This window comes from Pandoraea commovens, assembly GCF_024704525.1.
Lineage (GTDB): Bacteria > Pseudomonadota > Gammaproteobacteria > Burkholderiales > Burkholderiaceae > Pandoraea > Pandoraea commovens.
This window is the reverse complement of the sequence record NZ_CP102780.1, coordinates 1-230686: the sequence shown is the minus strand read 5'-3', so window position 1 is coordinate 230686 and position 230686 is coordinate 1. Positions and strand designations below refer to the sequence as shown.

Annotated in this window: 195 protein-coding genes, 2 tRNA genes and 2 pseudogenes (1 of these 199 cut by a window edge); 82 read left to right on the top strand and 117 right to left on the bottom strand. The window is 62.0% G+C overall.

Annotated features, from left to right (window positions below; translation table 11 throughout):
- The 6 genes from NTU39_RS01395 to gatC all read right to left on the bottom strand — a co-directional run.
- On the bottom strand, positions 1 to 430 hold the 5' end (the start) of the coding sequence (locus tag NTU39_RS01395) for an efflux RND transporter periplasmic adaptor subunit (RefSeq protein ID WP_150663900.1). It extends 824 nt beyond the left edge of the window; 430 of the gene's 1254 nt are visible here — the first part of the coding sequence; the start codon lies at positions 428 to 430; its stop codon lies beyond the left edge, outside the window.
- A gap of 152 nt (positions 431 to 582) precedes the next feature.
- Positions 583 to 1389, bottom strand: a complete 807-nt coding sequence (locus NTU39_RS01390; protein ID WP_150663899.1) for a polyphosphate kinase 2 family protein — start codon at positions 1387 to 1389, stop codon at positions 583 to 585.
- 133 nt (positions 1390 to 1522) lie between these two features.
- Positions 1523 to 2995 carry an Asp-tRNA(Asn)/Glu-tRNA(Gln) amidotransferase subunit GatB gene (gatB, locus tag NTU39_RS01385; protein WP_257960150.1) on the bottom strand — a complete coding sequence of 491 codons (1473 nt, stop codon included), beginning with the start codon at positions 2993 to 2995 and terminating at the stop codon, positions 1523 to 1525.
- A gap of 144 nt (positions 2996 to 3139) precedes the next feature.
- Complete coding sequence (locus NTU39_RS01380; protein ID WP_246184539.1) at positions 3140 to 3568, bottom strand: hypothetical protein; 429 nt, start codon at positions 3566 to 3568, stop codon at positions 3140 to 3142.
- 86 nt (positions 3569 to 3654) lie between these two features.
- Positions 3655 to 5145: an Asp-tRNA(Asn)/Glu-tRNA(Gln) amidotransferase subunit GatA gene (gene gatA / locus NTU39_RS01375; RefSeq protein WP_150663898.1), complete on the bottom strand. Its 1491-nt coding sequence runs from the start codon at positions 5143 to 5145 to the stop codon at positions 3655 to 3657.
- A 103-nt stretch (positions 5146 to 5248) separates the two neighbouring features.
- Positions 5249 to 5548, bottom strand: a complete 300-nt coding sequence (gene gatC / locus NTU39_RS01370; protein ID WP_039394713.1) for an Asp-tRNA(Asn)/Glu-tRNA(Gln) amidotransferase subunit GatC — start codon at positions 5546 to 5548, stop codon at positions 5249 to 5251.
- 550 nt (positions 5549 to 6098) lie between these two features.
- Here gatC and NTU39_RS01365 point away from each other — a divergent pair.
- The 7 genes from NTU39_RS01365 (at position 6099) to NTU39_RS01335 (ending at position 13864) form a co-directional block, all read left to right on the top strand.
- Entirely contained in the window at positions 6099 to 7142 is a 1044-nt protein-coding gene (locus NTU39_RS01365; protein ID WP_010805637.1) for a rod shape-determining protein, read from the top strand.
- Between the two features lie 196 nt (positions 7143 to 7338).
- A complete protein-coding gene (gene mreC, locus NTU39_RS01360; RefSeq protein WP_150663897.1) occupies positions 7339 to 8307 on the top strand; it encodes a rod shape-determining protein MreC in 969 nt (322 codons plus the stop codon).
- Between the two features lie 9 nt (positions 8308 to 8316).
- Positions 8317 to 8829: a rod shape-determining protein MreD gene (gene mreD, locus NTU39_RS01355; protein ID WP_039394706.1), complete on the top strand. Its 513-nt coding sequence runs from the start codon at positions 8317 to 8319 to the stop codon at positions 8827 to 8829.
- Between the two features lie 47 nt (positions 8830 to 8876).
- Complete coding sequence (gene mrdA / locus NTU39_RS01350; RefSeq protein ID WP_150663896.1) at positions 8877 to 11123, top strand: penicillin-binding protein 2; 2247 nt, start codon at positions 8877 to 8879, stop codon at positions 11121 to 11123.
- Positions 11123 to 12271, top strand: a complete 1149-nt coding sequence (gene rodA / locus NTU39_RS01345; protein WP_150664196.1) for a rod shape-determining protein RodA — start codon at positions 11123 to 11125, stop codon at positions 12269 to 12271. The genes mrdA and rodA overlap by 1 nt, the downstream gene beginning before the upstream one ends.
- Positions 12272 to 12517: 246 nt before the next feature.
- A complete protein-coding gene (locus NTU39_RS01340) occupies positions 12518 to 13201 on the top strand; it encodes a hypothetical protein (protein ID WP_150663895.1) in 684 nt (227 codons plus the stop codon).
- Between the two features lie 27 nt (positions 13202 to 13228).
- Positions 13229 to 13864, top strand: a complete 636-nt coding sequence (locus tag NTU39_RS01335; RefSeq protein ID WP_257959031.1) for a protein-tyrosine phosphatase family protein — start codon at positions 13229 to 13231, stop codon at positions 13862 to 13864.
- Between the two features lie 350 nt (positions 13865 to 14214).
- Here NTU39_RS01335 and sctJ read toward each other — a convergent pair whose 3' ends face one another.
- The 19 genes and pseudogenes from sctJ to def form a co-directional block, all read right to left on the bottom strand.
- Positions 14215 to 14721, bottom strand: a complete 507-nt coding sequence (gene sctJ / locus NTU39_RS01330; RefSeq protein ID WP_308340640.1) for a type III secretion system inner membrane ring lipoprotein SctJ — start codon at positions 14719 to 14721, stop codon at positions 14215 to 14217.
- Complete coding sequence (gene sctI, locus NTU39_RS01325; protein ID WP_150663867.1) at positions 14721 to 15023, bottom strand: type III secretion system inner rod subunit SctI; 303 nt, start codon at positions 15021 to 15023, stop codon at positions 14721 to 14723. The genes sctJ and sctI overlap by 1 nt, the downstream gene beginning before the upstream one ends.
- Positions 15024 to 15086: 63 nt before the next feature.
- Positions 15087 to 15347, bottom strand: a complete 261-nt coding sequence (gene sctF, locus NTU39_RS01320; protein ID WP_150663866.1) for a type III secretion system needle filament subunit SctF — start codon at positions 15345 to 15347, stop codon at positions 15087 to 15089.
- A 25-nt stretch (positions 15348 to 15372) separates the two neighbouring features.
- Positions 15373 to 16584 carry a PrgH/EprH family type III secretion apparatus protein gene (locus tag NTU39_RS01315; RefSeq protein ID WP_150663865.1) on the bottom strand — a complete coding sequence of 404 codons (1212 nt, stop codon included), beginning with the start codon at positions 16582 to 16584 and terminating at the stop codon, positions 15373 to 15375.
- A 173-nt stretch (positions 16585 to 16757) separates the two neighbouring features.
- Positions 16758 to 17504 carry a tetratricopeptide repeat protein gene (locus NTU39_RS01310; protein WP_150663864.1) on the bottom strand — a complete coding sequence of 249 codons (747 nt, stop codon included), beginning with the start codon at positions 17502 to 17504 and terminating at the stop codon, positions 16758 to 16760.
- Between the two features lie 100 nt (positions 17505 to 17604).
- Positions 17605 to 18027, bottom strand: coding sequence for a DsrE family protein (locus NTU39_RS01305; RefSeq protein WP_150664193.1), 423 nt, complete (start codon positions 18025 to 18027; stop codon positions 17605 to 17607).
- 88 nt (positions 18028 to 18115) lie between these two features.
- The gene (locus NTU39_RS01300; protein WP_257959030.1) at positions 18116 to 18526 is read right to left on the bottom strand and encodes a hypothetical protein; all 411 of its coding nucleotides are present in this window, start codon (positions 18524 to 18526) and stop codon (positions 18116 to 18118) included.
- Between the two features lie 182 nt (positions 18527 to 18708).
- Positions 18709 to 19149, bottom strand: a complete 441-nt coding sequence (gene queD / locus NTU39_RS01295) for a 6-carboxytetrahydropterin synthase QueD (RefSeq protein ID WP_411829204.1) — start codon at positions 19147 to 19149, stop codon at positions 18709 to 18711.
- Positions 19150 to 19161: 12 nt separating this feature from the next.
- Positions 19162 to 19797 carry a 7-carboxy-7-deazaguanine synthase gene (queE, locus tag NTU39_RS01290; RefSeq protein ID WP_046290355.1) on the bottom strand — a complete coding sequence of 212 codons (636 nt, stop codon included), beginning with the start codon at positions 19795 to 19797 and terminating at the stop codon, positions 19162 to 19164.
- Positions 19798 to 19823: 26 nt separating this feature from the next.
- Positions 19824 to 20564: a 7-cyano-7-deazaguanine synthase QueC gene (queC, locus tag NTU39_RS01285; RefSeq protein ID WP_150663862.1), complete on the bottom strand. Its 741-nt coding sequence runs from the start codon at positions 20562 to 20564 to the stop codon at positions 19824 to 19826.
- Between the two features lie 293 nt (positions 20565 to 20857).
- A tRNA-Phe gene (locus tag NTU39_RS01280) sits at positions 20858 to 20933 on the bottom strand.
- A gap of 111 nt (positions 20934 to 21044) precedes the next feature.
- Positions 21045 to 21785, bottom strand: a complete 741-nt coding sequence (locus NTU39_RS01275) for a response regulator (RefSeq protein WP_150663861.1) — start codon at positions 21783 to 21785, stop codon at positions 21045 to 21047.
- Positions 21786 to 24164 (bottom strand): sensor histidine kinase, encoded by a 2379-nt coding sequence (locus NTU39_RS01270; RefSeq protein WP_281357717.1) that lies wholly within the window; start codon positions 24162 to 24164, stop codon positions 21786 to 21788.
- 208 nt (positions 24165 to 24372) lie between these two features.
- A pseudogene (locus NTU39_RS01265) lies at positions 24373 to 24969 on the bottom strand (DUF4390 domain-containing protein); the annotation flags it as partial.
- On the bottom strand, positions 24966 to 26300 hold the full coding sequence (gene rsmB, locus NTU39_RS01260) for a 16S rRNA (cytosine(967)-C(5))-methyltransferase RsmB (RefSeq protein ID WP_373275350.1): 1335 nt from the start codon (positions 26298 to 26300) through the stop codon (positions 24966 to 24968). The gene rsmB and the pseudogene NTU39_RS01265, both read right to left, overlap by 4 nt.
- A 56-nt stretch (positions 26301 to 26356) precedes the next feature.
- Positions 26357 to 27217, bottom strand: a complete 861-nt coding sequence (gene htpX, locus NTU39_RS01255) for a zinc metalloprotease HtpX (protein ID WP_039394597.1) — start codon at positions 27215 to 27217, stop codon at positions 26357 to 26359.
- 223 nt (positions 27218 to 27440) lie between these two features.
- Positions 27441 to 28418 carry a methionyl-tRNA formyltransferase gene (gene fmt, locus NTU39_RS01250; protein ID WP_257959028.1) on the bottom strand — a complete coding sequence of 326 codons (978 nt, stop codon included), beginning with the start codon at positions 28416 to 28418 and terminating at the stop codon, positions 27441 to 27443.
- Positions 28419 to 28511: 93 nt separating this feature from the next.
- A complete protein-coding gene (locus tag NTU39_RS01245; RefSeq protein WP_150663856.1) occupies positions 28512 to 30293 on the bottom strand; it encodes an ArnT family glycosyltransferase in 1782 nt (593 codons plus the stop codon).
- A gap of 162 nt (positions 30294 to 30455) precedes the next feature.
- A complete protein-coding gene (gene def / locus NTU39_RS01240) occupies positions 30456 to 30959 on the bottom strand; it encodes a peptide deformylase (protein WP_039394591.1) in 504 nt (167 codons plus the stop codon).
- A gap of 258 nt (positions 30960 to 31217) precedes the next feature.
- On the opposite strand from def, the gene dprA reads away from it, so the two are divergent.
- The 3 genes from dprA (at position 31218) to NTU39_RS01225 (ending at position 35883) form a co-directional block, all read left to right on the top strand.
- Entirely contained in the window at positions 31218 to 32534 is a 1317-nt protein-coding gene (gene dprA / locus NTU39_RS01235; protein WP_174984516.1) for a DNA-processing protein DprA, read from the top strand.
- Positions 32535 to 32623: 89 nt separating this feature from the next.
- Entirely contained in the window at positions 32624 to 33013 is a 390-nt protein-coding gene (locus tag NTU39_RS01230; protein ID WP_150663854.1) for a thioredoxin family protein, read from the top strand.
- A 161-nt stretch (positions 33014 to 33174) separates the two neighbouring features.
- Positions 33175 to 35883 carry a DNA topoisomerase III gene (locus NTU39_RS01225; RefSeq protein ID WP_150663853.1) on the top strand — a complete coding sequence of 903 codons (2709 nt, stop codon included), beginning with the start codon at positions 33175 to 33177 and terminating at the stop codon, positions 35881 to 35883.
- 150 nt (positions 35884 to 36033) lie between these two features.
- Here NTU39_RS01225 and NTU39_RS01220 read toward each other — a convergent pair whose 3' ends face one another.
- A complete protein-coding gene (locus NTU39_RS01220; protein ID WP_150663852.1) occupies positions 36034 to 36993 on the bottom strand; it encodes a LysR family transcriptional regulator in 960 nt (319 codons plus the stop codon).
- Between the two features lie 459 nt (positions 36994 to 37452).
- Here NTU39_RS01220 and hemN point away from each other — a divergent pair, with 459 nt between their 5' ends.
- On the top strand, positions 37453 to 39003 hold the full coding sequence (gene hemN, locus NTU39_RS01215) for an oxygen-independent coproporphyrinogen III oxidase (RefSeq protein ID WP_257959026.1): 1551 nt from the start codon (positions 37453 to 37455) through the stop codon (positions 39001 to 39003).
- Positions 39004 to 39140: 137 nt separating this feature from the next.
- Here the strand turns inward: hemN and NTU39_RS01210 are convergent, their stop codons facing one another.
- The gene (locus NTU39_RS01210; RefSeq protein ID WP_044453281.1) at positions 39141 to 39338 is read right to left on the bottom strand and encodes a YbdD/YjiX family protein; all 198 of its coding nucleotides are present in this window, start codon (positions 39336 to 39338) and stop codon (positions 39141 to 39143) included.
- 38 nt (positions 39339 to 39376) lie between these two features.
- On the bottom strand, positions 39377 to 41443 hold the full coding sequence (locus tag NTU39_RS01205; RefSeq protein ID WP_150663851.1) for a carbon starvation CstA family protein: 2067 nt from the start codon (positions 41441 to 41443) through the stop codon (positions 39377 to 39379).
- A gap of 430 nt (positions 41444 to 41873) precedes the next feature.
- Between NTU39_RS01205 and NTU39_RS01200 the strand changes: the two genes are divergently transcribed.
- Both NTU39_RS01200 and NTU39_RS01195 read left to right on the top strand, forming a co-directional pair.
- Complete coding sequence (locus NTU39_RS01200) at positions 41874 to 43262, top strand: cache domain-containing protein (protein ID WP_150663850.1); 1389 nt, start codon at positions 41874 to 41876, stop codon at positions 43260 to 43262.
- Positions 43259 to 43891, top strand: a complete 633-nt coding sequence (locus NTU39_RS01195; RefSeq protein ID WP_039394571.1) for a response regulator — start codon at positions 43259 to 43261, stop codon at positions 43889 to 43891. The genes NTU39_RS01200 and NTU39_RS01195 overlap by 4 nt, the downstream gene beginning before the upstream one ends.
- A gap of 23 nt (positions 43892 to 43914) precedes the next feature.
- Here NTU39_RS01195 and NTU39_RS01190 read toward each other — a convergent pair whose 3' ends face one another.
- The 3 genes from NTU39_RS01190 to NTU39_RS01180 all read right to left on the bottom strand — a co-directional run bounded on the left by NTU39_RS01190 (position 43915) and on the right by NTU39_RS01180 (position 46692).
- On the bottom strand, positions 43915 to 44334 hold the full coding sequence (locus NTU39_RS01190) for a type II toxin-antitoxin system VapC family toxin (RefSeq protein WP_150663849.1): 420 nt from the start codon (positions 44332 to 44334) through the stop codon (positions 43915 to 43917).
- Between the two features lie 14 nt (positions 44335 to 44348).
- On the bottom strand, positions 44349 to 44549 hold the full coding sequence (locus NTU39_RS01185) for a FitA-like ribbon-helix-helix domain-containing protein (RefSeq protein ID WP_150663848.1): 201 nt from the start codon (positions 44547 to 44549) through the stop codon (positions 44349 to 44351).
- Between the two features lie 256 nt (positions 44550 to 44805).
- On the bottom strand, positions 44806 to 46692 hold the full coding sequence (locus NTU39_RS01180) for a phosphoenolpyruvate carboxykinase (GTP) (RefSeq protein ID WP_257959025.1): 1887 nt from the start codon (positions 46690 to 46692) through the stop codon (positions 44806 to 44808).
- A gap of 453 nt (positions 46693 to 47145) precedes the next feature.
- On the opposite strand from NTU39_RS01180, the gene NTU39_RS01175 reads away from it, so the two are divergent.
- Positions 47146 to 48156, top strand: a complete 1011-nt coding sequence (locus NTU39_RS01175) for a D-2-hydroxyacid dehydrogenase family protein (protein WP_257959024.1) — start codon at positions 47146 to 47148, stop codon at positions 48154 to 48156.
- A gap of 66 nt (positions 48157 to 48222) precedes the next feature.
- On the opposite strand, the gene NTU39_RS01170 is transcribed toward NTU39_RS01175, so the two are convergent.
- The 3 genes from NTU39_RS01170 to NTU39_RS01160 all read right to left on the bottom strand — a co-directional run bounded on the left by NTU39_RS01170 (position 48223) and on the right by NTU39_RS01160 (position 50262).
- Entirely contained in the window at positions 48223 to 49068 is an 846-nt protein-coding gene (locus tag NTU39_RS01170; RefSeq protein ID WP_150663847.1) for a patatin-like phospholipase family protein, read from the bottom strand.
- 52 nt (positions 49069 to 49120) lie between these two features.
- Positions 49121 to 49522 carry a PaaI family thioesterase gene (locus NTU39_RS01165; RefSeq protein ID WP_039394559.1) on the bottom strand — a complete coding sequence of 134 codons (402 nt, stop codon included), beginning with the start codon at positions 49520 to 49522 and terminating at the stop codon, positions 49121 to 49123.
- 152 nt (positions 49523 to 49674) lie between these two features.
- Positions 49675 to 50262, bottom strand: coding sequence for a hypothetical protein (locus NTU39_RS01160; protein WP_150663846.1), 588 nt, complete (start codon positions 50260 to 50262; stop codon positions 49675 to 49677).
- A 379-nt stretch (positions 50263 to 50641) separates the two neighbouring features.
- Here NTU39_RS01160 and NTU39_RS01155 point away from each other — a divergent pair, with 379 nt between their 5' ends.
- Entirely contained in the window at positions 50642 to 51049 is a 408-nt protein-coding gene (locus NTU39_RS01155; RefSeq protein ID WP_150663845.1) for a DoxX family protein, read from the top strand.
- Between the two features lie 251 nt (positions 51050 to 51300).
- Positions 51301 to 51870, top strand: coding sequence for a Spy/CpxP family protein refolding chaperone (locus NTU39_RS01150; protein WP_150663844.1), 570 nt, complete (start codon positions 51301 to 51303; stop codon positions 51868 to 51870).
- Between the two features lie 363 nt (positions 51871 to 52233).
- Here NTU39_RS01150 and NTU39_RS01145 read toward each other — a convergent pair whose 3' ends face one another.
- Positions 52234 to 52920, bottom strand: a complete 687-nt coding sequence (locus NTU39_RS01145) for a Fe2+-dependent dioxygenase (protein ID WP_150663843.1) — start codon at positions 52918 to 52920, stop codon at positions 52234 to 52236.
- A 152-nt stretch (positions 52921 to 53072) separates the two neighbouring features.
- Positions 53073 to 55325: a TonB-dependent receptor gene (locus tag NTU39_RS01140; RefSeq protein ID WP_150663842.1), complete on the bottom strand. Its 2253-nt coding sequence runs from the start codon at positions 55323 to 55325 to the stop codon at positions 53073 to 53075.
- Positions 55326 to 55993: 668 nt separating this feature from the next.
- Here NTU39_RS01140 and NTU39_RS01135 point away from each other — a divergent pair.
- The 4 genes from NTU39_RS01135 (at position 55994) to NTU39_RS01120 (ending at position 62908) form a co-directional block, all read left to right on the top strand.
- On the top strand, positions 55994 to 56959 hold the full coding sequence (locus tag NTU39_RS01135) for an aliphatic sulfonate ABC transporter substrate-binding protein (RefSeq protein WP_150664190.1): 966 nt from the start codon (positions 55994 to 55996) through the stop codon (positions 56957 to 56959).
- A gap of 261 nt (positions 56960 to 57220) precedes the next feature.
- On the top strand, positions 57221 to 61000 hold the full coding sequence (locus tag NTU39_RS01130; RefSeq protein ID WP_174984512.1) for an AfsR/SARP family transcriptional regulator: 3780 nt from the start codon (positions 57221 to 57223) through the stop codon (positions 60998 to 61000).
- A gap of 194 nt (positions 61001 to 61194) precedes the next feature.
- On the top strand, positions 61195 to 61761 hold the full coding sequence (locus NTU39_RS01125) for a molybdopterin-dependent oxidoreductase (RefSeq protein WP_174984509.1): 567 nt from the start codon (positions 61195 to 61197) through the stop codon (positions 61759 to 61761).
- A 64-nt stretch (positions 61762 to 61825) separates the two neighbouring features.
- Complete coding sequence (locus NTU39_RS01120) at positions 61826 to 62908, top strand: agmatine deiminase family protein (protein WP_257959023.1); 1083 nt, start codon at positions 61826 to 61828, stop codon at positions 62906 to 62908.
- A 278-nt stretch (positions 62909 to 63186) separates the two neighbouring features.
- Here NTU39_RS01120 and NTU39_RS01115 read toward each other — a convergent pair.
- Positions 63187 to 63999, bottom strand: a pseudogene (locus tag NTU39_RS01115) (FadR/GntR family transcriptional regulator); the annotation flags it as partial.
- A gap of 224 nt (positions 64000 to 64223) precedes the next feature.
- Here NTU39_RS01115 and NTU39_RS01110 point away from each other — a divergent pair.
- From NTU39_RS01110 to NTU39_RS01070, 9 genes are all read left to right on the top strand, one after another.
- Entirely contained in the window at positions 64224 to 65429 is a 1206-nt protein-coding gene (locus tag NTU39_RS01110; protein WP_150664189.1) for an ABC transporter substrate-binding protein, read from the top strand.
- A 137-nt stretch (positions 65430 to 65566) separates the two neighbouring features.
- A complete protein-coding gene (locus NTU39_RS01105; protein ID WP_150663837.1) occupies positions 65567 to 66424 on the top strand; it encodes a branched-chain amino acid ABC transporter permease in 858 nt (285 codons plus the stop codon).
- Complete coding sequence (locus NTU39_RS01100) at positions 66424 to 67422, top strand: branched-chain amino acid ABC transporter permease (RefSeq protein ID WP_174984598.1); 999 nt, start codon at positions 66424 to 66426, stop codon at positions 67420 to 67422. Before NTU39_RS01105 ends, NTU39_RS01100 begins: the two co-directional genes overlap by 1 nt.
- Positions 67419 to 68186 carry an ABC transporter ATP-binding protein gene (locus tag NTU39_RS01095; protein ID WP_150663836.1) on the top strand — a complete coding sequence of 256 codons (768 nt, stop codon included), beginning with the start codon at positions 67419 to 67421 and terminating at the stop codon, positions 68184 to 68186. The genes NTU39_RS01100 and NTU39_RS01095 overlap by 4 nt, the downstream gene beginning before the upstream one ends.
- Entirely contained in the window at positions 68183 to 68884 is a 702-nt protein-coding gene (locus NTU39_RS01090) for an ABC transporter ATP-binding protein (RefSeq protein ID WP_150575063.1), read from the top strand. The genes NTU39_RS01095 and NTU39_RS01090 overlap by 4 nt, the downstream gene beginning before the upstream one ends.
- Positions 68885 to 68941: 57 nt before the next feature.
- On the top strand, positions 68942 to 70204 hold the full coding sequence (locus NTU39_RS01085) for a Zn-dependent hydrolase (protein ID WP_150663835.1): 1263 nt from the start codon (positions 68942 to 68944) through the stop codon (positions 70202 to 70204).
- Positions 70201 to 71700: a M81 family metallopeptidase gene (locus NTU39_RS01080; protein WP_150663834.1), complete on the top strand. Its 1500-nt coding sequence runs from the start codon at positions 70201 to 70203 to the stop codon at positions 71698 to 71700. The genes NTU39_RS01085 and NTU39_RS01080 overlap by 4 nt, the downstream gene beginning before the upstream one ends.
- Positions 71701 to 71871: 171 nt before the next feature.
- Positions 71872 to 73056 (top strand): acetyl-CoA C-acyltransferase, encoded by a 1185-nt coding sequence (locus tag NTU39_RS01075; protein ID WP_257959021.1) that lies wholly within the window; start codon positions 71872 to 71874, stop codon positions 73054 to 73056.
- Between the two features lie 76 nt (positions 73057 to 73132).
- Positions 73133 to 73306, top strand: a complete 174-nt coding sequence (locus tag NTU39_RS01070; protein WP_174984506.1) for a hypothetical protein — start codon at positions 73133 to 73135, stop codon at positions 73304 to 73306.
- Positions 73307 to 73691: 385 nt separating this feature from the next.
- On the opposite strand, the gene NTU39_RS01065 is transcribed toward NTU39_RS01070, so the two are convergent.
- Together NTU39_RS01065 and NTU39_RS01060 are read right to left on the bottom strand one after the other, a co-directional pair.
- Complete coding sequence (locus tag NTU39_RS01065; RefSeq protein ID WP_257959019.1) at positions 73692 to 75017, bottom strand: MFS transporter; 1326 nt, start codon at positions 75015 to 75017, stop codon at positions 73692 to 73694.
- Positions 75014 to 76204 (bottom strand): M20 aminoacylase family protein, encoded by a 1191-nt coding sequence (locus NTU39_RS01060; protein WP_150663832.1) that lies wholly within the window; start codon positions 76202 to 76204, stop codon positions 75014 to 75016. The genes NTU39_RS01065 and NTU39_RS01060 overlap by 4 nt, the downstream gene beginning before the upstream one ends.
- Before the next feature lie 278 nt (positions 76205 to 76482).
- Between NTU39_RS01060 and NTU39_RS01055 the strand changes: the two genes are divergently transcribed.
- The 3 genes from NTU39_RS01055 to NTU39_RS01045 all read left to right on the top strand — a co-directional run bounded on the left by NTU39_RS01055 (position 76483) and on the right by NTU39_RS01045 (position 79754).
- The gene (locus NTU39_RS01055; RefSeq protein WP_257959017.1) at positions 76483 to 77403 is read left to right on the top strand and encodes a LysR family transcriptional regulator; all 921 of its coding nucleotides are present in this window, start codon (positions 76483 to 76485) and stop codon (positions 77401 to 77403) included.
- A 117-nt stretch (positions 77404 to 77520) separates the two neighbouring features.
- Positions 77521 to 78990 (top strand): TAXI family TRAP transporter solute-binding subunit, encoded by a 1470-nt coding sequence (locus NTU39_RS01050; protein ID WP_257959016.1) that lies wholly within the window; start codon positions 77521 to 77523, stop codon positions 78988 to 78990.
- Between the two features lie 137 nt (positions 78991 to 79127).
- A complete protein-coding gene (locus NTU39_RS01045; protein ID WP_373275349.1) occupies positions 79128 to 79754 on the top strand; it encodes a GNAT family N-acetyltransferase in 627 nt (208 codons plus the stop codon).
- A 20-nt stretch (positions 79755 to 79774) separates the two neighbouring features.
- Here NTU39_RS01045 and NTU39_RS01040 read toward each other — a convergent pair whose 3' ends face one another.
- The 10 genes from NTU39_RS01040 to NTU39_RS00995 form a co-directional block, all read right to left on the bottom strand.
- A complete protein-coding gene (locus NTU39_RS01040; RefSeq protein WP_257959015.1) occupies positions 79775 to 80524 on the bottom strand; it encodes a glutathione S-transferase in 750 nt (249 codons plus the stop codon).
- Positions 80525 to 80539: 15 nt separating this feature from the next.
- Positions 80540 to 81583, bottom strand: coding sequence for a diguanylate cyclase (locus NTU39_RS01035; protein WP_373275348.1), 1044 nt, complete (start codon positions 81581 to 81583; stop codon positions 80540 to 80542).
- A 31-nt stretch (positions 81584 to 81614) separates the two neighbouring features.
- On the bottom strand, positions 81615 to 82622 hold the full coding sequence (locus NTU39_RS01030; RefSeq protein ID WP_150663827.1) for a chemotaxis response regulator protein-glutamate methylesterase: 1008 nt from the start codon (positions 82620 to 82622) through the stop codon (positions 81615 to 81617).
- The gene (locus NTU39_RS01025) at positions 82619 to 85063 is read right to left on the bottom strand and encodes a hybrid sensor histidine kinase/response regulator (protein WP_257959013.1); all 2445 of its coding nucleotides are present in this window, start codon (positions 85061 to 85063) and stop codon (positions 82619 to 82621) included. Before NTU39_RS01025 ends, NTU39_RS01030 begins: the two co-directional genes overlap by 4 nt.
- Complete coding sequence (locus NTU39_RS01020) at positions 85060 to 85707, bottom strand: chemotaxis protein CheW (protein WP_257959012.1); 648 nt, start codon at positions 85705 to 85707, stop codon at positions 85060 to 85062. The genes NTU39_RS01025 and NTU39_RS01020 overlap by 4 nt, the downstream gene beginning before the upstream one ends.
- Positions 85704 to 87218: a CheR family methyltransferase gene (locus NTU39_RS01015; protein WP_257959011.1), complete on the bottom strand. Its 1515-nt coding sequence runs from the start codon at positions 87216 to 87218 to the stop codon at positions 85704 to 85706. The genes NTU39_RS01020 and NTU39_RS01015 overlap by 4 nt, the downstream gene beginning before the upstream one ends.
- Entirely contained in the window at positions 87215 to 87730 is a 516-nt protein-coding gene (locus NTU39_RS01010) for a chemotaxis protein CheW (RefSeq protein ID WP_257959010.1), read from the bottom strand. The genes NTU39_RS01015 and NTU39_RS01010 overlap by 4 nt, the downstream gene beginning before the upstream one ends.
- Positions 87731 to 87755: 25 nt before the next feature.
- Complete coding sequence (locus NTU39_RS01005) at positions 87756 to 89405, bottom strand: methyl-accepting chemotaxis protein (protein WP_150663822.1); 1650 nt, start codon at positions 89403 to 89405, stop codon at positions 87756 to 87758.
- A 215-nt stretch (positions 89406 to 89620) separates the two neighbouring features.
- Positions 89621 to 90463 carry a beta-keto acid cleavage family enzyme gene (locus tag NTU39_RS01000; protein ID WP_257959009.1) on the bottom strand — a complete coding sequence of 281 codons (843 nt, stop codon included), beginning with the start codon at positions 90461 to 90463 and terminating at the stop codon, positions 89621 to 89623.
- The gene (locus NTU39_RS00995; protein ID WP_257959008.1) at positions 90460 to 91803 is read right to left on the bottom strand and encodes an aspartate aminotransferase family protein; all 1344 of its coding nucleotides are present in this window, start codon (positions 91801 to 91803) and stop codon (positions 90460 to 90462) included. Before NTU39_RS00995 ends, NTU39_RS01000 begins: the two co-directional genes overlap by 4 nt.
- A 276-nt stretch (positions 91804 to 92079) precedes the next feature.
- Between NTU39_RS00995 and NTU39_RS00990 the strand changes: the two genes are divergently transcribed.
- The gene (locus NTU39_RS00990; protein ID WP_150663819.1) at positions 92080 to 93018 is read left to right on the top strand and encodes a MurR/RpiR family transcriptional regulator; all 939 of its coding nucleotides are present in this window, start codon (positions 92080 to 92082) and stop codon (positions 93016 to 93018) included.
- Here NTU39_RS00990 and NTU39_RS00985 read toward each other — a convergent pair.
- Positions 93002 to 94186 (bottom strand): MFS transporter, encoded by a 1185-nt coding sequence (locus NTU39_RS00985; protein WP_257959007.1) that lies wholly within the window; start codon positions 94184 to 94186, stop codon positions 93002 to 93004. The genes NTU39_RS00990 and NTU39_RS00985 overlap by 17 nt on opposite strands.
- 115 nt (positions 94187 to 94301) lie before the next feature.
- Between NTU39_RS00985 and NTU39_RS00980 the strand changes: the two genes are divergently transcribed.
- Positions 94302 to 95675 carry an aminotransferase-like domain-containing protein gene (locus tag NTU39_RS00980; protein WP_257959006.1) on the top strand — a complete coding sequence of 458 codons (1374 nt, stop codon included), beginning with the start codon at positions 94302 to 94304 and terminating at the stop codon, positions 95673 to 95675.
- A gap of 161 nt (positions 95676 to 95836) precedes the next feature.
- A complete protein-coding gene (locus tag NTU39_RS00975) occupies positions 95837 to 96250 on the top strand; it encodes a hypothetical protein (RefSeq protein ID WP_174984500.1) in 414 nt (137 codons plus the stop codon).
- A 138-nt stretch (positions 96251 to 96388) separates the two neighbouring features.
- Here the strand turns inward: NTU39_RS00975 and NTU39_RS00970 are convergent, their stop codons facing one another.
- Positions 96389 to 97624 (bottom strand): MFS transporter, encoded by a 1236-nt coding sequence (locus NTU39_RS00970; RefSeq protein ID WP_150663816.1) that lies wholly within the window; start codon positions 97622 to 97624, stop codon positions 96389 to 96391.
- A 443-nt stretch (positions 97625 to 98067) separates the two neighbouring features.
- Between NTU39_RS00970 and NTU39_RS00965 the strand changes: the two genes are divergently transcribed.
- On the top strand, positions 98068 to 99681 hold the full coding sequence (locus tag NTU39_RS00965; RefSeq protein ID WP_257959005.1) for an EAL domain-containing protein: 1614 nt from the start codon (positions 98068 to 98070) through the stop codon (positions 99679 to 99681).
- A 96-nt stretch (positions 99682 to 99777) separates the two neighbouring features.
- On the opposite strand, the gene NTU39_RS00960 is transcribed toward NTU39_RS00965, so the two are convergent.
- Complete coding sequence (locus NTU39_RS00960) at positions 99778 to 99924, bottom strand: hypothetical protein (RefSeq protein WP_174984494.1); 147 nt, start codon at positions 99922 to 99924, stop codon at positions 99778 to 99780.
- 399 nt (positions 99925 to 100323) lie between these two features.
- Between NTU39_RS00960 and NTU39_RS00955 the strand changes: the two genes are divergently transcribed.
- A complete protein-coding gene (locus NTU39_RS00955) occupies positions 100324 to 101175 on the top strand; it encodes a TOBE domain-containing protein (RefSeq protein WP_257959004.1) in 852 nt (283 codons plus the stop codon).
- 75 nt (positions 101176 to 101250) lie between these two features.
- On the opposite strand, the gene NTU39_RS00950 is transcribed toward NTU39_RS00955, so the two are convergent.
- Positions 101251 to 102444 carry an MFS transporter gene (locus tag NTU39_RS00950; RefSeq protein WP_150663813.1) on the bottom strand — a complete coding sequence of 398 codons (1194 nt, stop codon included), beginning with the start codon at positions 102442 to 102444 and terminating at the stop codon, positions 101251 to 101253.
- A 224-nt stretch (positions 102445 to 102668) separates the two neighbouring features.
- Between NTU39_RS00950 and NTU39_RS00945 the strand changes: the two genes are divergently transcribed.
- Complete coding sequence (locus NTU39_RS00945) at positions 102669 to 103580, top strand: LysR family transcriptional regulator (protein ID WP_257959002.1); 912 nt, start codon at positions 102669 to 102671, stop codon at positions 103578 to 103580.
- 54 nt (positions 103581 to 103634) lie between these two features.
- On the opposite strand, the gene NTU39_RS00940 is transcribed toward NTU39_RS00945, so the two are convergent.
- Complete coding sequence (locus tag NTU39_RS00940; protein ID WP_150663811.1) at positions 103635 to 104981, bottom strand: MFS transporter; 1347 nt, start codon at positions 104979 to 104981, stop codon at positions 103635 to 103637.
- A 267-nt stretch (positions 104982 to 105248) separates the two neighbouring features.
- Here NTU39_RS00940 and NTU39_RS00935 point away from each other — a divergent pair, with 267 nt between their 5' ends.
- Together NTU39_RS00935 and NTU39_RS00930 are read left to right on the top strand one after the other, a co-directional pair.
- Complete coding sequence (locus NTU39_RS00935) at positions 105249 to 106148, top strand: LysR family transcriptional regulator (protein WP_257959001.1); 900 nt, start codon at positions 105249 to 105251, stop codon at positions 106146 to 106148.
- A 48-nt stretch (positions 106149 to 106196) separates the two neighbouring features.
- A complete protein-coding gene (locus tag NTU39_RS00930) occupies positions 106197 to 106580 on the top strand; it encodes a hypothetical protein (RefSeq protein ID WP_150663809.1) in 384 nt (127 codons plus the stop codon).
- 54 nt (positions 106581 to 106634) lie between these two features.
- On the opposite strand, the gene NTU39_RS00925 is transcribed toward NTU39_RS00930, so the two are convergent.
- Positions 106635 to 107000 carry a DUF2288 domain-containing protein gene (locus NTU39_RS00925; RefSeq protein WP_150663808.1) on the bottom strand — a complete coding sequence of 122 codons (366 nt, stop codon included), beginning with the start codon at positions 106998 to 107000 and terminating at the stop codon, positions 106635 to 106637.
- Between the two features lie 145 nt (positions 107001 to 107145).
- Here NTU39_RS00925 and NTU39_RS00920 point away from each other — a divergent pair, with 145 nt between their 5' ends.
- Positions 107146 to 107568: a hypothetical protein gene (locus tag NTU39_RS00920; RefSeq protein ID WP_039394462.1), complete on the top strand. Its 423-nt coding sequence runs from the start codon at positions 107146 to 107148 to the stop codon at positions 107566 to 107568.
- 108 nt (positions 107569 to 107676) lie between these two features.
- Here the strand turns inward: NTU39_RS00920 and NTU39_RS00915 are convergent, their stop codons facing one another.
- The 3 genes from NTU39_RS00915 to pepE all read right to left on the bottom strand — a co-directional run bounded on the left by NTU39_RS00915 (position 107677) and on the right by pepE (position 109533).
- Positions 107677 to 108159: a DMT family transporter gene (locus NTU39_RS00915; RefSeq protein ID WP_257959000.1), complete on the bottom strand. Its 483-nt coding sequence runs from the start codon at positions 108157 to 108159 to the stop codon at positions 107677 to 107679.
- Between the two features lie 138 nt (positions 108160 to 108297).
- Positions 108298 to 108630 carry a hypothetical protein gene (locus NTU39_RS00910; RefSeq protein ID WP_257958999.1) on the bottom strand — a complete coding sequence of 111 codons (333 nt, stop codon included), beginning with the start codon at positions 108628 to 108630 and terminating at the stop codon, positions 108298 to 108300.
- A 189-nt stretch (positions 108631 to 108819) separates the two neighbouring features.
- Positions 108820 to 109533 carry a dipeptidase PepE gene (gene pepE / locus NTU39_RS00905; protein WP_257958998.1) on the bottom strand — a complete coding sequence of 238 codons (714 nt, stop codon included), beginning with the start codon at positions 109531 to 109533 and terminating at the stop codon, positions 108820 to 108822.
- A 439-nt stretch (positions 109534 to 109972) separates the two neighbouring features.
- Between pepE and NTU39_RS00900 the strand changes: the two genes are divergently transcribed.
- Entirely contained in the window at positions 109973 to 112153 is a 2181-nt protein-coding gene (locus tag NTU39_RS00900; protein WP_257958997.1) for a malate synthase G, read from the top strand.
- Positions 112154 to 112259: 106 nt separating this feature from the next.
- Here the strand turns inward: NTU39_RS00900 and NTU39_RS00895 are convergent, their stop codons facing one another.
- Complete coding sequence (locus NTU39_RS00895; RefSeq protein ID WP_257958996.1) at positions 112260 to 112514, bottom strand: hypothetical protein; 255 nt, start codon at positions 112512 to 112514, stop codon at positions 112260 to 112262.
- 482 nt (positions 112515 to 112996) lie between these two features.
- Between NTU39_RS00895 and NTU39_RS00890 the strand changes: the two genes are divergently transcribed.
- Positions 112997 to 114268: a DUF445 domain-containing protein gene (locus tag NTU39_RS00890; protein WP_150663805.1), complete on the top strand. Its 1272-nt coding sequence runs from the start codon at positions 112997 to 112999 to the stop codon at positions 114266 to 114268.
- A gap of 16 nt (positions 114269 to 114284) precedes the next feature.
- Here the strand turns inward: NTU39_RS00890 and NTU39_RS00885 are convergent, their stop codons facing one another.
- From NTU39_RS00885 to NTU39_RS00875, 3 genes are all read right to left on the bottom strand, one after another.
- Positions 114285 to 115226, bottom strand: a complete 942-nt coding sequence (locus tag NTU39_RS00885; RefSeq protein WP_257958995.1) for a hypothetical protein — start codon at positions 115224 to 115226, stop codon at positions 114285 to 114287.
- A gap of 460 nt (positions 115227 to 115686) precedes the next feature.
- Positions 115687 to 116034: a hypothetical protein gene (locus NTU39_RS00880; RefSeq protein WP_150663803.1), complete on the bottom strand. Its 348-nt coding sequence runs from the start codon at positions 116032 to 116034 to the stop codon at positions 115687 to 115689.
- 196 nt (positions 116035 to 116230) lie between these two features.
- Positions 116231 to 116920, bottom strand: coding sequence for a hypothetical protein (locus NTU39_RS00875; RefSeq protein ID WP_150663802.1), 690 nt, complete (start codon positions 116918 to 116920; stop codon positions 116231 to 116233).
- Between the two features lie 434 nt (positions 116921 to 117354).
- On the opposite strand from NTU39_RS00875, the gene NTU39_RS00870 reads away from it, so the two are divergent.
- Both NTU39_RS00870 and NTU39_RS00865 read left to right on the top strand, forming a co-directional pair.
- Positions 117355 to 118485 carry a porin gene (locus tag NTU39_RS00870; protein WP_373275347.1) on the top strand — a complete coding sequence of 377 codons (1131 nt, stop codon included), beginning with the start codon at positions 117355 to 117357 and terminating at the stop codon, positions 118483 to 118485.
- Positions 118486 to 118504: 19 nt separating this feature from the next.
- On the top strand, positions 118505 to 119632 hold the full coding sequence (locus tag NTU39_RS00865) for a nucleoside hydrolase (RefSeq protein ID WP_373275346.1): 1128 nt from the start codon (positions 118505 to 118507) through the stop codon (positions 119630 to 119632).
- Positions 119633 to 119749: 117 nt separating this feature from the next.
- On the opposite strand, the gene NTU39_RS00860 is transcribed toward NTU39_RS00865, so the two are convergent.
- Positions 119750 to 120793, bottom strand: coding sequence for a LysR family transcriptional regulator (locus tag NTU39_RS00860; RefSeq protein ID WP_150663801.1), 1044 nt, complete (start codon positions 120791 to 120793; stop codon positions 119750 to 119752).
- Between the two features lie 200 nt (positions 120794 to 120993).
- Between NTU39_RS00860 and NTU39_RS00855 the strand changes: the two genes are divergently transcribed.
- From NTU39_RS00855 to NTU39_RS00840, 4 genes are all read left to right on the top strand, one after another.
- On the top strand, positions 120994 to 122385 hold the full coding sequence (locus tag NTU39_RS00855; RefSeq protein WP_257958993.1) for an NCS2 family permease: 1392 nt from the start codon (positions 120994 to 120996) through the stop codon (positions 122383 to 122385).
- A 69-nt stretch (positions 122386 to 122454) separates the two neighbouring features.
- On the top strand, positions 122455 to 123564 hold the full coding sequence (locus NTU39_RS00850; RefSeq protein ID WP_257958992.1) for an adenosine deaminase family protein: 1110 nt from the start codon (positions 122455 to 122457) through the stop codon (positions 123562 to 123564).
- A 254-nt stretch (positions 123565 to 123818) separates the two neighbouring features.
- Positions 123819 to 124304 carry a hypothetical protein gene (locus NTU39_RS00845; RefSeq protein ID WP_150663798.1) on the top strand — a complete coding sequence of 162 codons (486 nt, stop codon included), beginning with the start codon at positions 123819 to 123821 and terminating at the stop codon, positions 124302 to 124304.
- A gap of 6 nt (positions 124305 to 124310) precedes the next feature.
- Positions 124311 to 125735, top strand: a complete 1425-nt coding sequence (locus NTU39_RS00840; protein ID WP_257958991.1) for an aldo-keto reductase family protein — start codon at positions 124311 to 124313, stop codon at positions 125733 to 125735.
- A gap of 46 nt (positions 125736 to 125781) precedes the next feature.
- Here the strand turns inward: NTU39_RS00840 and NTU39_RS00835 are convergent, their stop codons facing one another.
- Together NTU39_RS00835 and NTU39_RS00830 are read right to left on the bottom strand one after the other, a co-directional pair.
- On the bottom strand, positions 125782 to 127053 hold the full coding sequence (locus NTU39_RS00835; RefSeq protein ID WP_257958990.1) for a hypothetical protein: 1272 nt from the start codon (positions 127051 to 127053) through the stop codon (positions 125782 to 125784).
- A 264-nt stretch (positions 127054 to 127317) separates the two neighbouring features.
- Positions 127318 to 127635 carry a DUF4148 domain-containing protein gene (locus tag NTU39_RS00830; RefSeq protein ID WP_257958988.1) on the bottom strand — a complete coding sequence of 106 codons (318 nt, stop codon included), beginning with the start codon at positions 127633 to 127635 and terminating at the stop codon, positions 127318 to 127320.
- A gap of 746 nt (positions 127636 to 128381) precedes the next feature.
- Here NTU39_RS00830 and NTU39_RS00825 point away from each other — a divergent pair.
- Entirely contained in the window at positions 128382 to 128633 is a 252-nt protein-coding gene (locus NTU39_RS00825; RefSeq protein ID WP_257958987.1) for a hypothetical protein, read from the top strand.
- A gap of 115 nt (positions 128634 to 128748) precedes the next feature.
- Here NTU39_RS00825 and NTU39_RS00820 read toward each other — a convergent pair whose 3' ends face one another.
- Together NTU39_RS00820 and psrA are read right to left on the bottom strand one after the other, a co-directional pair.
- Positions 128749 to 130056, bottom strand: coding sequence for an MFS transporter (locus tag NTU39_RS00820; protein ID WP_150663793.1), 1308 nt, complete (start codon positions 130054 to 130056; stop codon positions 128749 to 128751).
- 252 nt (positions 130057 to 130308) lie between these two features.
- Complete coding sequence (gene psrA, locus NTU39_RS00815; RefSeq protein ID WP_257958986.1) at positions 130309 to 131406, bottom strand: iron-containing alcohol dehydrogenase PsrA; 1098 nt, start codon at positions 131404 to 131406, stop codon at positions 130309 to 130311.
- 149 nt (positions 131407 to 131555) lie between these two features.
- Here psrA and NTU39_RS00810 point away from each other — a divergent pair, with 149 nt between their 5' ends.
- Positions 131556 to 132419: a LysR substrate-binding domain-containing protein gene (locus NTU39_RS00810; protein ID WP_150663791.1), complete on the top strand. Its 864-nt coding sequence runs from the start codon at positions 131556 to 131558 to the stop codon at positions 132417 to 132419.
- Here NTU39_RS00810 and NTU39_RS00805 read toward each other — a convergent pair whose 3' ends face one another.
- Both NTU39_RS00805 and NTU39_RS00800 read right to left on the bottom strand, forming a co-directional pair.
- Entirely contained in the window at positions 132420 to 133271 is an 852-nt protein-coding gene (locus NTU39_RS00805; protein ID WP_150663790.1) for an undecaprenyl-diphosphate phosphatase, read from the bottom strand.
- 254 nt (positions 133272 to 133525) lie between these two features.
- Positions 133526 to 134842 (bottom strand): O-acetylhomoserine aminocarboxypropyltransferase/cysteine synthase family protein, encoded by a 1317-nt coding sequence (locus NTU39_RS00800; RefSeq protein WP_257958985.1) that lies wholly within the window; start codon positions 134840 to 134842, stop codon positions 133526 to 133528.
- Between the two features lie 252 nt (positions 134843 to 135094).
- Between NTU39_RS00800 and NTU39_RS00795 the strand changes: the two genes are divergently transcribed.
- Complete coding sequence (locus NTU39_RS00795; RefSeq protein WP_257958984.1) at positions 135095 to 136021, top strand: dienelactone hydrolase family protein; 927 nt, start codon at positions 135095 to 135097, stop codon at positions 136019 to 136021.
- Positions 136022 to 136520: 499 nt separating this feature from the next.
- Here NTU39_RS00795 and NTU39_RS00790 read toward each other — a convergent pair whose 3' ends face one another.
- Positions 136521 to 136829, bottom strand: coding sequence for a DUF4148 domain-containing protein (locus tag NTU39_RS00790; protein WP_257958983.1), 309 nt, complete (start codon positions 136827 to 136829; stop codon positions 136521 to 136523).
- A 343-nt stretch (positions 136830 to 137172) separates the two neighbouring features.
- On the bottom strand, positions 137173 to 143118 hold the full coding sequence (gene uvrA, locus NTU39_RS00785) for an excinuclease ABC subunit UvrA (protein ID WP_257958982.1): 5946 nt from the start codon (positions 143116 to 143118) through the stop codon (positions 137173 to 137175).
- A gap of 307 nt (positions 143119 to 143425) precedes the next feature.
- Between uvrA and NTU39_RS00780 the strand changes: the two genes are divergently transcribed.
- The 4 genes from NTU39_RS00780 (at position 143426) to NTU39_RS00765 (ending at position 149459) form a co-directional block, all read left to right on the top strand.
- Positions 143426 to 143959 (top strand): sigma-70 family RNA polymerase sigma factor, encoded by a 534-nt coding sequence (locus NTU39_RS00780; RefSeq protein WP_233327125.1) that lies wholly within the window; start codon positions 143426 to 143428, stop codon positions 143957 to 143959.
- Positions 143956 to 145059, top strand: coding sequence for a FecR domain-containing protein (locus tag NTU39_RS00775; RefSeq protein WP_257958981.1), 1104 nt, complete (start codon positions 143956 to 143958; stop codon positions 145057 to 145059). Before NTU39_RS00780 ends, NTU39_RS00775 begins: the two co-directional genes overlap by 4 nt.
- A 125-nt stretch (positions 145060 to 145184) precedes the next feature.
- A complete protein-coding gene (locus tag NTU39_RS00770) occupies positions 145185 to 147689 on the top strand; it encodes a TonB-dependent siderophore receptor (RefSeq protein WP_257958980.1) in 2505 nt (834 codons plus the stop codon).
- Positions 147690 to 147809: 120 nt separating this feature from the next.
- Positions 147810 to 149459 carry a C40 family peptidase gene (locus tag NTU39_RS00765; protein WP_257958979.1) on the top strand — a complete coding sequence of 550 codons (1650 nt, stop codon included), beginning with the start codon at positions 147810 to 147812 and terminating at the stop codon, positions 149457 to 149459.
- Here the strand turns inward: NTU39_RS00765 and NTU39_RS00760 are convergent, their stop codons facing one another.
- The 3 genes from NTU39_RS00760 to NTU39_RS00750 form a co-directional block, all read right to left on the bottom strand.
- Positions 149460 to 150692, bottom strand: a complete 1233-nt coding sequence (locus tag NTU39_RS00760; RefSeq protein ID WP_150663783.1) for an NAD(P)/FAD-dependent oxidoreductase — start codon at positions 150690 to 150692, stop codon at positions 149460 to 149462. It lies immediately after the preceding gene.
- A gap of 130 nt (positions 150693 to 150822) precedes the next feature.
- On the bottom strand, positions 150823 to 151176 hold the full coding sequence (locus NTU39_RS00755; RefSeq protein WP_150663782.1) for a RidA family protein: 354 nt from the start codon (positions 151174 to 151176) through the stop codon (positions 150823 to 150825).
- A gap of 110 nt (positions 151177 to 151286) precedes the next feature.
- Entirely contained in the window at positions 151287 to 151946 is a 660-nt protein-coding gene (locus tag NTU39_RS00750; protein WP_150663781.1) for a TetR/AcrR family transcriptional regulator, read from the bottom strand.
- Between the two features lie 159 nt (positions 151947 to 152105).
- Between NTU39_RS00750 and NTU39_RS00745 the strand changes: the two genes are divergently transcribed.
- Entirely contained in the window at positions 152106 to 153407 is a 1302-nt protein-coding gene (locus NTU39_RS00745) for an NAD(P)/FAD-dependent oxidoreductase (protein ID WP_150663780.1), read from the top strand.
- Between the two features lie 95 nt (positions 153408 to 153502).
- Positions 153503 to 153904 (top strand): DUF3331 domain-containing protein, encoded by a 402-nt coding sequence (locus NTU39_RS00740; protein ID WP_174984488.1) that lies wholly within the window; start codon positions 153503 to 153505, stop codon positions 153902 to 153904.
- 162 nt (positions 153905 to 154066) lie between these two features.
- Here NTU39_RS00740 and NTU39_RS00735 read toward each other — a convergent pair whose 3' ends face one another.
- The gene (locus NTU39_RS00735; protein ID WP_150663778.1) at positions 154067 to 154600 is read right to left on the bottom strand and encodes a DNA-binding protein; all 534 of its coding nucleotides are present in this window, start codon (positions 154598 to 154600) and stop codon (positions 154067 to 154069) included.
- Between the two features lie 543 nt (positions 154601 to 155143).
- Between NTU39_RS00735 and blaPNC the strand changes: the two genes are divergently transcribed.
- Positions 155144 to 156370, top strand: coding sequence for a PNC family class C beta-lactamase (blaPNC, locus tag NTU39_RS00730; RefSeq protein ID WP_150663777.1), 1227 nt, complete (start codon positions 155144 to 155146; stop codon positions 156368 to 156370).
- A 51-nt stretch (positions 156371 to 156421) separates the two neighbouring features.
- Here blaPNC and metC read toward each other — a convergent pair whose 3' ends face one another.
- The 7 genes from metC to NTU39_RS00695 form a co-directional block, all read right to left on the bottom strand.
- Entirely contained in the window at positions 156422 to 157558 is a 1137-nt protein-coding gene (gene metC / locus NTU39_RS00725; RefSeq protein ID WP_246184501.1) for a cystathionine beta-lyase, read from the bottom strand.
- Positions 157559 to 157768: 210 nt separating this feature from the next.
- Positions 157769 to 159370 carry a rhodanese-like domain-containing protein gene (locus NTU39_RS00720; protein WP_257958977.1) on the bottom strand — a complete coding sequence of 534 codons (1602 nt, stop codon included), beginning with the start codon at positions 159368 to 159370 and terminating at the stop codon, positions 157769 to 157771.
- Positions 159371 to 159612: 242 nt separating this feature from the next.
- The gene (locus tag NTU39_RS00715; protein WP_039394382.1) at positions 159613 to 160209 is read right to left on the bottom strand and encodes a cysteine dioxygenase family protein; all 597 of its coding nucleotides are present in this window, start codon (positions 160207 to 160209) and stop codon (positions 159613 to 159615) included.
- A gap of 50 nt (positions 160210 to 160259) precedes the next feature.
- Entirely contained in the window at positions 160260 to 161027 is a 768-nt protein-coding gene (locus tag NTU39_RS00710) for an amino acid ABC transporter ATP-binding protein (protein WP_174991011.1), read from the bottom strand.
- A 45-nt stretch (positions 161028 to 161072) separates the two neighbouring features.
- Positions 161073 to 161765, bottom strand: coding sequence for an amino acid ABC transporter permease (locus NTU39_RS00705; RefSeq protein WP_039394375.1), 693 nt, complete (start codon positions 161763 to 161765; stop codon positions 161073 to 161075).
- A gap of 2 nt (positions 161766 to 161767) precedes the next feature.
- Positions 161768 to 162460, bottom strand: coding sequence for an amino acid ABC transporter permease (locus NTU39_RS00700; protein WP_150663772.1), 693 nt, complete (start codon positions 162458 to 162460; stop codon positions 161768 to 161770).
- Positions 162461 to 162475: 15 nt separating this feature from the next.
- Entirely contained in the window at positions 162476 to 163309 is an 834-nt protein-coding gene (locus tag NTU39_RS00695) for a transporter substrate-binding domain-containing protein (RefSeq protein WP_150663771.1), read from the bottom strand.
- 226 nt (positions 163310 to 163535) lie between these two features.
- Here NTU39_RS00695 and NTU39_RS00690 point away from each other — a divergent pair, with 226 nt between their 5' ends.
- Complete coding sequence (locus NTU39_RS00690) at positions 163536 to 164414, top strand: LysR substrate-binding domain-containing protein (protein WP_039394366.1); 879 nt, start codon at positions 163536 to 163538, stop codon at positions 164412 to 164414.
- Positions 164415 to 164450: 36 nt separating this feature from the next.
- Here NTU39_RS00690 and NTU39_RS00685 read toward each other — a convergent pair whose 3' ends face one another.
- Complete coding sequence (locus NTU39_RS00685; RefSeq protein ID WP_257958975.1) at positions 164451 to 164909, bottom strand: MarR family winged helix-turn-helix transcriptional regulator; 459 nt, start codon at positions 164907 to 164909, stop codon at positions 164451 to 164453.
- A gap of 177 nt (positions 164910 to 165086) precedes the next feature.
- On the opposite strand from NTU39_RS00685, the gene NTU39_RS00680 reads away from it, so the two are divergent.
- Entirely contained in the window at positions 165087 to 165497 is a 411-nt protein-coding gene (locus NTU39_RS00680; protein WP_150663769.1) for an organic hydroperoxide resistance protein, read from the top strand.
- A 26-nt stretch (positions 165498 to 165523) separates the two neighbouring features.
- On the top strand, positions 165524 to 166873 hold the full coding sequence (locus tag NTU39_RS00675; protein WP_150663768.1) for an epoxide hydrolase family protein: 1350 nt from the start codon (positions 165524 to 165526) through the stop codon (positions 166871 to 166873).
- 114 nt (positions 166874 to 166987) lie between these two features.
- Here NTU39_RS00675 and NTU39_RS00670 read toward each other — a convergent pair whose 3' ends face one another.
- The 6 genes from NTU39_RS00670 to NTU39_RS00645 form a co-directional block, all read right to left on the bottom strand.
- Positions 166988 to 167560, bottom strand: coding sequence for a DUF1993 domain-containing protein (locus tag NTU39_RS00670; RefSeq protein ID WP_257958974.1), 573 nt, complete (start codon positions 167558 to 167560; stop codon positions 166988 to 166990).
- 118 nt (positions 167561 to 167678) lie between these two features.
- A complete protein-coding gene (locus NTU39_RS00665; protein WP_257958973.1) occupies positions 167679 to 168542 on the bottom strand; it encodes a class I SAM-dependent methyltransferase in 864 nt (287 codons plus the stop codon).
- A gap of 95 nt (positions 168543 to 168637) precedes the next feature.
- Positions 168638 to 169534: a LysR family transcriptional regulator gene (locus NTU39_RS00660; protein WP_150663765.1), complete on the bottom strand. Its 897-nt coding sequence runs from the start codon at positions 169532 to 169534 to the stop codon at positions 168638 to 168640.
- A 44-nt stretch (positions 169535 to 169578) separates the two neighbouring features.
- Positions 169579 to 170229: a cysteine hydrolase family protein gene (locus NTU39_RS00655; protein WP_373275424.1), complete on the bottom strand. Its 651-nt coding sequence runs from the start codon at positions 170227 to 170229 to the stop codon at positions 169579 to 169581.
- Positions 170230 to 170458: 229 nt separating this feature from the next.
- A complete protein-coding gene (locus tag NTU39_RS00650; RefSeq protein ID WP_257958972.1) occupies positions 170459 to 172369 on the bottom strand; it encodes a hypothetical protein in 1911 nt (636 codons plus the stop codon).
- A gap of 200 nt (positions 172370 to 172569) precedes the next feature.
- Positions 172570 to 173400 carry a nickel/cobalt efflux protein RcnA gene (locus tag NTU39_RS00645; protein WP_257958970.1) on the bottom strand — a complete coding sequence of 277 codons (831 nt, stop codon included), beginning with the start codon at positions 173398 to 173400 and terminating at the stop codon, positions 172570 to 172572.
- Positions 173401 to 173509: 109 nt separating this feature from the next.
- On the opposite strand from NTU39_RS00645, the gene NTU39_RS00640 reads away from it, so the two are divergent.
- Complete coding sequence (locus NTU39_RS00640; protein ID WP_257958969.1) at positions 173510 to 173779, top strand: metal/formaldehyde-sensitive transcriptional repressor; 270 nt, start codon at positions 173510 to 173512, stop codon at positions 173777 to 173779.
- Complete coding sequence (locus tag NTU39_RS00635) at positions 173776 to 174423, top strand: ABC transporter ATP-binding protein (protein ID WP_308340639.1); 648 nt, start codon at positions 173776 to 173778, stop codon at positions 174421 to 174423. The genes NTU39_RS00640 and NTU39_RS00635 overlap by 4 nt, the downstream gene beginning before the upstream one ends.
- A gap of 38 nt (positions 174424 to 174461) precedes the next feature.
- Here the strand turns inward: NTU39_RS00635 and NTU39_RS00630 are convergent, their stop codons facing one another.
- The 4 genes from NTU39_RS00630 to NTU39_RS00615 form a co-directional block, all read right to left on the bottom strand.
- Positions 174462 to 175022 carry a hypothetical protein gene (locus NTU39_RS00630; protein ID WP_150663761.1) on the bottom strand — a complete coding sequence of 187 codons (561 nt, stop codon included), beginning with the start codon at positions 175020 to 175022 and terminating at the stop codon, positions 174462 to 174464.
- Positions 175023 to 175181: 159 nt separating this feature from the next.
- Positions 175182 to 175742, bottom strand: coding sequence for a hypothetical protein (locus NTU39_RS00625; RefSeq protein ID WP_257958968.1), 561 nt, complete (start codon positions 175740 to 175742; stop codon positions 175182 to 175184).
- Between the two features lie 105 nt (positions 175743 to 175847).
- Positions 175848 to 176498: a hypothetical protein gene (locus NTU39_RS00620; RefSeq protein ID WP_257958966.1), complete on the bottom strand. Its 651-nt coding sequence runs from the start codon at positions 176496 to 176498 to the stop codon at positions 175848 to 175850.
- Between the two features lie 88 nt (positions 176499 to 176586).
- A complete protein-coding gene (locus NTU39_RS00615) occupies positions 176587 to 177264 on the bottom strand; it encodes a hypothetical protein (protein WP_150663758.1) in 678 nt (225 codons plus the stop codon).
- Between the two features lie 236 nt (positions 177265 to 177500).
- On the opposite strand from NTU39_RS00615, the gene NTU39_RS00610 reads away from it, so the two are divergent.
- The 3 genes from NTU39_RS00610 to NTU39_RS00600 all read left to right on the top strand — a co-directional run bounded on the left by NTU39_RS00610 (position 177501) and on the right by NTU39_RS00600 (position 180307).
- Positions 177501 to 177971, top strand: a complete 471-nt coding sequence (locus NTU39_RS00610; RefSeq protein WP_257958965.1) for a low affinity iron permease family protein — start codon at positions 177501 to 177503, stop codon at positions 177969 to 177971.
- Between the two features lie 229 nt (positions 177972 to 178200).
- Entirely contained in the window at positions 178201 to 180087 is a 1887-nt protein-coding gene (locus tag NTU39_RS00605; RefSeq protein ID WP_150663756.1) for a methyl-accepting chemotaxis protein, read from the top strand.
- Between the two features lie 135 nt (positions 180088 to 180222).
- Positions 180223 to 180307, top strand: a tRNA-Leu gene (locus NTU39_RS00600).
- Between the two features lie 73 nt (positions 180308 to 180380).
- On the opposite strand, the gene NTU39_RS00595 is transcribed toward NTU39_RS00600, so the two are convergent.
- The 3 genes from NTU39_RS00595 to NTU39_RS00585 all read right to left on the bottom strand — a co-directional run bounded on the left by NTU39_RS00595 (position 180381) and on the right by NTU39_RS00585 (position 183398).
- Positions 180381 to 180917 carry a hypothetical protein gene (locus tag NTU39_RS00595; protein WP_150663755.1) on the bottom strand — a complete coding sequence of 179 codons (537 nt, stop codon included), beginning with the start codon at positions 180915 to 180917 and terminating at the stop codon, positions 180381 to 180383.
- A gap of 131 nt (positions 180918 to 181048) precedes the next feature.
- Positions 181049 to 182377 carry an MFS transporter gene (locus NTU39_RS00590; RefSeq protein WP_373275345.1) on the bottom strand — a complete coding sequence of 443 codons (1329 nt, stop codon included), beginning with the start codon at positions 182375 to 182377 and terminating at the stop codon, positions 181049 to 181051.
- 139 nt (positions 182378 to 182516) lie between these two features.
- Positions 182517 to 183398, bottom strand: coding sequence for an isocitrate lyase/PEP mutase family protein (locus tag NTU39_RS00585; RefSeq protein WP_150663753.1), 882 nt, complete (start codon positions 183396 to 183398; stop codon positions 182517 to 182519).
- A 231-nt stretch (positions 183399 to 183629) separates the two neighbouring features.
- On the opposite strand from NTU39_RS00585, the gene prpR reads away from it, so the two are divergent.
- Complete coding sequence (prpR, locus tag NTU39_RS00580) at positions 183630 to 185642, top strand: propionate catabolism operon regulatory protein PrpR (RefSeq protein WP_257958964.1); 2013 nt, start codon at positions 183630 to 183632, stop codon at positions 185640 to 185642.
- A gap of 76 nt (positions 185643 to 185718) precedes the next feature.
- Positions 185719 to 186552, top strand: coding sequence for an AraC family transcriptional regulator (locus NTU39_RS00575; protein WP_257958963.1), 834 nt, complete (start codon positions 185719 to 185721; stop codon positions 186550 to 186552).
- Positions 186553 to 186570: 18 nt separating this feature from the next.
- Here the strand turns inward: NTU39_RS00575 and NTU39_RS00570 are convergent, their stop codons facing one another.
- Entirely contained in the window at positions 186571 to 187374 is an 804-nt protein-coding gene (locus tag NTU39_RS00570; RefSeq protein ID WP_150663750.1) for a class I SAM-dependent methyltransferase, read from the bottom strand.
- Between the two features lie 294 nt (positions 187375 to 187668).
- Positions 187669 to 189012, bottom strand: a complete 1344-nt coding sequence (gene gdhA, locus NTU39_RS00565) for an NADP-specific glutamate dehydrogenase (protein WP_257958962.1) — start codon at positions 189010 to 189012, stop codon at positions 187669 to 187671.
- 329 nt (positions 189013 to 189341) lie between these two features.
- Between gdhA and fmdA the strand changes: the two genes are divergently transcribed.
- The 3 genes from fmdA (at position 189342) to NTU39_RS00550 (ending at position 192637) form a co-directional block, all read left to right on the top strand.
- Positions 189342 to 190580, top strand: coding sequence for a formamidase (fmdA, locus tag NTU39_RS00560; protein WP_150663748.1), 1239 nt, complete (start codon positions 189342 to 189344; stop codon positions 190578 to 190580).
- A gap of 25 nt (positions 190581 to 190605) precedes the next feature.
- A complete protein-coding gene (locus NTU39_RS00555; RefSeq protein WP_150663747.1) occupies positions 190606 to 190944 on the top strand; it encodes an FmdB family zinc ribbon protein in 339 nt (112 codons plus the stop codon).
- 313 nt (positions 190945 to 191257) lie between these two features.
- A complete protein-coding gene (locus tag NTU39_RS00550; protein WP_150663746.1) occupies positions 191258 to 192637 on the top strand; it encodes a CitMHS family transporter in 1380 nt (459 codons plus the stop codon).
- A gap of 434 nt (positions 192638 to 193071) precedes the next feature.
- Here NTU39_RS00550 and NTU39_RS00545 read toward each other — a convergent pair whose 3' ends face one another.
- The 6 genes from NTU39_RS00545 to NTU39_RS00520 form a co-directional block, all read right to left on the bottom strand.
- Positions 193072 to 196047: a DEAD/DEAH box helicase family protein gene (locus NTU39_RS00545; protein ID WP_257958961.1), complete on the bottom strand. Its 2976-nt coding sequence runs from the start codon at positions 196045 to 196047 to the stop codon at positions 193072 to 193074.
- Positions 196044 to 197858: a phospholipase D-like domain-containing protein gene (locus NTU39_RS00540; RefSeq protein WP_257958960.1), complete on the bottom strand. Its 1815-nt coding sequence runs from the start codon at positions 197856 to 197858 to the stop codon at positions 196044 to 196046. Before NTU39_RS00540 ends, NTU39_RS00545 begins: the two co-directional genes overlap by 4 nt.
- Positions 197851 to 199074: a DUF6361 family protein gene (locus NTU39_RS00535; protein ID WP_257958959.1), complete on the bottom strand. Its 1224-nt coding sequence runs from the start codon at positions 199072 to 199074 to the stop codon at positions 197851 to 197853. The genes NTU39_RS00540 and NTU39_RS00535 overlap by 8 nt, the downstream gene beginning before the upstream one ends.
- A 497-nt stretch (positions 199075 to 199571) precedes the next feature.
- Positions 199572 to 201749, bottom strand: coding sequence for a hypothetical protein (locus tag NTU39_RS00530; protein ID WP_257958958.1), 2178 nt, complete (start codon positions 201747 to 201749; stop codon positions 199572 to 199574).
- On the bottom strand, positions 201746 to 202504 hold the full coding sequence (locus NTU39_RS00525; protein WP_257960145.1) for a PP2C family serine/threonine-protein phosphatase: 759 nt from the start codon (positions 202502 to 202504) through the stop codon (positions 201746 to 201748). Before NTU39_RS00525 ends, NTU39_RS00530 begins: the two co-directional genes overlap by 4 nt.
- Positions 202494 to 203171 (bottom strand): vWA domain-containing protein, encoded by a 678-nt coding sequence (locus NTU39_RS00520; protein WP_257958957.1) that lies wholly within the window; start codon positions 203169 to 203171, stop codon positions 202494 to 202496. Before NTU39_RS00520 ends, NTU39_RS00525 begins: the two co-directional genes overlap by 11 nt.
- Before the next feature lie 456 nt (positions 203172 to 203627).
- Between NTU39_RS00520 and NTU39_RS00515 the strand changes: the two genes are divergently transcribed.
- The gene (locus NTU39_RS00515) at positions 203628 to 204749 is read left to right on the top strand and encodes a FliH/SctL family protein (RefSeq protein WP_257958955.1); all 1122 of its coding nucleotides are present in this window, start codon (positions 203628 to 203630) and stop codon (positions 204747 to 204749) included.
- A gap of 158 nt (positions 204750 to 204907) precedes the next feature.
- On the opposite strand, the gene NTU39_RS00510 is transcribed toward NTU39_RS00515, so the two are convergent.
- Entirely contained in the window at positions 204908 to 205141 is a 234-nt protein-coding gene (locus NTU39_RS00510) for a hypothetical protein (protein WP_150660774.1), read from the bottom strand.
- 98 nt (positions 205142 to 205239) lie between these two features.
- Here NTU39_RS00510 and NTU39_RS00505 point away from each other — a divergent pair, with 98 nt between their 5' ends.
- From NTU39_RS00505 to NTU39_RS00490, 4 genes are all read left to right on the top strand, one after another.
- Positions 205240 to 205668, top strand: a complete 429-nt coding sequence (locus NTU39_RS00505; RefSeq protein ID WP_257958953.1) for a hypothetical protein — start codon at positions 205240 to 205242, stop codon at positions 205666 to 205668.
- Between the two features lie 144 nt (positions 205669 to 205812).
- Entirely contained in the window at positions 205813 to 207378 is a 1566-nt protein-coding gene (locus NTU39_RS00500; protein ID WP_257958952.1) for a recombinase family protein, read from the top strand.
- On the top strand, positions 207375 to 208265 hold the full coding sequence (locus tag NTU39_RS00495) for a plasmid partitioning protein RepB C-terminal domain-containing protein (protein ID WP_150660772.1): 891 nt from the start codon (positions 207375 to 207377) through the stop codon (positions 208263 to 208265). The genes NTU39_RS00500 and NTU39_RS00495 overlap by 4 nt, the downstream gene beginning before the upstream one ends.
- Positions 208262 to 209167, top strand: coding sequence for a plasmid partitioning protein RepB C-terminal domain-containing protein (locus NTU39_RS00490; RefSeq protein ID WP_257958951.1), 906 nt, complete (start codon positions 208262 to 208264; stop codon positions 209165 to 209167). The genes NTU39_RS00495 and NTU39_RS00490 overlap by 4 nt, the downstream gene beginning before the upstream one ends.
- 186 nt (positions 209168 to 209353) lie before the next feature.
- On the opposite strand, the gene NTU39_RS00485 is transcribed toward NTU39_RS00490, so the two are convergent.
- A complete protein-coding gene (locus tag NTU39_RS00485) occupies positions 209354 to 210148 on the bottom strand; it encodes a metallophosphoesterase (protein WP_257958950.1) in 795 nt (264 codons plus the stop codon).
- Positions 210149 to 212677: 2529 nt separating this feature from the next.
- Here NTU39_RS00485 and NTU39_RS00480 point away from each other — a divergent pair.
- Positions 212678 to 213052, top strand: coding sequence for a hypothetical protein (locus tag NTU39_RS00480; RefSeq protein ID WP_257958949.1), 375 nt, complete (start codon positions 212678 to 212680; stop codon positions 213050 to 213052).
- Between the two features lie 337 nt (positions 213053 to 213389).
- Here the strand turns inward: NTU39_RS00480 and NTU39_RS00475 are convergent, their stop codons facing one another.
- From NTU39_RS00475 to NTU39_RS00440, 8 genes are all read right to left on the bottom strand, one after another.
- Positions 213390 to 214229 (bottom strand): TniB family NTP-binding protein, encoded by an 840-nt coding sequence (locus tag NTU39_RS00475; protein ID WP_257958948.1) that lies wholly within the window; start codon positions 214227 to 214229, stop codon positions 213390 to 213392.
- Between the two features lie 88 nt (positions 214230 to 214317).
- Positions 214318 to 216276, bottom strand: a complete 1959-nt coding sequence (locus NTU39_RS00470; protein ID WP_257958947.1) for a TnsB C-terminal domain-containing protein — start codon at positions 216274 to 216276, stop codon at positions 214318 to 214320.
- A 14-nt stretch (positions 216277 to 216290) separates the two neighbouring features.
- On the bottom strand, positions 216291 to 216782 hold the full coding sequence (locus tag NTU39_RS00465; protein ID WP_257958946.1) for a Tn7 transposase TnsA N-terminal domain-containing protein: 492 nt from the start codon (positions 216780 to 216782) through the stop codon (positions 216291 to 216293).
- A gap of 422 nt (positions 216783 to 217204) precedes the next feature.
- Positions 217205 to 217612 carry a helix-turn-helix domain-containing protein gene (locus NTU39_RS00460; RefSeq protein ID WP_257958945.1) on the bottom strand — a complete coding sequence of 136 codons (408 nt, stop codon included), beginning with the start codon at positions 217610 to 217612 and terminating at the stop codon, positions 217205 to 217207.
- 563 nt (positions 217613 to 218175) lie between these two features.
- The gene (locus tag NTU39_RS00455; RefSeq protein ID WP_257958944.1) at positions 218176 to 218769 is read right to left on the bottom strand and encodes a hypothetical protein; all 594 of its coding nucleotides are present in this window, start codon (positions 218767 to 218769) and stop codon (positions 218176 to 218178) included.
- Between the two features lie 42 nt (positions 218770 to 218811).
- On the bottom strand, positions 218812 to 220197 hold the full coding sequence (locus NTU39_RS00450; RefSeq protein WP_257958943.1) for an exonuclease domain-containing protein: 1386 nt from the start codon (positions 220195 to 220197) through the stop codon (positions 218812 to 218814).
- Positions 220194 to 220748: an ImmA/IrrE family metallo-endopeptidase gene (locus NTU39_RS00445; RefSeq protein ID WP_257958942.1), complete on the bottom strand. Its 555-nt coding sequence runs from the start codon at positions 220746 to 220748 to the stop codon at positions 220194 to 220196. The genes NTU39_RS00450 and NTU39_RS00445 overlap by 4 nt, the downstream gene beginning before the upstream one ends.
- Positions 220745 to 221095: a helix-turn-helix domain-containing protein gene (locus tag NTU39_RS00440; RefSeq protein WP_257958941.1), complete on the bottom strand. Its 351-nt coding sequence runs from the start codon at positions 221093 to 221095 to the stop codon at positions 220745 to 220747. The genes NTU39_RS00445 and NTU39_RS00440 overlap by 4 nt, the downstream gene beginning before the upstream one ends.
- Positions 221096 to 221252: 157 nt before the next feature.
- Between NTU39_RS00440 and NTU39_RS00435 the strand changes: the two genes are divergently transcribed.
- Genes NTU39_RS00435 through NTU39_RS26960 form a run of 4 tightly spaced genes read left to right on the top strand, consistent with a single transcriptional unit; the run spans position 221253 to position 224334 of the window.
- Positions 221253 to 221474 carry a DUF2188 domain-containing protein gene (locus NTU39_RS00435; protein WP_257958940.1) on the top strand — a complete coding sequence of 74 codons (222 nt, stop codon included), beginning with the start codon at positions 221253 to 221255 and terminating at the stop codon, positions 221472 to 221474.
- Positions 221475 to 221504: 30 nt separating this feature from the next.
- The gene (locus NTU39_RS00430) at positions 221505 to 222608 is read left to right on the top strand and encodes a multiubiquitin domain-containing protein (RefSeq protein ID WP_257958939.1); all 1104 of its coding nucleotides are present in this window, start codon (positions 221505 to 221507) and stop codon (positions 222606 to 222608) included.
- A complete protein-coding gene (locus tag NTU39_RS00425; protein ID WP_257958938.1) occupies positions 222605 to 224002 on the top strand; it encodes a ThiF family adenylyltransferase in 1398 nt (465 codons plus the stop codon). The genes NTU39_RS00430 and NTU39_RS00425 overlap by 4 nt, the downstream gene beginning before the upstream one ends.
- The gene (locus NTU39_RS26960; protein ID WP_373275344.1) at positions 223993 to 224334 is read left to right on the top strand and encodes a ubiquitination-like system serine protease family protein; all 342 of its coding nucleotides are present in this window, start codon (positions 223993 to 223995) and stop codon (positions 224332 to 224334) included. Before NTU39_RS00425 ends, NTU39_RS26960 begins: the two co-directional genes overlap by 10 nt.
- An 802-nt stretch (positions 224335 to 225136) precedes the next feature.
- Here the strand turns inward: NTU39_RS26960 and gyrB are convergent.
- The 3 genes from gyrB to dnaA all read right to left on the bottom strand — a co-directional run bounded on the left by gyrB (position 225137) and on the right by dnaA (position 230686).
- Positions 225137 to 227614 (bottom strand): DNA topoisomerase (ATP-hydrolyzing) subunit B, encoded by a 2478-nt coding sequence (gyrB, locus tag NTU39_RS00420; RefSeq protein ID WP_257958937.1) that lies wholly within the window; start codon positions 227612 to 227614, stop codon positions 225137 to 225139.
- A 180-nt stretch (positions 227615 to 227794) separates the two neighbouring features.
- On the bottom strand, positions 227795 to 228901 hold the full coding sequence (gene dnaN, locus NTU39_RS00415) for a DNA polymerase III subunit beta (RefSeq protein WP_046290265.1): 1107 nt from the start codon (positions 228899 to 228901) through the stop codon (positions 227795 to 227797).
- 240 nt (positions 228902 to 229141) lie between these two features.
- Complete coding sequence (dnaA, locus tag NTU39_RS00410; RefSeq protein ID WP_257958936.1) at positions 229142 to 230686, bottom strand: chromosomal replication initiator protein DnaA; 1545 nt, start codon at positions 230684 to 230686, stop codon at positions 229142 to 229144.

Below are 230686 nucleotides of genomic sequence, written 5' to 3'. Positions count from 1 at the left end.
GCGCCTGCACCTTCTTGAGGTTCGCTTCGTCCATGCGGGCATCGAGCGAGAACAGCAGCTGCCCGGCTTTGACGAAATCGCCTTCCTTGATATGCACCTGACGGATGGTGCTGGAGATTTGCGGGCGAACGTCGATGGTCTGACGCGCCGTGACCGTGCCGTTGGCGATGAGCCGGACAGGGACGTCGCGCGTTTCGACGCTCGCGGCTGTAACGGACGGTGCAGCTGCCGTCTTCACGGTCTTCTCGGCACCGCGCGAGCGCAGCCACGTAGCGCCGCCAGCGATGATCGACACGGCGACCAGACCTACGACCCAGCGACGGGAACCCTTTGTTCCCTTCGTACCCTTCGCGCCGCTGCCCGGCTGGCCGCCGTGCCCGTGGGCAGCCGCGTCCCCCGGCAACGGCCGGCGGGCGTTCTCGTCACTCATCTTCTTCCCCGTTTCCCCATGCGACGCCGGTCGAGCCCCCGCCCTCCCGGTCGCGCCTGTTTCTACTGATAAAACAGCCGTGACTTACCGCGGCCGTTCACTGCTTGTCCGTTGTTATGTTCGCTGCGGCGCTGCACTGCCGCATTTCCTCACTACTCCACCTTCATGCCCGTCAACTCGGGCCTGCCCGGCGGATACGTCAGCTTCAGCTCGCTCAGCGCGTGCACCAGCAACTCTGCCACCATCAGATTACGGTGGCGTTTTGAGTCGGAAGGGACGATATACCACGGTGCGTGTTCCGTCGAGGTCGCCGATAAAGCCGCCTCATAGGCCTTTGTGTATTGCGGCCAGAAGCTGCGTTCCTTGAGGTCGCCCAGCTCGAATTTCCAATGCTTGTTCGGATCGTCGATGCGTTCCTGAAGCCGCTTGCGTTGCTCCTCCGACGAGATGTGCAGGAAGCACTTGATGATGTGCGTGTTGTTGTCGACGAGTAGCTGCTCGAAGTTATTGATATGCGTGTAGCGGCGCTTGCACTCGTCCGCATCGATCCAGTCGTGCACCCGCGTGATGAGCACGTCTTCGTAATGGCTACGGTTGAAGATCGCCAGCTCACCCGCCGCCGGCACCACCATGTGCACGCGCCAGAGGAAGTCGCGCGCCAGTTCGATGGGCGTGGGCGATTTGAAGTTGGCCACGCGGATGCCCAGCGGATCGACGTTCTGGAACACCGCGCGAATGGTGCCGTCCTTGCCGCTGGTGTCCATCCCCTGAAGCACCAGCAGGACACGATGTTTGCTGTTGGCGTGCAGGATCGTCTGCAATTCGTCGAGTTTTATCGCCAGCTCGGCCAGGCGCGTCTTGTCGTCGTCCTTGTTGTCGCCGGAGAACGGCTTGTCGGCAGGGTCGAAGCTTGAGAGGTCCAGCTTCTTGCCGAACGGTACGCGGTATTTCTCGAACATCGCCAACTCCTGCGTGAAAAGTTAGTTGGCAGTATGGCGCAAATTGCGGGGGCCATAAAAAAAGGGCGCGGTGCCGATCCGGCTACCGCGCCCTTCTTCCCTTCAGGCCTTTCGGCCTGTCAGGCCCTGCATCTTAAGCGCCGAGCTTCTTCTTGAGCAGCTCGTTGACTTGCGCCGGGTTCGCCTTGCCCTTCGTGGCCTTCATCGCCTGGCCGACCAGTGCGTTGAACGCCTTCTCCTTGCCCGCACGGAACTCCTCGACGGACTTGGCATTCGCCGCCAGCACTTCGTCGATGATCTTCTCGATCGCGCCGGTGTCGGTGATCTGCTTGAGACCCTTGGCTTCGATGATGCGGTCGGCGGCCCCTTCGTCGGTCGCGCGCTCTTCCCACATCAGTTGGAAGACTTCCTTGGCGATCTTGTTGGAGATCGTGTTGTCGGCGATACGGGCGAGCAGACCGGCGAGTTGTGCGCTCGACACCGGGCTGGCGTCGATGCCGATGTCTTCGCGGTTCAGCAGCGACGACAGTTCGCCCATGATCCAGTTGGCGGCGGGTTTAGCGCTTGCCTTGCCAGCCTTGGCGACCACCGCTTCGAAGTACGCAGCCTGCGCCTTCGATTGCGTGAGCACAGCAGCGTCGTAGTCCGACAGACCGTACGCTTGGACGAAGCGCGCCTGCATACCGGCAGGCAGTTCCGGCAACGACGCACGCACGCGCTCGACCCATTCGCTGTCGATCACGAGCGGCATCAGGTCCGGGTCCGGGAAGTAACGATAGTCGTGCGCGTCTTCCTTGCTGCGCATCGAACGCGTTTCCTTCTTGTCCGGATCGTACAGACGCGTTTCCTGCACCACCGTACCGCCGTCTTCGATCAGTTCGATCTGACGACGCACTTCGTACTGAATCGCTTCTTCGAGGAAACGGAACGAGTTCAGGTTCTTGATTTCGGCGCGCGTGCCGAATTCCTTCTGACCGACCGGGCGCACGGACACGTTGGCGTCGCAACGGAACGAGCCTTCCTGCATGTTGCCGTCGCAGATCCCGAGCCACACCACCAGACCGTGCAGCGCCTTGGCATACGCCACGGCTTCGGCCGCACTGCGCATTTCCGGCTCCGTCACGATTTCGAGCAGCGGCGTGCCAGCACGGTTCAGGTCGATACCGGTCATACCTGCGAAGTCTTCGTGCAGCGACTTGCCCGCGTCTTCCTCAAGGTGAGCACGCGTGAGCGTGACGACCTTCTCATAGGCTTCGCGACCGGTGCGCGGGTCGGCTTCGACCTGAATCTTCATCGATCCGCCCTGCACCACCGGAATTTCGTACTGGCTGATCTGATAGCCTTTGGGCAGATCGGGATAGAAGTAATTCTTGCGCGCGAAGATGCTGCGCGGCGCAATCGTCGCCCCGATGGCCAGACCGAACTCGATCGCACGCTCGACAGCGCCGCGATTGAGCACTGGCAGCACGCCCGGCAGCGCCAGATCCACAGGGCATGCCTGCGTATTGGGGGCCGCGCCGAACTGCGTCGATGCGCCCGAGAAAATCTTGGAAGCGGTGGAGAGCTGCGTGTGCGTCTCCAGACCAATAACGACTTCCCATTGCATAAGGTTCACCCTTGTCTCAACTTGTCGGCACGGCGCATGTCGCCCTGCCTTTGCTGCCACCCGTCTCTCAGATTCCCCTGAGGTGACGGTGCGGCCTGTTCCTGTTCGTCGACGTTGTCGATACCTGCCAGCGCTGGCCCGGACTTATCTACGCGTGTCGCGTGCGCACGCGCCCGACTGCGGATCGAAGCTCACCGGCCATGCGTTGTCGTAGACGTCGCCCGTGCAATACGCCTCGCAGTTCGCGTGGCCGATCGTCACGTTGCCCGGGTCCTGCCAGATGAGCAGTTTGCAACTGCCGCTGTTCGCGCGCAGCTCGATGCTCGGCTTCCACTGCGTCTGGTGAAAGTTCGCCAGATTGAAGTGGCAACTGCCACGGCTGCCGACCCACAGACGCCAGTCCAGCGCCTGCACCGCGTTGCCCTGCACCTTGAGCGTCGCCTGTTCGCGAAAACCGTCTTCGTCGGTCTGCGAGCAGTAACCCGAGAGGTTGACTTCTCGATAGGCGATGGGCGTCGGGCGCGAGAACGGCAGTGAGCATGACGCGAGTGTGAGCACCATGCCGACAAGCATCAGTCCGCGAGACACCCGCGACGCCGTGCGTGCGCCGGTCGAGGCGGGAGCCGTCATGTCGCGTTGCATGCGCTGGCGGCTCATGATCAGACGCCCGCCGGAGCGCGCTTGTGCCAGTCGGTCGCGCGCTGGAACGCGTCGGCCACTTGCAGCAGGCGGGCTTCGTCGAAATAATTGCCGATCATTTGCAGACCGACCGGGCGCGCGTTGCGTCCCGGGCCGACCGGCAGGCTCATGCCCGGCAGACCCGCCAGACTCACCGACAGCGTGTAGATGTCGGCCAGATACATCTGCACCGGATCGGCGCTCTTCTCGCCGAGGTTCCACGCCACGGACGGCGCGACCGGCCCCATGATCACGTCGCACTGCGCGAACGCGTTCTGGAAGTCCTGCGCGATCAGACGGCGGATCTTCTGCGCTTGCAGATAGTAGGCATCGTAGTAGCCGTGCGAGAGCACGTACGTGCCCACCAGAATGCGGCGCTTGACCTCGGTGCCGAAACCCTCGGCACGCGACTTCTTGTACATGTCGAGCAGATCGCGGTACTCGGCCGCGCGGTGGCCGAAGCGCACGCCGTCGAAACGCGACAGGTTGGACGACGCTTCTGCCGGGGCGAGCACGTAGTACACCGGGATCGAGAGTTCCGTCTTCGGCAGCGTCACCGGCACGCGCACGGCGCCCAGCTTCTCGAACTCGGCAAGCGCGTTGTCGATGGACTCGCGCACGTCGGCGTCCAGACCGTCACCGAAGTATTCGGCGGGCAGACCTATGCGCAGACCGGCCAACGGCTTGTCGGCCGTTGCGCCGTCCAGGGGCTTGCCCAGACCGCGCGCGAAGTCTTCGTCCGCACGTTCGAGACTGGTCGAATCGCGGGCGTCGAAGCCAGCCATGCCGTTGAGCAGCCATGCGCAATCCGCCGCGCTGTGACCGAACGGGCCGCCCTGATCGAGCGACGACGCGAACGCGATCATGCCGTAGCGCGATACGCGACCATACGTCGGCTTGATGCCGGTCACGCCGCAGAACGCGGCCGGTTGACGGATCGAGCCACCGGTGTCGGTGCCGGTCGCCGCCGGTGCGAGGCGCGCAGCGACGGCCGCTGCCGAGCCACCCGACGAACCGCCCGGCACGGCGAGCTTGTCCCACGGGTTCCTGACCGGTCCGTAGTAGGAATTTTCGTTCGACGAGCCCATGGCGAACTCATCCATATTGGTCTTGCCGAGCGTGACCATGCCCGCGTTCGAGAGACGCTCGACGACAGCGGCGTCGTACGGGCTGTCGTAGCCCTTGAGCATGCGCGAGCCGGCGGTGCTGTGCCAGCCGCGCGTGACGAACACGTCCTTGTGCGCGACGGGAATGCCCAGCAGCGGCTGGTTCGCGCCGTCACCGGCAGCGATGCGGGCGTCGGCCGCGCGCGCCTGCGCGAGACTGGTTTCGGCATTGACATGCACGAAGGCGTTCAGATCGGCGGCACCGGCGATGCGGTCCAGATAATGCTGCGTCAGCTCAACGCTCGAGACGCGCTTGGCGTCGAGCGCGGCGCGCAAATCCTGCAAATGAATCAGATCTTGTTCCATGATGGCGGCTTGACTGGGTAGCGCATGAAGGCGGAAGGCATGAGGCCCCTGGTGCATGAGACGCGCATGTCCCATCGGACAGCGTTCGCGTCTCGCGCGGGACTCACTCGATGACCTTCGGCACCAGATAGAGGCCGTCCTGCACGGCGGGTGCCGGACGCTGATTCGCCTCGCGATCGACCAGCTCCGTCACTGCATCGGTGCGCAGGCGCTGAGCGACTTCCTGAATTTGTTCGATGGGATGCGCGAGCGGTGCGACGCCCGTCGTATCGACCGACTGCATCTGTTCGACGAGCGCGAAGAAGCCGTTGAGCTCCTTTTCCATGTGAGCCGCCTCGTCATCGGCCAGCTCGAGACGCGCGAGGTGAGCGATGCGTTTGACGTCTGAGAGATTCAAAGCCATGAAGAAATCCCAAAAAAATGCGCATTGGAGAGCAGCCGAATGCACGCCTGCCGCCAAAATTAGGGACAGAATGCGGAGAATCTGCGAACGAGGTCGTGCCCGTCTGCCGTTTTACTCCGTGCACTGCACTGCGCAGGACGTCGGACACGCCGCACCGCGAGGCTCCCCGCGAGTTTGCCCCGGGGGTCGAATGTGGCGTCAACGTGCTCGTTTTTCCTGCAAAACCTGCGAAATTATAAGGTATCATTGCGCATTAAATTTGCGTCGGAGCGTGTTTTTGCACCCTCCGCCGCTGTCGCGCAGGTGGGCCACGGCCAGTCCGGGGGGCGCGACAGACGATCGCGCAGTCCAGTGGAAGACCCTGACGCGACGGATTTTTTAACGGCAGCCCCGCCTCCTGCCCGGTACCGCATTCCTCGGTTTGTCCGCACGTTTCGCGAGCCGCCGCGTGGCGCCTGGCGATTTTTTTGCGAACAGGCCGGAACCCAGACGACAGGCAGCCGTCCCAGTCAAACGCATTGGGCGGCCTCAAGCAAACACAGGATTTTGCATGTTCGGTTTTCTTCGCAGCTATTTCTCCAACGACCTGGCCATTGACCTGGGCACGGCCAACACCCTGATCTATATGCGCGGCAAGGGCGTCGTTCTCGACGAACCTTCGGTTGTCGCCATTCGTCAGGAAGGCGGCCCGAGCGGTAAGAAGACGATTCAGGCCGTCGGTAAAGAAGCCAAACAGATGCTCGGCAAGGTCCCGGGCAACATCGAAGCCATTCGTCCGATGAAGGACGGCGTGATCGCCGACTTCACCGTGACCGAGCAGATGATCAAGCAGTTCATCAAGATGGCTCACGAGTCGCGTCTGTTCTCGCCGTCACCGCGCATCATCATTTGCGTGCCGTGCGGTTCGACCCAGGTCGAGCGTCGCGCCATCAAGGAAGCCGCGCACGGCGCCGGCGCCTCGCAGGTGTACCTGATCGAAGAGCCGATGGCCGCTGCCATCGGTGCCGGTCTGCCGGTCTCGGAAGCCACGGGCTCGATGGTTGTCGACATCGGCGGTGGCACGACCGAAGTGGGCGTGATCTCGCTGGGCGGCATCGTCTATAAGGGTTCGGTGCGTGTCGGTGGCGACAAGTTCGACGAAGCCATCGTCAACTACATCCGCCGCAACTACGGCATGCTGATCGGCGAACAGACCGCCGAAGCGATCAAGAAGGAAATCGGCTCGGCCTTCCCGGGTTCGGAAGTCAAGGAAATGGAAGTCAAGGGCCGCAACCTCTCGGAAGGGATTCCGCGCGCCTTCACCATCTCCAGCAACGAAATCCTCGAAGCCCTGACCGATCCGCTCAACCAGATCGTGTCGTCGGTGAAGATCGCACTGGAGCAGACGCCGCCGGAACTGGGCGCCGACATCGCCGAGCGCGGCATGATGCTCACGGGCGGCGGTGCGCTGCTGCGCGATCTGGACCGTCTGCTCGCCGAAGAAACCGGCCTGCCCGTGCTCGTCGCCGAAGACCCGCTCACCTGCGTGGTGCGTGGCTCGGGCATGGCGCTTGAGCGCATGGACAAGCTCGGCAGCATCTTCTCCTACGAGTAAGCCAACGTGCGTGGTTCGTCGTCCGGCGCGGTGGGACATTTCCCAACACACCTCGCCCGGTACGACAGACCGCGCAGCAAGATCTTGCGCACGGAGTCAGGCGTCATGCCGCTTGTCACGCCGCTTCGTCGCGCCCGACTGACACCACTCGCGCACCGCAGCGTCTCGCTGCGCGTGCTTCCCTGAAGGGCCCACCATGCAGTACAGTCCGCCGCCACTGTTCAAACAGGGACCGTCGGCGTTGGCCCGGCTAATCTGTTTCGTCGCGCTCGCCATCGGCCTGCTCGTGGTCGACTCGCACTACAACACGCTGGAGCGGGTGCGAAGCGTCGTCGGCACCGCCCTCTATCCCGTGCAACGCATGATGCTGTTGCCGCGCGACGCCATTCTCGGCGTAGCGGGATTCTTCTCGACCGAATCGCAGCTCACCACCGAAAACGGCACGCTGCGCGCGCGCAATCTCGAACTCTCCGTCCAGGCACAGCGCAATAACCAGCTGGTGGCCGAGAATGAACATCTGCGCCAGATGCTGGCCCTACGCGAGCGTCTGCCCGTCCCCAGTATCCCGGCAGAAATCGAATACGACACGCGCGATCCGTTCACGCAACGCGTGGTCATCGATCGCGGCACGAAACACGGCGTCAAGCTCGGCGCACCGGTCGTCACCGAGCAAGGCCTGCTCGGTCAGGTCTCGCGCGTGTTCCTGATGCAAAGCGAAGTCACGCTGCTGACCGACAAGGAACAGGCCGTGCCGGTGCAGGTCACGCGCAGCGGCGTGCACAGCGTGATTTACGGTGGCCTGCGCGGCGACGTGCTCGATCTGCGCTTCATTCCGCTGTCGGCCGACGTGAAGGTCGGCGACGAAATCGCCACCAGCGGTCTGGACGGCGTGTACCCCGCCGGTCTGCCGGTCGCACGCATCACGAAGGTCGACCGGGTGTCGGACACCGCGTTCGCGCGCATTCTGTGTCAGCCGGTGGCCAATCTGCGCAGCCAGCGTCAGGTGCTGGTCCTGCAATACACCACGCCGCTGGCGCTGCATCCGGACGCCGCGGCCGATCTCGCACGCGCCTCCGATCCGTCGGCCAGTGGCGCGAAACCCGCGCCGAAGGGTGGCACGCGTGCCGATCCGAAGCTCGCGCCGGGCGCCCGCAAGGGTCATTGAGGAATTCACATGCCACGACCGCAATACATCCTGCTGCCGGTCAATCCGTACTTCATCGCGCTCAGTCTCGTGGTGGCGTTTCTGGTCAACCTGATGCCGTGGGGGCACGCCCCCGCCATGCCCGACTTCGTCGCGCTGGTGCTGATGTTCTGGAACATCCACCAGCCGCGCAAGGTCGGCATGGGCGTGGCGTTTCTCGTCGGGTTGCTCATGGACGTGCACAATGCCGGGCTGCTGGGTGAGCATGCGCTCGCTTACACGCTGCTGTCGTACGGTGCGATCATGATTCACCGCCGCGTTCTGTTCTTCACGCTGCTCGGTCAGGCGCTCACGGTGCTGCCGTTGCTGCTGCTCGCGCACGTGGTGCCGTTCATCATTCGTCTGGCGACCGGCGCAGCATTTCCGGGCTGGTGGCCGCTCGCGGCCAGCTTCGTGGAAGCTGTGCTCTGGCCGGTGATCAGTATCTTGCTGCTGGCGCCGCAGAAACGCGCCGTCGACCGCGACGATACGCGTCCGATCTGACGGGCTTCCCGCCCTCAGATCGCACCTACGAGCCCCGCCCAGCCAGCATGACCGAGTTCAAGAATCCCCAGCAACAACTGCAGACGTTTCACCTGCGGGTAACGGCGGCCGCGTTTTTCGTGCTGATTTGCTTCAGCCTGCTCGCGGTGCGTTTCGTCTATCTGCAGGTCTTCCGTCACAACCAGTACGCCCTGCAAGCCGACGAAAACCGCGTCTCGCTCGCGCCCATCGTGCCCAACCGTGGCGTGATCATGGATCGTAACGGCGTAGTACTGGCGCGCAACTATTCCGCCTACACGCTCGAAATCACGCCGTCGAAGATCGGCCGTCCGCTCGAAGACCTCGTCACCGATCTGTCGGACGTGATCGAGATCACGCCGCGCGACCGCGCCCGCTTCAAGAAGCTGATGGATGACAGCAAGAGCTTCGAGAGCCTGCCGATCCGCACTCGGCTGACCGACGAGGAAGTCGCCCGCTTCACTGCCCAGCGTTTCCGCTTCCCCGGCGTTGACGTGCACGCGCGCCTGTTCCGTCAATACCCGCTCGGCGAGACGGCCGCGCACGTGATCGGCTACATCGGCCGGATTTCGCAGCGCGATCGTCAGCGTATCGACGCGATGAGCGAAGAGAACGACAGCGACAGCGCCAAGTACGACATCCGCCGCGACGTCAACAACTACAAGGGCACCGATTACATCGGCAAGATCGGCGTCGAGCAAAGCTACGAGACGCAGCTCCACGGCATCACCGGTTTCGAGGAAATCGAAGTGACCGCCGGGGGCCGTCCGGTGCGCACCATCTCGCGCACCCCGGCCACGCCGGGCGACAACCTCGTGCTGTCCATCGACATCAAACTCCAGCAGGTCGCCGAACAGGCCTTCGCCGGACGTCGCGGTGCGGTGGTCGCCATCGAACCTAAGACCGGCGACGTGCTCGCCTTCGTGTCCGCACCGAGCTTCGACCCGAACCTGTTCGTCGAAGGCATCGACCAGCAGAACTGGGACGCTCTGAACACCTCGGCCGACCGGCCGCTGCTCAACCGTCCGTTGCGCGGCACCTATCCGATCGGTTCGACGTACAAGCCGTTCATGGCGCTCGCCGCGCTCGAACTCGGCAAGCGCACGACGAACTGGGGTTTCCAGGACACGGGCTCGTTCACGCTGGGCAACCACACGTTCCGCAACGACGTGCGCAACGGTCAGGGCTGGATCGACATGTACCGCTCGATCGTGGTCTCGAACGACACGTATTACTACATGCTCGCGCACGATCTGGGCGTGAACGCCATTCACGACTTCATGGCACCGCTCGGCTTCGGTCAGTTGACGGGCATCGACATCGAAGGCGAAGCGCGTGGCATCCTGCCGTCGACCGAATGGAAGCGCAAGGCGTACAAGAAGCCAGCGCAACAGAAGTGGTATGACGGCGAGACGATCAGTCTGGGCATCGGACAGGGCTACAACTCGTTCACGATCCTGCAACTCGCGCACGCCACGGCCACGCTGGCGAACAACGGCGTGGTGATGAAGCCTCACCTCGTGAAGGCGGTCGAAGATCCCGTGTCGCATGCGCGCCAGCTGACCGTGCCGCATGAAAGTGCGCGTCTGCCGTACAAGCAGGCGGACATCGACTTCGTCAAACGGGCGATGGTCGGCGTGATCAAGGAAGGCACGGGACGTCAGGCGTTCGCCGGCGCACCGTACGATGCAGGCGGCAAGACAGGCACGGCGCAGGTGTACTCGCTCGGCAAGAACGAGAAGTACAACCACAACGCGATTCCCGAGTTCAAGCGCGACCACGCCCTGTTCATCGCCTTCGCCCCGGCAGAAGATCCGAAGATCGCCATTGCGCTGATCGTCGAGAACGCCGGTTGGGGTGGCGCGCAGGCCGGTCCGGTCGCGCGACGTCTGCTCGACTACTACCTGATCGACGAACCTAAGGAGCGCGCAGCCGAAGCCGCCGCACTGCAAGCTGCCGCGTCGGGTGCAGGTGCCGCATCAGCGGTCTCTGCCGCACCGGACGCACCGCCGGCCAGCGCCGCCGAACTCGACCGCACCGCAGGCGCTACCACGACGACCGTGTCGCGGGTGGCACCGGGCGCATCGGCGGCCACTGCCGCCAACGCCGCACCGCGCGCCGCAGGCGGCAAGGCGTCGGCCCCGGCGGCGGCACCTGCGACACCTCAGACGCCGCCCCCCCCTCAGCAAAAGCCCGCCGTAAGCCCGACCGTCGCCGACGAAGCACGTCACCGTGCCGCGATCCGCGCACAGCGCGGGCAAGGAGGAACGCCATGATGGCGCTCGACAAACACACGTGGAAAGAACAGGTCAAGCGCCTGTTCGCCGCCTTCGACAAGCCGCTCGCGCTGATCGTCTTCCTGCTGCTCTGCGTCGGACTGGTCACGCTCTACAGCGCCAGCATCGACGTCCCCGGCCGCGTAGAAGACCAGATCCGCAACATCGTGCTGACCTTCATCCTGATGTGGGTGCTGGCGATGATGCCCACCCAGACCCTCATGAAGTTCGCCGTGCCGCTCTATACAGCGGGGGTGGCGCTGCTCATTGCAGTGGCGATGTTCGGTCTGACGAAGAAGGGCGCGAAGCGCTGGCTGAACGTCGGTATGGTGATTCAACCGTCCGAAATCATGAAGATCGCCATGCCGCTCATGCTGGCCTGGTACTTCCAGAAGCGCGAAGGCAATATTCGCTGGTTCGACTACCTGGCGGCTATCGCGCTGCTCGGCGTGCCTGTCGGGCTGATCGCGAAGCAGCCCGACCTCGGCACGGGTCTGCTCGTGGCGGCCGCCGGTCTGTACGTCATCTATCTGGCCGGATTGTCGTGGAAGCTGATTTTGCCGGTGCTCATTGCCGGTGTCATCGGCATCGGCACGATCCTCGCGCTGGAAGACAAGATCTGTCAGCCGGATGTCGAATGGCACATCCTGCACGACTACCAGAAGCACCGCGTGTGCACGCTGCTGGACCCAACGTCCGATCCGCTCGGCAAGGGCTTCCACACGATTCAGTCGGTCATTGCCATCGGCTCCGGCGGCACGACCGGCAAGGGCTGGCTCAAGGGCACACAGGCCCACCTCGAATTCATTCCCGAGAAGCACACCGACTTTATCTTCGCCGTGTTCGCGGAAGAGTTCGGTCTGATCGGCGAGGGCGTGCTGATCCTGCTGTATCTGCTGCTGGTCGCACGCGGCCTGATGATCGCGGCGAGCGGCGCGACGCTATTCGGACGATTGCTCGCCGGTGCGGTCACGATGATCTTCTTCACCTACGCCTTCGTGAACATGGGCATGGTGAGCGGCATTCTGCCGGTGGTCGGGGTACCATTGCCGTTCATGAGCTACGGGGGCACGGCGCTGGTGACGCTCGGCCTCGGGGTCGGCATTCTCATGAGCGTGGCGCGCGAGAAGCGGCTCATGCAGAGCTAGCACCTCCGCACCGCCTTCGACGCATCGATGCGTCACCCGCAAAACGGCAGAGCCTACGCTCTGCCGTTTTTGTTTTCGGTCGAAGTGTTCGTCGATCTCAATGAGCGAATCATGGGATTCCGCTTAGTCCAAATTCGATAAAAAAGAGGCTTAAACGAAACACACGTGCATTCGCCAAGTTCGCCGTCTTCATCGAGAGACGTCGCCCGACAGGCGTCATGCACACAACCGAAGGAGCACTTCGCGATGGGCATGGACATCTCGCTACAAACCGTTGCGCAGAATTCGCGCGCCATCCTCGACATGCTGAACGCCCAGGCAAACGAAGGTGTGGCGAAAGGACGAATCGGCATTCGCAAGGACGGGCAGATCACTGTCTTCAGAGGCATGGAGTTTGTCCTGCATCTCCGGCAATGTCACCGCGCGAAACAGCTTCTGAAAGCGCAGGAACTGATCACCGAAAAGAAGTCCCCCGTCTCTTCGCTGGTGTCCTCGCTCAAGCTCAACAGCGTCCGGCTGGATAAGCGGCCGGTGAGCCAACTGATCGTCAGGCTGAACCGGTCCAATGTCATGGACCGCCAGACCAGTACCGGATCTGCGACGCAGGTCTTGCTGACGACGCGCTCGGCAGCCGTTTCATCGATTGAGCCCGCGACGTGGACGGTTCCGGCCAAGCACGAAGAGCTCTTTCCCACGGTCATGGCGGAGGCGGAGAAGATCTGGGCTAAGTACCGCGAACCTGCTGGCAACGATACCTCCGCCGTAGCGGCCAATCCGCTGAGCGACGCCCGCCCGGAAGCGTCGACCGAATGCGATGCAAAGCCAGCGCTCCCGCCCAAGAGCAACCAGTCAGCCCTGCAGAGGAACGTCAGTCGTGCACGGATGGCATACGGCGCCCCGATGCCCGTCTCACAGCGTCACCCCGACTAAAGCCCTATCGAGAGGATAAATCAGGCTATGACCAGTATCTCGCTGCAATCGGTCGCATACAATTCGCGCCCCACGCTCGACAGGTTGGGGGAGCCGGGCAACGGCGCGACCATCGAGAATGGGCGCATCGGCATCAACGACAAAGGTCAGCTCGTTGTCTTCAAGGGCAGGACGTACCTGCTACACCTCCAGCAGTGTTACCGGGCGGACAAGTTGATCAAAGCGACCTTCGTCACCGACTTCAGCGTGTACTCCACGACGCTTCGCACCAGCGCGAGCGAGGCCACGTTCTCGGTACTGCACGCGCCCTACCGACATGCGCCGGATGTGCCGTCCGACCGGTTGTACGTGACGCAAACGTTGCAGTTCGTCGAAAACGCCATGCGACATGTGTCGCCGCCGGACGACGCGAGCGGCAAGTCCATCGGCGGCATCCCCAACGGATACCCCGTGATCGTTTTCGACGAACCCGAGGGCATCGCCGGGGTACTGGTCGCGGCGCTCGCCATGTCGCGCGACGTTCACGAGCATCTCAGCGTAGAGGAAATCGTCACCGATATCCGGCTCACGGCTTCTCCGCACCTGATCGGCACCCACCACCAGCTCGACGTCATTGGCGCGTTTGCCGACGACCTGCGAAGACCGTTGCTCAGACATCGCTGATTTGCCGATTCGTCGATTCGTCGATCTGCTGCGTCGGCGTCGTCACGTCACGCAATGTCTTCGCAACACCCCGAGGAACGATACGAAGCGCCGTTCCTTCCTGCCCCCTTCACGCGACGCGATCGCAACAGGAGACCTGCCATGTCGCCCCAGGCCACCGTGCCCCCCTCCCCCGGACGCACCGCGACCGTGGCATCCCGGCGTTCGGCTCGCGTGCCGTCGGCCGAGGCGCTAACGCTGACGCGTCAGCCGACGGACGAGAAATCGCCCCGCGATTCGCAGATGCTCAAGCACGCGAAGCGTACGCTGGCCGTACGGCGCGAGCCGCCCCGTGCGCCCGACATCGAGCGCTATCTGCGGCGCTGGCTGACTGCGCCGCCCGCCCTCCTGATCACGCTCGCCTCAGACGACGAACTGCTCGCCCGCAACATCGGTGCGTTACCCGCTTGCGCGTCCACGTCATAACTCACGTGCACGCGCGCCGCGAGTACGCCGCTCATCAATCGGACGGACTGCTCCAGCCGCTGCTCGATCGCGGAGTACAGACGCGCCCGCTCGGCGCGGGGCGACGCCACGAGCGAATCGGGCGGGAACATCTGGGCGATTTCCATACGGGGACGCGACGGCAAGTCGTACGTCTTGAGCCAGTCCACCGCTTGTGGAAAATCGGCAGCGTCGACAGAAATCGAATAACCCGCCTTTCCCCCGTCGGTCTTCTGCGTCGCGATGTCGTGACGCAGAAGGACGGCAGCCACTTCATTGGCCTGCTGCTGGTCGAGCGCGCTGAGCAGCGTCTCGGCTTTGCGGCATCCCGTGAGTGCCAGCACGGCGACGAGGAGAAAGACGTAGCGACGCATTACCGAAGCAGCGCCTCAACGGCCGCTACCGATTTACGCGCGAGCGAACTCGCCATGCCGACATCGATGCCGTAGACGGCCAGCCGATTTTGCAAGTCCATCGCGCTCTCCGAATTGCTGGGATCGAAGCGCGACACAGCTGCCGTGATGCCTGCGCGGTCCGCTTCGAAATCGGCGGACAGATTGGCCACCGCGTTCATGAAACGCGACTCCAGTGTCTGGCCTGCAGCGGGATCGGTCGCAGACACCGATGCGTGGGAGTCCAGCGAGCGGACCGATAAGAGCGAAGGATCAAGTAGCATGGCAGCCTCGTTCGATATAGCGGTGAACGCATGAGCGTTCGATGACACGCGATGACGCGTGCCTCAGTACTTGGAGATGACCCCTTGCACCGTGTCCTTCAGTGTCTTGACGGTGCCTGACTGTGCGGCGCGCATCGTCGTGTAGGCGGCCATCGCCGCCTGAAACTCGGCCATACCCTCCGATTCGGTCGGCTTGCTCTTGATCTTGTCGATCGCCTCGTCCATGCGCTTCTTCAAGGCCGACGTCGGTCCGTTGAATTCCTTCGACGTCTGCTCAAGGTAAGTCAGATCTTCGCTCCTGATTCCCGGAATGCTTCCAGTCATGGTTTTTCCAAGCTCCTGTGCGGCATTACTGCCGGTTAATAAATCGCCACTGATGTGGTCCGTCCTTCACATAAGCGGCCGGACCGTACGCATACGATTGCTTTGCCGTCCAGTCGTCGCGAAGGTCGACGTTGAAGTGCACCAGACGCTTGCCCCATCGCTTCTCGAAGGTCTGCATAAAGCCGTAGAGACGGCGCAGCTGGACATCATCGAGTTCCGTGCTGATGTGGAACGTCACGCCTTCCGGCGTATCGGTGCGCAGGAACGGGACCATCTGACGTTTGAGCGCGTCCTCGGCTTCGCCGTTGGCTTCGGTTTCGTCATGCAGCGTGATGTTCACGCGATGGGCATAGGGAATCCGCTCCAGCAGGGCCTGGCGGAACTGCGCCATCTCCACGTCGGACAACCCCTTCTGCTTGCGATTGATCCATAGCTCCGGCACGGCCGGGTCGTCGAGCGAGAGCTTGAAATACAGCACCTCGGTGCGCGATGTATCGATCCACTGCGTGATGCGCGCGTTCTCTTCGTCGAGTGCGACGAGCACCAGCTTTTCCCGCTTCATGACCTCTGCGCCGAGCGCGCGCGCCAATGCGTTACGCGCGGCGCCGTCTTCCGTAAGCACGTAGAGATGGCCATCGTTGCCGGGCAGCACGATGGCGCGACCGCCGAGCGATTCGAGATATTCCGATATGCTCTGCGCCTGACGTTGCGGCTCCGAGCGCCAGTAGAAGAACGCGCTTGCGACGAGCAGCACGACGACAACGCACGACCAGAACGCTCGCTGCCAGCGGCGGCGCGTACGCGACGGGCTTACCTCGTCGTCGGGCCGCGTGTGGGCGCACAAGCTGCGCTGCACCTCGTCGGACCACGCCGCATCGATGCGCTTCACGCCCACGCGAACATCGCCGATGCGGGCGATCTGCGAGGCGTCGATAGCGACTTCCGCACCGGCACCTTCACTGAGTACGCGCACGAACAGTCCATCGCGCCCGGCGTCGTCGACCAGCACTTCGAAGTTGTCGCCACCTTCGCCATCCATCGGCACATAGATGGCGTTGGGCGGCATTTCCGTCTGCCAGCCGCGATCGAAAGCGGGATCGCTGGGGCCAATGACGAAGAGCGTCACCCCGGGCGGCAGCGCGAATTCGCAGCCGCGCATCGGGCCAGTCAGCAGACGCAGCACCGCCCCTTGGGGGATGTCGTCGATCTCGTCGGTTCGGAGGTCTGATTCCATCATCTCTTCGCGGGCAAGCGATACCGGACTGTCAGTCGACGTCGGCGGTGTTCGTCGTTCGCGCTCCTCAACAATGAATTCGTTGAGGCTGAGAATACCGACCCGGGATCAGCGATTCATGATGGGATTCTTCGCATCCGGGAGATGCGTGATCAGGATTTCAAGAGTCCGCTGCGCTATCGCACGGCTGGCGCAGGCTGAGTGGGCAGAACGGATGATGGGCGTTGCGCGCGTTCACGGTTCATGGCCTCGAGCTTGCCCTGCGCGGCGACGTCGCCCTGTGCAGCGGCCTTCTCGTACCACAGGCGTGCGCGCTCGGGATCGGGCGTCACAACGCCGTAGCCGCGCTCGTAATAGCTCGCCACGATGTATTGCGACGGCAGGTCGCCGCCGCGCGCCGCCTTCTCGTACCAGGTGAAGGCGGTCTTGTAGTCCTTGGGCACGCCCCGCCCGATGAAGTACTCGTTGGCAATGGCCGCCTGCGCCTGCACATGGCCCTGCTTCGCTGCTTTCTCGTACCAGAGGTTGGCCTGAGGAATCGATTTATTCACAACGTAGCCGTCGTCGAACATCTTGCCGTAGACGTATTGCGCCTGCGTCATGCCCGCGTTGGCGGCACGTTCCAGCCATTGCACAGCGCCGTTGGGATCGGCCGTCACCCCTTCGCCGTTGAGCAGCATCATCGCGTAGTCGAACTGCGCGAGGCGATTGCCCTGCTCGGCGGCACGGCGAAACGCGTCGAGCGCCTGCGTTTGCTGGCCCGCCTCGTACTGATGCACGGCCTGGTCGGTGAGGGCCTGCGCCGGCGCCTGTGCGGCGGCGACCGCGTAGGGGACCGGGGCGCACGCAACGCCTGCAAGCACGATGACGGCACCGGCAAACACGCGGCGCAGGGCGAAAGACGTCGGGACGGCACGGGTCATGGCACACCTCCGGGAACGGACGTACGCCTATTGTGCGCCAAACAAAAAGCCCCGGCTTGAACCGGGGCTTCGGGGTGAGACCGCTGTCGCGCTATCGTGCTTACGGCTTGATGTAGGAATAGCCCTTTTGCTGCAAGCGCGTCAGTTCGACCACGCCGGACGGCGTGAAGTCCGCGTCCAGCACGAACTGATCCTTCTTCAGATTGCGCTGCTTGAGCGTGATTTCGCACACCTCGAACTTGACGCCGCGTGCATGCAGCGCCGAGATCAGCGGCCCGACGGTCGCCGCATCCTTGTAACTCTCCATCAGAAAATCGACACCCTGCGAATGCGCGACGACCACGATCTTGGTGTCCGGCACCGTGTCCAGCTGGTTGCGGATGTTGCGCAAGCCTGCGAGCGCCTGATGCTCGGCGTCGTTGATGTGATACACGACCTTGTCTTCCGCAAAGGCCGACGTAGCCGGTACAGCAAAAACAGTGAACAGGAATGCGGTCAGCAGGCCGCGCAGCAATGTCTTGATCATGAGAGTCCCCCTTCGCGATATCGGGTGTTGGCGATTGACGTTATAGATGCGAGTTACGTGTAACCAGCCGCATCATAGCGCGATGTCACACATCGGAGCGGGGATGACCTGCTTCGAGATAGCGGGAGATGGTGGACCGATCGTCGTCCAGCGGTGGCGCAGACGGCCTGACAAAGTGGCTTTGCCAGGCATCCTCTGCCGAGTAGGCGGGCGGCGGGCCGGGTGGCAGCACCTCGGGCACTTGGCCCGGTAGCGCATACGGTGGCGGCGGATCGCCGTACGGACGCACGCCAGTGAGGTCGTTGCGAAACCCGTCATATTCGGGACATACCGCGTTCAATGCCGAGGCAGGCGGAGCCGTCACGCTCAACCGGTTCGCCGCCCGAGAGAACGACGACGTATCGAATCCCGAATCGAGCCGGCGAACCGAACACAGACGGACATCCGTCTCCGAGTCTCCGGCAACGAAATTGCAGGCGCCGGGAATACTTACCATAGTGTTTGCTCTCACCATCGCTTCTCCGAAAAATAAAAAACCCGCCAGATCCAGTATCTGGCGGGTTTCGACTTTCGGTCATGCTTTCACCCGCAGCCGTCGCGATTGCGGGTGAAGTATCGGTTCTGTGACATCTCGGGCCTCATCCCAGAGGATAACGGCCGATTCGCGCAAGCCGTAGCTCAGGCGGTCACTTCCGACCAGCAGTTCGGCGTCTCGTACAGACGCAGACGCACCAGACGCAGGTCGCGACCGTAATGCGCATCGAACACATGGCTCAGCTTGTCGAATGCGGCAGCGGCGAGATTCTCGACAGTCGGCACGCGGTCGAACACCACGGTCTTGTGGTCGGGCATCGTCTCAAGGAAAGTCCGCACGGCCGTGTCGCCTTCATAGACGAGGAACGCGTGGTCCCACACCGAGACCAGATGCTCGTTGGCGAGCGCCTTCACGTCGGCAAAGTCCATCACCATGCCGTTGTCGGACGCACCGCTCTCACGGCTCACTTCACCGGCGAGCGTGATCTCCAGCACATAGCGATGCCCGTGCAGGTTGCGGCACTGGCTTCGGTGATCGGGAATGCGGTGGCCCGCATCGAATTCGAGTTTCCGGGTAATCGTAATCACAGCAACGGCTCAGGGAATATTCAGGTATTTGTGCGTCTGCATCGACAACGACCAGCGCGGGTGCGACTTGCAATAGTCGATCGCCAGCTTGGTATTCGTGTCCCGCAACGGGCCATCCATCGGTTGCAGATAGAAGTGCGTGAAGTCGAGCGCTTCGTAATCGGCCAGACGCTGACGATCCTGCGGCACCACCACCTTCAGTTCGTCGCCACGCGTGACGATCAGTTCGGCATCTGCCTTCGGGCTCACGCACACCCAGTCAATGCCTTCGGGAATCGCTTGCGTGCCATTGGTTTCCACGGCAATGCGAAAACCCTCGGCATGCAGCGCAGCGATCAGCGGGGCGTCGAGCTGAAGCAGGGGCTCGCCGCCGGTGCACACGATGAAGCGGTGCGCGCGATCGTCCTGCGGCCACAGCGCGACGACCTGTGCGACGAGGTCGGCCGGCGTACGGTACTTGCCGCCGTTCTCGCCATCGGTGCCGACGAAGTCCGTATCGCAGAACTGGCAGACGGCATCGGCACGGTCCTCTTCGCGCCCGGTCCACAGGTTGCAGCCTGCAAACCGGCAGAACACGGCCGGGCGCCCGGCGTTCGCGCCCTCACCCTGCAATGTGTAGAAGATTTCCTTTACCGCGTACGTCATGATGCTCTCGATTCGACTATGAAGAATCAGACCGCCTGGCGACCCTGATTCTGGTTATCGCGCGCCCGCCACTGCTCGTAGCCGCGCTGACGCAACTGGCACGCCGGGCATTCGCCACATCCGTAGCCCCACGGGTGCAGCACGCTGCGCTCGCCCAGATAGCACGTGTGCGTGTCTTCTCGCACGGTCTCGACGAGCACGTTGCCGCCCAGATCCTGCGCCATCTGCCACGTGTCGGCCTTGTCGATCCACATCAGCGGTGTCTCGACGATGAAGCGCTGGTCCATGCCCAGATTGAGCGCGACCTGAAGCGCCTTCATGGTGTCGTCGCGGCAATCGGGGTAGCCCGAGAAATCCGTCTCGCACATACCGCCGACGAGTACCCGCAAACCTCGGCGATACGCAATGGTCGCACCAATCGTCAGAAACAGCAGATTTCGTCCCGGCACGAAGGTATTCGGCAGATTGTTCGCCGCCATCGCAATCGTGGTTTCGCGCGTGAGCGAGGTCTCGCTGATCTGACCGAGAATCGACAGGTCGATCATGTGATCGTCGCCCAGTCGCGGCGCCCACTGCGGAAAACGTTCGCGGAGCTTGGCCAGCACGTCGGTGCGGCACTCCAGCTCGACGCTATGGCGCTGGCCGTAATCGAAACCCAGCGTCTCGACGCGCGCGTAGCGCGAGAGCGCCCACGCGAGGCAGGTGGTCGAATCCTGTCCACCGGAGAACAGAACCAGAGCGGAATCGGTGCTTGTCGTCATGATCATGCGCTAGCAGTATCGCCCTTGCCGTCGGAGCATCGAGGCATCGCGACAGCGGGGGGCCGGGGCACGCGCTTGCGGCTGCCATCGAAGATCGGACCTTTCGGACATTCGGGACGTACGGACATCGCTATCTCGAACGTCCCCGGACCTTCCGGGCAACCCGCGTGCGGGAGTTGTCACGCGATTTTGAACCGCGTTGCCCCGCGCAGCTATCGCCGGGCCGTTATACCCATCATCGGGCAGCGTTTTCGGTCAAACGCAAAAAGGGCTTGCGATATGCGCAAGCCCTTCGAATTTGGTGGCCTGGGTCGGAATCGAACCAACGACACGCGGATTTTCAATCCGCTGCTCTACCAACTGAGCTACCGGGCCAAGAGAAAAGCGATTATAGAGAACGAATACGCTTTGCGCAAGCCCCTAATCTAAAAAATCTGCAGCGAAGTGGCATGACGGCACCTTTGCGCGCGCCACACCGCCGTTCCATCAGGTCTTGCTCTTGGAAAGTTCGACGCCCAGTTGCTTGAGCTTGCGATACAAGTGCGTACGTTCCAGCCCGGTCTTTTCGGCTACGCGCGTCATGCTGCCGTGTTCCTTGGCCAGATGGTAAGCAAAGTAGGCGCGCTCGAAGGCGTCGCGGGCTTCGCGCAGCGGGACGTCGAAGGAGATGTCCGCCGACATGCCCGCACCGCCCAGACCGCTCACGCCGTCCGCATCGCTCACGCCGAGCGGCACGTGATGCGAGGCCGTACCGTTCAGGCCCGCGCCGGCGTGACGCGGCTCGCTCTCGCCGAAGACACCGGCTTCGAGTGCGTCGTCATCGCCTTCGAAGGCGCTTGCCGCCCCACCGGACGCTTCGCGCTTGCCACGCGCCAACCCCTGCTCGACCGCCTGCAACAGCTTTTGCAGGGCGATGGGCTTCTCTAGGAAGTTGAGCGCACCGATCTTCGTCGCCTCGACGGCGGTGTCGATCGTGGCATGTCCGGACATCATGATCACGGGCATGGTCAGCAACTGCTGTGCCGCCCATTCCTTGAGCAAGGTCACGCCGTCGGTATCGGGCATCCAGATATCGAGCAGCACGAGATCGGGCGTGTGTGCGGCACGGAAAGCGCGCGCTTCCTGCGCGTTCTCCGCCACCTCCACGGCATGCCCCTCGTCGCTCAGAATCTCCGAGAGCAGCTCCCGGATCCCCATTTCGTCATCCACCACCAAAATGGTTGCCATTTACGCTACCTTCGTGTGTTCTGCCGGCTTGCTGCGCGGCAGTTCCTGGTCGTCAGCCAATTGAGTAAACAAGATCGAAATCTGTGCACCTGCACTGCCTTCGCCCTCGGGTAAAGACCGGTTACGGATATCGATACGCGCCTGATGCTCGTCGATGATCTTCTTGACCATCGCCAACCCGAGCCCGGTGCCCTTCGATTTGGTCGTCACGTAGGGTTCGAATGCGCGGGTCAGAATGCGCGCCGGGAAGCCCGGCCCATTGTCCGTGATCGTCAGACGCACTGCTGTGCGCTTCGGTTCGCCGGGATGCACATCCGTTCCTGCGTATTCTACTGTCTTCGTTTCCACCGTGATAAGAGGGTTTTCGGTTCCGCCGACCGCATCTTGAGCATTCTGCAGCAGATTATGGATAACCTGCCGCAATTGCGTCGAGTCTCCGCGAATCTCCGGCAGCTCCGCATCGAGGTACGGACGGATCGTGCCGCGTCCTTCATCCACACCGTACAACGTCAGCACCTCGCCAATCAGCTCGTTGAGTTGCAACGGATGCATGATCGCGGGCGGCAGTCGCGCATAGTCGCGGAAATCGTCCACCATGCGCTTCATGGCCGCCACCTGATTGACGATGGTCGTCGCGCCCTTGCGCAATACTTCGGCGTCGGCCGGCGGCAGCTTGTCGGACAGCTTCATCTGCAAACGCTCCGCCGAGAGCTGAATCGGCGTGAGCGGATTCTTAATCTCGTGCGCCAGACGCCGCGCCACTTCGGCCCATGCCACTGAGCGCTGCGCGGAGATCACGTCGCTGATGTCGTCGAACACCACCACGTAGCCGCCGCCTGCGCTGGTCGGCACTCCGCCCACCGCCACCATCGGCTCCGGCAAATGCGAGCCACGTACCAGCAGCGTCACACCGTCGGTTTCGCCTGGCAGCGTCAGACCGATCTGCTGCTGCCAGTGCCCGCCCGGACCGAGGTCGGCATTGGCGTCGCGATCGGCGAACGCTCGACGCAGCGTTTCACCGAACTCTACCAGCGCCGGAATATGTGCGGGCGAGCGATTCAACTCGCCCTGAAAACTCTGCTTGAAGATGCGCTCGGCGCCGGCGTTGGCCGTCGTCAGTCGGAAATCGCGATCAAACACGAACACACCGGCCGTCAGGCTCGACAGAATGGACTCCAGGTGCGCCTTCGAACTTTCCAGCGCGAGACGGTTGCGCTCCACGGTAGCGCGCGCGTCGGACAACTGACGCGTCATCGCATTGAACGCCTGCGTCAGAAAACCCAATTCGTCATTGGTGCGCACTTCCCCCTTGGGCGACAAGTCGCCAGCCGCGACTTCCTGCGTGCCGCGCGCGAGCAGGAACAGCGGACGCGCCAGCTGACTACCGAGCGCCAGCGCGAGCATCATCGCCACGAAGGTCGCGAGGAACAGCGATAGCGTCAGCGTACCGATGTACATCTTGCGAAGGCCCGTGCGTCCCAGCGCCTTCTCCTGATACTCGCGATAAGCGTTCTGCACGGCCTCGGCGCTCTTGGCCAGATTGGCCGGGACCAGTTGGGTGACTTGCAGAAACCGTTCGTCGTCCTGCAACGACGACGTGTAGCTCGACGGAATGCGGATCACCACGCGCCAGCGCAACTGATCGTGTCCTTCGTGCCGGTCGTAGCCCTCGCTACCGCCTTCGATGGCCGTGTAGCCACGCGGTTGCGTGCGCGCCTGTCGCAACATCAGCGCGGTGGGCAGATCGGGCACCAGCGCGTTGAAGTTGCCTGAGGCCGAGGCCAGCACACGACCGTTGCCGTCGACGATGGTCGCGTCCTGCAAGCCGAACTGATCTCGCATGCGTAGCAGCGTGAGCGTGCCGCCCTTCTCGCCGCTCGACGCCAGATTGTCGGCCACCAGTTGTGCCTTCGCACTCAGATCGGACAGACCGTTGTTCAGAATCGCACGCCCGAGTTCGAGACCGGAGTCGAGCGCCGTTTCGACCCGCACGTCGAACCACGATTCGATGCTGCGCGAGACGAATTGCAGCGATACGAGATAGATGATGCCGCCCGGCAGCACACCCACCAGCGCGAAGAAGATCGCAAGCTTGGCGAGCAGTCGCGTGCCGAAACGTCGCTGGCGCAGCCGCACGAGAATGATCCAGACGAGCGCGCCGACGATGAAGACGAAGATGAATGCGACCGCAATATTCGCGGTGTAGAGCAGCGAATAGTAGCGATCGAAGAATTCGGTATTGGCCGACGCGAGCGCAAGCAGGCCGAACAGGCCGATGGCGACCAGCGCCATCGTGACGATCAGCGTGCGGATGACGATGTGCTTGAGCAGGCCGCCGCCGTTATTTGACACGGGCAGCTCCGGGCGGGAGGGCCGCATTGAAGGCCAGTGGCAATTTGCCCGTCGAGCGCGAGGCGGCATTCGTGGCGTTCGCAGGACTCGTTGCATCGGGCGATGTCAGACCGAAGCTCCCAGAGGCTGCGGACGGTGCCAGCGTAATCGGTGCGGCGGACACAGGCGCCGATGCGGACGTTGCGACGGGCAATGCCGCCACGCTCGGCACCGACAAGCTCGCCGATGCCGACGGTTGCGCGGGCGTGAACAAGAAACGCGTCCAGTCCGAACTGAGGTTCCAGTCGCGATTGTTCACTGCGTCGATCTGGAACGGCTTGGGCATGAGCGCGTTGTCGAGCCGCATGCGCACCGACACCTGATACTGCGTGCCCGGCTTGGCCACGCCCTTCTCGATCACGCGCCAGCCGCTGACATTGCGAACGAGCGCGAGCGCTTCACGCAGCGAACCGAATCCCAGTTGCAGGCCGCCGCTATTGCTGTTGCCGTTATTGCTGGAGACACGGTACTGACGCGTGAGCGGCTGGAACCACAACCGCACGCTCTGAGACGTATTCACGACCTTTTCGTCGAACCAGTACCAGCGCGAGCGGGTCAGTTCGAAGTCCGTCGTGAAATAGAGGGAGATGCCGCGATTGACGGCATCTTCGAGACTGCTATTGAGCTCGAAGGCAAAGCGTGCGTCGAGCGACCAGCCGCCGTCCGACGGTTCGAGCCGGGCCTCGCGCACCTGGATTTCGTTTTCGGCGCGCGCGGGTGCCGCGTAGCCGAGCGCAAAAACGCACAGCAGCAGTGGCAGCAGGCAGGCCAGTAGCCGTTGGGAGAAAGTCACCGTTTCTGGAAGCGAGCGTAGTAGAAGCCGTCGTGGGCGCCGCCAGGGGTCATCAGCAATTGCCCGGGAGCGTCCAATCGTACCGCATCTGTGCGAACACGTTCAAACCATTGCGCTTGCTGCTCGTTTTCCGCCGGGAAGACGGAGCACGTCGCATAGATCAGTTCGCCGCCCACAGCCAACGTCTCCCACAGCGCGAGCAGAATCCGGCGCTGCTCCTCGACCAGCGCAGCAATGTCGGCCTCGCGACGCAACCAGCGAATGTCCGGATGACGACGCACGATGCCCGCTGCCGAACACGGCACGTCGGCCAGAATGCGGTCGAACGGCACGCCGTCCCATCCCCCGCCCGACCATTTCGACGGATTGCCCGCATCGCCGATGCGCACATCCGCTTCCAGCCCGAGACGTTCCAGATTCTCATAGATGCGTGGCACGCGCGTGCGGTCCGATTCGAGCGCCGTGACCTGCACGTCCGCCATTTCCAGCAGATGACCGGTCTTGCCGCCAGGGGCTGCGCAGGCGTCCAGCACGCGCATGCCCGGCGTCGGATGCTCGCCGAGTACCAGCGGCGCAGCCAGTTGCGCGCCCGCATCCTGCACCGAAACCCATCCGTCGGCGAAACCGGGCAGACGATCGACCGGCACCGCGTGCGCCAGACGCAGCGCCACCGGGCCGATGACCTCGGCCTCCATGCCCGCCTGCGTCAGCGCCGCCAGCATGGCGTCCACGCTGACACGACGCGTGTTCACGCGCAGCGTCATCGGTCCGCGGCCATTGCCAGCGGCCAGCAGCGTCTCCCATTGGTCGGGATAGGCGCGGCGCACGGTGTCAATCCACCACGCAGGGTAATTCCAGCGCGCTTCGGGTTGCGTCTCGATCTGCGCCATCAGCGCGCTACGCTCACGCAGAAAGCGGCGCAGCACCGCATTGGCCAGCCCCTTCGCCGCCGCCGTGCGACGCTGCGCGGCAATGGCTTCGACCGCCTGATCGACAACCGTAAATTCGGTGTACGCAGCACCTTCGGCATCGTCTTGCAGCAACGCGAGCGCGCATAGGAGGATGTCGCGCACGCGTGCCTGCAAAGCGGGCTTGACGAGCACGGCGAGCAGCGCGCGGCTGCTGCCCAGACGTCGCACAGCGCGATAAGCGAGATCCTGCGTGGCGGCACGCACGGTCGGTGCGCACTGGGCGGTGGCTTGCGTCAGCGCCTGCGGCAATGCGGTGCCCTTCTGGACGGATTCGACGACCTGTGCGGCGCGTTGCAGCACATAGGCCAGGGATTCGGTGGGCAGACTCGGTTGCGGCATGGGCGTTCTACAAACAAACATGCCCGCACGACGGCGGGCATGGGAGGGTAACTGGACGGCTGTCGGCCGACAGGATATCAGACGGGGTATTGGCCGGTGCGCGCCATCTCCATCAGGCGCGCCACGCGCTCTTCGGTCGCCGGGTGGGTCGAGAACAGGTTCGCGAGACGTCCGCCGGACAGCGGATTCATGATCATCATCTGCGCCGTAGCCGGGTGCTGCTCGGCCGTATCGAACGGAATCCCCTGCGCGTAACGATGAATCTTGTCGAGCGCCATCGCGAGCGACTGCGGGTCGCCGGAGATTTCGGCACCACCCCGGTCGGCTTCGAATTCACGAGCGCGCGAGATCGCCATCTGGATCAGCGAGGCGGCCAGCGGCGCGAGAATCGCCACGGCAATGCTGGCGATCGGATTGGCCGGACGGCCGTTTTCGTCACGTCCGCCGAAGAACATCGCGAAGTTGGCGAGCGCGGAAATCGCACCGGCCATCGTGGCGGAAATCGTCGAGATGAGAATGTCGCGATGCTTCACGTGGGCCAGCTCGTGCGCCATCACACCACGCAACTCACGGTCGGAGAGCACACGCAGAATACCGGTCGTGGCCGCCACCGCAGCATTCTCCGGATTGCGGCCAGTCGCGAACGCGTTCGGCGCGTCTTCGTTGATCAGGTAGACCTTCGGCATCGGCAGGCCAGCACGTTGCGACAACTCCCGCACCATGTTGTAGAACTGCGGCGCGCTGGTCTCGTCGACTTGCTGCGCGTTGTACATGCGCAGCACCATCTTGTCCGAGAACCAGTACGAAAAGAAATTCATCGCGAGCGCAAACGCCAGCGCGAGCATCATGCCCTGCTTGCCGCCGATCATGCCGCCCACCACCATGAACAACGCGGTGATGGCCGCCATCAGCAGGGTGGTCTTCATCCAATTGAACATAGTGTTCTCCTCTGCAAATCCTTGATGACCTCACGGATCACGCACTTTGCGTGTCCTCGGGCGTTAGATGGCGTCGCTTACCGAAAATTCAACGTCCCCCGCACCGGCGTCGACTAATTTTTCAGACGTTCACCGGGTTTGCATGCGACTTCGAAGACGTTTTACGCCATTTTCGCGCTGTTTTGATGCTCGGAACGTTGAATCCCAAAATCAGGCGGAACGCTCAGTTCGTCGCGCCAGCCGTGAAGACGTCGCCCGTCGCCAGCGCAAAGCCCGCCAGGAACTCCCGCACCGGCAAGCGCTTACCGCCCGGCTTCTGGCACTCGGTCACGCGCAGCGCGCCTTCACCGCAGGCGATGACGATGGCGTCAGCGCTCACTTCGAGCACCGTACCGGGCGCAGCGCCCGACTTGCCCGTCACGGCGCTCGCGCGCCAGAGCTTCACGGGCGTGTCGTGCACGGTACCCAGCGCACCGGGGAACGGATCGAACGCCCGCACCTGCCGTGCCAGCGTTTCGGCGGGCTTGTTCCAGTCGAGCACCGCTTCCTGCTTGGCGATCTTCTCGGCATACGTGACGCCCGCCTCGGGCTGCGCTTCCGACGGCAGATGGCCGTCGCGTGCGAGCCGCTGCAACGCCTCGACGATCATTTTTCCACCCAGCGCCGCCATACGGTCGTGCAGCGTCGCCGTCGTATCTTCGGGACCGATGGGTTCGGCTTCGCGCGAGATCATCGCACCGGTGTCGAGCCCGGCGTCCATCTGCATGATGGTGATGCCGGTCTCGGCGTCGCCCGATTCGATGGCACGGTGAATCGGCGCAGCGCCGCGCCAGCGGGGCAGCAGCGAGCCGTGGATGTTCAGACAGCCGTAGCGCGGCAGATCGAGCACTTCCTGCGGGAGGATCAGGCCGTAGGCCGCGACCACCATGACGTCGGGCGCGAGTGCGCGCAATTGCTCGATGGCCGCTGCGGCTTCTTCCGGATACTTGCCGTTACGGCGCAACGACGGCGGCTGCGCCACCGGCATGCCATGTTCCTGCGCGTAGCGTTTGACGGGACTGGCCTGAAGCTTCATGCCACGTCCTGCAGGACGGTCAGGTTGAGTAAGCACCAACTCCACAGGGAAGCCAGCGGCATCGATGGCGGCGAGCGCGGTTTGTGCGAATTCCGGTGTACCGGCGAAAACGATGCGAAGCGTCATGATGGACTTCCTCCTGCGTAGTGCTGACTGGTGCTGACTGGTGCTGACTGGTGCTGACGTAGTGCTGCCGGAGATCCCGGCGACTGCGACGACTTACTGAACGGCGGTGGGTGCCGCCGAAGCGGCGGAAGCCGTGGCGGGCGTGGCCGGTACGAATGCGCGGAAACGCTCGTTCGTGTCGCCTGCGCGGCCGCCCTGCCAGATCTCGCGCCAGGTGTCTGGGACGGTGATGCGAGACGCCGCTTTGTCGAGCACCAGCAGCGTGTCGCAGCGTGAAGCGTCGTCGAGGCTCGGGAGCTGCACCGGGCGCACGTCGATGAAATAGTCGAGCATGGCCCGCTCAGATTCGCCCACGTTGAACGATCCGATGCAAGCGCTCGCTTCGGATGTGCCTGCCTGCGTCGCATTCGTTGCCTTCATGGCCTTCGTTGCCCGCGGCACTTGCGACAGCGCCTCGTTCAATGCGGCGAACGGCGTGCGATAGCTGCGCGCTTCGTTGACCCACGGCAGCAGCAGCGTCGAGAGCGTTCCCCAGACGAACATCAGTCCCGCGAAACCGAACACGAGTGCGCCGAGTGCACGACGATGCACAATGGCCGTCACCCATAATGCCGCGATCACGAGACCTGCGAGGAACAGCCCAGGCGAGAACGGCAGCACGTAATCGAGTGGCAACCATTTGCCGATCGGACCCGCAGCAACGTGCCCGTTCCCGGTCAGTTGCAGCCCCCAGCGCACCCAGAGAAACACGCCGAGCACGCTCATGAGTACGAGCGCGACGCCCGACCACGTCTTCTCCAGCCACGACGGCAGGCGCACGCCTGCGCCGAGTACGGCGATGGCCGGAAAGAGCGACAACATATAAATATCGCGGATGGCCGACGACACCACCAGCGTCAACACGAACAGCACGGCATACAGCCACAGCATGGCGAGTTCCGGGCGCTCGCCGACAAAGCGTCGCAGACGCCCGCCTGCGCCTTGGCGCAGCTGCGAAATCAACGCCCCCACGGCGAGCCAGCCCGCCGGAAAGGTCAGCCCGAGCAAGCTGGTCACGTCGTTCCAGTACGACTTGCGTTCGCCCCCGAGATGGACGAAGCCGAAGAACCGGCCGAAGTTGTTATCCCAGAACCACTCGATGAACAGCGGCTCAGACGCGTGCCAGAACAGCACCGGCCAGACGATCAGCCACGGCAGCGAGGCGAGCAACGCCCAGCCGAGCGCCGCCGCGTAACGACGCGTGCGATACGCGGGCAACAGGAAGACGGACAGCGCCGTGAGGCCCAGCACACCGGGCACGAGCAAGCCTTTGCTGAGGAACGCGATGCCAGCGCCCGTGCCGAAGAGCAGCCCCCACAGACGGGCGGAATTCTCGGCCCGCGCCAGACGCGCGAGCGCCGCCAGCGCGAGTGCGGCACCGGCCAGTTGCGGCACGTCGGCCGTGAGTTTGTGAATGTTTTCGATGGCCCCGAAGCTGCCGACCATGAGCATCGGCGCGAGCCAGTTGAAGGTGTCGGAACCATAGAGGCGCTGCGCCAGACGTCCTACGCAGATCACTGCAATGACGAGCCACGCAAGCACCGCGAACTGCGCACCCTGGAACACCGGCAGTACGGCGGAAGTCGCACGCGCAAACATCGCCCCCGTCCAGTACATGACGGGCGGCTTCTCGACGAACGGATCGGCAGCCACGCGCGGCACGATCAGATCGTGACCCCGGAAGAAGTTGAGCACCATGCCAACCGAATACGGTTCGTCGGCTTTCCAGGGGTCGCGGTCGAACAGGCCCGCGAGCAGGAACGCGAACAGCAGTGCGGCGCTCAGCCAGAAAACAAGACGGGTACGGGAAGACAGCTTAGGCGTGGCGATGGACATCTCGTCAGACAGTCGGGGTGATTGGCCCGACGGCAGACGTTCTGGACGCCCCGTCGCAGCAGCAGAAGGCAGGCGCATGGCCCGCGAGCGCTGCAAGTATAGAGGACTTTACCGGGCGCGCCCAAACCTGACCCCGAGGGGTGACGGGGCGCGCCGTGGCGATCAGGCGCGTTCGGCCTGCTTCTTCATCTTCGCCTTGATGCGGTTGCGCTTGAGCGGCGAGAGGTACTCGACGAACACGCGTCCCTTAAGGTGATCCATCTCGTGCTGGATGCACACGGCGAGCAGATCGTCGGCGTCGATGACGAACTTCTCGCCCTTCTCGTTGAGCGCTTCGACGCGCACACGATCCGCGCGCTCGACTTCGTCGTAAATGCCGGGCACGGAGAGGCAACCCTCTTCGTAGACCTTCTGTTCGTCGCTACGCCACACGATCTTCGGGTTGATGAACACGCGCAGTTCGTCGCGCGTTTCCGAGAGGTCCATCACGATGACTTGCTCGTGCACGTCGACCTGCGTGGCCGCGAGGCCGATGCCGGGGGCGTCGTACATGGTCTCGGCCATGTCCTTGACGAGTTGACGGATCCGGTCGTCCACCTCGGTGACCGGCTTGGCCACCTTATGCAGACGCGGATCGGGATATTGAAGAATTGTCAGTAATGCCATGATGAAAACGGGAATTCGCCGCATTGCCCTACGGGCAGCCGCACACGCAAAATCGTGTGATCACGCAGGCGTACGGCAATGTCTGTCGCGCGCCCCGTCTGCTCTGGCCCCCCGGTCAATGCTTACCGGATGATGAAAAATTTTAGCATAGCGCTATCGTCGACGCTGGCGGCCGACACGCCCCTGGCCACTCGTGACGCCCGCCCCGCCTGCCTCGCGAGCCATTCCTGCACGGCGGAAAACGAGAATTCCGCACACTTGGGGGCGACGCACCCTGATGGACAGATCGGTGCAGACCGAGAGGAAATCAAGGACTGGTTGCGCCTGTGCCACACGCCGGGTGTGCCAGCAGCGGCGGTCCGACGTCTGCTGGCCGCCTTCGGTCCACCCGACGCGATCTTCGGGGCGTCGCGCGGCGCGTTGTCCGACGTGGTGCCGGTAGACGTCGTCGGGCGGTTGCTGGCGCGTACGTCTGCCGAATTGTCGACGCAAATCGCCGTCACGCTCGAATGGGCGGATCGACCGGGATGCGCCGTCGTCACGTTGTCCGAATCCGCCTATCCGCGCGCGTTGCTGACGCTCGGAGACCCACCGCCGGTCCTGTACTGCCGGGGAGACGTGACACGGGCCAACCGGTCGGGAGACGGCGGCGAACGGGCCGTGGCCATCGTCGGCAGCCGTCGCGCCTCGCCGCAGGGACGCGACAACGCACGGCACTTCGCCCGGGTGCTGGGGGACGCCGGTGTCGCCGTCGTGTCGGGGCTCGCCGCCGGGATCGACGCGGCGGCCCACGAGGGCGCACTGGAGACGTCCGGGGGCACGTGCGCGGTCATCGGCACCGGCGCGGACATCGTCTACCCGACGCGCCATCGTGCACTGGCCGAACAGATCGCGGAACGGGGCCTGATGCTGTCCGCGTTCCCGATCGGCACACCGCCCCGCCCCGAGCACTTCCCCCGTCGCAACCGGCTCATCGCGGCACTCGCCCGGTGTACGGTCGTCATCGAAGCGACCACGCAATCCGGCTCGCTCATCACAGCGCGCCTTGCCGGTGAACTAGGACGCGACGTCCTTGCCGTGCCCGGATCGATCCACTCGCCGCACAGTCAGGGCTGTCACGTGCTCATTCGGGACGGCGCGACCCTCGTCACTTCGCCGGACGACGTGCTGGAGGCCCTCGGTATGACGCCATCCGCCCCGGAACGCGCCGCCCGTGGCGAGCGCAAGCGTCAACGCCAGCCCTCACCCGCCCGCGCGGGCAGCGAAACGCCGGAGCACGGCAAACGGATCGCTCAAGGCGGCAATGACGGGAACGCAGCGGCCCTGCCGGGCGTCCACGTGAGCCCGAAGCAGGCAAAAGCGGATATGAGCACGGTCGGAGCGACAGACGCCCACGCGGGCACGGCAGCGGTTCTGAAGGCGCTGGGGTATGATCCCGTCAACGCGGACACCCTCTGCGAGCGCACTGGCCTCGGCATCGCTGACGTGCTGGCGCAACTGGGCGCACTGGAACTCGGCGGCCATGTCGCCCGTCTGCCGGGCGGCCGGTTCAGCCGACTGACTTTAGCCGACTGATGCCGGCCCGCTGAAGTCCTGCCACGAGGGTCAAACAACGCGCTTCTGCCCGCCACCCCCAAAACACAGCAACCGATATCACCGACACCATGCCCGTTTTCGATCCCGTCGCCGACCGTTCTGCACTGGCTGCCGCGCTGGCCGGGGGCAACACGCGTCTCGTGGCCTGTCTGTGCGCGGCGTGGTGCGGCACCTGCCGTGAATACGCGCAAACCTTCGAGCAACTGGCCGCGAAGCATCCCGAGCTATGTTTCGTCTGGGTGGACATCGAAACGCACGCCGACTGGCTCGACGACCACGACATCGAGAATTTCCCGACATTACTGGTTCAGGATGCACCGCAATCGGCCGGTCAGGCCCGCTTCTTCGGCCCGGTGCTGCCGGCCATCGGGATTCTCGAACGTATGCTCGACGCCGACGTACTGGGCAACGCCACGGTCGCGGCCCCCGCGCTGCGCGAGCACCTGCGGGCCGCGTGAGTCCGCATCCGCCCCACCCTTGCCGACGGCTTGCGACGCGCTTATGATGTGCCGCTTTCAGGCACGCCTTGTGCCCGATCCGACGGCAACGCCGGATTGGCTATATGTTATAAAGCCAACGAATGTCGCCTGGCGACACCCCCTCAACATTACTTAACGTCATGTCAAAAGCTCTGATCATTGCCGAGAAACCGTCCGTCGCGAATGACATCGCGCGGGCGCTGGGCGGCTTTACCAAGCATGACGAGTACTTCGAGAACGACGATTACGTCGTCTCGTCGGCGGTTGGCCACCTCGTCGAAATCGGCGCGCCGGAAGACTATGAAGTCAAACGCGGCAAGTGGAGCTTCGCCAACCTTCCCGTGATTCCCCCGCACTTCGACCTCAAACCGATCGCCAAGAGCGAGTCGCGTCTGAAGGTGCTCACCCGCCTCATCAAGCGCAAGGACGTCGATGTCCTGATCAACGCCTGTGACGCGGGGCGCGAAGGGGAACTGATTTTCCGTCTGATCGCGCAGCACGCGAAGGCCAAGCAACCGGTCCAGCGTCTGTGGCTTCAGTCGATGACGCCGCAATCGATTCGCGACGGCTTCAAGCGTCTGCGCACCGACAACGACATGCTCCCGCTGGCCGACGCCGCGCGCAGCCGTGCCGAAGCCGACTGGCTGGTCGGCATCAATGGCACGCGCGCCATGACGGCGTTCAACAGCAAGGGCGGCGGGTTCTTCCTGACGACGGTCGGTCGCGTGCAGACGCCGACCCTGTCGATCGTGGTCGAGCGCGAAGAAAAGATTCGCAAGTTCGTGTCGCGCGACTACTGGGAAGTCAAAGCCGAGTTCGTTGCCGCAGCAGGCTTCTACGAAGGCCGCTGGTTCGACCCGAATTTCAAGCGCAACGAATTCGATCCCGAGCAGCGCGATTCGCGTCTGTGGAGCGTGGCGGCCGCTGAGTCGGTCGTCGCCGCGGTGCGTGGCAAGCACGGCACCGTCACGGAAGAATCGAAACCGTCGAGCCAGCTCTCGCCGCTGCTGTTCGATCTGACCAGCTTGCAGCGCGAAGCCAATAGCCGCTTCGGTTTCTCCGCGAAGAACACGCTCGGTCTGGCGCAGGCGCTGTACGAAAAGCACAAGGTGCTGACGTACCCGCGTACCGACGCACGCGCGCTGCCGGAAGACTACCTGGAGACCGTCAAGGAAACGATGGCGGTACTCAAGGAGAGCAACAACTATCATCAGTTCGCCAATCAGGTTCTGAACAAGGGCTGGGTCAAGCCGAACAAGCGGATCTTCGACAACAGCAAGATCAGCGATCACTTCGCCATCATCCCGACGCTGCAAGCGCCGAAGAACCTCTCCGAGCCGGAGCAGAAGCTGTACGACCTCGTGGTCAAGCGCTTCCTGGCGGTGTTCTTCCCGGCCGCCGAGTATCAGGTGACGACCCGCATCACGGAAGTGGTCGGTCATCACTTTAAGACCGAAGGCAAGGTGCTCGTGCAGGCCGGATGGCTCGCCATCTACGGCAAGGAAGGCGCTGACGACGGCAAGGACGCAAAGGACACCAAGGAAGACCAGCCGAATCTCGTGCCGGTCGCCAAGGACGAAAAGGTCGGTGTCGACAAGGTCGCGGCCGTCGGTCTGCAAACCAAGCCGCCTGCGCGCTACAGCGAAGCGACGCTGCTTTCCGCCATGGAAGGCGCGGGCAAACTCGTGGAAGACGGCGAGTTGCGCGAAGCGATGGCAGGCAAGGGTCTGGGCACACCGGCCACGCGCGCGGCCATCATCGAAGGCTTGCTGACGGAAAAGTACCTTGTGCGCGAAGGCCGCGAGCTGCATCCGACGGCCAAGGCGTTCCAGTTGATGACGCTCCTGCGCGGCCTGGGCGTAGACGAACTGACGCTGCCGGAACTCACGGGCGAATGGGAAGCCAAGCTCTCGCAGATCGAGCGCGGCGGCCTCAAGCGCGACGAGTTCATGCACGAAATCGCGCAAATGACGCAGACCATCGTCAAGCGCGCGAAGGAATACGATTCCGACACCATCCCCGGCGATTACGCGACGCTCACGACGCCGTGTCCGCACTGCGGCGGTGTGGTCAAGGAAAACTACCGCCGTTTCGCCTGCACGAACTGCAACTTCTCGATCTCGAAGATCCCGGGCGGACGTCAGTTCGAAATCCCGGAAGTCGAAGAGTTGCTGCAGAACAAGACGATCGGACCGCTGTCGGGTTTCCGCAGCAAGATGGGACGTCCGTTCTCGGCCATCATCAAGCTCTCCCCCGATGACGAAATGGGCTACAAGCTCGAATTCGACTTCGGTCAGGACAACGGCGACGAGGATGGCGAAGCCCCGGACTTCACGGGTCAGGAGCCGGTCGGTCATTGCCCGAAGTGCAATGGGCGCGTGTTCGAGCACGGTATGCGTTACGTGTGCGAAAACGCCGTGGCGAATCCGAAGACCTGCGACTTCACGTCGGGCAAGGTGATTCTCCAGCAGGAAATCACGCGCGAGCAGATTCACAAGCTGCTCACCGAGGGCAAGACGGACTTGCTGACGAACTTCAAGTCGTCGCGCACCGGTCGCACGTTCAAGGCGTATCTGGCCAAGCAGAAGGACGGCAAGATCGGCTTCGAATTCGAGGCGAAAGCCCCGAAGAAGACCGCAGCGAAGGCTGGCGACGGCGACGCGAAGGGTGACGAAGGCGACGAGAAGGCCGCCCCGGCACGCAAGACGGCGTCGAAGACCGCAGCCTCCAAGGCACCGGCCAAGAAGGCGGCCGCCAAGAAGACGACGGCCAAGGCCAAACCGGCGACCAAGAAGGCCGCGTCGAAGTCCGACGATGCCGCCTTCGACGAAGACGACGCACCGTTCTAAGTACGTCACTCCTCCGATGAAGCCCGACGGCCTCATCGGATCGAGACAAAAAAACGGCCACCTCCTCCCGGAAGTGGCCGTTTTGCTATCCGAAGCCAGCGGCTAATGTCGCTAACGTCGCTAAGGTCGCCAACGCCGCGTCAGGCTGCGTTACATCTGAATTTCGGTGGCGGGAGCCGACATCTTGGGCGGCACCCAGCGCTCGGCGGCCGAAATACCTTCGTTCTGGCGGAAGTACTCGACCGTCAGATCGATGAAGCCACGCGTCTTTGCCGACAGGTACTTGCGGCTCGGGTAGACGAGCGAGACGTCGATGGGCGTCTGCGAATAGTTGCGCATCAGCGCCACGAGATCGCCGTCGCGCACATCGTTACCCACCAGATACGACGGCAGGAACGCAATCCCATGCCCCAGCAACACCGACTGACGCAGCAGCGCCGTGTTGTTGCAGATGAGCTTGTTCTGCACGCGCACACGCACCTCGCCGTCCGGCCCGGCGAACACACGGTCGTCGCTCCAGAACTCGCTGGGCAAGCCCAGCACGCCGTGCTCGCCCAGCTCTTGCGGCGTGACCGGCTCGCCATGTTCGGCGATATAAGCGGGCGAAGCGCACAGCATCACACGCGTCTCCGCGAGCACACGCGAAATCAGGCTTTCGCTGTTGATCATGCGCGTGAGCAGAATGCCGCAGTCGTAACCTTCTTCGACCAGGTCGACGGCCCTGTCGGTCAGCGTAAGATCGACCACGACCTTCGGGTGCAGCTCCTGATACTTCTTGACCAGCGGTGCAAGGTTGCGCACCCCGAACGATACGGGCGCCACGACCTTCAAAGTGCCTTTGGGGTCGCGTGACGCACTGGAGATGAGGGCATCGGCCTCGTCGACTTCGTCGATGATCTGCCGGCAGCGTTCGAGATACACCTGCCCGGCGCCGGTCAGCGACAGGCTGCGGGTGGTGCGGTTGAGCAAGCGAACGCCGAGGTGCGATTCGAGTTCTGCGACGTGCCGCGTGACCACAGCGGCGGACAGATCCATCTGGGCGGCCGTACGGGCGAAACTCCCGTTATCGGCCACTTTGACGAAAACGCGCATCGATTGCAGACGGTCCATGTTGTTTCCAATCGTGATGTGCCGCGTCGTTCCGGCAGAAGCGCATATGGGCGTATGCGCGTATGGGCAGACCGGCGAGCTGCCAGCACTGCGGATACCTGGGGAAACTCGCTAAAACCCGCGGGCACCGGTCGGACCGCCGCCCCGGCGGTTCCGGGGCGAGCCTCGCGCGTGCCGCCAGGGCTGTCGACACGGCGGGGACTTCAATAAGGCGCTAGCTTACCGTAGACGACAAAAAATTGCCTGCCGCGGCAATGATTTCGGTGCACGTCAGGCGTGCCGCGTGCGCACCGCGACGCAAGAATCCACTTCCAATGCGGCAATTTGCGCAATGACGTCCCGCATTGCAGGCGTCTCACGCGGCTGGCATGCCGCCGACAGGGGTGTTTGACGCAGGTCACGGCGCGCGGTTCTCGGCAGGACTACAGTCGAATATCTCCTACTGTTACGCGCCTCGTCATGAACCCATTTCCCATTTTGTCGACGCCCTGCGCCAGCGCCCCTGACGATCCGCATGTCGGCAAACCGTGCCCGGGCTGCACATCCCGCGGTTTGGGAGAGGATCCCGGACACTCTCGCTGCCAGTCCCGCGCAGCGGCATCTTCCCGCACGGCGTCGCCGTCTCCGGCATCGGCCAGTCCCGTTCAGTTCGACGCACGTCTGCTCGGTCGTTACGACGTGAACGGACCGCGCTACACCTCGTATCCGACCGCGCTGCAATTCCGCGACGATTTCGGTGTCGGCGACTACGCCCGCGCCGCCGCGCAATCCAAGCGCACCGGCCGCCCGGTCTCGCTGTATCTGCACGTGCCGTTTTGCGACACGGTGTGCTTCTACTGCGCGTGCACCAAGATCGTGACGAACAATCGCTCACACGCAGAAGCCTACGTGGCACGACTTCACGCGGAAATCACGCGTCAGGCGTCGTTGCTCGGCGCGGGCCGCACGCTCGCACAGATGCACTGGGGCGGCGGCACCCCGACGTTCCTCTCACTGGAACAGATCGCCTCGCTCGTCGACGCGATCAGCCGTCACTTCGTGATGACGCCCGACGACAGCGCCGAATACGCCATCGAGATCGATCCGCGCAGCGCGGGACCGGCGTCGATTCGTGCGCTACGTGCCCTCGGCTTCAACCGGCTCTCCATCGGCGTGCAGGACTTCGATCCGCGTGTTCAGGAGGCGATTCACCGCGTGCAACCGCGCGCGCTCGTCGAAGCGACGTTGGACGCGGCACGCAAGTGCGGCTTCAAGTCGGTCAATTTCGATCTGATCTACGGCCTGCCGCATCAGACGACCGCCTCCTTCTCGAACACGCTCGATGCTGTCATCGAGATGGCCCCGGAGCGTTTGTCGGTCTTCAGCTACGCGCATCTGCCCGAGCAATTCAAGATGCAGCGCTGTCTGCCCGACGCGCTGCCCGATGGCCCCGAAAAGCTCGCGCTGCTGCAAACGATCATCGCGCGGCTGACGGCCGCCGGTTACGTCTACATCGGCATGGATCACTTCGCGCGCCCCGACGACGAACTCGCGCTCGCGCAAGCGGCCGGTACGCTGCATCGCAACTTCCAGGGTTACAGCACGCGCGCCGATTGCGATCTCATCGGTGTGGGCATGTCGGCCATCGGTCGTGTGGGCGACAGCTATGCACAGAATGCCAAGACGCTCAAAACTTATTACGACGCCATCGACGCAGGCGGTCTCGCGATTGCGCGCGGCGTGCAACTCGATCGGGACGACCACATCCGACGCGATGTCATCTCGCGACTCATGTGTCATATGACGCTTGATTTCAGTGCGATCGAAGACGCTCACGACATCGACTTCGTCGCTTACTTCGCGACCGAACTCGGCGAGCTGGCCGATCTCGCAGCAGACGGGCTCGTGGCCATCGACGCGCACGGATTGCGCGTGCTGCCTGCCGGACGCCTGCTCGTGCGTGTGGTGGCGCAAGTGTTCGACGGCTACCGCCGCAGCGCCGCCAATGCGCGGTGCGCCAAGGTCATGTGACGTCGACAGAACGCAGGCGCAGGGTCACCAAAGCCGTCGCATGAAAACAAAACGCCCGGTGGGATCTCCACCGGGCGCTTTTCATTCTCGACGGCATCGAAGGGTGATCGATGCCGCGTTCGAATGCTCAGTCTCGTTCAGCAGCAGCGGCCACCGCTCTTGCCACCGTAGCGCGCTTCCTGCCGTTCGCGGAAGAACGCCTCGTAGCTCATGACCGGCTGATCCGGATGCGTGGCCTGCATGTGCGCCACATACGTGTCGTAATCGGGCAGGCCGACCATCAATCGCATGGCCTGTCCCAGATACCTTCCGACCTTACCGACTTCATCGAGCATGGGGCGTCCTCCGCTGTGCGTCCAAACGTCTGCCGTGCTCAGACCTGCTGCCCGGAGGGCATCGGCTCGAACGGCGTTTCCTGGGCCGTCGGCTTGTTTTCCCGACGCGCAATGAGGATGGTGCGCACCCCGAACACCGCGACCGCGACCACGACGAACATGAACACACCCGCGAGCGTCGCATCGACATAGTCGTTGAACACGATCTGCTGCATCTGTGCCACCGACTTTGCCGGGGCAAGCAGCTTGCCCTCGGCGAGCGCTGCCTGATACTTCGCAGCGTGCGCGAGGAAGCCGACCTTCGGGTCTGCGTCGAACATTTTCTGCCACCCGGCGGTGAGCGTGCAGGCGAGCAGCCACAGCGTGGGCAACACCGTCACCCAGGCGAAGCGCTCGCGCTTGAGCTTGAACAGCACGCAGGTCGCGAGAATCAGCGCGATGGCGGCGAGCATCTGGTTGGAGATGCCGAACAGCGGCCACAACGTGTTGATGCCGCCCAGCGGATCGACCACGCCCTGATACAGGAAGTAACCCCACGCCGCCACGCACAAGCCCGTGGCGATCAGGTTCGCGGGCAACGACTCCGTGCGCTTGAGCGACGGCACGAAGGTGCCGAGCAGGTCTTGCAGCATGAAGCGGCCAGCGCGCGTTCCTGCGTCGACGGCCGTCAGAATGAACAGCGCTTCGAACAGAATCGCGAAGTGATACCAGAACGCCATCATCGCTTCGCCACCCACCACCTGATGCAGGATGTGGGCCATGCCGACGGCGAGCGTGGGTGCGCCACCGGCGCGCGAAATGATGGTGTTCTCGCCAACCGCTTTCGCCGTCGAGGTCAGCACCTCAGGCGTGATCGTGAAGCCCCAACCCGAGACGACTTGCGCCACGGCTTCCGGCGTCGTACCGATCACCGCTGCCGGGCTGTTCATCGCGAAATACACGCCCGGGTCGATCACCGACGCGGCCACCAGCGCCATGATGGCGACGAACGACTCCATCAGCATGCCGCCGTAACCGATAAAGCGCGCGTTGACTTCGTTGTCGAGCAGCTTGGGCGTGGTGCCCGACGAGATCAGCGCATGGAAGCCGGACACGGCGCCGCACGCGATCGTGATGAAGAGGAACGGGAACAGCTTGCCCGACCAGACCGGACCGCTGCCGTCGACGAACTGCGTGAGCGCAGGCATCTTCAGCTCGGGGGCGACGACCAGAATACCGATGGCGAGCGCCAGAATCGTACCGATCTTCAGGAACGTCGACAGATAGTCGCGCGGTGCGAGCAGCAGCCACACCGGCAACACCGACGCCACGAAGCCGTAGCCGATCAGCATCCACGTCAGTTGCTTGCCGTCGAAGGTGAACAGCGGCGCCAGCGTGGCGCTGTCGTGCACGCTCTGGCCGAAGTAGATCGCCGCCATGAGCATCACGAAGCCGATGATCGAAACTTCGCCGATGCGGCCCGGGCGAATGAAGCGCGTATAGACCCCCATGAACAACGCAATCGGGATCGTCAGACCGACCGTGAAGGTACCCCACGGCGAGCCGGTGAGCGCCTTGACGACGATCAGCGCCAGCACAGCGAGAATGATGATCATGATGAGGAACGCGCCGAACAGTGCGATCACACCAGGGATCATGCCGAGCTCGGACTTCACGAGATCGCCCAGCGAGCGGCCGTCGCGACGCGTCGAGATGAACAGCACCATGAAGTCCTGCACTGCGCCCGCGAACACCACGCCCGCGAGAATCCAGAGCATGCCGGGCAGGTAGCCCATCTGCGCGGCGAGCACAGGCCCGACGAGCGGACCGGCACCGGCGATGGCGGCAAAGTGATGGCCGAACAGCACGTAGCGATTGGTCGGCACGTAGTCGAGGCCGTCGTTGTGACGCCATGCGGGCGTCATGCGTGTGCCGTCGAGTTGCGCCACACGGGTGGCAATGAACTTGCTGTAGAAACGGTAAGCGATCAGATAAACGCAGACAGCTGCGATCACGATCCAGAGTGCGCTGACGGTTTCGCCGCGCGATAGCGCCACCGTGCCGAGCGCGCACGCGCCGACGACGGCCACGGCTGCCCAGGGCAGTTGTTGCCAGATACGATTCATTGTCTCTCCTCGGAACTGCCTGCTTAAGGCAGCAACCCGGAACGGCGCCGTTGCGGCACTGTCCCGCCTCTTGGTGTGACACCGTGTCGGTGTCCCGAATCGCAGCGCGGAGCGCTTTCGCTTACGGCTCGCTGGCGCGCCCCTCTGTAGGGGGGTGACGACAACGAAGGCCGGTGGCGAAGCTGGTGACCTTTACTTCTGACAATCGGCCCGGTCCGCACCTGCACGCATGCGCGGCTGCCAGGCACTTTGCCAACACCGGGAACAGACTTGCGAGTTACACTCGGCAGCCCCGGCCACGATTCGGCGTGTAGTATTGGCGTTTGCCCGACGCGCCACAAGCGCGGAACTACGCAGGCTCGCTACGTGCTAGTACGTAGCGCGTACCCTTGAAACCAGCGGTCGCGGCATTGCAGGCTTATCGAATGCCATGAATCTCCGACAGAAATTTTTCGTCCTGTCGCTGCTGCCGGTTGCGTTGGCGATGGTCGCCATCGCGCTTGCCGTGCGACACCAGGGTATTGAGCTATCGCGCGCGCAGCACGAGGCCGTACAAACCACATCGCTGGCCAACAAGCGAGCCGAGCTGCTGCATTACGTGGGGCTCGCGCGCAACGCCATCGAGCCGCTCTATAACGGCCCGGATACACCCGCTGCGCGTGAAGCCGCCCTGGCCACGCTCGCCCGCATGGAATTCGGTCAGGACGGTTACTTCTTCGTCTACGACCTCCAGGGCCGCAGCCTGATGCATCCGCGTCAGCCGGAACTCGTCGGCCACAATCTCTGGTCGCTCAAGGACGAGTCCGGTGCGCCCACGATTCAGCGCCTCATCGCGGCCGCCCGCGCAGGTGGCGGCTACGTTCAATACGCGTGGGAGAAACCATCGCGTCAGCAACAGATGACGCCGAAGCTCGGCTACGTGATCGCCCTGCCGCGCTGGAACTGGATGATCGGCACGGGTATTTACCTCGACGACGTCGAAGCGACCTTGCGCGAGTCCGACGATCGCGCGCAGGCGAATATCGACCGCACGCTGATCTGGATCACGCTGATTGCATCGTCGTGTCTCGCCATCGTTGGCCTGTGCGGCCTGGTGGTGAACATCACCGAACTCAAGACCGCCGACGCCAAGCTGCGGCAACTCGCCCGTCAGGTCGTAGAGTCGCAGGAGCTGGAGCGTTCGCGCATTTCGCGCGAGTTGCACGACGGCATCAGCCAGTTGCTCGTCTCGGTCAAACTACTGCTCGAATCGGCGTCGATGCGTCTGCCCGGATCGCCCGCCGCCGCCAGCGCCACACTCGGCGTGGCCATCGAACGGCTGAATGGCACGCTCGGCGAAGTCCGGCGCATTTCGCAAGCGTTGCGTCCCGCAATGCTCGACGATCTGGGGCTCGCGGCCGCGATCGAGCAGCTCGCCCGGGAGTTCGGCTCGCACGCGGGGCTTCCCGTGGAGATGAACGTCGAGGGTGACGCGCCGACGCTCGACGACAACATCAAGACGATGCTCTACCGAATCGCACAGGAAGCGCTGACGAACATCGAGCGTCACGCGAATGCGTCGCGCGTGTCGATTCTGCTCATCTTCAAGTCCGACGGCATTCATCTGTCGATTGCCGACGATGGACGCGGTTTCGACGTCACCGACGTGCATCACGATCCTCGTCACGGCATCGGCCTGCGCAATATGCGCGAACGGCTCGACGCCGTAGGCGGTGCCCTCGGCATTCAATCCTGGCCCGGCCTCACGACCATCAGCGCGTGGGTCCCGCTCACGCCGGCCGCCGTGAAAGCGGCACTTCGCGCAACCACTCGCAAATGATGCAAGCCCACCCCATCCGACTTCTGTTGATCGACGACCACCCGCTAGTGCGCGACGGCCTGCGCGCGCGATTCGACGCGGCACCCAACTTGCAGGTCGTTGGCGAAGCGGGCAACGCGCAGGAAGCCCTGACCCGCGCGAAGACGGCGTCGCCCGATCTCGCCCTGATGGACATCAGCATGCGCGGCACGAACGGCATCGAGCTGACGGCGCAGTTCCGGGAGCAGTTTCCCCATATCGCTGTGCTGATTCTCTCGATGCACGACAACGCGGAGTATGTGCGTCAGGCGGTGCGCGCCGGTGCGCGCGGCTACGTGCTCAAGGATGCGCCCGCACACGAGATCGTGACGGCCATCGAACGTGTGGCACGCGGCGATGCCTACTACAGCGCCGCGATTGCGGCGCGTGTCGTGCAGGCCTCCACCTCGCACGCCCCCATCGATTCGCTGACGCCTCGCGAACGCGAAATCCTCACGCGCATTGCACATGGCCTCGCGAACAAGCAGATCGCGACGGAAATGGACCTTTCTGTGCGCACTGTGGAAACCCATCGCCTCAACATCAAACGCAAGCTCGGCATCGAGGGGCAAGCGGAGTTGATCAAATTTGCGGTGGAGAATCGGCTGTAAATCGGTCGTGCATTGTTGCCTTGCTACGGCTGAAACGGGTTGTATACCTCCACTCCGGTGTCGGAAAAATCTTTGACGTTGCGTGTGACGACGATGAGTTCGTGCACCAGCGCAGTCGCGGCAATGAGTTTGTCTATCGGATGTTGCTCGTTGGGCACGCGCATGCGCGCCCAAGCGTTACATATCGTGAGATCTATCGGCAAAATGTCGTCGGCATATTCAATGTGAAGCTGCTCCAACCATGATTCGATAAGCGACGCTTGTCGAACATCGTTTCTGTGCCGCAGCACTCTCATGCCGCGCTGCAACTCACCCATCGTGATCACCGAAATGAATTTCTGCGCTCGACGCCGTTCTGCCATTCGCATGAAACGCTGAACACCCTCGTCGCCACCACCGCGCTTACGACTCTCGCTGACGACGTTGGTATCGAGTAGGTACATGACGATAGACCGACTTAGTTAATCCGCTCGAAGTCGCTATCCAGACCGACGTTCGGCATGGCTCGCAGTGCTTCTCCCAGCGATCGGAAGCGCGGAACCCGCGCCACTCGATCAAGAATCTGCAGCACTTCCTCTTCCGGCGTCCTTCCGCCCTGCGCAGCCCGCGACTCAATCGACCGCATCAACTGCTCGTCGATCCCTTCAATCAACATCATGTGCATAAGCTTCTCCTTCTATGCATATCCAAAAACCGTCATCCAAATCAAACATTCGGATGACGAGATAAATGCTAGCACCGGAGGACTTTCGAAAACCGGCCGACGCGTTGACTGGCGCACCTTTCGGAAGGATCACAAGGCAATAAAAAATCCCGCCGAAGTTTCCCTCGGCGGGATCGTGCTGCGGACTCAGGGTGACAGCGGCGCTATCGTGACGTTGTCGACGTTCGCGATGTAACCATCACCGCCACCATCACGACTTCAGACGGCGCTCGATGTCGGCCTTCGTATCGAGCAGCGCCTGCGGCAGATGATGCTTGAGCGTGTCGAACAGTTCGGCGTGAAGCTTGAGTTCTTCGTGCCACGCGGCAGGGTCCATCGAGGTGACGTCATCGAACTGCGCGGCCGTGAACGACAGACCGTCCCAGTTCAGATCTTCGTAGCGCGGCGTAATGCCGAAGGCGTTCTCCGTACCCTGCGCAGTGCCATCGATACGACCCAGCATCCATGCCAGCACACGCATGTTCTCGCCGAAGCCCGGCCACACGAACTTGCCGTCGCCCCCCTTGCGGAACCAGTTCACGCAGTAGATCTTCGGCAGCGTGGCGCCCGTCTTGTCGAGATGCGCGCCCGTGTCGAGCCAATGCTGGAAGTAGTCGGCCATGTTGTAGCCGCAGAACGGCAGCATCGCGAACGGATCGCGACGCACCACGCCTTGCTGGCCAGCGGCCGCGGCGGTCGTCTCCGAGCCCATCGTCGCCGCCATGTACACGCCCTCGGTCCAGTCGCGCGCTTCCGTGACCAGCGGCACCGTGGTCGAGCGGCGTCCGCCGAAGATGAACGCATCGATCGCCACGCCAGCCGGGTTCTCCCAGTCGGCGTCGATCGACGGGCATTGCGACGCCGGCGCAGTGAAGCGCGAGTTCGGATGCGCCGCCTTGCGGCCGGTTTCCTTCGCACTCTCGGGCGTCCAATCCTTGCCCTGCCAGTCGATCAGGTGCGCGGGCGGCGTGTCGGTCAGACCTTCCCACCACACATCGCCGTCGTCGGTGAGCGCGACGTTGGTGAAGATGACGTTCTCGCCCAGCGTCGCCAGCGCGTTCGGGTTCGTCTTCTGGCTCGTGCCCGGCGCTACGCCGAAGAAGCCCGCTTCCGGGTTGATGGCGTACAGACGACCGTCCTTGCCCGGTTTGATCCATGCGATGTCGTCACCGATGGTCTCGACCTTCCAGCCATCGAAGCCCTTCGGCGGAATCAGCATGGCGAAGTTGGTCTTGCCGCAGGCCGACGGGAACGCCGCGGCGACGTGGTACTTCTTCCCCTGCGGCGACGTCACGCCCAGGATCAGCATGTGTTCGGCCAGCCAGCCTTCGTCGCGACCCATCGTCGAAGCGATGCGCAGCGCGAAGCACTTCTTGCCCAGCAGCGCATTGCCGCCGTAGCCTGAGCCGTAGCTCCAGATCTCACGCGTTTCCGGGAAGTGGACGATGTACTTCGTGCTGTTGCACGGCCACGCCACGTCTTTCGCGCCAGCAGCGAGCGGTGCACCCACGGTATGCACGCAGGGCACGAACTCGCCGTCGTCGCCGAGTACGTCGTACACGGCGCGGCCCATGCGCGTCATGATGCGCATGTTCACAGCGACGTACGGCGTGTCGGACAATTCCACGCCGATGTGCGCAATCGGCGAGCCGAGCGGGCCCATCGAGAACGGCACGACGTACATCGTGCGGCCCTGCATGCAGCCCTGGAAAAGCCCGTCGAGCGTCGTGCGCATCTCGGCCGGATCGATCCAGTGATTGGTCGGGCCGGCGTCTTCGCGCTTCTCGCTACAGATGAACGTGCGATCTTCCACGCGCGCGACATCCGACGGATCGGACAGCGCGAGGAACGAATTGGGGCGCTTGGCGGGATTGAGCCGCTGCATTGTCCCGGCGGCGACCATCTGTTCGCACAAACGGTCGTACTCCTCTTGCGAGCCGTCGCACCAGACGACACGCTCGGGTTGCGTGATCGCCGCGATATGCGAGACCCAGTCGATCAGTTTGCGGTGACGCACCCAACCGGGCAAATCACGCGTGGCAACATTGGACGAGGAAGAGGCGTTGAGCGCGTTAGCGCTCACACTGGCTTGCGTCATGGGGGTTGTCTCCATGCAGAGTCGGGGAAATCGAAGCAGACGTTGAAGCGCCGGTGGGTGCGAGCACCGGTCGTCCTTATATAAGAGCACCGTGCAGGCGCCCTGCGTGACCGGGCGGTCCGTCCGGTTGGGGATACCGGAAGGACGTCACAGTTGGCGTCTCACTCACCAGGTCCGACATGCATTTGCGGGGTGGGTTCGACTTTTTGCCATCGTGTTTAGGCGGTTTCGCCATGGTTGCCAGGACACCTGCCATACTATGCAAAACGAGGCGTCAGCATACCACCGCAAAAATTGCGTCGGTGCTGCGTCGCAACAAGGTAGCGGGGGGGTTGCCCCGTCTCGCACCGACCACGTCAAGAACAAGCTTGCCTGCCCGTGTGGGCGGGCTCCGACAATTGTTCCGTCTGCGCAGAACGTCATCGTTCTGCGTCGATCCGATTACGCTTTGCCATGAAAATTGCCATTCTCGACGACTATCAGGACGCCGTTCGCAAGCTCGATTCCTTCTCCCTTCTGGCCGGACATGACGTTAAGGTCTTCAACAACACGGTAAAAGGTGTCGGGCAGCTTGCGGCCCGGGTCGGAGAAGCCGAGGTGCTCGTTCTGATTCGCGAGCGCACCGCTATCACGGCGCAACTCATCGACAAGCTGCCGCGCCTGCGGGTCATCAGCCAGACCGGTCGCGCTGGCAATCACATCGATATCGACGCCTGTACCGCACGCGGCGTGGCCGTGCTCGAGGGCGTCGGCTCCCCCATCGCACCGGCCGAACTTACCTGGGCACTGATCATGGCCGCCCAGCGCCGGATTCCCCAGTACGTCTCCAGCCTCAAGCATGGCGCCTGGCAGCAGTCGGGCCTGAAGTCGTCGAGCATGCCACCGAATTTCGGGATGGGTCAGGTGCTGCGTGGCCAGACGCTCGGCCTGTGGGGCTACGGCAAGATCGGTCGCCTCGTCGCCGGTTACGGCAAGGCGTTCGGGATGGAAGTGATGGTGTGGGGACGCGAAGGTTCGCGCGAAGCGGCCGCCGCCGACGGTCTGCGTGTGGCGAACAGCAAGGAAGAGCTCTTCACGCAAAGCGATGTGCTCTCGCTTCACCTGCGTCTGAACGACGAGACGCGTCACGTCGTGAAACTGGAAGACCTCTTGCAGATGAAGCCCACGGCGTTGTTCGTGAACACGAGCCGCGCCGAACTGGTGGAAGAGAACGCCCTCATCACCGCACTGAACCGCGCACGCCCCGGCATGGCCGCCATCGACGTCTTCGAGAGCGAGCCGATTCTGCAAGGCAATCCGCTGCTACGTCTGGAGAACTGTGTGTGCACACCGCACATCGGCTACGTCGAGCGCGAGAGCTACGAGTTGTACTTCCGCGTCGCGTTCGAGAACATCGTCAACTTCCTGAACGGCGATCGTTCGCACGTCGCGAATCCGGCGGCTCTGCTCGGCTTCGGACGTTAAGCCTGCGCAAAATCATTGCAGCGTCGACGCAACGTCGGCGCAACCACCCGGCTGTCTGGCGCGCAGTTACATCGACGCCAGATGCCGCAGGAAGGTCTCACCGTCCTTGCGGCCCAGCGCGAACGCCGGCGCCATGTTCTCGGGGCGCGTGTAATCCCAGCTTGAAATCGGCACTGGCTCGGACGGCTGCACGTACAGGCGGTCCTGCCCGCCATGATGTTGGGTAAATATCTGCGGACGCGGATAGCGTCGCGTCACCATCACCAGCACTTGCCCGGGCGTTGCATCGAGTGCATCGACCGGCACGTTATCGACCATACCCCCATCGAGCACCGCCCGGCCGCCACGTCGCAGAATCGGCGTGAACGGCGGCGTGCACGACGATTGCAGCATCAGATCCGCCAGTTCCTCCGTCGTGCGGCAGTCCTGCGCCCGCACGAATTCCGGGCGAAAACCAAGGCTACGGGCGAGTGTCGGATGCAGCGTGCGCCGCCAATGTTTGTCGATGTTGTACGCCACGAGTCCGGCCGCCGTCGCGCTGCGCGGTCCCAGCCAGCGAGGGATGTGCGACACGCCCACGCGAATCTCCGGTCCGGCGGCGAGCTTGTCGAGTTGACCGTCGTAGATGTCGAGCAATGCCTGACGATAGATGCGGTAATGCGGGAACACCCGCTCGCGTCGCAGGAGGTTGCCCCAATAGGCGTTCTTGCGATTGCCCGCGAGCGCCTGCCGGTAGTAATCCATCACCCAGTCCGACGCCCGCATATGCAGCATGCATGCCGTGGCCGCACCGGCCGAAATTCCGGTGATGACACGCGGACGCAGCGGCACGTCGCGCGAGACGCGCTCCCAGAATCCGGCCTGCCACCAGCAGCGGTTGCCACCACCGGCAAAGACGATCTGATCGAACATCGGGGTCTCCTCTGAAGCGGCCTAGCAGCGCTGCAGCGCCGCCGTCAATTCGTCACAGCAGCGCGTAGGTGGTCGTTGCGTGCACGGCCATCTTGCCGGACGCGTCGAAAATCTCGATCTCGCCGAACACCAGATTCTTGCCGCGACGCAGAATCCGCGCGATCACGCGCAGATCGCCATCCGTGACGGGACGCATGAACTGCGTATTGAGCGTCACCGTCGTCATCGGCTGAAAACCGCCGAGCGCGGCGGACAACGCCACCACCATTGCGGTATCGGCCACCGCCATGAACACCTGTCCGCAGATCACGCCGCCACCGTGCTTGAACGCGGCATCGAACGGCAACCGTAGCTCGCTTTCGTCGGGGCCGACGGCCTCGATTTGCAGATTCAGTTGCCGCACCCACGGCGAGACGAGTTCTTCGAGCATCTTTTGCGCTTGCACCAGCTCCATCCTGTCCATCCTCCATCGTCATGCTTGTTTTCGTGACGCCGATGATAGCCCCAAAACAAACGCGCCACCCGGTAAAGGGTGGCGCATAGAGCAATCACTCGGAGCAGCTCGGAAGCCTTCAGGACGACTGAAGGACACCCGAGGCAGAGTGCTTAGCCGTTCGTCTTGTCCTGATGAATACGCTGGCTCTGATGGTTCTCGCGGTGTTGAACGCCGGACTGCTCGCCTGCGCTCACGTGACCGTTCTTGGCGGCGTGCGCTTCGGCGGCATCGACATGCGCCTGGCCCTTCTCAAGGCTGCCGACCTGCTTGTTATTCAACGTCCCGGCCGCTTGCCCTTGGGCGATGCGCTTCTCCTGATTGACGTTACGCTGCACGTCCGACTGCAAACGCTCGGACGACTTCGACGTCGGATTCGCCACCCGGTCGTTGTGCTTGAGCTGATCGATCTTCGCGCTTTCCTTGTTCTGCGCGTTGGCGATGCGTGCCTTCTGCGCGGCAGTGTCGCCCGTGCGATCGGCATGCGCCTGCATCTTGTCGATCTTCGCTTCGCTCTTCTCCAGACCCGACGCTTCCTTGGTCGTCAACTGGCCGCTCTTCAGACCGTTCTCGATGCGTTGCTGCTGATTGATGTCGCGCGCCGTTTCGGTCGCGCTGCCCTGGGCGAACGCCTGCGAGGCGAACAAGCCACCGAAAGCCACGGTCACGGCGCTCAGAATCAGAGTTTTACGGACGTTCATGATGGAATCCTTATGCCTTAGGGTGTTTTGCTTCGTCGGAGACTCGACGGGGGGATCGCACCTGCCGGCGGAATTGCCGGCGATTTGCTGCGTCCTTGACCGTAATAACGAAGCCCGAAGGCCGCCCGCCGACAGCCGTCGTGTAACGCGGCAGTCCGAAAAGTAACGGCGTGTAATCGCGCCGACGGGGGCGTCCTTCGCTATGTCCATGAAATCGTTGGGGCACCCGCAGACAGCGCCGTAACGTTTTGATACAGTGGTGCCCATTTGGCCGGTACGCCCCACCCGTTCCGACGTTGCAAACATCGAAGGGGGCGCACCACTCCGTTGTCTGTCAGCCCCCTTACGCGAACAAGCGAGTCAAGAAGGAGCCTTCACCATGCAGAGCACCAGAGACGATCTCGGCAAACTGATCTTGCGCCTCACCCTCGGCATCCTGCTGCTGTTTCACGGCGTCAGCAAAGTCATCAACGGTGTCGGATTTATCGAGGGCATGATCACATCGCACGGTCTGCCGGGTTTTCTCGCCTATGGCGCATATCTGGGTGAAGTCCTCGCCCCGGTCCTGCTGATTCTCGGCGTGCTCACCCGTCTGGGTGGCCTGCTCGTCGTGGGCAACATGCTGGTCGCCTTCTCACTGGTTCACCTGAGCCAGCTGGGCGATCTGTCGAAGACGGGCGGCTGGGCGCTGGAATTGCAAGGCTTCTATCTGTTCATGGGCCTGTGCGTCATCCTCTTCGGCGCTGGCCGTTACAGCGTGTCCGGCGGTCGCGGCGCCTGGGACTGATCCGCAAGGCACCGAAAGGCGCTAAAGCGTCCCTCTCGGGAACCGGACGACGCGCGCGATGTCGCGCGTTTCGTCAGCACGGCCCGCCGTTGCCGACCCCGGCAACGGCGGGCCGAGTCGTTTCGGAATGTTGCAAACGCGGGCGCTGGTAACGCTGAGTAATACAGCCGTTGCACTTTGCAACTTGTTAGGTTCACTGATGACTTACTCTGAAACTGCCAATTCCGGCAGTATCAAAAGGAGTCAACACCATGCGCAAACTGAAGATCGCCGCCGCGTCGGCAATCGTTGCCGCCACCGCGATGTTCGGCGTCGCCCATGCCGCGGACACCCCTGCGCCGGCCACCGGACCGCACGCCGCCATGCATCACATGCGTGGCGACCACGGCCCCTGGGGGCTGGGTAACATCAGCAAGCTGCACGACCAACTGAAGCTCAACGCGCAACAGGAACAGGCCTGGCAGCAAGCGGTCGCCACGTCGAAGCAGAATCGCGACGCCATGCGTAAGAACGGCGAGCAATTCCGTCAGATGATCGGTCAGGCGAAGGACCAGCAGGTGCTCGATCTGGCCGGCATGCGTGCCGCCCGCGAAAAGGTGTTCGATCAGAACCGCCAGCTTCGCAGCCAGACCGAAGATGCGTGGCTGAACGTGTACAACGGCCTGAACAACGACCAGAAGGTGCTTGTGAGCAATGCCATCAAGGCACGCTGGGCGAAGATGAAGGCCTGGCATGACAAGGCGATGCAGCATCGCGGCCAGATGCACAAGGGAGCCCCGGCTCCGGCACCGACGCCGGCACCTGCCGGTCAGGCACAATAAGCGCGAGGCCAGCGCCGCCGGGCGCGAACGCCCGGCATATTGTGAAACGCCCGGTCCCCAGGGTCTGTTCACACTAATTCCGGACTCGTGAACGTGTTCTACCGGCTGACTGGCAAGGCACCGACAGCGCCGCTTGGTCGCCCCAAGCAAGCTAGCGGTAACGCGGCCAGGCGGCCGGTAGGGCACGTTCCCTCCGGGTTGTCCACCCAAAGGGGCGATCGCGGCGTCATGATCCTCGCGAATATTCCCGATATTCGCTTCGGCTCATTCCTTGCGCTCGCCCCTTTGGCCGGGCAACACGAGCCCGGAATTAGTGTGAGCAGACCCTAGCAAGGGCCGGGCGTTTTTTTGCGCTCCGTTCGTTCAGGTCTCGCTCCAGACCCGCAGCAGGTTGTGGTAACAGCCCACGAGCGTGCGACGCGCCGTCTCGTCCGCGTCCGTCGTGTTCAGACGCTGAATGGCGTTATCCATATCGAAGAGCAACGTGCGCTGCGTGTCGTCGCGCACGAGACTCTGCACCCAGAAGAAGCACCCCACGCGCACACCGCGCGTAATCGGATTGACACGATGCAGGCTGGTCGCCGGGTACAGCACCATGTCCCCCGCCGCGAGCTTCACCTGATGCGCACCGTACTGATCTTCGATGACGAGTTCGCCGCCGTCGTATTCATCCGGCGACGCGAGAAACAGCGTGGCAGAGATGTCGGTGCGGATGCGCATGCCGCTGCCCGGTTGCAGACGGATCGCGCCGTCCACATGGTTACCGAAGTGCATGCCTTCGCCGTAGCGGTTGAACATCGGCGCGTAGACCTTGTTCGGAAGCGCGGCGCTGATGAACAGGGGATTGCGCTCGAGCGCGGCGAGAATCATGTCGCCGAGTTCGTGCGCGACGGGCGAGCGTTCGTCGATCTGCTGGTTCTGTTTGACGGGCGCCCCCTGATACCCCGCCGTGGCAAGGCCGTCGACCCACGCTTCGCCCGCGTTGTCGAGCTTCGTACGGACCCAACGCACCTGATCGGCGCAGAGGACATTCGGTATTCGGAGCTGCATGGGCGGCGTCCTTCGAAGAAAGCACAAGGCGCGAACCCGGCCAGTGATGCCGGTTCGCGCCTCGTATTGTGCGTCATTTTGTGCTTCGCGGGATGGCTTGACGAACAGCGCTCAGGCCACTCTTCAGCCTTCCCGGGCAACGGTCAGAAGCTTCAGAAACGATACGTCCCGGTGAGCAGCGCCGTGCGTCCGATCCCCGGCGTCGCGCGTCCGCCATCCGACTGAATCAGCCCATCCCAATACGTCTTGTTGAACACGTTGAGCAGGTTGAAGCGAATGTCGTACTTCGGCTGATGGTAGGCCACAGTGGCGTCCCAACGCGTGTAGCCGCCCACCCGAATCAGGTTGGTGTTCGCCGCGTAACGCATCGACATGTAGTTCATGCCGCCGCCCACTTCCCAGTGGCCGAGCGTGTACGTCGACCACAGCGTGAGCGAGTGGCGCGGCGTATTCGCGAGCACGTTGCCCTGCGTACCGTCGTTGGCCTGCACGACCTGCGAGTTCAGGAACATGTAGCCGCCCATCACTTGCCAGTTCGACGTGATGTGACCCGTCGCACTCACTTCCGCACCGCGAATGCGCACCTTGCCTGCGTCGCTGTACTCGCCGCTCGTGCCGGTCTGCGTGCGCGCATTGTTCTTCGTGACCTGGAACAGCGCCGTGTTGATCGAGAGGTTGTCGTCGAACAGATTCCATTTGCTGCCGACTTCGAACGATTCGTTCGTCTCCGGCGGCAACGCTTGCGTGTTGTTGGTGACGGTCAGCGTCTCAAGCGACGGATTGAACGACGTGCCGTACGAGAAGTAATACGACTGCGCTTCGCTCGGCTGATAGATCACCCCCGTGCGCACGCTCGTGTAATTGACAGTCTGCGTCGCATAGCCCGGTGCGCTGATCGAGTTCGAGAGCTGCGCCTTGTAGCGGTCCCAGCGAAGACCGCCGATGATCTTCCACTGCTTGTTCAGTTCGATCGTGTCGTTCGCGTAGAACGCCACCGTCTCTGCCGAGCCTTGCGCGAGGTTGCCGGTCGACGTCGTGACGTTCGGCAGGCTGGCGAGGTACGCCGTGCTGTTCGCCGGAATCCATCCAAGGAAGCCCGACGCCTGCCCCGCACCCGTGCGCAGATAAGCCTGATTCTCGTACGTGTCGCGGCCCAGTTCGGCACCGGCGATCAGGGTGTGTTTGATCGGTCCCGTATCGAACTTCTTCACCACGTCGGTCTGGTTGAACAGCGCCGTGTCGGTGATCTGACGGTCGTGGCTTTGCAACTGGACAGAGAGCTGATCAAGCGAATACGAAGGCAATCCCGGCGTCGGCCCGGTCGGCAGCGTCGTAAAGCCGCCTTTGCCGTTGGAGATACCGACCGCGTGCGGCGACGTCTCGATCGCATCGATCGAATAACGGCTGTAGTTCGTCTGGTTCGTGATCTTCAGGCTGTCGTCGACCTTGTGCTCGATCTTGGCCGTAACGCTCACCACGTCCTGCACGGTGCGGTCGGTCGTCAGCCCGTAGAACTGATTCTTCGAGATGGGCAGCGGATTGCCGTTGAAACCGACCGTGCCATAGTCCGCCATGTCACGGTTGTGCTGGACCAGCGCAGAGAGCGTGATTTCCGTGGGCGTGCCGATACCGAGCTTGAGCGTCGGCGCGACACCCCAGTCCTGGTTGTACAGCACGTCGCGCGTGGAGTGAATGTCCTGACCGAAGCCGTTGATACGGAACGCGGCCGTGTCCGAGAGCGGATGATTGAAGTCGAACGAGCCGCGATACCGGTCGTTCGTCCCAATCGTGCCCGACACTTCGTTCAACGGCTTGAGGTTCGCCTGCTTGCTCACCTGATTGATGACGCCCCCGGTCGATCCGCGCCCGAACAGCATTGACGACGGGCCTTCGAGCACTTCGATGGCGTCCAGATCGAACGTGTCGCGATAATACTGACCCCGGTCGCGGAAGCCATCGAGATAGATGTCCGTACGCGCGTTGAAACCGCGCAGGTTGATGTTGTTGCCGATCTGCCCGCCCTCGGCGCCGCCCAGCGTGATCGCGGGGGAGTTGCGCAATGCATCGGCGAACGACGTCGCACCCTGCGCCTGCATGACCGCCTTGTCGATGACCGTGACCGTTTGCGGAATGTCGCGGATCGCCGTGGGCACTTTGCCGCCGGCCGTCGACATATCGCGCATGTACTCTTCGCGAATCGACGTGCCGGAGACCTCCGTTTGCGGCAGCGCCGCCGCAGGGGCGGAGGCAGCAGGTGCGGCGGGTGTGGCCGCCGGGGTCGCAGTATTGGTGACGGGCGCGTTCGGTGCGGTGCTTTGTGCCATCGCATTCGAGGCGTAGGTGACGGCGAGCGGCGTGGCGAAGATCGCCATCATCGCCAGAGCCAGCGGCTTGCGTTGCATCATGGTGATTGAAGTACGACGGAACGAGTGAGTACGAATGCGTGCTCGACGGCACAACGTCACAGGAGTGATCTGGGGCGCGAATATAAATAAGAATGATTTTCATTACAAGGTGCGCGCACCGCGGTAACTCACTGAAATCACTCGATTTTTTGTAATACGTCGTAACACGTTCGCACCAGTTCGGTGCGCATGTTCGGTAAGGCGATGAAAGCATTCAGATTGCTTCGTCGACCTGTAATCGCTATTGGTCGTCTCGCGCCCCTGAAACGCAGGGTTTTCACTAAGGGTGAAGACGCAACGAATACGAGACTTCCACGCCATTTACGGGCTTGAAGGGCATTGCGGCGGTTTTGACTGACGATATCGCCGCGTTCGAGTACGTTTCCTCTCGGGGCCCCACCGCAAGCACGCCAGTCGCTATCGATATGCCAATGACGTCGCTAAGCAAAGCCGAATCGCTTATTGGCGCGTGCACGATGCGTCGCGATACAAGTGGGGACGGCGCAACGCGCCGCATTTGCGCTCCCACCCACCGCCCTCACCCAGCATCGCTCATGACCCGCCAGCCCGATCCCGCCCACCTTGCCGCCGTCGACAACACAGACGACACCACTCTTTCGCCGCTGCCCCCTGCGCGCCGACGTTTCCTTCAGCGCGCGGGCACTGCGATGCTCGCGGGCGGTGCGCTCAACGCGCTGGGCATCGCGGGGGCGGCCGGTGTGCTGACGCACAGCGGTCAGGCACGCGCGGCCAACGCGCCGCTCACCCTGCGCATCGGTTATCAGAAGTCGTCGACGCTCATCGTGCTCGCCAAGGCGCGCGGCACGCTGGCACAGGCGCTGGCCCCGCACAACGTCACGCTGACGTGGCACGAATTCACGAGCGGATTGCCACTGCTCGAAGCGCTCAACGTGGGCAGCATCGACTTCTCGGCGGACGTCGCGGACACGGTGCCGGTGTTTGCCCAGGCGGCGGGGGCGCGCATCGCCTATGTCGCGCGCGAGACCCCGTCGCCGGACGCCGAAGCGATTCTCGTCCCGCAGAACTCACCCATCAAGACGCTCGCGGATCTCAAGGGAAAGCGCATCGCCGTGACGAAGGGCGCGGGCGTGCACTATCTGCTCATCGCGGCACTGCAAAGCGTTGGTCTGCGAATCAACGACGTGCAGCCCGCCTACCTCACTCCGGCGGACGGCCGTGCGGCGTTCGCCAGCGGCAATGTCGACGCCTGGGTGACGTGGGATCCGTTCCTCGCGAGCGTCGAGCGCCAGGACAAGGTGCGCACGCTGACCACCGCACGCGGACTGGCTGGCTATCAGCGCTACTACCTCGCCACGCCCGCCTTCGCACGCGATCACGACGCCGTGCTGCGCGACGTCTATCGCACGTTGCGCGAGACCGGTCAGTGGGTACGCACCAACCCGCGCGGGGCGGCGGCTCAGTTGTCGCCGGTATGGGGACTCGACGTCGCCACCGTGGAAGCCGCCAACAAGCGCCGTAGCTACGACGTGCAGCCGGTCGTGCGCGACGCCGTCGCCGAGCAGCAGCGCATTGCGGACGTCTTCACGCAGGCGGGGCTACTGCCCCGTCGCATCGACGCCGCCGATGCGACCATCTGGCAAGCCCCCGCCTGAGGGTTCCGGACACCCCCGCACATCACCGTGGCGCGCGCATGACACCCTGGGTATTCATTACCGATTCTTTAAGGTATTTCCGACGGAATTAAGACACCTGTTTATACTTCGGTATGTAATACCTAAAGCATTCGGCCGGAGCCCCCCCGGAACGGCCTTGGCGTCTCGTTGGCATGCCGACGGGATGACATCATGAAATTCGCAATACCGGCGCATGCCCCCGCGGCCCCGCCGGTTTTGCTTATTTGCCGTCCAAGGACAATGCAAGCCAACAGATCGCTCTACTTGCTCGGACCGATGCGGGTCGAACAAGGCAAACAGGCCTGCGCCGTGAAATACACGAAAGCGCGCGGCCTGCTCGCCTATCTCGCCCTGCAACCGGGCTATCACACACGCGGCGCGCTGGCCGACCTCTTCTGGCCCGACGAAGACGGCCAGGGCGGTCGCGACAAGCTCAAGCGCATGCTGTTCCATCTGCGCGACACCCTCGGCGACGAACTCTTCGAATCCGATCGTCAGGTCGTGCGTCTGCGTCCGGAAACCGGGCTGTGGATCGACGCGCATGTCTTCGCGAGCATGATCGAGCAGGCGAACCGCACGCTCGACGGCGTCACCGGACTCGATCTCGCGGCGCACCTCCAGCATCTGGCAGATGCCGTCGCGCTATATCAGGGGCCGTTCCTTCACGGCCTTTCGGTGCGCGACACGCCGGATCTCGAACAGTGGATCGAACTGCAACGCGACGAATATCAGCGCCGCCGTGTCTTCGGCGAACGTCTGCTTGCGGACGGTTACGCTCGTCTGGGCGATCTCGATCAGGCGCTGGCTCACGCGCGTCAGCTCGTAGCGCTGGCCCCTTTCGACGAAGCCGGCTGGCATTGCCTGATCGCGCTGCTGCTACGCGCCGGACGTCGCGACGACGCCGAGACGGAATACCGCCGTCTGTGCGACATCCTGCATGAAGAACTCGGCGAATTGCCCGGCGACGCGCTGACGCAACTGCTCGAGACGCCGCCTGCGCGCATGGAGCAGCGCGCGACCGGCCCCGAGCGCCGCCAGATCACCGTCGTCGCGATCGAACTCGCCCCCAATGGCGTGGACGATCCCGACCAGCTCGTCGCGATGATGCGCCCGCCCCTCGTGCAGTGCGAAACGATCCTGCGACAGTCGTGGGGCTACACGTTGCGCACCCCGACCGGCGGCCTGCTCGGCTACTTCGGTTACCCCACGGCACTCGAAGGTGCAGGACGTCATGCCGTCGAAGCCGCCATGCGCTGCGTGCAAGCGAGCACCGTACGCGTTGGCATCGGTGTGGGCGTTCACACAGGCCTCGTGATCAGCTCGGCAGCCGACGACAGTCCCGACACGGGCGGTCGCGTCTCGCGCTCGGCCACGCAGCTCGCCGACATGGCGTTGCCCGGCGAAGTCGTGATCTGCGACGCCACGCAGCGCCTCATCGGTGTTGCCATTGCCACAACGGCGCACGGCAGCGTGCGCGAGCGTCACGGCAATCGCGAGATTCCGGTCTTTCGCGTCAATCCCGATCCCACCCCCGAGCGTCGTTCGCGCCGCCGAGCGGCCACGCTCTTCGGTCGCGATGCCGCACTGGCAGAACTCACCGCCGCCCATGCGGCCATGCGCGACGCCAGCACCGGCCACGACGTATTGGCGCTGGTCATCGGCGAAGCCGGTATCGGCAAGACAGCGCTCGTGCGTCACTTCGTCGAGACGGGCGGTCTGCGCTCCATCGATCTCGCCTGCGCACAGGACGGTGCAGGCACGCCGTTCCATCCGATCGCGCGCTGGCTGCGTGCCCAGTCGACGGTCGAGGCCTCGCAGTTGCCCCAACCCGCGCTGCTCGCCCTGAGGCGTCTGCGCGCGCTGTTCGACATGCACGCCGACGGCAATGTGCCGCATGCGTGGAAGCAGGCTGTGCTCAACGAAGCGCCCACACTCCTCGCCGCGCTATTGCCTGACGGCGGTGTGATTACGCTCGACGACGCACACTGGGCCGATCCGTCCACGCAAGAATTGCTCGCCGTGATGGCGGAGAATGCGCCGGGCGGACGCTTGCTGATCGTCGGCGCGCGCCCCGAATTCGAGTTGCCCTGGCGGCATACCGTCGGACTTCGCCGTATCGATCTCGCACCGCTCGATGCGGGGGCGGCAGCCTCCATCGTGCGCGCCGCCACGCCGCGCGTCGCCTTGCCTGCCGCCATGCGCGAGCGCATCGTGCATCTGGCCGAAGGCGTGCCGCTGTTCCTTCAGGAGCTGGCACGCGCGACGGCCGCGCAACAAGGCGGACGCAACGCTGTGAACACCATGCCGATGCCCGCGAGCCTTCAGGAACTGATGATGGCGCGCATCGACGCGGCGGGCAGCGCCAAGCCCGTGGCGCACTTCGCGTCGTGCCTCGGCCATGAGTTCCACGCCGAATTGCTGGCCGCCGCGAGCGGCCGTTCGATGGCGCTCGTCGAGCGCGCGCTGGACACGCTCGTCGCCTGCGCCCTCGTGCAGCGTCAGGATTTCGGACGCTACGTCTTCCGTCATGCGCTGCTGCATAAAGCCGCGTACGACGCACAGCCGCAAGAGCGCCGACAAGACGCGCACCGCCGCATTGCACTGGCGATGCGCGATCACGCGTCCGTTCAGACCGAACCCGAAGTGCTGGCGTGGCACTTCCGTCAGGCGGACGAACCCGACGCCGCCATTGAGCATTACCGCCTTGCGGGCGAGTACGCGACCGGCCGTCAGGCATTTCGTGAGGCGTGTGCCCACTATCAGAGCGCGCTCGACGTGCTGCGTCAGACCGGTACCAGCGCACAGACCGCCGCGCGCGAATTGCAACTGCGCATGGCGTTGGGCGTGCCGCTCGTCTCCCTGCACGGTTACGGCTCGGAGCCTGCGCGTCACAACTTCGAGACGGCACTGGCGCTGGCACAGCCAATGGGCGACGACGTCACGCTTTTCCCCGTGTACTGGGGACTGTGGCTCGGTTCAAGCTCGTGGAGCGGCTTCGAGCGCAGCGTGGAACTCGCGCGCAAGCTCATCCTGATTGCCGAGCAAGCCGGTGCCTCACCGCTGCTCGCACACGCGTACTACGCGCTGGGCAATAGCCTGTGCTGCCACGGTGACTTCGGCGGGGCCATCACGGCACTGGAAACCGGTCTGGCGCACTACCGCCCCGAACAGGCCGACACCGGCCTCGGCGAAGACGCGCGCATTACGGGCCTGTCGTTCCTCTCGTGGGCTTACTGGTTCACAGGGCGCCACAACGCATCGCTCGCCGCGAGCGAAGAAGCGTTGGCGATGGGACGTCAGCAGGGCCGCCGATACTCGTTCGCCTTTGCGCTGGTGTTCGCGGCGATGCTGCGACGTCTGCGCCGCGAAGTCGCGCCCGCCGAAGCGCTGGCGAGCGAGGCGACCGAAGTGGCGTCCGAGGCTGGCGTGGCCCTCTGGGCGCTCGCCGGGCAGACGATTCGCGGGTGGGCACTCGCGTCGCGCGGCGATGTGAACGGTCTGGAGCGCATTACCGACAGCGTCGGTCGGCTCAGCGAAACAATGGGTGGCGTTGAAGGGATGTTCTTCGGTCTGCTCGTCGAAGCGTGCGCGGGCACCGGCGATATCGCACTCGGTTTGCATGCGGCTGAGCGCGGCGCGCACTTGTCGGCGCGTCGTAGCGACGGGCACTGGCAGGCGGAGTTCCTGCGTCAGAAGGGAAACTTCCTGCGTGCCGGACATCACGCCGACGACGCGATCCGTCCGTGGCTCGAACACGCGCTGCAAATCGCGCGGGCGCAGGCATCGCCCATGCTGACGCTGCGCGCCGCGCACAGTCTGTTGCGTCTGGGCGGTGGCAACGCACCGGAAACGCTGAGTGACGCCGAATGCATGACCGTGCTGCGCGACGCGCTCGACGCCCTGCAAGGTGGCGAGACGCTGGCGGACGTGCAGGAAGCGCGCGCCACGCTGGCGGAGGTCGCCGCACGTCATACCGGTAAAATCGCCGGGGCGACACGCCCTGCCCGCTACGGCAGCTGATGCTTGCGGGCGTCGCGGTGCGGTGCGTGACGCCCATCGGCAGCAGTGAGCCTATGCAGGGCCTGCTTCGGCCCGGCTTTTTTCCGCGCTTTTGCGCCGCGAATAGCCGCTATCAGCGACTCCGTATGTCTGCGCCGGGGTCGGCCGCTATATTGAGGCGACCGGCTCCCCCAGGCCGACACACCGAATCCACCATGCCCATCGACCCCTTGCGCGCGAACCTCGGCGCACCGCTCACGCTCGTCAGTCCTGCGCCGACCGGCCTCTCACCGACATCTGTGCCACCGCCCGCGACGGCTTTGCACACGTCGCGCGAAGTCGTCGTCTCGGGCAGTGTCAAACGCCGTCACTCCTTCGATCTGTGCGCACTCATGCGCCTGCCCACGCAGTTGACCGGGCCGCTCGACGTCGTCTGTCTGTCCGGTCGCAAAGTGCGCAGCGCGAGCGAGTACAAGGGCGTGCGGCTCACGGCGCTGCTCGACGTCGCGCAATGGCGTCTACCACAGGCCCGCGACTTCACGCGAGCGTATGTGCTCGCACAGGGCGCGGACGGCTACACCGTCATGTTCTCGTGGCACGAGCTGTACAACACGTCGATCGGTATCGGCGCACTGGTCGTCTATGAGCGCGACGGTCAGCCGCTTAGCGACGACGAGGGAGGCATCGGCCTAATTTCGACTGGCGATCTGCGCGTCGCACTGCGTCAAGTGCGTGCACTCAAGCGCCTCACCGTCCATCTGGCTGAACCGGCAGCCCTCTGAGGGCAATCGCAGCGCGCGTGCGCCGCCTACACTGGCGGCACTTTTCCTCACGGCGACGCGAATCATGACGGCATCCTCCGGAAAGTCCCTCGCAGCAAGCACGAACGCCATCGGCCACTGGCGCATGCCGCCGGAGTGGCATCCGCACGCCGCTTGCTGGATGGCGTGGCCGGGTGTCTCAGTCATCTCAACCGCGCAGCGCCAGCCGCTCCTGAGCGAACTAGCCCGCATCGCCCACGCCATCGCCCTGTTCGAGCCGCTACGCGTCGCCGTCGATCTTGCACACCTGGACGAAGCACGTCGCGCCCTGCCCGATAACGTCACGCTTTACCCCATGCCGGTCGACGATCACTGGATGCGCGACACCGGCCCGACCTTTCTGCTCGACGACGCCCTCACCCCGCACGCGCTGTGCTGGAACTTCAACGGTTGGGGAAAGCCGAGGATGCAATGCATCGATGCCGACGCGAAGGTCGCGCAGCGTGTGGCGCATGCGCATGACGAGAGGACACCGATGACCGCATCGCTCGCACCCATCGTGGCCGAAGGCGGATCGCTGCTGGTCGACGGTGACGGCACGCTGGTCGTGACGCAGACATCGATCCTCAACGAGAACCGCAACCCGGGTCTGACGCGCAGCGAAGCCGACGCGGTGTTTCGTCATTGGCTCGGCGTGACGAAAGTCGTCTGGCTGCCGGGATCGGTACTCGATACGATCACCGATGGGCATATCGACGGCATCGCGAGCTTCGTGCGTCCCGGCGTGCTGCTGGCGACGGGTGCCGAAGGTGACGACGAGCGGGCGAGGGAAATGCGTGAAAATCTGAAAGCCCTGCTACTCGCGCGAGACGCCCGGGGAAGGCACTTCGATATCGGCTTGCTACGTGCGCCGGACTTCGACGCGCTGCCCGTCGATCTCGCGAGCGATGCCGACTTCGCGCCGGAGTATGTGAACTTCTACCTGCCGAACGGCGGTGTGGTGATGGCGTCCTTCGGCGACGCGAAGGCCGATGCGCATGCCCGCGCCATCGTGCAGCAGGCGTTTCCCGAGCGACGCGTCGTGCAGTTGCCGTTACGCGCTGTCGCCCGGCGTGGCGGCGGCATTCACTGCTGCACGCAACAGCAACCGGCGGCAGTGCTGACGTGATGCTGCGCGCTGCACTGCCTACCGTTTCAGTTTGACGAGGTGCGCCGCGCAGTGCGCGCTTTGGGCGACGTTGCCGTCTTCGCGGCAGATTTCGTCGCGGCCTTCTTCGCAACCGGCGCCTTCGTTACTACCTTCTTCGTCGCGACCTTCTTTACCATGCCCTCGCCCGTCGCCTTGCGCGTCATGCGCTTCGGTGCCGGTGCGGCGTCCGCCGTCGCGATCTTCTCCGTCTTCGCCGTTGGCTTGCGGCGCGAGACCGGCGCAGCATTCGCACCCAACTGCGAGCGCACCCGCTGCTGCATGTCGGCGATATCCGAATCGAGAATCAGACGGCCGCGCAGCTTACCGTTCATCCGCTTGATGTAAGTGCGCGCCTCCTGCATGTGGAAATGCATGAGTTCGCGCACGCGCTCGGCATCGCCAGCGCGCGCCGCATCCGTGATCTCGCGATGGATGTTGACGTTGGCCGTGCCGAACTTCTCGTGTTCGCGACGCGGCGTCTCGTTGCCGAATACGATCAGCTGACGAATCATCTCGTTGACGAGTTCGCACGTAAAGCGCAGGAAACTGTTGGGATTGGCGGCCGCGAGGATGTCATGAAAGTCGACATCGGCTTGACGCTGACGTAGCAACTCACGACGATCGTGCGACGCCGGACTGCAACACGACATGTTGTTCTCGAGCGCAGCGAAATCGGCTTGCGTCAGATGCGGCACTGCACCGGCGGCGAGTTCGGGTTCGAGCAACTGACGCACCGTATAGATGTCGTCGATGCTCACTTCCTTGAAGAAGAGATAGTTCTGCATGAGCTGGAACGTACGCTCCAGCGGCACTTCCACGACCATGCCACCGCCCGACGGCCCGGTGCTCACCTTGATGAGTCCCTGCACTTCGAGCGACTTGAGCGCTTCGCGAATCGTGCTCTTCGATACGCCGAACATCTGCTGCAATTCGACTTCGCGCGGCAGACGATCGCCGGGCAACAGATTGCCTTCCGTGATCAGACGCTTGATGGCTTCGGCGACCAGATCGCCCCGCTTTTGTTGTTTGATTTCCAACGGCTCTCGCACCGTTTGTGCATCCAATGCCATGTAGCGCCTCAGGAGTCTGTTCGCACTTGAAACGTGCGTCACCGCAGCGGTGAACGCACGTCGTGTCTTGCTTTCCGGGTTGTCCCGGATCGGAATTTTTTCCGATTGACACGGAAAATCATTATACCTACGATCCAATCCATCCTATTTATCATAATAAATATGACGGATAGGGAAAAAGGCGTTTGACCCCATGAACGATTGCTCCCCGAATGGAGACCAAATTGAATCGTCGTGAACTGTTGAAGCTCGCCGCCGCGGCCTCTCTGCCCGGCTCTCTATTCACCGCTCGCGACGTGTTCGCGCAAAGCACCGGGGCCATTCAACTGGCGTGTCCGGTGCCCATGTCGGGACCGTTTGCCGCCAACGGCAAGTTCGCCGATCTGGGCATGAAGCTCATCGTCGAGCAATATGGCAAAGTGCTCGGCCGTCCGCTCGCTTACACCACGCTCGATACCGAAGGTAAACCCGCAACGGCGATTCGCCGCGTGCAGGAAATCGCGCAGCAGAAGGGCGCTCGCTTCTTCGCTGGCGGCATTCTCTCCTCGGAAGCGCTCGCCATGGGCAAGGAGGTCGAGAAGGCCGGTGGCATCTTCATCACCACGGCCGGGGCTGACGAAATCACCGGCAAGGACTGCAACAACGCCACGTTCCGCTGGTCCGTGCCGACCTTCGGCGCGATTGAGCAGACGGTGCGTCCGCTCATCGAATCGATGCCGAAGGCCAAGCGCTGGTACACGATCACGCCGCAGTACGTGTTCGGCGAAGGCTTGCTCACCGCCGCGAAGAACATCTTCAAGGAAAAGGGCATCGAGCACGTGGGCAACAGCTATCACTCGCTCACCGAAAAGGAGTTCTCGGGCTATCTGACGAACGCCGCTGCCGCGAAGCCCGACGTGCTGCTGATCCTGAACTTCGGCTCGCAGTCGTCCGACACGCTGCGTCAGGCCGTGAGCTTCGGCATGAAGAAGAACTGCACGATCCTGATGGCTTGGGCCTCGGGTCTGGAGCAGTTCGAGACGCTCGGCGCGGATCTGTGCGACGGTGTGTACTTCGGCGCGCAGTATTGGCACGCCGTGGCCTCGCCGCTGAACCTCGATCTGGTCAAGCGCACGCAGGACCGCTTCAAGCAGAACCCGAACTACAGCCTTGCCGGTTCGTACATCTGCACCAAGCTCATGCTCGACGGCATGGTCAAGGCAGGGAGCGCCGATCCGAAGGCGGTCATCGCAGCGATGGAGGGCCTGAAGTACGACGGTCTCACCGGACCGGAAGAGATTCGCAAGGGCGACCATCAGGTGCTCAAGAACTACTACCTGCTCAAGGGCAAGGCGAAGGCGAAGATGAAGAACGCCGACGACTACGCCGACATCGTGAGTGCAGGGAAGTCGTTCCTGCCGCTCGACAAGACCGAGTGCAAGATGGCCTGACGCCGTTTCACTTCGTTACGCTATCTGAAGTCTGTCGCTCGCGGGGACGCACGTCGTCCCCGCATGTGTCGTCTGTGCTGCGCAACTCGCACGGCACAAGGTGTTCCACGTCTGCTCCAAAGCTCTCCGGGACGCGCATGAACGTCTACTTGCTCCAAGTCATCAACGGCGTCGGGATCGGGATGTTGTACTTCCTGCTCGCCGTCGGCCTATCGATCATCTTCGGCCTGCTGCGCTTCGTGAACTTCGCGCACGGTGCCTTCTATCTCCTCGGCGCGTACTTCTGCTATCAGGCAATGCAATGGGGCATGTCGTTCTGGCTCGCCCTCATCGTGTGTCCCATCGTCGTGGGCGCGCTCGCCTGGATTGCCGAGAAGGTGCTGCTCTCGCACATCTACGAGAAGGCGCACGAGTTCCACATTCTCGTGACGGTCGGCCTGGCACTCGTCGTGCAGGAAGCCGTCATCATCATCTGGGGGCCGCTGGGCGATAACGTCGCCGTGCCCGAAATCCTCGACGGCGTGGTGATGTGGGGCAGCTTCATCTATCCGAAGTACCGCCTCTTCCTCATCGGCTTCACCGCCGTCTTCGCCGCCGTGCTGTGGTGGTTGCTCGAAGGCACGCGTCTCGGCAGCGCAGTACGCGCGGGCAGCGAGTCGTCGGAGATGGTGTCGTTGCTGGGCATCAACGTGTTCCGGGTGTTCAGTCTGGCGTTTGCCCTCGGCGCAGGCACAGCGGCACTCGCGGGTGTACTGGCCGCACCGGTGCGCGGCGTAGAGCCGTTCATGGGCATCGAAGCGCTGGGCATTGCGTTCGTGGTGGTCGTCATCGGCGGCATGGGCAGCTTCGCCGGGGCGCTGGTGGGCGGTCTCGTGATCGGCATCGTGCAGAGTCTGATGAGCACGATCTGGCCGGAAGGCGCGCGTCTCATGATCTACGTGGCGATGGCAGCGGTGCTGCTCATGCGTCCGCACGGCCTGCTCGGGAGGGGATGATGCTCGTACGTTACCGTTTTTGGTGGCTCGCCGCCGCCGTCACGCTGATCCTGCCGGTCGCGCTCTCGTCGGGCACGTTGGCCACCGAAGTGCTGATCTACGCGCTCGCCGTCCTTGGCTGCAACCTGCTGCTGGGCTACACCGGTCTGCTGTCGTTCGGTCAGGGCATCTTCTTCGGGCTGGGCAGCTACACGCTGGGCATCATGCTCACGCGCTGGTCGTTGCCGATGCCGGTGGCCATCGTTGCCTCCATCGTGCTGGGTGCGGCGATAGCGGCCCTCGTGGGCAGCTTCGCCATCCGGCAGAAGGGCACCTACTTCGTGATGCTCACGCTTGCGTGCGCGCAGATGTTCTACTTCTTCGCCTATACCGCGACGGACTGGACCGGCGGCGACAACGGCCTGCTCGACATTCCGCGCAAATCGCTCGCCATTGGCGGCAAGACGCTGATTCCGCTGGAGACGCCGTGGCAGTACTACACCTTCGTCGCGGTCATCTTCCTGATCGTCTTCGCCTGGTTGTTGCGCGTGGCGGACTCGGTGTTCGGCCGCACGTTGCTGGCCATTCGCGATAACGAAACGCGCGCAGCAGCCATCGGTTACCACGTGAAGACGTTCAAGCTCGTGGCGTTTGCCATCTCCGGCGCCGTCACAGCGTTGGCTGGCGCGCTGCACGCGTTGATGACGGGCATCGCACCGCTGTCCAACATCGAGTACCACACGAGCGAGATGATCCTCGTGATGACGGTGATCGGCGGCACGGGCAATCTGTTCGCCTCGGTGCTGGGCGCGGCGTTCTACGTGCTGGCCGCCGACTGGTTGTCAACGCTCTGGCCGCGCTGGCTGTTGCTGCTCGGCCTGCTGCTCATCGCCGTGAGTCTGTTCATGCATCGCGGCTTGTGGGGCGTGGGCGAATCGCTGTGGTACCGCATCACGGGCCGCCGCAATACGTCGAACGACAAGCTGGATACACAGAGTACGCAGGGAGACCCGACATGAGCGACGCTCTTATCGAAGCCTCGGGCATCGTCAAACGTTACGGCAAGTTCACCGCACTGCACGGAGTCGATCTGCGCGTCGCTCCGCGCACGGTGCACTCTGTGATCGGACCGAACGGCGCGGGCAAGACCACGCTGTTCCACATGCTCACGGGCACTGTGCCGGTCTCGGGCGGACGCATCATGTTCGACGGTCACGACGTCACGACCGAAGCCGATTACCGTCGTGTGCAACGCGGCATCGCCCGCTCGTTTCAGGTGACGGCACTGTTCCAGAACCTGTCGGTGCGCGAGAACCTGCGTCTGGCGGCATTGGGCGTGACGCCGCGTCAGGCGCTGTCGACCTGGCACAAGGCGGACGGCGCGCGCGCCTGTGCGGCCGTCGTGGACGACGTGCTCACGCGACTCGCGCTCACACGTCATGCGGACACCGCCGCGGGTCTGCTCTCGCACGGGCAGCAGCGACGTCTCGAAGTCGGCATGGCGCTCGCCGCGCGTCCCAAGGCGATCTTTCTGGACGAGCCGACGTCCGGCATGGGCATCGACGATCTCGACGACATGAAGCAACTCATTCGTGGCCTGCGCGACGACCACACCGTCGTACTGATCGAGCACAACATGAACATCGTGATGGACATCTCCGACACGATCACCGTCATGCAGCAAGGCCGTGTCCTCGTCGAAGGCAAGCCGGATGCGATTCGTGCCGACGACCGCGTGCGCGCCGCTTATCTGGGCAACATGATCACGGGAGGCCGCGCATGATTCTCGACGTCGCAGGCGTTCACAGCTATTACGGCAAGAGCCACATCCTGCAAGGTGTGTCGTTTCAGATTGGCGACGGCGAACTCGTCACACTGCTCGGTCGCAACGGCGCGGGCAAGTCGACGACGCTCAAGACCGTCGCCGGTGTGGTGACGCCCAAGGCGGGCAGCATCACCTTCATGGGCAAGCCGGTCGCCGGGCAGCCCGCGCATCGCATCGCCGCGCGCGGCGTGTGCTTCGTGCCGGAGCATCGCGGCATCTTCAAGCTGCTCACCGTCGAGGAGAATCTGAAGCTCGGCGCGCGACGCGATTCGCCGTGGCAACTCGCCGATATCTACCGCATTTTTCCGCGCTTGCAGGAGCGTCGCAAGAACGGCGGTGCGCAACTCTCGGGCGGCGAACAGCAGATGCTCGCCATCGGGCGCGCGCTGATGAATCACCCGCGTCTGCTCATGCTCGACGAACCCGTCGAAGGGCTGGCGCCGGTGATCGTCGAAGAGATCGTGGCGCAGTTGAAGCTCATCAAGCAGGCGGGCGTGGCCATCCTGCTCGTCGAACAGAATCTGGAAGTCTGCACGCAGCTCGCCGACCGGCATTACATCGTCGAGCAGGGCGTGATCGTGTATGGCGCGGACAACGCGGCGTTTCTCGCCGATGAGGTCGTCAAGGACCGTTATCTCGGCGTCGGCGTGGCGTAGCCCGCCCGACTGGCGTCCCCGCTGGCGTCGATAGGCAATTCTCAAGGACAGAAAAACATGGAACGTCTCGATCAACCGGCTGCCGCAGTGCGCATTGACGGTGCGCGTCTGTGGGACAGTCTCATGAAACTCGCGCAGGTCGGCGCGACCGAGAAGGGCGGCGTCTGCCGTCTCGCGCTCACGGACCTCGACCGTCAGGGTCGCGATCTGTTCGTGACGTGGGCCAAGGAGATCGGCTGCACGGTGCGCATCGACGCCATCGGCAATATCTTCGCGCGACGCGCCGGGCGTAACGACGCGCTGCCGCCCGTCATGACCGGCAGCCACATCGACACGCAGCCGACCGGCGGCAAGTTCGACGGCAATTACGGCGTGCTGGCTGGCCTCGAAGTGCTGCGCACACTTAACGACAATGACATCGTGACGGAAGCGCCGCTCGAAGTCGCCGTCTGGACGAATGAGGAAGGTTCTCGCTTTGTGCCCGTGATGATGGGCTCGGGGGTCTATGCGGGCGCGTTCACGCTCGAACACGCGCTCACGCAGAAGGATCGCGACGGCATCAGTGTCGCCGAAGCGCTGGGCGGCATCGGGTATGCGGGCAAGACGTCTGCCGTTGGGAAGACGGGCGACGTCGGCGCGTATTTCGAAGCGCACATCGAACAGGGACCGGTCCTCGAAGCGCACGAGAAGACCATCGGCGTGGTGCAGGGCGCGCTCGGCCAGCGCTGGTACGACGTCACCATCACCGGCATGGAAGCCCACGCGGGCCCGACGCCGATGGAACTGCGTCGCGACGCCTTGCTGGCGGCGGCACAGCTGATTCAGGCCGTAAACCGCATTGCTTGCGAACATGCGCCGCACGCGCGCGGCACGGTGGGCTGGGTCGACAACTATCCGAACTCCCGCAACGTCATTCCGGGTCGCGTGACGCTCTCCGTCGACCTGCGCGCAGCGGACGACGCCACGCTCGACGCCCTCAATGCGAAGCTGCGCGCCGAGTGTACCGCGCTGAGCACGAAGGGCATCGACGTCGCCATCGAGCAGGTCGTGTACTTCCCGCCGCAGCCGTTCGCGCCGGAACTGGTCGACGCCATCCGCACCGGCGCACAGACGCTCGGTTATTCGTCGATGGACGCCATCAGCGGCGCAGGACACGACGCGGTGTATCTCGCCCGTGTCGCCCCCACGGCGATGATCTTCGTGCCGTGCAAGGACGGCATCAGCCACAACGAGATAGAAGACGCCGATCCGGCGCACCTCGAAGCCGGTTGCAACGTATTGCTGCAAGCGATGCTGCAACGCGCCGGAGGTGCCGCATGAAAGTCATGATCGCGCGGATGAATCACGAGACGAACACGTTCTCGCCAGTCCCGACGCCGCTCGAAGCCTTCGGCAATGAAGGACCGAAGTTCGATGCCGACGCTTATCGCGACAACAAGGGCATGCGCACGGCGATGTCCGCGTTCATCGATCTGGCAGAAGCGGCGGGCGCGCAGATGGTAACGCCCGTTTCCGCGAGTGCGAATCCCAGCGGTCCGGTGGCGGCGAGTGCGTATGACGAACTGTGCCGTCGCGTCGTGGCGGCGGCCACCGGCGTCGATGCGATTCTGCTCGATCTGCACGGCGCGATGGTCGCGGAAAACAGCGACGACGGCGAAGGCGATCTGCTCGCGCGTGTTCGCGCCGCCGCGCCCGACACGCCGATTGCCGTGGCGCTCGATTTGCATGCGAACGTCACGCCGAAGATCGTGGCGAACGCCGACATCGTCGTCGGCTTCAAGACGTATCCGCACGTCGATATGTACGAGACGGGCGAGCATGCCGGGCGTCTGCTGTTCGAGATGCTGGCAGGCAAGCGTCGCCCGAAGGTGGTGTGGCAACAGCCGCCGCTGATGGTGCACTCGCTGCGCAGCACGAGTCATGGCGGCGCGATGAAGCGGGCGCTGGACGCCGCGCGCCGCGCCGAGGCCGAGGAGGGCATCCCGGCGGTATCGGTGTTCTCGGGCTTTTCGCTCGCTGACATTCCGGCGCCGTGCATCAGCGTGGTGGTGACGGCCGAGGAAGGTGAGGACGGTGTCGCGCGTGCGCAAGCAGTCGCCAATCGCATCGCGGCACAAGCATGGGACGAGCGCGACGGCTTCGTCTATCGCAGCGCACCGTTGGACGAGTCGATTGCCGAAGCGAAGCGGCTGGCACAAGGTGCCGACAAACCGGTGCTGCTGCTCGATCACAGCGACAACTGCATGTCGGGCGGCACATGCGACACGATGGATGTACTGGAGGCCGCACTGCAAGGCGGTCTGACCGGGATCGGCGTTGGCCCGCTGTGCGACCCCGAGGCCGTGGCGACATTGATCGCCGCGGGTGAAGGTGCCGAAGTCACGCTGGCGGTAGGAAACAAACGTCCGCTCACTCAGTTGGGCATCACCAAGACGCCGCCGGTGCTGACCGGCATCGTGCGCAAGATCAGCGACGGCGAATACGTCGTGACGGGTCCGACCTACACGGGTCAGCGCTGCTACATGGGGCGTACGGTGCTGTTCGACATCGGCGCAGCCCGCATTGTGGTGACGGAGCGCACGCACGAGCCGTGGGATCACGGTGTGTTCACGTGCGTGGGGCTCGACCCGCGCAACGAACAGTTCCTGCTGCTCAAATCGCGCATGTACTGCCGCCCGGTGTTCGTGCCCATCTCGGCCGGTCTGGTCGAATGCGACAGCAACGGTGTGACGAGTTCGAACTACGCGCTGTTCCCGTTCTCACGCGTGAATCGTCCGGTGTATCCGCTAGATTCCGAGGTGACGTTCGGCAAGTAGTCGCGCGGTGGCGAGCCTTCCCGGTTCGTCTCCTGTTAACGTTGTCAGGTGCGCGATGCGACGTCGCGTCCTAAGCTGAGGTTTTGGGTCGCAACGGTCGGTGCCGATTCAATCGGCGGCGACGGTCTTCGGCCGAACTGCTCTGATCGTCACGATTCGGAGGGCCTCACGATGCGCACCGACATCGTCATCATCGACGCCGCACGCACCGCCATCGGCGAATTCGGCGGTACATTGCGGGAGAAACCGCCCGTCGACCTCGGAAGTGCGGTCGTGGGTGCACTGCTGGAACGCACCGGCATCGCGGGCGACCGGGTCGATCAGGTCGTGTTCGGAAACGTCCATCAGACCGCAGCAAGCGATATGTACCTTGCGCGACGTGTCGCCCTCGGCGGCGGCATTGCACCGCGCGCGGGTGCGCTGACCGTCAACCGGCTCTGCGGCTCCGGTCTGGAAGCCGTGCTCCTGGCCGCGCAGTTCATCGATTCGGGTGAAGCCGAGACCGCCATCGGCGGCGGAGCGGAGACGATGAGCCTCGCACCCTATCTGCTCCCGGCGAATCGTTTCGGATCGCGCCCCGGCGATGTCGTCGCCACCGACTCCCTGATGGGAGGCCTCACCGATCCGATGACCGGTGCTCACATGGGCGAACTCGGCGAGCGTATCGCGGCGTCCTACGACATCGACCGGGCGCAGCAGGACGCCATCGCGCTCGCCTCGCATCAACGCGCCGCTCACGCGATCGAGGCGGGTTACTTCGATGCGCAGATCGTCCCTATCGACGTCGGTTCGTCACGCAAGCCCGCCACCTTTACCCGCGACGAGCGCGTGCGACCAGCGCCTTCCGGCGACGATTTCGCTCAACTCAAACCGGTATTTCGTCGCGACGGCGGCACGATTACGGCGGCAAACGCGTCCGGCATCAACGATGGCGCATCGGCCGTGCTGGTGACGACGCTACAAAACGCGAAGCTGCGACGATTGCGGCCATTGGCGCGCCTCGTCGCCCATGCGCGCGTAGGTGTGCTGCCCGCGCAAATGGGTATCGGACCGGTCGTCGCTACGCGAGAAGTGCTTAAGCGCGCGGACCTCTCGATTCGCCACATGGGCGTAATCGAGCTGAACGAAGCCTTCGCTTCGGTCGTCGGGGCATTTCTGAAGGAGATGTCGCTCGACGCGGAACGCGTCAATCCGAACGGCGGCGCCATTGCGCTCGGTCATCCGGTCGGGGCGACCGGCGCAGTCATGGTGACCAAGGCCGTGCATGAGTTACAGCGCTCCGGCGCGCGTTATGCACTCGTGACGACCTGCATCGGCGGCGGACAGGGGATTGCGGCGATCTTCGAGCGGCTGTAGCGACGGCGAGATCCCCCTCATTCTCGAGGCTTAAGCAGTCGGAAATAATCGTTATTACCACCACAAGGAGGAAGTCATGGTTGAGATTGTTTCAGTTACAAACTACGGTGATCATTTGGTGATCATTTTCAAGATAAATGGAAGACCAGACGAACACACGACCACGATTCAAAAGATCCGTGAAGGTAGACCACCAATTCACATGCAACTGATTGACGCCGTCAGAAGCTTGCTTGACGAAGTTAAGTAAATTTTCAAAACGGGCGTTGTTGCATAAAGTCGTCGACAAACTCAACCATCTCTCCGAGCGCATTCTTGCGCTCACGACCTGTACGGTGACGGACACAGGCAGAGAAATACCCCATCGGTTCCTCCTCGCAATCTTTGAAGCGCTTGGAAACATGACAGTCGAACTCGTCTGCGAGTGTCACAAGTTGAAAGCCGACGTTCTCGACGCATTATCCCGTCGGCCGATTCCGGGACTTCGTCCGCTGCGTGATCCGCGCCGGTGTCCCACCCGCCGTCTCAACGTCGCACAGCGTCAACAACGAAAAACGCCACGCATTCATGCGTGGCGTTCTTTTTTCCCCTCACCTAAACGCAAGGGACTGCGCAACGGTATGCGTCCCGCGCAATTACTCGTCGAGCACCTTGTTACCCGTCTCTTCAAACATCGACACCGCGATGAGCGACACGATCACGCAAACGATCATGTACCACGCCGGGGCCATCTTGTTGCCCGTCACACGAATCAGCCAACCCGCGACGAGCTGTGCCGTACCACCGAACACCGACACCGAAATCGCATAGGCGCTCGACATGTAGCCCGCACGCAGATGCTTCGGGAAGTTCTCCGGCATCAGCGCGTACGCCGGGGCCGACCCCATCGTGTAGCACAGCATCAGCACGATCAACGCGGCCAGCACCACCGGCAGCGACGGGTAGTTGATCATCACCCAGAACGCCGGGTACAGCAGCACGATCAGCGCCACGCGGCCGAACATCGTCAGCGGCTTGCGTTTGCCCATCTTGTCCGACCACGCGCCGTAGATCGGGCACATCACCAGCGAGATCGTGCTGGCGGCAACGCCCGCGAGCATCGACATCTTCGGCGGCAGACCCAGGTACTGAATGCAGTACGTCGGCATGTAGTACATCATCACGTACGTCGACACGGACATGCCCGCAATCGAGAAGATCGTGAGGAACCAGTTGCGCACATACAGGGCACGCTTGGGATCGTCGCGACCGGCGACGGCCTTCGCCTTCGGCGGCTCTTCCTGAATGTGACGACGCAGGTAGATACCGACCGGCGCAATCAGCGTGCCGAGCAGGAACGGAATACGCCAGCCCCAGCTATGCATGGTGTCGTCCGAGAGCAGGAAGCCAAGGCTCGCCGCCAGACCCGAGCCGAGCAGGGCGGCTGCGCCCTGACTTGCCAACTGCCAGCTTGCGCGGAAACCACGGCTCTTCGCGCCGCCCACTTCCAGCAGCGTGGCCGTCGCGGCACCGAACTCACCGCCCTGCGCGAAGCCTTGCAGCAAACGCGCGCTCACGATCAGCAGCGGCGCCGCGAGACCGATCTGCGCATACGTCGGCGCAAGACCGATGGCCGCCGAACCCACAGCCATCAACAGGATGGTCAGCGTCAGCGCAGGCTTGCGGCCAGCGCGGTCGGCGTAACGGCCGAGTACGATGCCGCCCAGCGGGCGCATCACGAAGCCCACCGCGAACACGGCGAACGCGAGCAGTGACGACGTGATGGGGTCGTCGGCCGGGAAGAACTGCTTGCCGATCGTCAGCGCGAAGTAGCTGTAGACCGTGAAGTCGAAGAACTCCAGCAAGTTGCCGATGACGGCAGCAAAGACGATCTTGCGTTGCTGTGCGGGTGACATCTGCACTGACGATGACGACGCTGCGCCGTCACCCTGAAACGATTGCGATTGCGTGGCGGTGCTCATGCGCGGTCCTTGGCAAGAAAGCGTTCGACCAGACGCGTCCAGAAGGCGGCACCGATGGTCAGATTGTCGTCGTTGAAGTCGTACTTGGCGTTGTGCAACATCGGTTTGCCTTCGCCGTTACCCAGGCGAATGAAGCAGCCGGGCACCTTTTGCAGGTAGTACGCGAAGTCCTCGCTGCCCGCGATGGGCGGGAACGGCGAAATGATGTGCTCCGTGCCGACCAGTTCCTCGGCCACGCTGCGGGCAAATTCCGTTTCCGCTTCGCTGTTCACTAGCACCGGATAGCCACGGATGTACTCGATGTCGGCGCTCGCGCCGAAGCCTTCGGTATGCGACTTCACCAGCGCGCAGATGCGCTCTTCGAGCGTCGCGCGCACCTTCGCCGAGAACGAGCGCACGCTCAGCTCCATCGTGGCGTCTTCCGGAATGACGTTCGGCGCAAAACCGGCATGGAACGTACCGACGGTCACGACCGCCGCTTCGGTCGGATCGATGCTGCGCGCCACCACGGTTTGCAACGCCATCACGAGACCGCTGCCGATCACCACCGGGTCGATGGCCAAATGCGGACGCGCCGCATGACCGCCACGGCCGTGGATACGAATCTTGACGGTGTCGCACGCAGCCATCAGCGGACCGGCGCGAAAACCGAACGTGCCCGTGGCGACGCCCGGGTGGTTATGCAGACCGAAGATCGCTTCACATGGGAAGCGCTCGAACAGGCCGTCGGCGATCATCTGCTCCGCACCGCTGTTCGAACCGGCTTCTTCCGCCGGTTGGAAAATCAGATGGACGGTGCCGTCGAAGTTGCGCGTCTTGGCGAGATGTTGTGCTGCGCCAAGCAACACCGTCGTGTGACCGTCGTGACCGCAGGCGTGCATCTTGCCGTCGTGCACGCTTGCGTACGCAAGGCCCGTCTGTTCGTGAATCGGCAGTGCATCCATGTCGGCGCGCACACCGACCGTGCGACCGCTCGTGCCCGCAGTGAGCGAGGCCACCACGCCGTGACCACCGACGTTACGCGTGACCGTGTAACCCCAGCTTTCCAGCTTCTGCGCCACGTAACGCGACGTGTCGACTTCCTCGTAGGACAGCTCGGGGTGTTGGTGGATGTGGTGACGAATGTCGGCCAACTGCTCGCGCGCGTCGGCCAGATCGCTCACCTCGCAATAGCGAATCTCGCTCATCGGGGGCTCCTCTCTAGTTTTTGCTAATTCTTGATTAACGCGGAGTATTGCACCGACGAAATTTCCCACCGATGACCCTCGGCGGGTCAAAATGTTGCTTTCAAGGCAACAATTCTTGAAGCGGCGATATAGATCGGATGTCGGTATCGGCAAGCAAAACCGTTGTTAATTCAATAGGTTGTCGCTAACCGCTGACGGGCACAATGCCACCTTGGCGATCATTGGCTGTCTCATGCGCCAGACCGGTGCATCCGCTCGAACGCAACAGTGAAACAAACATGAACAACGAATCGTGGATGGACGACATTGGTGAGCGTCCGCTCAAATATCTCGCCGAGATCGCCTCGACCGGGGGCGTGCGCATGGCCGCCGAGTCGCTCGGCGTGAATCCCTCCGTCGTCAGCCGACAGATCGCGGCGCTGGAACGGCGGCTGCGATTTCCGCTCATCGAACGACGCGGACGCAACGTGATCGTCACCGAAATCGGTCAGGTGCTCATCGACTATTACCGCGACGGCCAGCGGCGTCAGCGTGACTTGTCGGCCCGACTGGAGGAGTACCGGCATCTGAAGCGCGGACGCGTCGCCATCGGCGTGGGCGAAGGGTTTATCGGACGCCTGATCGCGCAGGCATTACAGCGCTTCTCGATGAGCTATCCGGACATCCTCGTGGAAATCCGCTCCGGCCCCACACCGGCCGTGCTCTCGCTGGTGCGCGACGACGTGGTCGACATGGGCCTGTGCGCCCGCTCGGACGACGATCCCGCCATGCGCATCCATCCGTTTGCCGCCAAGGCCTTGTGTGCCGTCGTCGCACCCACGCATCGCTTCGCGAAGATGGAGAGCGTGCCGCCCTCGGAACTGGTGCACGAGCGGCTCATTTTCATGACCGAAGCCCACGGCGTGCAGCACTTCGTGCACTCGGTGCTCGACACAGCGCGTCTGAACGTAACGCCCGCGTATCGCGTCGACCTGTTCAATACGGCGCAGACGCTCGCCGCAGCCGGTCTGGGTGTCGCCTTCATGTCGGCCATCACCGCGCGGCGCGGCATCGAACTCGGCGAACTGGTCGCGGTGCCCATCGACCACCCGATTGCCGCCGGTTTCTCCAGCCAGATGATGACCCGCGTGGGACGCCGCCTCTCGCCTGCTGCCGACCATCTGTGGAAACAACTCGCGCAGAGTCTCGCGAATCGATGAGTTGACGATGTCTGCGTTGGATGGGGACGGCTTGGGTCCAGCCTCGGGATCGACGCCGTAGATGGCGTATGATCGGCCGAATGTTGGACCCGTTGGCTAAGCCCGCCCGATCAATTCATGACGACTGACTCTAACCAACCCGCCCACCGGCGACTCCGCGCGCGTTTTGTCGCGATTTCCTGGCGAGATCTCGCCGTCTCCTTCGGCCCTGTCGTGCTCATCGCGATTGCGGCCATCTGGCTCGCTGTCTGGCTCGTACAACCGGCCCCGCCGCGCACCGTCACGCTGAGCGCCGGACCGGAAGGCAGTTCGTTCTGGACCGCCGCGCAACGTTACAAGACCATCCTCGCGCGCGATGGCATCACGCTTAATGTGCTGACCTCCGAAGGCTCGCGTCAGAACGTCGAGCGTCTGGCCGACGACAAGGAGAATGTCGACCTCGGCCTCGTGCAGGGCGGCGTATCGCAAGGTCTCGATACCGAGGGGCTGGTCTCGCTCGGCAGCATGTTCTACGCACCGATTTCCGTCTTCTATCGCGGTGAACGCGTGACGAAGCTCTCCGACTTCGCGGGCAAGCGCATCGCCATCGGCCGCGAAGGCAGCGGGGCACGCGCGCTGTCGCTCACGCTGCTCAAGGCGAACGGCATCGAGCCCGGCGGCCCGACGACGCTCACCGCTTACGACGGGCAGGAAGCCGCGCAAGCGCTGATCGATGGACGTGTCGATGCCGCGATGCTCACCGGCGACACTGCCACCGGCCCCACGATGGGCAAGCTGATTCGCACCCCCGGCGTGCGGCTGATGGACTTCGCGCAAGCCGACGCCTACACGCGTCGCTTCACCTATCTGAATCAGTTGACGCTGCCGCGCGGGGTCTTCGATCTCGGCCGCAATCTACCGGCGCAGCCGGTGCACGTCATCAGCCCGACGGTCGAACTCGTGGCGCGCGAAAGTCTGCACCCCGCGCTCTCCGATCTGCTCATCGAAGCGGCGCGCGAGGTCCACGGCAAGGCCAACCTGCTGCAACGCGCGGGCGAATTCCCGTCCGCACAAGTGCATGAGTTCCCGATTTCCGACGACGCCGCGCGTTACTACAAGTCAGGCAAGGGATTCTTGTACCGGCACCTGCCGTTCTGGATTGCGAGCCTCGCGGACCGGATCGTCGTACTGCTCGTGCCGATCATCGTGGTACTGATTCCGGCATTCCGGCTGGTGCCGTCGCTGTATAGCTGGCGTGTGAAGTCGCGGCTATATCGCTGGTACGGTGCGCTCATCGCGCTGGAGCGCGAGGCGCTGGCCGACGACGCTCATACGGAATACAAGAACCTGCGGCACCGGCTCGACGCCGTCGAAGCCGCCGTCAACCGCCTGAAAATTCCGCTCGCGTATGCCGATCAGTTTTACGTGCTTCGCGAACACATCGGCTTCGTGCGCGCTCGGCTCGACGCGATGAATGCCGAACCGGGTGCCTCGGATGCGTCAGGAGTTACGGGCGGCGATGCCGTCCAGCGAGCCGGTGGCGTGCCGCCGCAAGCAGATGATTCGGCAGGTGGCGCAGCGACAGAGAAGACGTCGAAAGAGACTTGAACGTCACCTCAAAGAATGACTTATGCAACGCATAATTTTCACAAGCTTTTCTTATAGCAAGTAGCGGCGCAAACTGCCGACAGTCACGGGCCGGAAGACCGGCCCGTTGTGAATTTCAACGCTACTGGTTCTTTGGTATGTCGTCGTCCCGTCCTGCTCATTCCTGCCGCTCGTCGTCGACGGCGCCCGTCTCACCGGCATCCGTCGAATCGCGATGCGTCGGCACCGAACTCGCACGCTGCGCTTGCAATGTGCGGCCGGTGCGTGACGACGATCTGCCCGCCATCACGGCCATCTACGCCCATCACGTGCTCACCGGGTCGGCATCGTTCGAAGAAGTACCGCCCGACGAAGCGGAGATGCGTGCGCGCTGCACGAAGGTTCGCGACGCAGGTCTGCCGTATCTCGTGGCGGAACATGAGGGCAGGGTGCTCGGCTATGCGTACGCCACGCATTACCGCCCGCGCTCGGCCTATCGCTTCACGCTGGAAGACTCGGTGTACATCGCCGCCGATGCCATTGGACAAGGGGTCGGACGTGCGCTGCTGCTCACACTCATCGCGCGATGTGAAGGCGGTCCGTGGCGACAACTGATTGCGAACGTCGGCGACAGCGGCAACCGGGCGTCGCTCGCGCTGCACATCGCATGCGGTTTCGAGCATGCGGGTACGCTCAAGTCCGTCGGTTTCAAATTCGGCCGTTGGATCGACACCGTGCTGATGCAGCGCCCGCTCAACGCCGGGGATACCTCGCTGCCGGAATAAGGCAGACCGTCAGAACGGCATCAAAACGGAGACGCACGATCCAGCTCCTTGTAGTGCCGGAAGATGCCCGTGGTGTTGAACGCAATGCGTCGCGACGACTTCAGATAGGCGGCAACCAGCGGCTCGCGAGCGACGGCGTCACGCACTGACTGACAGCGCGGGAACGCCTTCGCAAATCCCGACATGGCACGGGGAAACGCGTAATACAACCCCTCGATCACCTGAAACAGCGACAGGTCGGCATACGACAGCGCGCCTTCGCTGAGCCATCCCCCGGCGTTGGGATTGTTCGCCAGCACGCGCTCGAAATACCCGAAGAATTTGGGCAGACGGTAGTCGATCAGGTCCGCCGTGCGCTTGCGCGCCTCCGTCTTCTGATTGCTGTAATAGAGACGACTGGCGATGGGATGATGACCGTCGTGCACCTCCGCGACGAGATCGGCCAGCGTCAACTGCAACTGATTGACCCAGCGTCGCGCACGTGGCGGTTCACCGACAAGGCCCAGCAACGGTCCGAGATACGCGAGGATGTTCGCCGTCTGTCCGATCAGTTCGTCGCCGGACGGGTGCCGGACACGAAGAAAAGGCGGCGCGAAGGGGGGATCCATGCAGGCCGGATCGTCCATCGTTTGCAGCAGACCGTCCATGCCCTGACCCGGGCCATCCTCCTGAACGATCTCGACATACGGCGTGCCGCTGGCCTCGAAGGCGAGGCGGACAAACTCGCCGCGCCCTTGCAGGCCCGGCCAATAGAACAGCTCGAAGGTCATGCTCCCTCCTCAGGCTCAGGAAGCGCCTGGCTGCATCTCCACGCGATTCTTGCCCTGTTGCTTGGCGCGATAGAGCGCCAGATCCGCCGACTCGATCAACGAGGTCGACGCCATGTGCGTGCGCGGCACCAGCGCCGCGCCGCCGAGACTGATCGTCACGTGCCGACCGTTGGCCGACCCTACGTGCGGAATTGCCATCGCTTCGATCTGCGCGCGCACTTTCTCGGCAATCGCCGCCGCCCCAGAGGCCGATGTGTTCGGCAGCACCATCACGAACTCTTCGCCGCCGAAACGCGCCGCCAGATCGGCCGGACGCGCCGCCGCTTCGGCGATGGTGCGCGCCACGCGACGCAGCACGTCGTCGCCCGCAATGTGGCCGTAGGTGTCGTTGTAGATCTTGAAGTTGTCGACGTCGATCATCAGCAGCGCCATCTCGCGTTGCTCACGCAAGGCGCGACGCCATTCGGCACCGAAGTACTCGTCGAAGTAACGACGGTTCGCCAGCCCGGTGAGGCCGTCGGAATGCGTCAGACGCTGCAACTCCAGATTCGTCTCCAGCAGTTGTTGCTGGCTCTCGCGCAGCGCCCGGTACGCTTCGTCGCGTTGCAGCAGGTTCATGTACGAGCGCGAGTGGTAGCGAATGCGTGCGACCAGCTCGATGGTGTCGGGCAGCTTGACCAGATAGTCGTTCGCCCCCGCCGCGAACGCCTCGCGCTTGATCGTCGACTCTTCCTTGGTCGAGAGCACGATGATCGGAATGTCGCGCGTAAGCGGACTTGCGCGGTACTGACGCACCAGCGACAACCCGTCGGTGCCCGGCATCACGAGATCCTGGAGGATCACGGTCGGGCGTGTCTGTTCGGCAACACGCAGCGCGTCGTCCGGATTCGCACAATAGTGAAAATCGATGTTCGCTTCGCCGGTCAGCGCACGGCGAATCGCTTCGCCCACCATCGCCTGATCGTCGACGAGCAATACCATCGCCGACGATTCGCTCAGGCTGCTTTCTGTGCCGATGGGCGGCGTGGCCGGTTTGGGTTGGCGCGGGGTTGTCGTCATCGTTATTCGTCCCTCTGTTCTTGTCCCACAGTCATACGGTGCCGAACAGCGTCACCAATTGTGGCGCGATGATGTTCAGCGGCAGGATTTGCGACGCGGCGCCGGCTTCCGCTGCCGCCTTGGGCATGCCGTACACCGCGCTCGTCGCGCGATCCTGCGCGATGGTCATGAAGCCCTGCGTGCGCATGGCGCCCAGCCCTGCGGCGCCGTCGCGGCCCATGCCCGTCAGAAGCACGCCCACCGCGCGCGAGCGCCAGTTCTCGGCCACGCTGCGCAGGAAGACGTCGATGGACGGACGATACACCGCATCCCTGGGTTCGTCGGTATACACGCAGCGGCCGCTGGCGTCCACCCGCAGGTGACGATTGCCGCCCGCGAGCAGCACCACCCCTGCCGTGGGACGCTCGCCCGCCTCCACCAGCCGCACAGAAAGCGGTGTCTGCTGATCGAGCCACGCCGCCATGCCGGGCGCGAAGGCGTCGTCCACATGCTGTACGACGATCACACCGGCTGCGAAGTTCGCAGGCAGGCGTCCGAGCAGGGTCGCCAGCGCGGCCGGGCCGCCCGCCGACGCGCCGATGGCCACCAGTGCGTCCGTTTCGGGCACGACGCGCGGCACCACGACCGTCTGCGGTATGCGAGCGTCGGCCTGCTGCGCCGCCACGGCTTCGATCTTCGCGAGCAACGAAGACGCCGGGCGCGCCAGTTCCGCCGCCCCCAGCACAGGCGTATCGACGGCATCGACCGCACCGGCACCCATCGCATCGAACACAAGGCTCGCGTGATGGCCGACGTCCGACGTCACGATCAGAATCGGGCACGGTGTGCGACGCATGATCTCGCGCGTCGCCGCCACGCCGTCCATGACCGGCATGACGAGATCCATCAGCACGAGATCGGGTGGCACAGGCGCGCACATCTGTACGGCTTGCGCGCCGTCGTGCGCGACCCACGCCACTTCCAGGCCCGGACGCTGCGCGAGCGTGCGGCGCAACGCCTCCACCGCGATGACCGAATCGTTCACGATGCCGATTTTCATGCCCCCGACTCCCCGATGAGATCCACGACAGCGCGCAGCAGCGTGTCATCGTGGAAACTGCCTTTCGCGAGGTAATAATCGGCACCCGCATCGAGTCCGCGCTGCCGGTCTTCCTCGCGATCCTTGTATGAAACGATCATGACGGGCAATTCCGCCGTGCGCGGGTCGCGTTTGATCAGGGTCACCAGCTCGATGCCGTCCATGCGGGGCATATCGACGTCGGTGATCACCATGTCGAACGTTTCGCTGCGCACTGCGTTCCAGCCATCCATTCCGTCGATCGCGACGCTAACGTCGTAGCCGCGCGCGGCGAGCAGCTTGCGCTCAAGCTCGCGCACGGTGAGCGAGTCGTCCACCACCAGCAAACGTTTGCGACCGCGTCCGCTGGTCTGGGCGGCGCGCATCGGCAAGCGCTCCAACGAACCCATTTCCACGGCTTTCGCAATCGAGCGCACCAAATCGGATGTATCGATGATGAGCAGCGGTGACCCGTCTTCCGTCAATGCGCCGGCGGCGATGTTGGGCAACTTGCCGAGCCGCGTGTCGAGCGGTTGCACGACGAGCATACGCTCGCCGAGAAATTTATCGACGGCCAGCCCGTAGCGCGCCTCGCCGTCGCCGAACACCACGACCGGCTGATCGCCGGAGGTGCCTGCCGGTTCGGTGCCGCACAACACCTGCTGCGCGCTCACGAGTCCGATCTGTCTGCCGTCGAGCGTGAAATGCGGACGCCCTTCGAGCATGTCGATGTCTTCCTGCGGCAGCGCCAGCGTGCGCGACAGGCTGGCAAGCGGCAACGCGTACGGCTCGCCCGCGATCTCGACGAGCAGGCTGCGCACCACCGACAGCGTGAGCGGCAGTTGCAGGATGAACTTCGTACCACGCCCGGGCGTGTGTTCGATGCGCACCGTGCCCCGCACCATCGCGACCATCGCGCGCACCGCATCGAGACCGACACCTCGCCCGGAAACGTCCGTGACCGTGTCGCGCAACGTGAAGCCCGGCAGCATCAGGAATTCGAGCAACTCGTTATCGTCGAGATGACGAGCCGTCTCTTGCGCAACGAGCCCACGCTTGACCACCGCCTCGCGCACACGCTCGATATCGATACCTGCGCCATCGTCGGACACGCTCACGAGCAGCAGCCCGGCGCTATGGCGAGCGCTGAGCGTAATGACGCCTTCGCTAGGCTTGCCCGCCGCCGCACGCACTTCCGGGCGCTCCAGCCCGTGGTCGACGGCATTGCGCAGCAAATGTCCCAGCGGCGCCTCGAGCTGATCGAGGATGTCGCGGTCGACCTGCGTATCCGCGCCACGAATCTCCAGCCGCGCCGGTTTGCCAAGCGCGCGACCCAGATCGCGCACCATGCGGGCAAATCCGCCAAGGCGGTCGTCGATGGGTCGCATGCGGCACGCCAGCGCCTCGTCGTACAGGCGCTGCGACAGTTGCGTAGAACGCCGGTCGAAGTCGTCCAGTTCGTGAATCTGTTCAGCCAGCAACTGACCGCCGACACCGAGCGCGCGCCGCAGGTCTGCAAGCGCCGAGAGTAACAACTGACGATCATCGTCGGAGTGGTCGGCCACTTGTGCGAGCGCCGAACTCACGCGGTCGAGCGCGTCGCCCGCGTCGTGCTGATGACGTTTCAGCCGCTGCAACGATTGCGCGAACGGTTGCGACCAGCGCGACGCCACCAGCGCCTCGCTCGACAGCCGCAGCAGCCGGTCGAGGTTGTCGGCAGAGACACGCAAGGCACGCGAAGCGCCGTCGCCGGTGTCCGCGTGTACGCCCGGCTCGGTGATGTACGCGTCGCGTGTATCGGGAGGCGTCGGCCGCACCGTGTGCTCGACGAAGCGTGGGAGTGCGAGACCCTCCTGCACGTGGCCGTCGTCAGACGCGGGAGTTGCAGGCGAAACGTGAGAGACAGGCGCTTCGGTATTCGCAGCGTCGCTCTCCCCCGTCGCCATGCCATAGCTGGCGTAATCGAACGCCGTGAGTTCGCCCGAGACCCCGGGCGCTTGCGCCGCATCGCCCGTCAATGTCGAAAGCTCGCTGGCGAACGATGAGACGAACCCGTCGATCTCTGCCTTGCCTGCGCCTTGCGCCCAGTTCGGATCACGCCCGGGCGGGTGCGCGAGACGCATGAGCAGATCGACACCTTGCAGCAGGCGATCGATGATCGATACGTTGAGTACAAGCGAACCATGCTGAGCCGCGACGAATGCGTCCTCCAGCACGTGAGCGAGCGAGACACCCGCCTCGACGCCAACGATGCGCGCCGCCCCCTTGAGCGAATGCGCGGCGCGCATGCATGCTTCGAGTCGCGCCGCGTCGGTGGGCGCGCGTTCGAGCGCCAGCAAACCGTCGCCGAGGACTTGTGCCTGCGTCTCCGTCTCCATGCGGAACAGGTCGAGCAGTGTGGCGTTCTGCAGATCGTCGCTCATGCGAGGCTCCGATCGAACGCCGCGCCGACGCGCAGCGGGTCCAGCACACCGACGATGTGGTCGCGCCACGGCAGCACGGCGACGGCAAAGCCGTCCGACGCACCGAGCGCCGTCGCGGGCACTGCGCCCATGGATGCGCGTGCGGGCGTCACCGTACCATGCACTTCCGTCACAGGAAACGCGCTCAGATGATGTCCATGACGCAACGCCAGCAGTCGCGCCGTACTTGCACGCAGGCTGTTCGTCGTCGGCGTTTGTGTTTGCGGTGCGGGCTGCACGCCGAGCAGTTCGCCGAGCGACAGACACGGCACGAGCGCACCACGCAGATTGACGAGCCCCAGCAACGCCCGTTGCCGATGGCCCGGCACGGAATGCCAGCCGCGCATCGGTGCGACTTCTTCGATGGTGGAGGCGGGCAGGGCGAGCCATTCGTCCGCCAGTCGGAAAAGCAGCAGCGACGCACCGCGCTCGCGCTCCTGCTCGCCGGGGATGGCGCGCCACGGTGCCGGGTCGACCGGCACCACGGGCAGACGGTCGAGCAATTCGGCCGCCTGCCGATGCAGCGTGTTGCCGTTCGCTTGCGAAGCAGGTTTGCGCTCACCGGAAACAGGACCGGTCTCAGGCGCGGATTCGCGGTAGGTCATCGATGTCGGTTCCCGTGGCGATACGTCTGATCATGCGATTCGGTGGTCGTGCGCGAAGTGCTCGCGCGCTCGGTGCGTTCGGTGCGTTCGGCACGCTCGAGCAAACGTCGTGCGCCGGTAGCGTCACCGCGCGCGTCGAGCAGCGCAGCGCAGTGCACCAGCGCTTCGTAATGCCCCGGCTCCAGATAGAGCGCGCGACGGTAATGGATGAGTGCGGCCTGTGCGTCGCCCCGCGCATCTTCGACCAGCCCCAGCAGATACTCAGCCTGCGCATTGGCCCGGTCGACGGCCAGCACCGCGCAACACAACGCCACTGCGCCCACAAGGTCGCCTGCGTCGGCAGCGGTTTGCGCCTGCGTTAGTTGCACAGCGATGTCCGTTCGGGTGGTGGCGTCGACCTGCTGAAAAACGCCGGGACGCGCGGAATCGGGCGGCGGCGTCCCCGACGCCACGGGCGTCATCGGCGCAAACGTGCGCGAGGGGCCTGCGCCGGTCGCAGGCGGGAGCGGGGACTGCGCTTGCGCGGGCGACGGTGGCACGTGCGAAATGTGCGGCAACGCAACGCGATGCTGCGCTACTGCGTCGAAGGCACTCACCGGCGGCGCGGGACGGAAGGCGTCGAGCGTGCCCGTCGGCCGCGACAGACTTGCCGGCGTCCGCACATCGCGCACCGGCCCCGCCACGCGGAACGAAAACGCCTGCACGTGCCCGGTCGGTGCCAGCCCGTTGCTGGTCAGCGTTCCCCCCTCGGCCGGTCCGGCGAAGAGCGTCGCGCCCATGCGCATGAGTTGCTCGAGCGCGGCGATGGCACGACGTTGCCCGTCGCGGTCGAAGTAGATCAGCACGTTACGGAAGAACACGTAATCGAACGTGCCCAGCCGATCGACGAGCGACGGATCGAACAGATTGCCCGCGTGCCAGCGCACCTGCGTACGCAGCGCACCGATCACACGAAAGCTCTCTTCCTCGGGCGTGAAGTAGCGATCCCGGAACAGCAACGTGCCCGGTGCGCCGCGAAACGAATTACGTCCGTAAAGTCCCTCGCGGGCAACGGCCAGCGCGCGTTCGCTGATGTCGAGCGCGTCGATGGTGAAGTCGTTCGCACCGAGGCCTGCGTCGAACATCGTCATCGCCATCGAGTACGGTTCCTCGCCGGTGGAACACGGCAAGCTCAGCAGCCGCAGCGCCTGTCCTTCGCGCGCGGTGCCCCGGCGAGATTCACGCTCATCACGGACCATCTGCGTCAGTGCGTTGAAAGCGTCGCGATGCCGGAAGAACCATGTCTCGGGCACCACCACCGCCTCGATCAGCGCCTGCAATTCCTGCGGCGATTGCTGCAAACGCTGCCAGTAACGCGAGTACGGCGGCGCGTCCTTCATGTCCGGCGACTGGGTGGAAAGGGCGGCAAGACGCACGCGTATCGCACGTTCGATGGCGTTCGCACCGAGCGTCTCGGCGTCCAGCCCCATCGTGTCGTACAGCAAGCGTTCGATGTCTCGCACGTGGCTCATGACGACGCCTCCGTTGCGTTCGCCGCACCCCCGCCCTCTGCCTCATCGGCCAGCACGTCCTTCGCCGCGTCGAACAGCATGGCGCGCGCGTCGGCCGTCAGCAACTGGTCGACACGCACCCACTGCACGAGTCCGTCGTCGGTATCGAGCACCGGGCCGAGATAGCGGCCTTCGGGCAGGTCGACACCGCTCGTCTGGAACGCGGCCGGATCGGCGCGCAGGGTATCGGTCGCGCGCTCGACAAGCACCCCCAGACGCCGGGCGTTCGGGCCGGGCGCGGGGTAGTGCACGAGCACCAGCCGCGTGGAGCGACGTGCAGGCGCATCACGGCCTGTCGCGAGCCGCGTCAGATCGATCACCGGCACGGATTCGCCACGATAGCTGAACGCGCCCGCCACCCATGCCGGTGCGGCGGGCAGACGCTTGAGCGCCAGCCACGGCAGCACCTCGGCGACGTGGCCCGCTTCGATGACGTAATGATCGGTCGCGATGGCAAAACGCAGGAACAACATGGCGGTGTCCGCGAAATAAACGACGTCAGACGAGACCCGTGGGCGGCAACGCTTGCACCTTGAAGCGCGACACCCCGCTCTTGAGACCGTTGGCGACGTGATTGAGCTCTTCGATCGCCTGGCTCGACTGCTGCAACGATTCGGCCGTCTGTTGCGCCGCCTCGGAGAGCTGCACCAGCGCCTGATTGATCTGCTCCGCGCCGGTGGCCTGCGCCTGCATGCCTTCGTTGACGACCTGGAAGCGCGGCGGCAGCGTCTGCACCTGCGCAATGATCTGCGCGAGCTGATCGCCGACCTGACGCATTTCGTCCATGCCGCGGCGCACTTCCTCGGCGAACTTGTCCATGCCCATCACCCCGGCCGACACCGCCGACTGGATCTCCTTGATCATCTGCTCGATGTCGTAGGTCGCCACGGCCGTCTGATCGGCCAGACGCCGGATCTCGGTCGCCACCACCGCAAAGCCGCGACCGTACTCGCCCGCCTTCTCGGCTTCGATGGCCGCGTTTAGCGAAAGCAGGTTGGTCTGATCCGCGACCTTCGTGATCGTCGTCACCACCTGATTGATGTTGCCCGCCTTCTCGTTGAGGATGCCGAGCTTGCCGTTGACCGAGCCTGCCGCGTCCATCACATGACGCATAGCATCTTCCATGCGCGTGAGGCCGACGTGGCCGGTGCCCGCGAGCGACGCCGCATGATCGGCCACGCCCGCCACTTCGGTCATGGTGCGCGCCAGATCGCGTGACGTAGCGAAGATTTCGCGCGAGGTCGCGCCGATTTCGGTCGTGGTGGCCGCCGTCTCCGACGCCGTAGCCTGTTGCTGACGCGACGTCGCGGCAATCTCGGTCACCGACGTCGTCACCTGCAAGGCCGACTTCTGTGCCTGCCCGACGAGACCCGTCAGTTCGTCTGTCATTCGGTTGAAGCCCGACTCCAGTGCGCCGAACTCATCGCGACGCGCCAGATCGAGGCGCTTGGTCAGATCGCCCGCGCGCATGACTTCCAGAATCTGCATCACACTCGCGAGCGGCACGCTGATCGCGCGGAACAGCATCCAGCCAGCCAGGATGGCTGCCGCGAGCGTCACGCACAACGTGATGAGCAGCGTGGCCTTGGCTGCGGCAACGGCTTCGCCGATATTGTGAGTCGACTCGTCGGAATAGGCCTTGTTGGTATCGACCAGACGTTGAATCGCCGAACGGCCACGACCCCATTCGGGGTAAAGCTGGTCGGTCAGCATGGCGCGGGCGGCGGGCAACTGACCGTCGGCCACGAGCTTGAGCACCTGATTGCTGATGCGCCCGTACTGCGTGCGCACGCCACGCACCTCGTCGTATTGCATCCGGTCGACGGCGCGATTGACGGTCTTGCCGTAATCCTTGATCCAGCCGTCGATGCGGGCATCCGCCGAGCGCAAGGTATCGATGTCGATTGCGCGGGTCTTGTCGTTGTCGTCGATGGCGACGACCTGCTGGAGCAATTGATAGCTCTCGAACCACGCGCCGCGCAGCATCGTGCTGTAGTAAAGGCCCGGCGTGGAGTCGTCTTCCACACTGTGCGCCTCCACTTCGATGGCGGACAGTCGCGTGTAAGCGATGCCTGCCATCAGGGCCATCAGGGCAAGGATCAGGCCAAAACTGGCCAGAATGCGATGTCGGATCGACCAGTGTTTCACGCCGCGCTCCCGTTCGTGTTCACGCCCGGTGCCGGGGAGGGCGACGCGGGCCTTTTTGAGGTTACGCCGATTCTATTACAGCGGCCCGGCCGGGCAACGCCGGTCAGGCCGTGTATTTGGGTTTATTTCTGATTTGTCGCGCTCTCCCGGACACGGCTTGCGCCCGGGTGGACCGCTGTCCGGATGTCACTGGATGCCGCCGGATGTCCCGGCGATCAGCGGGTCAGTTCGCGCAGAGCGTCCGCCGTCATGGGCGCGAGGGCGAGCGGGGTGGCGGCGGCCGTCAGCGCACCCAGCGACGCGGCATTGCCCGGAGAGACGCTGCCGTCCGGCAGGTAAAGGTTGTTCTCGAAGCCGATGCGGGCGTGGCCGCCCTGCAACACTGCGGCCAGCGCGCACTCGGCCTCGCGCGGCCCGAAGGCGCACATCGCCCACGGCGTGACGTCGGTGGCTTCGCCCACGCCGTCCGCACCGGCTTGCCAGGCGGCGAGGAACGGCAGCAAGTCCGACGGCGACGACAACTGCCCCTTGCTATAGCGGCCGAGCACGAACAGTACCCAATGGCGGCCGGGACGAATCGCGCCGCTCGCGCGCAAGCGCCAGTAGTGCGCCACGTCTTCGGTGTCGTACAGGATGTATTGCGTCGTGATCTGCTCGCGCCACAACCAGTCGAAGAACGCCTCGGCAGCGCTCGCGTGCGCCGCATCGGGCAACACTTCGCGCAACGCTACCGAAATCGCTTCGGGATGCAGCGCATGCACCGTCGCAATCTGCTGCTCGGGCGTGTAGATGCCGACCGCCTCGGTCGTCACTTGCAACACCAGCGCGTCGCCCACCGCGCGACGCACGGCCGCAATGCCCGCCGCGTAGTCCGCCACTTCCAGGCTGTGCGTGCCGTCTGCCTTGCGTACATGCAGATGAATCATGGCCGCGCCTGCATTCAGACACGCCTTGGCGCATTCGCCGAGTTCCGTCGGCGTCATCGGCAGCGCCGGATGGTCGACGTGCGTGCGCCGCGCGCCGTTCGGTGCGACGGCCAGCGCATAAGGTCTCGTCATGCCACGCCTCCGGCCTTCACGCCGGTGACGTCCGCCACGGCAAGCGCCAGTCGCTCGACGATGCGGTCGATGTCGCCCGGCTGGCAGATGAACGGCGGCGCGATCAGCGCATGGTCGCCGTGAACGCCATCGACCGTGCCGCCCATCGGGTAGATCAGCAGGCCGCGTTCTTTGGCGGCCGACTTCAAACGCGCGTGTGTCTTGTCGGCCGTCGGCAGCGTTTGCTTCGTGGCGCGGTCGGCCACGAATTCGACGCCGACGAACAGCCCGCGTCCGCGCACGTCACCCACGTTCGGGTGATCGGCGAACACTTCGCGCAAACGGGCACGCAATTGCTCGCCGCGCGCCTTCACGTTATCCAGCAGATTCTCGTCGGCAATCGTGCGCTGCACCGCCAGCGCCGCCGCGCACGCCATCGCGTGTCCGAGGTACGTATGACCGTGCTGGAAGAAGCCCGAGCCACCGACCACGGCGTCGAAGATCTTGTCCGAGCACAGCATCGCGCCAATCGGCTGATAGCCCGCGCCGAGGCCCTTGGCGATAACGAGGATGTCCGGCGTCACGCCGTCTTCTTCGCAAGCGAACAGATAGCCGGTGCGGCCCATGCCCGACATCACTTCGTCGAGAAGCAGCAGCACGCCGTACTTGTCGCACACGGCGCGCATGCGTTTGAGGTAGTCGCCCACCGGCGGCACCGCGCCGGCCGTCGCGCCGACCACCGTTTCCGCAACGAATGCGATCACCGTGTCGCCGCCGAGTTCGAGAATCTTCGCTTCGAGTTCGTCCGCCAGACGCTGCACATACGCGGCGTCGCTTTCGCCGTCGAGACGCTCGCGATAGGCGAAGCACGGCGAGACGTGATGCGCCGGGACAAGCAACGGCAGGAACGGCTCGCGTCGCCAGGCATTGCCACCGATGGCGAGCGCGCCGAGCGTGTTGCCGTGATAGCTCTGACGACGCGCAATGAAGAACTGTCGCTGCGGCTGACCGATCTCGACGAAGTACTGACGCGCGAGTTTGAGCGCCGCCTCCACGCCCTCGGAACCGCCGCTCACGAAGTACACGTGGTTCAGATCGCCGGGCGCGCTGGCAGCAAGCGTGTTGGCCAGTTGCTCGGCCACTTCGGTCGTGAAGAACGACGTGTGGGCATACGCCAGTTGCGCCGCCTGTTGCTGCATCGCCTCGATCACGCGGGGATGTCCGTGACCGAGACACGAGACGGCAGCGCCGCCGCAGGCGTCGAGATAGTGCTTGCCGTTGCTGTCGATCAACTCGATTCCCTGACCGCCGACCGCGACGGGCAACGTCTGGCGCGGATTGCGGTGAAACACGTGAGTCATGCCTGAACCTTTGACGAAAAGATGGTGCAAAACGAGACTGACCGGCGGGTGGCCGCCGGGCCATCGGTCTCGCGAACGATGCCGCTCAGTGTAGGCGCATCGCCCATCGTTTGCAACATATGTTTCACGTGTTTTGCGGACGCAACACTTCGCTCAAGACCATTACCACACTTGATGTTTCACCGCAGGCCACAGGCCCAGAGGAAAGGGCGTGCGCGCTTGCGGCATTTCATGCAACAATCGTTACATTCTTTCGCCGCCGTGTTGCCATCCCCAATGACACAAGCCACAGCGCTGCCGCAGACGCTCGACCAGCTCAACGCTCTGCTGCGTGAGCGCTACTCCCAATTAAGTCCGCAATTTCAGGCGGGCGCGCGCTTTCTTCTCGACCATCCGCAACGTGTGCCGATCAGCTCGATGCGTGCGATTGCCGCCGAAGCGGGCGTGCAACCGGCCACCTTCGTGCGACTCGCTCAGCATCTCGGCTTCGACGGATGGCACGGCCTTCGCGAGTTGTTCCTCGAATCGATTCGTCTCGGACCGCAGCCGTACGCGAGCCGCGCGCGACAGGTGATCCGCGAGGGCGACGCCGCGCGCATGGTGCCCGAGATGTTCCGCGTGCAGCACAACAACCTCGATCTGACGGAAGCCGGTGCGAACGACTCGCTGAGCGCGGCCGTCGATCTGCTCGCGAATGCGGGGACGGTACACGTGGCAGGCTTTCGCGCGTGCTTTCCGATCGCCTTCACGTTCCAGTACATCTACCGGCTGTTCCGGCCTACGGTGCACCTCATCCGTGGCGAAGCGGGCACGTTGGAAATGGAATTGCGGGCGCTCTCGGCGCGCGACGTGGTGGTGGTGATCAGCTTCGCCCCGTATTCGAACGAAGCGCTGATCGTGACGCGCGCAGCGCGCGCCGCCGGTGCCCGTGTGCTGGCACTCACGGATTCGACGGTCTCGCCGCTCGCGCTCGATGCGGACGTGACGGTGCTGTTCTCGCACGAAAGTCCGTCGTTCTTCCCATCGATCACGGCGGGGATTGCCGTAGTGGAGACGCTCGTCGAGATGCTGCTCGCCCGCAAGGGACGCGGCGCCGTGCGCGCGCTGGAACTGGCCGAAGACCAGTTGCACGGCACCGGGGCTTACGTCAGCCCGTCGGGGAGCGGCACGAACAACCCAAGCAATCCCGCCCCTCGGGTCAAACCGGACGCGTAAGCGCCGCGCGCTCGCGACGCAGCACTACTGCGAGCGCTGCACTTCCCGCGATCAACGCGGCAGTGAACAAAGCGAGGGCGACGGGCATGCCGAAGCGATCGGCGAGCCAGCCGCTGGTGACGACCGGCACCGAAAAGCCGAAGTACGCAAACAGGAAGTACCCGGCGGCCGCCCGCGCACGCAATGCTGGCGCGACCGCCGAATTGACGGCGGCCAGTCCCCCCAGATACGTGAAGCCGTAGCACGCCGAACTGGCGATGGCTGCCCCGGTGAGAATCGCGGGCAGGCTGACGTAGACCACCCCCAGCGCGAGCACGACGAAGCCCAGCGGCACCAGCGCCAACCCGACCCGAACGGCACGCACCGGGGCCATGCGGCGAGCCGCTGGCTGAAACAGCAGGCCCGTCGAGACGACGAAGAACGTTGCGAATCCCGCCCAGGCGGCATGTCCGTGCGCGGCCAGCGCCGACGGCACTACACCGATCACAACACCCACCGCTGCCCACGCCAGCAGGATCGCCATGCCCAGCGGCACCGTCCCGGGGGCAAGCACCGGCCAGCGCAACCACGGCACGTTCGGGTGACGCGCTGGTGCAGGCAACGCGGCGACGGCGAGTGCCGCAACAAGCGCCAGCGGCAGATACGTCCACAAGCTCAGCGGCGGCAACATCGATGGCGCGACGATCAGGCACAGGCCGGTGACGAGCGCGCCGGTGCCGAAGCCGAGCGACGTCGCCGCCGCGACCAGCGCTGCGCCACGCGTGGCAGCGTCTTCGCGATCTCCGTACAACTCCGTCATATAAGCCGTGCCACTGCCCGCGACGAGGCCGGTCGCCAGTCCGTAGCAGGCGCGTGCGCCACCAAGCGCGACCAGCGTAGGCCACTCCAGCGTCAGCCATGTGCCGACGAGACCCAGCAGGAGCGCGGCGGCGAGCGGTACCCGACGCCCGACACGATCCGACAGCCCTGCGAGAAACAATAACGTTGGCACCAGCGCGCCGACGTAACACGCAAACGCCAGCGCCTGCGCCCCCGTGCCATAACCGCTCGCCGCCGCGTAGTGCGGCACCAGCGGCGCTTGCAGATTGACGGAGAACGTCACGAGGAAGAGCTGTACGGCGAGGAGCGGGATCGCCCAGCGGGGCGACGAAGAGGTCGTGGGAAGCATGATCGGAAAGAGAACATCGAGGGGAGACTGCGCAGGGCTCAGCGCAGTGGTCAGTATTGCCAGCACCTTAATGCAGTGCAATTATTGAATTGTCCTGAGATCAATTTTCGCCTCCATGTCAGCTCCTGCCCGGTATCTCGAACACGTCGAACGGCTTGCCGACGCCATCGCGTCCGGCGAACTCGCCTCGGGCACGCGCCTGCCGCCGCAGCGCGACTACGCCGACGCACACGGGCTCGCCACGTCCACCGTCACACGCATCTATACCGAACTCGCACGACGCGGCCTCGCCGTGGGCGAGATCGGACGCGGCACCTTCGTGCGCTCGCCTGCCGTGGGCGCAGCCGCTGCCTTCGCGCAGTGGGCACCTGCGCCGGGCGCGCTGGGCGGCGTCGATCTGGCGTTCAACTACCCGGTGCTGCCGGAGCAAACCGAGGCGTTGCGCCAGGCGCTGCGTGAGATGGCGTCCGGCGGGGATTTGAGCGCATTGCTCGCCCACTCACCGCACGACGGGCCACCGGCCGACAGACGTGCAGCGGCGCAATGGCTGTCGCGTCGCGACGGCGTCACGGTATCGCCCGACTCGCTGGTCGTCTGCGCGGGCGGGCAGCATGCGCTGGACGTGCTGCAACTGGCGTTGTGCCGCGCGGGCGAACCGGTCGCCGTCGAGGCCCTCACGTACCCCGGCTGGAAGGCGCTCGCGGCCATGCGCGACGTGCCGCTCGCCGCCGTCTCGATGACGGCCGATGGACTCGATCCCGCAGCGCTGGACAAGCTCTGCCGCCACCATGCAGGACGGCTGCGCGTCGTCTACACCATGCCGACGCTGCACAACCCGCTGGGCAGCGTGATGCCGCTCGCACAGCGTCTCGCGCTGGTGGAAGTCGCGCGGCGTCACGACCTGCTGATCGTCGAAGACAGCGCCTACGGCTTTCTGGTCGAGGACGCCCCGCCGCCGCTTCGGCTGCTCGCACCGGAACGGACGTTCGAAGTGTGCGGCCTGTCCAAGCCCGGCGCACCGGGGCTGCGCATCGCCTATCTCATCGCCGCGTCCACCCTGCTGCCGCGCGTGCACGCGGCGATGCGAGCCAGTGTGTGGAGCGCCGCGCCGTTGATGGCGCAACTGGCCTCGCGCTGGCTCTCGGACGGCACGATGGACCGCTGGATCACCCACAAACGCGCACTGGCCACCCAGCGGCAGGCGATTGCCATGCAATGCCTGTCCGGGCTGGAGTCGACGGGGTATCCCGGCGCATTCCACCGGCTGGTGCCGATCCCTACGTCGACGCCCGCCCTGCGCTGCGACGACATCGTGGCCGCGCTACAAGCGCGTGGCGTTGCGGTAACGCCGGTCGATGCGTTCGCTGCCCCAGGCCAGACCGCACCGTCGGCCATTCGCGTCGCCCTCGGTTCGCCGGGCAGCGACGAGACGCTACGGGCTGCGCTCATGCAGGTAGCCGATGTCGTCAGGACAGCCGGGCGTCTCTGAAATCACTGACGTCACACGGCGACGCGCTGAGATGACGCCGCTGCCGGTTTCTTTTATGATCGACCTGCTTCCTGCGGCCGCACGCCCGGCGCAACATCCGGTGCGCCATCGCCAGGCGTCGCGCAGGCTTCGTCCCCTGTCGACAATACCAAGGACTCCGAATGTCGCTCATCCACTTCTCCCGCGCCCGTTCGCTCGCGCTTGGCACAGCGCTCGTCGTCGGCGCTGCCCTGGCCGCCCCCGCGTTCGCTGCGTCGAACCTCTCCTTCATGGGCAACTCGCCGCTGGCCTACTGGAAGCAACGCGACACCGCGTCGTTCGCCAAGGCCGCACGCACCGTGCTGACGGACAAGCAAGACAACGAGACCACCGACTGGACCAACGCAGGCACCGGCAATTCGGTGGCCATCGCTGCGCAGATCACGCCGACGAACACGCAAAAGGACGGCGAGCGCACCTGCCGCGATCTGGTCGTGCTGCTCACGGCCAAGGGTCAGGAAGTCACGCTCAAGCTCCCGGCCTGCAAGGCGAACGACAAGGCCGAATGGAAGCTGCAAAAGCGCGGCACGCCCTGATCGGTCTCGATCTGTCGCCCGCGACAGACGCTGCCGGATAAAAAAATCGCAGGTTCCGAGATGTCGGACCGGCGATTTTTCTATGGCGGACGATGCTGGCTGACGGCGTCTTGCCACACCGTCAGCCAGAGCACCCCGTTATGCAGCGGCTGTCTTCTTGTGCCCTTCGACGTCCGGCAACAGGATCGTCACGATGCCTAGCAGCGGCAGATAGGCGCACACGTGATAGACGAAGTCGATGCTCGTCGTGTCGGCAAGTTGGCCCAGCACAGCAGCGCCCACCCCGCCCATCCCGAACGCGAAGCCGAAGAACAGACCCGACACCGTGCCGACCTTGCCGGGCATCAGTTCCTGCGCGTAGACCAGGATGGCCGAGAACGCCGACGCCAGAATCAGACCGATCAGCACCGTCAGAATGCCCGTCCAGAACAGGTTGGCGTACGGCAGCATCAGCGTGAACGGCGCAGCACCGAGGATCGAGCCCCAGATCACATACTTGCGGCCGATCTTGTCGCCCAGCGGGCCGCCGATCATCGTGCCCGCCGCCACGGCGAACAGGAAGACGAACAGATGCACCTGTGCGCTTTGCACGGAGACGTGGAACTTGCTGATCAGATAGAACGTGAAGTAGCTGCTGATGCTCGCGAGATAGAAGTACTTCGAGAAGATCAACACCAGCAAGATGCCAATGGCGAACAGCACCTTGCCCTGCGACAAGTGCGCAGTGCCGCCCCGGCGCGCGGCCTTCTTGCCTTGATTCGCGGCGCGCTGCACGGCGTACCAGCGGCTCACGTGATACAGCACGAAAATCGCGACGAGCGCCGCCACCGAGAACCACGCCACGCTGCCACGGCCGTTCGGCACGATGATCAGCGCCGCCAGTAACGGCCCGAGCGACGAGCCGACATTACCGCCGACCTGGAAGAACGATTGCGCCATGCCGTGGCGTCCGCCCGAGGCCATACGCGCCACGCGCGAAGACTCCGGATGGAACACCGACGAGCCCATGCCCACGAGCGCCGCCGCGACCAGCAGCATGCCGTAGTTCGGGGCGACAGCCAGCAGCAGCAGACCCACGAGCGTGAAACCCATGCCGACTGGCAGCGAATACGGCTTCGGATGCTTGTCGGTGTACAGGCCCACGACAGGTTGAAGTAGCGACGCAGTGATCTGGTACGTCAGCGTGATCAGGCCGACCTGCCCGAAGCTCAGATTGAAGCCGGACTTCAGCAGCGGGTAGATCGCGAGAATCAACGACTGGATCATGTCGTTGAGCAGGTGGGAGAAGCTGATCGCAGACAGCACGCGGAACGCTGTGCCCTGCGCCGCCGGTGTCTGGGCACCGGGAATGGACGTTGCAGGTTGACTCGACATGGGTTGGATTGACGTCTAAGGCTTAAGAAAGCGGGTGCTGAGAGTCGGCATTCGGGCAAATGGATGCGAATCGACCGACCTATGCAGGAAAGTTGGGATTAATCCCAATTTCTGCCAGAAATTTAATGAGTGAAGTGTAGAGCATGCGTAAATCGTCGTTGCGCCAACTTTTGTCGCGATTACGCCATCCCAGTGTCACGCAAATTGCGGTCAGAACGCCCGCTGACGACGCCTCACAAGCCCACCGGAAGCAGGCCGCGTGCAGGATCGGCAAGCGCCGCTCACGCCCATCTGCCGGGCGTTGTGCGGGTTTATCGGGGGTCGGACACCGTCAGGGATTCGTGTAGAGTCAATTGACGAGTTGTGCCGTGCAGCACGCGTGCACCCAAAAAATGCACCGCAGCACACGTAGGGCCCCACTCTTTCCTTGGTTGGCAGCAAACATGATTCAACACTCCAGAGTCGTGCAGTGGCTGGTGACCGGACTTGTCGTGGCGGTCACGCTTGCTGTCGTCCTTTTCCTGGGCTGGCTGCGCATTTATCACATGTCGCAGTCGATTCTTCAGGAAGAAGCGGTCCGTCAGCGCGACGCGCTCGAACGCATCGTCGCGCAAGCTGAAAGTACGCTGCGTGGCGCCACCCCGTGGGTCGGCCGCTCGTGCAGCGAAGTGAGTACCTCACTCCAGGCCGCTGGCACGCTCAGTCCCTACTTCCGTTCCATCTGGCTCGTCTCGCGCGGCCAGCTCTATTGCTCGTCGGTCATTCGTTCGAACGCGGCGCTCAATATGCCTCTCCCAGCCGACCTCGTGCCGATGCTGACGGGGACTCGCACGTTGCTTGTCAGCGGCACGCCTTATGTACGCGAGACCCCCGCGCTGGCCCTTTACGTGCCGACCTCGGCCACGGACGGCGTGCTCGGGTTCGTCGATGGCATTTACCTCACCGAGACGCTGCACAGCGTCAAGAGCAGCGATCTGGCGTGGACGGCCATGACGGTGGGCAACGTCGCGCTAACCTCGGAAGGGCCGCGTCTGGAATCGGCAGGTATCGCGACGCGCGGGGCGCAGATTTCGCTCACGTCGGAGCACTTCACGACGTCGCTCGCAGGCAGCCCCTCGCTGATGCGCTCGCTCGCCGGCAGTCAGGCACCGATCTTCCTGTCGTTTGGCGGCATCGTGGCCTTTTTGCTCGGCGTGCTGACCTTCCGCCATTTCGGGCCGGCGCAATTCATGAAGCGTCAGATCGCGCACGGCATCAAGCGTAACGAATTCAAGGTGTACTACCAGCCGGTCATGGAGCTGGCCACCGGCCGTTGCGCGGGGGCCGAAGCGCTGATGCGCTGGCACCATCCCGTGGCCGGACTGGTGCGCCCGGACGCCTTCATCCCCATTGCCGAAGACAACGGGCTCATCATCGATCTGACGCGTTCGCTACTGCGCCAGATTCGCAACGACGTCGCCAAGGGCGCGCTTCCGCAGGGCTTTCACATCGGCATCAACCTCGCGGAACGGCATCTGCGCGACACCACCATCATTCACGACATCGAGCGGTACTACGGCACACTGAACGACACGTACCCGATGGTGGCCGAGATCACCGAACGCTACGTGATTCGCGACACGGCCGCCGCGCGCAACGTGATGGCCGAGTTACAGCGGCGCGGCATCGAAACGGCGCTTGACGACTTCGGGGCCGAAAACAACTCCATTGGGTATCTGAAGCGCTACGACTTCAACTATTTGAAGATCGACAAGGAATTCCTGCCCGTCACGGAAGAGGATGTGGTCACGCGCAACATCTGCGATTCCATCATTCATCTGGCCGAGCGGCTGGATATGACGATCGTGGCGGAGGGTGTGGAGAACGAGATGCAGGCGAATTACCTGCGCGGGCGCAACGTCACGTATGCACAGGGTTATTTGTTTGCGCGGCCGATTGCGTTCGATGAGCTGGTGCAATACGCGATTGCGCATGCGGGCACGGGACTGACGGCGGTGAAGACCGGCGCGCCGGCACGCACGCCCACGACGTCGCTGACGCCCCGCAAGGCAGGCTGAGCCGTCATGCAGTACAAAAACGCCGGACCCGTGAAGATGACGGCTGACGCCGGTCGTCACCGGTCAGGCGTTTCTGCCAGACGGCACCGCAACCGGTCAGAAGACCAACTGCGGCATGTTGCTGCGTGGCGCAGGTGCGGCCGCCGCGCGTGTGCTATCTCGCATTTCGGCACGCAACAGCCACAATCGCTGCGCGACGAAACGTCTGAAGCGCATTTCACCTGCGGAGAAAGAGATTTGCATCTGATGTCGCTTGCCGTTGGGCAGCGTGCGAACCAGACGATAGTATCGAGCCCCGTCAACCGTTTCCTTGATATTCCTGACGCGCATCATTTCACCCCGTTTCTGTTGTGTCAGGTGAGTAGGCACTTCACTTCGGTAAACGTCGCATTCCCGGTCATCCCGCTTGAGACTTGTTGAAGACTTGAGTATTTCAGGTCTGAAGCAATACGAACCGGCTTTGGGGGGGCATGCGGCAAAAATCAATGTAGTGGAGAAACGTCCCCCATTCGTCCCCCAAATGGGCGTTCGAAGCGAGCTTCGTTGGTGCGCCGCAACAGTTCCCCGTCCAGCCCTCGTACCCGCTGGTTCGCCCACCCTCTACAATGCGGCCACCTGCTGTGTTTGATCGAAAAAATCATTATGGTTTCCGAACCTTCTTCAACGCCGGACAGTGTTTTACGCAACGGAACGGGTGATGCCCTCCAGGTGAGCGGCTCGTTGTGGCTGCATCGTGGCAATTCGTCGATTGGCGGACAGGCACGCATTGCGCTGCTCGAACACATTGCGTCGCAAGGCTCGATCACGGCGGCCGCCAAGGCGGCGGGCATGAGCTACAAGGCGGCGTGGGACGCCGTCGACGCCATGAACCAGCTCGCCGGTGAACCGCTCGTCGAGCGCAGCACCGGCGGACGCGGCGGTGGCGGCACGCGACTCACCGCCCGCGGCGCGAAGCTGGTCGCGGCATTTCGTGCCGTGGAAGCGGCGCAGCAGCAGTTTCTCGCGCGCGTCGCGAACGATCTCGAACATTTCGACGAGCAGTGGCCGGTCATCGCGCGGCTCGGGCTTCAGACCAGTGCGCGCAATCAGTTGCACGGAACGATCACGGCCGTTCGGCACTGCGGTGTGAACGACGAAGTGACGTTGACGCTGCCCGGCGGCGAAGCGATCACCGCGTCGCTCACCCACCACAGTACCCAAACACTCGGGCTCGCGGTCGGCGGACAAGCGTTCGCTCTGATCAAAGCGCCGTGGATCGAGATTGCGCGCGGCGCGGATCTCGCGGGGTTGCCCACGGCGAACCGGTTGTCCGGCATCGTGGACGCCGTCAGCGACGATTCAGGGCAGGCAGAAGTGATTCTGGCGCTACCCGGCGGCAGCCGTCTCGCGGCCGTGATGCCGCAGGACACACTCACCGCGCGCGGCCTCACGGCGGGCATCGGCGCGACAGCCGCATTCGCCGCCGTCAGTGTGATCATCGGCGTGATGGCCTGACGGCCTGACGCCAAAACACGAAGGCCCGGCGCGTGCATCGACGCGCCGGGCCTTCTTCATTGTGCTGCGTCGTCTTTACATTGCAGGGGTTTCACAAACCGGCGTAGGCTGGCGACCCGCATCCCGGCGATCCAGACGCAGGCTCAGCAGCGCGACGCCCACCCCCACCAGCGGCACCAGCGCCGCCACCCAGGGCACGGCCGTCAACCCGGGGCCATGTTCAATGACGAAGCCGCCGAGCCACGCGCCGATGGCGTTGCCAAGATTGAACGCGGCGATATTGAAGCTCGACGCGAGGCTTTCGCCCGCCCCAGATGCCTTTTCCATCACCCAAATTTGCAGCGGCGCGACCGTGGCGAACGCCGTCGCACCGAGCAGTGCCACGAACACGATGGCGAGCCATTGCGAGTGCAGCGCGAACGTCATCAGTCCGAGCACAACCGAGAGCGACAGCAGGCTGCCCAGCACCGTGCGCACCACATGACGATCCGCGAGCTTGCCGCCCAGCAGATTACCGATGACCAGACCCCCACCGAAGATCAGCAGAATCGGCGAGACCGCGCCTTCGGAGAAGCCCGTCACTGTCGTGAGCAACGGCGCGATGTACGTGAACACACCGAACACCCCCACCCATCCCAGCACGGTCGTCAGCAACCCGAGCAGCACCGGGCGACGTGCCAGCGCTCGCAAATCCGCACGCCAGTCGCCAGCGTCCGCCGGGGCCGCGATCTTCGGCACGAAGCGGGCGATCACGAGGAACGCGAGGGCACCGATGACGGTCACGGCCCAGAAGCTGGCACGCCAGCCAAAGTGCTGACCCAGCCACGTGCCGAACGGCACGCCGAGAATGTTGGCGACGGTCAGGCCCATGAACATCACGGCAATCGCCGACGCACGGCGCTCACGCGGCACGAGGCCCGTCGCGACGACCGAGCCGACGCCGAAGAAGGTGCCGTGCGCGAACGACGTCAGCACACGCGCCGCCATCAGCGCGCCATAGCTCGGCGCGAGCGCACAGGCGGCGTTGCCGATGGTGAAGATGGCCATGAGCACCAGCAGCACGGTCTTGCGCGGCCAGCGGGCGGTGGCGGTCGTCATGATCGGCGCGCCGACGACGACACCCAGCGCGTAGCCGGAAATCAAGAGGCCAGCGGCCGCGATCGACACGCCGAAATCGGCGCCGACGTTGAGCAGCAGGCCCATGATCACGAACTCCGTCACGCCAATGCCAAAGGCACCGGCGGTCAGGGCATAGAGGGCGATAGGCACGGAAAACTCCTGTCTTGAAGACTGAATATCGGGGCGGGTTCCGCCGTCGAATCGATGGACCGAATGTGGACCGAATGCCCTGGTCATCCGACGCGCGTGAACCGATGTGCGGAATATAGACGTCCCTTCATTGATGAAATAGACTGCGCGAAGGAAAATCATTTGTGACTTCAAGTCACAAGACTGCACAAAAGTCATCACCTCAACAGTCGAGGACACCTCCGATGGGCCGACAGGACGTCAACCGCTCAGGCGACATGGAAGTTTTTACGCGGGTGGTCGAGTTGGGCGGCTTCTCGGCAGCGGCGCGCGCGTTGCACATGACACCGTCGGCTGTGAGCAAGCTCGTCGCGCGGCTCGAAGGGCGGCTGGGCGCACGACTCTTCAATCGCTCCACGCGCCGCTTGCAACTTACCCCCGAAGGCACCGCATTTCACGAGCGTGCGTTGCGCGTGCTCGCCGACATCGACGCTGCCGAGCGCGAAGCGGCGGCGGGCGCGGTGCCGCGCGGCTTGCTGCGGGTGAATTCGAGTGTGCCCATCGGCACGCTGTATCTGCTGCCGGTCCTCCCGGCATTCCTCGCGAAGTACCCCGAGATCCGGCTCGACCTGACACTCACCGACACGGTCGTCGACTTGCTGTCACAACGTGCCGATGTGGCGGTGCGCGCTGGCGCATTGCGAGATTCACGGCTGGTGGCGCGCAAGCTCGGCGAGAGTCGCGTACACGTGGTGGCGTCGCCTGAGTATCTGGCGCGCAATGCGCCGTTACAGACGCCAGCCGACCTGATCCGTCACAACGTCATGGCGTTCAATTTCGAGCGTCAGATTCAGGGGTTGCCGTTCCTCGACGGCGCGGGCGGTGTCACTTTGTATCCGCTCGCAGGCAACGTGCTGGTGAGTGACGGCGAAACGATGCGCAAACTCGCACTTGAAGGGCTGGGACTCGCGCGTCACTCGCGATATCACGTCGACGCCGATCTGCGCGACGGCCGTCTCGTGACCGTACTCGAAGACTACAACCCCGGCGATCTGGAGCCGGTGCACGCCGTTTATGTGGGACAGGGCGGCCACTTGCCCGCCCGCGTCCGCGCGTTTCTCGACTTTCTTGTGGAGAACGTGCACCTGCCGTGTTGATGTCTTTGTGGCGGCAAGCGCTTACGTTCTTTTCACGTCGTCTTCATGCCGTCTTCATGCCGTCTTCACTGCGCGATGCGACCAGACGAACAATGGCCATGCGAGTGCGGCGCAGATCATGCCCCCGGCCCAGACCAGTCCCCATCCGCCTAGCGAGAGCAGCAGTGGAATCACCAACGGCGTGAGGAACATCGTCATGAAGACACCGGTGTTGCCGATGCCCAGCGCCGTGCCCGCGCGGGACGCCCCGGCGAGCGTGGCCAGCTCCGTGAAAGCCACGCCATGCCATGCCGATGCGACCACCCCGCCGACAATCAGCAGTGCGATCATCACCGGCGTGCCGTGAGCGAGCCACTCGGGACGCATCGAAAGTAATCCCACCAGCGCGCCCAACATCGCGAACACCACGCCAACCACAAGCGTGCAGACGCGCAAATAGGCGGGACGGTTGCGGCGCTTGTCGGTGAAACGTCCGCTCCACACACGGGTGATTGCCGCGCCCGTCTGCACCGCCCCCAGCGTCAGCGAAATCGTCAGCACGCTCACATGGGCGAAGTCGTGCAAAAAGACCGTGCCGAAGGTGAGCACAGCGATTTGCGGCATGGCGAGCACGGCCATGCCGAGCGCGGTGCTGAGCAGGCGTGCATCACGCAACGGCGTATAGGCGACAGCAGGACGGCCGCCAGCGCTAGCCGTTGCCGGGCGCGCCGCTTCATGCAGCTCGTCCGGCGGTTCGAGCAACCACAGCCATGCCATGCCCGCTGCGGCCACGCACGCCACTGCCAGGCCGATGAAGACCCCGCTGAAGCCGAAGTGGACCGCCGTGCCCGGCAGCAGCAGCGCTCCGATCCCTCCGCCCATCGGCACCGCGCATTGCCGCACGCTCATCGCAAGACCACGCTCGCTGTCGTGAAACCATCGCATCACGGCGCGTCCGCTCGAACCGTTCACGCTGCCGCCCAGCACGCCGATGACCAGCATCCCGGCCGCGAGCATCGGCATCGACGGGACGAAGTGCGTCGTCGGCACCACCCACAGGCCGAGGCCGAGCAGCGCCGCCGCCGTCACCAGCAACCCGACGAGCAACACCCGTCGGTCGCCCCATCGATCCGTGAGCATGCCCCACGGCAATTCCGAGACGGCAATGCCCAGACCGATCATGCCGAGCACGAGGCCGAGGTCGCCGTTGGCCAGCGCGTAGGCACTTCGCATCTGTACGGCCGTGGCGGGAATACCGCCCATCGCCGCTGCGAAGCTCGCATTGGCCGCCACGCCAACGCCCAGCACCTTCCAGCGATGGTCGCGATTGAGTTGTGGGACGGCGACATCCGGGGCACGAGGCACAGCGGTGGCCGGAAGACGATTCGCCGCAGCAGAGGCAGAGCAAAGACGTTCGTTCATAAGTGACACGGTGCGCGGGCGGTCAACACGCGGCTCTGAAAAGGGGGAGGGGGAAAGGCCTTATCCCGGGGTCGCGCTTGCGCGTAAATCCGGATGCCATGCTCCGCATCCTACGGAGGTACAATCCATCGGAAAAGCGGGAAAACGCGATGACATATATCGTGTTTTCCGGATTAACTCCGATGGCCTGCCGACGCGCCATCCGTCCTCGTTCTCCTCGTTCGTTAGGTGTCCGCCCCACGAATTGTCGTTCTACCGAGTGCTGCCATGAATGCCCGCGCCTTCGATCTGACCCAGCTACGTACGTTTATCGCCATTCACGATGCCGGCAGCATTTCGGCCGCCGCCGAACAGATCTTCCTGTCGCAATCGACCGTCAGCGAACAACTGAAGAAGCTCGAAGAGCGCGCCGGACAGCCGCTGCTCGTCCGCTCGCGAAAGGGCATGCGCGCCACGCCCGCCGGTACGCGGCTGCTCGCGTACGCGCGTCAGATCGCGGCGTTGTCGGAAGCCGCGTTCGAGGACCTTCAGGGGGTGTTGCTCGACGGTGAGCTGCGCATCGCGATCACGGACTATTACCGTCCGCACGACGTCGCCCGTGTCCTCAAACGATTCACGAGCCTCTATCCGCGTCTGCGCCTGCACGTGAGCGCCATGCAGAGTTCGCAGATCGAGCGCTCAGCCATGACGGGCGAGCATTTCGACGTAGGGCTGGCGTTACGGCTGATGAACGAGGATGTCGCCGATGGCACCGCACCCCACGATGACCTCGGCGGGGCGTCGGCCACACTGGTGCGCCGCGAGCGGCTCGTGTGGGCGATGGCCGCGACGCAGACGGCACCCGTCGACATACCGCTGCCGCTCGTCACGCTCCCTCGCACGTGCGCGTTGCAAACGCTCGTCGCCAGCGTGCTGGAACGGCACAAGGTGGCGTACCGGGTATCGCATTCGGCGGCTGGGGTCGCGGGCATGCAGTTAGCATTGGCCGCAGGCTTGGGTGTGTCCTGTCTGAATGAGTCAGCGCTCACGCCCGAGCTGATCGTCTGCCCGCCGTCGCTCGGGCTGCCGCCGCTGCCGCGCGCCGAATTCCATCTGCTGCCGGGACGCGCCGATGAAACCGACCTGATCCGGCATGCGCGCAATGCGCTGCTGCGGCTGTTCGCGTGATACCTTTGCCGCTGATCTCGTTCTTGTCCGCTATTTGCGGTTGTCGTCATGTCGGAACCCACGCCCAATCAACCGATTCGTCTGAATTTCAACACTCGTCGCGCATTGCTGTTCGCGCTGACGGCAGAGCGTCTGTCGGCGTTTTACGAGCATGGGCAATGGATGACGGACAAGCAGGGCGCGACGCTCGCCCAGATGTGGCTATCGCGTTCGAAGTTGCAATTGCCGCTGGATGAGCGCCGTTTGTTGTCGTCGTTGAGCGACGATTTCGCCCGCGAGCTGGCGGGCACGCTCTCACGCGAAGCCGGGCTGTACACGGCGCACGAAATGACGGAATCGCTTGACGCGGACTATGCGTACGCGTCGGTGGTGGCGCAGGATCTGCTGGAAGATTGCACGCGACGCCTCGTTGAAGCGGGCATCACGGAATAAGCCGATCGCCCACGAAAGCGCCGCCATTTGCGCGCAGAACGGCCGGATACGTTGTCAGGTCTTGATACCGCGCTCTTGCACGAGCACCCACGGCGCGACGACGACGGCCCACAGTTCGGGCGTACGTGCGGCGAAATCGGCGGCCGTGTCGGCCTGCATGCGTTGCACCATGCCGGACGTCAGCCATTGCGTGACGGTGGGTTTGTCGTCGTTGGCGACGGCTTCGGCGACGGAGACGAGGTCGACGCCGGGCGTGACGAACAGCAGAACGCCGCGTGCGAAGAACGACTCCAGATCCTTCCAGTCGATCTTGGCGGTTTCGCCGAGCAGGCGCAGATAGACCTCGCTGGGCTGCGCGGACGCATCGGAGGGCGTGGCGGGGTTTGCGTCGGCGGAATCGGTGGGCTTGGCGGGGTTCATTACAGCGGCCGGTGAAGAAAACCCGCATTGTAATGCGCCCCGGCGAGCGCGACGGTGGTAGCATCGGAACCCCGCGTGCGGGCCGGTGTCGCAGTCACATGGCACGGCTGCCGCGAGGTGGCTAACGTTTTACCGAGGACCCCGCATGCCCAAACAAAAAACCGACCCCAAGCTTGAACAGGCCCTGACGCGCGGCGACCTCGCCATGCGCCAGATCAACTCCGCCCGTGCAACCGCGCTGCTGCGCTCGCTTGGCGAGATGATCGTGGCGGCGTCGGCGACGATCGGCGTCGAGGCTACGGTGGATGTGCCGAACGGCGACAAGGTCTACGATCCGGAAGACGGCGTCTGGCCGCAGGCACTCGTGGTGTCGTTCGACGGCCCCATCGAAGAGATGGACGAAGAAGAACTGCGTACGGTGCAACTGATCGCCGACAAGCATCCTGAGACGTTCGTGGCGGTGTGGCACCGTGCGGACGGCAAGATCGGCCGCCAGGAAGCGCGTCCGCTCGCGATGGTTGCGTTCCTGACCGACGTCGAAGTGCCCTGGCTCGACGACGACGCTTAAGCGCTGCATCGATGCAAACGAGGGATGGCATCACTGCCATCCCTCGCGTCGCACGCACCTGAAACCGCCGCCCGAGGCTCACGCCGGGGCGGCGGTTTCGTTTGGGCGTTACTGACGCTGTACCGCATCGCGCCGCCTCGTACGTGGGTGTCGTTGCCAGACGGCAATCACGAGTCCTGTCGCAATCGCCGCAGCACCGAGTAGGCCGGTCTGGCTGAGCGCATTCCCAAAGACGAGGAAGCCGAACGTCGTGGCGAACAAGGGATCGCTCGTCTCGATGATCTGCACCTTGCTCGCTTGTCCGTGTGCCACGGCACGCGTCGTGAAATAGAAGCCGCCAATCGTGGGTAGCAGAATCAGGGCGCTCAACGTCAACCATTGCCAGCCGACGGGCAGCGCGAATCCCTCCTGCATCAGCGGCACGGACAGAAAAGCGCTTCCGAACCCGAACAGCCAGACCAACTGCGGCAGCCCGGCACCGATGCGAAACCATTTCGAAAAGAAGATGAAGAGGGCGTAGCCGCATCCGCCGACCAATGCCAGAACGATACCGTCCAAGGTACCCGTCACACCGCCCTCAGCGAAACTCATCACACCGACGCCCGCGACAATGGCCAGGAAAGCCACCCATTTCTGGCGAGTGATGCGCTCCCTGAGGCAAAGCCCTGAGAGCACGATGGTGGCCCCACCGGCGGCGTAGGTAAGAAAGGAGACGAGTGGAATCGACGCCTACGCAAACGCCTTGGTCTCGAAGAAATAAAGACAGAAGATGCCGAGGAACGAGAGACAGGCAAAGCGCGGCCATCGGGAAGCGAGCGCCGCCGTCTGCCTGCGCAGCGCGTGCGTACGGCTGCACAGGGCGGCCACCAGCACGAACGCCCCGAAGCACTTCCAGAACGCCAGCGACGCCGACGTCGCCCCTTGCTCGAACCCGATGCGCGTCAACACCCCGATCGTCCCATTCAGACCGGCCGCCACCAGCGCGCAAGCTTCTGAGCCGAATCGCGCTTCAGGCGCTTCGGGCGCTTCGGTCGGCTTGATATTGATATCTCTTTGCTCCACGATCCCCTCGATAAGCCGTGCGCTTCGGGGGGAAAGCGTTGCCAGAAAATTCGAGTCGGGATTGTGCCAGCAGATGCCCATTCGCTGAGACCAATTCAGCACCGAATGAGCGATTTCGGAATTTACGGATGACGCTGCGCGCGGTGCGTCATCCTTCAACGAAGGCGACGCAACGTCGCCCTTAAGAACTCAAATCGACGCCAGCGCAAACGTACTGCCGGTGGCAATCTTGTCAACGGCGCCGCCCTGACGGAAATGGAGTGCGTCGAATTCGCCGAGGACCGTCGCATTGTCGCCGTGCACGTGCAGCGCCACGCCCTCCGGAATCGCGACGACGCCTTCATCAGGATTGATCGCCAGATACTCCGCCAGACGCTCCTCGCGCGACTCGCCGTTATGTCCCGACGGCTTGCCGCTGATGAAGTGCGGGTTCACCTGAAACGGCACCACGCCCAGTGCCTTGAGCGTCGGCGGCTCCACGATCGGCATGTCGTTCGTCGTGCGGATGGTCGGACACACTACGTTCGCGCCCGCACTCCATCCCACATACGGCATGCCCGCGTTCAACCGCTCACGCAGCAACCCCACGATGCCCGCGTTGTACATCCGGTCGAGCAACACGAACGTATTGCCACCGCCGACGACCACCGCTTCCGCCTGTTCCACCGCCGCCCGCGCATCCTTGTGATGATGGATCGACGTCAACTCGTAACCGAATCGCTCGAACGACGGCTTCACACGCGATTCGTACTCGTCGAAGGTGAACGTGATGCCACCCGCGTACGGCACGAACAGCACCCGCTTCGCGCGCCCCTTGAGCACCGTATGCACCTGATCCTCTGCATGCTCCAGATAGCCCGACACGCCCTTGCGCGAGCTGCTCATCATCAAGATCTGTTTCACGACTTCATGCCTCCCGGGCAGATGGTCTTTTTGGGGGAAATATCGAGTGTACCCGTCGCACGAACGATCAAATTCATATCGAAAGGAAACGCCACGCCGCATTCTCGACGTCACCCCTTCATTTCTCATAAAGTGAAACGCCATACCGAATGCTGCAACTGCACACGAAAAATCGGGCATCGGCCGCAAAGCCTTATGGCGTCGATGTCATACGCAAACCCTTATCCCACCTATAAGCCGCGCGGGTGTGAGGACGCGAAATACCGGGTTTCCGAGTGACCTGAGAAGGATTACACTCAGAGTCTTATATAAGACTGACCCCGATTGCCCCATAACGTCCGTTCTCCTGACGATGTGACCGTCGCGAAAAGCGTCGGCGCACCGGCAAGCGGCCGGACGGAGTCGCGTCAACCTGGTTTTCAAACTCGAGTACAGCATCATGACTTCCACTTCCAAGCGTGGCGGCCTGACGGTCGCAGACAATCTGATCGCGTTCATCGAAAAGGAAGCCCTGCCGGGCACCGGCGTCGATGTCGACGCGTTCTGGAAAGGCTTCGACGCCATCGTCCATGACCTCGCCCCGAAGAACCGCGCACTGCTCGCCGAGCGCGACCGCCTGCAAGGCGAACTCGACGGCTGGCATCGCGCCAACCCGGGCCCGATTGCCGACGCTGCCGCCTACCGCGCCTTTCTCGAAAAGATCGGCTACCTGCTGCCGGCCCCGGCAAGCGTGAAGGCCACGACGGCCGAAGTCGACTACGAAATCGCAGAGCAGGCCGGCCCGCAGCTCGTGGTGCCGCTGTCCAACGCCCGCTACGCCCTGAATGCCGCCAACGCGCGCTGGGGCAGCCTGTACGACGCGCTGTACGGCACCGACGCCATCCCCGAGACCGGCGGCGCCGAGAAGGGCACCGGCTACAACCCGAAGCGCGGCGAACTCGTGATCGCCTTCGCGCGCGGCTTCCTCGATCAGGCCGCTCCGCTGGCCGACGGCTCGCATAAGGACGCCACCGGCTACGCCGTCGAGAACGGCAAGCTCGTCGTGACGACCAAGAGCGGCAAAACGACGCTCGCCACCCCGGCGCTGTTCGCCGGTCATCAAGGCGACGCTGCGAAGCCGACCGCCGTGCTGATCAAGCACAACGGCCTGCACTTCGAAATCCAGTTCGACGCGAATCACCCGATCGGCAAGACCGATGCCGCCCATATCAAGGACGTGCTCGTCGAAGCCGCGGTGACGACCATCATCGACTGCGAAGACTCGGTCGCCGCCGTGGACGCCGACGACAAGGTCGACCTCTATCGCAACTGGCTCGGCCTGATGCAAGGCACGCTGACGGAAGAAGTCGCCAAGGGCGGCAAGACCTTCACGCGTCGCCTGAACGCCGACCGCGAGTACACCGGCGCCGACGGCCGCGCGCTCAAGCTGCATGGCCGCTCGCTGCTGTTCATTCGCAACGTCGGCCATCTGATGACGAACCCCGCCATCACCGACCGCGAAGGCCACGAGATTCCGGAAGGCATTCTCGACGGCGTGGTGACCGTGCTCGCTTCGCTGCACGACCGCAAGCATCGCCTGAACTCGCGCACCGGCTCGATCTACATCGTCAAGCCGAAGATGCACGGCCCGGCCGAAGTCGCGTTCGCCGACGAACTGTTCGGTCGCGTCGAAGACCTGTACAGCCTGCCGCGCAACACGCTCAAGATGGGCATCATGGACGAGGAGCGCCGCACCAGCGTGAACCTCTCGGCCTGTATCGCAGCGGCTGCCGCACGTGTGGCGTTCATCAACACGGGCTTCCTCGATCGCACGGGCGACGAAATGCACACCGCGATGGAAGCCGGTCCGATGATGCGCAAGGGCGACATGAAGTCGTCGGCATGGATCACCGCGTACGAGAAGAGCAACGTGCTGGTCGGTCTGGCTGCGGGCCTGCGTGGCCGCGCACAGATCGGCAAGGGCATGTGGGCCATGCCGGACCTGATGCACGCCATGCTCGAACAGAAGATCGCGCATCCGAAGGCCGGTGCGAACACCGCGTGGGTGCCGTCGCCGACGGCTGCTACGCTGCACGCACTGCACTACCACGTGGTCGACGTTCAGGCCGTCCAGCAAGAACTCGAAAAGATCGATTATGCGAAGGAGCGCGACGCGCTGCTCACCGGTCTGCTGACGGTGCCGGTCGTGGCCAAGGCCGAGTGGAGCGCCGAAGAAATCCGCAAGGAAATCGAGAACAATGCGCAGGGCATTCTCGGTTACGTCGTTCGCTGGATCGATCAGGGCGTGGGCTGCTCGAAGGTGCCGGACATCAACGATATCGGCCTGATGGAAGACCGCGCAACGCTGCGTATTTCGAGCCAGCATCTGGCGAACTGGATGCGTCACGGCGTGATCACGCGCGAACAGGTCGAAGAGACCATGAAGCGCATGGCTGCCGTCGTCGACAAGCAAAACGCCGGTGACAAGCAATACGTGCCGATGGCGGGTAACTTCGACAACTCGCTGGCGTTCAAGGCTGCAAGCGCGCTGGTGTTCGAAGGTCTGACGCAACCGAACGGCTACACCGAGCCGTTGCTGCACAAGTACCGTCTGGAACTGAAGGCAAAGCAGCGCGGGTAAGCAAGTAGCGCGGCTCAGTCGCGCGAACGGGTGTCACCCAATAGGGCGATACCCAGCGAAACGGCACATGACGAATGTGCCGTTTCGCGTTTACGTTGTGATGTCGTCACGTCGTCAGGCGAGCGGGGTGGGTCGATACGCCAACGCGGTCCTGAAGCGGAAAGCTCACGGGTATGGCGTCGTGCATGGCGGCATCGCCGTACGGCCCGGCGTAGGAGAGGACTTCGGCACCCTTCCCGGCCTCGCCTGCGATGTCGAGCGCCACGCGAAGAAACGTCCATGGCTTATGCGGCACCTTGCCGAAGGTCGCAATGACCTCATCGTTGCGATACAACGTCACATCGCGCTCCGTGGGCACCATGACAATGACCGGGAATGCTTCATTGATTAACGCCCGGGTCGACGCACACGCCTCTGCGTCGCCATATAGGAGGACGACGGCGCTCTCCAATCGGGTTGGGTCCTTGACACAGGCACGCAGGATCGCCCTGCCCAAATCGCCGCACACGCGCTCCCGAACGTCCGGCGGCAAGACGCCTCTCTCGCTCGCGCAATCGATCAGTACGGTGTATTTGTCGGCGAGTACGTTGTATAGCGCCTGTCTGACCGGCGCGTGGATATCGTCCGAGGGCAACGTTTGGCGCAAAGCAGACGTTAAGACAGGCGAAGGCAATGCAGAAGGAGAGAACATAAGGGAGCGGGAGATGAGTGCGGCACTCATCGTGCGCGCAGTGTCGAAGCACAGACTTCCACTTTTCGCCTCGTATCGAAGTCGAGCGCGGAATGAGGTAGTCTTTCCACTTGTTTGCAAGACCTCCCCGTCCACTCGAAAGCACGCTACGCATGGACCCCGCCATCGCTCTGCAACGTGCCGAACGGCGCGCGCTGTCATTCCTTCTCGTCGCGCTGGCGATCTTCATCGCCACGCTTTTTATGCCCGTTCACTTCCTCACCGGCTGGATTCGCGCTGCGGCCGAAGCGGCGATGGTCGGCGGGCTGGCGGACTGGTTCGCGGTCGAAGCGCTGTTCCGTCGCATTCCGATCCCTGGACTCGCACGGCATACGAACATCCTGATCCGCAAGAAAGACGCCCTCGGCGATGGCCTCGCCCGCTTCGTCCGCGAGAAGTTTCTCGACACGCCGTCCGTCGTGCGTCTCATCGAACAGCAGAATCCCGCCGATGCGCTCACGCGCTGGCTCGGCTCGTACGAGAACACGCGTCAGTTGAGCGCTGTGCTGGTGAAGGTGACGAGCGGTGTGCTCGATGTGATGGACGAGCGCAACGTGCAGGCCTTCATCCGCCGCGCGCTCGACACGATGATCGACCGCCTCGATCTCTCGCAATCGGCAGCAGCGATTCTCGACACGCTCACGCGCGACGGACGTCATCAGGCACTGCTGGACGAAACACTCGACTATCTCGTCGAATTGCTCAACGAGCCGCAAACGCGCGAATTCATTTCGGCCCGTATCGTCGAATGGCTCAAATCCGATCATCCGAAGAAGGAGAAGGTGCTGCCGTCGGAATGGATCGGCAACAAAGGCTCGGACATGATCTCGGCGGCCGTGACACGGCTGCTTGCGCAGATGGAAGCAGACGAAACCCATCAGTTGCGGCAGGCGTTCGACCGCGCAGTGGCCGGGCTGATAGAGCGTCTGAAACATGACGCCGAATTTCAGGCGAAGCTCGACGGCTTCAAAGCGCAGCTGAAGGGCGACACCGCGTTGAACGCTTACGTGGGCGGTCTCTGGAACGAATGGCGCAGTTGGGTAAAGCGGGATCTCGCGAAAGAAGATTCGGTGATCGGCACGAAGATCACGGGCGCGGCGGCGTGGATCGGACAGGAACTCGCACGCAGTGAGTCATTGCGAAAGGCGCTCGACGCACAACTCAGAGATGCGGCCGAGCGCATGGCCCCGGGCTTTGCCGATTTTGTGACGGACCACATCCGCGCGACGGTGCATGGCTGGAACGCAGAGCACTTGTCGCAACAGATCCGCCTGAGCGTCGGGCAGGACCTTCAGTACATTCGCATCAATGGCACCCTCGTCGGGGGACTGATCGGCGCCGTGCTGTATCTGGTGGCGCAGGCGCCGGTGTTGCTGAATCGGTAATGCTGAGGTTGTCGAATCAGTGCAACGTCGGTGACGACTGCGACTGATTCCGGGGGGTTTCGATCGACGGGGGCACCGTATCGTTTGGCTGAGCCAAGATCTCTTTGAGGTTACACGGCGTCATACATTCCTTTGAGATTGTTACAGCGCTCAAGTGTGCACGACGAATATCGGCCGCCGTAATAGAAGCGCGCAGGTTGCTTAAGTCCAGACTGAGCGCCATGACCACCTCATTATCTGAAGCACATTCAGATGTGCAGCACCCCTTGTTCAGACCCGCTTTGACAATGTGAATATTGGTCTTCGGGCTGGACGAGAGTTCCTTAAGCTCGGTGAAGAGACGATTAAAGCTGGCGCCGTTATCCGCAGCACTACCATCGGGCAACGCTTCAGTCATCAATACAACCTGGGTTCCTCGCTTTGCCTCTGCAATCACACTCTCAGAAACTTCTCCACAATCCGAGCCAAATACCAGCAATATCGGCCTGAGTTTCCCCCCATTTATTTCGTTATCAATGTTCCTCATAACATCACTATATATTGTGGGGCGCACATCGCCAGGTGCTTCGCTGTTGATCTCAAAATTGGCTGCATTAATGTCGAATTCCGACTCATCCGAAATTTCACCGGGGACAAATCCGACTTGAATGCATGAACTATCGCGAATGCTCGAGGCAAGACTCGACGCAAGCGATCCGCCTTTGTCTTTGCCCCCTCCGATGAAGACAATCTCTCGATTTCCAAAGATATGCTTTGCAGACAAAACCGACTGCATTTCTTTAAGCAAATCGCCTTCAGCATTTCTCACCCCTCGATCCCCAAGTACCATGACGACTTCTTTTCCGCGGACGTGCTCAGACAGTACGGATTCCAACGGCTCAAAGCGAGCTTCAGTCTGCGCCACCGGATAAGAATCATGATTTGAAACTTGCTGGGTGCTGCTTTGAATCGGATCCATGTTGATGCTCCTAACAAGATTGGGTTTCGGAGAGCGGCCGCGCAGAATCACGAAATCTGTCGAAGCCGCGACGTGGTCATCGTTCTTTGGAACGCCAACGCACGGGCCTATCGTTGTCCCCTCGCACTTGAGAAACTTTCAGGATCCGCTCTTGCCGCGCTGCGTTTTCGCCCTCCTCTTTTGCAAATGCCACCGTTATTCGACACGGTTCCGATTCGGTGAAAACCTGCTTGGGGCGAGATGTAGGACAAGAGACCGCTGCGAATCGTTACGAAAGGCGCTCGACGCACAACTCAGAGATGTCGCCGAGCGCATGGCGCCGTGCTGTATCCGGTGGCGCGGGCGCCGGTGTTAAGGGGACGGGAAGGGGCAATTCAGGCCAAGCTCATATCCTGCCAACCCCACTTGCCTTGGATCAGCGCATGTTCCTGCGCTTCCACGTTGCTGTGATCGAGGTCACCTACATGCCGTGGAATTTGATGCCGGGGTCTGGCACGCCGGGGTTTGCCTTTTGCCATCCTTCGACCGCGATCTTCATCGCTTCAACGACGAGCGGTTCCTTTGATTCCGGCAAGCACGCCGGCTCATCGGAAGGTGCGCCGTAATCGCCAAGCATCATGAGGTATTTCGACCCGATGGCCGACGCTAATGCGCCGCGATAAGCGCTATCGGTAGCGATAGGGGTGTTCGCCTGAGAAACGGCGCTGACATTCGGTGGCAGAGCCGCCCCGGTGTTCGTCACTGAAAACATGGCAATTCTCCTTTCAAGCGTTTGTGAAAAATTCACTTCGCCGTGACTGGTCGCCATGCATTCGTATCGTTCTCTTATCCTTCTCTTATCGTTCGTGTCGGCGGCAATCACGCTGTGCGAGCATTCCGACATTGCATCGGGCTCGAGACACTCGCACGCTGGCAGTTTGCGCGTTCGCGTCGGCTCCGATTCGGATGGCAGGTTGCCCTCAAAGGAGCCGACAAGCGACGCTCGCTTCATGCTCGTTGACGGTTCAGCGTGTGCTCATATCCATCCAGCCCCACTTGCCTTGGATCAGCGCGTGTTCCTGTGCTTCCACGTTGCTGTGATCGAGGGTCGCGTACATGCCGTGGAATTTGTCGCCGGGGTCTGGCACGCCGGGATATGCCTTTTGCCATTCTTCAACCGCGATCTTCAACGCTTCAACTACGAGCGGTTCCTTTGATTCCGGTAAGCGCGCCGGCTCGCCGGCTGCGGGGGCATGCGCGACCTCGATGAAGTGCGAGCAAGGGAGATCGCGAACCCGCTGCGGATCGCCGGGAAACACGATACCGATGGATTCGATGGGCTTGCCAGGCTGATTCGCGAGGTCGTTGGCAATGCGGATGAACGCACTTACCCGGTTGCTATTGCCGTACGTCAGCAGCACAAGCTGGTCGGTCGGATACGGGCGCTTTCCATCTTTCGCTCGTCCACCTTCGGACTCGTGAAAGCGCGTCTTCAATAGCGTTAGCATCCGGGTGAAAGTTTCCGTTTGGCGATTCAGCGTCGCCTCATCGGAACCTGTTCCGTAATCGCCTAGCACCATGAGGTATTTCGATCCAATGGCCTCTGCCAGCGTCGCGCGATAGGCGCCGTCGGTTGCAACGGGTCCGCCCGTCTGTGAAACGGCGTTGGCATTGAGTTGCTGAGTCGCTCCGGCATTCGCAATAGAAGAAAGCATGGCAATGCTCCTTTCAAACGTTTAGGGAAGATTCACTCGGGCGTGACTCAGCACTCTGCGTTCGTAACGTTCCTGTGGTTTTTATTGGCGCGAATCATGCCGCGCGAGCTTTCGGACATTGCGTCCGGATAGAAAGACTCGCACGCTGGCATCATGGACATGCGCTTGCTGGCAAACTTGCAGTTACCGCTCATCACATCGCTTGTGCGTCAGACGCAAGTGTCTGCCGCACGCAACGCCCGGCGCATAGCCCTGTTTTGGGGCATCCTCCCTGCCCAGCAAGCCCTGACGCGGTCGTCGCGCTAATATCGATAGAATTTATCGATATATAAAAAATCAAAATTATATTTATACAAGACCCTTCCCTATAGTTCGGTCCGAATCGCGCCAACTCTCGCAAGCGCGCGGACTTAGACCTTAGAGAAGCACACCTCATGAAGACCACGATTCTGGCCCGCCTGGGCCGTGCCAGCTTTATCGCCGCCATTGGCGTCGCCGCCACCGCCGCACACGCACAAAGCAACGTCACGATTTACGGCCTGATCTCGGGCGGCGTGGGGTATGTGAGCAATCAGGGCGGCAGCAAGAACTGGCAGGCACTCTCGGGCACCAACCAGAATCCGCGCTGGGGCTTGCGTGGCTCGGAAGACCTCGGTAACGGCACCAAGGCCATCTTCACGCTCGAAGCGGGCTTCAGCATCGTGAACGGCACGGGTGCACAGAACGGTCGCGCGTTCGGTCGTCAGTCGTTCGTCGGCCTCTCGGACAAGACGTGGGGCACGTTCACGCTGGGTCGCCAGTACGACACCCTTCACGACTACGTCGGCCCGATCATCATTTCGAGCAACGGCGTGAACATCGGCGATAACGACAACGGCTACAACGACCTGCGCATGCAGAACTCGGTCAAGTGGGTCAGCCCGACGGTCGGTGGCTTCCACGGCACGGCGCAATACGGCTTCTCGAACTCGGCCACGGGCTTTCGCAACAACAACGCCTACAGCTTCGGCCTCGGCTACAAGTACGGCGACTTCGACTGGAACGCTGCCTACGCGCAGTACAACAATCCGTTCAGCGGCACCAACAACGACGGCGCCATCGCCAACGACTACGCAAGCCCGCTGCTGATCTTCTCGAAGAGCGCCACGCCCGCGAACGTCTTCGCGAACCAGCAACGCATCTTCGCCACGGGCGGTTTCTACCGCTGGGGCCCGGCACTCATCGGCGCCATGTTCTCGGACGTGCACTACACGTACATCGACAACTCGCACCTGCATCTCCAAAACTACAACCTGACGCTGAACTACAACGTCACCCCGGCGCTGGTGCTGGGCGCGGCGTACGGCTTTACGTCCGGCAAGTACGATGTGATCAATACGCGTCCGCAATGGCATCAGGTCAACCTCCAAGCCGACTACTGGCTGTCCAAGCGCACGGACGTCGCACTCACGCTCAACGCACAGCAAGCCGCTGGCGACGCCAAGTACGCGCAGCTCTTCGGCTACGCCGCGTCGAGCACCAAGCGTCAGATGGCTGTGACGCTGGGCATGCGTCACACGTTCTAATTCAAGCGGGTTCGACAACATGACGACAACGACCGAACTGAACAACGATACGACCACCGACAACCGTCAGCACAGCCGCCGCAGCTTCCTGCGCACGTCGCTGGCTGCATCGATGGCCACCGTCGGTGCATCAATGGCCGGTAGCGCCTTCGCCCAAATGACGAAAACCGAAGGCGCGTCGCCGCTCACCGCAGAAGGCTCGCCGCGTCGCACGGTGATCATCGACTGCGATCCGGGTCAGGACGACGCCGTCGCGATCCTGATGGCCCTGGGCGCGAGCGACCAGATCGACCTCAAGGCGTTGACCGTCGTCGGCGGCAACGTGCCGCTGAGCCTGACCGAGCGCAACGCGCGCATCGTGCGCGACTGGGCCGACGAGACCAAAACGCTGCCGGTGTACGCCGGTTGCCCGAAGCCGCTCATGCGCGAACTGGTGACGGTAGCGAACGTGATGGGCCGCTCAGGTCTCGAAGGTGCGCCGCTGCACGACCCGCGCGCGCCGCTCGCACCACAGCATGCCGTCACGTATCTGATCGACACGCTGCGCGCAGCGGCACCGGGCAGCATCACGATTGTCGCTATCGGCCCGCTCACCAACATCGCCACGGCACTGACGGCCGCGCCCGAAGGCGCGAAGGCCATCCGTGAAATCGTGTTGATGGGTGGCGCGTGGTTCGAGCGCGGCAACTACACCCCGGCCGCCGAATTCAACATCTTCGTCGACCCGGAAGCCGCGAGCATCGTGCTCGGCGCAGGCGTGCCCGTGACCATCGTGCCGCGCGACGTCAGCCTGAAGACGCTGATTACGCCTGAGCGCGTCGCCCCGTTCCATGCGCTGAAGAATCGCTGCGGCCCGATCGTTGGCGACATCTTCAACGCCGCGCTGGCGTATCAGAAACGCCGCCGTGGCGTGGACGAAGCCCCGATGTACGACCCGTGCACCATCGGCTATCTGATCGACCCGACGATGTATGGCGGCCGTCGCGTGAACGTGGCCGTGGAGACGACGGGGCAACTCACGCTGGGTGAGACGGTGGTGGACTGGAACGGTCGCACGAAGCGCCCGGTGAACGCCCTGTGGCTCACCGATATCGACGCCGACCGCTTCTACGCAACGCTGCTTGAGCGCATTTCGCGACTGCCGTAATCGCGCGGCATGGCAGGACGGCGGTAGAAGCAAGCGAACACGGCGGCCCATCGAAAAGATCGGCCGCCGTGTTCGTACGTATGGACGCACGAGGGACGCGCGCGAAGCGCATTCGATTCACGTCGCCAGATGTTGCGCGATCCAGTCGCGGCACGCACTCACCTGCGGGCCACGCTCCTTGCCGACGAGCGACATCAGCGCGACGGTGCGCGTCACACGCGGGGCGATGACGTCGAGCGCCACGAGCGCAGGGTCGTGCAGGTGCAGGGTGTAGAGCTTGGGCAGTATCGCCAGCGCGAGGCCGCTTCGCACGAGCGCATAAAGCGGCTCGGTGTACTCCATGCGGTACTTCGGTTCGAGCCGCAGGTTTTGCGACCCGCCCGTGCGCTGCAAGGAATCGCTGACGTTGCCGCGCACGAACACGGCCAGATCGCGTTCGGTGAGTTGCGACCAGCTGACGGACTCGGCGGACGCGAGCGCATCGTCGCGACGCGCCACCAGCACGATCTCGTCGTCGAACAGATCGTCGCAGCGAAAGCCCTCGGTGTTGGCCGCATGACCGGCCTCGTCGGCTTCGTCGCGAATGCCGACACCGAGGTCGATTTCGCCTCGGGCGAGCGCCGCGACCAGTTCGCTGTTCGGCAGATCCGACAGGGCGAAGCGCACGTTCGGATGGGCGTCCCGCAAGCTGCCGAGCACCGGCAACAGGCGGGCGGCGACCGACGGAATGAAACCGATGCGCACCGTCTGCGCCTGCAGCGTAAAGGTGCTCGTCATGTCGTCGAACGTACCGCGTGCGGCGTTGAGCAGACGCTCCGCCAGCGGCAGGATGGTAGTGCCCGCTTCGGTCAGCGTCAGACGATGGGCCGAGCGCTCGAAGAGACGTCCGCCGAGCAGGAACTCGATCTGACGGATGGCGGCCGTGAGCGCCGGTTGCGTGACGGAGAGCGCCTGCGCTGCCTGCGTGAAGCTGCGCGAGTGGGCGAGGGCGACGAAGTACTGCACCTGCCGAAGCGTCAGCGCGGGCAGTGGTGGCACCTGCGGCGTAGAGGTAACAGCGGTGGCAGCGGAGGAAGCCGTGGACGCGACGGGCGTTTTGGACGTGGGCGTCTCGCCCGCACGGCTTGCAGTGTTTTCGTTACGACGGGACGAAGTCGCCATGGCGCGCTCCAGAGGTGCCAGCAGTGTGTCGGACACAACAGTTTTGCGACGTCAGCCAGCCGGGGTGGCCCCGGGGAAGCCCCGGAATCCGCCAGCGTCGCGAAGAATAGATTCGAATTATCGAATCATAAGTAATTTCATTTTTTATTTATAGTCGCACGCACGTAAAGTGCCACGCAAAGACCTTCTATTCTTGGCTTATGCAGACCTCTTCTCCTGAGCACAACGAGCGCGTAGCGCCGGCCGGGCACGGCCAATCCCATACAGTCACCGCCCAAGGCGGCTGGCTTGAGCGCCGTTTCGCCATCGGCAAACGCGGCTCCAGCGTGCGCACCGAAGTGCTCGCCGGTATCACGACATTTTTGGCGGCAGCCTATCTGCTCGTCGTGATTCCGTCGCTGCTCGCTACGGGTGGCATGGATCGCGGCGCGGCCACCACGTCGGTCATGCTGGTGTTCGTGCTGTTCTCGTTGCTGATGGGTTTCTACGCGAACCTGCCGTTCGTCGTCGGCCCCGGCATCGGCGGCTCGGTCATCGTGGGCGTCACGCTTGCGGCCACCGAACACGTCGCCTGGCAGACGGGCATCGCCATTGCGTTCCTCTCCGGCCTGCTGTTCCTGCTGCTGACGGTGATCGGCGCGCGCAGCGTCGTGGCGCGTCTGATTCCGACAGCCATCAAGCTGGGCCTTGGCGCGTCCATCGGACTGTTCATTGCCGTGCTGGGCGTGCGCAACGCGGGCATGGTCATCGCCAATGCCAAGACGAATGCCTTTGCGCTGGGCGACTTCAGCAAGCCGGGCACCATCGTCGCGCTGATCGGCCTGGGCGTGGCCGTGCTGCTGCAAGGCCGCAAGGTGCCGGGCGCGATCCTCTGGTCGATCCTCGTCGCCGCGCTCGCCGGTGTACCGCTCGGCGTGACCAAAGTGCCCGAGTCGTTCATCTCGCTGCCGCACAGCATTGCGCCGGTGGCGTTCCAGCTCGATCTGAAGAGCGCACTGACGATCTCCGCCCTGCCGTATCTGTTCGCCTTCTTCGCGGCGGAATTCTTCTCGACGCTGGGCACCACGCTCGCCGTCGGCGGCAAGGCCGGTTTGCTCGACGAGCACGGCAACATGGAGAACATCAACCGTCCGTTCCTCGTCGATTCGATTGCCGCGACGGGCGGTGCGCTGCTGGGCATTCCTGCACTGACCGCGCTGGTCGAGTCTGCCGCTGGTGTGGAAGCGGGCGGGCGCACGGGTCTCACGTCGGTGGCCGCCGCCGTGATGTTCGCGCTGGTGTGCTTCTTCGTGCCGGTGGCGCTGGCCATTCCGAAGGAAGCCACGGCCCCCGCACTGATCCTGATCGGCCTGTCGATGTTCAGCACCATCCGTCATGTGCCCTTCGACGACTTCAGCGACGCGTTCCCCGTGCTCGCCATGGTGCTGCTCACGCTGCTCTCGAACAGCTTCGGCACCGGTATCGCTGGCGGCCTGCTGTGCTACGTGCTGGTCAAGGCACTGATGGGCCGCTTCAAGGAATTGCCGTGGGGCCTTTACGTGCTGGCGCTGCCGCTGGCGTATTACTTCTGGACGGTCGTGGGGCGTCACTGATCGACCTGGCGGCGAACGACATGCGTTGTGCCGCCCCCCATGCCGATGAATTCACCAAGACAAGACGTTATGACAGAGACACCGGGCCACGTGCCCGTCGCACGCACCGGCGTGCAGATTCAGCAAGCGCATCGCACGTTCTTCCATGCGATGCCGAAGGTGGAATTGCATTGCCATTTGCTCGGCGCAGTGCGTCACGACACGTTCGTGGCGCTCGCCGAAAAATCGAACGCGCCGATCGATCGCGCCGAGATCGACGGCTTCTACACCCGTGGTGAAAAGCCCGTGGGCGTGCTGCGTGTGTTGCGCGCGCTCGACGAACATCTCCTGACCTCGCCCGACGATCTGCACCGCATCGCCTACGAATATCTGGCGGACGCCGCCGCGTACAACGTGCGCTACAGCGAGTTCTTCTGGAACCCGACGGGCACCGTGCGCACGTCCGGCATTCCCTACGCGATGGCGCAGGATGCCATCGTCGCTGCGATTCGTGACGCCGAGCGCGACCACGGCATCGTCGGCCGTCTGATTCCCAGCATCGACCGCGAGGCCGATCCGGGCGAAGCCGTCGAAATGGTCGAGTGGATGCGCGCGCATCGCGCCGACGAAGTCATCGGCATCGGCATCGACTATCGCGAGAACGACCGTCCGCCCGAACTGTTCTGGAAAGCGTATCGCAACGCGCGTCTTGCAGGCTTCAAGACGACGGCGCACGCGGGCGAATTCGGTATGCCGTGGACGAACGTCGAAACCGCTGTCGAGCTGCTCAAGTGCGACCGCATCGATCACGGCTACACCATCGTCGACGCGCCGGACTTCGCACGCGAATGCGCCGAGCGCGGCATCGTCTTCACGGTCGTGCCGACGAATTCGTACTACCTGCGCACGCTCACGCCGGAGCGCTGGGCCAAGGATCACCCGATCCGGCGCATGCCCGGCCTCGGCCTGAAGATTCATCCGAATACGGACGACCCGACCCTGCACAAGGTCAACCCCGCGCAAGCTTGGGAGCTGATGTTCAGCCACTTCGGTTTCTCGCTGGGCGACCTGCGCGAGTTCATGCACAACGGTCTGGATGGTGCGTGGATCGACGACAGCACACGACGCGAGTGGCACCGAAGCTTCGCTGTGGACTTCGATGTCGCGCGCAGTGCGTTCACCGATTCGTTGGCGGGCTGACACCCCGCAGCAACCCATTTCCTTGGTCTCACCCGACCTTCAGCCGCCTTCGGGCGGCTTTTTTTTGCCTGACGATTTTCCCGGCGACCCGCCTGACGCTAAAAAATTTCAATTCGATTCGCGCGAATCCTCCAGTCGGGAAATTTCAGAATCATTTGACATGATTCACCCCAAATCCGCGCACTTGTCTATTCGACGTGACAGCAATTCTTTAACATGCGTCCCGGTTAAAACATTGACCGGACGACTACATCATGCAACACCCATTCCGCGCGCTGCCACACGGCACGGAACGCACCGACAGCTCCCCGCCACATTCGCCACTCCCGGTAATGCCACAGCGTCGGCTGAATGAAATACTCGACGTCATTTCCCAGCGTTTCGGCCTACATGGCCTTCAGGCACAGGCGCTTCCGGGTGCAGGCATCACGCTCGAGAACGGCGACGCACTCTATTTCCGCGCTAACGAATCGGTCGATACGTTCGACGTCTATTTCCGTGTCGACGTTCCGCCCGCGATGCTGGGTCAGCCCCATCTAATTCATCTGATATCGGAAAACTGTTTTTCTGATATCACCCGCCCGCCGATGATTTTTATCGAAGCGACGGAGGGCATTTTATTGCTCAGATTCTCGGGCATCGATTATGAAGATGTTCATAAAAATGTTGAAGGACAGATCAACGACCTTTTCTCCGAGTACCGAAAGCTGGTTCAATTTCTAAGAAACGAGGTTTATTAAGTCATTATGTTGACAGTTCATTCGAACGTTGCGCGCGTCCGTTCCACCGGCACCCTGCTGGAACTGGCGCTGGGTGCGCAGTTTCTACGCCGCGCACGCGTCACCAGCGAATTCGACAATCGCGCACTGGAGCGGCACGTACAAATGGCGCCGGAGCAGCCCATGCCCGCCCTGAAGCTGGGCTTCGGTCTGGGCACACGCACCGATTCGACGGATTCTGTGGATTCGTTGCCCGACACCAAGGCGTTCGACGACTTTCGGCGCCTCGACGCGGGACGCAATCTCTTCGATTGCGCGCCTTACTACACGAAGGCCTCGGCACGCGTGGAGTTCGAGCGCAAGCTTGGGCAGACGCTGTGCGACGCCCCGGAGATTCGCGACATTGCGCGACGCATCCGTGAGCTAACCGGTGCACCGATGCGGTTCGAGGACTTCGACGCCAAGGCGCAAGCGAAGATCATCGACGAGCAGGTTGGGATCGGCGGCGCAGACGAATGTCTGAACTCCCGCGATACGCTCGATGCCCATGTGCTCGCCACGCTGATCAAGGCCGAAGCCTCGCATTACGACGATCCGCACGCACCCGACGCGAAGCGCCGCCGCAACATGTTCAATGCCGCGCCGCATCCCGAGAATCCCATGCATCCGTGGAATCTTCGCGAGTTCGACGTGCCCATCGCTGAGATCAAGTCGCCGGTTCAGTTGCCCGACCGTATCCGCGACGTCATGCAATCGCGCTGGGAAACGTTGCGACACAACCCAGAGGGTGAAGACACGTTCCTCAAAGTTCTCTCGCATGCGGGTGCAGACCGTGTGATGCGTGAAGACGGCTTCTCAGCATGTCGGGATGTCGTGGACTACATGTTCCGATGCGACCTGGATGAGCGTCGCAAGCTGCTCCATGGTGTGCTGGACATCACGTGGAGCACGGCGGAATACATCAACGACGAAGACAACGGGCGTTGGCTGAATCCCATTGGCTCGCATGTGCGGCAACATCGCACGGGCGACCGCTCGAATATGGTCAGGACGTCGGACCGCAACGATCCGGCGATCGGTACCTGGGCGCTAGGGGCCATCCTGCATGACAAGCCGGTCATCTCGGGACCGAGCGGACATACGCTGCGCTATTTGAATCACTATGCGCAGTGCCGTGAGATAGCGGCGTATTCGGGTGACGTTTCGGATTGGCCGTCGCTCGCCGACGCCCGCATGGTGATGATGGCAAACCTCATGCCACCGAAGAACCACCACTCGTATCACGAGATCATGTCCGCATCGATCGGCGTCTCGGACGGCACGGAAATGCTTCACTATCGCGACCGCGCCACGTACGCGGATCTGAACGATACGGCGCTCGGTGCCGAGTTGTTATCGAAGTTGAAGGACGAAGCGCGTCATATGCATGCCGACGCGCAGGTGAAAGCCTAACGGAGCGATTCGAAGCGGCGGGGGACGGGCGTGACGTCAGCCAGCATCACGACTCGTCGCCCGAGCTTTCGCTTTCGGTATCGAGTGAGTAGTCGAGCACTACCGGTTCACCGTAGGCGCGCAGCGATTGCGGCGCGTCGACGAAGCGCTTGGCAATGGCCTGCGCACGACGTGCAGACACTTCCGGCGTCGACGCCAATGTCGGCTGCGCGATGTGCTGCACTTCGTTCGCAAACGCCATGCCGATGCGTCGGCTACTGCGGTGAAGCACGAACTTGCCGTTTGCCGGATCGAACAGCCCGCCCTGTGTGCGACTCTCCGCTTCGACTTCGGCGCATGCGGCGCATGGCACGAAGCGCCCGGCCATCGGTACGGTGATCAATGCGTCGTCTGGCAAGCCAAGACGTGTGGTCGCCTCGCGGTGCCATTCCTCGGCATGCTGGGCGATGGCCGACTCGATGCATTGCTCGGCGTGCATGGTTTGCGTGACGCCGTCCGGCAATGAGGTCAGCTTCGGCGTGCCGTCCTGCATCGGAGTGTGCACGATCAGATCACGGAACGTCGGTGTTGCGCTCGCAGCGTCATGCACCACACGGTGCAGAGTGTCGAAAGCATCGTCGAGCTGACGTAACGCGCTGTCCACCGGCAACGCCCCTTCCGATGGCCGTCCGATGCCCGCCGTCACTTCGGCACGCGCCGCTGCGCGCATGTCCGCCAACCCGTGACCGTCGATGTAGTGGTGTCGCAATCTGGCGATATCGCGCACGCGGCGGGACATCACCGTAGCGTCCCAGTTGTGTATGTCCTCACGTGCGGGACGCCGTGGCGCGCCCGTCATCAGACTGTCGTCCGTCAGCGCGAGATGCAGCGCCTCGCGAATGCGTCCGGCGTGAAAATTCGACGCGATGTGCATTCGTCCGCCGAACACGCTCACCTGAACTTCCAGCGGATCGATGTCGAAGCGCGCACGCATCGTCATGTTCACGGCGATGGCGATATGCCGCAGCGACTGCGTGACGCGGTCGAAGCCGAGATAGCGCTTGGGTGCGGGCGGATCGATGCGACGGCGTGCAATGCGCGACACGTCGGACGAGCTGAGGAAGTAATAGCGAGCGGGGTACGTCTGCGGCGCGCAATGAGTGGCGACCCCACGCGAGATGGCCGCGTCGAGCGCCGAGGCTTCGTACTCCGGCATTGCCTGCGCGTTGCGAAGCGAGTGGGCGAGCGTGTCGGCGGTGGCTGTTCCCGTCGCCTCGTTGATCGGTTCGGGACGACAGGCGGCGCCCTGCGAGGTTCGCAAGCAATTAGCGGTGGGCATGGTTCGGGGAAATCCGGGAAGGGTTGTGTCGGATGCCAGCGACGCTGGATTCTACGGAGGCCCGTTTGCGCTGCTTCTGCATTTGATACCGAAGTTGTTGCGTGACGTCCGTAACCAGCGGGCGCTCGATGCGTCGCATGCCCATTGCGTCCTTTCCCAGACGCCATGAAAAAAGCCGCCGACCTGATTCCGGTCGGCGGCTTCGCATCGCTTGGGGACGATGCGTGGGTGCTGCTGTGCTGCTGTACTACAGAGACGGTCAGATTACGAACGGCTGTCCTGTGCGAACACGTTGCGGTCGCTCAGTTGCGCACGGACGTCGGCGCGGGTCAGCGCTGCGGCGACCGGAGCGGCGCCTTGCGTTTGGGCAGCGGCCACCAGCGGTGCGCCGGTTTCGCTTTGCAGCAGTTGACCGTTTGCGGCGGCCTGAACCAGTTCGGCGCGGACTTCAGCGCGGCTGACCTGGCTTTGCGTTGCGGCAGCGACGTCAGGCGTGTTGTCGTTGTAACGAGCGTCTGCGAAAGCCGAGGCAGAAACAAACGAAGCGGCGGCAACAACGGCAGCAAGGATACGGGTGTTCATGGTGAGACTCCTGTCAATTTGGTTGAATACTTCGGGTTCAGCTAGCGTTCGGGGCATCATCAGCGTCGAGGCCGGGGGGCACTTCGTTTTGCTGCGTTGCGGTGTCCGTCGCGTTGGCATGACTGAATCTTAGGGAAAACCCGTGGTTTTTTCGCAACTGAGCGTCTACGAAATGCAACCGATCGTCCGATTCGAAAAAACTATTGAAAATCAACTGCTTAATGCCGTTAAGCAGGATATGTGAGGTGATTTCGGCGTGTTTTTGAGCCGTTTTCGACCAGCATGCCGCTGTGCGCAACAGGGTCTTTAGCGCGATGGGGTTTATCGCGAAGTGCGTCAGCAGTAGAGTGACAACATGATGAAGTCAGCCGACATCGTGGCTCGCAGGGTGCGCCGCACCGCGGACGATGCCGGTCAGTACAGGAGCATTACCATGGCTGCCCTCGGTTCTTTCCTTTTGCTGGCGAGCGCTTCGTTGCTCACCGCGTCGTATCTTCGCAGCCGTGCCGCCCGTTCGCGCCGTCAGCAGGAAGTGCGCGTGACGCGTCGCTAATGGACCGTTGACCGGTCCGTCGGCCGTCGATTGCACGGCGACCGAAACGTATCGGCGTGAATGGCGGTTGATTATTTCATTTTCAGCAATGCGTCCTTATCCAGGACCGCGTTTTTCTCCTTGTGCCGCGAGCGTAGATTGGCGGCAATGACGGCGCCCATGGTGGACGTCTCGCCAGACAGGAGAAATGAAAATGAAACACGCTCTGTTCGCATCGACCCTTGCCGCCGTCTTGCTGAGCGCAGGCGTCATGACCAGCGCGAGCGCTGCCGAAAACACGCAGCCGCCCGCCCAGCCGCAACAAGTTCAACAGCAAGCTCAGGCACAGACGCAGGTGCAGGCGCAACCGGGCGCAGTCGCTGCGCAAGCCGGTTCGGTGGTCTCGCCGGTGTATGAAGTGCCGGGTCGCGTGAACCGCGCCGGTTCGATCTACTTCGGTCAGTAATCCGCGCAGCACAAAAAATCGGCAAGCCGGGGAGCCATCCACCGGCCTGCCGTGCTCCCGCAGTGCGGGATCCTTCCTCCCCCAAGCTTGACCCTCTCCCCTCAATAAGCCCGCTTCAATAAGTCCGCTTCATCGCCTTCGCGCACGCGGCCGACAGGCATCCCACCCCCAGCACGTACACCGCAATCCACCACGGCTTGTGTCCGCCGTATTCGAGCAGCGTCGCGGCAATCAGCGGCGTGATCGAACTCGAAACGATGCCCGAGACCTGATAGACGACCGAGATGCCGGTGTAGCGCACGCGTGTGTCGAACAGTTCGCAGAACAGCGACGCCTCCGGGCCGTACACGAACGCATACACGACGCCCAAAGGCACGATCACGGCAAGCGACACCCACCAGACGTTCGACGAGAAGTGCATCACCGCGAGCGCGGGAATCGACGACACGCCACAAGCCAGCGCCCCCCACGCAAACACACGACGCCGCCCGACGCGATCCGATAGCTTCGACGCGTAGGGAATCGTCACGATCAGCACGAGCGCAGCGAGGGTGACGGCCAGCAGAATCGGTGTCTTGGGAAAATGCAGCGTGCCGACGAGGTACGAAATCGCGAACACCGCGTAGACGTTGAACACCACGCCGTCGATATACCGCGCACCCCAGCCGAGCAACACGTTGCGACGATAGTCGCGCACGATCTCGGAGAGCGGCACGTGCGCCACGTGCTGACTGTCTTTGATGCGTGCGAATTCGGGCGTCTCCAGCACGCGCAACCGAATGAACATACCCACGGCCACGAGCACCAGACTCAGCATGAACGCGAGACGCCATCCCCACGACATGAATTGCGCGTCGGTCAGCGTCGACGAGAGCAGGGCGACGACGCCCGTCGATAGACACAGTCCGACGGCCAGCCCGATCTGCGGATACGCCGCGAACTGACCGCGCTTGTCGCGTGGCGCGTATTCGAACGCCATCAGTACTGCACCGCCCCATTCGCCGCCGAGGCCGATGCCTTGCAGCAACCGCAGGAACAGCAGGATCAACGGCGCGGCGATACCGATGCTGTCGTAGGTCGGTACGAGTCCGATGAGGAACGTCGACACACCCATGATGGTGAGGGTGACGATCAGCAGCGGTTTGCGTCCGAGTCGATCCCCGAAATGCCCGAAGAGAATGCCGCCGAGCGGTCGCGTCGCGAATCCCACTGCATACACCGTGTAGGCGAGTGCCGTGGCGACGAAGGCATCGCCGCTGGGGAAGAAGAGTTTGTTGAACACGAGACCGGTGATGGTCCCGTAGAGAAAGAAGTCATACCACTCGACGGTCGTGCCGATCAGGCTGGCCAGCGCGACCGTGCGCACCGCTTTTTCGTCGTTGACGGCGTCCCGCGCGCCAACGCCGGTGAGAACCTGTTCCATTGCGCCTCCTGTTGATGCGCCGCGCCCCGGCGGCGCGCTACGACGCACCGGTCTTTGCCGGGCGTCTGTCTCCTGGATGTCTCGGTGCCGCACATGCCGGAGTCCGGTGCGCGGCTATCGTTTTGATAATGGATGCTGCGGGGACTGCGGGTAAGACGCGAAAACACGCATACGGGGACTACTGGGACAGCGACAACGTCGACAACACCGGGCGACGAACGCGACGCCGCCCGTTCTAATAGGGTTCAAGGTTCAGGCAGCGGCACCGATGAAGTTGCGCCCGCGCGGACCATCGAGGGCGGCCGCGATCATGGCCGTCGATTCCGGCTCACTCACGCCGTACGCGGAGAATTCCGTCGCCACGCCCAGACCGTTGAGGAAGGCCGTCAACTTGTCGGGTGCGCCTGCGATATCGCCATCGAACACTTGCGCCAGCACCGCGTCGCGATCGGCGCGGCGGCCGATGGCCAGGCGCATCACTGCTGGCAACGTGAACGAGCAAGCAATGCCGTGCGGCAGGCCGTGACGAATCGTCATGTCGTACGAGATCGAGTGCGCCAGCGCCGTCTTGGTATTGGAGAACGCCATGCCCGCCTGAAGCGCAGCGAGCGCCGCCTGCGAGCGCAGCGTCATGTCGCCCGGCGATGCCATGAGACTCGGCAGCACGCGCATCATGTCGCGCGCCGCCGTCACGGCGAAGGTGTCGGAGACGGGGTTGGCGTTCACGTTCCAGATCGCTTCGAGCGCGTGGGAGAGGGCGTCGAGACCGCTTTGCAGCGTGATGCTGCGCGGCAGGGAACGCGTCAGCACCGGGTCGACGATGGCCGCCTCGGGCCACGTCTCGGGCAGATGCAGCGAGTACTTCTTGCGCTTCACATGGCGGTCCCACAGGGTGGCCCACGGCGTGACTTCGCTACCGGTGCCCGCCGTCGTGGGAATGGTGATGAGCCGTTTGGTGCGCGTCGGGCAGAAGGTGCCACCGGCATCGAGCGCGTCCACCAGCGTGGCGAATCGGTCGTCGTCGCCCGCGACCATCAGCAGCTTGGCCGTGTCGAGCGCACTGCCGCCGCCCAGCGCCACGATGACTTCGCATTGCCCGTAGCGCCGCCAGAAGTCGCCGTACATCGGCGCGAGTTCGCGCACGTCCGGGTTCGGGCTGACTTGATCGATCACCCCGGCGAGTCGCTGGCCCAACAGCGCTTCGATACGTCCGGTCATGCCGAGCGCACGCGCCTCGGGCATGGTGACGAGCACCGCGCGACGGTTGCCGACGAGCTCGGGCAGAGCGTCGAGCGCGCCCGGACCGAAGTGGACGTCGACCGGATTATGGAAACGCGAACGTGCAGTCATGATGGTGTTTGGGCCGCCGCGCCGGATGACGTTGCGATCGATTGGCGAAGATTGAGCTGGATTATGGTGAGCGCCGTCCTATACTTCCAATTCACATTTTTTCGTCAATCTATTGATAAAACCTATACCTCGTCACGGGAGCGACATCGATGCGGATTACCCAGTTGCGTTCGTTTCACGCGGTGGCGCACCACGGCAGCGTCACGCGTGCTGCGCAGGCGTTGCACGTCAGTCAGCCGACGATGACGACGCAGATCCGGGCGCTGGAGGAAACGTACGGGGTCGAGCTGTTCTATCGCCACGGTCGCGGGCTGACGCTGACGCCGACCGGCCGCGCGCTGTACTCGGTAAGCCTGCGCATCTTCTCGGACGAAGCGGAAGCGCTCAGCCTGCTCAAGGAGCACGGCGGGCTGCGTACTGGAGAATTACGTCTGGGGGCGGTGGGGCCGCATCACGCGATGGAGATCGTCGCGGCGTTTCAGCCACGCTTTCCGGGGATTCGCATCTCAGTGCGACCGGGCAATTCGGAGGAGATGATCGAGAGCTTACTGGCGTACCGCACCGACGTCGCTGTGCTGGCGCGCTATCACGACGACGCGCGTCTGCACGCCGTGCCGTATCGCACGCATCCGGTCGTGCTGCTGGTGCCGCGTACGCATCGCTTCGCGCGACGTCGCAGCGTCAAACTCGCCGATCTGGCGGACGAGCCGATGTTGATGCGAGAACCGGGGTCGACGACGCGTCACGCGCTCGAAGCGGCCATGCAGGCGGCGGGCGTGATGCCGAGCGTGGCGATGGAGATCGGCAGCCGCGAGGCGATCCGCGAAGCGGTGATCCTCGGGCTGGGGATCGCGGCGGTGTCCGCACGCGAACACACGCCGGACGAGCGGCTGGCGACGGTCGCCATCGGCGACGCACGTGTCGAGACGACCACCGTCATCGTCTGTCTGGCCGAGCGGCGCGAATCGCGCGCCATCGCAGCCTTTCTGGACGTCGTCGCCGGGCTGGTGTGATTACAGGTACTGGCTGGCGGCCAGCACGACGGCCGACGCCACAAGGCAGTAAATGCCGAACAGATACCAGCGACCGTGTTCGAGCCAGCGCGACAGCCAGCGCAGCGCAATCAGCCCCGCGAGGAAGCTGAACACCATACCGACGAGGCTCGGCGTGAGCACCGACATGAAGTGACCGGAGAGCGTCTGTGCGCCGCCCGACTTGTACAGACGGTAAGCCTCTTTGACGATGACCGGCGGCGTGAGCACCACCGCCAGCGCGAAGCTGAATTCCTCCACGCGCACCTTGTCGAGACCGCGCAGCATGCCCGTCGAGATGGTCGACCCCGAGCGCGAGAAACCACGGAACGGCAGGCAGACACCCTGCACGGCGCCGATCCATGCGGAGTCGCTGCCGCGCATCGGACGGTCGCCCATCGGCGGACGCTTGCGGCCCGAGATCAAAATCAGAATGCCGGCCATCGCGAGGCCAGCGGAGATGATGTACAGATTGCCGAACAGATGCTCGATCTCGGCATGCTCCGAGCCGCGCATCAGCACCTTCTCGATGAAGAACATCAGCGCCAGACCGATCACGCCGGTGAAGGCCGTCGCAATGATGACCTGCTTCGCGTTGTGAACGAAATCGTGCTTCGACGAGAAGTAACGTTCGCGCCACGACTTCCAGAAGTACACGATCACGGCGAGCATGGTGCCGGTGTGCAGCATCACGAGCAGCAGCGTCATGGCGGGCGTCGACGGATCGAGCCCCATGAGCTTCTCGGCCATGATGACGTGTGCCGAACTCGACACCGGGAGCAACTCTGCCACGCCCTGCACGATGGCGAGCACCAGCACTTGCAAATAGTCCATGCGCAATCCTTGAGAAATGGGCAAGGACAGTACGCCGCCAAAATGACGTTCTTGTGACAGTCATATGGCAGCGGTGCCGGTCACCTGCCCCCAACCGGCTGCCGCGCATCATACTCCGTCAGAATTGGCCGTAAATGAGGTCGGCGAGAGGCCGTGAATCCGGGCGACAACGCACGGCTTCTTGCCGCATTTCGCGGTATTTCGCAGTGACGGGCGCAACGATCTTCGTTACGCCTGTCGAAACGTCAGCCTGCTTACTTGCGAAGCGCCTGATCCAGATCGGCGAGCAGGTCGTCGATATGCTCGATGCCAATGGACAGACGCACTGTCTCCTCGCTCACCCCGGCCTTGCGCAGTTCGTCCGGCGACAACTGACGGTGCGTGGTCGATGCCGGATGCGTGGCGAGCGACTTGGCGTCGCCGATGTTGACCAGACGGGTGAAGAGTTGCAGCGCGTCCTGGAACGCGGCACCGGCAGCGTGGCCGCCTTTTACCCCGAAGGTGAGGATGCCCGGGCCACGTCCCGACAGATACTTTTTCACCAGCCCGTGGTCGGGATGCTCCGGCAGACCCGCATAGTTCACCCACTCCACCTTCGGATGCGTCTTCAGATACTGGGCGATCTTCAGCGCGTTGTCGGTGATGCGGTCGAGGCGCAGCGCGAGCGTCTCGATGCCCTGAAGAATCTGGAACGCGTTGAACGGCGAGATGGCCGCACCGGTGTTACGCAGCGGCACCACACGCGCACGGCCGATGTAAGCGGCCGGACCGAACGCTTCCGTGTACACCACGCCGTGATAGCTCACGTCCGGTTCGTTGAGTCGCTTGAAGCGGGTCTTGTGCTCCGCCCACGGAAATTTGCCGGAGTCGACGATAGCGCCGCCGAGGCTCGTGCCGTGCCCGCCGAGATACTTCGTCAGCGAATGCACCACGATGTCCGCGCCATACTCGAACGGACGCAGCAGGTAAGGCGACGGCACGGTGTTGTCGATGATGAGCGGAATGCCGTGACGATGCGCGATCTCGGCGAGCTTCACAATGTCGGTGATGTTGCCCAGCGGGTTGCCGACCGACTCAGCGAAGATGGCTTTCGTCTTCTCGTCGATCAGCGGCTCGAAGGATTCCGGCTCGCGCGGATCGGCAAAGCGCGTGGTGATACCCGAGAGCGGCAGCGTGTGCGCCAGCAGGTTGTAGGTGCCGCCATAGAGTGTGCTGGCCGCGACGATGTTGTCGCCCGCCTCGGCAATCGTCTGAATCGCATAGGTCACAGCCGCCTGACCGGACGCGAGCGCCAGCGCCGCCACCCCGCCTTCGAGCGCCGCGACGCGCTGTTCCAGCACGTCCTGCGTCGGATTCATGATGCGTGTGTAGATGTTCCCCGGCACCTTGAGGTCGAACAGGTCCGCACCGTGCTGCGTATCGTCGAAGGCGTACGCCACCGTCTGATAGATCGGGACGGCCACGGCGCGCGTGGTCGGGTCGGGACGGTAGCCGCCGTGCACGGCCAGTGTTTCGAGTCGCCATTGCGGCGTTTGTGACGTGGTGTCGCGTTTGTCGTTGTTGTCTGCCATGTCGAAAGTCTCCGGGAAGATAGGACGTTCCAGTGACGGAACGGATCGATGCATTGCTTAGGTCTCCGATGGCATTCTAATCTGCAGCACCGCGCCGCCTTATCTCGGATGCATGGATGCTTAGCGAGGAACGGCCGAAGGGGTTGCAACCGTTCGTAATATGGCGAGCGACACGGTGGCGAGAACACGCGCTAAAGTCCGGCAAAGAGCGGTGCCGATACCGGCGGCCGCACGTCCTGGCGAAGACTCCGTATGCCCGCTACGTCACTGCCTTTTGCCGCTCGCGCGAGCCGCGCCGTCGCGTCGTTCGCCATCGCTCTCGTAGCGATGTCCGCGCTCGCCTTCGCCTGGACCGGTAACGCCGAGGCGCAGGAAAAGCTCAGCATCCCGTCGCTCGATAAGGATGCCAATGGCGCCCCCGTGATGATCGACGCCTATCTGTTCCTTGCGGCCAATGCCAGCGCGCCGACACCGGCCGTGGTCTTCATGCATGGCTGCAACGGCATGTTCTCGCGCAAGGGCACCATCGACCGTCGCGAACTGGACTGGGCGCAGCGGTTCAATGCGCAAGGGTATGCGGTGCTCATGGTCGACAGTTTCACCTCGCGGGGGCAAGGCAGCGAATGTGCGAGAGGCGGGCCGGTGCGCCCGTGGGAGGAGCGCCCACGCGACGCTTATGGCGCGTTGCGTTACCTGCAATCGATACCGGGTATCCGGCCGGACCGGATCGCGTTGATGGGCTGGTCGCATGGTGGCGGGACCACGCTGTTCGCCATCGGCCCGAAAAGCCCCGGTCGCACGCAGGATGCGACGGCCGCGCCCGACTTCGTGGCCGCCGTTGCGTTCTATCCCGGCTGGTGCAATGCCCGCGCGCAGGGCGCGAACTGGTCGACAACGATTCCGCTGCTGATACTCACGGGCGCGGAGGACGTCTGGACTAAAGCCGCTCCTTGCGACGAGTTCGTGAAAGACGTCACCGCGCAAGGCGCACCGATTACGCTCCACATCTATCCGGGCGCGTATCACGACTTCGATTATCCGAATCTCCCGGTCCACTCACGCCCGGAGTTCACCAATCCCAAAACCCACGTCGTGCCGATTACGGGCACCCAGCTCGAAGCACGCGACGACGCGATAAAACGCGTTACCGAATTTTTGGCGATGGCTTTTGGGAAGTGAGTTTTGCGGTTTTTCCGACCGGACGATGGACGTCTTGCCGCAGAGGCACGTCAGGCGGGCATCTGCGACTCGCTCGCGCGAATCTATTCACAGGCCATCCACAGCTTAATCACAGAAATTTCGCAGATCCCCACAGGAAATCCACAGGATTGCCCCGGGGTCATGCACAGGATATTCACCACATATCCACCGGATATTCACGGGTTATCCACGTCTTTTTGCCGACTTTCACCCCGCTTTTCCACCGCATATCCCACGGGTATCCACAGGCTTACCCACAACCCTGACACAGCTTGATAACAAGGTTATCTACAGGCTTGTCCACAGGTGCTGCGCTGTCTGGCAGAAGAGGATGAAGTGAAAAGCGAGCGCCCAAAACAAAATCGGCCGCAAACAAGGCGGCCGATTTGGTATCGGAGACTGCTTTCCCGGAGTCGCGTCGCGCTGAATTAGCGCTGGCTCACGGGGTTACGGCAAGTACAGCGATTCGCAAGTGCGATTAGTTACCGAAGTAGGTCGTACCGGCTTGTTGCAGACCGCCAACCGAACCCATCGTGACCGGGGCGCTGGCCGTTGCCGGTTGTGCGCTCGGGACTGCCTTCGGATACACGGTGTCGTGTTGGACCACGAGACCGGCCTTTTGCGCTTGCACCAGTTCGTCACGAACTTGAGCGCGGGTCAGCACGCTGGTTTGCGGAACCCACGAGAATTCCGAGGGACCGTCGAAAGCGTCGCTAGCGAAAGCCGAACCGGCCGAAACAGCCAGCATTGCGGAAACGAGGGCCGAGGTAATAAGAGTGCGCTTCATGGTATTTCTCCTGTCTGTTTGAAAGAGGCGATGTTCAATTCATCGTCGACAGTTGAAGTGTATTAGTCGCACCTATCGCAATAAAGTCGATAATTGTCTATTTCTAATTTCTATTTTAGAAATAATTAGGAACTTATGGCTAAGTCCGATGAAGCATCAATCGCGCCGGAAGTAAGTGCACGCCTCTTTTAAAATCCAGGCATATCGGAAGATTTATTAATACATGAAATCGTATACGATATTCCCCATTGAAAGCCGCAAATGAAAACGGGACGCCTGATGCAGGCGTCCCGTCTGACTCGCTGGCAAATGCCGAATGGCGCTCGGTCGCAGCCGCTTACTACTACTTCGCGGTCGCTTCCTCCGGCGTCACCACCGTGGCACCGGTTCCAGCCGTCTGAGCGAGCACCGGTTTGAGTGCGATGCCGGTGTGGCTAGCCCTGACCTTCGCCAGTTCGTCCGGCGACGTCGAGGCGACCACGGTACCGCCGTCCTTGCCGCCCTCCGGTCCCATGTCGACGATCCAGTCGGCTTCGGCAATCACGTCGAGGTTGTGCTCGATGACGACAACCGTATGCCCCCCGTTCACCAGTCGGTGCAGCACATTGATCAGACGTGCCACGTCCGCCATGTGCAACCCGACGGTCGGCTCGTCGAGGACGTACAGCGTGTGCGGCGACTTCTGTCCGCGACGCGTAATGTCGTCGCGCACCTTGGTCAGTTCCGTCACCAGCTTGATGCGCTGCGCCTCGCCGCCCGATAACGTCGGCGACGGCTGCCCCAGCGTGAGGTACCCCAGCCCGACGTCCTTCATCAGTTGCAGCGGATGCGCAATGCTGGGCATCGACGCGAAGAACTCCACGGCTTCATCGACTTCCATCGTCAGCACGTCGCCGATGCTCTTGCCGCGCCACGTCACCGCCAATGTTTCGGCGTTGAAGCGCTGCCCGTGGCAGACGTCGCAAAGCACCTTCACGTCCGCCAGGAAGCTCATGCCGATGGTCCGCACGCCCTGACCTTCACAGGCCGGGCACCGGCCCTCGCCCGTGTTGAACGAGAAGCGCGAGGCCGAGTAGCCACGCGCGCGGGCTTCGAGCGTATCGGCGAACAGACGTCGGATGGTGTCCCAGAACCCGATATAGGTGGCCGGGCACGAGCGCGGTGTCTTGCCGATAGGCGTCTGGTCGACTTCGAGCACACGATCGATCGTCTCCCAGCCCGTGACGGATTCGCACCCGTGCCACGCATGCACCACCGGACGACGCGGCTCTGCGGTCGCTTCCGACTTCGCGCGCGGCTTGCCGTCCGCCTTCACTGCATGGCGCACCGTGCCCTTGCGCGCACGACGCTCCGCAGGCGAAGACAACACCGAACGCCCCACGGCATCGAGCAGGTTCGTCATCAGCACATCGCGCGCGAGCGTCGACTTGCCGGAACCGGACACACCAGTGATCGCCGTGAGTCGCGACAACGGCAGCGAGGCCGTCACGTTCTTCAGGTTATGAAGCGTCGCGCCGTGCACCGTCAGCCAGTTCGGCGGAACGGCTTCAGCACCCGTCGCCCCCTTTGCCCCCTTTGCCGGTGCAACGACTTCGCGGCGCGGCTGAAGCGGATGCTGCAACGGATGGGCGAGGAACTTGCCGGTCAGCGAATCGGGATGCGAGGCGAGATCCTCCACATTGCCCTGCGCGACGAGCGTGCCGCCGCGCTTGCCTGCCCCCGGACCGATGTCGATGATGTGATCCGCGCGACGAATCGTGTCCTCATCGTGCTCGACCACGACCAGCGTGTTGCCCTGATCGCCAAGCTTGCGCAGCGCGCCGAGCAGAATGCCGTTGTCGCGCGGATGCAAGCCGATAGTCGGCTCGTCCAGCACGTAGCACACGCCCTGCAAGTTACTGCCGAGTTGCGCCGCGAGACGAATACGTTGCGACTCGCCGCCCGAGAGCGTCGGTGCGGCGCGGTCGAGCGTGAGGTAGCCGAGGCCCACTTCTTCCAGAAACTCCAGACGCCCCTGAATCTCGCTGATCAGATCGCGGGCGATGCTCGCATCGCGCCCTTGCAGTTCGAGGCCCTGAATCCACTGGCGCACGTCCGTCACGGTCCATTGCGCGACGTCGGAGATGGCGTGTTCGTCGAACGTCACCGCACGCGCCACACCGTTCAGGCGCGCGCCGTGGCAATCCGGACACGGCTGATCGCCCACATCTTCCGGCTCCTGATCCTGCGACGGCAGCGAGTGCTCGCGACCACGATTGTCCTGATTGAGGACGGTGTCGTCGAACGCTTCACGCTGTTCGCGCGTGAGTGCGAGCCCCGTACCGACGCACGTCGTGCACCAGCCGTGCTTGCTGTTGAACGAGAACATGCGCGGATCCAGATCCGGGTAGCTCGTGCCGCAGACCGGGCACGCACGTTTGACCGAGAACACCTCGATCTCGCCTACGCCTTCGCCCGGTTGCTCGTCGGTCATCGTGTCGCCCAGACCGTCGAGCGGGGCGAGCAGATGCATCACGCCCTTGCCCAATTCCAGCGCCGCCGCCAGCAACGTGCGCAGCAAGCCTTCGTTCTCAGGCGTCACCACGACATCGCCCACCGGCAACTCGATGGTGTGTTCGCGGAATCGGTCGAGCTTCGGCCACGGATCGACCGGCAGGAAAACGCCGTCGACACGCAGATGCGAATGTCCACGCGCCTTGGCCCATTTCGCCAGATCGGTGTAAATCCCCTTACGTCCCACGACGAGCGGTGCGAGCAGTCCCACGTGCTGGCCGCGACGGTCGCGCATGAGTTGCGCGACGATGGAGTCGGGGCTTTGTGCCGTCACCGGCGCGCCGTCGTGGATGCAATGCTGGATGCCGAGCTTCACGTACAGCAGACGCAGGAAGTGCCAGACTTCCGTGGTCGTCGCGACGGTACTCTTGCGTCCACCACGCGACAGACGTTGCTCGATAGCGACCGTCGGCGGAATGCCATACACGGCGTCGACTTCCGGACGCCCCGCTGGCTGCACGATGGACCGCGCATACGCGTTGAGCGATTCGAGGTAACGCCGCTGTCCTTCGTTGAACAGAATGTCGAACGCGAGCGTCGATTTTCCCGAGCCCGACACACCGGTGATGACGCTGAACTTGCCACGCGGGATCGCGACGTCGAGCGATTTCAGGTTGTGTTCGCGCGCATTGACGATGCGAATGTCGTCGCCGCCCGCAGGCTTACGATGTGCGCGCGCGGTACGCAACGCCGTTTGCAGCGGCATCCCGACATCGCTCGACGCTTTGCCCGCTGCCACGGCCTGTGCAGGTGCGACCACCGTGCGTTCGTACTCGGCGAGTGCGCGCCCGGTGTGCGACCCTTCGCACGCCACGACATGCGCGAGTGTCCCCGCACACAACACTTCACCACCGCCTTCGCCGCCTTCCGGCCCGAGATCGATGATCCAGTCCGCCGCACGCACCACGTCCAGATTGTGTTCGATGACGAGCAGCGAGTTGCCGCCGTCGAGCAACTTGCCGAACGCGCGCATGAGCTTCGCGATGTCGTCGAAGTGCAGCCCGGTCGTCGGTTCGTCGAAGATGAAGAGACGGCCACGATGCGCAACCTTCTGCCCGCTCGCCGTCTTCTTCTGCGCCGCTTCTGCAAGGAAACCGGCGAGCTTCAGACGTTGTGCTTCGCCACCGGAGAGCGTCGGCACCGGCTGGCCGAGCTTCACGTATTCGAGGCCGACGTCCACGATCGGCTGTAACACACGCAGCACGTCGCGATCCGACGAGAACAGCTTCACGGCCTCGTTGACGGTCAGTTCCAGCACGTCCGACACGCTCAGTTCGCGCATCGCTTCGCCGGGAATGGCACGCTGGATCTTCACGTCCAGCACTTCGGCGCGGTAGCGCTTGCCGTCGCAATCCGGGCAACGAAGATACACATCGCTCAGGAATTGCATCTCCACGTGTTCGAAACCCGAGCCGCCGCACGTCGGGCAACGGCCATTACCGGAGTTGAAGCTGAACGTGCTGGCGTTGTAACCGCGTTGCAGCGCGACTGGCTCAGCAGCGAACAGCTTGCGGATTTCGTCGAATGCGCCGACGTAACTTGCCGGATTCGAGCGCGCTGTCTTGCCGATAGGCGACTGGTCGACGAACACGACGCCCGACAATTGCTCGGCACCGATCAGTTCGTCGTGCGCACCCGGTGCTTCGGTGGGGTCACCGAAGTGACGCGCCAGCGCCGGGCTGAGGATGTCCTGCACCAGCGTCGACTTACCGGAACCGGAGACGCCGGTCACGCACACGAGGCGTCCCAGCGGAATGTCGACGTCGACGTGCTTGAGGTTGTGCTCGCGGGCACCGGTCAGCGTCAGACGCGGCGTCGCCTCGTCCACCGGACGCGCGCGCCAGTTCGACGCGTTCGCCACATGTTTGCGACCGCCGAGATAGCTGCCGGTCAGCGTGTCGGCGTGACGCACTTCCTCGGGCGTACCGTCGAACACAATCTGCCCACCGCGCTCGCCCGGCCCCGGCCCCATGTCGATGACGCGATCGGCGGCCAGCATCACAGCCGGATCGTGCTCCACGACGACCAGCGTGTTGCCCGCATCGCGCAACCGATGCATCGCGGCGACGATGCGGTCCATGTCGCGCGGATGCAAACCGATACTCGGCTCGTCGAGCACGAACAGCGTGTTGACCAGCGACGTACCGAGCGCCGTCGTCAGATTGATACGTTGCACTTCGCCGCCGGAGAGCGTGCGGCTCTGGCGGTCGAGTGTGAGGTAGCCGATGCCGACATCGCACAGATACTTCAGACGCGTGCCGACTTCCTCTTGCAGCAACTTCAGCGCGTCATCGAGCAGGCTGGACGGCAACGTCAGCGAATCGAAGAACTGACGCACGCGCGTGATCGGCATGAGCATCAGATCGTGCATCGTCAGGCCGGGCAGCGCTTCGAGTTGCTCGCGCGACCACGACACACCACGCGGCATGAAGCGCTGGGCGGGCGGCAGCACGGCGTCGGCATTCTCTTTCGAGCCGAGTCGCCACAGCAGACCTTCGGTCTTCAGACGCGCACCACCGCATGTGTCGCACGTGGTGTAGCTGCGGTACTTCGAGAGCAGCACGCGAATGTGCATCTTGTACGCCTTCGACTCCAGATAGCCGAAGAAGCGGCGAATGCCATACCACTGCTTGTTCCACTCGCCTTGCCAGTCGGGGTCGCCTTCGATGACCCATTCACGATGTTCGGGCGAGAGCTTCGACCACGGCGTGTCGCGCGGGATGCCCGCTTTGCCTGCGTACTCCAGCAGGTCTTCCTGAATCTCTTTCCACGCGGGCGTCTGAATCGTCTTGACCGCGCCACCGCGCAGCGTCTTGCGTTCGTCGGGAATCACCAGACCGAGGTCGACGCCGATCACGCGACCGAACCCGCGACACGCTTCGCACGCGCCGTACGCAGAGTTGAACGAGAAGAGCGCGGGTTGCGGATCGGCGTAATGCAGATCGCTGTCGGGGCAATGGAGGTCCTGCGAATAGCGCCAGATGTCCGGCTCGCCTTCTTCGGCCAGCACATAGACGTTCACCCGGGCACGGCCGCGCTTGAGCGAAGACTCGATGGCTTCCATCGCGCGCGCCTTCTCCGTGTTCTGAAGACGGAAGCGGTCGGCGACAACGTCGAGCACCTTTCGCGTGCCCTCGGTGGTCGTGATTTCGCGCTCGGCCTGCACGCGTGTGTAACCGGACGCCGAGAGCCATTGCTCCACTTCGTCGGGCGTGACGCTGCCGGGCAACTCGACCGGGAAGGTGACGACCAGACGCGGATCGCTCTGGGCGGTGCGCGCCATGAGGTCCGCGTAGATCGTCTCGGGCGTGTCGTGACGCACCGACTGGGCGGTTTCGCGATCGAACAGCGCCGCCGCGCGGGCGAAGAGGAGCTTGAGGTGATCGTTGAGTTCGGTCATCGTGCCGACCGTCGAGCGCGAGCTGCGCACGGGGTTGGTCTGATCGATGGCGATGGCGGGCGGCACGCCTTCCACGTGGTCGACCTGCGGACGATCCATGCGGTCGAGGAACTGGCGCGCGTAAGCGCTGAACGTCTCGACATAGCGGCGCTGGCCTTCGGCGAACAGCGTGTCGAAGACCAGACTGGACTTGCCGGAACCGGACGGACCGGTCACGACGGTCATCTCACCGGTCTGGAGATCGACATCGAGATTCTTGAGGTTGTGCTGGCGGGCGCCACGAATACGAATGGCGTGGCTGGCCGACGGGTCGGGTTTCGAGGAGGACTTGTCCACTGGGTATCAGAGCCGTATCAGTGCGAAAAGGACAAAGCGACAAAACGACAGAGCGCATAAGCGCCTCGGGGGAACTACTGTATCAGGCCGATGCGACAGCCGCTGGCAGCATCCAGACGTCGCTGGCACGCTGCGATTGTACTGTACATTTGTACAGCATCAACCCAATCCCCCATTCGCGGTGGTCTTAATCCCCCCTCCATCCGTCACCGCACGATAGGTCATGATATGATGCGAATGATTATCATTAACCTCAAAAGCTGCTAGATCAGCGACGGTTGCCGGTTCGGGCGACCAAGCCAACATCATGATGCGTGACGACAACGGGGGACGCAAAGATCACGCACGCGCGGACGCGTCCGGCGTGGCCGCGCTCTATCACGATCACCACGGCTGGCTGCGCAACTGGCTGCATCGCAAACTCGGCAATCACGGCGACGCCGCCGACCTCGCGCACGACACTTTCGTGCGTCTGCTCAGCAAGGACACCCCCGTCTGCCCGCGCGAACCCCGCGCCTTTCTCACTGTGGTCGCGCAAGGACTGGTCGCCAATCTGCATCGCCATCGCAAGATCGAAGCTGCTTATCTCGACGCGCTCGCCGCACAGCCCGAAGCCGTCGCGCCCGACCCCGAGACCCGCGCCATCCTGCTCCAGACACTCATCGACATCGATCGTCGCCTCGACGGCCTGCCGCCTGTCGTGCGCCGCGTTTTCCTCATGTCGCAACTCGACGGCCTCGCACAGCGCGACATCGCCGAGACCGTCGGCATCTCCATCGCGACCGTGCAACGCCATATCGTCAAAGCCCTGCACGCCTGCTGTTTCGGAGATGCTGCATGATCCGCCCGACGCCCTCCAACGAGAGCGCCGCCCGCCTCGCAGCCACCACGTCATTACCGGAAGCCGTCACGCTTGCGGCCACCGAATGGTTCGTCCGCCTGCAAGCTGTCGGGACAAATGACAAGGCGGACGCGGACACGCACGCCGACTGGCAACGCTGGCATGACGCCGACGCACGACACGCGCTCGCGTGGCAACGTCTGGTGGACTTCGGCGCACATCTTCGGACAATTCCTCCGCTGGTTGCGCACAACACGCTCGTGCGGGCCAACGCGAATCAGGGTCGACGCCGCGTGCTCGGCCTCATCGCGGTCGCGGGTGTGACGGGCGCGGTCTGGTCGGCCAGCGACTCGAACACCGTGCACGCCTGGCGTGCCGATCTGAGCACCGGCGTGGGCGAGCGCCGCACGGTACAGCTTGCTGACGGCACTGTCCTCGCGCTCAACACCGATTCCGCCGTCGACCTGCACTTCTCGCAGGACGTGCGGCGTCTGCGACTCGTGCGCGGGGAAATCGCAGTCACCACAGGCGCGGACGCAGATCACGGGCATCGCCCGTTCTTCGTCGACACCGCTCAGGGCAGTCTTCAGGCGCTCGGTACACGTTTCGCCGTCCGTCAGCACGACGACAGCGCCGCCGTGGCCGTGCTCGAAGGTGCGGTGCGCGTGGTCCCGGCCAACGCGACCGACGCCGCCGTCGTTCTCACGGCCGGACAGGGCGCCACCTTCGACGCCACGGCCCTGCGCTCACGCTTCGACGATGTCGGTGTCGCCAATGCAGCTGCCGCGTGGACACAAGGAATGCTAGTCGTGCACGCCATGCCGCTCGGCGCGTTCCTTGCCGAACTGGGTCGCTATCGACGCGGGCATCTCGGCTGCGCGCCGGAGATCGCCCGCTTGCCGGTGTCGGGCATCTATCCGGTCGACGACACCGATCGCGTGCTCGACATGCTCTCGCGCGCCTTGCCCGTCGACGTCCAGCGCTACACCCGCTGGTTCGTGCGCGTTCAGCCGGGCAACAACGCCAGCGCAAACACCGGCCGTTCACCCACCGAAGTGCCGACGCGCCGGGCCATCGGCGGCGACCGCACGCACACCTGAAACGGCCGTCACCCACGCGCTGAAAATTTTTTGACGTCGGACTGAGGGGTTTTCGAATCTCGCGGGGCATAGACAGGAAAGCCCAATTCGATGTTTCGATGCTCCCAGGAAAGGAAACCGCCGACATGTCTTCTCACGTCAGCCACACGCTCTCGCGTGCCGCACGTGCCCACACGCCCGCCCGTCACACACACCGCGCCGTCACCCTCGCCACCGGGGCGCTCTTCACGCTGACCGCCCTGTCGGCACTGACCGTCCTCACGACGACGGACGCTCATGCACAGACACCGGCACAAGCGGCCACCGCCGCACGCGCCGCGCAGTCGCTGCACATCCCCGCCGGTTCGCTGCAACAAGGGCTGGTCGCCTTCGCGCAGCAGACAGGCCTGATGATCTCGTACGACGCCGCCCAGATCGCCGACAAGCGCACGGCAGGCGCCTCCGGCACGTACACGCCGTCGCTCGCCCTCGCGATCCTGATCGAAGGCACGGGCTTGCAAGCGACCGGCCAGCCGAACGGCGGCTACATCGTCGCGCCCGGTCCGAACGCATCGGCCGCCGCCACCACCGGTGCGGCCGTCGCCTTGCCGCAGACCGACGTGACCGCCCACGCCGAGCGCGACGTCGCACGCGGTCCGGTGGTCGGCTATGTGGCCACACGCAGCGATACGGCGACCAAGTCGGATACGTCGATCATGCAGACGTCGCAATCGATCAGCGTGATCCCGCGCGATCAGATGAACGATCAGGCCGTCCAGACCGTGACGGACGCGCTGAAGTACGCCGCCGGGGTGAACGCCGATCCGTACGGCAGCGACACCCGCGCCGACTGGTTCTACATTCGCGGTTTCAACGCCGATGTCTACTGGGACGGCCTGCGTGTGCCGCAGATCGCGAATCGCCCTGGCAGCTACGCCGCCGTTCGCGTCGATCCGTACACGCTCGAGCGTGTGGAAGTGCTGCGCGGACCCAGCTCGATCCTCTATGGCGCAGGCAACCTCGGTGGTCTCGTCAATCTGGTGAGCAAGGCACCGAGCGCGGAAGCCTACCGCGAGATCGGCGTCGACTACGGCACGTTCGACCGTCGTCAACTGCGTGTGGACATGACCGGCCCCGCCAACGAAGACGGCACGCTGCTCTATCGCATCACCGGCCTTGGTCGGATGTCGAACGCGCAGACCGACAATGTGAGCGACGACCGTCTGATGATTCAGCCGTCGATCACGTGGCGTCCGAACGCGCAGACGAGCTTCACGTGGTTCGTCAACTACATGCAGGACAACATGGGCTCATCGGTCAGCTATGGCCCGGCGCTGGGCATGGTGAAGGACTCCCGCTGGGGCCGCATCGACCGCGATCTGCTCACCGGCGATCCGTCGTTCGACCGCTATCGCAAGACGCAGGTCGCCACCGGCTACCGCTTTGAACACCGCGTGAACGACGCGCTGCAATTCCGCTCGACGGCGCGCTTCACGCACATGGATCTCGACTACAAGTCGATCTATGGCACCGCGCTGCTGGCCGATCAACGCACACTGCAACGCACGGCCTATCAGGCCGCGCCGATCCTGAACGGCTGGCAGCTCGACAACAACGTGCAGTACGACACGACGACCGGCCCCGTCGCGCACAAAGTGGTCGGCGGCGCGGACTTCCAGACGCAGCGCTTCCTGAACCGCGTGTGGTCGGGCTCCGCACCGTCGCTCGATCTCTACGCGCCGGTTTATGGCGTGAAGGGCGTGTTGCCCGCCAACCCCACGACCAGCACCGACCAGACGCAAACGCAACTCGGCCTGTACCTGCAAGACCAGATGCGCTGGGACCGCTGGTATCTGACGCTGGGTGGCCGGGAAGACTTCACGTGGTCGACGACCGACAACAACCTCAACAAATCGTCGGTCAAGCAAACGCCGAACAAGTTCACGTGGCGCGCGGGCCTGCTGTACGAATCGGCTATCGGTCTGTCGCCGTACTTCAGCTATTCGACGTCGTTCCTGCCCACGCTCTCGACCAACCTCGCGGGCACGCCGCTTGAGCCGACCACGGGTCAGCAGTACGAAATCGGTGTGAAGTACCAGCCGGTGAACACCGATGCCATCTTCACGGCGTCGCTGTTCAACCTGACGCAGCAAAACGTCTCGACTGCCGATCCGACCAACACGCGCAACACAATTCAGACGGGCGAAGTGCGCTCGCGTGGCGTGGAACTCGAAGCCCGCATGAGCCTCACGTCGAAGCTCAACATGGTGGCAAGCTACACATATCAGGACGTGGAGGTCACGCGCAGCAACAACACCGATCTGGGCAAGCGTCCGTATGGCGTGCCGCGCAATATGGCGTCGCTGTGGGCCGACTACAACTTCGGCAGTGTGGGCGATGCCAAGCTCGGCGCGGGGGCCGGCATCCGCTATCTCGGCCAGACGGCGGGCGACTCGGTGAACTCGTTCTCGGTGCCCAGTGTGACGCTCGTCGACGCGTCGCTGCACGCCGACATCGGCTGGCGCTGGCGTCTGCAACTGAACGCAACCAACCTGTTCGACCGCACCTACGTGGCGGGCTGCAACACCACCGTGCAGTGCTACTACGGCACGGGCCGCACGGTCATCGGCAGCGTGACGGCGCGCTGGTAAGTCACCGACGCGTTGGGGACGAGGCGTCGCGCAAGCCGCTTCCCCAACGCGCAGTCGTCTCGGGAGTTGCCTCGCGTCAATGGAGTAGCATGGCGGCATCCGGGCTCTCCTTTGCACGACATGGGCGCAATTCTCGCGGCGCGCGGCACCTTGCAGCGCGCGCTCTCGTCCCGCACCGCCGTCTCTTCAGACAGCCAGCGTCGCTTCACATGGCTGGCTGCCTTCCTGCCGCTCATCATGCTTGCGGCGTGCGCCAGCGCTCCCGCCCCCCAATCGCCGCCTGCGGCGGGGCACACGGCATCAGCGCCGCCTCCCGCGCAGTACAACGTCAGCCGCTTCCCCATCGAGCATTACGATCAGGACGTCGATCACTGGATTCGGCCTGACGCCCCCGGTTACGATCAGCCGCTGCTTTCCGCGCAGGAACAGACCCGCCGGTTCGACGTATTCCGCGCTCGCTACTTCGGCACCGCACCGCGCGATCCGTCGCCGTGGAACGGCACATGGCTTTCTACGTCGCTCCTGAATGCGGGCGGCGCAGCGCAGCTCGCCGATTCGCAGGCACGTCGCGTTAGCCGCTTCGACAATAGCCGCCCCGGTATTCGCAAGACCTACGGTGAGAACTTCCAGCCGCATACGCAGGCGTGGATCCGCGCAATCGAGTCCAACATGGCGCTCGCGCAACTCGACGCCGATCACGCCAGTTGGCAATACGACCCGCGCCGCCGTGGCATCACCGTCGACAACGCGCTCGTGCGCCTGCTGCCGACGAACGATCCCGCGTTCTACGATTTCCGTGAAGCGGGCGAAGGCTATCCGTTCGACGCCTTGCAGGACTCCGCGCTGCGCCCCGGCACGCCGGTCTACACACTCGCGCGCAGTCAGGACGGCGCGTGGCTGCTCGTGTATTCGCCCGACCTCATCGGCTGGATCGACGCACGCACGGTGGCGTCCGTCGACGCGCGCTTCGTTGCCACCTGGCGTGACGCCGCACAGCGCAGTCTCGGTGCCATCGTGCGTGGCGATGCGACATTGAGCGACACGGTGCCGGGCACCACCACGGCCCTCTACCGGACGTTCGCCCCCATCGGCACGGTGTTGCCGCTTGTGCAGTCGCGCGACGGACGTCAGATGGCGATGTTCCCCATCGCCGACGCGCAGCGACAAGCGCAAGTCCGCATGGCTGCGCTCGATGCATCGGCCTTCGTGCGGATGCCGTGGACGCTGACGCCGCGTCATATGGCGCAGGTGATGAAGCAACAGATCGGACGTCCGTACGGATGGGGCAACACGCTCTTCTATAACGATTGCTCGGCCGAGACGCGCAGTCTGTTCGCGCCGTTCGGCGTGTGGCTACCGCGGCATTCGTCCGATCAGTTGCGTGCAGGTCGGCGCACCGATCTGCGCAATGCCGACATCGACACACGCCTGCGCACGCTCGCCGAGCGCGGTCGGCCGCTCATGACGCTGATCCACATCAACGGTCACATCATGTTGTATCTGGGCAATGCCGAGCGTGACGGCGTGAGCGTGCCGATGACGTATCAGAACGTGTGGGGGTTATCGCCAGCAGATAACAGCCGTCGCAATGTCATTGGCGGATCGGTGATCCTGCCGTTGCTCAGGACCTATCCGGAAGACCCGGCGGTGCGTTCGCTCGCTGGCAAGCCGCTGTTCGAGATCAGCGTGATCGGCCTAATCGACGGTAGCGCATCGAACGAGTCGACGCCATCGCCCAGCGTCGACTCCCCGGAGGAGATGCCGCAGTGATCAGAAACGTTCGGCGCGGAATGGCGCGGGATCGACCACCAGCGTGTCGCCCGTCATCATCTCGGCGACGAGGCGTCCCGTCACTGGCCCGAGCGTAAGGCCGTGATGCGCGTGACCGAACGCGAACCACAGGTCGCGATGCCCCGGCGCGGGGCCGATGATCGGCTTCATGTCCGGTGTGCAGGGACGGCGTCCGAGCCACGGCACCGGATCGACGCGCTCGCCGAGCGGGAACGTCTCGCGCGCCAGCGGTTCGACGGCCGCCAGTTGCACCGGCGTGGGCGGCGTGTCGCGCAGGCCGAGCTCGACACCCGTCGTCAGACGAATGCCGCCCGTCATCGGCGTGATAAGAAAGCCGTACTCGGCATCGAGCACCGGTTGACTCAGCTTCGCATCCGGCTGGGCGCGATAGTGCATGTGATAACCGCGTTTGACGGCGAGCGGGAAGCGGTAGCCGAGCGCTCGGGTCACGGTGTCCGCCCACGGTCCTAATGCAACGACCGCGCGACGGCCTTCGATACGACCGACTTCGGTCTGCACCGACCAGTGCGGCTGCAATGTGGTCGCGTCGCCGGTAAAAATGCGCCCGCCGAGCGATTCGAAGTAACGCGCATAGGCGGCGACCAGCGCGCCGGGGTCGCTCACCGAATCGGACGCCGTATAACGCAATCCGCCCACCAACGTGTGCGTGAGCGATGGCTCGTCCGCACGCAATTGCGTCGCATCGAGACGCTCGAACGGCACGTCGTATTCGTTGCGCCAACGCTCGGCGTCACGTTGTGCAGCGTCCATCGCAGACGCCGTGCGAAACACTTTCACCCAACCGCCTTCACGCAGCAACGCCCCGGCGCGTGACGCCGCGATCAGGTCGCGATGCTCCGTCACGCAATGCGCAATCAGCGTGCTGTAGTCGCGCGCGATGGCCGCATGACGGGCGGGTTCCGAGTGATACCAGTAGCGCGCGAGAAAGGGTCCGACGGTCCCCATGGCGGACGGGTGATAACGCACGTCCGTGGAGCGATTGCGCGCGTAGCGCAGCAGCGTGCCGAGGTCGCGCGGAAATGCGTACGGATAGACGCCTTCGCGTTGAATCAGCCCGGCGTTGCCGAACGAGGTTTCGTTGCCGGGCGACTTGCGGTCGATGAGCGCGACCGACATGCCGCGTCGCTGCAAATGCACAGCCACGGAAACACCAACGATACCGGCACCGAGCACTAGGGCGTCGTACGTCATGAGCGGGTGTCCGACGAGCCGTCAGACCATCAGAGAAGGAGGGGGAGCGGGCTCATGCGCATCACACGACGCGCGAATGAGCCCGACATCCATGCGCTGCGCGCGCACGGACAGGTGACGAACGGCGGAATTACGCCAGCGCGGTCACGGCGATTTCGACTTCCAGGCCAGCACGCATGAGCGGCGATTGCACGCAGGCACGCGTCGGGGCGTGACCTTCGGGGACCCAGGCGTCCCACACGGCGTTGAATTCGGCGAAGTGCTTGGCGTCCGACAGCCAGATGTTCGCGGTCAGCAGACGCGACTTGTTCACACCCGCCTCAGTGAGCAGCGAATCGATGCGCGTGAGAATTTCGGTGGTTTGCTGCGTGACGGACACGTTGGCGGTGTCGGGGACCTGACCGGCCAGATACACGACGCCGTTGGCGATCACGATCTGGCTCATGCGAGCGTTGGTGTGCAGACGCTTGATTTCGTTCGACATAGGGGGGCACCGTAAAGAAAAAGGCGGGCCGGCAGTCGGCCCGGGTGCCGCTATCTTATACGACGCTTGCGGACTTCCCGCGTTGGGACGTCCATCTTCTCAGCGTTGCCTCATTGCCGGATCAACGCCATCGCGCAATCGAGCACCGTGCGCTTGAGATCGGCCATGCCTTCCGGGGGCAGGAACGGTCCCATCATGTGACGGTAAGAGACGGTCTTGCTGATGGCCGACGTCAGCATGAAGAACATTACGTCGGCGTCGGATACGGGACGATTCTGCGCCTTGAGCCAGTCGGCAACGAGCGGCACCATCGCGTCGCGATACGGACGCACGAGCCGCTGCGTGAGAATGTCGAGCCGCTCGCCTTCCTCGGTCGCCGCCGTCGAAAAGAACATACCGACGTCCGGGTTATCGAACACCGCTTCCACGAATACACGCACGGCCTTTTCGATTCGCTCGGACGCGTCGCCCGGCGCGTCGCGCAGGGCATGCGTTTCTTCGACCATCGCATGCGTGAGTGCCGCAATCTGATCGACAACCGCGACCCAAAGCGCTTCTTTCGAACCGAAATGGTGCGAAATCAACGCAGCATCGACCCCGGACGCTTCGGCAATCTGCCGCACGCTGCTCGCATAGAACCCTCGTTGCGCGAAGATGCGACGGGCGTTCAGAAGCAACGCGTCGGCACCATGCGTGCAGTCGCACGTAGGACGCCCACGCGTGCGTTTGCGGGGCGGTTCGGCTTGCGAAAGGGCTTTATCAGGAGTCATTGAGCGATGGGGTGGGACGGATTTCGCGACAGCAATACGCCAAGTCTACCCGACCCGAACGTACCTGCCTCCCCAGACACGTCCTATTTGACATGCCGGGTACACGCTCGCTATTATGCGCTTATTCATCACTTGTTGAATTGGACATTTCCCCCCCAAATGTCTCGCGCAAACCGAATCGTGATTGTCGGTGGCGGTATCGCCGGCTTGATGCTGGCAACTCGTCTGGGCAGAACGCTCGGCCGTGCCGGTGCTGTGCGCGTGACACTCGTCGACAGTCATCCCACCCATCTCTGGAAGCCGATGCTGCACACCGTTGCGGCAGGCACGTGCGACGTCGCGCACAGCCAGGTGGCGTACCTCTCGCATGCGTGCAGCAACGGTTTCACGTATCAGGCGGGACGCATGAGCGGTCTGGACCGCGAGCGCCGGGAGATTGTGCTGGAGGAAATGGAAGGCCACGACGGCAAGCGTTTGCTCAGCGAGCGCCGTGTGCCTTACGACGCGCTGGTGCTCGCGCTGGGCTCACAAGCGGACGACGCCTCGCTACCCGGTGTGCGTGACGTTTGTCACTTCATCGACAGCCAGCCGCAGGCGACGGCATTCAACGCTGCATTGCATTGCGAATCGCTGCGCAGCGCCGTGAACGACGATGCGTTGCGCATTGTCATCGCCGGTGGCGGCACCACAGGCGTTGCGCTGGCGGCAGAACTCAGCCGAACGTTCGCGATGGCGGCCGGTTACGGCGATCCGCAGATTTGCGAGCGGCTGAAGCTCACGCTGATCGAGCGCGGGCCGCGTCTGCTTGGCGCGTTTCCGCCCGACGTCTCCGCTTCGACGCAAGATCAACTCGAACAACTCGGTTTTCGTGTGCTGACGGATACGCGCGTCGTTTGCGCCGACCGTGACGGCTTTTACCGCGACGACGGCCAGCTCATTCCCGGCGATTTGCTGGTGTGGGCGGCGGGCGTGAAAGCGCCGGATTGTCTGCGCGGCATCGGTGGACTGACGACCAACGCAGCGAATCAGGTCGTCGTGCGCGCCACGTTGCAGACGGCACAGGACGAACGCATTTTCGCGCTGGGCGATTGTGCGTCGTTCACGTCGTCGGGCGTGGGGCAGGACGAGTATGCATTGCCGCCGACGGCACAGGTGGCAACGCAACAGGCGGCGCATCTCGGCCGTCATCTGGGCGCGTGGCTTGAAGGCCGCGCAATTCCGCCGTTCGCTTATCGCGACCCTGGCGCGTCGTTGTCGCTGTCTGGCTACAACGCGTCTGGCGCCCTCGGGCGATTCGGCTTTTTCAAAGGTGGCATCGTGCGCGGACGCTTTGCGCAGTGGAGCCACGCCATGTTGTACCGGCGTCATCAGCACGCGCTGCACGGGTTCGCCCGCGCGACGGTGTTGCTGGGCGCGGAAAAACTCGGCGGCCTTCGCGGGCCGCGCATCCGGCTGGCCTGAACATGCGAAGCGATCGAACCAATTGCCCGAACCGAAGCGGCAGCAGCCGCGCCTCTGGGACCGCAGCGTCCTCTTCTTCGTCGGTGTCCGCACCGATGTCTCGTGCCTCACGCTCGTCACGTGCATCGCGTGATCAGGGCGTGTGGCAGCACACCGTTGCCATGCTCGACGCCGAGCCGGTCGTCTGCCGACCGGTGATCCCGTACACGCGCCGCGCGCCTATCGTGCGCGTGCTGGAGATTTCCAGCGAGCTGACGATCACGGTGTCGTGGAACGACGCCACCGGCGGCAACTACGGCGCGCAGATCTGGCGCATCCGCAAGGCGCACCATCCGGGCGTATGCGCGTTGACGAACGAGACCATCGACGTGGGCGATTTCGTTTATCGCCCGTTGTTCGGCGACATCCCGCCGCTCAACGCCGATGCGATGATCTCCGCCGAAGCGATCCGCGTCATGCGCGAGGCCGAGAACCGCGAACCCGAACCGGCGCTGTAATCGCACGCCACACTTTCTACCGTTCATACCCGCGCGCTGAAAAGTAGTTCCCCCCTCCCCCTGTTTGATTTCAGCGTGTTGCCGCCCCTTGAGGGCGGTTTTTTTTCGTCTTTCCAAAATCAATCGGGAGTGCGGTTGAGGCCTTCGAGTCAAGGTCGGCGCTCACGCCTTGAATCCAAGGTTGGCCGTGGCGAATCTGGCGTCGACGGGCTGTCCCATCAGCACGGCTTCTCTGGCGCGGTTCACCTGCATGGCGACTACTGCGATATCAATCAAAGGGCGCCCGAACTTGTACCTGCGCGCCTCAAGAAATTGCAGGACTAGAGCAAGGTGCCAAATCGACGTACTCCCGGCATGGACTGGCGAAGGGAATGCAGCCCAATGCATAACCATGAGTTTCCGCAAATTTTGTCGTGTCACACCGACAAGATCGGCGGCGTCGGTCAGTCCAACAAAGTCCGGCCCCGCCTCAACGAGTTTCGCGGACGGAATCGCGCGATTTACATCGGAGATCGCGCTTAGCATCGCTTGTTCGGCAGATGTGGAATTACGGGTGAAATCAAGACACAAATGCCCGGCGAGTCCCATTCCTACCAGTGCATCGGTGCATCTCGCTTCGCCTAAACGCTCGATCAAATCATCCAGATCCGAATCCGCCGGATCTAATTTGTACGTCAATGTGAATTCGTATTTCATCGGGTATCTCGTTCAAGAAGCTTCACTCAAGAACTTGGCCGACTCCGTATCTTGCGGAGCTTCTAGATTCTTGGTTCTCACGCAGTTGTCGATTGCGCGCTTCAATTGATTGACGTGATCGTCAGCATCCTTCGGCGTACACCAAATACTGTTGATGCAGAATCGACCGTTGCGACAGGTGGAATCGTTGTCGGGGCAAAACAAGGACCCCCACGCGTGCCCCCTTCCGGGGCGTACCTTCACTGCCCAGCCACGCGCCTCGGCGTAGCAAATGGCTTTCTCTATATCCTTGTTGGAGTGTCTCGGGCGAATCATTGGCAACTGCGAAAGGTTAGTCAGGACGTCAACGGTTGTCAAACGACAACTTAGGCATTTTGAGAAATGCCGTCGAGCACGAACGTAAGTTCAACAGAGCGTTGCAACCGTTACAACGGTTACATGCAACCACCACAAACCCGATCCCCTTTGGGTTTACGCTTCGTCCACAGCTCACGGCGATGCAGAATGTACGCCCCGGTGAGCCCTCAACGGAGATGAGCGTCGATGACCAAACCCCATATCACCCTGTTTGCCGCCCTTGCGGCGACCGCCGCTATTAGCTGGATGGCTTTCAGTGCGCGCAGTTATGCCGCCGAGGCCGGTGCGCAAGTTCAGACGAATCCCCGGCAAGACGAGATCAAATCGCTCGTCGATAAGACCATCGCGCCGCTGATGACGCGTCAGGACATTCCCGGCATGGCCGTCGGCATCATCTTCGACGGGCAGTCCTATGTCTTCGATTACGGTGTCGCAGACAAGGCCGCCAACAAGCCCGTCACCGACGACACCCTGTTCGAGATCGGCTCCGTCAGCAAGACGTTCACCGCTACGCTCGCGACGTACGCGCAAGCCGCAGGCTCACTCTCCCTGACCGACAAAGTCAGCCGTCGCGCCCCCGAGTTCGCGGGCACACCGTTCGGCGACGTCAAACTGCTGAATCTCGGCACGCACACCACCGGCGGCATGCCGCAACAAGTGCCGGACAACGTCACCAACATCGAGGAGATGACGCAATACCTCAAAGCGTGGAAGCCCGCCCAGCCGACCGGCACCGCGCGCACGTACTCGAACATCAGCATCGGCGCGCTCGGCTGGATTACCGCTCGGGCCATGCACGGCGATTTCGCCACGCTCATGTCGGATCACGTCTTCAAGCCGCTCGACCTGAAGCACACCTTCATCAAGGTGCCGGAAGATCAGCAAGCAAACTACGCGTGGGGATATAAGAACGGCAAGCCGATTCGCGTCTCGCCCGGTGTGTTCGAGCAGGAGGCATACGGTGTGAAGACAACCGCCTCCGACCTGTTGCGCTTCGTCAACGCCAACCTCGGCGAGGCGGTCTATGACCGGCGTCTGCGTCACGCGATCTACGCGACGCGCACAAGTTACTTCTTCGATGCGCCGATGACGCAAGACCTCGCGTGGGAACAGTATCCGTATCCCGTCACGATCGAAGCGCTGATCGAGGGCAACTCCACGCGGATGTCGACGGAATCGACCCCTGCGCGCGAACTCACGCCACCGATGGCACCGGCGCCGGTGTCGTGGGTCAACAAGACGGGATCGACGAGCGGGTTCGGCACGTATGTGGCCTTCGTCCCGTCGAAGCAGATGGCGATCGTGCTACTCGCCAACAAGAATTACCCGATGGAAGAACGGCTGCGCGCCGCCCATCAGATTCTGACGACGCTCGACGGCAGCCGTCCCGCACCGGCAGCACCTGCGAAGTAATCTCGCAGCTCGGTTAGGTCGCGCGCCAACCCGCCGCGCGCGACCGGTACATCACTTCCCAAACACCGTCTCAAACGCCGCAGCGAGATCATCGATCAGATCCTGCGGATCTTCCAGACCGATGTGCAGACGGACGATGGGACCGGCATGCGACCAGTCTTCGCACGTGCGGGTGCCGACCACGTTCGATACCGTCGCCAGACTCTCAAAGCCGCCCCACGACGCACCGATGCCGAAAAGCTTCAGCGAATCGACGAAGCGGTCCGCCTGCACGGGCGTCGCGTTGGCAAACTCGAACGACACCAGCCCGTTCGTGCCCAGACAATCCCGACGCCACAACGCGTGCCCCGGGTCCGTCGGCAGTGCCAGACAGAACACACGCGCGACATCGGGCAACCCATCCAGCCAATGCACCACCTCCAGCGCATTGCGCTCGTGCATCGCCAGACGCGCCGCCAACGTACGCGTGCCACGCAACACCAGATAAGCATCGTCGGGACTCACGGCCACGCCTTGCGCGTCGGCCATCGTCGAGAGCGTCTGCCAGACTTCCTGTGTCGTGGTGACAGTGCCCATCATCACGTCGGAATGGCCGCTCAGGTACTTCGTCGCGGCCATCACGGAGATGTCCGCTCCGAGCATCAGCGGTCGGCATTGCACGCCCGATCCCCACGTGTTGTCCGCAACGAGCAGCGCCCCGTGGCGATGCGCCAGATCGGCCAGCGCCGGAATGTCGCACATCTCGTAGACGAGCGAGCCGGGGGCTTCCACGTAGATCATCTTCGTGCGCGCGGTCATGTGCTCGGCGGCGTCGCTACCGTCCGCACGAAAGAACGTGACGTGCACACCCCACGGCTTGAGGAACGTCTCGACGAAATGGCGCACCGGTTGATACACGCAATCCGCGATCAACACATGGTCGCCGGGACGCACATAGGCAAGAAACACCATCGAGATCGCCGCCAGCCCCGTCGGGAACAGTCGCGCACGATATCCACCCTCCAGCCCGGCGACGACATCTTCGAGCGCGAAGCCCGTCGGGTTGCCACGCGCGCCGTACGTGAACATGCGCTCGGTGCCACGACGACGACGCGCATCGTTCAGGTCATCCATCGATTCGAACAGCACCGTGGACGCACGCACCACAGGCGGGTTGACGGCACGACCACCAATGACGGCAGTATCCATACCGCCCTTAACAAGGCGCGTTGCAACGCGACCCGAGCGGCCATGCTGCGGCGCATCGTGTTCAGCGCAAGGCGTGGACGAATCAGGCGAGGAAGACGGGGGGGATTGTCGGGACATGGTCTGGCTTAGAGAGAGCGGTTCGGACGGTTCAGATCAAGCAGCACTGGCGCGCAGGACCGGGGCGGTCACCTGCGCGCCGAAAGTCACAGCTTACTTGGCGACGGCGGCGTCACCAATACGGAAAGCACCGCGCTCATGCTCGTCCAGTTGCGCGAGCAGGCCGGTTTCCCACGCCAGATACTGACGCGCAGCCGCTTTGTTGCCATCGTGACGGTCATGCACGAAGAACAGGTAGTCGATGCAATCGGCGTCCGGCGGCGAGTCTGGCGTCGCTTCGACAGGCAGTCCGGCAGCAGCCCATGCCTTGAACCCACCCGCAAGCAACGAGAACGTGCGCGAATCCTGCGCGTTTTCACGACGCCAATCCGCCGCGAACAACTCGGCCACCCCGCGCTCGTCGGCGATCAGCACCACATTGCCGGACGCGGGCAGCTTCGGCAGACGCGGACGAATCGCCCATCGCGCACCCGTCGCGTGCTCACGGCGGAAGCTCATGCTCGGACGCACGTCGATCACCGTCGCGCTGCCATCGGCCAGTGCCGTCTTCAGCGTCGCGACGTCGATCTCCGGCAGCGTCGTCTCAACACCCGGCGTCGGCGCAGCCAGCGATGCCCCGCTGTTAAGACCGTCGCGCAACACGTAAGCATCGTGACCCAGCTGACGCAACCAGCTCGCGACGATGGGTGCGCGCACGCCGTCGTTGTCGAACAGCACCACGCGCGCATGACGCACACCCACGTACTGATCCGTCGCCTGAATCAATTGGCCGCCCGGCGTATGCTGCGCCCCCGGCAGCGTGCCTGCGGCATATTCCTCGGGGGTGCGCACGTCGCACAGGAACAGCGTGCGCGACGTATCCTTCGCCCATTGTGCGAACGTCGACGCATCGACTTCGGGCACGGCGAAGCGCTCGGCGAGCGCACCGCTGGCGTCACGCATTTGCGTGACGCTGGCCGGCGACACGGCGTCGGGATAACGACGCGTGCTGCCATGCTCCAGCGGGAGGTCTTCCAGATACCAGCCCTGCGTGCCGTTCTCCAGCGCCATCACCGGATTGGGGATGCCGAGGTTGATGAGCGTCTGCGCGCCGATGATGCTGCGCGTACGACCCGCGCAATTCACGACGATGGGCGTGGTCGTATCCGGCACCAGATCGCGAATGCGATAACCCAGTTCGCCGTTCGGGCAGCAGATGGACGACGGAATCGTCATCTTCAGATATTCGTTGACGGGACGTCCGTCGAGAATCACCACGTTGTCGCCGCGCTCACGCATGGCCGCCAACTCGCGCGCCGTGACACGCGGCGTGTGATACGCCATCTCGACGAGTTCGCCGAACGTCTTCGACGGCACGTTCACCCCGGCGAACAGCGTAAAACCCGCCGCTTGCCACGCTTGCGTGCCGCCTTCCAGCACGTACACATCCGAATAACCCAGCGCATCGAGACGCTGCGCCGCCAGCACCGCCACGCTTTGGTCGGTGTCGTAGACGACGATGCGTGCGTCGCGACGCGGCGCCAGACGCACGATGTCGAGTTCAAGACGACTGTAGGGCAGCGTCACGCCGTAGAAGAGATGCGCTTCGCCGTACTGGCCGTGCTCGCGCACGTCGAACACGGCGATCTCGGTGCCGTCGTGCAGCCAGTCCTTGAGCAGGGCTGGCGACACAAAATGAGGGGTGAACGAAGTCATAGCCGGTGTCGTAACGTTAGGTCGTTGATCAATTTCGCCTGCCGCATGTCAGCGCGCGCGAAGGCACGCGAAAACGTAGGCATGAGCAGGCCCGCACCGCTCGTGCCAGAGGCATGGGCGGTGTGCTTCGGGTGACGCGAACAGAGTCGCGCCGTCGGTGAGTCTTGTCGCTTGCCGTCGGCGATACGTGTGCCGACGGTCAGTGCTGCATCAAGAGGTCAGGAGGTGACGAAGCCAGGGAATCAGCGGCGCGTCTTCACGCCGATGTCCATCACCTGGTACGTGCCCTTGGCGAGATCGAACGTGATGCGTTCGGTCAGCGTCTCCAGCGCACGGCCGTACATGTGCAGATGGCGGATCGGCGCGTCGCCCTGAATCTCGACCGCGTGAATGTCGTCCGACGCCAGCGCAATGCCGTGGCCCGGGTCGACCACGACGGTGTCGCTCACTTCGAGCGTGCCGACGCCGGGCGTCTTGCCGTCGTCGGTACGGCGATAGACGTAGTTGTATTCCACGCCATCGACCGCCGCGATGCACGCCCACGTCGTGTGGTTGTGCGGCGTGATCTTCTTGCCCGGACGCATGACGTTCAGATACAGAGCGTAGGTCTTGTCGGCATCTTCATGAATCAGATAGCGCGCTTGCAGCTCGCCGTCGGTCGGCGGCGGGAAGTCGGCTTCGCTCCAGAGCGCGGTGCGTGCGGCGAGCGCCTTGACCTGTTCGAGCACTTCGGCCAGTGCGGGACGCGTCTCGCCCGCCGGGGCCAGCGCGGCCTTCATGGCGGCAATGGCGTCGCTCACAGCGGCCTGACGTTGTTCGGGAAGTTGAGTCGTGGACATGATGAAAGTCTTCTCCGTAGTGCTTTGCTTTGTTATGTGAGGGGACGCGATCAGGCAGGTACCGCATCGCGCGGCACGCTGATCATCGGCGACGGCCGCAGCACGTCTTGCAGGAATCTCTGCGCACGCGCGTGCTTCGGCTGACTGAAGAACTCCGACGGCGGTGCGTCTTCGAGCAACTGGCCCTGATCCATGAACCACACGCGGCTCGACACGTCGCGTGCGAAGCCCATTTCGTGCGTGACGATCATCATCGTGAGGCCTTCGTCCGCGAGCGAGCGCATGACTTGCAGCACTTCCTGCACCATCTCCGGATCGAGCGCGCTCGTCGGTTCGTCGAACAGCATGAGCGGCGGCTTCATCGCCAGCGCCCGCGCAATGGCCACGCGCTGCTGCTGGCCGCCCGAGAGGTTCGCGGGCATCGCGTCAATCTTGTGGGCGAGGCCCACTTTCGTGAGCAGCGTTTCGGCCTGCGCGACCGCTTCGTCGCGCGACATGCCGAGCACCTTCGTCGGCCCCAGGATCAGGTTCTGTCGCACCGACAGGTTCTGAAACAGGTTGAAACTCTGGAAGACGAAGCCGATGCGTGCGCGCAACTGATTGATCTTCATGTCGCGGGCATTGACGTCCTTGCCCTCGAAGAGAATGCGTCCCTTCTGGATGGCTTCGAGTCGTGTCACCGTGCGAATCAGCGTCGACTTGCCGGAGCCGGACGGGCCACAAACCACAACGACTTCGCCGCGCCCGATGGTCGCGTCGATGCCCTTGAGCACATGATGTTCGCCGTAGAACTTGTCGACTTTTTCGAATGCGAGCATGGTCATGATCGCGCTCTCCTTCTTAAACCGTCTTGAATCCTGCGCTTACGCCAGTCCCGCACGCTGGCGGGCGATACGTCGCTCCAGCCAGCCTGCGAATCGGGAAATGGCGAAACACAACACAAAATAGAACGCTGCGAGCACGAGGAATGTTTGCAGCGGCTTGGTCAGCGTGATCGTATTGACCTGCGCCGCCGAGTACGTCAGTTCCGGCACACCGATCACGTAGGCGAGGGACGTCGCCTTGATGATCGACACGAACTGGTTGACGATGGACGGCAGCATATTCGCGAGCGCCTGCGGCAGTTGCACGTAACGCATGCTTTGCAGCCACGACAGGCCGTTCGAGCGCGCCGCTTCCATCTGTCCGCGCGGCAGCCCTTCGAGACCTGCGCGCACGATCTGCGACAGGAACGCGCTTTCGTAGACGATGATCGCGCACACGGCCGTAGTGAACGCCGAGACCTCGGCGCCCACCAGCAACGGCACCGCGAAGTACGCCCAGAAGATGATCATCAGCAACGGAATGCCACGCACGAAGCGTGTCCAGATACCGGCGAGGCGTCGCATCCAGCGCCACGGCGAGACCTGCGCCAGACCGATCAGCACCGAAATCGGAAACGAAATCACCAGCCCCAGCGCCGACAGAATCAGCGTGATTGCCACACCGCCGAGCGGTCCGTTGGGCCAGCTGCCGACGAGGAACAGTGCGAGATAGTCGTGAAGAATCTCGAACATCGTCAGACTCCCGAGGGCGCCGTGCGGCGCTTGGAGAAGTGCTCGGAGAGCGCCATGAGCGCGAGCGTGCCGATCAGATACAGAATCGTGGCCACCAGAAACACGTCGAAGGTACGGAACGTCAGGTTGTCGATCTGACGCGTGCGATACAGCAACTCATGCACACCGATCGCCATCGCGAGCGAGCTATTCTTGAAGAGCAGCAACGACTGGTTGAGCAACGCAGGCAGCGCCACGCGAATGCCTTGCGGCAGGATCACGTAGCGGAACGACTGCAAGTACGTGAGACCGATGGACCACGCGGCTTCCTGCTGCGTATGCGGAATCGCACGCAGGCCCGAGCGCAGGTCTTCCGAGATGAACGCACCGGCGTTGAGCGCCAGCGCGACCGTCGCGAAGAAGAACTCGGTGTTGCCCGCGTTGATCCAGTCGCGCAGACCGTCCGGCAGCAATTGCGGCACGCCGAAGTACCAGACGAGAATCTGCACCAGCACCGGCACGTTGCGGTGATACTCCACCACCACGATCACGAAGCCCTTGAAGAGCTTCACCGGCAGGGCGCGCAACGTCGTGAGCACGATGCCCACGACGATGGCCAGCATTCCCGAGACCACGAACAGCTTGAGCGTGGTCAGTACGCCGTCGCGAAACAGCTTCAGGTAACCGTCTTCAAGCAGAAACGAGAGATCGAACATTGTGCGACGTCTCGCTCACTGCACCTTGATCGGCTCGACCTTGTAGTCGCGCGTGAACTTGTACACGGACTTGCTGCCGAGCCATTTCTCGAAGCTGTCCTGCAAGCCGTTCGTCTTGTCGTAGTCGACCAGAATCTTGTTCACGGCGTCACGCAGCGCCGGCTCGCCCTTGTTCATCACCACGCCCCAGCGCTCTTCGAACACCGGCTTGGTCAGCAGACGGTATTGCTGTCCGCCCTTGGCTGCCGCTTCGTTGGCGAAGCGCGCAAGGATCAGTTGTCCGGCCACCAGCCCTTCGACCTTGCCTTGTTGCAGCGCGAGGAACGCCGACGAGATGTCGTGGAACGTCAGCAGATTCGAGTCGGGCAGGCGCGTCACCGACACCGCCGCCGAGCTGGAGCCTTCCGAGGCGGCGATCTTCTTGCCCGAGAGCTGATCGAGTGTCTGCACCGGCGAGTCGGCGCGCACCAACACGCGAATCGGGGCGACGAAGTACTGATCGCTGAAGTCGACCTGCGCGGCGCGGGCAGGCATCCAGGCGACGGCAGCGGCAAGCACATCGACGCGACGCGTCTTGAGTTCGGGGATACGGGCGTCGGTCGACAGGGCGCGGTGTTCGAGCTTCACGCCGAGGCCTTTCGCGAGCGCGGTGCACACGTCGACGTCGAAACCGACGATCTTGCGCGTGGCGGCATCGGGGAAGGCGTACGGTTCGCTGGCGTTTTGCGTGCCGCAAACGAGCGTGCCGCGCGCCTTGATGTCAGCCAACTGGTCGGCGTGTGCCAGGTTCGTGATGCCCGTCATGGCGAGTGTTGCGAACAGCGCGCCAGCAAGGTGTCGTTGCCACATGATCCTGAGTCTCCTTGGGTTTGACCGAAGGGTGTCGATTCATTGTCGTATGCGCGAAAGCAAATGACGCGAATCGATTAGCGGGGGACCGATCAATGCCGGCTTCCACCCCCGGTCACATAAATATTGCTTGAGTGTCAGGCAGGTTATCCACCAAAATTGCTCAGAACAATTTAATTTTTATCCGGGAAACATTAACGTTTCTGAAGTATCTGGGCGGACGACCATGCGAAATCTCGATATCGATCTGCTGCGGACTTTCGTCGCAATTGCGCAGCATGAGACGTTTGCGGCGGCGGCCACGCGCGTGGGTCGTACACAATCGGCCATCACGCAGCAGATGCAGCGGCTTGAGCAGGAAATGGGTTGCCCGCTGTTCGAAAAGCAGGGGCGGCAGAAGACGATGACGACGGACGGCGTGCGTCTCGTCGCGTATGCCAACAAGATTCTCGCGCTCAACGATCAGGCGGTGCAGGTCATGCAAACGCGTGGACCGGCAGAGAAGTTACGTATCGGCTCGCCGCACGATGTGGCGGAGTCGATTCTGCCGAGCATGCTGCGACGGCTGTCGAAACTCTCGGCGGAATTGCAGCTGGAGATCATCGTCGGACGCAGCCCGCATCTGATGGACGCGCTGCGCGACAACGAACTCGATCTCGCGATCTCGACGCGCTACGACGAAGGCTTTCCCGGCATCAAGTTGCGCACCTCGCCGATGGTGTGGATCTGCGCCGACGACTTCATCTTCAACTCGTCGGCCCCCGTGCCGCTCGTGATGGCGGACGAGCTGAGTCTGTTCCGACGTCTGTCCATCGAACGGCTGAATGCGGCGGGCATTGCGTGGCGCACGAGCTTCATCTCACCGACGCTCACCGGCATCAAGGCTGCGATCAGCGCAGGCCTTGGCGTGACAGCGCGCACCACCGAATTGCTCGACGCCAACATGCGCGTGCTCTCGGAGGCCGACGGGCTGCCGCGTCTGCCCGACGTCGCGTTCTATCTTTACGTACAACCGACGTGCACCAGTCAGGTCTTGCGCGAATTGTTCGAGTCCACAGAACACATCGCGACGCGCTTCGGGCCGCCGTTTTTGATCGGCGAGTGATGCAAGCGCGATGCGGGGCCGACGACGCTCGGCCGGTCAATCGCCGTTAGCGTGTTTGAGCAGACTGTCGCGCATTTTCGCGACGGTCTTTTGCGTGCGGTCGAATTCCTCGGGATCGAGACCGGTCGCCGCAATCAGATCGCGCTGTGCACCCTTCTTGCGCAGTTGCTTCCCTTCTTCGGTCAGGCTGACGATGACCTGCCGCTCGTCGGCGGGATCGCGCCGACGACGCAGATAGCCGAGTTCTTCGAGCTTCTTCAGGATAGGCGTGAGTGTGTTCGACTCCAGGAACAGCTTCTCGCCCAACCGTTTGACGGAAACATTGTCTTCCTCCCACAGCGCCACGATCGCAATCCATTGCGTATAGGTCACACCCAGCTCGTCAAGAATGGACTTGTAGGCACGCCCATAGGCCAGATTGGCCGAGTACACCGCGAAACACATGAAGTCGCTGAGGTTTGGCAACGCGGTTTCGGTGGGCTTCGATTTGCTCATGATGTTCAGTTCTCGTGGGTTCGTTCGATTTCGTCACAATATACATCGCATCCGATTTAATCGGAAGGTGTTGACTTTTGATTTCGCCTATCGCATTATTCATCGTATCCGATCAAATCGGATGCGAATAAAATAAGATTCGCAGGCGATCTCAACCCAAATCGAAAGGAAAACATCATGGCTAGCAAGATCCTCTACACCGGCAAAACCCACACCACCGGCGGCCGCGACGGTTCGGCCCGCAGTTCCGACGGCAAGCTCGACGTCCAACTGTCGTCGCCCGGATCGAGCGGTCCCGGCACGAACCCTGAGCAACTTTTCGCTGCGGGCTGGTCCGCCTGCTTCATTGGCGCGATGGGGCTCGCCGCTGGCAAGTTGAAGATTCAACTGCCGGTCGGCACGGCCGTCGACGCCGAAGTCGATCTCGCCAATGAAGACGGCGCGTACTTCCTGAAGGCACGCCTGAACGTCAGCCTGCCGGGACTTGAGCGCGACGTCGCCCTGTCGCTCATCGACGCCGCGCACCAGACGTGCCCGTACTCGAAGGCCACGCGCAACAACATCGACGTCGAACTCAATCTCGTCTGACGCCTCTTCCCCCCGAGACACAGAAAATGCATTCAGCAAAACTCCCCCGTCGCGCCGGTCCTGCGCGTTCGATGCGTGCGCTGGCGGTAACGGCTGCGCTCGCGTCCATCGGCCTCTCCATGCCCGCATGGGCGAATGCGGCGCAGCCGATTGAAGTGACGCAGACAACGCCTGCGGCAGGCGCGTCGACACAAGCCATCGACACGTCGATCCGTCCTTTCCAGTTCCATGCGTCGGCGCAATCGTTGAAGGACTTGCGCCAGCGCATCGCCGCCACCAAATGGCCGAGCCGCGAACTGGTGAACGACGGCACGCAGGGCGTGCAGTTGGAGACGATGAAGAAGCTGGCGCAGTACTGGGCGAACGACTACGACTGGCGTCGCGTGGAATCGAAGCTGAATGCGTTGCCGCAGTTCGTGACGAACATCGATGGCGTGGACATCCATTTCATCCACGTGCGCTCAAAGAACAAGAACGCATTACCCATCATCGTGACGCACGGGTGGCCGGGGTCGGTCATCGAGCAACTGAAGCTGATCGATCCGCTCACGAATCCGACGGCACACGGCGGCAGCGCCGACGACGCGTTCGACGTCGTGATTCCTTCGCTGCCGGGCTATGGCTTCTCGGGCAAACCCAACGAACTGGGCTGGGACCCGGCGCACATTGCCCGAGCATGGGCGGAGTTGATGCACAGGCTTGGGTATCAGCATTACGTCGCGCAGGGTGGCGACTGGGGCGATGCCGTGACCGAGCAGATGGCCGTGCAAGCGCCGGCGGGACTCCTGGCGATTCACACGAACATGCCCGGTGCCGTGCCCGACGAGATCCAGCGCTCGCTCGACGCCCACAAACCGGCACCGGCCAATCTGTCGGCGGATGAAAAGCGCGCCTACGAGCAACTCGATTTCTTCTACTCGCATGGCCTCGCCTATGCGCAGGAGATGACGGCACGTCCGCAGACGTTGTACGGCATCGAGGATTCGCCCGTCGGTCTGGCGGCATGGATGCTGGACCACGATGCGCGCAGCTACGAACTTATTGCACGCGTGTTCGACGGTAAGCAGGAAGGTCTGACGCGCGACGACGTACTCGACAACATCACGCTGTACTGGCTCACGAATACGGCGGTATCGTCAGCGCGGCTGTACTGGGAGAACAAGTTTGCGTTCTTCGCGCCGAAGGGCATCAAGATCCCGGTCGCCGTCAGCGCCTTCCCGGACGAGCTGTATCAAGCGCCGGAGAGCTGGGCGAAAAAGGCATTCCCTAACCTGATCTATTACAACCGTCCGGCCAAGGGTGGGCACTTCGCTGCGTGGGAGCAACCGGACGCGCTGACTCATGATCTTCGTCTGGCGTTCAGGCAGGTGCGCTGATCGCGCTGCGTTGTTCGTTTTGAGTATCGCGAGAAGTAGGACGTGAGAAGCGAGGAGGGCGGAGGGCGGAGGGCGGAGAAGCTTCCGCCCTTTGTCCATTCCGCCAGGGAGTACTCAGCCCTTGGGCAGCGTGCCCGGACGCAGGTACGCGAGCGCATGCGCCACGTACTCGCCCTTGCCGAGTTCCACGCCGTGCTGACGCAGGATGCTGTAGGCCGTATTGGTGTGGAAGTAGAACTGCGCGAGCGCCCAGTCGCGCGCGTATTGCTCGCCGGTCATGTCGAACACTACGCCGTTGGGCAACTCAAGCGCGATATCGATGTATTCACCGGCGTCGAGCGCGTTGCCCGGCAGCGCTTCGAGGAATGTGATGGCGGTGGCAAGGCGCGCCTTGGCTTCGGCGAAGGTGCCGGGACGCTGGGCGCTGTTCCAGCCCTCGCGTTGAATCTCCTTCGTCGCTTCCGGAATGGGTTCGCCACGCAGACGATGCACCGGCTCCATAGACAGGTAGCTCGCGAAGCGCGCCTGCGCGGCGAGCGGGTACATGTCCGGTGCGAGGCGCAGCGTCATCAGATCATCGGCGTCCTTGCCTTGCGCTTGCTCGTGCGCGGCCGCCTTGTCGAGCCACGCGGACTGGCCACGCAGCATGTGCAGGAATGTAGGGATGAGAAGTTCAGTCAGCGTCATGCGGTCCCTCCGGTGGACTTTTCTGAATATGCGCGGCAAACCGCACCGCCGGGGCAGCATATCGCGAACACGCACGTTTCGCAGTACAGGACATCGAAAAAACTGCTCGACCTTCGCACTACGTCGTGGCGATCAGCAACTCCTCGGCGTTCGCCGGGGGATGCAGGCCGTCGGTACGGTTGGCGAAGTACCGCGCTGTGAGTGTGGTGGCAGACACGTGTTGCGCGTCGGCAAAGCCGCTCTCCCGAGCGAACGCCATCATGTCGTCCGGCGTGAAGAAACTGATGAACGGCGTGCCGCTCGCGCGCGCACCTTTCTCGGCCATCTCCAACCCGGGACGCACCTCCGGATCCGCCATTTCCAGCGGTAACAGAAACGTCATCGCCAGCGTCGATCCGTCGCCCGCGAACGACGCCACCTCGCGCAACGTCGCCCCGTTGGCTTCACGCGTCAGATACATGCTCACACCCGTCGAAACGATCACGGCGGGCTGGCTCGCGTCGAAGCCATGCTGCAACAACGCGTCGCGCCACGACTCTCCCACCTCGAAATCCACGGGGACGAAATGCAGCCAGTCCTGCACGCCGTAGCCCAAAGCCACGAGACGGTCGTGTTTCCAGCGCTGCGGTCCCGGTTTGTCGACTTCGAAAATCGAGAGCGATCCGGCGAGTTCGGGATGACGTTGCGCGAAACTGTCCAGCCCCGCGCCGAGAATGACGTACTGCCGCACACCGCGCTTCATTTCGGCGATGACGAGGTCTTCGATGTACCGTGCACGCGCGACGATGGACGCGCGAAACGGCCGTGTGAACGCCGGATGCATGTCGCCGCGCTCGCGCCAGTCGTCCGGGGGCGCGAGCAGACGCAGGCCGACGTCATCGGCGAGCACAGGTGGCTCGGCGTCGACTTCGAGATGCAACGCGCGCCACAGCGCCACACGTGCGGCGGTGCTTTCGGGGGCGATGTCTTTCGGATCGGTCATGAGAACAGCCTCGCGGGATCGGAACGAATTCCCGGATTCTTGCACGAGGTGCGCAAGTTTGTCTGGCCGTCGCGCTCAGCGCGCCACTGGTGCGCTCACGACTCGCGATAGTGCTCGGCCATGAAGCCGATGAACGCGCGCACCTTCGGATTGACGTGGCGTGTTTGCGGATAAAGCGCGTAATAGTGGCTGCGACCGAGCGTGCATTGCGGCAGCACGCGCACGAGCGTGCCGCGCGCGAGTTCGGCGCGCACCGTGCGCTCGGTGAATGCCGCGATGCCCGTCCCTGCGAGCGCTGCGGCGAAGAGCGCGGTGATGGCGTCGGTGGCGAATGCGTCAGAGAGCGATACACGATGTATCTGCGCGTCCGGCGCGGTGATCGTCCAGGCGTCGGGCGAATTGGCCCTTGCAAAGCGCAGACACTGATGCGACGCCAGGGCTTCCGGCGTGCGCGGTAGTCCCGCTTGCGCGAGATAACCGGGAGAAGCGACGAGCACCGTCTCCGATGCCGTCAGTAATTTTGCCTGAAGGCTGCTGTCGGCCAACGGCGTGCCGCTGATCCGCAGCGCGACGTCAAACCCTTCTGCGAGCAGATCCACGTACTGATCGCTGCATGACAGCATCAGCTCGATATCCGGATAGCGCAGACGAAACGCAGGCAACCATGAGGGAAGTTCGAGCGTGCCGATGGCCAGCGGCACCGTCACGCGCAACGGGCCGCTGGGCTGTTCGCGCTCGTCGGTCATGGCGTGCGTCATGGCGTCCACGCGCGCGATGATATCGATGCAATGCCGGTGATACCTTTCACCGGCGGGCGTGAGCGAAAACTGACGCGTGCTGCGATTGACCAGCGCCACACCCAGCGCACTTTCCGTCTGCTTCAACTGACGCGACACACTCGAATGCGACATGCCCAGCATCTCACCCGCCGCCGAGAAGCTGCGTGCTTCGACGAGTGCGTGAAAGATGCGCATTGCCAGCAATTGATCCATGTCGTCGAGCCGCTGAAGCAAGGGAATTGGCGCTGGGACCGGGTTTAGCGCACCGGCAGCTTAAGGATCTGCCCGGTCGTCATAACGTCGCCAAAGGTATCTTCGATCTCCGCGAGGGCCGCGCGATGCAGTGCGTCGCTCTTCACACGAGTGCCGTCGGCACGCACGATGTCACGGGTTGCCGTTGCGTCCGATGCTACCACGACGCGATAGCCCAGCGGGGCCGCGTCACGTGCCGCACCTGCGACGCACGCATGCGTCATCAGGCCGGTGATCAGCAGCGTATCGACACCGAGCTTCTTGAGCTGCGCATCGATATCCGTACTCGCGAAGACGCTGACGGACGTCTTTTGCAATACGATGTCGCGAGCGCGCGGCGCAGCGCCCGGCGCGAAGCCCACCGTCTTGCCATCCTTGGCGAAGACAGCGGCGCCAGCAGGGGCGACGTGCTGAATCTGGATGACAGGCATACCGGTGCGATCCGCCAGCGCAAGCAACTTCTGCGTATTGGCAAGCGCCGACGCGCGGTCCCGAATCGGCATGCGGCCGGTGAAGTATTCGTTCTGGAAGTCGATCACGAGCACTGCCGTGCGCTTCGGATCGAGATGATCGACGGGCGTCGCGCCGAGCATGGCGCGGATCGTCGGTGCGGGTGCTTTTTTCGATTCGCCAGCAGTGACCGCGGAAGCCGCCATCGAAAGCGACAGTCCGATCGTCGCGAGTTTCAGGGCTTTGAGCAGGGGCTGCATCATGATGAGAGTCCTCCATCGGTGTTTGAGAGGAGCTCAGTGTAGATACGCGCCCTTCGTCGAACCAGAGGGCGCCGCGCACAGCATTTGTGCGTTGACTGCACGAATCGAATGCGGTGGATACGCCGACTCCACTGTGCTGACGCCAAGGGAGCCGACGAACGCTGCGTGCGTTTTAGTTCGACCGCACCATGTTGCGCTGCTGCATGTACGACCTAAGGTTCTCATCCGTTACTTCTGCAAATTTCCGCTTCGTGACCGTGTTGGCCATGAACCCCCGAAGGTCCACCGAAGCCGCCATCGCCTTCAACTTCTTGAGGGTGTCGTTATTCAACGGCTGCATTGTCCAGTTGACCGTCAACTGCATCGCATCCGCTCTGTCCTGCCACGACATATTGTTGAAGGAAGAATGCATCTGGAACGCGGTACCGCTGCCGTTCATCCCCCTATTACAAATTGACATAAGCTCTCTTTCGGCCCATTTCACCCTTTCCGAGGGGTTATACGGAATGACAAACTCCTCACCAACCTCCTCCGGCGCCGTTTCTTTCTCGTCGAGACCTAACTGCATCCTGGCAAACTCGAAGTCTCTGTTGGACACCGGGAAATTCTCCAACAACCATTCCTTCGCCGCATTCTCGCCGACAATATCTACAATGGTTCCTCGATGGTCTGCGGACAGGATTCTTGCGAAATCTTGTAGGCATAAGAGCTTTTCATAACCGTCCGCCCACTCACTGAAACCAAGGAGAACGTCTATTCCGGCGGCGCGTTTCTCATCGTCGCTCTTGCCGTATAACAAACTTCCTAGGTTAAATCTAATTTCCCTTAAATATCGATCTCTATTGCGACTCCAATTACTATAATCTCTGACCCTTTCCTGCACAGAATCCTTGAAACTCTCCTGCAAACCCATCTGCCCATTCGATCTCAATCTATCATTAATTTCTTCTGATATTTCATCGAACTCCGACCTGGCTTTTTCACAATAACTTGCGATTATTCCAAGCGATTTTCTATCTCCAGATGCAGCAAACATACTTGAAAGATCATTTTTGAAGAATTCGCATAGCAGTTTGACACCGGCCGATTGAGTCTCTTCGCCCATGTGGGCCAGCTTCAGAACGACCTCCCTCAGAACAAGATTCGCGTCTCGTCCGTCGCCAACAATCTTGTCAATTCTTTGCCTCAGTTCGTCAGCAAAATCGGTTCGCTTTCTTTGATCTTCGGGAATATCCGGGTTCAGACTTGGAATTTCCTTCCAACCCACCAATATCCCGTGGGGTAGAAAAACGTAACCGGTAGCTTTTCCAAGACATTTGATTGCTTCGGAAGCATCCGCTCCGTTAAGCGCGAGAATTTCCGGCAACTCCTGAAGATCCGACTGGGGGATTTCCTTGATTTTATCCGGAATAATTTCGCAATATTTCATCAGAGCGTTAAAACGTTGATGCCTCCTAATTTCAATGATATCGGTAAGCAGACCAAATACAAATTTGCGCAATGAATCTTCGTCGACGCCCCGCATCGTTCTGAAGCACTCATCCAGAGAACGTTTTAAGTCTCGCGCCAGAATTTCCCTCATCTCCGGCCGGTCTTCATAACGAAGGGAATAATCGAGTTCGTAAAAAATTTCTCGACGCATCGGCCACTGTGAATCGGATCCTGTGATGGCGGAAAATTCCATCAACCGACTCAATCGACTCTCCCCGCGATCGCATGATTTGCGCAACAGTTCATGATAGTCACCTGCAGGGAAGCCTCGAAACAGCGCTGGACTGCTGCGCATCAGCTCCAATCCGTCTCGCACTTCATTTTTGTCTGCCGCATTTCCACTTAACTTTAGAGCCCTCTGAAAATCGGCCTTGAGGCCTTCGTACTCACTGCTTGATTTGTCGTACATCCAGTAGCGGGAAACCAGTTCCGGCGATTCGCCCTTCGCCACATCCGGCGGCGCTGGGGCGGCGAGCGTCAGATCCGAGGGGACTGTCTGTGCCGTGGCGGAGTGGCCATCGGCACGCTCGTTGACGATTTCGGCCGCCAACAATGTCTTGTTGGGGCCCAAATCAGATGAAATCGATTCCATGATCTATCTCCTTCGGTGAATGGAGATTTCATAGTGGTTCCGATTGGTCTACGCTCTTTGGGTTGCCGACATGGGCCTGTCGGATTCATCTTGCGGCGAATCCACGTTGGGGCCTTCGCCTTGATGATTGCCGATACTTCGCCCAATCCCGATTGCGCTTCTCGATGCGTTCGCCTGTCGATCGCTTCAAGCTGCGCAAATCAAACGTTCAGCAGCAGGTGCGACGCGCCCCGATAGATGACGTACACACCGACCAACACGATCACCGCGCCCGAGAAGTACGGTGCTTTGCGCGCGAACTCGCCAAACCCGCTCCAGCGGCGCGACACATGGCGCACGCTCAGCGCTGCCAGCGCGCCGGACGCCACCATCGTCATCGCCAGTCCGATGCTGAAGCACAGTACCAATCCCGCACCCAGTGCGAAGCGCTTGAGTTGCAGGCACAGCAGCAGCACGGTGATCGACGCAGGACAGGGCACGAGCCCCCCCGTCAGACCGAACATGACGATCTGGCCTGTCGTGACTTCGCGTCCGGCGAAGCGCTTCTCGATGTCGCGGGCGTGTGCACGCTCGTGGGCGTCCTGATAGCCGTCGCCGATGGCTGTCAGCACCTGCGGGTGAGCATGCCGATGGTCGTGGTCATGGTCATGGTCATGGTCATGGTCGGCATGATGATGCGCGTGCGCACGATGACCGTCGCGCCATGTGCGCCACAGCATCCATCCCGCAACCATGAGAATCAGAACGCCCGAGACCACTTCGAAGTACGGCTCGGACGCTTCGGGGTTCCAGTTGCGCCCGAAATACATGCCCGCCATGGCGACGAGCCAGACCACCGCCGTATGTGACACCGTTGCCGAAAGACCGAGCAACACCGCCTGTCCGACGGTGCCGCGAATCGCAACGATGAACGCCGCCATCATCGTCTTGGAATGGCCAGGCTCCAAACCGTGTAACGCGCCGAGCAATATCGCGCTCGGAATGAACAGCCAGGCACTGCCTTGCTGGAGAAGGGTTGGGAAATCAGCCATTTCAGGAAACTCGGTAGGGTTGTGCGATGTCTCGCAATATACCCCCCACCAGTATATTTGTGTTAGGATTTTTTCAATCGATTTTCATTGGACAGGGGCGCGACAAGCCGTGCATACGATTCGGGACAAGAACAAGCTATTGGCACGGGTGCGTCGCATTCAAGGGCAGACGCAGGCGTTGGAGCGGCAGTTGAGCGAAGAGGGCGACTGCGTCGAAATCCTTCAGCAGATCGCTGCGATTCGCGGTGCGATCAACGGGCTGATGGGCGCGGTGATCGAGGGCCATCTCGTCGATCACATCATCAACGAGCCGGATCAGGCACAGCGGGAAGCCGAACTGGCTCCCTTACTTCACGTCATCAAGGCTTATCTGAAATGAGCGAAGTTATGCATCACGCGTCACTGCTTCGCTTCGAAGGGCTCACCCGACGTTTCGACGATTTCACGCTTTTCGAGAACCTGCGTTTCGACGCCGGTCCGGGCTGCTTCGCGTTACGCGATGAAGGCGGTGGCGGCAAGACGACGCTGCTCGGCATGCTCGCAGGCACAGTGGATACGGGCGGTGGAAAGGTGTGGATCGACGGGCATTCGATGCAGAGCGAAGCCGACGCCGCAAAGGCCGCGCTGGCCGTCGTGCCGTTCGATTGCATGACGGAACCCATGCAAACCGGACGTGGCTTCCTTGAGCAACGTGCGGCACAACGTCAGGTAACGGTGAGCGAAGACGTCCTCGATCTCGCCGAACGCTTCAGCCTGATGCCGCACATGGAGAAGCGCTTCGAGCAGATGTCGACGGGCACGCGTCGCAAGTTCTATCTGACGGCGATATTGTTCGGTACACCGCGAGTGATCCTGGCAGACGAACCTACCGGTGGCCTCGACGGCCCTTCACGCGCGGTGCTGATCGATTTGTTTTCTATGCTCGGCAAAGATCACTGCGTTCTGTTCTCGACACACGACGATGAACTGGCCGAGGGATGTCGGGCGACGACCCTCGCATTTCCCGCAGCATTCGCGCGATAGGTCACAGGACCCCGGCATACCTCTCGCGACTTACGGCTTCAGCTCTCTTTGACGGCATCCAGAAAGAGTTGAACGGTCTTGCGCTCGCTCTCCGGAAATTTGCCGAGCCATTCCGGTCCGTCGAAGTCGGCGAGAACTTCCAAAATCAAGGCGTCAAACCACGATTTTTCCAACAGCTCATCAAACGCGTCCAGAACCATCTCCAGCCCTCTGCTACGGTCGTGCTCCGGGAGTTTGTCGATGTTCCACAACAGTTCCGCCATGACCGCTTTGGCCGTTGCGTTCATGTTCTGCGATGAAATGATCTCAACCCCAATGGCGCCCTTAAGCTCGCTGATCTGCGACTCGGTGCTCTCCTGCTCCGGCCTTTCGGACACTTCTGTCCATACGTCATAGATCTTCGAAAAATCGACATCTCGAAGGATCGGCGGCTCCCGTAGAGACGATGCGTACGGTTGCAGCTTCGCATCCGACGATGCCTGCCTCGCCCGGGCAAGGTCTCCGGCAACGCCCGTTCGTGTGAACGACGGCCCCTGCGCGGCATCCGGCTCGCAGGGGGGCTGAATCGGCGAAAGGCCCGAACTTGTGACGTTTTCCATGATTCAACTCCTGAGAGATTGGGAGCCCCGGTTGCACGGGAGCTCCACCAGCTTCACGTCGCGCCAGTGTCGCGACCTGTGACGTACACCAATCGCCGCGAGAACGGCGCCATGCGTATGGCGCCGTCTTGCGAGAACTACGGTGCGCGAATGATGCCGTCAGCTGTTCTCAACACTGTCCATAAAGAGCTGAACGGTCCTGCGCGCGCTCTCCGGAAATTTTTCAAGCCATTCCGGTCCGTCGAAACTAGCGATGACTTGCGGCAGTACGTCGTCAAACCAGGCTTTCGACATCAGTTGCTCAAAGGATTCCAGGACCGTCTCCAGCCCCCTGCCTCGGAGGTTCTCGGGGAGTTCGTCGATGCGCCACAACAGTTCCCTCATCAGCGATTTGGCCGATGCCTTCATGTCTTGTGACGAAGCTAGCTCAGCGCCAATGGCGGCCTTGAGCTCGGCGACTTGCGACTCGAGGCTCCCCTTCGTCGGTCGATCGGACACCTGCTTCCATACGTCGAAGATTTTCGAAAAATCTACGTTCTGAAACGGCAACGGATCCCCTATGTACGTTGAGCCCGGTCGCAGCGCCGCATCTGACGAGGCCTGCTTCGCCCCGACAAGATTTCCGGCAACACCGGCCCCCTCGGAAGATGATCTCTGCACGTCCTCTGGCGGGGAATGGGGCTGAATCGGCGAGAGGCCTGAATTGATGGCGTTTTCCATGATTCGATTCCTAAGTGATTGGGAGTTCCAGTAAGTGACGGCGAAAACGCCGCACTTTCGGTTACAGCCGCGGGGCTTTTCGATTCGTCGCCCACGCGCTCCGACTTACTTCATGACCATCCCGGCCGCGTCGACGACGGCTTTCGCTAACGCAAACTGCTGGGTGCCGCTCAGCTCGTTGTACGTGGATTGCGGCACGGTATTGCTCAGGTATTCGCACAAGCCACTATCGGCGGCAAGCTCGGCCAACGCGGCCACCCAGGCATTCGTATTGTCGTCAAAGCCTTCGAACGTCCAATTGACAATGGCCTCGAAAACTTGCCGCTTTCCGTCATCGCTCAGACCCCGGACCGAAGCGGGGTCCGACCTGACGTCCTTTCCGTAATAGCGCTCTCGAATTGCCTTCTTCACGTCCTCTTTCGCCAGTTCGATTGCCTCATTCGAGTCTTTGGCATCACTGACTTCGTCACCTTCGTTCGCTTTCTTCTCGTCCTGCAGCACGCTTCCTGCGCCGTCGCCCTCCTGGCCCAGGAATATCCTGAAGGAAAGTTCTCTACTTCCTAGCCGATCCACCGGTATTACGACAACGACATCCGTATCTCCGGGCAATATCTTCATCGACTCATTCGCACCGTGGCCTGCCCGACGCAGGTCGGCTCCTATTTGCGAAATCGACGTGCCAACCTTGTTTGGGTCGGCATCCTGGGGGACAAGTGGTGCAGCGTAGGCGGCTGAATTCACGGAAATCTGTTGCATGATTTGACTCCTTGGCGATAGATCGGGATTGGGCGCATGACAAGGTTTGCCGACGTAACCACGTGGCGAACCAGGAATAGACTTGAAATTATTTGATTCGCATACCGAACGTATTGATCACGGATTTCACCAATTGGTTTTCCGCTAGCTCGTCCAGCTTGTCATACGTGTGCTGTGAAACGGTGTTGGCGAAGTGGCCAACGAGCCCCTCTTCCGCAGCGAGGTCAAGAATCACTGCAAACCATTTTGGCGTTAGTTCACTGGAGTTCGAAAGCACCCAATCAACGGTGGACGCGAAAACCGCTCGCTTCCCATTTTCAGTCAACGTGATAAACGATTCCGGCACCTCGGTCGTCTCGGCACTTTCACTATCGATGTGTCCATATCGCCGATGAATCACCTTCTGCATCTCTGTCTTTGCAGTTTCAATGTCGACGTACGAATCTTCTATGTGGCCGCTATCCTGACCTTCTTTAGTCTCATCGATCGCCTTCCCCGACTCGTCTGTGCCAGTCGGGTTCGGATCCATCTTCATCGACACAGCAAGGTGGCGAATCCCGACTGAGTGCGTCGTCACCAATAGCTGGATGTCTCCAGTTCCGCAGGGCGGGCACAGAATCGAGTGACACTGCCCGTGACACACAAAACACAGATCACGGGCCATCGTTGGATGTTCCTGTGGACTGGCCTCCGACTTGACGGGCTGGGACGACACTTGCGCGGCATAAGCCGCCGTATTCGCATTCGCGCTTTCAACCATTGGCATGACTCAACTCCTCGTACAGATGGGAGTTTCAGATTGGCACCAATAGCGCGGCGCACTTTCGCTTTATGCCCCGTGCCTTTGGCAACCTGAAGCCGTAGGGAGTCGCTTGTGACATTGGCGCGTTAGCGGTCTGGGGAAACCCTTGGATATTGCGAACGCGCTTAGGCATTGCGAATTCAACGCCCGACGCACCTATGCCATCATCCGTCTATCGCTTCAATCCACGGGAGACGGTCATGAATGGCAAATGGTTTTCGAAGTTTTCGAGCTACCTATCCACACTGACCGGGCGTCCGGCCTCGTTTGTCCTGGCGGTCGCACTGGTGCTGATCTGGGCGGTGACCGGACCGCTGTTCGGCTACAGCGACACGTGGCAATTGGTCATCAACACCTCGACCACCATCGTCACCTTTCTGATGGTCTTCCTCATTCAGAACACCCAGAACCGCGATACGGCGGCCATGCACATCAAACTCGACGAGCTGATCCGTGCAATGGAAGGCGCACACAACGCCCTGCTCGATCTCGAAGAACTCGACGAAAAGGAACTGACCCGCTTCCGCAAGCGCTACGAAGCGCTCGCGAACGACGCGCGCCTCGCGTTGCGAAAGGGAAATCCCGATACCGATTCGCCGTTCATCGATGAAGGCGATCACGACGACGATGACCCGGACGCAAAGTCATCGACGTTTCAACGACCGAAATGAGAAATAAAAAGTTGTCGATCAAAGGCACCATTGAAGGACATCGGACCTGCCGTTGAAGTGCAGCACACGGGCGTTGATTCCTGCTCACTAAAGTTATTGCGCCACCCAGCCGTAAGCCCAGAGAGCAAGGACGTAATGGAATCACTGTTTCGCTGCTCGGGTGCCCCCAAATCGCCTGAGCGGCCGCCCCCAATCAACGGCTCGCACGCGGGCCTACCGATGAAAGCCCATGAAAGTCACTTCGTTGCGAACCCGGATTCTGCTCATCACCTGTCTGACGGTCGTGGGCGCGCTGATCCTCTCAGGCGTCACGACCTACGTGATCGTGCGCGACAGCATGATGTCTAGCATCGAGCACACGCTCTCGGCCGTGGCTAACGGCAACGCGGGCACCGTCGAGCGCTGGGCGGCCGACAAGGCGCAGGCGGTCGTCGCCACGTCGCAAGTGGTGGAAAAGGGTGACCCCACCGGCCTCGTGAAGCTCATGGGCAAGACCAACGACTTCCCGATCACCAGCATCGGCTGGTCGGACAAAACGTTCTTCTCCACCGCGCCCACCCCGGCGGACTACGATCCGACCGCCCGCCCCTGGTACAAGAGCGCGGTCGCGGCCGGTAAGCTGACCGTCACGAAGCCGTACGGCGATTCGTCGACGGGCATTCCTTACGTGGCCTTCACTGCGCCGCTCGTGCGCGACGGTCAGACGACCGGTGCGATCAGCGGTGCGGTTGCGCTCACCGGCGTGCAGGACATCATCAAGGCCGTTCACCCCACGCCGTCGAGCCTCGCGCTGGTCGTCGCCAGCGACGGTCAGGTGATCGCTCACCCGGACAGCAAGTACTCGCTCAAGCCGTCGACCGACGTCTCCGCCACGCTCACCGCCGACTCGCTGCCCGGCATGGCCGCCGACGGCGCGGCGCCGGTATCGATGGACCTGTCCGGCGCGGTCAAGCTGCTCAAGGCCAAGCGCATTCCCGGCACGGACTGGTATCTGGTGGTCGCGCTCGACCGCGCGGAAGCCACGTCGGGTCTCACGCACGTGCTCACGGCCACCATCGTCACCCTGGTGGTGCTCACGCTCGTCGCCCTGCTCATCGCCTCGATCTTCACGTCGCGCGCCTTCAAGCGCCTGTCGATCGTGCGCGATGCGATGGACACCATCGGCTCGGGCGACGGCGACATGACCCAACGTCTGGACGTCACCGGTCATGACGAAGTCGCGCAGATCTCGAAGTCGTTCAACGCCTTCGTTGATAAGATCAGCACGGTCATGCTCGATGTGCGCACCGGCGTATCGTCGATGACGTCGGCCACGAGCGAGATCGAAATGGGCAACCGCGATCTGTCGCAGCGCACCGAAGCATCGGCCGGATCGTTGCAGGAGACGTCGTCCGCGCTCACCGAACTGACGTCGAGCGTCAAGCAGACGGCCGACACCGCCGAGCATGCGACGCGACTGGCCAACGACGCGAGCGCCGCCGCCGCACGCGGAGGCCAGGTCGTCACCGACGCCGTGGGCACGATGGCCGCCATTACGCAGTCGTCGGAGCGCATTACGGAAATCATCAGCGTGATCGACGGCATTGCCTTCCAGACGAACATCCTGGCGCTCAACGCCGCCGTGGAAGCGGCACGCGCGGGCGAGCAGGGCCGCGGCTTTGCCGTGGTCGCGGGCGAAGTGCGTACGCTGGCACAACGCAGCGCCGCCGCCGCACAGGAAATCAAGGGCCTGATCGAGACGTCGGTTCAGAACGTGAAGAGCGGCACGGAACGCGTGCAGGCGGCCGGCACCACGATGCATGAGATCGTCGACGGCATCACGCGCGTCCAGCGTCTGGTGAGCGAGATTCACGGCGCGATGACCGAGCAAAGCGCGGGTATCAGCCAGATCGACCGGTCGGTGTCGGAGATGGATCAGGCGACGCAGCAGAACGCCGCGCTGGTGGAAGAGTCGGCGGCCGCATCAGCCATGCTCAGCGAGCAGGCGCGCATGCTGGCGGAGACGGTGGCCCGCTTCCGTCTGCGCGAAGGACACGCCATGGATTCGCACGGCTTCGGCGGCATCCACACACCGGCGCTGACGGTTGTCAGCGGGTCGCAACGGCTGGCGGCCTGAGATATACCGCACGTATATCTCCCCAGGCGGTGTGTCGGTAGTGAGCGCGTCGCGCGCGCAAGACGGTTGCGCGGCGCGCGAAGCATTCACAAAATCCAATTTTCCCGTTACAATCGCGCTCCCTTGCAGGACAAAGCCGACGTGGTGAAATTGGTAGACACGCTATCTTGAGGGGGTAGTGGCGAAAGCTGTGCGAGTTCGAGTCTCGCCGTCGGCACCAAGGTTTCAGAAGGCAGAAGATCGAAAGGTCTTCTGCCTTTTTCGTTTTCTGCGTCACGCTTCTTCGGTGCCAGTCACCGCAGCATGCCTGCCCGGCGCAGCAGCCGTTGCACCCGCGGCCAGTGCTCGCGCGAGAACGTCCCCAGGCCGACCCGGTGCCAGTGACGTTGCACCGCCGCACGCCCGTCGGGGCCATCCGTCAGAAAGCATTCGAGCGCGGCGGGGCGAAGGCGCATGTCGATCCTGCCGAACTTCTGCATCAAAAACCCGAACAGCGTGTAGCGGCCATGCTCGCCCGGAATACGCATTTGCCATCGGGCAACGAACGCGCGCCAGGCTGACGTGCCGCTCCCGTGCTGCACGGCGCAGATCCATTGCGTGATGATGTCGTTGTACGCATCGTCGCCCAGTCCCAGAAAATCGGTCTGGAATCGAAACGCCGTGTCGGTGTCAGGCGGCACGGTGGGAAACGGCAGTGACCACGACGGTCCGGGGACATTGAATGCACCTTCGAGATCGCACGCCACATCTGGCGTCAGACTCCCGCGGCACAACTCCTCCGCATCGGAGGGCAGGACAAGACTGAGGTCGAGGATCGGCGACGGCATCATGGGCGGAACTCCGCAGCAATAGTCGGCCCACGATGCCACGCGTGGGCCAACGCACTTTGCGGATCCGTCACCGGATTTCGCGAATCCGGCGGAAGCTGGGAATCTGCCCGTCAAAACGCGCGGGAAAGGTCTCAGTCGAACTTGCGACCGCGCGTCTCCGGCATCTTGAGATAGACGACGAGCGAGATCGCCGCGCAGATCGTCACGTACCAATAGAAATACGACTCGTGACCGCTCGCCTTGAAGCGCAGCGCCACGAACTCCGTCGTGCCGCCGAGAATCGCTGTCGTCAGCGCGTACGGGAAGCCCACGGCAAGGGCACGAATGCGCGGCGGGAACAGTTCGGTTTTCGCCAGCATGTGCACCGATGTAAAGCCCGAGAGCATCACCAGTCCGGCGAACGACAGTGCAAACGCCACCAGCGGGTCTTTCGTGTGGGCGAGCGCCGTGAAGAGCGGCACGGAGAAGAGCGTGGTGCTCACGCCGAAGATCATCAGCACCTTGCGACGGCCGATCACGTCCGACAGCAGCCCGAACAGCGGTTGCAGCGGCATGTACAGCAGCAGGGCGAGCGTGGAGACGAACGTCGACGTCTCTTTCGTGAGGCCGACCGAGTTCACCAGGAACTTCTGCATGTAGACGGTGAACGTGTAGAACGCGACCGTGCCGCCGATGGTGATGCCGATGGCGAGCAGAATCTGACGCCAGTGTGCGAACACCTCGCGTGCAATCGACGTCTCGCGCTTCTTCGCGCTGTCGACGAACGCCTCGCTCTCCGTCACGTTGCGACGCATGTACAACGCGAACAGCGCCAGCACGCCGCCCAGCACGAACGGAATACGCCATCCCCAGTGTTCGATCTGCTCGGCCGTCAGCAACCAGCGCTGCATCACCAGCATGAGCCCCAGTGCGACGAGTTGCCCCGCCACCACGCTCACTTGCAGGAAGCCGAGGAAGAAGCCCTTGCGGTTCTCCGGCGCGACTTCGCTCAGATACGTCGCGCTGGTGCCGTACTCGCCGCCCATCGACAGACCTTGCAGCAGGCGTGCCGCGATCAGCACGATAGGCGCGAAGATGCCGATAGTCGCGTAACCGGGCGTGAGCGCGATCATCATCGAGCCGACGCTCATCGCCAGCACCGAGCCCGTGAGGGCCGCCTTGCGGCCGCGACGGTCGGCGTACAGGCCGATGAGCCAGCTACCCAACGGACGCGCCACATAACCGACCGCCGCAATGGCTGCCGTGTTCATCAGCTGGACGGTCGGGTTGTCGCCGGGGAAAAAGGCCTTCGCGAAATAGATCGAGAAGATGCTGTAGGCGAGAAAGTCGTACCACTCGATCAGGTTGCCCGCAAGGCCGCCGACGATGGAGCCTATCTTGACGGGGGCGCGAGTGGTGGCGGTGGAAGCGTTGCGGGAATGCGGTTGACGTGCGGTGAGGGATTCCGAGGGGGGCGTCACAATCTGTCTCCGATACTTTTTGTTTGATGCCGTCTTGCAGTGATGCGGAATTGCGGCAATGCGGTGCGGCTTGGGATAGAACCGGCGACGCACCCGAATCGATGCGTCACCTACTTGCGAATGTCGAAAGCGGTACCGGTCAGTCGGCGGCGTACTTTTTGTCGAGGGCGTCGTAGAACGGCTTGTTCACCAGACGCTGACGCTCCGCAAACGGCACCACGAGCGACGGGTCTTCGTCCAGACGCCCGCTGTCGCGCAGCGTGCCGAGCGCTTTCTGCATTCCGAGCACGGCGCTTTGCAGCGCGGCGTTCGCGTACAGCACGATGCCGTAGCCCAGTTCGGCCAGACGCGGCTGCGATTGCGTCGGCGTCTTTCCGCCGATGACGATGTTGATCAGTTGCGGACGGTCGAACAGGGCGGGCAGACGTTCGATGTCGGCCAGCGTCTCCGTCGCTTCGATGAAGAGGATGTCGGCACCGGCTTCGATGAAACGACGGCCGCGCTCGATAGCCGCTTCGATCCCTTCGACGGCAGCTGCATCGGTGCGCGCGATGATTTGCAGATTGCCGTCTTCGCGAGCATCGACGGCGGCGTGGAGCTTGCCCACCATCTCGTCGGCAGAGATCACGGCCTTACCGTTGAAATGGCCGCACTTCTTGGGCAGCACCTGATCTTCGAACTGGATGGCATCCGCACCGCTGCGCTCCAGCACGCGTACCGTGTGACGCACGTTCAGCGCGTTGCCGAAGCCGGTGTCGGCGTCGACGATGATCGGCAGCGACACGGCATCGCGCACGCGCGCCGTGTGTTCGGCCATCTCGGACAGTCCGACGAATGCCAGATCGGGCAGACCGAGCGACATGTTGGTGACGCCCGCGCCGGTCAGATAAAGCGCCTCGAAACCGGCGTCTTCGATGACGCGTGCCGAAAGGGCATTGAAAGCGCCGGGCACAAGCAGACCCTGTCGGGCCTCGACCTTACGGCGGAATTCGGCGCGGCGTTGTGCAGTCGCGGTAGTCATGATGACGGTCTCCGTGTGAGTTATCGGTAAATGGAGATACCGTTCGCAATCTGCGTGCCAGGCGCGGCATCACTTGAGAATGCCGAAAATTCCGTCGTCGAATCAGCGACTTGCGCTAGGAAGTCCGTTTTCTGCGGATGTGGCAAAATCGGCGAACAGAATTTGGAACGTTTCATGAAACACTTTTTGAAACGTTCCATCGAGCCGTCAGAGCAGTCCGGAGACAACGTCATGCCCCCCAGCCATTCCGGTGCGGTGCCGCCACACCACATCGCGCCCGCGCCACTCGATCCTCGATCCCGTCGCCCGGGCATCGCGCTCGTGAGCATCAGCCGCTTGCAGACGCTTTGCGAAACGGTCGCCCCGCGTTACACCGACCGCGCGCGCTTCTACTCCGTACGTGAAGGCTATGGCGCGGCGGTCACGGCGTTGCAGTCGTATGTGGAGTCGGGGGCGGTCGACGTGGTGCTCGCCGCCGGGTCGAACGGCGCGTATCTGCGCGAGAACCTCGCCGTGCCGGTCGTGACGGTCAAGGTCAACGGCTTCGACGTGCTCAGCGCCATCACGCGTGCGACGACGACCTGGCCCGACCAGCCGCTCGGTCTCGTGCTGCACGAGACCGTCTCACGCGAACTGGACGACCTCGGGCAGTTGCTCAGGATCCAGATCCGTCAGCGCGCGTACCGCTCCGTCGACGAGGTGCAGGACGCCGTCGACACGCTGGCGGCGCAGGGCTGCAAGGTCATCATCGGCCCCGGCATGGCGTGCGATTTCGCGCAGGAGGCCGGGCTTGAACACGTCTTCCTCTACTCGCTCGGCGCGGTGGAAGAAGCCTTCGAGCGCTCGGTGGAACTCGCCCGCGTGAGTCGCGAGAAAGAATCGAAACGCATGCGTCTGAACACCATCGTGGCGCATATGCGCGACGGCGTCGCGGCGTTCGACGACAACGGTCAGCTCGAAGCGGTGAATCCGGCGATGTTCACGCTGCTGGGGGTCGACGCCGAGCGGGTCGCCACGCACGGCGCGCGCCAGTTCGAACTCACGCGCAAGCTTGGACCGTTGCTCCGCGAGTTGTCGGACGATGGCGTTGCCGTCGAGGAGCGGCTGGCGCATATCGACGGGCGCGCGTTAATCACGAGTTGCGTGCCGATCTACGAGCACGGCATGCGCTCGGGGGCAGTGGTCACCGTGCAGGACGCACAGATGGCGCAGCGCATCGACCGGTCGCTTCGCACGACGCAGCGTCCGAAGCATGTCGTGGCGAAGCACGAGCTTGTCGAACTGGTCGGCGACTCGCCGCAGATCGAGAAGGTGCGACGTCTCGCCCGCGCGGGGGCCGCGCACGACGCGACGGTACTGCTGACGGGCGAGAGCGGCACAGGGAAAGAGCTGGTGGCGCAGGGGATTCACAACGCGAGCGCAAGACGCGGCAATCCGTTCGTCGCCTTCAACTGTGCGGCGTTACCGGAGGGGTTGATCGAGAGCGAGTTGTTCGGGCACGACGAGGGCGCGTTCACGGGGGCACGCCGTGGCGGCAAGGCCGGGCTGTTCGAGATCGCGCACACGGGGACCATCTTTCTCGACGAGATCGGCGAGATGCCAGCGGCGATGCAAAGCCGACTGCTGCGCGTATTGCAGGAGCGCGAGGTAATGCGGCTGGGCTCGGGGCGTCCGGTGCCGGTAGACGTGCGCGTGATCGCCGCCACGCATCGCGATCTCAACGCGCTGGTCGCCGAGGGACGCTTCCGTGCCGATCTCTACTTCCGTCTGAATCTTCTGCAAGTGACGTTGCCTGCACTGAGGGAGCGTCGCGACGACATTCGTCTGCTCGCGCAGACATTGCTTGCGCGAAGCGCTGCGCATTACGGATTGGACGCGCGAGCGTCGAAGCCCATTCTCGACGTGCTCGCACCGCTGTTCGATCGCTATGACTGGCCGGGCAACGTGCGCGAACTGGAAAATCTGCTGGCGCGTGCGGCCATCTACCTCGATACCGACGTCGCGCGTCACGCACAGACGCTTCACGAGGTGTTTCCGGAGTTGGCGCGACTCGGTGCGCAGAAGCGCAGGGGCGATGACCCGTCGCTGGCATCCTCATCGGCGGACGCTGGCCCACGTGAAGCCGTCTCGCGCGAAGCCGCCCTTGCCGCCTTGCAAGCCGCCAGCGGCAATCGCGCCGCCGCCGCCCGCGCGCTGGGGATCGGCCGCACGACGCTCTGGCGATTGATGAAATCCAGCGAATGAGCTTGGCACGCAAGAACGATCAAATCAGCGCATTAGCGTTGCCCTATAGTCACGCCGACACGTTCTCGGAATTACCATGCATCCGGTTGCCAAAGCGCTCTGGTTTATCGAAGTCCGGTTGGGTGACGCGCTGACGCTCGATCACATCGCCGACGCGAGCGAGATGACTCGCTTCTCGCTCTCGCGCCTGTTCTCCGTCACGACCGGATGGCCGGTGATGCGATATGTGCGCGCCCGTCGTCTGACGCGTGCGGCGTACGCGCTGGCCGACGGTGCACCGGACATTCTCGGCGTAGCGCTCGATGCCGGTTATGGCTCTCACGAGGCGTTCACACGCGCGTTCTCCGACGCTTTCGGCATCACGCCCGAGCAGTTGCGCGCGCGTCGTCACCTTGATGGTTTGAGACTCGTGGAGGCCCTTCGCATGAAAGAGATTGAGTTCGTCGCCTTGCCCGCGCCGCGCTTCGAGACACCCGTGCCCATGTTGATTGCAGGCATGAGCGACCGTTTTACGTTCGCGACCAACGAGGGCATTCCCGCGCTTTGGCAAGCCTTCGGCCCTCATATCGGTCACGTGCCGGATCAGGTGAACGATGTGACGTACGGGGTGTGCTGCAACCCCGATGGCGACGGTGGATTCGAATATATCGCTGGGGTGGAAGTGACGCGTCGCGATCGTTTGCCCGCGTCGTTCCGCTGTGTGGAGATTCCGTCGGTACGCTTCGCCGTGTTCGAACACAAGGGGCACATCTCGACGATTCACAAGACCGTCTACACGATCTGGCACCAGTGGCTGCCGCAGTCGGGACTACAAGCCGCCGACGCGCCCGACTTCGAGCGCTACAGCGCCGATTTCGACCCCGTCACCGGCACGGGAACGCTGGAGATCTGGATACCGGTGCAGGGGTGATGTGGGGGCGAATCGACGTCAGAGCTTCATCGCGTAGGTCGCGATGAATGTCGGCATGAACCGGTCGATGACAAAGCGTGGATTCGGTTGCTCGTCTTCCAGAAAGCCCTTCAATACAAACCCCGCTTCGAGTTGTCCGGCGATCTGCTCGCTGAGGCTATGACCGAAGACGAGCGCGTCGCCAGCGGATTGCTTCGCGGCGAGTTCGTCGGGCGTCAGATCGCGGACGTCCGAATACGGCACTTTGAAGCGCGGGCGAATGATGCCCTGCTTCGCGTCCTCGGGATTTCGGTCAGCGACAAAGACCACCGGATTAAAGAAGCTGCTGAGCAGTCGACCGCCCGGGCGAAGCACGCGAAAGCATTCGTGCCAGACAGGGCGAATATCCGGCACGTATTGATTCGATATCGGATGGAAGACGATGTCGAATGAAGCGTCTTCAAACATCGAAAGGTCACGCATGTCGCCTTGCAGCGTCGTGAGCGTCAGGCCGTCGCGTTGCGCGACCATGTCGTCCTGGGCGAGTTGCGCTGACGAGATGTCCATCACGGTGACGTCTGCACCGGCAGCGCTAAGCACAGGCGCTTGCTGACCGCCGCCAGACGCTAGGCACAGAATGCGAAGTCCGCGAACGTTGTTCGGCAACCATCCGTCGGGCAGCAGCGACGGCGTGAGATGCACGCGCCAGTCGCCTTCGCGTGCAGCGGCGATAACGTGTTCACTGACCGGACGCGACCATTCGCATTGCTTCGCCGACTGGCGATCCCATGCAGTGCGGTTGTATTCTGCGACGTCGGGGAGGTGGGGGGATGATTCAGGCATGGTGTCTTCCAGTTGAAAGGACGGAAAACTGCCGTTGAAAGCGCGAAGGCGACAGGACTGACAATGAGGGCGTCAGTCTTCGGCCGAAACTCGATCATCAAAACGAAAAGCAATGCGCTCGCGTGACAGGCAGCGAGAGGACGTGATGCAAAAGCACATCCGGCATTACTTGTTCATTCTGATGGACTCCGGCCGAAAGGAAGGGATGTCGCGTATGTTACGCCACATCTTCCGCAAATGAAAAAGCGCTGCCTTTTACGACAGCGCTTTTGTGTTGCGATACGAACGTCCCGATCAGATCACGCCTTGCGCCAACATGGCATCGGCGACCTTCACGAAGCCAGCGACGTTGGCCCCGTTGACGTAGCTCACCGAGCCATCCGCACGACGACCGTGGTGCAGACAGACTTCGTGGATGCTTCGCATGATGTCGTGCAAACGCGCATCGACTTCCTCGCGCGGCCACGAGATGCGCATGGCGTTCTGGCTCATCTCAAGCCCTGACGTCGCGACACCACCGGCATTGCTGGCCTTTCCCGGTGCGTACAGAATCCCCTTGCTCTCGAAGCGCTTCGCCGCTTCGTTCGTCGACGGCATGTTGGCGCCTTCCGCGACGCAGATCACACCGTTTCCGATGAGCGTTTCGGCATCGTCAGCGTTGAGTTCGTTCTGCGTGGCGCAGGGCAGCGCAACGTCGACCGGAATGTGCCACGGGCGCTCGCCCGCCAGGAACTTGCTCCCGGTGCGTTTGGCGTAGTCGCTCACGCGTCCGTAGTGATGGTTCTTCACATCCATCAGCTCAGCGAGTTTTTCACTGGTGAAGCCGTCTTCATCCACGACCGTGCCACTCGAATCCGACACGGTGACGACCTTCGCGCCAAGGGCCATCGCCTTCTCCACGGCGTACTGCGCGACGTTGCCCGAGCCGGAGACGCTCACGCGCAAGCCTTCGAAGCTGCGGCCCGTCTGCTTGAGCATTTCTTCTGCGAAATACACGGTGCCGTAGCCGGTAGCTTCAGGACGAATCAGCGAGCCACCGAAGGACAACCCTTTCCCGGTGAAGACGCAATCGGCGCGGTTCGAAAGCTTCTTCATCATGCCCGCCATGAAGCCGACTTCGCGACCACCGACGCCGATGTCGCCCGCAGGCACATCGGTATCGCTGCCGACATGACGGAAGAGTTCGGTGACGAACGCCTGACAGAAGCGCATGACTTCGCCGGGGCTCTTGCCCTTCGGATCGAAGTCGGAGCCGCCTTTACCGCCGCCCATCGGCAGCGTGGTGAGCGCGTTCTTGAAAGTCTGCTCGAAGGCCAGGAATTTCAGGATCGAGAGATTGACGGACGGATGGAACCGCAGGCCACCTTTGTACGGACCGATGGCGGAGCTGTGCTGAATGCGATACCCGCGATTGACCTGCACGTCGCCATGATCGTCAACCCACGAGACACGGAACATGACGGTGCGCTCCGGCTCGACCAGACGGTCCAGCAGACCATGCTCGGCGTATTTGGGATGTTGCGATATGAACGGCCAGAGGCTTTCCATCACCTCCGTGACAGCTTGCAGGAATTCCGGTTGGCCGGGGTTGCGCTCGGCGGTGGAGCGCAGAAAATCGTCAAGTGATTGATATTTCATCTCGGATGCCCATCGATGGTGCTTATTCTTGTGCAGAGAAAGTATTTTGCACCAATTAGGATCGCGATATGATCGGAAAACAAAAATATCAGGGGAAATACGGTGGTTTGTGCTGTTATTCGACGTAGTGCAAAGTAATTGTGCTGCCCGATGGCAATTTACCTATTTATCTCCATACATCGATTTTTCACGTCCGTTCTTCGCATCAGTCTTTGGCTGTGTTGTTGATGTCCGCAGTTCTCGAATACCTCTCTGTGTGAATCCGACGCCATCAGGCGTCTGTTTGATCGCTGGTGTCCCCCACTGGCCCATTACCAGGAGCGAGCGCAATGGCAGAAACTCTCATCAAGGTCGACCTGAACCAATCCGCCTACGAAAACGAACAAGTCCACAACCGTTGGCATCCGGACATTCCAATGGCCTGCTGGGTCAAACCCGGCGATGACTTCATTCTCGAAACCTACGACTGGACCGGCGGCTTCATCAAGAACAATGACAGCGCGGACGACGTTCGCGACATCGATCTTTCCATCGTCCATTTCTTGTCCGGTCCTGTCGGCGTGAAAGGCGCGGAACCGGGCGACTTGCTCGTGGTGGATCTGCTGGACATCGGCGCGAAGGCGGACAGTCAGTGGGGATTCAACGGCTTCTTCTCGAAGACGAACGGCGGCGGATTTCTGACGGATCACTATCCGCACGCACAGAAATCGATCTGGGACTTTCACGGGCTGTACACGAGTTCGCGCCACATTCCGGGTGTGAATTTCGCGGGGCTGATTCACCCGGGATTGATCGGTTGTTTGCCGGATCCGAAGTTGCTTGAGACGTGGAATGCGCGTGAGACCGGCTTGATCGCGAAGGAACCGCAGCGGGTGCCGCCGCTCGCGAACCCGCCGTTTGCCGCGACCGCGCACATGGGGAAATTGTCGGGTGCGGCGAAGGAGAAAGCGGCGGCGTCCGGTGCGCGGACAGTACCGCCGCGCGAGCATGGCGGCAACTGCGACATCAAAGATTTGTCACGCGGCTCGAAGATTTTCTTCCCGGTGTATGTGGATGGCGCCGGGCTGTCTGTTGGCGATCTTCACTTCAGCCAGGGCGATGGAGAGATCACGTTCTGCGGCGCGATTGAAATGGCTGGCTGGGTGCACATGCGCGTGAACGTGATTAAAGGCGGAATGGAGAAGTACGCCATTCGGAATCCGGTGTTCCAGCCGAGTCCGATCACGCCGACGTACAACGACTACCTGATCTTTGAAGGCATCTCCGTCGATGAGAAGGGCGGCCAGCACTATCTGGATGTGACGGTCGCCTATCGCCAGGCGTGTCTGAACGCCATCGAGTATCTGAAGAAGTTCGGCTACTCGGGTGCGCAGGCGTATTCGATTCTGGGATGCGCGCCGGTGCAAGGGCATATCAGTGGTGTCGTCGATATTCCGAATGCTTGCGCAACGCTCTGGCTGCCCACGCAGATCTTCGACTTCGATATCCGCCCGAACGCGGATGGTCCGGTGAAGCACGTGAAGGGTGGCGTCGATATGCCGTGTTCGCCGGATTTGGCGAAGTCCTGATGCGTCGAACGTGACGGAGATAGCAATGCCGATATACGACTTCGAATGTGCGGACTGCGGGACGTTTGCGGTGATGCGACGGATTGCAGATCGGGATGACCCGTGTCATTGCCCCGAGTGTGGAGGGGAAGGGTCGAGAGTGATCACCGCGCCAGCGTTGGCGCTGATGGGGAATGCAAGCCGTTCTGCGCATGCGACGAATGAACGCGCTGCGAATGCGCCGCGTCAGTCTGGGGATGGCGCCGCACCGAGACATCGGGCGGGGTGTCGCTGTTGCTCGGGAGGGAAGGTTGCTCTCGCTGGGGCAGCGGCGTCAGAGGGGCTTAAGCGTCCGGCAGGCAGGCCGTGGATGATCAGTCATTAGCGCTTTTGGTTTGATGCCGGTTTGACGGGTGATAGCCCCTCGGGTCGCAGGATTCGAGGGGCTTTTTGTTTGAGACACAGTCCACATCCCCTCGCTTCGGAAAATCGCCCAACCTCGTCGATTCATCAACATTTGGGATGATTCCCTGAAATCGCCGTTGCTTCAGACGATAGACTGCTGAACGTCCGCCATCTTCCCGCCTAATGCCTGTCAGGGTTCCGACACGGTGCCTCACGCGTCACGATCCGATGCAAACAACGGCTCACTTCCTGACGCCGCTCCACATCCACACCGTTCATAACAGGAGACGGATTTGCTTACAGCAGTCGGTGTCGCAATCATCGTTGTCGTAGTTGGGTTGTTGCTCACGCGTAGAAGTAATCCCATCGTCGGCCTTACGTTGGTGCCTCTGATCGGTGCCGTCCTTGCCGGATTCGGCGTCGATCAGATCGGTGCGTTCTTCAGTTCGGGTTTGCTGAAGGTCATGCCGGTGGCGGCGATGTTCATGTTCGCCATTGTCTTCTTCGGCGTGATGCAGGATGCCGGGCTGTTTCGCCCACTATTGCGCGCAATGTTAGTGGCGACGCGCGGCAACGTGATCGCGGTCACGGTCGGGACGGCGTTGCTCGGCATGGTCGCGCATCTCGATGGCGCGGGCGCTACGACGTTTCTTCTCACGATTCCGGCGCTGCTACCGCTGTATCGGCGATTGAACATGAGTCCGTACCTGATGCTCATGCTGCTCACCCTTGGTGCGGGAATTTTCAATATGACGCCGTGGGCGGGCCCTCTCGGTCGGGCTGCGGTCGTATCTGGCATCGAGGCAACCGAGCTTTGGCGGCCATTGATCGCGATTCAGGCGATCGGCGCGGTGTTGCTGGTGATGCTGGCGGTGCTGCTTGGCGTCAGGGAGGCAAAGCGGGCACGTGCGTTAAACGCCCTTGGTGTGTCGTTGTCGGGAGGGGACGATGAACGATTTGACGACTGGCGTTCGGCAGACGCCGGGGCTGGCGAATCGAGCGGTGAGCCGTGCTCTGTCGATGACGTTGTTGTGTGCAAGGGGTTAGGGCATCGAAGACTGATGTGGCTCAACGGTGCGATCTTCGTCATGGTATTGGCGGGACTTGTCACAGGCGCGCTGCCGTCAACCTATGTCTTCATGATCGGCCTCGCCGTGGCGCTCTCCATCAATTTCCCGAACGCGCGCGACCAGATCGAGCGCATCAAGATGCATGCCCCTAACGCGCTGGTGATGAGTTCGATCATCATGGCTGCCGGTGCCTTTCTGGGCATTATGGACGGTAGCGGCATGCTCAAATCGATGGCCGGCGATCTGACGCGAGTCTTGCCAACCGCGCTGACGCCCCATCTGCACCTTGTGCTGGGATTCTTCGGTGCGCCGATGGAGTTGGTGTTGAGCACGGATGCGTATTACTTCGGCTTGTTGCCCATCGTTCAGGAGGTGGTATCGAGCTTCGGTGTGTCACCCTCGGCAACCCTTTATGCGATGACGATCGGCAACATCGTCGGCACCTTCATCAGCCCATTCTCTCCCGCCCTATGGCTAGCCCTCGGGTTAGCAAATCTCGAAATGGGACGGCACATCCGCTATTCACTGCTGACCGTCTGGGGATTCTCTGTCGTGCTACTCGCCTGTGCCGTGGCGCTTGGAAGGATTCCGATTTCGATGTGAACAGGGTGAGTGCGGTCGTAGGGCGTCTTAGTAGATGAGACAACGCACAATAAAAATCAAAGACTTACGAAGAGCCGCGCCACAAACGCGTTGTAGAGATAGAGGGGTTGTTGCGACTGGCCTACCTCCTCGCCAAAGTAGTAGCGTTTTCGGGTCGCATCATCAGGTCGCGGCGATCAGCAATTGCCAAGGCCGAGCGAGCCCAAGCGTCGCGATCGCCATCAAACGCACCATCAATTGCCTTTGGCGCGGACGCGACCGTGCCCATGTGCTACACGGCACTGCGTTCTGAAATCACGAAGACCAAAGGGAAGGGGAAAGTTTGTTGCGATCTACGGGCGGCACAATGCGGCCATCATCCTTGATGGTGTCCAGCGCTGCGAAAGCTTCGTAATGGGCGAGATTTCTCCTTCTTATGTTGCATGCTTAGGGGCCTAAGGCGGAGCCAAATCCAATCGAACGCCGTTGATCTCTCTCCGATTTTTCTCGCTACTGTTTGAAAGCCGCTCCAACAAAGCATGCGGATCGGGCTGGCCCAACACTAATCGATACCAACTCGCCTCCTCCAAAAGCCGCGCCCAGGCCGTCTCCTCTCTGGAGAACGGGATGTTGAGCGCGATGGCTTTGATGGGCTGACCCTCGCCGTAGTGCCAGAGGGGCGCGAGGATGCTGTTGTGTTTGTCGGATTGTTCCCGGGCCGCCTGCACAAGGAGTTCCCATGGGTTGGCAAGCGAAGGGGTCGAGCCCAAGGCATTCGCTGGAATGTTAAGTTTCGCTATGCTCGTCCGGACTCCTAAACTAAGATAACGATCGACTCGTCCCTCGCGCTGCTCTAAAGCGAGGGGGGAAGTTGGAAGGTTCCAATGCACAAGACGCCTGCAGTACCGGTGCATATCGAGGCCTTCCTGACCCGTCGACGTTGTAGCCAAAACAAAGGGTGGAAATGGGGAGTTGAATGCTGTCAGCAGAGGGTTCGCATGCCGCCCCCTCCGTCTCGCGGGCCTTTTGCTCCTTTTGTCGGCCGCCTTCTGCGCCCTCGGGTCGTCATCCGGTGGACTATCGTGCTCGCCCAGAGCACGTGCGTACATAGCAGCGCCATATTGCGATTTCCTCCCGGCCCGTGGACGCGCGACGTGAAGGCCACCAACGGTGCTAAGCGCCACATGAATGGCTTCTGCGACCTCATTTGCCAATCTTTCTGGGTCTTTTTCCAAACTGTCTCGCACGAGAAGAAATACGTATTCGTCAAGCACGCTCTGAAGGTCGTTCTCCAAGCAGAACGAGATTACCCGGCGCCAATACGGTTTCTTTTTGTTTGATCTACCACCTTCCACAACAGCCACAGCGGCCGGTCGCTGGAATAGGCGCGAAATGCTGTACCCGATGGCAATCGCAGCCCCGAAAAGAGCTTCTCTGTTTGTGTCTCCTGGAATGGCGCGCCGCAGCGCGCGGTAAGCGCAAGTTCCCGGCGCTCCGGCAGCGAGTTCTGCCAGTTCATTCGCTTCCATGACGGTTACGTCGGCCCGTCTGATCTCTTGAACTTGATTCATGAGGTCCCGGGCGGGCACCAGATACGATGCCGTCTGAACCGAAGGTTTTGGATATAGTGGCCCTGCGTTGAGTCCTAGCGCAACATCAACCAGATTCTGTGGGCGTGCCGCACGCGATACCTTGAGATGTCCTGCGCCTTCAAGTTGCTTGCGAATCTCCGAGATCAGCTTCGACGCCGGCAGCGCCTTCCCGCTGCCACGCATAGCTTCAAACGGATCGCTGGATTCGGCAAACCGCCACAAGGGAGCACTTATCAAATAGACGGAACGCACAGTCATACTTTTCTGACCCGCGTTGGTTACCCTCGAAAACTCAAGATCCTTTTCGCGGCTAGGCCGTGGTTCAACGCACAGATTTAGTGCCGTCGCTATAGCCGGGGGTGCCGCGGACCATGAGGTGAAGACGAGAGTCTTCGACGGCGGGTTGTCGAGTGACCGGGAAGGATTCTCAACGTACGGCCGAGTCGGCGGCAGCCACAGCCGGCGATCCTTTGCATCAGTTCCCATCTCCTTCATCATGGCACGAAGACGCGGGTGCGCCGGGTCGACCAATGGCGCCTTTCGGTTGAGTTGGGAGGAGGTGAGTGCCGCCGGCACCGGCAAGCGCTTGCCAACCGCCTCCGCAAAGGCTCTGCCTGTAACATATCGCGCACTTAGCGCGCTGATGACGTACGGTGTGGACTTCCAGAGATCGACAAGCTCGGCAAAGCGATGTCGCTTATTCTTTGCGGAAGGGTCTGCCCTCCTCAGAAGATCAATTGCCTGACGCAGGGCAGTCAAGTCACGCTCGTCCATAGAGGCTTCCACCGCAATTCGCTGGACGTGAGCATCGAATGGTCGCTCCGTGCGAACCATAAAATCCCGCAAGTGATTGCCGAGATTATCAACGGCCAGCTGCAGAACCGCTTTGCTGATCTCCTTTTCCCGCAGTGCTGAGCGCATCTCCGCGAGCGCAAGTTGAACGTTCTGAACCATACTCGCCTGACCACAATTCAGAAAACCGACCAAATCCATGAAGCCCTTGTGGGGATTCTTTCCGGAATCGTCGCCCGGCGCACCTGGTTGGTATGGCGTCGCCGACAGGACAAGCATCCGCCGCTCAAGCAAGTATTCGACTTGCGGCGTGGGCCATTCGGCAATTAGATCGCCTGAGAATCTCTGAATTTCATCGACTACTATCAAAGCTGGACTGAGCTTTTCCAGGGCACATCTGGCCAGCACGGCCCGCAGCCTGCCAACAATGGCACGCTTGTGTTTTTTGCGTAACTGCGGGTCCTTCAATTGTTCGATGATGGTTTCTGACTTGAGCTTTCTCTCGAACGCATCTCGCAACTTGCTGGGCAGGGGCTGCTCAGCGAATTCATTGAAAGTTTGGTCACTAACCCGATTGCCCTTAAAGAAGGCACGTACGTCCGGCTCCAACATCAAAGACCGGTAGCGGCGCATGAGCAGCTTGTACAACAGTACCCGCTCGTGCACGGAGCCAAAGTGGTCATCCCGCAAATCCTTGATCGGTGTCAAACCAATCAACTTTCCTCGCACATCTTGCTGGTAGATCTTCTCCGCAAGCAGGCTGAGCGACCCAAAGGATTCCGGCGTCAGGCGGCTCGTCTTCAATTTCTTCAGATTCTGAGCGACGATATGCCCGCTAGAGGCTAGGTACACCACGTTGGACTGGGGCCGCCTCGCTGTCGCCATGGCAATCACGCCCTGCGCCACCTTGGTTTTTCCAAGACCGACTTCGTCGGCAATGAGGAAACGACGTTGACCATTCTCGAACATGCGAGCATAGGCATGCTGCACGGTACGCTTCTGAAACTCCTGCAGGTGGAACTCGTCGAGCAGGCTTGAGTCTTTCATCTCAGCGACTCCTTTACGAGCCGCCACATGGTCGTTAATCGTCCATCCTCAGCGTCGTTCGTCAGCCCGGCCAACAAACTGTCGATCGTTGCGATCTCTGCCTGAGCGTTTGTGCCGTGAACGCGCAGCAGCACTCTTTCCAGGATAGGCAAATTGAGATCGCTCCCTGGCTTTTTCGTTGATGTTTTGGTGACGGGGCTCCCCGGGGAGCTGCCGTTATGGCCTTTCACACCAAAGTACCACAGCAACTCGCGATAGAGCTCGGGTCTTGCTGCCTGGGCCAGCGTCATGCGTGCAGCATCCCGGTCCCAGTCAAGATCGCCATGAAGCTGCATCGCGAGCACGATATCCAAAGGTACTTCGTCACCGTACCTAAGTGTTAAGGCCACAAATGGAGTGAGTTCGATGCCTGCATCTATCTCGACGATGCCCGACATGCTGTTCTTTTCGAGAGTCAGGTGAGCGCAACTGTCGTCATAGCCGAAGGGACACATACCAATCTCGACACCGTCCGGCCAATCAAGCCTGCCCCCCATAATTTTGACCGTCACAGCCAGGGTTCGCGGCGGTCCATTTTGAACCCACCCCACCACAGCGGCGCCGGCAAGGATACTGCGCACCGTCTTAATCCACGGAGGATCTCGCTGCCCGAGCTCAACCGAGCTCGGGGTAATTTCCTCGAGCAGGCTTCGGAAGGTTCGCTCTTGGTCTGGGCGCTCCTCTGCAAGCAGATCAGGCACCTGAAGTGTTCTGGCTTTCGCCACTCCGGTGACGGCCACCTCGACGTTACCGGTCCATCCCGATCGCGTCGCATTTGCGCTTGTTACAACGAGACGCGTACCACCTTTCTTCGACGAAGCCAGGTAGATCTTAGCGTGCAGCCCGACCAGTCTTCCGCGCCCATCCATTAGTTCAGACGCATCCCTTTGGTCCGAAACGTCGTACGTCTTCATTGCCCCGTTGGAAATCTGGAATACCTGATAGTCCGTGAACGCCGAGTCAGGCACATCGACTGGTCGAGTTACTAGCCATCGACGAGACCTTCCTGTTGCCGACTGCGCCGCAAGCTTATCGAGAACACTCTTGTGCACAAACGGCGAGATGATCAGCAAGTCATCGCCCTTGATCATCTCAAAGATGTTATCGGCATTTTTACTATCCGGATGAAACAGCCGCACTTCGAGGTCCGTCACACCGCGCAACGGCTGAAAGCGCGCCCGTTCGAGTGCCCGACCAATTTGCCGGCACTGCTCGACCGCCGGGTGCGTCGGATCATTTACGAATTTCGCTAGGTCGCGAACGGCGTCGGATAGTCCCGGTACGCACACTCCTCCTGTTTCTACCTGATCAAGGACGACTACTGAATCCCACGAGTTGTCTGTCGTGAGGTTTCGGGTCGCAATAACGACTCGAACCAAGTTCTCGTTCTGCCCTTGGATGGGCTCAAATTCCAGTACAAGTAGCTTTGGGTGAAATGACCCGCCCTTGATCGAGCAAGGTACAACTGCATCTCCTACAAGCCTCAGTAACGGCCGAGAACTTGCCCAACGCTTCGATATCGCGATCCGATCACCCTGCACAAGCAGGGTAAGACGTGTGCCAAGTTCATAGATTCTCGAGATACCCACGGACTTCTCAAGGTCTTCGGCACCGATGCCTGCTGCGAACAGCGGAATGGTGACGAGTGTTTCAGCATCGATGCTGTAGGCCGTACCGAGAGCATGCTTAAGCCGATAGCCCTGCGGCGGAGAAAGAACGTTACGTAGAGTGGACCGCCCATACGGGTCGAGAGGGACAGTTCGCCTAGCCACGCGGATTCTCCGCGTCCTTGACGAAGCCACGCACGCATGCACTCCAACGGAAGTCCCAACGCGTCGCCATTTCTGGCGTGCCCGACCAACTGGCTAGATGGTGTGGATTGCCGAGCTTCGGCGCCGGATTGACCCTCTCACGCAACGCAACCCAGTCCCGCCAGTCGCTTGATGTCAAATCCGTCTCGCCTTTCATGAGCCTATCGGTTGTGTCGGCGAGGAATCTTCGCGAGGCTTCACCTCCGAGATTGCCCCAGTAGGAAGGATTTATCCAGGGCTCGAGTGTTGATTTCTCCACTTCGCAAGATGCCTTCCATTTTTCGTACTGCTTAGCGATTCGTTGCTCCGTCGCGCCTAGGTCTTGCTTCCTCACAGTCCATGTGGTCTCAAGTCCTTTGGACTGCAACTTCTTAGCTTCCTTGAGAAGCGCGAAGTTGTATGCCAACTGGGCACTCCAGCAGATCAGACTGGCGGCTTTGGCACGAAGAAGTTCCGTACGCGCACTACTGCTGCCGACGTTCACGTCCCACGGATAGCCTGCCATGGATGCCTTCTTTCCATTTCGCAACTGCGATGCAATGGCGGCAAGCGGAGGCGAGCCGGGCAATTCGAGCCATTTTTCGAGGATGAAATCCACTTCGGCCTGGCGGCAGTGAATGCTGGGTTGAGCCGCTCCATCGTCGGCCCAAAATTCATCGATGAGCGATACAACCTTCCGGTCCCACTGCACGCGCTGATCGAACAGCGGGTTGCCCTCTTCATCAACCGCAACGGTCGACTTTAGTGCAGCGAGCCCATTCGCGACGGTGACGTCCCGATCATCTCCCGTCAAAGGCGTAAGAAACTTCCAGGTGCGCAGTGCCGTCCAGTACAAATGCACGAAATCTCGCCCGGTCGTGCGTCTACCAATAACGCCGGTCTCGTTCCCGTTTGCGCTATTGAGTGCGGCATTGAACTTGGACTGCACCTCCGAAAGATTGTCAATCGTCGTCTTATTGTGGCGTAGGACTGCGGGAATTAGAAAGACGTAACGTAGCCGTCTGTACTGTGTAGATGTCCCGGGAAACAGGCTATCGGATATGCGGTCACGCACTGACGCACCAATCCGTAAGGCATCTACTCCCTCGCCATCGACATCTTGACTAAGAAAGTCTCGAACCTGATTCGACTCGGCTTCGTCGAAGTCCAGCCATTCCCACCGACTCGCCGCGGTCATAGGTATTTTGCGTTGGGGGATAAAGGGTTCAGCAATGAGCCGACGACATTTTTGCGTGCGCGAGATTTATCCATGGACTCGGAATAACGTAGTCCGGTTTCGCTGAGTCTTCCAATATTTTTGATCATTTCGCACCAACTCGTCTGCCAGCAACCAGAATTGCCAGCTTTCGCTTACGGCCAGCATCTTTCGTGTCTCCAGACCCGGCATCAGCGGTGCACTTGCATTCCATGCGCATTCATCCGACATTACGGACGATCGCCGCCCGGTTGCGAGAGACACACGCGCCATCCATAGACGTCATCCCTAATCCATATTCGCTTGTCACAGGGTTATCGGAGTGTTCTGGAAAAACATTAGAGGATTGCCGCAACAGCTACCAACTGAATATCAGCTTCTGGCGGCCATTCGCCAAGCCGAATCATTGAGATGCGCGTTTGATCGTTCAGCAACGCTCACGATTGGCCCACGCCGGACATTTCTTATCTCGGTGTCGCTTACAGACTCCGACTGCCTTTGCAACGCGGAAAACGAACGCAACCCCAAAACTGCTTTCCTGCGTTGCGGCCTTTTTTGGCAGTCTGCAGTCTCATGATCGAAGCACAATTCGGGCAAAGTGGCTTTGAGGACTTCGTACGGGCTGAAATAGCCGTCGTCGCGCTGTGTGGAACAGTCGTCGCGGGCCGCGTTGGCGACGGGCGCTTCGGAACGATGATCTCGATCGGCAGCGGCTGGGGTGCCGATATGCCTACCCCCTCGCAATGGCGTTTCGCGGACTCGCGGATTTCCAACGCTTCCCTGAGGGCGGAAAAGGCGAGGGGATTGGCCGACAAGAGCTTGGACGGCGCCATTTTCAGATTAGCCAAACCTGTTCGCAGCTTTTTCTGGATGGCGGCGCGTTTGGCAACCCACGCTGATCTGACCGAGTTTTCCGCCTGCGCGTCCGATGCGTTGCGCTCTGGGTTATAGCGAAATTTGGCTTCGTGGCTCTGCCGCCAAGCAAGAAGCTTGGCGGTGTATGCCTCGCCAAAGCCCGGAACCGCCATGACGGCGCTGCGAGTGACGTCGTTCGCCGTTTCGACGTTGAACGAGGCAAGGGTCGCGGTTTTGGCGGGTCCGATACCAGCAATTTTGGCGCGTCGGATCAAGAATCCGTCGAGATAAGCAGACCGCTGGCGCGCCTCGCGGGTGTTTTGCAGCTCCGCGAGGGTGCGGGCGAGCTCCGGATTTAGCCCTCGATATTGCTCAACCAAGCTTTCAAGGTCCGCCCGAAGGTTCAGGGCATCGGTGTAGCCCAGACGATTCAGATATTCAAGGGCCGCAGCTTGCACGCGAGCGTCGGCCCTGGCAAAAGCCTTCTTCATTGGCTCTGGATCGACCTCGGCGGCAAAAGCATAGAACGCGACGCACGCGCCGGTGATCAGCCATAGAGGGAAAAGCTTCGGCAGCACCAGAGCGCCCAAAAGAATCGGCGCGCACCAAAGCAGTCGGGCGACACGCTGGTTTCGTCGATTCTCCAAGGCTTCTTGCGCTGTCGGCTTCGAGACACCGACTTCCGAGCAGGAGGCTGGAATGAGGTCTTCGGGACGTGGAAGAACCACGGCTCCAAGGCTCGCCCAAATCTCGTCAATGTCAAACCCGTCCGGACCTGATGGGCTGGCTACTGGAGAAGACAATGTCGGAAACATGTCGATTCCGGACTGGACAAGCAGCCGACACCAGAGACACTCCCCTGCGGGTCTCGGGAAAAAATGGGCAGGAACGGTCGCGCATTGTCGAAGTTCGGCCTCCAGTCCGCCGAGCAGACTCACCCACTGCGCGGCGGTTGGCCGCTTGGCCGGGTCGGTGCCAAAAGCCGCCTCAAAGGCACTGGCAACAGACGGGGGAAAATCTTGAAGGCGAATTGAGCCCGGAGGCGGTATGGTGCGCGTTTCTATCCGCCGAGCGTTCGAAAAGGCAAAGCGGTGCTGTGCGATCGCCTCCCCCAAGCTAAGATCGGCGTCCGAGCACCGTCCGGCATAAGGGTGCCGGCCCATCGCAAGCAATTGGAAAATCGCGACCGCCAAGCCAAAGTGATCGTGCACCTTTGTTCGTTCGACCTCGCTCAGACGCGCGCCATGCAGCTCTGGAGGCGTAAAGTCTTCGGTTCCAACGATGCAGCGGTGCAGGCTCCCCTGAGATCTAAACTGAAAGCTGTCGGCGTCGATCAACGCGACGGTTGCGTTTTGGCTGACCAACACGCCCGAATGGTTGAAATCCCCGATAACGCAGTCGATCTCGTGGACAGCGGCCACGGCGCGTGCGACATTTGCAGCTGTTCGAACCAGAAAACGATAGTCTGCGCTTGGGAACTGGATTTTGCGGGACTTTGGCCCATACAGCTCGTGGATGGGGCGGCACTTGGAGACCAAGCGCATGATGAACCCGGCGAAGCGTCCCGACTCGTCGGTGGCGACTTCCAACGGAAATGCGACCAGGCTGGTCCGCTCCGACAAACGGCTTCCGACCATGGCCAGCACTTTGGCCTCGCGCGGCGCTCGCAACTCGTTTTTGTAGAGCTTGACGGCCTCGCCTGGGCGTCCTTCTACGAAATAGACGTCACCTTCGCCGCCGCGGCCCAACAGATTGCCGAGGCGGGTTTTTTTGCCTGATATCAGAACGGCCTGCGAATTCATCGATTCGAAAGAAGAACGAGGGTCTTGTCGTCGTCCGTGCGGTCGCAAATCGCTTTGCTGTCGAGATACCGCCCTAGAGCCGTGGACAATGAGGAGAGTCGGCCGTACTCGCGAGCCTGGTCGACCGGTCGAAGCATCGGTTCGAAAAAGCGGGGCGAGGGCGCTTGCGTGAACTGATCGAGGGCCAGCGACTCGATTCCGTCCGAAAATAGCGCGAAAGCATCATGATCGGAATCGAGCCGACGGATGCGCAGCCGCACCTCGGGGTCATCCGTCACAAAGAATGTGGTCGAGGCAAACTCGCCGTTCTCCGGGCCAGAAAGGGTTTCCCATTGGCCGTCCTTTCTCGCGACAAGCGCGCCGTCGCCAATGTGCAGGATCAACGCTCGCCCATTGCGAAACGCCAAGAGGACCAAGGTCGCGGCGAACTGTCGACGTTCAATCGCTCGTCCAGCCGCGGCGTGCCCCAGACGATCGCGCAACTCATCCAGCCAGACCATGGCCTGCTCGTTGTCCGGCAAACCATCGTGGCGCTTGAACCATTCACGAAGCTGGCAAACCATCGCGCGGCAGACAACCGATGCGCCTTGTCCGCCATGACTCGCACTTCCCGCGCCGTCCGACACCACCGCGCAAAAGGAGTCGGCTCCGACGCTAGTGATGCTGAAAGCATCTTGCTTACGTGTCCCTTGGCGCGAATGGGAAGTCCCGATTCGGGAGGCCGCGGCCCATCGCCAGCGCCCGTCAGCCTGCAACTGCCCACCCGTCCGGTGCAATGGGATTCGCCAGCGGAACGGGGTCTCCCGGACTGGATCTTGAGACGGAGCCGAGGGAAGCGGAAAGCCAAGAGAAGAATTCTTGAAACGCCAACCCCTTAAGTTTCAACGGCTGACGCACGGCGATCTTCGACAACAGAGCCATGTCGGCCTGCTCGACGCCAACAGCATAGAACATGAACTCTTTACGCTCTTCGCCCGCATGCACAAGCTGAGCGGCCTCGTCCCAGCGGTCCGTCGGAGCGCCGTCGGTGAGAATGAAGACCCACGGACGATAATATTTCACACCATTAGCGCGGTAACGGTCTTTGCGGTCACGCAAAAGCTGGATAGCTTGGGTGATTGCTTCGCCCATTGGCGTCGCCCCGTTCGCCTCATAGGCTTCCGGGAAAAAACCATCCATCGTGGCGAAGTCATGCCGAATCGCGACCGGACCAAAGGTCACGATGGCCACCTCGACTCGCTTGGAGGCCATCGAGTCGGCATACAGCTCGTCCTTGAATTGCGCCAAGGCTTCATTGAGCTGGCGAATCGGCTCTCCGCGCATCGAGGCCGAGGTGTCCAACAACAACACGCACGGGCATCGAGGCTCCGGATTTTCCAATAACTCTGCGTCGACGAACGGTTGCTGCTCAAATTCTTCCATTGCCCCTTCCCCGTTATCTAATCAAGTAAGAAATTCTTTTGGCAGAGTATAAAAGGCTCGGCGTACCCCGCATAGAACTGTTTACTTTGGGCTTAGCACGATTTAGTGTAGGTATCTGCAGGCAGTTAGGATACCTCACGACAACGGATGAAACGATAGTACGTTGCTCGGGTAATTTATGGGAGCGGGCTGGATTGTCTCGAATGAACGTGCAATCTTAATTTCACCGGCAATATCCCCGATGATTAGCGCCAATTGACCAAGGGAATTCATTCGATCTTGAGCGACCCACTTTCCCGCGCTGAACTGTACGAACTAGTATGGCGAGAGCCAATGCTTCGAATAGCGGAGAGATTCGGAGTCTCTTCGAGTTACATGGCCCGAGTTTGTACAGAGCTGCGTGTGCCACGACCGCCTCGCGGTTATTGGGCGAAGCTGGGGGGCGGGAAAACGTCTATGCGACCAGCACTCCCTGAGGCCAGGCCCGGCGATGTTACGGAGTGGAAGCCTGGTGGTGGAATTGGCACCACCGAGCGCGCCACGAAGAGAGCAGCTCAAAAACCGCATGTGCTCAAGGGCACCGAGCCAACAACAGATCCAGTCACACGCCGCCGATCCCGCCGCCTGATGCCCTCAACGTCCATCCACCCGTTGGTCGTCGGAATCAAACCATTCTTCGACAAAACCAGGGACAGCGAAACGGGCATATTGCGGCCATTCAAACGGTTGATGGCCGACCTAATTTCGTCGAGGGAGCTACTCGATACCAGCATCGATACCGCCGACAAGCTCTTCAACTCACTGACTTCCCGCGGTCACCGAGTGACAATCGCACCGGCCAGCGAGCGCTTTCGGCGCGCTGAGGTCGATTTACGGGAGGTACCAAGAAAGGATCATTACCAGCAAGACCCATGGTCGCCTGAGCGCCCAACGGTCGTGTACATTTCTGACGTTCCAATCGGCCTGACGCTCTTCGAGATGAGTGAAGTCGTTGAAATGCAGTACGTCGGCAATAGCCAGTATGTTCCTCTTGGTAGTGTCACGCCGACTCAACGCGAGAGGTTCAAGAGGCAAGGGTATTGGACAACAATGAAGGACGTCGCGTCGGGTCGACTTTGCCTGCAAGCGTATTGTCCATCGTGGCTAGTTGAGTGGACCAAGCACTGGCGCGAAGAAAAGCCAGGGCAACTCACATCGATGCTGCCCAACATCGTTTCCGCATTGGAGGCTGCAGGTCCCGCTTTGAGTTCGGAGCTGAACATCGCGAGACGTCAAGCCGAGGAGGAGCGCAGGCAGTGGGACGAAGAGATGCAGCGCCACCGGGAGGCGGAAGCACGTGCCAGACAAGAGAAATGCCGTCAGGACGCGCGAGCTGACCTGCTGGCCGTCATTGCGGGCTGGGACGAGGCCAGACGGATTGAAGCGTTTTTCACCGAGGTTGAGAACGCAATTGATAGCCTGGACGAGGGCGAACGGCAAAAAATAATAGACCGCGTTTCGCTGGCAAAAAAACTGTTGGGTGACCCCCGCCCTCTTGAAAGGCTGCTGAGATGGAGGGCACCGCATGAGAGAAATTGACTCGCCCTTGGCTGCAAGTGACCGAAACACGTGGCCGGTATGGAATCGAGGAGTGCGGCGAGCGGATCTCGAGAACACTTGGTGCTCCGCTCCGTCCCGCCTTGAACGCTTGTAAGCCATGCTTCATGTCAGCCCCTCCCCCGTGATTCGTCCCCTCGCTAGCCGCCCACAATTCGACCATCGATCGCAAGGCACGCCTCAGAAATGAGCATTGCTCGGATTATGGGCAACGCATCCTCTTTTGGCAGTTTCATGTGCTTGACCTCAAACGGCGTGATGAGCTCAACCCCATCAAGCGGGGTAATCACGATCGTGATGTTCCACATCGACGGGTCTTCGTCGATTGAAATTTCCAATTCGCAGCCACGGTAAACTCTGCTGATTGCAGGCATGGCGCAGCTCCTCGACACAAAGTTTGAAACAGCAAAATAGTTCGCAACTCGAGGCCTAGTCTCTGATGCCATCCGCGACGGGGCACACGGAGGACATCATGAGAACAAGCCGACGCTGCATTTCCTGTGGCGCAGTTTTCACCCCGCGCCCAAACATACCAAATCAACGCTACTGCTCCTCCAACGCCTGCCAGCGCCAGCGGCGTTACGAGTGGCACAAGCGGAAGCTGCATACCGATTCAGACTATCTGGTCAATCAGCAACGCGCTCAGTCGGACTGGCAGGCCCGACACCCCGATTATTGGCGAAATTATCGCCAATCGCATCCCGAATATTGCCAACGTAACAGGGATCTTCAACGGATTCGGGACACAAAACACGCCCCATCCACTATTGCAAAAATGGACGCGTCCCCTATTCCTGCCGAGCTACTGAAGGGCTTGTATCTGATTAAATTCGTTGGCACTTATGACCTTGCAAATATGGACGAGCATCTCGTGAAAATAACCGCTGTTTTGAGCCTATGAAGAGTCAGGCCGGGCTTGCAAAGAGATGACTAGTAAATTTTCGTGTCGTCTCTGCTAATGTGGCTTCATAGCCGCTCGTCGTTAATCCCTTTGCATGAAGAACTACGAGCAATCGTTGCGTGGTCATGGTGTTGGAACCAACTCATGTCGTTCGATCGCGAAGCCCTAGCCGGGCCAACACCGGGAGATCAGTTGCGTGCCGCCGAGTACGTGCGCATGTCAACCGAGCACCAACAGTACTCGACGGAAAACCAACGCGCACGAATACGCGAATACGCATCTCAACGTGGGCTCGCGATCGTGCGAACCTATGCTGACGAGGGCAAGAGCGGTTTGAAGATCGACGGAAGACAAGGTCTGCAGGAACTAATCCGTGACGTCGAGAACGGGGCGGCGGACTTCGACACGATCCTCGTCTACGACGTTAGCCGTTGGGGACGATTTCAGGACTCGGACGAGAGCGCATATTACGAGTATCTCTGCCGTCGTGCAGGTATAAAAGTGTTGTACTGTGCCGAGCAATTCGAAAACGACGGCTCTCCCGTTTCCACGATCGTCAAAGGTGTGAAGCGTGCGATGGCAGGCGAGTATAGTCGCGAGCTCTCAACCAAGGTTTTTGCCGGGCAATGTCGGCTGATCGAGCTAGGCTATCGTCAGGGCGGGCCCGCCGGTTTTGGCTTGCGACGTGTTCTGATCGACCAGCATGGTGTTATCAAAGCGCATCTCGAGCGAGGCGAACATAAAAGCCTGCAAACCGATCGCGTCATTCTCGTGCCTGGCCCAGAAAATGAGGTGCGAATTGTCCAGCTCATTTACCAGTGGTTCATCGACGACTCATTGACGGAGTCCGAGATCGCTCAGCGTCTGAACACCATGCGCGTCTGCACCGATCTTGGACGCGACTGGACTCGATCGACGGTACGAGAAGTACTTACCAACGAGAAGTACATCGGTAACAACGTTTACAACCGAGTGTCGTTCAAGCTGAAGATGCTACGGATCGTGAACCCGCCTGACTTGTGGATAAGAAAGGAGCACGCATTCGAAGCGGTGGTTCCGAGTGAAACGTTCTACACCGCGCAAGGCATCATGCGAGCCAGAGCTCGGAGGTACTCGAGTGAAGAACTTATCGAGCGTCTCAGAAAACTCTATCAGAGCCGCGGATTCCTGTCCGGGGTCATAATTGATGAAACCGATGGCATGCCGTCTGCGTCGGTCTATGCGTATCGTTTTGGAAGTCTAATCCGCGCATATCAAACCGTAGGATTTACGCCTGATCGCGACTATCGTTACATCGAGACCAATCGTTTTCTTCGAAAACTCCATCCGGAAATCGTCGCGATGACGGAAGGCAGAATCGCGGATCTCGGAGGCAGTGTCGAGCGGGACTTCGCCACTGACGTACTCACAGTCAATCGCGAATTTACTTGCTCAATTGTCTTGGCCCGCTGTCAGATCCAGCTCAACGGGCACCATTTCTGGAAGGTTCGCTTCGACGCCAGTTTGCTGCCCGACATAACTGTGGCCGTTCGGCTCGACCACGAAAACTCGACTGCACTTGACTACTACCTTCTTCCAAGGCTCGATTTTGGTATGCCGAAAATCAGTCTTCGGGACCGTAACGCCATGGAATTTGAGAGTTACCGTTTCGACTCGCTCGAATATCTCTACGGCATGGCACAGCGTGCTCGATTGCGGAGGGCCGCATGAACAATCCACAGCTGCGAATCATTCCAATCGATCGGATCGAGATACTAAATCCGCGTGATAGAAACAACCTGATTTTTGAAGATATCGTCGGGAATATTAAGAAAATCGGCCTAAAGAAACCCATCGTTGTTACACCAAGATCAGGCCCCGATGGAACCGAGAGATTTCTGCTTGTTTGCGGCGAAGGTCGTCTGAAGGCATTTACTTCACTCGGTGAGTCGACCATTCCGGCGTTGGTAGTGGATGTAAGCGATGAAGACGCGCTCATCATGAGCTTGGCGGAGAACATTGCGCGCCGCCAACATCGGCCCTTGGAACTGCTCGCTGGCATCAGGCAGCTCTCCGCCCAAGGCTACTCATCAAAAGAAATCGCTGAAAAGACTGGCTTGACGCAATGGTATGTTCGCGGGATTTTGAATCTGCTTAGTCATGGCGAAGAGCGGCTGTTGGTCGCGGTCGAACAAGGCCGAGTACCGTTGAACACGGCACTAGACATTGTGGGTGCAGGAGATAGCGATGAAGCAGTTCAAGAAGCGCTACAAACCGCCTACGAATCCGGAAAACTACGCGGCAGACAGCTCATTGACGCGCGGCGCGTTATTGAGCGTCGCAAGACACTGGGTCGATCAGCCAGCCGAAGCGCGCCGCGTGGCAATAGCAATGTCAGTGCTTCGAGCCTCGTTCGGAGTTACCAGCGCGAAGTTGAGCGACAACGGGCAATCGTGAGAAAAGCCGAGTTTACGCAACAACGCTTACTTTTCCTGGTGGGCGCTCTACGTCAGCTATTTTCCGACGAGAATTTCGTCAACCTACTGCGAGCGGAAGGTTTGGCTACATTACCCAAATATCTGGCCGATCGCGTCTGGCCGAGTGGGAGCACAGGATGAGTGGGGTACCTATCGGCTTTATACCCGAACCGATTTTGGTTCCAGTCGAAAATGTACTGCTGTCAAAGAAGCTGCAGGAACGAACCTCGACCTCTCGAAAATTCCAGCAGATTCTTGCCTCCATTCAGGAAGTTGGATTGATCGAGCCACTGTCGGTGACTCGGGCCGACGGTGCATCGAAGGACGTTTACGTGCTGCTCGACGGCCACCTGCGATTGCTCGCACTTCAGCAACTCAAGATCTCGCACGTCTTGTGTCTTGAGGCGACCGATGACGAAAGCTACACCTACAACAATAGACTGAACCGAGTTTCGACAATTCAGGAGCATCGCATGATATGCCGCGCTGTAGAGCGCGGCATATCACCCGAGCGGCTGGCAAAGGCGCTCGCAGTAGACGTCTCATTGATACGACGCAAGATTCGTCTGCTCGACGGATTATGCCCGGAGGCCATCGAGCTGCTGAAGGATCGAGAGTTCTCGCCTGAAATATCCCGTGTTCTGCGAAAGATGAAACCGACACGGCAAATCGAATGCGTCGAGCTCATGAGCTCCGTCAATAACATCACGGTTCCATATGTCGAGGCGCTTTTCGTCGCGACACCGGCCAACCTGCTCGTCGGAGAGAAGAAGCCGACGAAGCTCACAGGAGTCACCGTGGAGCAAATGGCGATCATGGAGCATGAGATGGGAAATCTTCAAACCCAATACAAGCTCGTCGAACAGACATATGGGCAAGATGTTCTGAATCTTGTAATTGCCAAGGGTTATCTTGCGAGGTTGATGGAGAACGATGCCGTAAGGAAATTCATCGATCGCTATCAACCAGACATAATTCCCGAATTTGAGTCGATCATCGCAACAGTTTCCCTCGATCAATCTCAATCGGCATCCCCGACCTAGCGGACCGAGCGGCTCCCGCGCGTTTTAGGTCCCAGTCTCTAGCACTGGTCTTTCCGGTCTAGCAGAACCTGCTGACCTGCTTGATTTGTTTGATCGAGTGCCTTCTCTTTGGCCAAGTTCAAAGCTGTCCCGCCTGGTGGATGCCGCGCGAAATATCTTCGCTGCACCCTAGCGTCCTTTTTTTACTTACACCTCGACGATTAAGCCGGGATCGAACTGCGGATTTAGGTGTCGCGGCGAGTACCCGCGCGGATTACAAATGACGCGCGTCCCGCGTCCCGCGACATCACCCTTCGGGGACTCGATGTAGTCGAAACTCGTATGCATATGCCCGTGAATCCATAGGTCGACGGCAGGGCCCATTAAATCAGACAGATTCGAAGCATACGCTGGTGTCAGCGAGTCTCCATCGTACTCAGGATCAACTGACTGAATCGATGGTGCGTGGTGACTAATGACGACAGTCTTGCCGTCAAACGGTTCGGCTAGTTTATTGCGCAGCCATGCGCGCGAGACCTCATGGCGACGAACAGTGTCTATTGGATAGAGCTTTCGAAACGAGGAGGTCGCTCGAATCAAGCGAAAGTCGCTCATCGAGCTTTGAGCGTCTCGCATGCTCACCCCGGGAGACACTTCGCCCTCGTACAGCTTGAAATCCGTCCACAGCGAGCAACCAAGGAACCTGACGCCGTCCAACACCAGTTCGTCATTTTCCATGAAACTCACATTCGTGCCAGCCGCTGCCGCACGTAGTTTTTCTAGGGCACCATCAAAATGCCCCCCATAAAACTCGTGATTCCCAGCCACCAAGAGGACGGGCATCGGGGAAACGCTGGTCAGTTCAAGGGCCCATTTCACACTTCGATCTTTCGTGTGAATGTCGCCAGCCAGAATGACAACGTCAGCTCGAGCTAGCGCCTCCGCGTCGACTACGGATGGCTCGAATTCGTTGTGCAAATCAGAAAGTATCAGCAATTTCATGGCCGCATTTCCCAATATTCGGTTCTGTATTGCTAAAAGTCGGAGAAGCATTCGATCGTGTGTGACCAGCTTCGCGCGCTCACGAACTGTTAGTTCGAATCCAGTACTGCCGTCCACCGTCAACCAATGGTCCGGAAACGACATCAATACCGTTCGCGCGAGCCCAACACAACGCGGAGCGCGACGAGACGCCATGCGCTCGAGCGACGTGGACTAGTGGTTGAAAGCGATGTCTGAATCGCGCAAGCTCCGTGAGACTAATCGTGCGCGCGGAACGCGTTCGTAGTCTCCCAGACTGACAGCGCACTAGACCCACATTAACAAGGTGATACATCACCTCCTGTTTTACTCCAATGCGCCGAGCTGCCTCAACAACGGATACCTGATCACAGACCGTCACGTTACCAAGGGTACTTTCCAGCACGTCGCCCCGCTCAACAACGAAGTCTCCCAGAACGGTACCCGCAGCAACGAGCCGAATAGCGCCGAAGGTCAGTTTCGCAAAGAACACTTCGGACGCATGTGTGGGGACGTATCGTCGAAGCGCTTCTCCCAAACGTACGGGATCGACAAGCTCCTTGTTCTCGGTGCTTACGGATGCGATACGACTCACCATGCGATCGAGTGAGTCCTTGCGTATGCGACCTTCTACGCCATCGATCAGCCCCAACCTCACCAGCTCGCGAACGCGCGTCGAGGAAAGTCCAATGTATCGAGCCGCAGCCTTTGCAGAAAGTAAAGAACGTTGTACTTTCCGCATCCGTTGAAGGCTAGCGTCATCGACGACAAACTTGCGTCGCCCAGCTTTGGTTCGTCTCACCGGTACCACCTCTCCCGTTTGCCTAATAATTCGGGCAATCGAGGAGCTGCGCGGCATCTCTCCGCAACGCAGGTCCGGGGACGATATTCTGCTTTTCCTTTCCCACAGCAACGCGTCTCCGTTGGACATAGCGTATTCGACGTAGTCGTTCAGCAATTCCAACAGCCAGCCTCTCGCCCCGACGGCCAATTGCTTACGCAACATTGCGAGCAGGTGGGGAAACGCGTCCGACAAAAGTGGAACGCACATTGAAGCTGCCTGCGGCACTCGTAAGCGATCCATCAGCTCAAAGCAAACATTGCGGTCTATGACGAGTGGTGCCCCCGCCGTTACGACGTTTTTTTCCGTATCCTCAGACCTACGCGACGCTCGTTTTTGCGGTTTTCCCCGCAGCCCGAATAGACGCAATGCGCCGAGAAAGCGCGCGAGCTCCCACCGGTCTGCCACGGATAGATCGCGAGCGTCGCCTTCTGATATGTCATCGATCAGACACCCCACGTCCTGTGACAACCACTCAAATTTCGCGAGCGTCAGTGACGCGCCGCAAATGCACGTCGATAGTCGCGCCTGCTTCCAGCGCAAGGCACGATGACATCCCGTGCAGATCGACGTTAGCCAACAACGATGCTCAAAGCACGCAGCTGGCCCGGAAATCCAATCCTCCTTCCAGTATCCGTTGGCAGCAGCTAAGCAAAGAGGGCACCATCGTGCAGCGCCGTGCATCTTCGGCAATCTACTTTCGACTGGCAACATCCAACGAGGGTCAGATAGCCCGTTGGACGCCGCCGCTCTCAATCGATAGCCAAGATAGCTCTCGTCCAGATGGGCGCACGGGCGAACCAGGAAGCGGCCGTGAAACAACCGCATCCCCAGCGCTCGCCAGTCGGTAACATAGGTAGAAGATGGCTTCATTGCGGTAGCAAGGAAAGCTGGCCATGAGTAATTTGCCGCTTGCGCGCTCGCCCGCCCTCGACTCGCCGCAGTTCGCGCAACCGTCTTACCGCAGTTTCGTCAACGAAGTACGCCGACAATCCGGGGCAATCCAGTTTCCGGTAGACGGGGAGATCCCCGTTGAACACTTCCCTCACGATTTTCAGCGATAACGCCCTGGTACCTCCACGCCACGCCATCCAATCTCCGAACAGGGAGTATGTGGGCTCAGCATCGCCCGGATGCGGACGCGCTATCTCCTCCAAGCGCTGGCAGACGCTAACCAGATCAGCCTTCCGGAAGTAAGTGGAGCTCTCCACCACAATAGGTCGCAGGATATCCATACTTCTAAGCGCCACGTACGCTCGATGGTCGACATTAAGCTCTCGGGGAACCTTGCCTGGCGTAACGAGAGACGCGTACCAACGACGGCACTCTTGTGCCGCGGCCCTTGGCAAATAGGTATATCGTCGAATTCCATTGAGAACGGTGCGCGAACCCTGACAAACGTTATGGTGAATTAGATGCCGCAACATCTCAGATGAGCATCCGATGAGAGCTACAGCGGATTCGAAACTGATATAGCCGTCTGGAATGTCTCGAGCAGGATGGAGTGCGGTGCGCGTCGGAGTGCGAGGCGCTAGGTACCCGCCCATGAAGAATTCTTGCCGCAGCTCTGCGATGGGCAGCGTAGATAGGCAAGTGGGGCGCATAGCTTCGTCAAGAAGCATCCGGCGTAGTCTCGCAAGCACCGCGTTTCGGTGCGAGGGACGTTCAATATGGATCAAGAATTGCCGAAGACCTTCTTGGTTTGGTTCTATCGGAAGCTGAAAGCGATCCGCGAGCTCCGCGATGTGAGCCGATCGAGGCGCCTGAAACGTCTCCGATCTAGCCTCCTCGCACGTCGTCGCGATCGCATCCAGCATAGCTTCCAAAAACAGGATGTAGACGAGCTCGTCAAACGCTGCGGCGTTATTGCCACCATTGAGCAATTGCTCGAACCCGGACCACAGCCGCTGTGCGTGACGCATTTCGCAGGGCATCGGACACAGCGCCCCCTCCCACAGCTGTTCGTCCGTTACCTCAGTGATGAAGTGCTTGTCCGGCTGCCGGTATCCTTTGGTCATCACAGGTTCGGCCAAGTCATCCTTTAGGCGAACTCCATGCAGGGTGCATACATCGAGTCGGGTCAACCGCCATCGTGCGCGAATGTATCGGGACTCGACCATACATTGCGGGCAATATCGAATCGGATTGACCCGAGTAACCACGCTCCAGCGCGGTAACGTCGTCTCCGTCCAAACCGGGTAGCCGTCTGATCTGCTTGAAGCTGTTGTGCTCAGCGTGGGCCGGAGGCGCTCAATGTCGCTCATGCGAGGACGATAGATGCCGTTCGCGCGCGCTACTCGAAATAGATATGTCTCGGACCATTCGTCGGAATATGGGCTCGGACGGCAAAGGGGTAAGCCGATGTAATTCGCAGCGCTCATATCATCGCTCCACTGGAGAAAAGGGCTCATCAAGCTTCACGAGCGGCATCATATTGAATGCCTTGAGGAATGGATTTCGATCGTCCGGCGATCCTGGGTAAATGACTGCGCGGAAAGCTTCTGCCAAGACCAAGTCGGTCAATCTAGGACTCTGCTGCTCGTACGCTAGCTCCACAGCACGAACAAGCAATCGACGGATGTCGCGAAGACGACCATCGGTGGCGAAGGCCATGAGTTGCGCAAATGCGCCGCTCGCGATGTCCACCGTCGGGAGTTGTCGGAGATACCCTTTGTAGACTTTCAGTACACTTCGGAACTCACGTTCGGTGAACTGCGTGGCCACGGAAAACCGATCTATCTCTACAACCTCGCGAAATCGGTCTCGCAACTGATCGTTCGTCGCAAGCAACCGCCGCACACGTGGAATACCTGCGATCACGTACGACACGCGCGTTGCATCAACTAGGCGCTTGAGCCAATCAGCTGCGGTATGGAGGGTCTTCTCGCCGCCTCGGTCAACCAGATGATTCGCTTCGTCGATGATGACGACTCTCACGCGGCACTGTTTGATGAGAAAGACCAGACGTGCCGTCAGCTCGATCTCGCGCCCCAGATTCCACTTCGGATCCCCCAGTCGCTGCAGGATGGTGCTAGCCAAGATCCTCGGGGTTGGAGACTGTCCCAGCGGCACATAGAGAACGGGAACTTCCGTAAACTCCTCGTGCTGGATGGGAGGGTGTTTCGTCACATATTTTTCGAGCAGCGTCGACTTGCCCACACCGGACTCCCCGACCACCATCAGGTGGTCGGCTTCGTCGCTAGAGCATTGGTACTCGTACATGCGCTCAAGCCTGGCGAGCAAGTGCTTAACGTGGTGGAAGTGGATAAAGTTCGATCGTATGTTCGTAACAGTAGCCTTCAGGGACGTGTTAGCTGTCATGGCGGTCCCCTTCGCCGGAGACGTCTACGGCAAATTCGTAAAGCTCGTCGTCGCCCACCAGCGAATTCGGAGTTTGGATCGGTGCCAGTTCCGGCGCGGGAAGTTGAGGACGGTTGATGCTCTTAGACGTGATGTGTGCCTGGCGCGCGCCACGCTTGCGAGTCTTCAGCTCCTTGGCCCGCATCGCATCGCCACTCTGCTCACGGATTCGTTCCTCAGCGCTCGCACGCGTGCGTTGGTGCGGGTCTAGGGGATGCGACTGCTTAGTTAGCGCCTTGGCCTGCTCAATCGTCAGGCCGACGTACCTATCGTCTTTGTTGTAGGCTGCGAAATAGCGCGATTCAATAGGATTCCACACCCAGATCTGCCCCGCATTTTCAAACGGTGCCTTGACATGCACCTTCTGATTGACGGGCAACATCCTGCGAAGCGCGAGCAGCTCGGAAGAACTATAAACAAATGTGTTGAGATCAATGCCGTAATGCTGGACGGCACGTTCCGTGTAACTGCCGAACTCGATGCTGAGATCTTCAGCGTTGCATTTCAACTGAGGAGGGAATACGGCTGCGCTCTCCTTCCAGACATCAAGCGGTGCGCGTCCGTTCAGTCCCCTGTGTGGTCTGACGTGATACACGGAAGTAATCCACGTGTGCGCCATTTCATTGAGCTTTTCCAACGTCAGACAAGCCTCATCCTCAGCTTTGAAGCCGATGCGGTCGCCAATCTTTGCCAGTGTGGTACCGGGAAGTGTGTGAATGAAGGAGTAATTGAACGTCTTTACGAAGCGTTCGACGAACGGTTTGTCGTTTGGTGTTCGAGACGCTGCGTACTCGCAAATTATGCCGAGGTTGGTCAATGCATCAACAACGGCATACGCATGCATTTCCCGACCGTTGTCCATCAGTAGACGCTCTGGCCATCCATGACACGGCCACTCCAGATCTAGCTCTGGAAACGCCTCGCCCAAGTAGCTCTTCGGCATCATCGCGTGCCGCAGCGCCTCGAACACTGCGTGAACGCCATGCCCGGCAAGACTGAAGCAGAACCCAAGCACGCACCGAGAAAAGCGGTCGATAACGACGGTAAACATTGGTCGGCCGATGCAAACACCGTGTTCGTCGGTGACCATGAGATCGACTGGCGTGTGATCAAGCTCGACGATTTCCAGGATCCGCGATACCTGACGGGCCTGATGTTGATCCGCGAACCGACGCTTAGCTTCGCGAACACCGTACCGAGCTACAGCCAAGTCATAAGCATCAATCTCCTGTATGCGACGCTCAATCGTTCGAAGACCCGGGACTTCGAGCCACTCGGACTCGATACGCATCGTATTTTGGCGCTGTATCTCCAAGAAAACGGCGTTATGCACTTCCTCTGGCTTACCTCGCCGGTTATTGAGGAATGTAGTTTCGATCTTCTCATGAATGATGCCTTCTACGATTGGATCAAGCCTCGATCTTCCCCTCCCACCGCGACGTGCCGATTGATCCAGCAATGCGCGGATATCGCGATGAGCGAGGTGATATTTGCGACGCCATCGGTACACCGTCGTTTCATGTGGTGGAGTTGGATCCGAAAGGTCCACCGCAACGGCATGAATCGCATCGTGAAGCGCCAATCTCGAACTCTCGAATGCCCCCATGCGCTCGAGCATCACCAGGTAGTTGACCCTTCGGCGAGTCACAAAGTCCCCTTGGACATCAGCGCCCGAGGCTGCTCGGGCCAGGTCATTTATCGAGTTTGGCTTCGGAGCCCGTTGATACTTCTTGGTGTTGATGGTTCTGAGATACCCCTTTACGTACTCCTCCAACAGATCGGCTTCGTCGTGGCTTGAAAATTCTCCCGTCACCGTGTTCTCGAGCTGAGCCACATCGTTCTGAATTCGGACGATGCGGAACTTCGCGTCGCCACGGAAAATCGTTTGGTCCTTCGTGAAATTTGCCATGATGGATACCTCGATCAACGAGCTTGCTGCGGTAGAAGACCGTCCGGATCGCGCTTCATGATCCGACGGAGCAAGACGTCACACTCTCGCTTCGCGCTCTCCCACTGTTCGTGGATGTCTGCCGGTGGAGTTGTCCCGCCTTCCGGGTCCCAGAGACTCGCGTCGATAGCCGCTCGATGCCTCTGCCGAATCGGCCGCATTCTGAGTATTTGCCTGAGCCGACACTGAAGATCGTTTTCGATCAGATCACTTCTCAACACGATAAACAGGCGCTCGCCACACTCCCTCAGATGCTTCAGCGCCACTCTCAGTCTCTCGACATTTTTGGAGCCCTCTACTAGCGAGGTCTCGTCTTTGACCTCCACGTAGAACGCTCCTACCGCGGTATCGAGCGCTAAATCCGGTGTATAGCGGCGAATGCGGGCGCCTTCCAAGTATTCGAAAACACAGGGCTGCGTGGTGATCGCCTTCACCATCGGTGCAACTTCGACAACGTGCAGCATCATCTCTTCGACGAGGCTCTCGAACTGAGGAGGCTTTGGGGACTTTCGGCTGGGGAATCTCCCTCGAACGCCTCGGCCCGAGACCGTAACGATCCGGCGCGGACGGCGTGTTGAAGGAGGGGGAATAGCGGTCTTCGATTTTCTAGGCACGAGCTCTCTCCGTCGCGTCTTGATGTGACGCTCACGTGATGGATTTGCACCACATTTCCGACGATTGCCGCGCGGAAGCGCACGGAATTGCGGACGAACGCGGTCAAGGATTCGATCGAGATTGATCGAATCCCTCCAGGTGCAAACTGAAGAGGAAAAGAAGAGCTTGACGCTAGGGTCGAAGAGGCGGAGACTTGGCTTTGTCTAGGAGCTGAGTCGTCGTCGATTCGGACCCGAAAAGCGCTGCAAGCCTTCCGGTTTGTGGCGCTTTTTCGTTACATAGGACCTCCTATCACAGATTCTCGGGTATCCACCCTTTCCGACGTGCGGCTGCGCGCAAGCGCAGCGTGTATCGCGGCGAATGCACTCATATCGTCGTCGGAAAGTCTTATGTCCATTGCCAGCGCTTGAAGAACCTCATGCTTGTGCACGGAGATTTCTGCAGGCAGTCGAAAGATGCGCTGAGATCTGCGAGCAGCGGCAGCTAGATCACGCTTGAGGTCATTATTAAGCTCAAGCGCGGCTGCTACCAACTCCAGGAATTGCTCGCCATCCGGAGTGCGTTTACCGGTTTCGACGGCGCTTACATATGTGTCGTCCACGCCGACACGCGCAGCCAACGCCGTCTGCGTTAGGCCTAATTTCTTCCTTCTAGCTCGAATGAAATCGCCGAGCGCGCTCATAACACTCGTCTCGCATTTGTTGATGATCAATGTGACGAGCGTAGCGGGCTTCGATCAAACTTGCAAAAATTTCACGCACTTATTTTTTTGCATCCGTTTCGATGAAAAACGCGCAAATTCGAGCCATTTCCGCGAATCTCAGAAAGTACGACTTGAAGAGGATCTCGGTGAAGTCGGAGTGAAACCAGACGAACGCGTCAGCTGCGGGGCGACGAGCGTCGTTGTAGAAAGTGCTGGCCATTGCATCGTCGGAGCGGTCGCACCTTTGCAGCATGCGTTGTCGGAAAGTGGCTATCGAACGAGCTGTGGCCCATGTTCTGGCCGTGATTGATCGCGCAATCGGTGTCGACATAAGATCCCGGGCCTGCTCACCACGCTCACGTAACGCATCAACTGCCGGAGGATTGGCGAACAATGCCCTTGATAGCTCTCACAGCGTAAAATCAATGCCAACACCATCATTCAACGCCTGAGCGGATCAGGATAAGAATGCAAGTCAGATTAATTCCGGCCGCACTGCTTTTTCTCGGCTCATATTTTCCCCTAAGCGTGATCCTGTTGCTTCAGGATATAGCGGACAAGAGTTGGTTCCACAACGTTTCACGTAAGGCATAGTTCATTTGCTGTGCAACGTTGATGCGCCACTCATCTGGAGATTTCGCCGAAGCTGCAGCATCCGCGATAAGAGTGAGCTGTGAAATGAAAGCCCGCTGGATTGCGGCCAAAGGCTCGCCGGAGAAGCGTTGTTGCTGGATGTGCCACTGCGCAATGGAATCCCCCAATGGGGTGATCTGATATTCCATATCAACTGCGAGGCCGATACGCGCAAAATCTGATCGATCAATGCATGCAGCCTTGATGAGACGCTGCAATGTCTCAGACAACCGCCGCTCCGCACCAGCTTCCTCTTTTAGTCCCAGAGTTTCGATACGCGAGTGCAGCGTGCGAATCGCGGGATACGGTAAGCCAATCCGCCGGTGCGTTTCCGGGATCCCGAGGATGACGTGCTGCTCGACGATAGAGGCGAAGCACTCAGGTGCTCTAGAGATCGCTCTCGGCTTACGCTGCGCCGAATTCGTCCATCGAATCCTCTCAAGCAACCGATTGTTGTCCAGCACCCGAGCGCTGGATGCTCTGTCGGCTGCCAGTCCCTGCATGGCGTGCTAGTAAACGAAATTACACGCAGCATGGTTAAGTACCTATGAAACCCCCGTCGATCCAATCTGGACCAAGTATGCTCGATAGTCATCCAGCAGAGCCAGATGGTGCGCTGGGGCTTTCCCCCTCATCTCATCGATGTAGGCGATTGCGCCTTCGCGCGACAGCGGGCCATCTGGTGAATCTCCCGTTTTGAACGTAAACCCAGAGAGCACGCGATGCCTTTGATCTGGCCTAAGCTCTTGCGGTGCCTCGTGATAAACCAAGCGCTCGCCGAGTATGCGGAAACGCTCATCTGCAATCCGATCCAGCAACCGTACTCGCTCTTCCCAGCCCACCTGATGGAAGCGCTCCATGATTCCTTCATCAGAAGGCGATGGAAATCCGTCATAAATCCGCCCCTCGACATGCGCCGATGCGGGCCACTGCTTATCGCGGGACTCGAAGACCGAAATCAGGCGCGCGCAAAGCGCTGTGTCCGCTCGGACTTCGCGTGCCAACGCCTCGATATCATCTATATCCATATCGAATCGCCCATCTTCGAACTCATATAGGGGCGCCAGCACAGGAGCACTGTTTGTTCGAATGCGACGTATGGGCGATGGCTTTTCGAACAGGAGCTCGCCAAGCTCATCCACGGAAGCGCTGAGAATGCCGCGGGTTGAAGCGCCAAGAATCAGGCACAAGCGCCCGTTTACCATGCCGCTTTGCTGCCCCAGCAAGACAACGGGCGAGGTATAGGAATTACCGCCGAAAAACTCCGTGAGCACGAAGGCATCCTCGCCGTCGACAAAGTGGGCTACTGCAGCCTTGTTGGAGAAACGCACGAACGACTGCCATGCATCAGGAGCCGCTTCCCTCAATCGTCGACAGAGCTCTAGCGCGGCCTCCACATCGGACATCGCATGATGCACCTTGGAGTGCACGATGCCATTTGCTCGCGCGATATCTGCCAGCTTGAAACTGCGACGGCCCGATGCATCAGTCGGCACGACAAGACAGTGAGGGGCCGACGCCACAGCCGACAAGACCAGCCCCATCACATCGGCGCGCCCATTTCCGCGCAGACTGGTCAAATACACCGGATGCAGCGTCTGGAAGAGTGTCTGGCGCAGAAGCTCCTCGTCAAACCGGATCGAGTTGTATCCTGCAAAAATCGAAGGCGTCCATGCGTCCAGCTTGGCTTTAATCTCGCATGCCATCTCGTAATGCGAAGGCAAGCTGGGATTGAGCAATTGATGGATGCCGATACCGCTAACACACATCGCCTCGGGATGCGGCAGGACATGCGCCCGCAGACGCGAGCGCACTTCATACCGATCAACTTCCCTCAATTCGGCATCGGTCTTGATCGCAGCGAAGTGCACGATCTGGTCAAATCGGGTGGATAGACCAGTGGTTTCAGTATCGTAAAAAACGAAACTCATGCTGTGAGCTGCTCGCTCAACAGACCCAGCAACCTCAAGCGCATCGCATGCGTACTCACTTTGAACTTCTTGGCCAGCTCCTCAACCTGCTGGTCATCTTCCACATCGATCGGAACACCGCGCACTTCAGCCACAAGTAACTCCTTAGGCATCAACAGTTCGGACGCAAACGCGTTGGCCTCTATCTCGAGGCGATCCACGCCCAAAGACGAGGACCCATCGCGCAACAACATTCTCGTGGCGCCTTTGTCCACATGGACCGTCCCGGTGATTTCCACGCTGTGCAGAATGTGATGGCCCAATTCGTGCGCTGCAGAGAATCGCTGTCGGTTGGGATGATGACTCGCGTTAATGCCGATCATGGATAGGCCGCCTTGGATGTAGGCCATGCCGGAGAGATCCTCGTCCAAGGCCTCATGACGCAACACGATCGACAGCTTTTTGATCAAGCGTTCGACAGGCACCGGGGCCTTTGATATCCCCGCCTGGCTAAGGACCTCCCGCGCCCGCATTCTGGCCATCACTGGATTCGCCTTGCGATCGTCAGTCATTTACGCACCTTCGCACCTTCCGTCTTTGAAATGCTGTCAATCAACTTCATAACGCTCGCCGCTTCACTCGCATTTACCGACTCGTAGGATGACTTCAGTTCGATGTCGATGGGTGAGCTTCTTTGCGGGAGCGGTGGCAGAAGCTCTGCCAGGCTGTCGACTTGGAGAGCTGCAGCGATTGCATAGAGGTTGTGAACCGATACGGTCTGCCTACCACGCTCCGTATTGGCGATAGAGGCGCGAGACACGCCAACCATCGATGCCAGCTCACGCTGTGTCAGCGCAATTTTCGACCGACGCTCGGCGATCGCGCGCCCCAAAAGGCCATATATCTCTTCATCTCGCATAAGCAATGTTTACCCCAGGCAGGGGTTGATGTCAACATCACAAACACTTTGATGTTTGTTATACAAACATTGTTGATTTAATGATTGCATTATTGACACTTTCCCCGTTTGATGGTCTGATGTATCCAACGCGGGATAGGCCCGCCAGGAGATTCAGATGAGTAAGCGCGTTCACGTTGTTCCACATGGCTCCGGCTGGGCCACCCGCTCCGAGGGTGCCAGCCGCGTCGGCGGCACCCATCGCACCCAGGCGGAGGCCACGGAGGCTGCCCGCAGCCAAGCGATTCGCGAGCGCGGGGAGGTTGTCATCCACCGTCCCGATGGCCGCATCCGCGACTCCAACAGCTACGGCAACGACCCCTTCCCGCCGAAGGGCTGATCAACTCGTCCTCACACCGAGACCAACGACATGACTCAACACGACAGCAGCGAACCGCCCGATCACACCGCAGAGCGCGCACAGACAGCAGTGCGCGTTAATGGAGATGTGGTCGAACTGAATGACCCGACCCCGACCGGCGAGCAGATCCTGGCCGCAGCCCGACTACGTCCGACTGCCGACTACGCTCTAATCCACTGGCCGGAGCGCGGGCCAACGAACGAGGTCGCCCTCGGCGATGTAATCAACCTGCCGCCCCGCGAACCGTTGGCCGAGTTCTTCGCCATGAAGGCCGATGGCGTCCGCTATTTCACGCTGGACGAGGAGCGTTACGCCTGGGCGGGGCCCCTCGATGTCGAAATGGTCCGCCGCATCGGCCGTGTCAACGAGCAGATGGGCCTGTGGTTCGAACTCACCGACGAAGAAGATCGCTTGCTTGCACCGGGAGAGGTAATCGACCTGGAGGCGCGTGGCGTCGAACGCCTCTACACGAAGAAGCCAAGCTGGCGCCTGCAGATCCGGGACAAGAACTACGAGTTCGATCAGCCAAAGGTCATCGTCCGCGACGCATTGATTCGTGCGGGTTTCGACGTCTCCAAGTCCTGGGAGGTCAAGTTCAAGGTCAAGGACCATGCCATCCGTCCGGTCGGCATGGACGACGTCCTGGATCTGAGCCAGCCCGGTGTCGAGCGCCTGAGCGTCGCCCCCGCTAACGTCGACAACGGCGACGGGACCCAGGATGCGCGCCGCGATTTCAGCCTGCTCCCGGAGGATGCTTCCTTCCTCACAAGCACTGGGTTGCGTTGGCAGACCATTATCGACGGCGGCCGCTGGTTGATCGTAGAGGGCCACCCGCTTCCGGCTGGCTACAATGCCCCTCGCTGCACTATCGCCGTTGAGATCCCCGAAAGCTATCCCAGCGCCCAGCTCGACATGTTCTTCTGCAATCCCCATCTCACCGCTAACGGGGCTGCGCCGCCCCAGACAGAGCACCGTCAGTTGATCGCCAGCACCGAGTTCCAGCGGTGGTCCCGTCACCGTGGCGCTGGGAGCGAGTGGACTCCTGGGGTCGATAACCTCGAGTCCCACTTCGCCCTGATCGAGCACGCGATTACCCGGGAGGTCGGGGCGTGAACCGCGGCGGCACACTGGTGGTGGCGGGCGTGGACCATGCCCGAGTCATGGCCCACCTATTCCCTGGGGACGGCAAGGAAGCAGCCGCCATCCTCGTGTGCACGCGGATGCGCGGGAGGCGTTTGAAGCTTCTGGTGCGTGAAGTTGTCCTCGTGCCGCACGAGTTGTGCGTGCGGGAGGAGGATCGTCTCACCTGGCCAAGTGCGGTGCTAGATCCCTGGCTCGACCGCTCGACGCAAGGCGGACTGTCCCTGGTGCTGATCCATTCACACCCAAGCGGCTACCCCGACTTTTCCCGGCTCGACGACGCGTCCGACGGCGAGCTCATGCCCTATCTCCACCCCTATGGCCACGCCGATGATGCGTGCGGCCAGTGGCATGGCACGGCAATCATGCTGCCGGACGGCGGGGTCAAAGCCCGACTCTACGACGATACGATGCGCCCCCACCCCATCGACCTCGTCGCGATCTATGGTGACGATCTGCGTTTGTACTGGAATGCGGCCCCCAACGCGGCCAGCCCCCTAGCGTTTTCCGCTGCAATGCGCGAAGAGCTTTCCCGCCTCTCCATTGCCATCATTGGCATCTCGGGAACGGGAAGCGTCGTAGCTGAGCAGCTCCTTCGGATGGGCGTCGGTGAGCTGATCGGGATCGACGACGACCATGTCGAGAACAAGAATCTCAACCGAATCCTTAACTCTACGAAGGCCGATGCCGATGCGGCTCGCTTGAAGGTCGATGTCTTCAAGGATGCTGCGGCGCGAATCAATCCGTCTGCACGCGTCGAGGTCCTCCCGCTCCGGATCGGCACGCGTGAGGCGATCGAAGCAGTGGCCGAGGCGGACATCATCTTTTCCTGCGTGGACAGCTTTGGCGGCAGGCACATTGCTGACCGCTTGGCCGCTGCAATGGTCCAACCCCTCTTCGACGTGGGCGTCTCCATTCCCGTCTACCACCCTAATGGCGAAATGGCGATTTCCAATATCAGCGGCCGCGTGGACTACGTCCAGCCCAAGCGATCGAGCTTGGGAGACCGGGGTGTTTACACGCCCCAACGCTTGGCAGCAGAGGAAAAGCGCGAGCGAGACCCCGAGGCCTACAAGCAGCTGGTAGGGGAGGGCTATATGCCCGGCGCCAACGAAGAAGCACCGTCAGTGATCACGTTGAACATGCGCGCGGCCAGCGCCGTCGTCCAGGAGTTCATCGCTAGGCGTTACCGCTACCGCTTGGAACCCAATTCGTGCTACGCCCGAACCAAGTTTGATCTGGCAGCCGAGGAGCATGATTACCTCGCCGAAGAGTCATTCCAAGCCACGCCCCAAGCGCACGCCGGTCGCGGATTGGAATTTCCCCTCCTTGGCTTGCCCGCACTCGAGGATCTGCGATGTCGTTGATACGACTGGTCTCACGCTCTTGGGAGAGCTTGGTAGCTTGGTTCCGAGGCGACTTTATCTGTGTCGATGCGCATGGCGATGAGCCGCCAGAAAAAATCACACGACGTCGACTGATTCGCATGATCGATGAGGGCGAGCCTTGGGCCGCTGTCATGATGTGCCCGTGTGGCTGCGGGGAGGTGATCGAGCTATCGCTTTCCCCAGCCTCCAAGAATCGTTGGAAACTCGCGATTGAAGCCAATCGTCCGACCCTGCATCCCTCCGTGTGGAGAAATGCCGGTTGCCGCTCGCACTTTTGGGTTCGGCGAGGACGCGTGCATTGGGTGTCATGAGCCACAGCGCAGCGGCGCCCGGAGCGCGCCAACCAAAACGGACATAGCTGGTGTAGGACAGGGCCGCGCCGTCGGCTCGCGTATCAGCACGGGGAAGAGGAGCATCGATTCTCACACCGGCCGAGCTACTCCGCCCTCAGGATCGTCTGCATCACGACCCGGAGTTCGTCTTGTGCGTCGTCGATCTTAGCGAGCAGGACTCGCACCGCCTGCTCGTTGAACGCTGCCATTCGTGGATCTTTTGCGAGCCAGAGCGTTAACAGTCCACCAAGCCGACCAAGATCACAGTTCACTAGAGCTCCAGAATGCGACGTAGCTCCAACACACTGCTAACCGAGTGTCCAGTGCCTAGGCTTAACAGGAAGGTCGGCATAGTGAGGCCAGATGCATCTTCGCCGCAGTCGGCCAGCCAACGCAGCGGATGGTGGCCTTCCAGGTTACGGACGGGGTTTTGGTCAGTGATATCAAGTGCTCTCTCGTGGAGGTTTGCACCGCGCATTGCACCGTAACTGCACCGACAGAGGCTGGTAAAAGAAAAAGGCTTCACGGCGTAAGCCGCGAAGCCTTTCAATACTGGTGGCGAATCAAGGATTCGAACCCCGGACCTGCGGATTATGATTCCGCCGCTGGCCGCTCGAGGGGAAAAGACGCGGGCAGAGATAGGTCAGTCGCACAAACTCCGTCTCACAGTCGCAAAACTGTGGCGCCAGTCGCACTTACTCTGGCGCCCTACGGCGGTGGAAATGAAAAGAGCCCGGAGAATCTCCGGGCTCTTTTTCGCTATTGAGCGATCTACACGCAATCAAACATCAATATTCCCAGCCCGCAGCGCATTGCTCTCAATAAACGCACGACGCGGCTCAACATCGTCACCCATCAACGTCGTGAAGATGCCATCCGCTGCAATCGCGTCTTCGATCTGCACGCGCAGCAGGCGGCGCACCGACGGGTCCATCGTGGTTTCCCACAGCTGTTCCGCGTTCATCTCGCCCAGGCCCTTATAGCGTTGCTTGGAGAGCTTGCTCTCGGCGTCCGCCATCAGCCACTTCATGGCCGACTTGAAGTTCGTCACCGGTTGCGAGCGCTCGCCGCGCTTGATCGTCGCACCTTCGCCGATCAGACCCTTGAACGTTTCCGCCGTCTTTAGCAGTTGCGCGTAATCCGCCGTCTGCAGGAAGTCCGGATCGATCACCGTCACCTTCACGTTGCCATGATGACGACGGTCCACGCGCAGCGAAACCACCGGGTCGGCGTTCTCGACTTCTTCCGTCACCGCCGTGATAGTGATCTCCGGGGCCAGCGGATCATTGCTGAGCGCAGCTTCCAGCGCCTTCGCCGACTTCGCCGCCGCTTCTTCAGTGTCCAGATTGATCTCGACGCCTTCGGTCACGGCCGTCAGCACCGACGGCTCGTACAAGCGGCTCAAACGCTCGATCACACCATCCGACAGCTGATAGCTGCGCGTCAGCTCGCCCAGCGCGTCGCCCGAGATCGGGGCAGCGCCCGTCGACGGCGTCAGCTCGGCATTGTTCAGCGCGAGCTTCAGCATGTACTGCGCCAGCTCGCTCTCGTCCTTGATGTAACGCTCGTCCTTGTTGTGCTTGACCTTGTACAGCGGCGGTTGCGCGATATACACGTAACCACGCTCGATCAGCTCCGGCACCTGACGGTACAGGAACGTCAGCAACAACGTGCGGATGTGCGCGCCGTCCACGTCAGCATCGGTCATGATGATGATGCGGTGGTAACGCAGCTTATCGATGTTGTAATCGTCCTTGCCGATACCGCAGCCCAGCGCCGTGATCAGCGTCACGATCTGCTCGCTCGAAATCAGCTTGTCGAAACGCGCCTTCTCAACGTTCAGCACCTTGCCGCGCAGCGGCAGAATCGCCTGGAACTTACGGTCGCGACCCTGCTTCGCCGAACCACCTGCCGAGTCGCCCTCGACCACGTAGATTTCGCACAGCGCCGGATCCTTCTCCTGGCAGTCTGCCAGCTTGCCCGGCAGGCCCACGCCGTCGAGCACGCCCTTACGACGCGTCATTTCACGCGCCTTGCGTGCCGCGTCGCGCGCACGCGCCGCTTCCACGATCTTCGTGCAGATGATCTTCGCGTCGTTCGGCGTCTCTTGCAGGAAGTCCTCGAGCGCCTTCGCCACATACTCTTCCACCGGCGCACGCACTTCCGACGACACCAGCTTGTCCTTCGTCTGCGACGAGAACTTCGGCTCAGGCACCTTCACCGACAACACGCAGGTCAGACCCTCGCGCATGTCGTCGCCGGTCGTCTCGACCTTCGCCTTCTTCGCAATCTCGCTCTCGGCGATGTACTTGTTGATCACGCGCGTCATCGCCGCACGCAGACCCGTCAAGTGCGAACCGCCGTCACGCTGCGGAATATTGTTCGTGAAGCACAGCACCGTTTCGTTGTAGCTGTCGTTCCACTGCATGGCCACTTCCACGCCGATACCGTCGCGCTCGCCCATCACGTGGAACACGGTCGGGTGCAGCACCGTCTTCGACTTGTTGATGTATTCGACGAAGCCCTTCACGCCGCCGCCAAAGGCGAAATCGTCTTCCTTGCCCGTGCGCTGATCCGTCAGACGAATACGAACGCCGTTGTTCAGGAAGGACAGCTCGCGCATGCGCTTGGCGAGAATGTCGTAGTGGTATTCGACCTTGCCAAAGATCGTTTCGTCGGCCAGGAAGTGCACTTCCGTACCACGCTTGTCGGTGTCGCCCAGCAGCTTCAGCGGCGACGTCTCGACGCCGTCGACCATCTCGAGCTCGCGGTTCTGCGGCACGCCCTGATGGAACTCCATGAAGTGCTTCTTGCCGTCGCGACGCACGGTCAGCTTCAGGTAGGTCGACAGCGCGTTCACGCACGACACACCCACGCCGTGCAGACCGCCCGACACCTTGTAGCTGTTCTGGTCGAACTTGCCGCCCGCGTGCAGTTCCGTCATCACGATTTCCGCCGCGCTACGCTTCGGCTCGTGCTTGTCGTCGAACTTGATGCCCGTGGGAATGCCGCGACCGTTGTCCGTCACGGAAATGGAGTTGTCGGCGTGAATGACGACGTGAATGTCGTCGCAGTAACCCGCCAATGCCTCGTCGATCGAGTTATCCAACACCTCGAAAACCAGGTGATGCAGGCCCGTGCCGTCCGACGTGTCGCCAATGTACATGCCGGGACGCTTGCGTACAGCCTCCAGACCTTCGAGGATCTGGATGGAGGCTGCGCCGTAGCCGTTTTCGGCCTGCTTTTGCTGTTCGCTCATGACAATCTTCCGGTTACTGCGTCATTGCTGACGAATTACTGCTTCATGACCTGCCGCCCCCCGCACGCTTTTGGCGCTCCGAAGGCCGCTTATCCCGCAAAAGGATAATTCTCTAGAAACGCCAAAGGGGCGCTCGGCCCCTTCGCGCATATGTGACGGCGCGTATGGCGGAATATCCGCTCAGATGCGCATCGGCATGACGACGTATTTGAATTCGTCGTTGTCCGGCAGGGTGATCAGTGCGCTCGAATTGGCATCGCCAAGGCTCACCTTCACTTGCTCGACCTTCAGGTTCGACAACACGTCGAGCAGATACGTCACGTTAAAGCCGATGTCCACCGACTCGCCCGTGTAATCGATCTCGATTTCTTCCTGCGCTTCTTCGTTTTCGGTGTTGTTCGCGCTGATCTTCAACTGGTTTTCGCTCACCAGGAAACGCACACCCTTGAACTTGTCCGACGTGACGATCGCCGCACGTTGCAGCGAACGATGCAGCTCTTCACGGCTGATCACGAAGCTCTTGTTGTAACCCTTCGGGATCACACGATTGAAATCGGGGAACTTGCCCTCGACCAGCTTCGATACCAGCTCGACGTTCGCGAAACGGAACTTGACCTGGCTCGGCGCCACGTCGATCTGTACCGGATCGTCGATGTCTTCGAGCAGACGCTGCAACTCGAGAATCGTCTTGCGCGGGATGATCACTTCCTGACGCGCAAACTTCTCACCGGCAATCGTCGTATTGCAGTACGCCAGACGGTGACCGTCCGTCGCGACCGCTTCGATCTTCTCGCCCTCGACCACCAGCAACATACCGTTGAGGTAGTAGCGGATGTCCTGCTGCGCCATCGCGAAGTGCACCATGCCCAGCAGTTGGCGGAACGCACGCTGCGGAAGCGCGAAGCTCGCGGCGTAGTCGTTGGCTTCGGCCACCGTCGGGAAATCTTCAGCCGCCAGCGTCTGCAACTGGAAACGGCTCTTGCCTGCCTGCACCGTCAGACGCTTGTCCGACAGCGAGAGCGCCACTTCGGCGTCCGGCATGTTGCGAAGGATGTCGAGCAGCTTGCGCGCCGCCACGGTCGTCGCCACATCATCGGCGCCGGCACCGCAGTCAGCGGTCGTGGTGATCTGCAACTCAAGGTCGGTCGACAGGAAGGAAATGTCCTGTCCGTGCTTGCGAATCAGCAAATTGGCCAGAATCGGCAACGTGTGGCGACGCTCGACGATGCCACTCACAATTTGCAGCGGCCGCAGCAGATTGTCTCGTTGAGTTTTGACCAATTGCATATTTATCCTTCGTAGTAACTGTTAACGGGTGCCAGTTTCTGCTGAAAACCCGAAGATTCCCTTATCAATCAATCGCTTGCAGATGGGATAACAGGGCGGAAAACGCTGTGGACGAGCCGGGGACGCATTGTGCGCCGATCCGCTATTGTGCCCGAAAACACCAGTTCCCCCCAAACCGCACCCAGCTTATCCACAGGGATGCAGGCAACCCCGCCCGTCCCCCTGCGCCTTCGCTGGCCGTTACCCCTTGAGCGTCTGCTCCAGCACGTGCAACTCGTGGTTGAGCTGCGCATCCTTGCCTCGTTCTTCCGCAATCTTGCGTACCGCGTGCAGTACCGTCGTATGGTCGCGGCCACCGAACAGTTCGCCGATTTCCGGCAAGCTCTTCTGCGTCAGTTCCTTCGCCAGATACATGGCAATCTGCCGCGGCCGTGCGATATTGGCAGGCCGCTTTTTCGAATACATGTCGGCGACCTTGATATTGTAAAAATCGGCGACCGTCTTCTGAATGTTCTCGACGGAAATCTGACGATTCTGCACCGTCAACAGATCCTTCAGCGCTTCCTTCGTCAGCTCGATCGTGATCTCGCGGCCGTGGAACTTCGAGTACGCCAGAATCTTGCGCAGCGCACCTTCCAGTTCACGGACATTCGAGCGCAGGTGCTTACCGACGAAGAACGCCACGTCCTCCGACAATCCCACGCCTTCGGCCTGTGCCTTCTTGATCAGGATCGCCACACGCATTTCGAGTTCGGGCGGCTCGATGGCCACCGTCAGCCCCGAATCGAAGCGCGAAATCAGCCGGTCGTCGATGCCGGTGATTTCCTTCGGATACGTATCGCTCGTGATAATCACCTGCGCACGGTTCGCGATCAGCGCCTCGAACGCATAGAAGAATTCTTCCTGAGTACGACTCTTGCCGGAGAAGAACTGAATATCGTCGATCAGCAGCAGATCGAGCGAATGGTAATAGCGCTTGAATTCGTCAAATGCCTTGCGCTGGTACGCCTTCACCACGTCGGAAACGTACTGCTCGGCGTGGATGTAACGAATGCGCGGGTTCTGCTTCTCGGCCAGCAACTGGTTGCCGATGGCGTGGATCAAGTGGGTCTTACCCAGACCGACACCACCGTACAGGAACAGCGGGTTATACGAAGTCCCCGGGTTATTCGCCACCTGAATCGCGGCCGCGCGGGCGAGCTGGTTCGACTTACCTGTCACGAAGTTGTCGAAGGTCAGTACCGGGTTGAGCTTCGAGCGCTCGTAGATCGACTCGACTTCGCCGACTTGTGCGGGCTCCTGCGGCGTGACACGCCAGTTGCGGCGCACGGCTTCGGCTTCGCTCGCTTCCAGATTGGGACGTTCGCCGTCGAGCGCTACGGCATCTGCCGCATGGCTGCCATTCGCGCCTGCCACAGCCGAGTGGGCTGCGGCAGCGGTCGGGTTGGCGCGCGCGACAGTCGTCGGCACGGGGGCGGGCGCGGCACTCGGTGTCGGCGGCGGGGTCACCGTCGTGGAAGAGGGCACCCGCAAACTGGCCTTCGGATCGACGACGAACGTCACTTCGATCGGGGCATTCCAATAGTCCGACGCCATGCTCTGGATGCGCCCGGAGAATTGGCTCTTCACCCAGTCCAGCTTGAAGCGGTTGGGCGCACCAATCTTGAGCGTGCGCGCCTGTTCGTCGAAATCGAGCGGCGCCAGCGGTTTGATCCAGGTACGGAACTGCTGAGGCGTGAGCTCTTGTTCGAGACGGGTCGCGCAGTGTTGCCAGAAGTCGTTCAT

What these genes read in the sequence shown, in the direction of transcription:
- NTU39_RS01390 (WP_150663899.1), bottom strand. Translation starts at nt 1,389, where the DNA reads ATGTTCGAGAAATACCGCGTACCGTTCGGCAAGAAGCTGGACCTCTCA.
- gatB (WP_257960150.1), bottom strand. Translation starts at nt 2,995, where the DNA reads ATGCAATGGGAAGTCGTTATTGGTCTGGAGACGCACACGCAGCTCTCC.
- NTU39_RS01380 (WP_246184539.1), bottom strand. Translation starts at nt 3,568, where the DNA reads ATGCTTGTCGGCATGGTGCTCACACTCGCGTCATGCTCACTGCCGTTC.
- gatA (WP_150663898.1), bottom strand. Translation starts at nt 5,145, where the DNA reads ATGGAACAAGATCTGATTCATTTGCAGGATTTGCGCGCCGCGCTCGAC.
- gatC (WP_039394713.1), bottom strand. Translation starts at nt 5,548, where the DNA reads ATGGCTTTGAATCTCTCAGACGTCAAACGCATCGCTCACCTCGCGCGT.
- NTU39_RS01365 (WP_010805637.1), top strand. Translation starts at nt 6,099, where the DNA reads ATGTTCGGTTTTCTTCGCAGCTATTTCTCCAACGACCTGGCCATTGAC.
- mreC (WP_150663897.1), top strand. Translation starts at nt 7,339, where the DNA reads ATGCAGTACAGTCCGCCGCCACTGTTCAAACAGGGACCGTCGGCGTTG.
- mreD (WP_039394706.1), top strand. Translation starts at nt 8,317, where the DNA reads ATGCCACGACCGCAATACATCCTGCTGCCGGTCAATCCGTACTTCATC.
- mrdA (WP_150663896.1), top strand. Translation starts at nt 8,877, where the DNA reads ATGACCGAGTTCAAGAATCCCCAGCAACAACTGCAGACGTTTCACCTG.
- rodA (WP_150664196.1), top strand. Translation starts at nt 11,123, where the DNA reads ATGGCGCTCGACAAACACACGTGGAAAGAACAGGTCAAGCGCCTGTTC.
- NTU39_RS01340 (WP_150663895.1), top strand. Translation starts at nt 12,518, where the DNA reads ATGGGCATGGACATCTCGCTACAAACCGTTGCGCAGAATTCGCGCGCC.
- NTU39_RS01335 (WP_257959031.1), top strand. Translation starts at nt 13,229, where the DNA reads ATGACCAGTATCTCGCTGCAATCGGTCGCATACAATTCGCGCCCCACG.
- sctJ (WP_308340640.1), bottom strand. Translation starts at nt 14,721, where the DNA reads ATGCGTCGCTACGTCTTTCTCCTCGTCGCCGTGCTGGCACTCACGGGA.
- sctI (WP_150663867.1), bottom strand. Translation starts at nt 15,023, where the DNA reads ATGCTACTTGATCCTTCGCTCTTATCGGTCCGCTCGCTGGACTCCCAC.
- sctF (WP_150663866.1), bottom strand. Translation starts at nt 15,347, where the DNA reads ATGACTGGAAGCATTCCGGGAATCAGGAGCGAAGATCTGACTTACCTT.
- NTU39_RS01315 (WP_150663865.1), bottom strand. Translation starts at nt 16,584, where the DNA reads ATGATGGAATCAGACCTCCGAACCGACGAGATCGACGACATCCCCCAA.
- NTU39_RS01310 (WP_150663864.1), bottom strand. Translation starts at nt 17,504, where the DNA reads ATGACCCGTGCCGTCCCGACGTCTTTCGCCCTGCGCCGCGTGTTTGCC.
- NTU39_RS01300 (WP_257959030.1), bottom strand. Translation starts at nt 18,526, where the DNA reads ATGGTAAGTATTCCCGGCGCCTGCAATTTCGTTGCCGGAGACTCGGAG.
- queE (WP_046290355.1), bottom strand. Translation starts at nt 19,797, where the DNA reads ATGACGTACGCGGTAAAGGAAATCTTCTACACATTGCAGGGTGAGGGC.
- queC (WP_150663862.1), bottom strand. Translation starts at nt 20,564, where the DNA reads ATGATCATGACGACAAGCACCGATTCCGCTCTGGTTCTGTTCTCCGGT.
- NTU39_RS01275 (WP_150663861.1), bottom strand. Translation starts at nt 21,785, where the DNA reads ATGGCAACCATTTTGGTGGTGGATGACGAAATGGGGATCCGGGAGCTG.
- NTU39_RS01270 (WP_281357717.1), bottom strand. Translation starts at nt 24,164, where the DNA reads ATGCGGCCCTCCCGCCCGGAGCTGCCCGTGTCAAATAACGGCGGCGGC.
- rsmB (WP_373275350.1), bottom strand. Translation starts at nt 26,300, where the DNA reads ATGTTTGTTTGTAGAACGCCCATGCCGCAACCGAGTCTGCCCACCGAA.
- htpX (WP_039394597.1), bottom strand. Translation starts at nt 27,217, where the DNA reads ATGTTCAATTGGATGAAGACCACCCTGCTGATGGCGGCCATCACCGCG.
- fmt (WP_257959028.1), bottom strand. Translation starts at nt 28,418, where the DNA reads ATGACGCTTCGCATCGTTTTCGCCGGTACACCGGAATTCGCACAAACC.
- NTU39_RS01245 (WP_150663856.1), bottom strand. Translation starts at nt 30,293, where the DNA reads ATGTCCATCGCCACGCCTAAGCTGTCTTCCCGTACCCGTCTTGTTTTC.
- def (WP_039394591.1), bottom strand. Translation starts at nt 30,959, where the DNA reads ATGGCATTACTGACAATTCTTCAATATCCCGATCCGCGTCTGCATAAG.
- NTU39_RS01230 (WP_150663854.1), top strand. Translation starts at nt 32,624, where the DNA reads ATGCCCGTTTTCGATCCCGTCGCCGACCGTTCTGCACTGGCTGCCGCG.
- NTU39_RS01225 (WP_150663853.1), top strand. Translation starts at nt 33,175, where the DNA reads ATGTCAAAAGCTCTGATCATTGCCGAGAAACCGTCCGTCGCGAATGAC.
- NTU39_RS01220 (WP_150663852.1), bottom strand. Translation starts at nt 36,993, where the DNA reads ATGGACCGTCTGCAATCGATGCGCGTTTTCGTCAAAGTGGCCGATAAC.
- hemN (WP_257959026.1), top strand. Translation starts at nt 37,453, where the DNA reads ATGAACCCATTTCCCATTTTGTCGACGCCCTGCGCCAGCGCCCCTGAC.
- NTU39_RS01210 (WP_044453281.1), bottom strand. Translation starts at nt 39,338, where the DNA reads ATGCTCGATGAAGTCGGTAAGGTCGGAAGGTATCTGGGACAGGCCATG.
- NTU39_RS01205 (WP_150663851.1), bottom strand. Translation starts at nt 41,443, where the DNA reads ATGAATCGTATCTGGCAACAACTGCCCTGGGCAGCCGTGGCCGTCGTC.
- NTU39_RS01200 (WP_150663850.1), top strand. Translation starts at nt 41,874, where the DNA reads ATGAATCTCCGACAGAAATTTTTCGTCCTGTCGCTGCTGCCGGTTGCG.
- NTU39_RS01195 (WP_039394571.1), top strand. Translation starts at nt 43,259, where the DNA reads ATGATGCAAGCCCACCCCATCCGACTTCTGTTGATCGACGACCACCCG.
- NTU39_RS01190 (WP_150663849.1), bottom strand. Translation starts at nt 44,334, where the DNA reads ATGTACCTACTCGATACCAACGTCGTCAGCGAGAGTCGTAAGCGCGGT.
- NTU39_RS01185 (WP_150663848.1), bottom strand. Translation starts at nt 44,549, where the DNA reads ATGATGTTGATTGAAGGGATCGACGAGCAGTTGATGCGGTCGATTGAG.
- NTU39_RS01180 (WP_257959025.1), bottom strand. Translation starts at nt 46,692, where the DNA reads ATGACGCAAGCCAGTGTGAGCGCTAACGCGCTCAACGCCTCTTCCTCG.
- NTU39_RS01175 (WP_257959024.1), top strand. Translation starts at nt 47,146, where the DNA reads ATGAAAATTGCCATTCTCGACGACTATCAGGACGCCGTTCGCAAGCTC.
- NTU39_RS01170 (WP_150663847.1), bottom strand. Translation starts at nt 49,068, where the DNA reads ATGTTCGATCAGATCGTCTTTGCCGGTGGTGGCAACCGCTGCTGGTGG.
- NTU39_RS01165 (WP_039394559.1), bottom strand. Translation starts at nt 49,522, where the DNA reads ATGGAGCTGGTGCAAGCGCAAAAGATGCTCGAAGAACTCGTCTCGCCG.
- NTU39_RS01160 (WP_150663846.1), bottom strand. Translation starts at nt 50,262, where the DNA reads ATGAACGTCCGTAAAACTCTGATTCTGAGCGCCGTGACCGTGGCTTTC.
- NTU39_RS01155 (WP_150663845.1), top strand. Translation starts at nt 50,642, where the DNA reads ATGCAGAGCACCAGAGACGATCTCGGCAAACTGATCTTGCGCCTCACC.
- NTU39_RS01150 (WP_150663844.1), top strand. Translation starts at nt 51,301, where the DNA reads ATGCGCAAACTGAAGATCGCCGCCGCGTCGGCAATCGTTGCCGCCACC.
- NTU39_RS01145 (WP_150663843.1), bottom strand. Translation starts at nt 52,920, where the DNA reads ATGCAGCTCCGAATACCGAATGTCCTCTGCGCCGATCAGGTGCGTTGG.
- NTU39_RS01140 (WP_150663842.1), bottom strand. Translation starts at nt 55,325, where the DNA reads ATGATGCAACGCAAGCCGCTGGCTCTGGCGATGATGGCGATCTTCGCC.
- NTU39_RS01135 (WP_150664190.1), top strand. Translation starts at nt 55,994, where the DNA reads ATGCTCGCGGGCGGTGCGCTCAACGCGCTGGGCATCGCGGGGGCGGCC.
- NTU39_RS01130 (WP_174984512.1), top strand. Translation starts at nt 57,221, where the DNA reads ATGCAAGCCAACAGATCGCTCTACTTGCTCGGACCGATGCGGGTCGAA.
- NTU39_RS01125 (WP_174984509.1), top strand. Translation starts at nt 61,195, where the DNA reads ATGCCCATCGACCCCTTGCGCGCGAACCTCGGCGCACCGCTCACGCTC.
- NTU39_RS01120 (WP_257959023.1), top strand. Translation starts at nt 61,826, where the DNA reads ATGACGGCATCCTCCGGAAAGTCCCTCGCAGCAAGCACGAACGCCATC.
- NTU39_RS01105 (WP_150663837.1), top strand. Translation starts at nt 65,567, where the DNA reads ATGAACGTCTACTTGCTCCAAGTCATCAACGGCGTCGGGATCGGGATG.
- NTU39_RS01100 (WP_174984598.1), top strand. Translation starts at nt 66,424, where the DNA reads ATGCTCGTACGTTACCGTTTTTGGTGGCTCGCCGCCGCCGTCACGCTG.
- NTU39_RS01095 (WP_150663836.1), top strand. Translation starts at nt 67,419, where the DNA reads ATGAGCGACGCTCTTATCGAAGCCTCGGGCATCGTCAAACGTTACGGC.
- NTU39_RS01090 (WP_150575063.1), top strand. Translation starts at nt 68,183, where the DNA reads ATGATTCTCGACGTCGCAGGCGTTCACAGCTATTACGGCAAGAGCCAC.
- NTU39_RS01085 (WP_150663835.1), top strand. Translation starts at nt 68,942, where the DNA reads ATGGAACGTCTCGATCAACCGGCTGCCGCAGTGCGCATTGACGGTGCG.
- NTU39_RS01080 (WP_150663834.1), top strand. Translation starts at nt 70,201, where the DNA reads ATGAAAGTCATGATCGCGCGGATGAATCACGAGACGAACACGTTCTCG.
- NTU39_RS01075 (WP_257959021.1), top strand. Translation starts at nt 71,872, where the DNA reads ATGCGCACCGACATCGTCATCATCGACGCCGCACGCACCGCCATCGGC.
- NTU39_RS01070 (WP_174984506.1), top strand. Translation starts at nt 73,133, where the DNA reads ATGGTTGAGATTGTTTCAGTTACAAACTACGGTGATCATTTGGTGATC.
- NTU39_RS01065 (WP_257959019.1), bottom strand. Translation starts at nt 75,017, where the DNA reads ATGAGCACCGCCACGCAATCGCAATCGTTTCAGGGTGACGGCGCAGCG.
- NTU39_RS01060 (WP_150663832.1), bottom strand. Translation starts at nt 76,204, where the DNA reads ATGAGCGAGATTCGCTATTGCGAGGTGAGCGATCTGGCCGACGCGCGC.
- NTU39_RS01055 (WP_257959017.1), top strand. Translation starts at nt 76,483, where the DNA reads ATGAACAACGAATCGTGGATGGACGACATTGGTGAGCGTCCGCTCAAA.
- NTU39_RS01050 (WP_257959016.1), top strand. Translation starts at nt 77,521, where the DNA reads ATGACGACTGACTCTAACCAACCCGCCCACCGGCGACTCCGCGCGCGT.
- NTU39_RS01045 (WP_373275349.1), top strand. Translation starts at nt 79,128, where the DNA reads ATGTCGTCGTCCCGTCCTGCTCATTCCTGCCGCTCGTCGTCGACGGCG.
- NTU39_RS01040 (WP_257959015.1), bottom strand. Translation starts at nt 80,524, where the DNA reads ATGACCTTCGAGCTGTTCTATTGGCCGGGCCTGCAAGGGCGCGGCGAG.
- NTU39_RS01035 (WP_373275348.1), bottom strand. Translation starts at nt 81,583, where the DNA reads ATGACGACAACCCCGCGCCAACCCAAACCGGCCACGCCGCCCATCGGC.
- NTU39_RS01030 (WP_150663827.1), bottom strand. Translation starts at nt 82,622, where the DNA reads ATGAAAATCGGCATCGTGAACGATTCGGTCATCGCGGTGGAGGCGTTG.
- NTU39_RS01025 (WP_257959013.1), bottom strand. Translation starts at nt 85,063, where the DNA reads ATGAGCGACGATCTGCAGAACGCCACACTGCTCGACCTGTTCCGCATG.
- NTU39_RS01020 (WP_257959012.1), bottom strand. Translation starts at nt 85,707, where the DNA reads ATGACCTACCGCGAATCCGCGCCTGAGACCGGTCCTGTTTCCGGTGAG.
- NTU39_RS01015 (WP_257959011.1), bottom strand. Translation starts at nt 87,218, where the DNA reads ATGAGCCACGTGCGAGACATCGAACGCTTGCTGTACGACACGATGGGG.
- NTU39_RS01010 (WP_257959010.1), bottom strand. Translation starts at nt 87,730, where the DNA reads ATGTTGTTCCTGCGTTTTGCCATCGCGACCGATCATTACGTCATCGAA.
- NTU39_RS01000 (WP_257959009.1), bottom strand. Translation starts at nt 90,463, where the DNA reads ATGACGAGACCTTATGCGCTGGCCGTCGCACCGAACGGCGCGCGGCGC.
- NTU39_RS00995 (WP_257959008.1), bottom strand. Translation starts at nt 91,803, where the DNA reads ATGACTCACGTGTTTCACCGCAATCCGCGCCAGACGTTGCCCGTCGCG.
- NTU39_RS00990 (WP_150663819.1), top strand. Translation starts at nt 92,080, where the DNA reads ATGACACAAGCCACAGCGCTGCCGCAGACGCTCGACCAGCTCAACGCT.
- NTU39_RS00985 (WP_257959007.1), bottom strand. Translation starts at nt 94,186, where the DNA reads ATGCTTCCCACGACCTCTTCGTCGCCCCGCTGGGCGATCCCGCTCCTC.
- NTU39_RS00980 (WP_257959006.1), top strand. Translation starts at nt 94,302, where the DNA reads ATGTCAGCTCCTGCCCGGTATCTCGAACACGTCGAACGGCTTGCCGAC.
- NTU39_RS00975 (WP_174984500.1), top strand. Translation starts at nt 95,837, where the DNA reads ATGTCGCTCATCCACTTCTCCCGCGCCCGTTCGCTCGCGCTTGGCACA.
- NTU39_RS00970 (WP_150663816.1), bottom strand. Translation starts at nt 97,624, where the DNA reads ATGTCGAGTCAACCTGCAACGTCCATTCCCGGTGCCCAGACACCGGCG.
- NTU39_RS00965 (WP_257959005.1), top strand. Translation starts at nt 98,068, where the DNA reads ATGATTCAACACTCCAGAGTCGTGCAGTGGCTGGTGACCGGACTTGTC.
- NTU39_RS00960 (WP_174984494.1), bottom strand. Translation starts at nt 99,924, where the DNA reads ATGCAAATCTCTTTCTCCGCAGGTGAAATGCGCTTCAGACGTTTCGTC.
- NTU39_RS00955 (WP_257959004.1), top strand. Translation starts at nt 100,324, where the DNA reads ATGGTTTCCGAACCTTCTTCAACGCCGGACAGTGTTTTACGCAACGGA.
- NTU39_RS00945 (WP_257959002.1), top strand. Translation starts at nt 102,669, where the DNA reads ATGGGCCGACAGGACGTCAACCGCTCAGGCGACATGGAAGTTTTTACG.
- NTU39_RS00940 (WP_150663811.1), bottom strand. Translation starts at nt 104,981, where the DNA reads ATGAACGAACGTCTTTGCTCTGCCTCTGCTGCGGCGAATCGTCTTCCG.
- NTU39_RS00935 (WP_257959001.1), top strand. Translation starts at nt 105,249, where the DNA reads ATGAATGCCCGCGCCTTCGATCTGACCCAGCTACGTACGTTTATCGCC.
- NTU39_RS00930 (WP_150663809.1), top strand. Translation starts at nt 106,197, where the DNA reads ATGTCGGAACCCACGCCCAATCAACCGATTCGTCTGAATTTCAACACT.
- NTU39_RS00925 (WP_150663808.1), bottom strand. Translation starts at nt 107,000, where the DNA reads ATGAACCCCGCCAAGCCCACCGATTCCGCCGACGCAAACCCCGCCACG.
- NTU39_RS00920 (WP_039394462.1), top strand. Translation starts at nt 107,146, where the DNA reads ATGCCCAAACAAAAAACCGACCCCAAGCTTGAACAGGCCCTGACGCGC.
- NTU39_RS00915 (WP_257959000.1), bottom strand. Translation starts at nt 108,159, where the DNA reads ATGAGTTTCGCTGAGGGCGGTGTGACGGGTACCTTGGACGGTATCGTT.
- NTU39_RS00900 (WP_257958997.1), top strand. Translation starts at nt 109,973, where the DNA reads ATGACTTCCACTTCCAAGCGTGGCGGCCTGACGGTCGCAGACAATCTG.
- NTU39_RS00895 (WP_257958996.1), bottom strand. Translation starts at nt 112,514, where the DNA reads ATGGTGCCCACGGAGCGCGATGTGACGTTGTATCGCAACGATGAGGTC.
- NTU39_RS00890 (WP_150663805.1), top strand. Translation starts at nt 112,997, where the DNA reads ATGGACCCCGCCATCGCTCTGCAACGTGCCGAACGGCGCGCGCTGTCA.
- NTU39_RS00885 (WP_257958995.1), bottom strand. Translation starts at nt 115,226, where the DNA reads ATGGATCCGATTCAAAGCAGCACCCAGCAAGTTTCAAATCATGATTCT.
- NTU39_RS00880 (WP_150663803.1), bottom strand. Translation starts at nt 116,034, where the DNA reads ATGGCGACCAGTCACGGCGAAGTGAATTTTTCACAAACGCTTGAAAGG.
- NTU39_RS00875 (WP_150663802.1), bottom strand. Translation starts at nt 116,920, where the DNA reads ATGCTTTCTTCTATTGCGAATGCCGGAGCGACTCAGCAACTCAATGCC.
- NTU39_RS00870 (WP_373275347.1), top strand. Translation starts at nt 117,355, where the DNA reads ATGAAGACCACGATTCTGGCCCGCCTGGGCCGTGCCAGCTTTATCGCC.
- NTU39_RS00865 (WP_373275346.1), top strand. Translation starts at nt 118,505, where the DNA reads ATGACGACAACGACCGAACTGAACAACGATACGACCACCGACAACCGT.
- NTU39_RS00860 (WP_150663801.1), bottom strand. Translation starts at nt 120,793, where the DNA reads ATGGCGACTTCGTCCCGTCGTAACGAAAACACTGCAAGCCGTGCGGGC.
- NTU39_RS00855 (WP_257958993.1), top strand. Translation starts at nt 120,994, where the DNA reads ATGCAGACCTCTTCTCCTGAGCACAACGAGCGCGTAGCGCCGGCCGGG.
- NTU39_RS00850 (WP_257958992.1), top strand. Translation starts at nt 122,455, where the DNA reads ATGACAGAGACACCGGGCCACGTGCCCGTCGCACGCACCGGCGTGCAG.
- NTU39_RS00845 (WP_150663798.1), top strand. Translation starts at nt 123,819, where the DNA reads ATGCAACACCCATTCCGCGCGCTGCCACACGGCACGGAACGCACCGAC.
- NTU39_RS00840 (WP_257958991.1), top strand. Translation starts at nt 124,311, where the DNA reads ATGTTGACAGTTCATTCGAACGTTGCGCGCGTCCGTTCCACCGGCACC.
- NTU39_RS00835 (WP_257958990.1), bottom strand. Translation starts at nt 127,053, where the DNA reads ATGCCCACCGCTAATTGCTTGCGAACCTCGCAGGGCGCCGCCTGTCGT.
- NTU39_RS00830 (WP_257958988.1), bottom strand. Translation starts at nt 127,635, where the DNA reads ATGAACACCCGTATCCTTGCTGCCGTTGTTGCCGCCGCTTCGTTTGTT.
- NTU39_RS00825 (WP_257958987.1), top strand. Translation starts at nt 128,382, where the DNA reads ATGAAACACGCTCTGTTCGCATCGACCCTTGCCGCCGTCTTGCTGAGC.
- NTU39_RS00820 (WP_150663793.1), bottom strand. Translation starts at nt 130,056, where the DNA reads ATGGAACAGGTTCTCACCGGCGTTGGCGCGCGGGACGCCGTCAACGAC.
- psrA (WP_257958986.1), bottom strand. Translation starts at nt 131,406, where the DNA reads ATGACTGCACGTTCGCGTTTCCATAATCCGGTCGACGTCCACTTCGGT.
- NTU39_RS00810 (WP_150663791.1), top strand. Translation starts at nt 131,556, where the DNA reads ATGCGGATTACCCAGTTGCGTTCGTTTCACGCGGTGGCGCACCACGGC.
- NTU39_RS00805 (WP_150663790.1), bottom strand. Translation starts at nt 133,271, where the DNA reads ATGGACTATTTGCAAGTGCTGGTGCTCGCCATCGTGCAGGGCGTGGCA.
- NTU39_RS00800 (WP_257958985.1), bottom strand. Translation starts at nt 134,842, where the DNA reads ATGGCAGACAACAACGACAAACGCGACACCACGTCACAAACGCCGCAA.
- NTU39_RS00795 (WP_257958984.1), top strand. Translation starts at nt 135,095, where the DNA reads ATGCCCGCTACGTCACTGCCTTTTGCCGCTCGCGCGAGCCGCGCCGTC.
- NTU39_RS00790 (WP_257958983.1), bottom strand. Translation starts at nt 136,829, where the DNA reads ATGAAGCGCACTCTTATTACCTCGGCCCTCGTTTCCGCAATGCTGGCT.
- NTU39_RS00780 (WP_233327125.1), top strand. Translation starts at nt 143,426, where the DNA reads ATGATGCGTGACGACAACGGGGGACGCAAAGATCACGCACGCGCGGAC.
- NTU39_RS00775 (WP_257958981.1), top strand. Translation starts at nt 143,956, where the DNA reads ATGATCCGCCCGACGCCCTCCAACGAGAGCGCCGCCCGCCTCGCAGCC.
- NTU39_RS00770 (WP_257958980.1), top strand. Translation starts at nt 145,185, where the DNA reads ATGTCTTCTCACGTCAGCCACACGCTCTCGCGTGCCGCACGTGCCCAC.
- NTU39_RS00765 (WP_257958979.1), top strand. Translation starts at nt 147,810, where the DNA reads ATGGGCGCAATTCTCGCGGCGCGCGGCACCTTGCAGCGCGCGCTCTCG.
- NTU39_RS00760 (WP_150663783.1), bottom strand. Translation starts at nt 150,692, where the DNA reads ATGACGTACGACGCCCTAGTGCTCGGTGCCGGTATCGTTGGTGTTTCC.
- NTU39_RS00755 (WP_150663782.1), bottom strand. Translation starts at nt 151,176, where the DNA reads ATGTCGAACGAAATCAAGCGTCTGCACACCAACGCTCGCATGAGCCAG.
- NTU39_RS00750 (WP_150663781.1), bottom strand. Translation starts at nt 151,946, where the DNA reads ATGACTCCTGATAAAGCCCTTTCGCAAGCCGAACCGCCCCGCAAACGC.
- NTU39_RS00745 (WP_150663780.1), top strand. Translation starts at nt 152,106, where the DNA reads ATGTCTCGCGCAAACCGAATCGTGATTGTCGGTGGCGGTATCGCCGGC.
- NTU39_RS00740 (WP_174984488.1), top strand. Translation starts at nt 153,503, where the DNA reads ATGTCTCGTGCCTCACGCTCGTCACGTGCATCGCGTGATCAGGGCGTG.
- NTU39_RS00735 (WP_150663778.1), bottom strand. Translation starts at nt 154,600, where the DNA reads ATGAAATACGAATTCACATTGACGTACAAATTAGATCCGGCGGATTCG.
- blaPNC (WP_150663777.1), top strand. Translation starts at nt 155,144, where the DNA reads ATGACCAAACCCCATATCACCCTGTTTGCCGCCCTTGCGGCGACCGCC.
- metC (WP_246184501.1), bottom strand. Translation starts at nt 157,558, where the DNA reads ATGGATACTGCCGTCATTGGTGGTCGTGCCGTCAACCCGCCTGTGGTG.
- NTU39_RS00720 (WP_257958977.1), bottom strand. Translation starts at nt 159,370, where the DNA reads ATGACTTCGTTCACCCCTCATTTTGTGTCGCCAGCCCTGCTCAAGGAC.
- NTU39_RS00715 (WP_039394382.1), bottom strand. Translation starts at nt 160,209, where the DNA reads ATGTCCACGACTCAACTTCCCGAACAACGTCAGGCCGCTGTGAGCGAC.
- NTU39_RS00710 (WP_174991011.1), bottom strand. Translation starts at nt 161,027, where the DNA reads ATGCTCGCATTCGAAAAAGTCGACAAGTTCTACGGCGAACATCATGTG.
- NTU39_RS00705 (WP_039394375.1), bottom strand. Translation starts at nt 161,765, where the DNA reads ATGTTCGAGATTCTTCACGACTATCTCGCACTGTTCCTCGTCGGCAGC.
- NTU39_RS00700 (WP_150663772.1), bottom strand. Translation starts at nt 162,460, where the DNA reads ATGTTCGATCTCTCGTTTCTGCTTGAAGACGGTTACCTGAAGCTGTTT.
- NTU39_RS00695 (WP_150663771.1), bottom strand. Translation starts at nt 163,309, where the DNA reads ATGTGGCAACGACACCTTGCTGGCGCGCTGTTCGCAACACTCGCCATG.
- NTU39_RS00690 (WP_039394366.1), top strand. Translation starts at nt 163,536, where the DNA reads ATGCGAAATCTCGATATCGATCTGCTGCGGACTTTCGTCGCAATTGCG.
- NTU39_RS00685 (WP_257958975.1), bottom strand. Translation starts at nt 164,909, where the DNA reads ATGAGCAAATCGAAGCCCACCGAAACCGCGTTGCCAAACCTCAGCGAC.
- NTU39_RS00680 (WP_150663769.1), top strand. Translation starts at nt 165,087, where the DNA reads ATGGCTAGCAAGATCCTCTACACCGGCAAAACCCACACCACCGGCGGC.
- NTU39_RS00675 (WP_150663768.1), top strand. Translation starts at nt 165,524, where the DNA reads ATGCATTCAGCAAAACTCCCCCGTCGCGCCGGTCCTGCGCGTTCGATG.
- NTU39_RS00670 (WP_257958974.1), bottom strand. Translation starts at nt 167,560, where the DNA reads ATGACGCTGACTGAACTTCTCATCCCTACATTCCTGCACATGCTGCGT.
- NTU39_RS00665 (WP_257958973.1), bottom strand. Translation starts at nt 168,542, where the DNA reads ATGACCGATCCGAAAGACATCGCCCCCGAAAGCACCGCCGCACGTGTG.
- NTU39_RS00660 (WP_150663765.1), bottom strand. Translation starts at nt 169,534, where the DNA reads ATGGATCAATTGCTGGCAATGCGCATCTTTCACGCACTCGTCGAAGCA.
- NTU39_RS00655 (WP_373275424.1), bottom strand. Translation starts at nt 170,229, where the DNA reads ATGGCGGCTTCCGCGGTCACTGCTGGCGAATCGAAAAAAGCACCCGCA.
- NTU39_RS00650 (WP_257958972.1), bottom strand. Translation starts at nt 172,369, where the DNA reads ATGGAATCGATTTCATCTGATTTGGGCCCCAACAAGACATTGTTGGCG.
- NTU39_RS00645 (WP_257958970.1), bottom strand. Translation starts at nt 173,400, where the DNA reads ATGGCTGATTTCCCAACCCTTCTCCAGCAAGGCAGTGCCTGGCTGTTC.
- NTU39_RS00635 (WP_308340639.1), top strand. Translation starts at nt 173,776, where the DNA reads ATGAGCGAAGTTATGCATCACGCGTCACTGCTTCGCTTCGAAGGGCTC.
- NTU39_RS00630 (WP_150663761.1), bottom strand. Translation starts at nt 175,022, where the DNA reads ATGGAAAACGTCACAAGTTCGGGCCTTTCGCCGATTCAGCCCCCCTGC.
- NTU39_RS00625 (WP_257958968.1), bottom strand. Translation starts at nt 175,742, where the DNA reads ATGGAAAACGCCATCAATTCAGGCCTCTCGCCGATTCAGCCCCATTCC.
- NTU39_RS00620 (WP_257958966.1), bottom strand. Translation starts at nt 176,498, where the DNA reads ATGCAACAGATTTCCGTGAATTCAGCCGCCTACGCTGCACCACTTGTC.
- NTU39_RS00615 (WP_150663758.1), bottom strand. Translation starts at nt 177,264, where the DNA reads ATGCCAATGGTTGAAAGCGCGAATGCGAATACGGCGGCTTATGCCGCG.
- NTU39_RS00610 (WP_257958965.1), top strand. Translation starts at nt 177,501, where the DNA reads ATGAATGGCAAATGGTTTTCGAAGTTTTCGAGCTACCTATCCACACTG.
- NTU39_RS00605 (WP_150663756.1), top strand. Translation starts at nt 178,201, where the DNA reads ATGAAAGTCACTTCGTTGCGAACCCGGATTCTGCTCATCACCTGTCTG.
- NTU39_RS00595 (WP_150663755.1), bottom strand. Translation starts at nt 180,917, where the DNA reads ATGATGCCGTCGCCGATCCTCGACCTCAGTCTTGTCCTGCCCTCCGAT.
- NTU39_RS00585 (WP_150663753.1), bottom strand. Translation starts at nt 183,398, where the DNA reads ATGACTACCGCGACTGCACAACGCCGCGCCGAATTCCGCCGTAAGGTC.
- prpR (WP_257958964.1), top strand. Translation starts at nt 183,630, where the DNA reads ATGCCCCCCAGCCATTCCGGTGCGGTGCCGCCACACCACATCGCGCCC.
- NTU39_RS00575 (WP_257958963.1), top strand. Translation starts at nt 185,719, where the DNA reads ATGCATCCGGTTGCCAAAGCGCTCTGGTTTATCGAAGTCCGGTTGGGT.
- NTU39_RS00570 (WP_150663750.1), bottom strand. Translation starts at nt 187,374, where the DNA reads ATGCCTGAATCATCCCCCCACCTCCCCGACGTCGCAGAATACAACCGC.
- gdhA (WP_257958962.1), bottom strand. Translation starts at nt 189,012, where the DNA reads ATGAAATATCAATCACTTGACGATTTTCTGCGCTCCACCGCCGAGCGC.
- fmdA (WP_150663748.1), top strand. Translation starts at nt 189,342, where the DNA reads ATGGCAGAAACTCTCATCAAGGTCGACCTGAACCAATCCGCCTACGAA.
- NTU39_RS00555 (WP_150663747.1), top strand. Translation starts at nt 190,606, where the DNA reads ATGCCGATATACGACTTCGAATGTGCGGACTGCGGGACGTTTGCGGTG.
- NTU39_RS00545 (WP_257958961.1), bottom strand. Translation starts at nt 196,047, where the DNA reads ATGAAAGACTCAAGCCTGCTCGACGAGTTCCACCTGCAGGAGTTTCAG.
- NTU39_RS00535 (WP_257958959.1), bottom strand. Translation starts at nt 199,074, where the DNA reads ATGACCGCGGCGAGTCGGTGGGAATGGCTGGACTTCGACGAAGCCGAG.
- NTU39_RS00530 (WP_257958958.1), bottom strand. Translation starts at nt 201,749, where the DNA reads ATGAATTCGCAGGCCGTTCTGATATCAGGCAAAAAAACCCGCCTCGGC.
- NTU39_RS00520 (WP_257958957.1), bottom strand. Translation starts at nt 203,171, where the DNA reads ATGGAAGAATTTGAGCAGCAACCGTTCGTCGACGCAGAGTTATTGGAA.
- NTU39_RS00515 (WP_257958955.1), top strand. Translation starts at nt 203,628, where the DNA reads ATGCGACCAGCACTCCCTGAGGCCAGGCCCGGCGATGTTACGGAGTGG.
- NTU39_RS00510 (WP_150660774.1), bottom strand. Translation starts at nt 205,141, where the DNA reads ATGCCTGCAATCAGCAGAGTTTACCGTGGCTGCGAATTGGAAATTTCA.
- NTU39_RS00505 (WP_257958953.1), top strand. Translation starts at nt 205,240, where the DNA reads ATGAGAACAAGCCGACGCTGCATTTCCTGTGGCGCAGTTTTCACCCCG.
- NTU39_RS00500 (WP_257958952.1), top strand. Translation starts at nt 205,813, where the DNA reads ATGTCGTTCGATCGCGAAGCCCTAGCCGGGCCAACACCGGGAGATCAG.
- NTU39_RS00495 (WP_150660772.1), top strand. Translation starts at nt 207,375, where the DNA reads ATGAACAATCCACAGCTGCGAATCATTCCAATCGATCGGATCGAGATA.
- NTU39_RS00490 (WP_257958951.1), top strand. Translation starts at nt 208,262, where the DNA reads ATGAGTGGGGTACCTATCGGCTTTATACCCGAACCGATTTTGGTTCCA.
- NTU39_RS00485 (WP_257958950.1), bottom strand. Translation starts at nt 210,148, where the DNA reads ATGAAATTGCTGATACTTTCTGATTTGCACAACGAATTCGAGCCATCC.
- NTU39_RS00480 (WP_257958949.1), top strand. Translation starts at nt 212,678, where the DNA reads ATGGATCAAGAATTGCCGAAGACCTTCTTGGTTTGGTTCTATCGGAAG.
- NTU39_RS00475 (WP_257958948.1), bottom strand. Translation starts at nt 214,229, where the DNA reads ATGTACGAGTACCAATGCTCTAGCGACGAAGCCGACCACCTGATGGTG.
- NTU39_RS00470 (WP_257958947.1), bottom strand. Translation starts at nt 216,276, where the DNA reads ATGGCAAATTTCACGAAGGACCAAACGATTTTCCGTGGCGACGCGAAG.
- NTU39_RS00465 (WP_257958946.1), bottom strand. Translation starts at nt 216,782, where the DNA reads ATGATGCTGCACGTTGTCGAAGTTGCACCGATGGTGAAGGCGATCACC.
- NTU39_RS00460 (WP_257958945.1), bottom strand. Translation starts at nt 217,612, where the DNA reads ATGAGCGCGCTCGGCGATTTCATTCGAGCTAGAAGGAAGAAATTAGGC.
- NTU39_RS00455 (WP_257958944.1), bottom strand. Translation starts at nt 218,769, where the DNA reads ATGCAGGGACTGGCAGCCGACAGAGCATCCAGCGCTCGGGTGCTGGAC.
- NTU39_RS00450 (WP_257958943.1), bottom strand. Translation starts at nt 220,197, where the DNA reads ATGAGTTTCGTTTTTTACGATACTGAAACCACTGGTCTATCCACCCGA.
- NTU39_RS00445 (WP_257958942.1), bottom strand. Translation starts at nt 220,748, where the DNA reads ATGACTGACGATCGCAAGGCGAATCCAGTGATGGCCAGAATGCGGGCG.
- NTU39_RS00440 (WP_257958941.1), bottom strand. Translation starts at nt 221,095, where the DNA reads ATGCGAGATGAAGAGATATATGGCCTTTTGGGGCGCGCGATCGCCGAG.
- NTU39_RS00435 (WP_257958940.1), top strand. Translation starts at nt 221,253, where the DNA reads ATGAGTAAGCGCGTTCACGTTGTTCCACATGGCTCCGGCTGGGCCACC.
- NTU39_RS00430 (WP_257958939.1), top strand. Translation starts at nt 221,505, where the DNA reads ATGACTCAACACGACAGCAGCGAACCGCCCGATCACACCGCAGAGCGC.
- NTU39_RS26960 (WP_373275344.1), top strand. Translation starts at nt 223,993, where the DNA reads ATGTCGTTGATACGACTGGTCTCACGCTCTTGGGAGAGCTTGGTAGCT.
- gyrB (WP_257958937.1), bottom strand. Translation starts at nt 227,614, where the DNA reads ATGAGCGAACAGCAAAAGCAGGCCGAAAACGGCTACGGCGCAGCCTCC.
- dnaN (WP_046290265.1), bottom strand. Translation starts at nt 228,901, where the DNA reads ATGCAATTGGTCAAAACTCAACGAGACAATCTGCTGCGGCCGCTGCAA.
- dnaA (WP_257958936.1), bottom strand. Translation starts at nt 230,686, where the DNA reads ATGAACGACTTCTGGCAACACTGCGCGACCCGTCTCGAACAAGAGCTC.